This window comes from Methanothermobacter wolfeii, from assembly GCF_025397995.1.
In the GTDB taxonomy this organism is placed as follows: Archaea; Methanobacteriota; Methanobacteria; order Methanobacteriales; family Methanothermobacteraceae; genus Methanothermobacter; species Methanothermobacter wolfei.
Genome location: NZ_CP104550.1, coordinates 566,846 through 797,531, shown reverse-complemented (window position 1 = coordinate 797,531; position 230,686 = coordinate 566,846). Strand labels below are relative to the sequence as shown.

General features: G+C 48.2%; 223 protein-coding genes, 4 pseudogenes and 1 CRISPR repeat array (1 of these 228 only partly in view). Of the genes and pseudogenes, 70 read left to right on the top strand and 157 right to left on the bottom strand.

Translation table 11 applies throughout. The annotated features are described in order from the left end of the window. The first annotated feature begins 201 nt into the window (after nucleotides 1-201). Together N5910_RS04395 and N5910_RS04385 are read left to right on the top strand one after the other, a co-directional pair. The gene (locus tag N5910_RS04395; protein ID WP_315901948.1) at nucleotides 202-1,326 is read left to right on the top strand and encodes a UvrD-helicase domain-containing protein; all 1,125 of its coding nucleotides are present in this window, start codon (nucleotides 202-204) and stop codon (nucleotides 1,324-1,326) included. Nucleotides 1,327-1,485: 159 nt separating this feature from the next. Then, nucleotides 1,486-3,186: a sensor histidine kinase gene (locus tag N5910_RS04385; protein ID WP_261599844.1), complete on the top strand. Its 1,701-nt coding sequence runs from the start codon at nucleotides 1,486-1,488 to the stop codon at nucleotides 3,184-3,186. Nucleotides 3,187-3,253: 67 nt separating this feature from the next. Here N5910_RS04385 and N5910_RS04380 read toward each other — a convergent pair whose 3' ends face one another. After that, on the bottom strand, nucleotides 3,254-3,679 hold the full coding sequence (locus N5910_RS04380; protein WP_191216524.1) for a PepSY domain-containing protein: 426 nt from the start codon (nucleotides 3,677-3,679) through the stop codon (nucleotides 3,254-3,256). 531 nt (nucleotides 3,680-4,210) lie between these two features. Here N5910_RS04380 and N5910_RS04375 point away from each other — a divergent pair. From N5910_RS04375 to N5910_RS04365, 3 genes are all read left to right on the top strand, one after another. Beyond that, the gene (locus N5910_RS04375; protein ID WP_074358894.1) at nucleotides 4,211-5,077 is read left to right on the top strand and encodes a nuclease-related domain-containing protein; all 867 of its coding nucleotides are present in this window, start codon (nucleotides 4,211-4,213) and stop codon (nucleotides 5,075-5,077) included. 98 nt (nucleotides 5,078-5,175) lie between these two features. Continuing rightward, a complete protein-coding gene (locus N5910_RS04370; RefSeq protein ID WP_074358893.1) occupies nucleotides 5,176-6,045 on the top strand; it encodes a DUF368 domain-containing protein in 870 nt (289 codons plus the stop codon). 81 nt (nucleotides 6,046-6,126) lie between these two features. After that, on the top strand, nucleotides 6,127-7,368 hold the full coding sequence (locus N5910_RS04365; protein WP_191216523.1) for a putative PEP-binding protein: 1,242 nt from the start codon (nucleotides 6,127-6,129) through the stop codon (nucleotides 7,366-7,368). Between the two features lie 33 nt (nucleotides 7,369-7,401). Here the strand turns inward: N5910_RS04365 and N5910_RS04360 are convergent, their stop codons facing one another. The 17 genes from N5910_RS04360 to uvrB form a co-directional block, all read right to left on the bottom strand. Continuing rightward, complete coding sequence (locus N5910_RS04360) at nucleotides 7,402-9,192, bottom strand: PAS domain-containing sensor histidine kinase (RefSeq protein WP_074358891.1); 1,791 nt, start codon at nucleotides 9,190-9,192, stop codon at nucleotides 7,402-7,404. A gap of 5 nt (nucleotides 9,193-9,197) precedes the next feature. Continuing rightward, entirely contained in the window at nucleotides 9,198-10,964 is a 1,767-nt protein-coding gene (locus N5910_RS04355; protein ID WP_261599843.1) for a PAS domain S-box protein, read from the bottom strand. A 110-nt stretch (nucleotides 10,965-11,074) separates the two neighbouring features. Then, nucleotides 11,075-14,437, bottom strand: a complete 3,363-nt coding sequence (locus tag N5910_RS04350) for a cobaltochelatase subunit CobN (RefSeq protein ID WP_261599842.1) — start codon at nucleotides 14,435-14,437, stop codon at nucleotides 11,075-11,077. Nucleotides 14,438-14,618: 181 nt separating this feature from the next. After that, a complete protein-coding gene (locus N5910_RS04345; protein WP_238338011.1) occupies nucleotides 14,619-15,986 on the bottom strand; it encodes an ABC transporter ATP-binding protein in 1,368 nt (455 codons plus the stop codon). Between the two features lie 12 nt (nucleotides 15,987-15,998). Further along, complete coding sequence (locus N5910_RS04340; RefSeq protein ID WP_074358887.1) at nucleotides 15,999-16,733, bottom strand: energy-coupling factor transporter transmembrane component T family protein; 735 nt, start codon at nucleotides 16,731-16,733, stop codon at nucleotides 15,999-16,001. A gap of 12 nt (nucleotides 16,734-16,745) precedes the next feature. Then, complete coding sequence (locus tag N5910_RS04335) at nucleotides 16,746-17,297, bottom strand: hypothetical protein (RefSeq protein WP_191216521.1); 552 nt, start codon at nucleotides 17,295-17,297, stop codon at nucleotides 16,746-16,748. 10 nt (nucleotides 17,298-17,307) lie between these two features. Continuing rightward, the gene (locus N5910_RS04330; RefSeq protein ID WP_084531197.1) at nucleotides 17,308-19,095 is read right to left on the bottom strand and encodes a magnesium chelatase subunit D family protein; all 1,788 of its coding nucleotides are present in this window, start codon (nucleotides 19,093-19,095) and stop codon (nucleotides 17,308-17,310) included. A gap of 197 nt (nucleotides 19,096-19,292) precedes the next feature. Then, complete coding sequence (locus N5910_RS04325; protein WP_238337988.1) at nucleotides 19,293-20,381, bottom strand: glycosyltransferase family 4 protein; 1,089 nt, start codon at nucleotides 20,379-20,381, stop codon at nucleotides 19,293-19,295. 153 nt (nucleotides 20,382-20,534) lie between these two features. Next, nucleotides 20,535-21,671, bottom strand: coding sequence for a DUF763 domain-containing protein (locus N5910_RS04320; RefSeq protein WP_390893155.1), 1,137 nt, complete (start codon nucleotides 21,669-21,671; stop codon nucleotides 20,535-20,537). Nucleotides 21,672-21,716: 45 nt separating this feature from the next. Continuing rightward, nucleotides 21,717-22,550, bottom strand: a complete 834-nt coding sequence (locus tag N5910_RS04315; RefSeq protein WP_074358884.1) for a methanogen output domain 1-containing protein — start codon at nucleotides 22,548-22,550, stop codon at nucleotides 21,717-21,719. Between the two features lie 118 nt (nucleotides 22,551-22,668). Next, on the bottom strand, nucleotides 22,669-23,796 hold the full coding sequence (locus N5910_RS04310; RefSeq protein WP_261599841.1) for a sensor histidine kinase: 1,128 nt from the start codon (nucleotides 23,794-23,796) through the stop codon (nucleotides 22,669-22,671). Next, a complete protein-coding gene (locus N5910_RS04305; protein WP_261599840.1) occupies nucleotides 23,793-24,413 on the bottom strand; it encodes a response regulator in 621 nt (206 codons plus the stop codon). Before N5910_RS04305 ends, N5910_RS04310 begins: the two co-directional genes overlap by 4 nt. A 25-nt stretch (nucleotides 24,414-24,438) precedes the next feature. Beyond that, nucleotides 24,439-24,873: a response regulator gene (locus N5910_RS04300; RefSeq protein WP_074358882.1), complete on the bottom strand. Its 435-nt coding sequence runs from the start codon at nucleotides 24,871-24,873 to the stop codon at nucleotides 24,439-24,441. Next, a complete protein-coding gene (locus N5910_RS04295; RefSeq protein WP_261599839.1) occupies nucleotides 24,870-25,493 on the bottom strand; it encodes a sensor histidine kinase in 624 nt (207 codons plus the stop codon). Before N5910_RS04295 ends, N5910_RS04300 begins: the two co-directional genes overlap by 4 nt. Before the next feature lie 104 nt (nucleotides 25,494-25,597). Continuing rightward, entirely contained in the window at nucleotides 25,598-25,897 is a 300-nt protein-coding gene (locus tag N5910_RS04290) for a hypothetical protein (RefSeq protein WP_261599838.1), read from the bottom strand. 148 nt (nucleotides 25,898-26,045) lie between these two features. Beyond that, nucleotides 26,046-28,913 (bottom strand): excinuclease ABC subunit UvrA, encoded by a 2,868-nt coding sequence (gene uvrA / locus N5910_RS04285; protein ID WP_074358881.1) that lies wholly within the window; start codon nucleotides 28,911-28,913, stop codon nucleotides 26,046-26,048. Between the two features lie 47 nt (nucleotides 28,914-28,960). Then, the gene (gene uvrB, locus N5910_RS04280; RefSeq protein WP_074358880.1) at nucleotides 28,961-30,904 is read right to left on the bottom strand and encodes an excinuclease ABC subunit UvrB; all 1,944 of its coding nucleotides are present in this window, start codon (nucleotides 30,902-30,904) and stop codon (nucleotides 28,961-28,963) included. Between the two features lie 180 nt (nucleotides 30,905-31,084). On the opposite strand from uvrB, the gene uvrC reads away from it, so the two are divergent. The 4 genes from uvrC to N5910_RS04260 all read left to right on the top strand — a co-directional run bounded on the left by uvrC (nucleotide 31,085) and on the right by N5910_RS04260 (nucleotide 35,472). Next, complete coding sequence (gene uvrC / locus N5910_RS04275) at nucleotides 31,085-32,818, top strand: excinuclease ABC subunit UvrC (RefSeq protein WP_074358879.1); 1,734 nt, start codon at nucleotides 31,085-31,087, stop codon at nucleotides 32,816-32,818. A 153-nt stretch (nucleotides 32,819-32,971) separates the two neighbouring features. Beyond that, nucleotides 32,972-34,195, top strand: a complete 1,224-nt coding sequence (locus N5910_RS04270) for a methanogen output domain 1-containing protein (protein WP_261599837.1) — start codon at nucleotides 32,972-32,974, stop codon at nucleotides 34,193-34,195. Nucleotides 34,196-34,248: 53 nt separating this feature from the next. Further along, complete coding sequence (locus N5910_RS04265) at nucleotides 34,249-34,968, top strand: ATPase domain-containing protein (RefSeq protein ID WP_238337987.1); 720 nt, start codon at nucleotides 34,249-34,251, stop codon at nucleotides 34,966-34,968. 150 nt (nucleotides 34,969-35,118) lie between these two features. Beyond that, nucleotides 35,119-35,472, top strand: a complete 354-nt coding sequence (locus tag N5910_RS04260; RefSeq protein ID WP_074358877.1) for a hypothetical protein — start codon at nucleotides 35,119-35,121, stop codon at nucleotides 35,470-35,472. Nucleotides 35,473-35,488: 16 nt separating this feature from the next. Here N5910_RS04260 and N5910_RS04255 read toward each other — a convergent pair whose 3' ends face one another. Both N5910_RS04255 and N5910_RS04250 read right to left on the bottom strand, forming a co-directional pair. Then, on the bottom strand, nucleotides 35,489-36,511 hold the full coding sequence (locus tag N5910_RS04255; RefSeq protein WP_074358876.1) for a M42 family metallopeptidase: 1,023 nt from the start codon (nucleotides 36,509-36,511) through the stop codon (nucleotides 35,489-35,491). Nucleotides 36,512-36,525: 14 nt separating this feature from the next. Beyond that, nucleotides 36,526-36,741 (bottom strand): hypothetical protein, encoded by a 216-nt coding sequence (locus tag N5910_RS04250; protein ID WP_074358875.1) that lies wholly within the window; start codon nucleotides 36,739-36,741, stop codon nucleotides 36,526-36,528. A 228-nt stretch (nucleotides 36,742-36,969) separates the two neighbouring features. Between N5910_RS04250 and N5910_RS04245 the strand changes: the two genes are divergently transcribed. The 3 genes from N5910_RS04245 (at nucleotide 36,970) to N5910_RS04235 (ending at nucleotide 38,754) form a co-directional block, all read left to right on the top strand. After that, nucleotides 36,970-37,716, top strand: coding sequence for a 4-phosphopantoate--beta-alanine ligase (locus N5910_RS04245; protein ID WP_074358874.1), 747 nt, complete (start codon nucleotides 36,970-36,972; stop codon nucleotides 37,714-37,716). 75 nt (nucleotides 37,717-37,791) lie between these two features. Next, nucleotides 37,792-38,337: an AAA family ATPase gene (locus tag N5910_RS04240; RefSeq protein ID WP_074358873.1), complete on the top strand. Its 546-nt coding sequence runs from the start codon at nucleotides 37,792-37,794 to the stop codon at nucleotides 38,335-38,337. A 33-nt stretch (nucleotides 38,338-38,370) separates the two neighbouring features. Further along, nucleotides 38,371-38,754 (top strand): RNA-binding domain-containing protein, encoded by a 384-nt coding sequence (locus N5910_RS04235; protein WP_074358872.1) that lies wholly within the window; start codon nucleotides 38,371-38,373, stop codon nucleotides 38,752-38,754. A 121-nt stretch (nucleotides 38,755-38,875) separates the two neighbouring features. Here the strand turns inward: N5910_RS04235 and N5910_RS04230 are convergent, their stop codons facing one another. From N5910_RS04230 to N5910_RS04200, 7 genes are all read right to left on the bottom strand, one after another. Continuing rightward, nucleotides 38,876-39,553: a diphthine--ammonia ligase gene (locus N5910_RS04230; protein WP_074358871.1), complete on the bottom strand. Its 678-nt coding sequence runs from the start codon at nucleotides 39,551-39,553 to the stop codon at nucleotides 38,876-38,878. Between the two features lie 24 nt (nucleotides 39,554-39,577). Next, nucleotides 39,578-40,369: a hypothetical protein gene (locus N5910_RS04225; protein ID WP_074358870.1), complete on the bottom strand. Its 792-nt coding sequence runs from the start codon at nucleotides 40,367-40,369 to the stop codon at nucleotides 39,578-39,580. 112 nt (nucleotides 40,370-40,481) lie between these two features. Continuing rightward, nucleotides 40,482-40,886, bottom strand: coding sequence for a PepSY domain-containing protein (locus N5910_RS04220; RefSeq protein WP_074358869.1), 405 nt, complete (start codon nucleotides 40,884-40,886; stop codon nucleotides 40,482-40,484). A 119-nt stretch (nucleotides 40,887-41,005) separates the two neighbouring features. Beyond that, entirely contained in the window at nucleotides 41,006-41,395 is a 390-nt protein-coding gene (locus N5910_RS04215) for a hypothetical protein (RefSeq protein ID WP_191216516.1), read from the bottom strand. Between the two features lie 10 nt (nucleotides 41,396-41,405). Continuing rightward, on the bottom strand, nucleotides 41,406-42,455 hold the full coding sequence (locus tag N5910_RS04210) for a hypothetical protein (RefSeq protein WP_261599836.1): 1,050 nt from the start codon (nucleotides 42,453-42,455) through the stop codon (nucleotides 41,406-41,408). A gap of 2 nt (nucleotides 42,456-42,457) precedes the next feature. Then, entirely contained in the window at nucleotides 42,458-44,527 is a 2,070-nt protein-coding gene (locus N5910_RS04205; protein WP_261599835.1) for a hypothetical protein, read from the bottom strand. A 6-nt stretch (nucleotides 44,528-44,533) separates the two neighbouring features. Beyond that, nucleotides 44,534-45,415 carry a hypothetical protein gene (locus tag N5910_RS04200; protein ID WP_261599834.1) on the bottom strand — a complete coding sequence of 294 codons (882 nt, stop codon included), beginning with the start codon at nucleotides 45,413-45,415 and terminating at the stop codon, nucleotides 44,534-44,536. A 94-nt stretch (nucleotides 45,416-45,509) separates the two neighbouring features. Between N5910_RS04200 and N5910_RS04195 the strand changes: the two genes are divergently transcribed. Then, entirely contained in the window at nucleotides 45,510-45,899 is a 390-nt protein-coding gene (locus N5910_RS04195; protein WP_074358864.1) for a hypothetical protein, read from the top strand. 61 nt (nucleotides 45,900-45,960) lie between these two features. On the opposite strand, the gene N5910_RS04190 is transcribed toward N5910_RS04195, so the two are convergent. From N5910_RS04190 to N5910_RS04180, 3 genes are read right to left on the bottom strand one after another with little or no spacing between them, the layout of a single operon-like run. Continuing rightward, the gene (locus N5910_RS04190) at nucleotides 45,961-46,857 is read right to left on the bottom strand and encodes a DUF2101 family protein (protein WP_261599833.1); all 897 of its coding nucleotides are present in this window, start codon (nucleotides 46,855-46,857) and stop codon (nucleotides 45,961-45,963) included. 9 nt (nucleotides 46,858-46,866) lie between these two features. Beyond that, a complete protein-coding gene (locus N5910_RS04185; RefSeq protein WP_261599832.1) occupies nucleotides 46,867-47,298 on the bottom strand; it encodes a class III signal peptide-containing protein in 432 nt (143 codons plus the stop codon). A 60-nt stretch (nucleotides 47,299-47,358) separates the two neighbouring features. Beyond that, entirely contained in the window at nucleotides 47,359-48,507 is a 1,149-nt protein-coding gene (locus tag N5910_RS04180) for an A24 family peptidase C-terminal domain-containing protein (protein ID WP_191216512.1), read from the bottom strand. Between the two features lie 62 nt (nucleotides 48,508-48,569). Between N5910_RS04180 and N5910_RS04170 the strand changes: the two are divergent. Beyond that, nucleotides 48,570-49,699: pseudogene (locus N5910_RS04170) on the top strand (STT3 domain-containing protein). 31 nt (nucleotides 49,700-49,730) lie between these two features. Next, nucleotides 49,731-50,714 carry a dolichyl-diphosphooligosaccharide--protein glycosyltransferase subunit STT3 gene (locus tag N5910_RS04165; RefSeq protein ID WP_261599829.1) on the top strand — a complete coding sequence of 328 codons (984 nt, stop codon included), beginning with the start codon at nucleotides 49,731-49,733 and terminating at the stop codon, nucleotides 50,712-50,714. Between the two features lie 77 nt (nucleotides 50,715-50,791). On the opposite strand, the gene pyrG is transcribed toward N5910_RS04165, so the two are convergent. From pyrG to N5910_RS04130, 7 genes are all read right to left on the bottom strand, one after another. Next, entirely contained in the window at nucleotides 50,792-52,393 is a 1,602-nt protein-coding gene (pyrG, locus tag N5910_RS04160; protein WP_315901947.1) for a glutamine hydrolyzing CTP synthase, read from the bottom strand. A 101-nt stretch (nucleotides 52,394-52,494) separates the two neighbouring features. Then, nucleotides 52,495-53,676, bottom strand: a complete 1,182-nt coding sequence (locus N5910_RS04155; RefSeq protein ID WP_261599828.1) for a cofactor-independent phosphoglycerate mutase — start codon at nucleotides 53,674-53,676, stop codon at nucleotides 52,495-52,497. A 47-nt stretch (nucleotides 53,677-53,723) separates the two neighbouring features. Beyond that, complete coding sequence (locus N5910_RS04150) at nucleotides 53,724-54,737, bottom strand: homoserine dehydrogenase (RefSeq protein WP_074358859.1); 1,014 nt, start codon at nucleotides 54,735-54,737, stop codon at nucleotides 53,724-53,726. 4 nt (nucleotides 54,738-54,741) lie between these two features. Next, on the bottom strand, nucleotides 54,742-55,224 hold the full coding sequence (locus N5910_RS04145) for an ACT domain-containing protein (RefSeq protein ID WP_074358858.1): 483 nt from the start codon (nucleotides 55,222-55,224) through the stop codon (nucleotides 54,742-54,744). A gap of 9 nt (nucleotides 55,225-55,233) precedes the next feature. After that, nucleotides 55,234-55,449 (bottom strand): Asp-tRNA(Asn) amidotransferase subunit GatC, encoded by a 216-nt coding sequence (gene gatC, locus N5910_RS04140; RefSeq protein ID WP_074358857.1) that lies wholly within the window; start codon nucleotides 55,447-55,449, stop codon nucleotides 55,234-55,236. Between the two features lie 245 nt (nucleotides 55,450-55,694). Next, the gene (locus N5910_RS04135) at nucleotides 55,695-57,113 is read right to left on the bottom strand and encodes an asparagine synthetase B (RefSeq protein WP_261599878.1); all 1,419 of its coding nucleotides are present in this window, start codon (nucleotides 57,111-57,113) and stop codon (nucleotides 55,695-55,697) included. Between the two features lie 17 nt (nucleotides 57,114-57,130). Then, a complete protein-coding gene (locus tag N5910_RS04130) occupies nucleotides 57,131-57,523 on the bottom strand; it encodes a pyridoxamine 5'-phosphate oxidase family protein (protein WP_074358855.1) in 393 nt (130 codons plus the stop codon). Between the two features lie 550 nt (nucleotides 57,524-58,073). Here N5910_RS04130 and N5910_RS04125 point away from each other — a divergent pair. After that, the gene (locus N5910_RS04125; RefSeq protein WP_261599827.1) at nucleotides 58,074-59,909 is read left to right on the top strand and encodes a pseudomurein-binding repeat-containing protein; all 1,836 of its coding nucleotides are present in this window, start codon (nucleotides 58,074-58,076) and stop codon (nucleotides 59,907-59,909) included. A gap of 117 nt (nucleotides 59,910-60,026) precedes the next feature. On the opposite strand, the gene N5910_RS04120 is transcribed toward N5910_RS04125, so the two are convergent. The 23 genes from N5910_RS04120 to N5910_RS04010 form a co-directional block, all read right to left on the bottom strand. After that, nucleotides 60,027-61,844, bottom strand: a complete 1,818-nt coding sequence (locus tag N5910_RS04120) for a heavy metal translocating P-type ATPase (RefSeq protein ID WP_261599826.1) — start codon at nucleotides 61,842-61,844, stop codon at nucleotides 60,027-60,029. Between the two features lie 133 nt (nucleotides 61,845-61,977). Beyond that, nucleotides 61,978-62,613, bottom strand: a complete 636-nt coding sequence (locus tag N5910_RS04115; RefSeq protein ID WP_074358851.1) for a CBS domain-containing protein — start codon at nucleotides 62,611-62,613, stop codon at nucleotides 61,978-61,980. After that, the gene (locus tag N5910_RS04110) at nucleotides 62,603-63,361 is read right to left on the bottom strand and encodes a 4Fe-4S binding protein (protein ID WP_074358850.1); all 759 of its coding nucleotides are present in this window, start codon (nucleotides 63,359-63,361) and stop codon (nucleotides 62,603-62,605) included. The genes N5910_RS04115 and N5910_RS04110 overlap by 11 nt, the downstream gene beginning before the upstream one ends. A 48-nt stretch (nucleotides 63,362-63,409) precedes the next feature. Further along, nucleotides 63,410-64,318, bottom strand: coding sequence for a carbohydrate kinase family protein (locus N5910_RS04105; RefSeq protein WP_191216509.1), 909 nt, complete (start codon nucleotides 64,316-64,318; stop codon nucleotides 63,410-63,412). Next, nucleotides 64,318-65,208, bottom strand: coding sequence for a formylmethanofuran--tetrahydromethanopterin N-formyltransferase (locus N5910_RS04100; RefSeq protein WP_074358848.1), 891 nt, complete (start codon nucleotides 65,206-65,208; stop codon nucleotides 64,318-64,320). The genes N5910_RS04105 and N5910_RS04100 overlap by 1 nt, the downstream gene beginning before the upstream one ends. A 128-nt stretch (nucleotides 65,209-65,336) precedes the next feature. After that, a complete protein-coding gene (locus tag N5910_RS04095) occupies nucleotides 65,337-66,353 on the bottom strand; it encodes an energy-converting hydrogenase A, subunit R (RefSeq protein ID WP_074358847.1) in 1,017 nt (338 codons plus the stop codon). Nucleotides 66,354-66,389: 36 nt separating this feature from the next. Further along, entirely contained in the window at nucleotides 66,390-67,715 is a 1,326-nt protein-coding gene (locus tag N5910_RS04090; protein ID WP_261599825.1) for a 4Fe-4S binding protein, read from the bottom strand. Nucleotides 67,716-67,748: 33 nt separating this feature from the next. Then, on the bottom strand, nucleotides 67,749-68,771 hold the full coding sequence (locus N5910_RS04085) for a 4Fe-4S binding protein (RefSeq protein WP_074358845.1): 1,023 nt from the start codon (nucleotides 68,769-68,771) through the stop codon (nucleotides 67,749-67,751). Between the two features lie 22 nt (nucleotides 68,772-68,793). Beyond that, nucleotides 68,794-69,906 carry a hydrogenase large subunit gene (locus tag N5910_RS04080; protein WP_074358844.1) on the bottom strand — a complete coding sequence of 371 codons (1,113 nt, stop codon included), beginning with the start codon at nucleotides 69,904-69,906 and terminating at the stop codon, nucleotides 68,794-68,796. Further along, nucleotides 69,903-70,349 carry an NADH-quinone oxidoreductase subunit B family protein gene (locus N5910_RS04075; protein WP_074358843.1) on the bottom strand — a complete coding sequence of 149 codons (447 nt, stop codon included), beginning with the start codon at nucleotides 70,347-70,349 and terminating at the stop codon, nucleotides 69,903-69,905. The genes N5910_RS04080 and N5910_RS04075 overlap by 4 nt, the downstream gene beginning before the upstream one ends. A gap of 40 nt (nucleotides 70,350-70,389) precedes the next feature. Further along, nucleotides 70,390-70,770 carry a DUF1959 family protein gene (locus N5910_RS04070; RefSeq protein ID WP_074358842.1) on the bottom strand — a complete coding sequence of 127 codons (381 nt, stop codon included), beginning with the start codon at nucleotides 70,768-70,770 and terminating at the stop codon, nucleotides 70,390-70,392. A 2-nt stretch (nucleotides 70,771-70,772) separates the two neighbouring features. Beyond that, nucleotides 70,773-71,093, bottom strand: coding sequence for a DUF2104 domain-containing protein (locus tag N5910_RS04065; RefSeq protein WP_084531191.1), 321 nt, complete (start codon nucleotides 71,091-71,093; stop codon nucleotides 70,773-70,775). Nucleotides 71,094-71,098: 5 nt separating this feature from the next. After that, complete coding sequence (locus tag N5910_RS04060) at nucleotides 71,099-71,350, bottom strand: energy-converting hydrogenase A, subunit K (RefSeq protein WP_074358840.1); 252 nt, start codon at nucleotides 71,348-71,350, stop codon at nucleotides 71,099-71,101. 76 nt (nucleotides 71,351-71,426) lie between these two features. After that, nucleotides 71,427-72,290: a respiratory chain complex I subunit 1 family protein gene (locus N5910_RS04055; RefSeq protein ID WP_074358839.1), complete on the bottom strand. Its 864-nt coding sequence runs from the start codon at nucleotides 72,288-72,290 to the stop codon at nucleotides 71,427-71,429. A gap of 13 nt (nucleotides 72,291-72,303) precedes the next feature. Further along, entirely contained in the window at nucleotides 72,304-72,519 is a 216-nt protein-coding gene (locus N5910_RS04050) for a DUF788 domain-containing protein (RefSeq protein ID WP_074358838.1), read from the bottom strand. Between the two features lie 11 nt (nucleotides 72,520-72,530). Next, complete coding sequence (locus N5910_RS04045; protein WP_074359737.1) at nucleotides 72,531-73,202, bottom strand: proton-conducting transporter transmembrane domain-containing protein; 672 nt, start codon at nucleotides 73,200-73,202, stop codon at nucleotides 72,531-72,533. Continuing rightward, on the bottom strand, nucleotides 73,202-73,861 hold the full coding sequence (locus N5910_RS04040) for an EhaG family protein (RefSeq protein WP_145924519.1): 660 nt from the start codon (nucleotides 73,859-73,861) through the stop codon (nucleotides 73,202-73,204). Before N5910_RS04040 ends, N5910_RS04045 begins: the two co-directional genes overlap by 1 nt. Beyond that, nucleotides 73,858-74,340: an EhaF family protein gene (locus tag N5910_RS04035; RefSeq protein ID WP_074358836.1), complete on the bottom strand. Its 483-nt coding sequence runs from the start codon at nucleotides 74,338-74,340 to the stop codon at nucleotides 73,858-73,860. The genes N5910_RS04040 and N5910_RS04035 overlap by 4 nt, the downstream gene beginning before the upstream one ends. After that, nucleotides 74,337-74,597, bottom strand: a complete 261-nt coding sequence (locus tag N5910_RS04030) for an EhaE family protein (protein WP_261599824.1) — start codon at nucleotides 74,595-74,597, stop codon at nucleotides 74,337-74,339. The genes N5910_RS04035 and N5910_RS04030 overlap by 4 nt, the downstream gene beginning before the upstream one ends. A gap of 38 nt (nucleotides 74,598-74,635) precedes the next feature. Continuing rightward, nucleotides 74,636-74,908 carry a DUF2108 domain-containing protein gene (locus N5910_RS04025; protein ID WP_074358834.1) on the bottom strand — a complete coding sequence of 91 codons (273 nt, stop codon included), beginning with the start codon at nucleotides 74,906-74,908 and terminating at the stop codon, nucleotides 74,636-74,638. Between the two features lie 32 nt (nucleotides 74,909-74,940). Then, complete coding sequence (locus N5910_RS04020) at nucleotides 74,941-75,192, bottom strand: DUF2109 family protein (protein WP_261599823.1); 252 nt, start codon at nucleotides 75,190-75,192, stop codon at nucleotides 74,941-74,943. 12 nt (nucleotides 75,193-75,204) lie between these two features. After that, nucleotides 75,205-75,708, bottom strand: coding sequence for a hypothetical protein (locus tag N5910_RS04015; protein WP_261599822.1), 504 nt, complete (start codon nucleotides 75,706-75,708; stop codon nucleotides 75,205-75,207). Next, a complete protein-coding gene (locus N5910_RS04010) occupies nucleotides 75,705-76,004 on the bottom strand; it encodes an energy-converting hydrogenase A subunit A EhaA (protein ID WP_261599821.1) in 300 nt (99 codons plus the stop codon). Before N5910_RS04010 ends, N5910_RS04015 begins: the two co-directional genes overlap by 4 nt. Before the next feature lie 255 nt (nucleotides 76,005-76,259). Between N5910_RS04010 and N5910_RS04005 the strand changes: the two genes are divergently transcribed. From N5910_RS04005 to N5910_RS03990, 4 genes are all read left to right on the top strand, one after another. Next, complete coding sequence (locus tag N5910_RS04005; RefSeq protein ID WP_074359736.1) at nucleotides 76,260-76,772, top strand: hypothetical protein; 513 nt, start codon at nucleotides 76,260-76,262, stop codon at nucleotides 76,770-76,772. Nucleotides 76,773-76,942: 170 nt separating this feature from the next. Next, nucleotides 76,943-78,793, top strand: a complete 1,851-nt coding sequence (locus N5910_RS04000; protein WP_074358830.1) for a DUF1616 domain-containing protein — start codon at nucleotides 76,943-76,945, stop codon at nucleotides 78,791-78,793. 7 nt (nucleotides 78,794-78,800) lie between these two features. Continuing rightward, on the top strand, nucleotides 78,801-79,730 hold the full coding sequence (locus N5910_RS03995) for an SDR family oxidoreductase (protein WP_261599820.1): 930 nt from the start codon (nucleotides 78,801-78,803) through the stop codon (nucleotides 79,728-79,730). A gap of 19 nt (nucleotides 79,731-79,749) precedes the next feature. Next, nucleotides 79,750-81,159 carry a flippase gene (locus N5910_RS03990; RefSeq protein ID WP_238337983.1) on the top strand — a complete coding sequence of 470 codons (1,410 nt, stop codon included), beginning with the start codon at nucleotides 79,750-79,752 and terminating at the stop codon, nucleotides 81,157-81,159. A gap of 82 nt (nucleotides 81,160-81,241) precedes the next feature. On the opposite strand, the gene N5910_RS03985 is transcribed toward N5910_RS03990, so the two are convergent. The 10 genes from N5910_RS03985 to N5910_RS03940 form a co-directional block, all read right to left on the bottom strand. Then, nucleotides 81,242-82,201, bottom strand: a complete 960-nt coding sequence (locus N5910_RS03985; protein WP_261599819.1) for a UPF0104 family protein — start codon at nucleotides 82,199-82,201, stop codon at nucleotides 81,242-81,244. A gap of 42 nt (nucleotides 82,202-82,243) precedes the next feature. Further along, entirely contained in the window at nucleotides 82,244-82,933 is a 690-nt protein-coding gene (locus N5910_RS03980) for a glycosyltransferase family 2 protein (protein ID WP_074358826.1), read from the bottom strand. Nucleotides 82,934-82,941: 8 nt separating this feature from the next. Next, a complete protein-coding gene (locus N5910_RS03975; RefSeq protein ID WP_261599818.1) occupies nucleotides 82,942-84,123 on the bottom strand; it encodes a glycosyltransferase in 1,182 nt (393 codons plus the stop codon). A gap of 26 nt (nucleotides 84,124-84,149) precedes the next feature. Then, nucleotides 84,150-85,142, bottom strand: a complete 993-nt coding sequence (locus N5910_RS03970; RefSeq protein WP_074358824.1) for an NAD-dependent epimerase/dehydratase family protein — start codon at nucleotides 85,140-85,142, stop codon at nucleotides 84,150-84,152. Between the two features lie 69 nt (nucleotides 85,143-85,211). Then, nucleotides 85,212-86,087 carry a glycosyltransferase family 2 protein gene (locus tag N5910_RS03965; protein WP_191216504.1) on the bottom strand — a complete coding sequence of 292 codons (876 nt, stop codon included), beginning with the start codon at nucleotides 86,085-86,087 and terminating at the stop codon, nucleotides 85,212-85,214. Between the two features lie 6 nt (nucleotides 86,088-86,093). After that, nucleotides 86,094-87,035, bottom strand: a complete 942-nt coding sequence (locus N5910_RS03960; RefSeq protein WP_074358822.1) for an NAD-dependent epimerase/dehydratase family protein — start codon at nucleotides 87,033-87,035, stop codon at nucleotides 86,094-86,096. Between the two features lie 285 nt (nucleotides 87,036-87,320). Then, a complete protein-coding gene (locus tag N5910_RS03955; protein ID WP_261599817.1) occupies nucleotides 87,321-88,796 on the bottom strand; it encodes a glycosyltransferase family 39 protein in 1,476 nt (491 codons plus the stop codon). A gap of 234 nt (nucleotides 88,797-89,030) precedes the next feature. Further along, nucleotides 89,031-90,164: a glycosyltransferase gene (locus tag N5910_RS03950; RefSeq protein WP_074358820.1), complete on the bottom strand. Its 1,134-nt coding sequence runs from the start codon at nucleotides 90,162-90,164 to the stop codon at nucleotides 89,031-89,033. Nucleotides 90,165-90,328: 164 nt separating this feature from the next. Continuing rightward, complete coding sequence (locus N5910_RS03945; protein WP_261599877.1) at nucleotides 90,329-91,624, bottom strand: sensor histidine kinase; 1,296 nt, start codon at nucleotides 91,622-91,624, stop codon at nucleotides 90,329-90,331. Nucleotides 91,625-91,783: 159 nt separating this feature from the next. Continuing rightward, nucleotides 91,784-92,065, bottom strand: a complete 282-nt coding sequence (locus N5910_RS03940; RefSeq protein WP_074358818.1) for a PAS domain-containing protein — start codon at nucleotides 92,063-92,065, stop codon at nucleotides 91,784-91,786. A gap of 350 nt (nucleotides 92,066-92,415) precedes the next feature. On the opposite strand from N5910_RS03940, the gene N5910_RS03935 reads away from it, so the two are divergent. Genes N5910_RS03935 through rfbX (N5910_RS03925) form a run of 3 tightly spaced genes read left to right on the top strand, consistent with a single transcriptional unit; the run spans nucleotide 92,416 to nucleotide 95,332 of the window. Beyond that, nucleotides 92,416-93,108, top strand: a complete 693-nt coding sequence (locus tag N5910_RS03935; protein WP_202879480.1) for a phosphocholine cytidylyltransferase family protein — start codon at nucleotides 92,416-92,418, stop codon at nucleotides 93,106-93,108. Beyond that, complete coding sequence (locus N5910_RS03930) at nucleotides 93,105-94,067, top strand: NAD(P)H-dependent glycerol-3-phosphate dehydrogenase (protein WP_191216499.1); 963 nt, start codon at nucleotides 93,105-93,107, stop codon at nucleotides 94,065-94,067. The genes N5910_RS03935 and N5910_RS03930 overlap by 4 nt, the downstream gene beginning before the upstream one ends. Nucleotides 94,068-94,078: 11 nt before the next feature. Next, a complete protein-coding gene (gene rfbX, locus N5910_RS03925; RefSeq protein ID WP_261599816.1) occupies nucleotides 94,079-95,332 on the top strand; it encodes an oligosaccharide flippase family protein in 1,254 nt (417 codons plus the stop codon). A 64-nt stretch (nucleotides 95,333-95,396) separates the two neighbouring features. On the opposite strand, the gene N5910_RS03920 is transcribed toward rfbX (N5910_RS03925), so the two are convergent. Next, nucleotides 95,397-96,527 carry a CDP-glycerol glycerophosphotransferase family protein gene (locus tag N5910_RS03920; RefSeq protein WP_370518343.1) on the bottom strand — a complete coding sequence of 377 codons (1,131 nt, stop codon included), beginning with the start codon at nucleotides 96,525-96,527 and terminating at the stop codon, nucleotides 95,397-95,399. A 141-nt stretch (nucleotides 96,528-96,668) separates the two neighbouring features. On the opposite strand from N5910_RS03920, the gene N5910_RS03915 reads away from it, so the two are divergent. Continuing rightward, the gene (locus N5910_RS03915) at nucleotides 96,669-97,664 is read left to right on the top strand and encodes a glycosyltransferase family 4 protein (RefSeq protein WP_261599815.1); all 996 of its coding nucleotides are present in this window, start codon (nucleotides 96,669-96,671) and stop codon (nucleotides 97,662-97,664) included. Between the two features lie 38 nt (nucleotides 97,665-97,702). On the opposite strand, the gene N5910_RS03910 is transcribed toward N5910_RS03915, so the two are convergent. Further along, entirely contained in the window at nucleotides 97,703-98,935 is a 1,233-nt protein-coding gene (locus N5910_RS03910) for a glycosyltransferase (protein ID WP_074358813.1), read from the bottom strand. Between the two features lie 2 nt (nucleotides 98,936-98,937). Further along, complete coding sequence (locus N5910_RS03905) at nucleotides 98,938-100,050, bottom strand: CDP-glycerol glycerophosphotransferase family protein (protein WP_074358812.1); 1,113 nt, start codon at nucleotides 100,048-100,050, stop codon at nucleotides 98,938-98,940. Between the two features lie 92 nt (nucleotides 100,051-100,142). Here N5910_RS03905 and N5910_RS03900 point away from each other — a divergent pair, with 92 nt between their 5' ends. Next, a complete protein-coding gene (locus N5910_RS03900; protein ID WP_261599814.1) occupies nucleotides 100,143-102,962 on the top strand; it encodes a histidine kinase dimerization/phosphoacceptor domain -containing protein in 2,820 nt (939 codons plus the stop codon). Between the two features lie 332 nt (nucleotides 102,963-103,294). Then, complete coding sequence (locus N5910_RS03895) at nucleotides 103,295-106,597, top strand: pseudomurein-binding repeat-containing protein (protein WP_261599813.1); 3,303 nt, start codon at nucleotides 103,295-103,297, stop codon at nucleotides 106,595-106,597. A 221-nt stretch (nucleotides 106,598-106,818) separates the two neighbouring features. Here the strand turns inward: N5910_RS03895 and N5910_RS03890 are convergent, their stop codons facing one another. Beyond that, nucleotides 106,819-108,522, bottom strand: a complete 1,704-nt coding sequence (locus N5910_RS03890; protein ID WP_261599812.1) for a sensor histidine kinase — start codon at nucleotides 108,520-108,522, stop codon at nucleotides 106,819-106,821. A 122-nt stretch (nucleotides 108,523-108,644) separates the two neighbouring features. On the opposite strand from N5910_RS03890, the gene N5910_RS03885 reads away from it, so the two are divergent. The 3 genes from N5910_RS03885 (at nucleotide 108,645) to N5910_RS03875 (ending at nucleotide 110,595) form a co-directional block, all read left to right on the top strand. Beyond that, nucleotides 108,645-108,836: a hypothetical protein gene (locus N5910_RS03885; RefSeq protein WP_261599811.1), complete on the top strand. Its 192-nt coding sequence runs from the start codon at nucleotides 108,645-108,647 to the stop codon at nucleotides 108,834-108,836. 146 nt (nucleotides 108,837-108,982) lie between these two features. After that, nucleotides 108,983-109,888, top strand: coding sequence for an alpha/beta hydrolase family protein (locus N5910_RS03880; protein ID WP_261599810.1), 906 nt, complete (start codon nucleotides 108,983-108,985; stop codon nucleotides 109,886-109,888). Between the two features lie 89 nt (nucleotides 109,889-109,977). Further along, nucleotides 109,978-110,595, top strand: coding sequence for a hypothetical protein (locus N5910_RS03875; RefSeq protein ID WP_074358803.1), 618 nt, complete (start codon nucleotides 109,978-109,980; stop codon nucleotides 110,593-110,595). A 15-nt stretch (nucleotides 110,596-110,610) separates the two neighbouring features. Here the strand turns inward: N5910_RS03875 and N5910_RS03870 are convergent, their stop codons facing one another. Both N5910_RS03870 and N5910_RS03865 read right to left on the bottom strand, forming a co-directional pair. Further along, nucleotides 110,611-111,192: a metal-dependent hydrolase gene (locus tag N5910_RS03870; protein ID WP_191216488.1), complete on the bottom strand. Its 582-nt coding sequence runs from the start codon at nucleotides 111,190-111,192 to the stop codon at nucleotides 110,611-110,613. Nucleotides 111,193-111,197: 5 nt separating this feature from the next. Then, on the bottom strand, nucleotides 111,198-111,794 hold the full coding sequence (locus tag N5910_RS03865) for a hypothetical protein (protein WP_191216487.1): 597 nt from the start codon (nucleotides 111,792-111,794) through the stop codon (nucleotides 111,198-111,200). Between the two features lie 129 nt (nucleotides 111,795-111,923). Between N5910_RS03865 and rfbX (N5910_RS03860) the strand changes: the two are divergent. The 6 genes and pseudogenes from rfbX (N5910_RS03860) to N5910_RS03835 all read left to right on the top strand — a co-directional run. Beyond that, nucleotides 111,924-112,877: pseudogene (rfbX, locus tag N5910_RS03860) on the top strand (oligosaccharide flippase family protein); the annotation flags it as partial. Nucleotides 112,878-112,963: 86 nt separating this feature from the next. Further along, nucleotides 112,964-114,136, top strand: a complete 1,173-nt coding sequence (glf, locus tag N5910_RS03855) for a UDP-galactopyranose mutase (protein WP_315901952.1) — start codon at nucleotides 112,964-112,966, stop codon at nucleotides 114,134-114,136. A 66-nt stretch (nucleotides 114,137-114,202) separates the two neighbouring features. Continuing rightward, nucleotides 114,203-115,177: a glycosyltransferase family 2 protein gene (locus tag N5910_RS03850; RefSeq protein ID WP_261599809.1), complete on the top strand. Its 975-nt coding sequence runs from the start codon at nucleotides 114,203-114,205 to the stop codon at nucleotides 115,175-115,177. A 350-nt stretch (nucleotides 115,178-115,527) separates the two neighbouring features. Beyond that, the gene (locus N5910_RS03845; protein WP_191216484.1) at nucleotides 115,528-115,704 is read left to right on the top strand and encodes a hypothetical protein; all 177 of its coding nucleotides are present in this window, start codon (nucleotides 115,528-115,530) and stop codon (nucleotides 115,702-115,704) included. A gap of 275 nt (nucleotides 115,705-115,979) precedes the next feature. Next, the gene (locus N5910_RS03840) at nucleotides 115,980-117,413 is read left to right on the top strand and encodes a flippase (RefSeq protein ID WP_261599808.1); all 1,434 of its coding nucleotides are present in this window, start codon (nucleotides 115,980-115,982) and stop codon (nucleotides 117,411-117,413) included. Then, the gene (locus N5910_RS03835; RefSeq protein WP_261599807.1) at nucleotides 117,410-118,627 is read left to right on the top strand and encodes a Coenzyme F420 hydrogenase/dehydrogenase, beta subunit C-terminal domain; all 1,218 of its coding nucleotides are present in this window, start codon (nucleotides 117,410-117,412) and stop codon (nucleotides 118,625-118,627) included. Before N5910_RS03840 ends, N5910_RS03835 begins: the two co-directional genes overlap by 4 nt. Here the strand turns inward: N5910_RS03835 and N5910_RS03830 are convergent. The 12 genes from N5910_RS03830 to N5910_RS03775 all read right to left on the bottom strand — a co-directional run bounded on the left by N5910_RS03830 (nucleotide 118,620) and on the right by N5910_RS03775 (nucleotide 131,969). Beyond that, complete coding sequence (locus N5910_RS03830; protein ID WP_191216481.1) at nucleotides 118,620-119,789, bottom strand: polysaccharide pyruvyl transferase family protein; 1,170 nt, start codon at nucleotides 119,787-119,789, stop codon at nucleotides 118,620-118,622. The genes N5910_RS03835 and N5910_RS03830 overlap by 8 nt on opposite strands. 2 nt (nucleotides 119,790-119,791) lie before the next feature. Next, nucleotides 119,792-120,880: a glycosyltransferase family 4 protein gene (locus N5910_RS03825; RefSeq protein WP_261599806.1), complete on the bottom strand. Its 1,089-nt coding sequence runs from the start codon at nucleotides 120,878-120,880 to the stop codon at nucleotides 119,792-119,794. Nucleotides 120,881-121,135: 255 nt separating this feature from the next. Continuing rightward, nucleotides 121,136-121,717, bottom strand: coding sequence for a hypothetical protein (locus tag N5910_RS03820; RefSeq protein ID WP_261599805.1), 582 nt, complete (start codon nucleotides 121,715-121,717; stop codon nucleotides 121,136-121,138). Continuing rightward, nucleotides 121,680-122,690, bottom strand: coding sequence for a DUF2206 domain-containing protein (locus N5910_RS03815; protein WP_261599804.1), 1,011 nt, complete (start codon nucleotides 122,688-122,690; stop codon nucleotides 121,680-121,682). Before N5910_RS03815 ends, N5910_RS03820 begins: the two co-directional genes overlap by 38 nt. Before the next feature lie 278 nt (nucleotides 122,691-122,968). Next, on the bottom strand, nucleotides 122,969-123,250 hold the full coding sequence (locus N5910_RS03810) for a hypothetical protein (protein WP_261599803.1): 282 nt from the start codon (nucleotides 123,248-123,250) through the stop codon (nucleotides 122,969-122,971). Nucleotides 123,251-123,403: 153 nt separating this feature from the next. Further along, the gene (locus tag N5910_RS03805; protein ID WP_261599802.1) at nucleotides 123,404-125,494 is read right to left on the bottom strand and encodes a DUF2206 domain-containing protein; all 2,091 of its coding nucleotides are present in this window, start codon (nucleotides 125,492-125,494) and stop codon (nucleotides 123,404-123,406) included. Further along, nucleotides 125,491-126,675, bottom strand: coding sequence for a glycosyltransferase family 4 protein (locus N5910_RS03800; RefSeq protein ID WP_261599801.1), 1,185 nt, complete (start codon nucleotides 126,673-126,675; stop codon nucleotides 125,491-125,493). The genes N5910_RS03805 and N5910_RS03800 overlap by 4 nt, the downstream gene beginning before the upstream one ends. A gap of 57 nt (nucleotides 126,676-126,732) precedes the next feature. Then, nucleotides 126,733-127,878, bottom strand: coding sequence for a glycosyltransferase family 4 protein (locus N5910_RS03795; protein ID WP_261599800.1), 1,146 nt, complete (start codon nucleotides 127,876-127,878; stop codon nucleotides 126,733-126,735). Between the two features lie 52 nt (nucleotides 127,879-127,930). Further along, nucleotides 127,931-128,854: a glycosyltransferase gene (locus N5910_RS03790; RefSeq protein ID WP_261599799.1), complete on the bottom strand. Its 924-nt coding sequence runs from the start codon at nucleotides 128,852-128,854 to the stop codon at nucleotides 127,931-127,933. Beyond that, entirely contained in the window at nucleotides 128,851-130,299 is a 1,449-nt protein-coding gene (locus N5910_RS03785; RefSeq protein WP_261599798.1) for a radical SAM protein, read from the bottom strand. Before N5910_RS03785 ends, N5910_RS03790 begins: the two co-directional genes overlap by 4 nt. Then, a complete protein-coding gene (locus N5910_RS03780) occupies nucleotides 130,296-131,261 on the bottom strand; it encodes a glycosyltransferase (RefSeq protein WP_261599797.1) in 966 nt (321 codons plus the stop codon). The genes N5910_RS03785 and N5910_RS03780 overlap by 4 nt, the downstream gene beginning before the upstream one ends. Nucleotides 131,262-131,270: 9 nt before the next feature. Further along, a complete protein-coding gene (locus N5910_RS03775; protein ID WP_074358784.1) occupies nucleotides 131,271-131,969 on the bottom strand; it encodes a glycosyltransferase family 2 protein in 699 nt (232 codons plus the stop codon). Nucleotides 131,970-132,091: 122 nt separating this feature from the next. Between N5910_RS03775 and N5910_RS03770 the strand changes: the two genes are divergently transcribed. Further along, on the top strand, nucleotides 132,092-132,382 hold the full coding sequence (locus tag N5910_RS03770) for a hypothetical protein (RefSeq protein ID WP_261599796.1): 291 nt from the start codon (nucleotides 132,092-132,094) through the stop codon (nucleotides 132,380-132,382). Nucleotides 132,383-132,632: 250 nt separating this feature from the next. Next, on the top strand, nucleotides 132,633-133,301 hold the full coding sequence (locus N5910_RS03765; RefSeq protein ID WP_261599795.1) for a D-glucuronyl C5-epimerase family protein: 669 nt from the start codon (nucleotides 132,633-132,635) through the stop codon (nucleotides 133,299-133,301). 122 nt (nucleotides 133,302-133,423) lie between these two features. Here N5910_RS03765 and arsB read toward each other — a convergent pair. From arsB to N5910_RS03720, 9 genes and pseudogenes are all read right to left on the bottom strand, one after another. Continuing rightward, a pseudogene (arsB, locus tag N5910_RS03760) lies at nucleotides 133,424-134,278 on the bottom strand (ACR3 family arsenite efflux transporter). A gap of 281 nt (nucleotides 134,279-134,559) precedes the next feature. Then, nucleotides 134,560-135,915 (bottom strand): MATE family efflux transporter, encoded by a 1,356-nt coding sequence (locus N5910_RS03755; protein ID WP_074358782.1) that lies wholly within the window; start codon nucleotides 135,913-135,915, stop codon nucleotides 134,560-134,562. Further along, nucleotides 135,899-136,351, bottom strand: a complete 453-nt coding sequence (locus N5910_RS03750) for a MarR family winged helix-turn-helix transcriptional regulator (protein WP_238337978.1) — start codon at nucleotides 136,349-136,351, stop codon at nucleotides 135,899-135,901. Before N5910_RS03750 ends, N5910_RS03755 begins: the two co-directional genes overlap by 17 nt. A 128-nt stretch (nucleotides 136,352-136,479) precedes the next feature. Further along, the gene (locus N5910_RS03745) at nucleotides 136,480-137,658 is read right to left on the bottom strand and encodes a hypothetical protein (protein WP_261599794.1); all 1,179 of its coding nucleotides are present in this window, start codon (nucleotides 137,656-137,658) and stop codon (nucleotides 136,480-136,482) included. A 299-nt stretch (nucleotides 137,659-137,957) separates the two neighbouring features. Beyond that, nucleotides 137,958-138,305: a hypothetical protein gene (locus tag N5910_RS03740; RefSeq protein ID WP_261599793.1), complete on the bottom strand. Its 348-nt coding sequence runs from the start codon at nucleotides 138,303-138,305 to the stop codon at nucleotides 137,958-137,960. A 104-nt stretch (nucleotides 138,306-138,409) separates the two neighbouring features. Beyond that, nucleotides 138,410-138,730 (bottom strand): hypothetical protein, encoded by a 321-nt coding sequence (locus tag N5910_RS03735; RefSeq protein WP_261599792.1) that lies wholly within the window; start codon nucleotides 138,728-138,730, stop codon nucleotides 138,410-138,412. 182 nt (nucleotides 138,731-138,912) lie between these two features. Then, nucleotides 138,913-141,060 carry a DEAD/DEAH box helicase gene (locus N5910_RS03730; protein ID WP_074358776.1) on the bottom strand — a complete coding sequence of 716 codons (2,148 nt, stop codon included), beginning with the start codon at nucleotides 141,058-141,060 and terminating at the stop codon, nucleotides 138,913-138,915. Nucleotides 141,061-141,077: 17 nt separating this feature from the next. After that, complete coding sequence (locus N5910_RS03725; protein ID WP_074358775.1) at nucleotides 141,078-142,313, bottom strand: BREX system ATP-binding domain-containing protein; 1,236 nt, start codon at nucleotides 142,311-142,313, stop codon at nucleotides 141,078-141,080. 11 nt (nucleotides 142,314-142,324) lie between these two features. Beyond that, on the bottom strand, nucleotides 142,325-142,876 hold the full coding sequence (locus tag N5910_RS03720; RefSeq protein WP_238337976.1) for a hypothetical protein: 552 nt from the start codon (nucleotides 142,874-142,876) through the stop codon (nucleotides 142,325-142,327). Between the two features lie 479 nt (nucleotides 142,877-143,355). Here N5910_RS03720 and N5910_RS03715 point away from each other — a divergent pair, with 479 nt between their 5' ends. Then, nucleotides 143,356-144,765, top strand: coding sequence for a hypothetical protein (locus N5910_RS03715; protein ID WP_074358773.1), 1,410 nt, complete (start codon nucleotides 143,356-143,358; stop codon nucleotides 144,763-144,765). On the opposite strand, the gene N5910_RS03710 is transcribed toward N5910_RS03715, so the two are convergent. The 3 genes from N5910_RS03710 to N5910_RS03700 all read right to left on the bottom strand — a co-directional run bounded on the left by N5910_RS03710 (nucleotide 144,747) and on the right by N5910_RS03700 (nucleotide 147,427). Beyond that, entirely contained in the window at nucleotides 144,747-145,169 is a 423-nt protein-coding gene (locus N5910_RS03710) for a YkvA family protein (protein ID WP_074358772.1), read from the bottom strand. The two genes, N5910_RS03715 and N5910_RS03710, sit on opposite strands and share 19 nt — an antisense overlap. Before the next feature lie 191 nt (nucleotides 145,170-145,360). After that, nucleotides 145,361-146,575, bottom strand: a complete 1,215-nt coding sequence (locus N5910_RS03705; RefSeq protein ID WP_261599875.1) for an oligosaccharide repeat unit polymerase family protein — start codon at nucleotides 146,573-146,575, stop codon at nucleotides 145,361-145,363. Nucleotides 146,576-146,659: 84 nt separating this feature from the next. Next, entirely contained in the window at nucleotides 146,660-147,427 is a 768-nt protein-coding gene (locus tag N5910_RS03700; RefSeq protein WP_074358770.1) for a hypothetical protein, read from the bottom strand. 666 nt (nucleotides 147,428-148,093) lie between these two features. On the opposite strand from N5910_RS03700, the gene N5910_RS03695 reads away from it, so the two are divergent. Beyond that, entirely contained in the window at nucleotides 148,094-149,629 is a 1,536-nt protein-coding gene (locus N5910_RS03695) for an ArnT family glycosyltransferase (protein WP_074358769.1), read from the top strand. 157 nt (nucleotides 149,630-149,786) lie between these two features. Here N5910_RS03695 and N5910_RS03690 read toward each other — a convergent pair whose 3' ends face one another. The 8 genes and pseudogenes from N5910_RS03690 to N5910_RS03655 form a co-directional block, all read right to left on the bottom strand. Then, nucleotides 149,787-151,196, bottom strand: coding sequence for a zinc ribbon domain-containing protein (locus tag N5910_RS03690; RefSeq protein WP_074358768.1), 1,410 nt, complete (start codon nucleotides 151,194-151,196; stop codon nucleotides 149,787-149,789). A 456-nt stretch (nucleotides 151,197-151,652) separates the two neighbouring features. Next, a complete protein-coding gene (locus N5910_RS03685) occupies nucleotides 151,653-153,338 on the bottom strand; it encodes a sensor histidine kinase (protein ID WP_074358767.1) in 1,686 nt (561 codons plus the stop codon). Nucleotides 153,339-154,447: 1,109 nt separating this feature from the next. After that, nucleotides 154,448-157,129: direct repeats of the CRISPR family, unit length 30 nt; unit sequence GTTAAAATCAGACCAAAATGGGATTGAAAT. Nucleotides 157,130-157,296: 167 nt separating this feature from the next. Then, nucleotides 157,297-157,817 (bottom strand): annotated as a pseudogene (locus N5910_RS03680) (beta-class carbonic anhydrase). A gap of 36 nt (nucleotides 157,818-157,853) precedes the next feature. Then, entirely contained in the window at nucleotides 157,854-159,041 is a 1,188-nt protein-coding gene (locus tag N5910_RS03675) for a Coenzyme F420 hydrogenase/dehydrogenase, beta subunit C-terminal domain (protein WP_074358765.1), read from the bottom strand. Between the two features lie 9 nt (nucleotides 159,042-159,050). Next, nucleotides 159,051-161,096, bottom strand: a complete 2,046-nt coding sequence (fdhF, locus tag N5910_RS03670; protein WP_074358764.1) for a formate dehydrogenase subunit alpha — start codon at nucleotides 161,094-161,096, stop codon at nucleotides 159,051-159,053. A 38-nt stretch (nucleotides 161,097-161,134) separates the two neighbouring features. Next, nucleotides 161,135-161,959 carry a formate/nitrite transporter family protein gene (locus N5910_RS03665; RefSeq protein WP_074358763.1) on the bottom strand — a complete coding sequence of 275 codons (825 nt, stop codon included), beginning with the start codon at nucleotides 161,957-161,959 and terminating at the stop codon, nucleotides 161,135-161,137. Nucleotides 161,960-162,192: 233 nt separating this feature from the next. Beyond that, nucleotides 162,193-162,513, bottom strand: a complete 321-nt coding sequence (locus N5910_RS03660; protein WP_261599790.1) for a hypothetical protein — start codon at nucleotides 162,511-162,513, stop codon at nucleotides 162,193-162,195. A gap of 39 nt (nucleotides 162,514-162,552) precedes the next feature. Then, nucleotides 162,553-163,053 (bottom strand): hypothetical protein, encoded by a 501-nt coding sequence (locus tag N5910_RS03655; RefSeq protein WP_261599789.1) that lies wholly within the window; start codon nucleotides 163,051-163,053, stop codon nucleotides 162,553-162,555. Nucleotides 163,054-163,599: 546 nt separating this feature from the next. Here N5910_RS03655 and N5910_RS03650 point away from each other — a divergent pair. Together N5910_RS03650 and N5910_RS03645 are read left to right on the top strand one after the other, a co-directional pair. Further along, the gene (locus tag N5910_RS03650) at nucleotides 163,600-163,761 is read left to right on the top strand and encodes a 4Fe-4S binding protein (RefSeq protein WP_074358760.1); all 162 of its coding nucleotides are present in this window, start codon (nucleotides 163,600-163,602) and stop codon (nucleotides 163,759-163,761) included. An 8-nt stretch (nucleotides 163,762-163,769) separates the two neighbouring features. Further along, nucleotides 163,770-164,951 (top strand): geranylgeranyl reductase family protein, encoded by a 1,182-nt coding sequence (locus N5910_RS03645; protein ID WP_074359733.1) that lies wholly within the window; start codon nucleotides 163,770-163,772, stop codon nucleotides 164,949-164,951. A 63-nt stretch (nucleotides 164,952-165,014) separates the two neighbouring features. On the opposite strand, the gene N5910_RS03640 is transcribed toward N5910_RS03645, so the two are convergent. Then, nucleotides 165,015-165,806: a UbiA family prenyltransferase gene (locus tag N5910_RS03640; RefSeq protein WP_261599788.1), complete on the bottom strand. Its 792-nt coding sequence runs from the start codon at nucleotides 165,804-165,806 to the stop codon at nucleotides 165,015-165,017. Next, nucleotides 165,800-166,540, bottom strand: a complete 741-nt coding sequence (locus N5910_RS03635; RefSeq protein WP_074358758.1) for a Cdc6/Cdc18 family protein — start codon at nucleotides 166,538-166,540, stop codon at nucleotides 165,800-165,802. The genes N5910_RS03640 and N5910_RS03635 overlap by 7 nt, the downstream gene beginning before the upstream one ends. 45 nt (nucleotides 166,541-166,585) lie before the next feature. Between N5910_RS03635 and N5910_RS03630 the strand changes: the two genes are divergently transcribed. Then, nucleotides 166,586-167,041: a YbhB/YbcL family Raf kinase inhibitor-like protein gene (locus N5910_RS03630; protein WP_261599787.1), complete on the top strand. Its 456-nt coding sequence runs from the start codon at nucleotides 166,586-166,588 to the stop codon at nucleotides 167,039-167,041. 166 nt (nucleotides 167,042-167,207) lie between these two features. On the opposite strand, the gene N5910_RS03625 is transcribed toward N5910_RS03630, so the two are convergent. Further along, nucleotides 167,208-167,816 (bottom strand): acyltransferase, encoded by a 609-nt coding sequence (locus N5910_RS03625; RefSeq protein WP_074358756.1) that lies wholly within the window; start codon nucleotides 167,814-167,816, stop codon nucleotides 167,208-167,210. A gap of 231 nt (nucleotides 167,817-168,047) precedes the next feature. On the opposite strand from N5910_RS03625, the gene N5910_RS03620 reads away from it, so the two are divergent. Then, entirely contained in the window at nucleotides 168,048-168,866 is an 819-nt protein-coding gene (locus N5910_RS03620; protein ID WP_261599786.1) for an ATPase, read from the top strand. A 15-nt stretch (nucleotides 168,867-168,881) separates the two neighbouring features. Here N5910_RS03620 and N5910_RS03615 read toward each other — a convergent pair whose 3' ends face one another. The 18 genes from N5910_RS03615 to thrC all read right to left on the bottom strand — a co-directional run bounded on the left by N5910_RS03615 (nucleotide 168,882) and on the right by thrC (nucleotide 179,922). Then, nucleotides 168,882-169,025: a DUF3096 domain-containing protein gene (locus N5910_RS03615; protein WP_145924513.1), complete on the bottom strand. Its 144-nt coding sequence runs from the start codon at nucleotides 169,023-169,025 to the stop codon at nucleotides 168,882-168,884. Between the two features lie 148 nt (nucleotides 169,026-169,173). Continuing rightward, nucleotides 169,174-170,577 carry an argininosuccinate lyase gene (gene argH / locus N5910_RS03610; RefSeq protein WP_074358754.1) on the bottom strand — a complete coding sequence of 468 codons (1,404 nt, stop codon included), beginning with the start codon at nucleotides 170,575-170,577 and terminating at the stop codon, nucleotides 169,174-169,176. 9 nt (nucleotides 170,578-170,586) lie between these two features. Beyond that, a complete protein-coding gene (locus N5910_RS03605) occupies nucleotides 170,587-170,742 on the bottom strand; it encodes a 30S ribosomal protein S27ae (RefSeq protein WP_074358753.1) in 156 nt (51 codons plus the stop codon). Next, nucleotides 170,743-171,048, bottom strand: coding sequence for a 30S ribosomal protein S24e (locus tag N5910_RS03600; protein ID WP_191216461.1), 306 nt, complete (start codon nucleotides 171,046-171,048; stop codon nucleotides 170,743-170,745). A gap of 1 nt (nucleotide 171,049) precedes the next feature. Beyond that, nucleotides 171,050-171,544: a GTP-dependent dephospho-CoA kinase family protein gene (locus N5910_RS03595; RefSeq protein ID WP_261599785.1), complete on the bottom strand. Its 495-nt coding sequence runs from the start codon at nucleotides 171,542-171,544 to the stop codon at nucleotides 171,050-171,052. Nucleotides 171,545-171,581: 37 nt separating this feature from the next. Then, nucleotides 171,582-171,764: a transcription elongation factor subunit Spt4 gene (gene spt4, locus N5910_RS03590; protein WP_074358750.1), complete on the bottom strand. Its 183-nt coding sequence runs from the start codon at nucleotides 171,762-171,764 to the stop codon at nucleotides 171,582-171,584. Then, nucleotides 171,761-172,315 (bottom strand): DNA-directed RNA polymerase, encoded by a 555-nt coding sequence (rpoE, locus tag N5910_RS03585; protein ID WP_074358749.1) that lies wholly within the window; start codon nucleotides 172,313-172,315, stop codon nucleotides 171,761-171,763. The genes spt4 and rpoE overlap by 4 nt, the downstream gene beginning before the upstream one ends. A 21-nt stretch (nucleotides 172,316-172,336) precedes the next feature. Continuing rightward, nucleotides 172,337-172,867: an inorganic diphosphatase gene (locus N5910_RS03580; protein ID WP_074358748.1), complete on the bottom strand. Its 531-nt coding sequence runs from the start codon at nucleotides 172,865-172,867 to the stop codon at nucleotides 172,337-172,339. Between the two features lie 15 nt (nucleotides 172,868-172,882). Continuing rightward, a complete protein-coding gene (locus N5910_RS03575) occupies nucleotides 172,883-173,236 on the bottom strand; it encodes a type II toxin-antitoxin system VapC family toxin (protein WP_074358747.1) in 354 nt (117 codons plus the stop codon). A 24-nt stretch (nucleotides 173,237-173,260) separates the two neighbouring features. After that, the gene (eif2g, locus tag N5910_RS03570; RefSeq protein WP_074358746.1) at nucleotides 173,261-174,487 is read right to left on the bottom strand and encodes a translation initiation factor IF-2 subunit gamma; all 1,227 of its coding nucleotides are present in this window, start codon (nucleotides 174,485-174,487) and stop codon (nucleotides 173,261-173,263) included. A gap of 26 nt (nucleotides 174,488-174,513) precedes the next feature. Then, on the bottom strand, nucleotides 174,514-174,894 hold the full coding sequence (locus N5910_RS03565) for a 30S ribosomal protein S6e (RefSeq protein WP_074358745.1): 381 nt from the start codon (nucleotides 174,892-174,894) through the stop codon (nucleotides 174,514-174,516). A gap of 26 nt (nucleotides 174,895-174,920) precedes the next feature. Continuing rightward, nucleotides 174,921-176,705, bottom strand: a complete 1,785-nt coding sequence (gene infB, locus N5910_RS03560; protein ID WP_074358744.1) for a translation initiation factor IF-2 — start codon at nucleotides 176,703-176,705, stop codon at nucleotides 174,921-174,923. A gap of 14 nt (nucleotides 176,706-176,719) precedes the next feature. After that, on the bottom strand, nucleotides 176,720-177,175 hold the full coding sequence (ndk, locus tag N5910_RS03555) for a nucleoside-diphosphate kinase (RefSeq protein ID WP_191216459.1): 456 nt from the start codon (nucleotides 177,173-177,175) through the stop codon (nucleotides 176,720-176,722). Then, on the bottom strand, nucleotides 177,172-177,333 hold the full coding sequence (locus N5910_RS03550) for a 50S ribosomal protein L24e (RefSeq protein WP_074358742.1): 162 nt from the start codon (nucleotides 177,331-177,333) through the stop codon (nucleotides 177,172-177,174). The genes ndk and N5910_RS03550 overlap by 4 nt, the downstream gene beginning before the upstream one ends. A gap of 16 nt (nucleotides 177,334-177,349) precedes the next feature. Next, a complete protein-coding gene (locus tag N5910_RS03545) occupies nucleotides 177,350-177,556 on the bottom strand; it encodes a 30S ribosomal protein S28e (protein WP_074358741.1) in 207 nt (68 codons plus the stop codon). 50 nt (nucleotides 177,557-177,606) lie between these two features. Beyond that, nucleotides 177,607-177,978 carry a 50S ribosomal protein L7Ae gene (rpl7ae, locus tag N5910_RS03540; RefSeq protein ID WP_191216458.1) on the bottom strand — a complete coding sequence of 124 codons (372 nt, stop codon included), beginning with the start codon at nucleotides 177,976-177,978 and terminating at the stop codon, nucleotides 177,607-177,609. 308 nt (nucleotides 177,979-178,286) lie between these two features. Beyond that, nucleotides 178,287-178,496, bottom strand: coding sequence for a histone family protein (locus tag N5910_RS03535; protein WP_074358740.1), 210 nt, complete (start codon nucleotides 178,494-178,496; stop codon nucleotides 178,287-178,289). Between the two features lie 223 nt (nucleotides 178,497-178,719). Continuing rightward, nucleotides 178,720-179,922 (bottom strand): threonine synthase, encoded by a 1,203-nt coding sequence (gene thrC / locus N5910_RS03530; protein WP_074358739.1) that lies wholly within the window; start codon nucleotides 179,920-179,922, stop codon nucleotides 178,720-178,722. Between the two features lie 662 nt (nucleotides 179,923-180,584). On the opposite strand from thrC, the gene N5910_RS03520 reads away from it, so the two are divergent. The 7 genes from N5910_RS03520 (at nucleotide 180,585) to N5910_RS09490 (ending at nucleotide 183,848) form a co-directional block, all read left to right on the top strand. Then, nucleotides 180,585-181,292, top strand: a complete 708-nt coding sequence (locus N5910_RS03520) for a DUF169 domain-containing protein (protein ID WP_074358738.1) — start codon at nucleotides 180,585-180,587, stop codon at nucleotides 181,290-181,292. 9 nt (nucleotides 181,293-181,301) lie between these two features. Then, on the top strand, nucleotides 181,302-182,057 hold the full coding sequence (locus tag N5910_RS03515) for a DUF169 domain-containing protein (protein ID WP_261599784.1): 756 nt from the start codon (nucleotides 181,302-181,304) through the stop codon (nucleotides 182,055-182,057). Between the two features lie 132 nt (nucleotides 182,058-182,189). Continuing rightward, the gene (locus tag N5910_RS03510; protein ID WP_145924512.1) at nucleotides 182,190-182,501 is read left to right on the top strand and encodes a hypothetical protein; all 312 of its coding nucleotides are present in this window, start codon (nucleotides 182,190-182,192) and stop codon (nucleotides 182,499-182,501) included. Nucleotides 182,502-182,503: 2 nt separating this feature from the next. Then, the gene (locus tag N5910_RS03505) at nucleotides 182,504-182,671 is read left to right on the top strand and encodes a hypothetical protein (RefSeq protein WP_261599783.1); all 168 of its coding nucleotides are present in this window, start codon (nucleotides 182,504-182,506) and stop codon (nucleotides 182,669-182,671) included. Nucleotides 182,672-182,731: 60 nt separating this feature from the next. Further along, nucleotides 182,732-182,989: a 4Fe-4S binding protein gene (locus N5910_RS09495; protein ID WP_191216572.1), complete on the top strand. Its 258-nt coding sequence runs from the start codon at nucleotides 182,732-182,734 to the stop codon at nucleotides 182,987-182,989. A gap of 80 nt (nucleotides 182,990-183,069) precedes the next feature. After that, a complete protein-coding gene (locus N5910_RS03500) occupies nucleotides 183,070-183,315 on the top strand; it encodes a hypothetical protein (protein WP_261599782.1) in 246 nt (81 codons plus the stop codon). 407 nt (nucleotides 183,316-183,722) lie between these two features. Beyond that, nucleotides 183,723-183,848, top strand: a complete 126-nt coding sequence (locus N5910_RS09490; protein ID WP_340222550.1) for a 4Fe-4S dicluster domain-containing protein — start codon at nucleotides 183,723-183,725, stop codon at nucleotides 183,846-183,848. A gap of 365 nt (nucleotides 183,849-184,213) precedes the next feature. Here N5910_RS09490 and N5910_RS03495 read toward each other — a convergent pair whose 3' ends face one another. From N5910_RS03495 to N5910_RS03450, 10 genes are all read right to left on the bottom strand, one after another. After that, entirely contained in the window at nucleotides 184,214-184,846 is a 633-nt protein-coding gene (locus tag N5910_RS03495) for a stage II sporulation protein M (protein WP_074359731.1), read from the bottom strand. Nucleotide 184,847: 1 nt separating this feature from the next. Continuing rightward, nucleotides 184,848-185,942 carry a tryptophan--tRNA ligase gene (locus N5910_RS03490; protein ID WP_261599781.1) on the bottom strand — a complete coding sequence of 365 codons (1,095 nt, stop codon included), beginning with the start codon at nucleotides 185,940-185,942 and terminating at the stop codon, nucleotides 184,848-184,850. A gap of 101 nt (nucleotides 185,943-186,043) precedes the next feature. Then, the gene (gene endA / locus N5910_RS03485; RefSeq protein ID WP_074358735.1) at nucleotides 186,044-186,550 is read right to left on the bottom strand and encodes a tRNA-intron lyase; all 507 of its coding nucleotides are present in this window, start codon (nucleotides 186,548-186,550) and stop codon (nucleotides 186,044-186,046) included. 174 nt (nucleotides 186,551-186,724) lie between these two features. Next, the gene (hxlB, locus tag N5910_RS03480; protein WP_074359730.1) at nucleotides 186,725-187,309 is read right to left on the bottom strand and encodes a 6-phospho-3-hexuloisomerase; all 585 of its coding nucleotides are present in this window, start codon (nucleotides 187,307-187,309) and stop codon (nucleotides 186,725-186,727) included. 30 nt (nucleotides 187,310-187,339) lie between these two features. Then, nucleotides 187,340-188,014, bottom strand: a complete 675-nt coding sequence (gene npdG, locus N5910_RS03475) for an NADPH-dependent F420 reductase (RefSeq protein ID WP_074358734.1) — start codon at nucleotides 188,012-188,014, stop codon at nucleotides 187,340-187,342. Nucleotides 188,015-188,035: 21 nt separating this feature from the next. Beyond that, complete coding sequence (locus tag N5910_RS03470; RefSeq protein WP_191216453.1) at nucleotides 188,036-188,779, bottom strand: sugar phosphate isomerase/epimerase family protein; 744 nt, start codon at nucleotides 188,777-188,779, stop codon at nucleotides 188,036-188,038. Nucleotides 188,780-188,788: 9 nt separating this feature from the next. Next, nucleotides 188,789-190,621 carry a PINc/VapC family ATPase gene (locus N5910_RS03465; protein ID WP_074358732.1) on the bottom strand — a complete coding sequence of 611 codons (1,833 nt, stop codon included), beginning with the start codon at nucleotides 190,619-190,621 and terminating at the stop codon, nucleotides 188,789-188,791. After that, the gene (hisI, locus tag N5910_RS03460) at nucleotides 190,622-191,011 is read right to left on the bottom strand and encodes a phosphoribosyl-AMP cyclohydrolase (RefSeq protein ID WP_074359729.1); all 390 of its coding nucleotides are present in this window, start codon (nucleotides 191,009-191,011) and stop codon (nucleotides 190,622-190,624) included. It lies immediately after the preceding gene. A gap of 1 nt (nucleotide 191,012) precedes the next feature. Further along, the gene (gene hisS / locus N5910_RS03455) at nucleotides 191,013-192,290 is read right to left on the bottom strand and encodes a histidine--tRNA ligase (RefSeq protein ID WP_191216452.1); all 1,278 of its coding nucleotides are present in this window, start codon (nucleotides 192,288-192,290) and stop codon (nucleotides 191,013-191,015) included. Between the two features lie 50 nt (nucleotides 192,291-192,340). Then, complete coding sequence (locus N5910_RS03450) at nucleotides 192,341-193,003, bottom strand: RNA ligase partner protein (protein WP_074358730.1); 663 nt, start codon at nucleotides 193,001-193,003, stop codon at nucleotides 192,341-192,343. 157 nt (nucleotides 193,004-193,160) lie between these two features. On the opposite strand from N5910_RS03450, the gene N5910_RS03445 reads away from it, so the two are divergent. The 3 genes from N5910_RS03445 to N5910_RS03435 all read left to right on the top strand — a co-directional run bounded on the left by N5910_RS03445 (nucleotide 193,161) and on the right by N5910_RS03435 (nucleotide 196,604). Then, nucleotides 193,161-194,015 (top strand): shikimate dehydrogenase, encoded by an 855-nt coding sequence (locus N5910_RS03445; protein ID WP_074358729.1) that lies wholly within the window; start codon nucleotides 193,161-193,163, stop codon nucleotides 194,013-194,015. Between the two features lie 180 nt (nucleotides 194,016-194,195). Then, nucleotides 194,196-195,152 carry a replication factor C small subunit gene (locus tag N5910_RS03440; protein ID WP_261599780.1) on the top strand — a complete coding sequence of 319 codons (957 nt, stop codon included), beginning with the start codon at nucleotides 194,196-194,198 and terminating at the stop codon, nucleotides 195,150-195,152. A gap of 21 nt (nucleotides 195,153-195,173) precedes the next feature. Next, the gene (locus N5910_RS03435) at nucleotides 195,174-196,604 is read left to right on the top strand and encodes a replication factor C large subunit (RefSeq protein WP_261599779.1); all 1,431 of its coding nucleotides are present in this window, start codon (nucleotides 195,174-195,176) and stop codon (nucleotides 196,602-196,604) included. Between the two features lie 91 nt (nucleotides 196,605-196,695). On the opposite strand, the gene N5910_RS03430 is transcribed toward N5910_RS03435, so the two are convergent. Continuing rightward, on the bottom strand, nucleotides 196,696-197,328 hold the full coding sequence (locus N5910_RS03430) for a hypothetical protein (protein ID WP_191216449.1): 633 nt from the start codon (nucleotides 197,326-197,328) through the stop codon (nucleotides 196,696-196,698). Nucleotides 197,329-197,568: 240 nt separating this feature from the next. Between N5910_RS03430 and N5910_RS03425 the strand changes: the two genes are divergently transcribed. Beyond that, nucleotides 197,569-198,492, top strand: a complete 924-nt coding sequence (locus N5910_RS03425) for a hypothetical protein (protein WP_261599778.1) — start codon at nucleotides 197,569-197,571, stop codon at nucleotides 198,490-198,492. Between the two features lie 63 nt (nucleotides 198,493-198,555). On the opposite strand, the gene N5910_RS03420 is transcribed toward N5910_RS03425, so the two are convergent. The 3 genes from N5910_RS03420 to N5910_RS03410 form a co-directional block, all read right to left on the bottom strand. Further along, a complete protein-coding gene (locus N5910_RS03420; RefSeq protein ID WP_261599777.1) occupies nucleotides 198,556-202,449 on the bottom strand; it encodes a cobaltochelatase subunit CobN in 3,894 nt (1,297 codons plus the stop codon). 237 nt (nucleotides 202,450-202,686) lie between these two features. Beyond that, nucleotides 202,687-203,223, bottom strand: a complete 537-nt coding sequence (locus N5910_RS03415) for a DUF483 domain-containing protein (protein WP_191216448.1) — start codon at nucleotides 203,221-203,223, stop codon at nucleotides 202,687-202,689. A gap of 59 nt (nucleotides 203,224-203,282) precedes the next feature. Then, nucleotides 203,283-203,933: a 2,5-diamino-6-(ribosylamino)-4(3H)-pyrimidinone 5'-phosphate reductase gene (locus N5910_RS03410; RefSeq protein ID WP_191216447.1), complete on the bottom strand. Its 651-nt coding sequence runs from the start codon at nucleotides 203,931-203,933 to the stop codon at nucleotides 203,283-203,285. Nucleotides 203,934-204,019: 86 nt separating this feature from the next. Between N5910_RS03410 and N5910_RS03405 the strand changes: the two genes are divergently transcribed. Beyond that, nucleotides 204,020-204,379, top strand: a complete 360-nt coding sequence (locus tag N5910_RS03405; protein WP_191216446.1) for a carboxymuconolactone decarboxylase family protein — start codon at nucleotides 204,020-204,022, stop codon at nucleotides 204,377-204,379. Nucleotides 204,380-204,524: 145 nt separating this feature from the next. Here N5910_RS03405 and N5910_RS03400 read toward each other — a convergent pair whose 3' ends face one another. The 3 genes from N5910_RS03400 to mtxX all read right to left on the bottom strand — a co-directional run bounded on the left by N5910_RS03400 (nucleotide 204,525) and on the right by mtxX (nucleotide 206,842). Further along, complete coding sequence (locus tag N5910_RS03400; protein WP_315901951.1) at nucleotides 204,525-205,220, bottom strand: YchF/TatD family DNA exonuclease; 696 nt, start codon at nucleotides 205,218-205,220, stop codon at nucleotides 204,525-204,527. 102 nt (nucleotides 205,221-205,322) lie between these two features. Then, nucleotides 205,323-206,090, bottom strand: coding sequence for a polyprenyl diphosphate synthase (gene uppS, locus N5910_RS03395; protein ID WP_191216445.1), 768 nt, complete (start codon nucleotides 206,088-206,090; stop codon nucleotides 205,323-205,325). Between the two features lie 47 nt (nucleotides 206,091-206,137). Further along, nucleotides 206,138-206,842 (bottom strand): methanogenesis marker protein Mmp4/MtxX, encoded by a 705-nt coding sequence (gene mtxX / locus N5910_RS03390; RefSeq protein WP_191216444.1) that lies wholly within the window; start codon nucleotides 206,840-206,842, stop codon nucleotides 206,138-206,140. A 274-nt stretch (nucleotides 206,843-207,116) separates the two neighbouring features. Here mtxX and N5910_RS03385 point away from each other — a divergent pair, with 274 nt between their 5' ends. Together N5910_RS03385 and N5910_RS03380 are read left to right on the top strand one after the other, a co-directional pair. Continuing rightward, nucleotides 207,117-207,827 carry a DUF4012 domain-containing protein gene (locus N5910_RS03385; protein WP_191216443.1) on the top strand — a complete coding sequence of 237 codons (711 nt, stop codon included), beginning with the start codon at nucleotides 207,117-207,119 and terminating at the stop codon, nucleotides 207,825-207,827. A gap of 99 nt (nucleotides 207,828-207,926) precedes the next feature. Further along, nucleotides 207,927-208,505, top strand: a complete 579-nt coding sequence (locus N5910_RS03380) for a hypothetical protein (RefSeq protein ID WP_191216442.1) — start codon at nucleotides 207,927-207,929, stop codon at nucleotides 208,503-208,505. 117 nt (nucleotides 208,506-208,622) lie between these two features. Here the strand turns inward: N5910_RS03380 and hemL are convergent, their stop codons facing one another. The 4 genes from hemL to hisD all read right to left on the bottom strand — a co-directional run bounded on the left by hemL (nucleotide 208,623) and on the right by hisD (nucleotide 213,176). After that, a complete protein-coding gene (gene hemL / locus N5910_RS03375) occupies nucleotides 208,623-209,888 on the bottom strand; it encodes a glutamate-1-semialdehyde 2,1-aminomutase (RefSeq protein ID WP_074358718.1) in 1,266 nt (421 codons plus the stop codon). Between the two features lie 63 nt (nucleotides 209,889-209,951). After that, nucleotides 209,952-210,572 carry a cobalt-precorrin-8 methylmutase gene (locus N5910_RS03370; RefSeq protein WP_074358717.1) on the bottom strand — a complete coding sequence of 207 codons (621 nt, stop codon included), beginning with the start codon at nucleotides 210,570-210,572 and terminating at the stop codon, nucleotides 209,952-209,954. 11 nt (nucleotides 210,573-210,583) lie between these two features. Beyond that, nucleotides 210,584-211,897, bottom strand: a complete 1,314-nt coding sequence (aspS, locus tag N5910_RS03365) for an aspartate--tRNA(Asn) ligase (protein WP_074358716.1) — start codon at nucleotides 211,895-211,897, stop codon at nucleotides 210,584-210,586. Between the two features lie 4 nt (nucleotides 211,898-211,901). After that, entirely contained in the window at nucleotides 211,902-213,176 is a 1,275-nt protein-coding gene (gene hisD, locus N5910_RS03360; RefSeq protein WP_261599776.1) for a histidinol dehydrogenase, read from the bottom strand. A gap of 334 nt (nucleotides 213,177-213,510) precedes the next feature. Between hisD and N5910_RS03355 the strand changes: the two genes are divergently transcribed. From N5910_RS03355 to N5910_RS03295, 13 genes are all read left to right on the top strand, one after another. Further along, on the top strand, nucleotides 213,511-213,819 hold the full coding sequence (locus N5910_RS03355) for a UPF0058 family protein (RefSeq protein WP_261599775.1): 309 nt from the start codon (nucleotides 213,511-213,513) through the stop codon (nucleotides 213,817-213,819). 219 nt (nucleotides 213,820-214,038) lie between these two features. Beyond that, nucleotides 214,039-215,427, top strand: a complete 1,389-nt coding sequence (locus N5910_RS03350) for a cyclic 2,3-diphosphoglycerate synthase (RefSeq protein WP_261599774.1) — start codon at nucleotides 214,039-214,041, stop codon at nucleotides 215,425-215,427. A 65-nt stretch (nucleotides 215,428-215,492) separates the two neighbouring features. Next, nucleotides 215,493-216,041: a RimK/LysX family protein gene (locus N5910_RS03345; protein ID WP_261599773.1), complete on the top strand. Its 549-nt coding sequence runs from the start codon at nucleotides 215,493-215,495 to the stop codon at nucleotides 216,039-216,041. A 132-nt stretch (nucleotides 216,042-216,173) separates the two neighbouring features. Continuing rightward, the gene (locus tag N5910_RS03340; protein WP_261599772.1) at nucleotides 216,174-217,001 is read left to right on the top strand and encodes a 4Fe-4S binding protein; all 828 of its coding nucleotides are present in this window, start codon (nucleotides 216,174-216,176) and stop codon (nucleotides 216,999-217,001) included. A 107-nt stretch (nucleotides 217,002-217,108) separates the two neighbouring features. Continuing rightward, nucleotides 217,109-218,338, top strand: a complete 1,230-nt coding sequence (locus N5910_RS03335) for an FprA family A-type flavoprotein (protein ID WP_261599771.1) — start codon at nucleotides 217,109-217,111, stop codon at nucleotides 218,336-218,338. After that, a complete protein-coding gene (locus tag N5910_RS03330; RefSeq protein WP_074358709.1) occupies nucleotides 218,339-218,752 on the top strand; it encodes a hypothetical protein in 414 nt (137 codons plus the stop codon). A gap of 224 nt (nucleotides 218,753-218,976) precedes the next feature. Beyond that, entirely contained in the window at nucleotides 218,977-220,614 is a 1,638-nt protein-coding gene (thsA, locus tag N5910_RS03325; protein WP_074358708.1) for a thermosome subunit alpha, read from the top strand. A gap of 149 nt (nucleotides 220,615-220,763) precedes the next feature. Next, on the top strand, nucleotides 220,764-222,668 hold the full coding sequence (acs, locus tag N5910_RS03320) for an acetate--CoA ligase (RefSeq protein ID WP_074358707.1): 1,905 nt from the start codon (nucleotides 220,764-220,766) through the stop codon (nucleotides 222,666-222,668). Between the two features lie 45 nt (nucleotides 222,669-222,713). Continuing rightward, complete coding sequence (locus tag N5910_RS03315) at nucleotides 222,714-223,307, top strand: acetate uptake transporter (RefSeq protein ID WP_191216440.1); 594 nt, start codon at nucleotides 222,714-222,716, stop codon at nucleotides 223,305-223,307. Nucleotides 223,308-223,413: 106 nt separating this feature from the next. After that, the gene (locus N5910_RS03310) at nucleotides 223,414-224,133 is read left to right on the top strand and encodes a metal-dependent transcriptional regulator (RefSeq protein WP_370518335.1); all 720 of its coding nucleotides are present in this window, start codon (nucleotides 223,414-223,416) and stop codon (nucleotides 224,131-224,133) included. Nucleotides 224,134-224,145: 12 nt separating this feature from the next. Then, nucleotides 224,146-226,056 carry a ferrous iron transport protein B gene (gene feoB, locus N5910_RS03305; protein WP_074358705.1) on the top strand — a complete coding sequence of 637 codons (1,911 nt, stop codon included), beginning with the start codon at nucleotides 224,146-224,148 and terminating at the stop codon, nucleotides 226,054-226,056. A gap of 224 nt (nucleotides 226,057-226,280) precedes the next feature. After that, a complete protein-coding gene (gene xth / locus N5910_RS03300) occupies nucleotides 226,281-227,054 on the top strand; it encodes an exodeoxyribonuclease III (RefSeq protein ID WP_191216437.1) in 774 nt (257 codons plus the stop codon). Between the two features lie 53 nt (nucleotides 227,055-227,107). Then, nucleotides 227,108-227,230 carry a hypothetical protein gene (locus N5910_RS03295; protein WP_255477826.1) on the top strand — a complete coding sequence of 41 codons (123 nt, stop codon included), beginning with the start codon at nucleotides 227,108-227,110 and terminating at the stop codon, nucleotides 227,228-227,230. Nucleotides 227,231-227,245: 15 nt separating this feature from the next. On the opposite strand, the gene N5910_RS03290 is transcribed toward N5910_RS03295, so the two are convergent. The 7 genes from N5910_RS03290 to polB2 form a co-directional block, all read right to left on the bottom strand. Next, nucleotides 227,246-227,611: a hypothetical protein gene (locus tag N5910_RS03290; RefSeq protein ID WP_238337974.1), complete on the bottom strand. Its 366-nt coding sequence runs from the start codon at nucleotides 227,609-227,611 to the stop codon at nucleotides 227,246-227,248. Between the two features lie 23 nt (nucleotides 227,612-227,634). Next, nucleotides 227,635-227,793, bottom strand: a complete 159-nt coding sequence (locus N5910_RS03285; protein WP_238337973.1) for a hypothetical protein — start codon at nucleotides 227,791-227,793, stop codon at nucleotides 227,635-227,637. A gap of 23 nt (nucleotides 227,794-227,816) precedes the next feature. Beyond that, entirely contained in the window at nucleotides 227,817-228,074 is a 258-nt protein-coding gene (locus N5910_RS03280) for a hypothetical protein (protein ID WP_238337972.1), read from the bottom strand. A 17-nt stretch (nucleotides 228,075-228,091) separates the two neighbouring features. Continuing rightward, nucleotides 228,092-229,441, bottom strand: coding sequence for an ATP-binding protein (locus tag N5910_RS03275; protein WP_315901946.1), 1,350 nt, complete (start codon nucleotides 229,439-229,441; stop codon nucleotides 228,092-228,094). Between the two features lie 50 nt (nucleotides 229,442-229,491). Then, the gene (locus N5910_RS09450; RefSeq protein ID WP_315901945.1) at nucleotides 229,492-229,653 is read right to left on the bottom strand and encodes a hypothetical protein; all 162 of its coding nucleotides are present in this window, start codon (nucleotides 229,651-229,653) and stop codon (nucleotides 229,492-229,494) included. A 14-nt stretch (nucleotides 229,654-229,667) separates the two neighbouring features. Continuing rightward, entirely contained in the window at nucleotides 229,668-230,348 is a 681-nt protein-coding gene (locus N5910_RS03270; RefSeq protein ID WP_074358703.1) for a TIGR02253 family HAD-type hydrolase, read from the bottom strand. Nucleotides 230,349-230,596: 248 nt separating this feature from the next. Beyond that, a protein-coding gene (polB2, locus tag N5910_RS03265; protein WP_370518342.1) for a DNA polymerase PolB subunit 2 crosses the window boundary here: on the bottom strand, nucleotides 230,597-230,686 show its final stretch. The gene runs 579 nt beyond the window's last position; 90 of the gene's 669 nt are visible here — the last part of the coding sequence; its start codon lies off the right edge, out of view — the gene reads right to left on this strand; the stop codon is at nucleotides 230,597-230,599.

Sequence of the window (230,686 nt, the reverse complement as noted above, 5' to 3'; positions counted from 1 at the left end):
TTACCAAAAGATGACAGCAACAGGTACCCGGACAGACAACCCCTACCAATCAAGAGGGAATCAACCCTTGAAAAGGACCATAATACTGATCCTGATATAAATTCATGGCCGGGGTGGGGAGCAGCTGAAAATGACTATATATCCGATCCCCCATAGTAATATAGATAATGTTCATCACATCAATTCAGATTTTAACTTACGATGACGGGGTCACTTTGCAGAAAGGGGGAAGCATGTACCGAGAACCAGAAGAAGGCTGTTAAGAAGACCAATGGACCGATCATCATAGTAGCGGGGCCGGGGGCCGGGAAGACAAGGGTCCTTGTTGAGAGGGTCGCATACCTTGTTAAGAGGAAGCATGTCCCACCAGAGAACATACTGGTCATAACCTTTACAGAGAAGGCTGCAGATGAACTCAAGGCAAGACTCCTCAACTGTGTGGGCCTTGACGCTGAACTCATGCACATATCCACGGTACACTCCTTCTGCAGCACCATACTCAAGAACCACCCCGAGGACCATGAATATGGCGGGGGCTTCGAGGTCCTTGATGAGGAATCACAGCTCATTTTTTTAAGGGCTAACTTCTACAGGCTCGGACTGAACAGGCACGTGAAGATGAGGGACGTCCCTGAGGTCATGGAGTTCTTCAACATGTGCACTGAAAACTGCGTTGACCCTGAAAGGCTCCTTGAGAAGGTAGACAGGAAATACCGCGGCCTCTGCCAGTGCTACAGGGACTACCTTGAACTCCTTAAATCAGGGAAAAAGATAGATTTCCCCTGCCTTGAAAAGGAGGCATGGATGCTCCTTAAATCCAGCAGCAGGGTCCTTGAGTCTGTCAGAGAGAAGTACAGGTACATGATGATCGACGAGTACCAGGACACCAGCCCGCTCCAGGAGAGGATATTCAGGACCATAGCAGGAAAAAACTCTAACATATGCTTGGTCGGTGATGAGGACCAGAGCATATACGGATTCAGGGGAGCCACACCCGAGAACTTCATAAGGTTCAAGGATGAGTTCCACGCGGACCTCGTATTCCTGATCTGCAATGCAAGGCAGGCCATGGAGATACTCCACGCCAACGCCTATGATTCAGGTTCCCGTGGACTTGGCGCTGATTCAGGCCCCATATGCAGTTCCATGGCTGCACTCCCCTACCTCACAGGTAAGGTGACCTATGGATTCGGGGATGCAGGTTCAAGGAGACATATGGGCCTGGGGGATGAAGACGTCATGGTGAGCATACCTGGAGGTGAACTCCCCCGCATAGTCTCAAACCTTGAGGAGATGAAGAGGAGAAGGTCCTTCAGGGAAGATTAAGGCCACCATGAGACCTGCTTTCTGACAGATCGCAGATAAACTGATATACCTCTGAAGGGTGGGACAGCTAATTTTCAGGAACGAGTATGTAACGGGAATCACAGATAAACTGATATACCTGTGAAGATGAGTTCAGATCAAGTGAAGGGTGTGCAGGGAATGTTCAGGATTCTTATCGTGAGGGATGCCGATGATGATCTGTCTGATTTTGTGGAGGAGCTCGGATCCATGGGACTTGAGGTGAGTCTCACCAGAACTATCCCAGAGTCAATGGAGGCCGACCTTGTACTCGTATACACAATTCCGGAGAAGGTTCCAGGATGGGCTGCCCGTGATATCCAGGCGCCCCTCATGTACCTCATAGACTTTGAGGAGGACGTTGTTGTAACATGCCCCCATGGTTGCCTTGGAAAGCCCATCAGAAGAGAGGAAATTAGGGGATGCATGGATTTTATCATCAAAAGGCTTCTGTTGGGGGAGGAGCGCTACAGGAACCTTTTTGAACACATCAATACCTGCGTCGCGGTCTATGAGGCTGTGGATGATGGCGAAGACTTCATAATAAAGGACTTCAACAGGGCCGCTGAACTCACCGAGGATGTTAAGAGGGATGATGTCATCGGAAGAAGGGTGACCGATGTCTTCCCGGGTATAGGGGATTTCGGTCTCCTTGAGGTCCTAAGGAGGGTTTACAGGACAGGACAGTCTGAACACTTCCCAGCTGCTCTTTACCATGATAACAGGAAAATCGGGTGGAGGGATAACTTCGTATACCGATTACCCTCAGGTGAAGTTGTGGCGGTCTATGAGGACCTCACAAGGGAGAAACAGCTTGAAGAGGAACTCGAAGAAAAGGAGAGGCTCTACAGGAGCATATTTGAGAATACTGGCGCTGCAACAACAATAGTGGATGAGGATACAACTATAGTCCTTGCAAACCGGGAATTTGAGAGGCTGAGCGGCTATTCACGGAAGGAGATAGAGGGGAAGAAGAGCTGGACAGAGTTTGTGGTGGATGCTGACCTTGAGAAAATGATGAAATACCATCAGCTTCGAAGAAGGAACCCTGAACTTGCACCCCGCAGGTACACCTTCGGGTTCAGGACCCGGGAGGGTGAGGTCAGGTACATGCAGATGACCGCTGATATGATCCCAGGCACCATGAAAAGCGTGGCCTCCATGGTTGATATCACGGAGATCAAGGAGGCTGATGAGGAGCTCAGAAGATCCCTCCATGAGAAGGAGATCCTCCTAAAGGAGATCCATCACAGGGTCAAGAACAACCTCCAGATAATATCAAGCCTCCTGAACCTCCAGACCCTCAGTACAGAGGGTGTTGAGGTCCGTGACGTTCTGAGGGAAAGCCAGGGCCGTATAAAGGTCATGGCGATGATACATGAACACCTCTACCAGTCAGAGTCCCTGGCAAGGATCAACTTCCGGGCTTACATAGAGAGACTGGTGGAGGATATAGTCATCTCATACGGTGCCGGTGTGAGGACGAAGATTGAAGTAGATGATGTGGAATTCGATGTAGACACGGCAATACCCCTGGGGCTTATCATCAATGAGCTTGTGACAAACAGCGTCAAGTACGCCTTCCCTGCTGGTACCGGGACGGTTTGGGTTAAGGTCAGGTCCCTTGATGGTGAGGTTGCCGTGTCTGTGGCTGATGATGGTGTGGGCTTACCAGGGGATATTGACCCTGAGAGCACCGACACCCTGGGGCTTACGCTTGTCAGGATCCTCACCGAGCAGCTTGACGGGACCCTCACCATAAATAGAGATAATGGCACAGGGTTCAGGATAACAATCAGAAAACCTTCAGGAGAACATTTAAGTGGTGAATCCATGGCATAGGGGTGCTCATGATATATCTGGAGACATAAAACCAATCAGTGGTATTAAATAGAATTTGAGTCTGAATTTAGCCATGTCCATAGAGTAGTTTTCCTGTGGTGGCATCTACATAAGCCCCGCCAATGGCCTGGCCATAGGTTTCACTGTCGGGGTCTTTATCATAGACTGTGACCAGATAGGCTGGTTTGCCCCTACAGGTTGTTAATGTGGCGCTGTAATGAAGTTTGCCATAGCCGGGGACGGTATTTTTTACTATTTTGATAGCTTGCTCTGGACTTATTAAATTCTGTTTTCTTCCGTGCTCTGGATTTGTATAATTTTGTTCTTTTTCCTTTGGTTCAGGAGCAGGTATATCTGGTGTGTTATTAGATTCTACTTTGATATTTCTGTCATTAGATTCTGTGTTAGGTTGGGTAAAGATGGATGTAGCAGCTATGACCGTAATTAAAATTAATAATATAATCACAACCCTCTTTAAAGTTTTCCTCTCCATATTAAAAGGGTACTGGGTTAGTGTTATATTAAGGTTATGACTCCCTGCAGTGGTGAAAAACTGTTTTTTCCTATAGTTTTCATTGGGGTCGCAGTCCTTTTAGGGATGGTTTCGGGGTAGTCCCAACACACCTCCCACCCGCTGACATTCGTTATATTGATGTATAGCGAAGGTGCCGTGCTGAAGATCTTATTTTTATACACCTCCCATCTGGTTTCACCATCCCCTTGTTGGCCGGTAGGGGTTAAAGATCTTATTTTTATACACCTTCTAGGGACACCCCTCTATCTTTACACTTCATCCTAAAAACATAAAGTCTAATGTCAATGATTCTCTTAAACACCAGATAAAGATATGGATTAATTATATCCTTGTTGTGGGAATGCTATGTTATACTGCTGGAGTAAATCACGTATCCATGTTCTCCCAAGCTCATAAAATTGATGGTAACCGACAATCCTTCAACAATCATAAAAATCTTTATAAATTCCTCATTAAAAAACTAAGGTAAAAGGACCCTGAAGTGACAGCATGCCCTATATCATATGCGAGAAATGCAGCCATTACTGGGAAGTTGAAGGTGAGGAAGAATTCTGGGTATTCTACATGTGTGACGAGTGCGGTTCACTCCTCATATACGTTGAAAGCCTCGCTGAATACAACCGCCTCACAAAGAAAATTCCATCAGCACTAGAGAAGACCCACACCGGAAGAATGGCGGAACACTACTGGGGGATGTGGAGGGCCGGTAAATTGATCTCCATCACAGGCCTTCTAAGCATCCCCCTCAGTTTATTTCTCACCCTGAAGGGTTTCACAGCTGCAATTGCTATTTTAGTCCTTGGAATCGCACTCATCCCGGTATCCTTCAGGTTTATGTCTGCCAGTGAGGAGAGGGGTATGGGATGGGCAAAGGGCTACGTTGGGGAACTTGTGGTTATCAACTGCCTCAGGAGACTCCCTGATGACTACGTCATCTTCAACGACGTCCATTTCCCGGGCTCTTACGGTAACATCGACCACGTTGTCCTTGGACCGACAGGTCTCTATGTGATCGAGACCAAGTACTACAATGGCAACTACATCATAAAGGGTGACCAGTGGTTTAGATATGACCTCGATATGAGGGAGGAGAAATCACCATCAGCCCAGGCAAAGAGGAACGCGGCCACCCTCAAGGAGTTCCTTGCCTCAGAGGATATACATGTATCCTGGGTTAACGCTATTGTAGCATTCCTTAACAACAGCTACAGGATCATAGAGGAGGATGAATTCTGCAGGGTCATGAAGCCGTGCATGATCCCAAGGTACATAGAGCACAATCGCCTCATGTTGGGGGACATTAAAATTAAGAGGATAAGGGAGGTCCTTGAGGACTGCTCTTCAGAGGTATGGTGAATTACCTTTTGAATTCCATTCCATGTCCGGCTTCACATGGTGAACAGCTTTATAAACTTCGGGGATAAATATCATCCCTATTAAGGAGGAGGATTCCAATGGATTACACTGATAAACTCAAGAACTTCATAGCCATATTCCTTCGCGGACTCTTCATTGGAAGTGCAGATGTCATGCCCGGAGTATCAGGGGGCACCATAGCCCTTATAACAGGTATATATGAGAGGCTTGTCCATGCAATCAGCAGAATAAAATTCACATTCCTCGGGCCTCTTCTGAGGGGTGACATTAAGGGGGCGGGGAGGTCCCTGAGGGATGAGGTTGACTTCGAACTCTTCATACCACTCCTTGCAGGGATAGGTCTTGCAATACTTACACTCTCAAAGGTCATACTCTTCTTCATAACAAATTATGTGGCTTACACCTACGCATTCTTCTCAGGACTTATAATCGCATCCGCATTCATAGTATACAGTAAGATAGATGGATTCTCTTTCAGGAACCTTGCTTCTGGAGCTGCAGGGTTAATCTTCGCCTACATCTTCGTTGGCCTCAACCCCATACAGGCAAACCACACGCTCCCTGTTATTTTCATATCAGGGTTCGTGGCTATATGTGCAATGATACTCCCCGGGATATCCGGTGCCTTCCTTCTACTTCTCCTGAACCAGTATGAGTACATGCTGGGTGTCCTGAACCGTTTCGTCATCACTGATATAGTGGTATTCCTTTTTGGAGCATGTCTCGGGATAATGAGTTTCTCAAGGGTCCTTGATTACCTTCTGAGGAATCATGAGGCCATCACCCTATCCTTTCTTGTGGGTCTCATGATTGGAACCCTGAGGCTGCCCTATAACAGGATAAGCATGGTTGATTCAGCTTCAATCATCATATCCGTCATCATAGGGGTTGCCGGCTTTTCACTGGTCATGCTACTTGAAAGGCGGTTCAATTATATCGAATACTGATCCCGTGTGCTGACATGAAAACCTTTCATTTTTTATCGTAAAAAGAAGACTATTTTATTCATCCCTCACATAATATGTACTATGCATATTCTGAGGGGTGTAGGTGCAAGTGCAAAACGGCACAGTGGCAGGGTGCGTATAATAAGGAACCTCCAGGATGCCTCTAGCCTTGAATGGGGTGAAGTGGCTGTCCTGAAGAAGATAGCCAGGGATATGCTCCCTGAAATTAAAAGGGCCGGGGCTGTTGTTGCAGATTATGGTGGACTTACAAGTCATGCTGCCATCACACTGAGGGAACTCGGCATCCCATGCGTCCTTGGGACCGAGGTTGCAACTGAAGTCCTCAGGGAGGGTATGATAGTAACCGTTGATGGGAAGACCGGTAACATCTACCGTGGAGTGATGGACTGGGTGCCGGCTGATGAGAGTGTCAGTTTACATGAAACAGCAACCAGGGTGATGGTCAATCTCAACTTCCCATGGCTTGCAGAGAAGGTCTCAGAATTCGCAGATGGTGTGGGTTCGGTCAGGATAGAGAACATGGTCATAGAAACCGGGAAACACCCTTACCTCCTTTTAAGGGAAAAAAGGTTAACAAGTGTCCTTGAGTCAGGTCTTGAGGAGATCCTCGACGCCTTCCACCCGAAACCTGTGGTCTTCAGGACCTTCGACATCCCCGGGGATGAACTCAGGAATCTTGAGGGGGACTTCGAGGTTAGTGAGAGGAACCCGTTCCTGGGTATGAGGGCCATTACAAGGGACTTGAGGGACGTTGAAGTTTTAAGGGCTGAATTTGAGGCTGTCAGGAATCTGCTTGACGCCGGTTACAGCAATCTTGAACTGAAGTTCCCCTTCCTGCGGGACCTGGATGAGTACAGGATGGCCGTCAGTGTCCTTGAGGAGGTTGGTGTGGAGGCGCACAGGGACCTCAGGGTTGGTGCGTCCGTTGAAACACCTTCAATTGCCCTGCAGGTGGATGAGCTCCTGGCTGAGGGTGTGGACTTCGTATCCCTTGGTATGAGTGATCTTACCATGTGCAGCCTTGTCGCTGACAGGAGGAGCACCAGGGTTGCCGGAATCTTTGACCTTTCACACCCCGCTGTACTGAAGCTTGTTAGGGGTGTGGTGGATGCCTGCCATGGGGCCGGGGTTGAGGTTTATGCCGCCGGTTATGCTGCAACCAGTTACATGCTGGTGGGGAGGCTCATTGAGATGGGGGTTGATGGTATCTCAACAAGCCCCGATAAGATACTTAAAATGAAATCCTTCGCTGCGAGGGTGGAGCGTTCCCTGATACTCAGGTCCCTATCAAGAAACATTTAGACCCGTGCGCTGTTTGACTGATTATCCGGTGCACTAGATGGGGAATTTTATCCGGAACCATGCCCCCTCTCTGCTTCCATATTCAAGTTCACCCTCAAGTTGCCTTACAAGGTTTGATACAAGCTGCATCCCAAGGGACCTGACCCTGTCAATGTCAAAGTCCTGGGGGAGTCCCCTGCCATCATCCGAGATTGTGAGGATTCCATGACCATCCTCCCTCCTGAGGATTATTTTTATCCTGCCGCGTTCACCCCTTAAGGCGTGTTTGATTGAATTGGAGATTATCTCGTTTGTTATGAGGCCCAGGGGTATGCATCTGTCCATCTCAGCCTTTATCTCATCAAGGTCGAGGTCAAGGTCGATGAACATCCTGTGATGTGACTGGAGGGTTATCATCTCCTCTGCCAGTGTCCTGATGTACCCTGCAAGGTTGATTTCTGAGACATTCCTTGACCTGTATATCTTCTCATGGGCCAGGGCCATTGCACGGACCCTTAACTGGCTGTCCTGCAGAACCCCCTTAACATCACTGTTATCTGTGTAACCTGCCTGCAGTGAAAGAAGACTTGCGACTATCTGGAGGTTGTTCTTGACCCTGTGGTGGATCTCCCTTAGAAGAACGTCCTTTTCATGGAGTGATTCGATGATCCTGTTTTTCAGGAGGATCCTCTGCAGTCCATCGGATATTTCATTTGACAGGACCTCGAGGAACTCTCTTTTTCTGGTAGGTTCATCTCCCCGGAGTATCAGAACGCCCCTGTACTCATCCTCGATGATTATGGGAATTTCAGCCCTCCTTTCATGGCATTTCACCACTCCTGTGGATGGTATGGTGTCCGGGGCCTTTAATGAACCCCTGCTTACCGTTATATCAGGGTCCTTCATGTGTACTGCGGCTGAGTCAAAGTCTGTGTACTCTGTTATAAGATCAATAACCTCTTCAAGGAAGTCTTCAGGTTTTTCTCTCTCCGATGATTTCAGTATGAGGTTTATGAGTTTGAGGTTGTTCCTGTGTTCCTTTATCCTGTTCCTGTAGTTTATCTGGTTCACTGCAAGGTCATAGTAGTGCAGTATGTGCCTCAGTGCCCGGAGGTCATGGTCCCTGAATTCTCCCCTGAGTGTTATCACTGCGCCTGTGTCCTCTGATGAGAGGTGTATGAGCCTTCCGGATTGACTTATTCCCTCCGGGGGTTCTTCTTCCACCCCTATTTGACCATCCCTGATAACAGTGTTTCCAAGGCTTATCATCCCTCCAGTTGCCCCTGTCAGTTCACATATGAGTTTAAGCACGTCCTCGGTGAATCTGTCCGCATCCTCCGAGGATACCGCGATGGGATGTATCTCGCTCAGGAGTTTCCTGACCCTGAGCTCCCTTTTCAGTCTCCGCTGGGACCTTTTAAGGCCTGTTATATCATTGAAGCTCAGCACCGTCCTGTCTGAACCTGGAAGATCACCCCTGTGGACTATCATGTGGAGGAGTTCTCCATTGGACCTTATCCTGAGATGTGTTCTCCCTGAGTCAGAGAGTCCTTCAAGTCTATGGATGTCGTCAGGGTGTATGATGCCTTTGAGGTTGAACCCGTCCTGTATGTTGAGGGTCTCCCTGAATGCCCTGTTTGACTTCAACACGCGCCATTTCCTGTCGAGGACCGCTGTTGGTGTTGCCCTGTTCTCGAATATCGCCCTGTAATTTTCCCTTGATCTTTCAAGCTTCTTTTCTGTCTCAATGTAGTCTGTGATGTCTCGTATTATCTCTATGGCGCCGATTACCTCGTCCTTTTCATTATATATGGGTGATGCCCTTAGATGGAAGTGTTTGCCCATTCCCTTTACATGGACCTCTGCATTGAGGAGGTCACCATCCCTGGTGAGGTGAAGGTACTGCCTGGGGGCTCTTCACCTGTGAGTATGGATTCCAGGAGGCCTGGTGTCCTGCGGGAGTAGAAGGGGAGTGCGTATTCCCTGTTACCCCTCCCGATTATCTCATCCCTTTTAATACCTGTCAGCTTCTCCATTGCACGGTTCCAGGCAATCACCCTGCCCTCAGTGTCTATGGCGAAGGTTGCATCCGGGATTGACTCGAAAAGGTCCCTGAATTTCCGGTGCTCCGCCTTTATCCGCTGATGGGCCCTGTAGGGTTCTGACATGTCCTTGATTATTGCCATGAGAACATCCCCTGATCTGTTAAGGGTGACCCTTGCAGGGAACTGTTCTCCTGTCATCTTACGGTGGGTCCAGTTGAATTCATAGGCACCCTCACGGCTGGCCCTTTCCATGAGTTCATGGGCCAGTTTATCTGATCTCCTCCCGCCCTGGTATTCCTGGGAGAGGTCCCATGGGTGTCTTCCTGTTATCTCATCCTTATCTGCCCTGAAGAGCTTCCTGGCCCTCCTGTTGCACTGGATTATCCTGTCATCCCTTATGATGAACATGGCGTCTCCTGCATTTTCAAAGAGCTCCCTGTACCTGAGGTCTGCTGCTTCGAATTTTCGCTCGGACTCCATACGCCTCAGGGTCCCAGCCAGTGTTGATGCGATCTCATCAATGACCCTGGTTTCGGTTTCATCCATGATTCCGCCTGCTACCATGATGTATGATTTCCTGAGGGGGACTTCGGTGACATAGACCCCCATTTCACCATCCCTTTTTAATCCAGTGGTGAACTTGCCAGGGGGTCTTTCCCCTTCATCCTCAAGTGTCATGAATTCATCATCAAGGATGGCTGCGTACGAATAACCCGCACTGACAAGTTCCCTGCAGATTCCCCTCATGAGCTGGGGCGGCTCTGAGGATACTGCGGCCAGGTGGTTTATTTCACTGAGGAGTTCAAGACACCTTCTGTTTCTCCTCAGTTTCTCAGCTAGTACCTTCTCTTCTGTCACATCCCGGAACATGGAGAAGCAGGTCCCTGAGTCTGGGTCGTCCAGGGGGTGTCCTTCCATTATGAGCCACAGTGTTTTCCCGTCAGCCCCTGTGAATCTAAGCTCGTGGCTCCCCCTGGAGCCTTTCCTGCATGAATCGATTAACCTTGTGAATCTCTCCCTTTCATCCGGGTGTAGGAATTCCCTGATGTTTCTTCCGATGATTTCATCGGTGCCTGCTGAGAGTATCCTGGCCATCCTCTCGTTGCAGTACTGTATGAGCCCATCATGCCTCAGGATGCAGACACCATCACTGGTTGTATTGAGTATTCTTCTGTAGCGTTCATTTGCAGATAAAAAGAGTCTCCAAATCCTGTTCCTGTCAACCGAGAGTCTTATTATGTATTCAAGTTCCCCTGAGTCAGGGGGTTTCAGGAGGAATGCGTCGGGTTCAGCCCCTGATGCCCTTTCAAAGACATCTCTATCGGCTTGTGATGTTATGAAGATCACCGGGACGTCAGCGTGGGATTTTATGATCCTCGCAGTTTCTATACCATCATCGCCTGATTCAAGGACTGTTTCCATGATTATTATGTCCGGTTTCACTGACAGGGCTGTTCTGATAGCCTCCTCACTGTTTCCTGCCTTCCATACACGGTACCCCATTGATTCAAGGAGTTTTTCAATTTCCATTGATGTGACGGTGTCATCAACAACAATGAGGGCAGATAACATACATGTATATCTACTTTTCTCATTAGTATTAACATTTTTCATTTAACTGGAATGGAAAGATGTATTAATCAACCACTTTCATGTATACTGTTAGTGGGATTCTGAGTGCTCTATTCAAGTTCATATTCCAGCTTCAGGATCATCTCCCTTATCCTCTGGATCCTCTCCTCTGAAGCGTCCCAGTATCCCCTCTCATATGTTTCAAGGAGTATCTCACCCATCCTCATGGTTGCAAAGGGGTTGTTCTCAGAGAGCCTCCTCATCATCTCAGGGTCAAGGAGGAGGGTGTCTGCCACATCATCATAGACCCAGTTCTCAACACTCCCCGTGGTCGCCGAGAAACCAAGGAGGTGCTCCACACGGTCCTTAACATTCTTTGCACCGTGATGGTCATGGGCGAGCATCCCCTCAAGCCAGGCAGGGTTCAGGAGGCGTGTCCTTGCAGCTCTACCTATAACCTCCTCGAGTCCTTCAAGGTAGATTTCATCCTCTGTTGAATCAAGAACCCTGACACTGCATGACCCCCCAAGGTTCCTTACAGATGCCGTGAGGCCCCCCATGAACTCGTAGTAATGGTCCAGGTCCGTCACCTCATACTCCACGTTATCCCTCTCCTGGGCAACAACATCAACCCTCCTGAGGTTCCTTCTGAAGTCCTCCCCGGCCTCAGAAACCCCTGAGGGCAGGTACGCATGGCACATGTCATCAATGTATTCAAGGGCAAGTTCCTCCTCCGACTCCCATGAACCGGTCCCGATCATGTCCGGGAGGCTGCTGGCGTATTCTGAGGGTGCCGGTCCAAATATCCTTGCCGGTGGTGTGTTGGAGCCGTCCTCCATGATGTGCTTCAGGACATAGTTGTCTTCAGGGTCCTCATCAAGTTTTGAAACCTCCGTGATGGCCCTGTTAATGATCTCTATCTGGTTTCCGAGGGTGTCCCTGAATATTCCGCAGATGTTGATCAGGACATCCACCCTTGGATGTCCAAGCTCCTCCAGGGGGATGACGTCCAGGTTCCTGGCCCATGGACCGTACCTGCTGTCCAATCGGACCCCGAGGAGTTCAAGGATCATTGAAACCGTGTCACCGCCGGTCTTAAGGGTTTCGAATCCCCATAGTACAAGCGCAACCGTTTCAGGGTATCTGCCGTGCTCACTGAAGTAATCCTCCAGCAGCAGCCGCGCCGCCCTCCTCCCCCTTGATTCCGCAGCGGCGGTGGGTATCTTCATGGGGTCGAAGGCGTACATCGAATACCCTGTCGGGTAGGTCTCAGGGTCCTTTACAGGGTCACCGCCTCGTGAGGGCCTTACGTATTCACCTGAAAGGGCTCTCATTATGGCCTCAGCCTCCCCTGTGAAGTTGCATCGGCTGCAGATGCTCATAACCCATTCCCTGTAATCCTCAGGGAGCTCAGTCTCTTCACCGCGTATTATCTTCCTGATTATAGACTCAGCCTCATCCTCTATAAGCCGGGCCCTGGATGTGTCCTTCACCTCAGCGTAGTCCAGTCCCATCCTCTCAGCTATTATTGAATGGATTGAGGGGTGTTCACGGTCGAATCTCAGGACGCCCATGAGGTAGCTTACCAGTTCGTCCTCTGTCCATTCACGGTTCATGACATGGAGGCCTCCGGGTATGAGGCGCCTCCTCATACGGTAGATCTCCCTTTCAATCCCGGCCACGTCAGCCGGGAGGTTGAGTTCGGATGCCCTTTCAAGTATGAGCTTCTCTGCCTCATCTGAGCCGTCACACCACTCCTCTATGAGTTCTTCGAGTCTCAGGTAGTCCCCATAGAGCCCTGATGGCCTCATTGGTGGTGATGCATGGGAGACAGGGAGGGCGTAGGATCTCCGCCTTGCTATGGTTGACTCGGAGGTGTTACCCGCCCAGTAGTAGTAGATGTTTGGGAGTTCGCCTATCAGGATGTCGGGGTAGCATTCAGGGCCCAGACCTGTTTCCTTTCCAGGGAGAAACTCCAGGGTGCCGTGCATTCCGAAGTGGACCACAGCGTCAATGTTCCTCTGAAGGTAGGCGTAGAATGCGAGGTACTGATGGTGGGGTGGGATGTCCCTCCTATGGTAGGCTTCAGCCTCCTGAACACCCCTTGATGGCTGTAGGGCTATGTAGACCGATCCCAGTTCAAGGATGGGTATTATTATCCCCTCATCGTTCACCATGATTTCACCTGGTGGTTCGCCCCAGTGTTCCCTGACATCCTCCTGGATGCCCTCGGGGAGGGTCCTGAACCATCTCATGTACTCATCCAGAGGGAGGCGCATCCCTCCGCTTTCAATGTACACTGGACTGTTCATAATTCCCTCATCCATGAGGATCTCTTTCAGCGGCCTTTCCGGGATCCTGACCCTGTAGCCCCTATCCTTCAGTTCCTTGAGGAATATTTCAAGGCTTTTCAGAACGTCAAGGTAGCCTGCGTTTCCAAGGTTTGCCTCGCCTGGAGGGTAGTCGTAGATTATTATGCCGATTCGCTTCTCATTGTTCTCCTTCTCCCTTAGCTTCAGCCAGTTAAGGATCCTTGCAGCGAATCTGTCCATTCTTTCAGGGAGGACCTCCACCAGGCGCACCTCACCGAGGTCCTCATCCTTCATGGTCCTCATCCCTGCAGTGAAGAGGGGTTCGAAGCCGCCGTCAAGTTCTGGGAGGGTGATTCCAAGGATTATCTCCATTGGGTTCAGGCCAGGGAGTTCAGCCTCCCATTCATCAAGGTCTGTTTCATAGCCCCTGAGGCATATCAGGTAGGGTGCGTTTATCCCTGAGAGGATCTTCCTGGTCTCTGCAGGGTCACCGCCTAGTGGTCCGCCGTTTAGCTGGAAGTACTGCATGTTTATGAAGATGTCCACGTCATCCATGTATTCCTTTATTGCTCTGAGGTTGTTCTCAACGTCTGAGAAGACCGCGGTGCAGTTCACCCTTCCATGGAGCCTTGCGTAGAGTTCCTCCACAAGGGGCCTTGTATCATCAAAGTGCATCCCTGAGTAGAAGAGCATACCCACCGTTGGGAGGTCCGGGTCGAAGCCCGAAGCCCTCCTGTAGGATTCAAGATCGGTATAGAATCCCCTGAAGGGGAGGTAGAGCCCATACGAGGGTACCTCCATGGGTTCATCGTAGGGGATTTCAAGGTCCGTGTACCTGTTGAGTATGAAGAGCAGCATGTTCCTGAGGTTTTCAGGGTCGCCTCCAGCATAGTAGTCCATGATCCTGAACCAGTTCTCAAGGTCCTCCCTTATATCATCCGAGCCATGGATTCTAATGATGCTTTCAGCGTCCCTCCTCCTTACCTGCCGGTCGATTCCCTGGGGGGCCCTTTCAAGGATTTCTCTAAGATCAAGTTTGCCCATTGATGTGATGGAGAGGATATGGTTGCTGCCCCAGACAAGGCTTATAACGGTCCTGTCCATGCCCCTGAGTATCCCTGGAAGTTCCCTTCCTATCCTCTCATCACCCCTTATATCCACAAGTATAACATCGGATTCAGCAACCTCCTCCCCGAGTTCATCAAGGGGTGCGTGGGGGTCCTCATATTTTTCAAGGTATATCTTTCTTATTCTGAGTATCTCCCCATGCTCCTCCTTATCCTGGTTATGGCCTCCTTAAGGGAGGCTGTATTGTTTATCGTGGTAACTGCAAGTATTTTTTTCATACAAGATCACCCTTATCCTTGTTTACCTGGCGTCCATTCCTGAGGACCATGATGTCATCTGCCACCATTGAAAGGAATTCATGGTCATGTGTTATTATCATGACGGCCACTCCCATCTCCCTTAGCCTTTCTATCCAGGAGGCTAACCTTTTCATGTTATCAAGGTCCATCCCCGTGGTTGGTTCGTCCATGATTATAACATCGGGTTTCCTGTAGAGGAAGACCGATATTAGCGTCCTCTGCTTCTCACCCCCGCTCAGTGAATGGGGGTGCCTGTGGATGTGCCTGTGGAGGTTCATGGTTCTCAGGACATCCTCCACGTCCCCGGGATTGTAATCCTCCACCCCGAAGGTTATCTCCCTTTCAACGGTGTCCATGAAGAGCTGGTGGTCAGGGTCCTGCATAACCAGACCGACGCTTCCACGGACCTCAACTCTTCCCCTGTGGGGTTTCAGGAGCCCTGCTATTAGTCTTGCAAGGGTTGTCTTCCCTGAACCGTTGGGTCCTGTGACTCCGAGTACCGTGCCGCCGTCAAGTTCAAGGTTTATGTCCTCCAGTCTGAACCCGTCCCCGTAGCTCCTGGAGAGCCCAGATGTCCTCAGAAGCGTTCTTCCTTTTCTGTTTCTCTTATTGAGGCTGAATTTCCTTTCAGGGCTTCTGAGGCCGTACCTCTCTCTGAAGTCCCTATCCATAAGTTCATCAGCGTCTCCTTCATGGATTATCCTTCCCTCCTCCATGACTGCCACCCTGTCGAAGACCTCAGGGACCCTGAAGGTTCTGTGGTCTATGAGTATGAGGGTCCTGCCTGTGAGGTTCTCAAGGACCCTGAAGAAGTCCTCTGTTGCCTGGGGGTCGAGGTTGGCTGTTGGTTCATCCATCACAATAACCTCAGGGGACATTGAGAGCTGTGATGCTATTGCAACCCTCTGCTTTTCACCCGCCGAGAGGTTGAAGACGCTTTCATGCCTCTTATCCTCAAGGCCAACCATCCTGAGGGCCTCCTCAACCCTCTCATCAACGTCATCAAGTCCAAGGTTCTCTGGGCCTAGGGAGACCTCCTGGTCCACCTTGAGGGTGAAGAACTGTGATTCAGGGTTCTGGAAGACGTATCCCACCTCGGCTGCAAGTTCCCTGATGGGGGTGGACCTCGTGTCCTTCCCGTTCACGGTAACTCTTCCCTGGAAGTTCCCCCTGGTTATGTTTGGTATTATGCCTGTGATGGCAGCTGCAAGGGTTGACTTTCCGCTCCCGCTTCTGCCTGTTACAAAGAGTGATTCACCCGCCTTAACCTTCAAGTTAACACTGTCCAGCGCCCTCTCCCTCTGGTGGGGGTAGCTGTAGCGGACGTCCTCAACTGATACCATGAGCAAGGTGGATCACCTCACGATTTCAATTAACTTTATGGATGAGAGGAACAGTGCAAATAGGGCCATGAATGCAAGGTCCCTCCCGTTAAACTCCATGGGTGTGTTATGCCTTCTTCCAGGGTCGAATCCCCTTGACTCTGCTGCTACTGCAACCTCATCCGAGATCTTAACCGCCCTTATGATGAGGGGTACTATGAGGCCCCTGTAGAGTATTGATGGGCTGAACAGCATCCTGAAGCCTGAGAGATTAACCCTGAGTTTGAGGGAGTCACATATGGCTGCGGTTTCAAGTGCAAGGACGGGTATGTACCTGAGGGTCACGGTGAGTGTGAATATGATTTCACCGGGGATCTTCAGGGACTCCATGGCTGATGCAAGCTGTAGGGGTGATGTTGTGAAGGCGAAGAAGATGCCGGCCCCTGATATGATGAAGAACCTTGCAAAGAACTGGCTGAAACCCATTGCATAGCCGATGCCCCCGCCTGTAAAGGATGCCAGCATGACCGAGACAAGCCAGAAGAATACTATGAGTGAGAGGAAGGGGATGGATGCCCTGAGGGCCCCTGAGAGTACTATGAAAACCAGGAAGATGAGGCCCATGGTGATGAGGAGCATGAGGTCGGAAACCATCACTGATAGTGCTGTGGCCCCTACTACCGCCATGAGCTTCGCAACAGGGTTTATGTCCCTGAAGAACCCTCCTCCGCCGGCTGTGAATGGTGAGAAGAGGCTTTCGAAATCCAATTATGGATCCTCCTACTGAAGTGCTCCTGCCATCCGGAGTTCGGTTATGATACCGTAACCGACAAGGGCTCCGAGCATTGCAAGGAACGCCACGGTAACCGCTGATGCAAGGATAAGGAGGGGTGCCAGCATGAAGGTTGAGAATCCCAGGAGGAAGGGGAATGTGAGGATGACCATTGTCTCGATGAACTTGGCGGCCCCGCAGCCCATGAGGAGGGAATTCCTTGATGAGTATCCCCCGTATACAGCTGCCACCGAAGCATCACCTGCAAGTCCCCCCAGGAATGTTGCCGGGAGGAGGGGGAGGAAGGCGGGCATTATAAGGCCACATATTATCCCGTTAACGAGGCCTATGATTGTGAAGGTCCCTATCTTCCCCACCCTTGCAAGGCCTATGCTTATCACTATGCATACGAAGAATGCCGATGCAACCGATTTAAGGGCATCTACAGGGGTGAGTGCGGATACACCCAGGATGGTGATGGTCTGGACTATGTACATGAGGGCTATTATGAGTCCCGTGAATGCAAGATCCGATGTTGTGAATTTCTCGAATTTAAACATTGAAAACCTCCTATATGAGTATATCGTCAAGGTAGAGGACCTCTGATGTGAAATTCGCCGCTATATCCTCAAGGATTCCAAGGCTCCTTGCTGATGGCTCTGCATTCACGAATATCATGTTCACCCTATCAAGTTCCGGTGCGAGCATCCTGATGTCCTCCTCAAGGTTGGAGTTGATGAAGACGTTGCAGCGGCCGTCCGAGATTACGATGATGGTGGCTGCATCATCTTTATGTGAGGCAGAAACCTCAGCCGCGAGCTTCAGGGCGGGTGTCAGGGGTGTCCTTCCACCTGACGAGAGCTCCTCAAGGGCTTCTTCAACTGATTCATAGTTTGATGTTGGTTCAACCACGAGCTCCGCCTTATGGCCCCTGAATGCAATGAGGGCCACACGGTTCCTCTTCTCATAGGAGTCCCTGAGTATGAGCCATGATGCGGTCTTTGCGAATTTTATCTTCCTTTCGAGGCGCATGGATGATGATGTGTCAAGGACGATTATGTAGAGTGTCTCGGCCCTCCCAGCCCGGACCTTCTCCATGAGGTGTTCCGGGAGGACCACGGGGCTTCCATCTGCAGCCGCCCTCTTTATGGTTGCATCCATGGCTATGCTTTCAGGTTCAGGGTTCGGTCTTGCACGGACGTACTTCCCCTTTCTTGCCTCAACGGCCCTGCTGGTCTTTCCCTGGAGGGCGCCCCTGAGGTCTGTGGCTTCAAGGTTCAGTTTAAGTTTCCGGTTCCGATCAATCCCTGTGTCCTCATCCTCCAGTTCACCGTCCATGATATCCTGGATCATGTCCTGGTCGAGTTCCTGTTCCCTCTGGAACGGGAGCTGTTTGAGCCTGTGCTTCATTGCAAGGAGTGCTGCCTCCCTTACATCATCATCAGTGACCCTTTCCCTCCCCTTTAAGGCCGCCATGGTCCTGGCTGTCCTTGCTGTTATGATGTCAGCCCTGTGGGTCCTAATCCCTAGGGCAGATGATATTCTGACTATCAGTGAAAGGGCGTCTTCAGGGACTTCAACATCTGGGAGGATTCTGCGGGCCCTCATAATCTTTGTTCTGAGCGCCTCCTGTTTTTTCATGAATTTCCTGTGAAATGACTCGGGGTCTTCCTGGAATTCAACTGCACGTTTTATAACCTCTATCCTGTCATCGGGATCCATGAGGGCCTCCACATCCACACAGAGACCGAACCTGTCTATTATCTGGGGTCTAAGGTCTCCCTCCTCAGGGTTCATTGTACCTGCAAGTATGAACCTTGAGGGGTGCATTATGGATATCCCTTCACGTTCAATGATGTTCATGCCCATGGCCGCTGCATCAAGGAGTGTGTTCACAACATAATCGTCCAGGAGGTTAACCTCGTCGATGTAGAGGATGTTCCCGTTGGCCCTGGCGAGTATTCCTGGTTCAAGGGCCTTTATACCATCCCTAAGAGCCCTCTTTATGTCCAGTGAACCAACGACCATGTCCTCTGTTGCTGATACTGGAAGATCAACCACCTGCATCCTGACGGGCTTTGAAGGGAGTCTTCCTTCCCTCCTGAGCCTTTCCTGGCATTCCTGACAGAGCTCTCCTCCAGTGGGGTCGCAGCCGAATCTGCATCCTTCAACCACGGGGCGTTCAGGTAGGAGTTCCCTGAGGGATCTTACTGCGGTGGACTTTCCTGTCCCCTTATCACCCCTTATAAGTACTCCACCAATCTTCGGGTTGATTGCGTTAAGTATGAGGGCCTTCCTGAGTAGCTCCTGGCCCCTGATTGCTGTGAAGGGAAATACATGTGGATCAAAAATTATCACCTGTAATCCACTATTCCCCAGGAAGTATTTAATAATTTCTGAAATAAAAATAGTATTACTTATCTTTTGTTAATACAGGAAAAAGTAATAATCATGGTAATAATCATGGCATGTGGTAAATGTTCCCCCTAAAAGAAATCAGGGTTAATTTAGAATAAAAAGAACGGATGGACTGAAAAAATACTCCAGGGAGATTTTCATGAAACCTGCCGGTAGACCTCAAGTATCCTTTCAATCTGCTTCAGTGTACTGAATGATTTCGCCACTCGCAGTCCCCTCTCCCTCATAGACTCAACCTCTGACCTGTTTTCCGGGTCAAGTACCCTTCTTATCTTCTCCCTCAGGGCATCAGGATCCCCTGGTGGTACGCTGTAGCCGGTCTCTGACTCCCTTACAAATTCCTTAAGACCCCCTACTGCAGTTGCAATGGTTGGAGTGCCACATGCAAGGGCCTCCAGTGCAACAAGACCAAAGGGCTCCTCAAGGGATGGTAAAACAAAAACATCTGCAGCATTCATCCAGATAGCAACCTCACTATAGGATACGGGTCCAGTGAATTCCACATCAGCATCCAGAGACCCTGAAACCTCCCTTAGGGTATCCATGTACTCCCTGTCCACAGCCGCCCCCAGTATTATGCATTTAACATCAACAAACTCCGGACCCTCAAGGGCCCTCAGGAGGTATAACACTCCCTTACGTGGTATTATGTTCCCAACGAACAGGACTATTCTTTTATTACCCGAGAGGCCAAGCCTTTCCCGGCACCTTTCCCTATCCAGCGGTCTGAAAACCCCTGTGTCAACGCCCATGTTGATTATATGCACCCTCCCCCCGTCAACCCCAAATTCGTTCACAAGCTTGTCCCTGATATCCCTGCTAACAGCGATTACTGCGGCGGCCCTCCTGAGGATGAAGCCTGAAATTTTAAAGAGGATGGAGTTCCTTCTTGCAAGGTTATTGATATCACCCCCGTGGACCGTTACTATGAGGGGTCTGGCTGTGAGCCAGTGGCATATAAGGCCTATGAATCCCGTGGGGAATACATAGTGGGCGTGGATCACATCAAAGGGTTTCCGCAGGGAATACCACACCGACCGTAAAAGCAGGGATCCATACTTGTATATAAGGCGTGGCAGGCCCTTCCCGGGGTCAGTGTTTGCAACAACAAACTGTTCAAGGTCGGTATGGTCTCTGAATGCATCCACATGAACCTTAATGAAACTACCGAAGGATTTATTCTCTTTACTGGGATACATGTTTGATATCACAAGAACTCCCTTCACAGGTAACACCTCATCATAAAGATAACACAGTTCAGGATGTTTAATATAATCTCAGCTGAGGCTTTAAAGATTCCGCAGAGACCATATTCTTTTTCAATATGGGTCCTGAAAAAGACGCCGCAGCAGCTGGCAGGAAGGCAATGCCATGTCCTCTTATAATTTCAAAAATCTTCCAAGGGACTCCAGGGCCCTCAGGCGGTCTTTCCTATCGATCCCTGCATCCTCAATGGCATTTCTCAGGTAATCCCCCGTGGAGTCATAGGTCTCCCTGTCCACAGGGTAGGGGTGGCCGTCCTTTCCCCCGTGGGCGTAGCTGTACCTCGCAGGGTCCCTCCAGCTGGCCCTCTCACCATAGACCAGCTCCGCCACAAGGGCAAGGGCACGTATCTTCTTCGCCCCAAGACCCTCCACCATGACAAGTTCCTCATAGTCTGATGGCTGCAGCTCATGGGCCCTTTCAAGTACGGCCATATCCCCCTCAGAGAGTTCAACATGGTGATGGGCCGGTATGTCAAGGACGTTGAAGTCGAAGAGCGTCCTCTGACCCGTCAGGTACCTCCTGATATGTTCGGGTCCGTCGCATACAAGGTCCACGCTGACCCTCCTTGCACCCCTGCTCATGGGTGAGGTCATGTCAAGGACCTCATCAAATCTTCTATCGGATGAGATTCCTGTGTGGGGGTTCTCTGTGTACTCATCAACCCCTGAACCGAGCCAGTGGTACCTCCTGGCGTAGCCACCCCCAGAGTTGAGGCCCTGCTGGATCACCGTCCATTCACCATCCCCATCAACCATGAAGGTGTGCTGGTAGAGCTGGAAGCCGTCCTGGATGCAGCTGTTATCCACCCTTGCAGAGATTCTGCTTGCATACTGCAGCCCGGAGCTGTCAAGGCCAAAGAGTTCACCCGCCCCCTCAAGTTCATGGATGGTCCTCCTTGAGGCCCTCCCCTTACCACCTGCAACGAGTATACCATGCCTTTCAGGATCAAGGGCTGATTTGAGGGCTCCGCATGTTGTTGTGGTTGTCCCTGATGAGTGCCAGTCAAAGCCTATTACACATGAGAAGGCCTGGAACCAGAAGGGATCTGATATCCTTGATATGAACTCTGAGGTCCCGTACTCCTCGATTATGACCTCTGCAATGGCCCCTGAGAGTTTAATCATCCTCCTCATGAGCCATGCCGGTGGGTGGCCCCCGTGGAGGGGCAGTTGGCGATGCCTGTTCTTCTCATGGTATCCTCCGTGCCCGTCCCAGAAATCAAGGTGAGGATCCATGATATTCCAAACCATAATCGGATCCTGCTGAAAGCTCAGTCTGGACGATAACATCTCCAGTTACTTCACACCAAACCTGAAGAGGCACCTTTCTCCCCCGTTCACGATGCGGTCCATAACCTCAAAGTTTCCTGGAAGTTTGCTCCATCCGAAGCTTAACCTGAGGATTCCCTCACAGTTAAGACAGAAGCCCGGATTCTTCCTGGCATCCTCGAACCACGGGCAGTTTTCAAATTCAACGTAGACGTTTTTATCATCCTCAAGGAACCCCACCCTCACCGTGAAGTTCTCAAATATATCCGCAACCCATGCAAGGTAGGCCTCAAGGCTGTCCTCATCGGAGTATTCCTCCATGTGGGCCTTAAATCCCGGTGCGAGTTCCTCTGTGATCCTCTCCCTGAATATGGCTGATAGAAGTTTCCTGATGGCATCCTCATCTGCTTCGGCCGATGGCATTGCATTGATGATGAAGTTGTAGAAGTCTGAGATTATCTGCTTCTTCATCAGCTCCTTCTCCCTCATGGCGGCCCGGTGTCTGTATATGGCCATCTCTATATTTGCGTTGAGCTCAGAGGATTTGAAGGGTTTGACTATGTAACCGTAGGGCTCGGTGACCTTGGCGCGTGTGAGCATCTCCTCATCGGCGTAGGCTGTCAGGTAGATTATGGGTATGTTGAACCTGTCCCTGATCTTCCTGGCCGCCTCTATACCGTCCATTTCACCCTTGAGGACAATGTCCATGAGGACAAGGTCCGGTTCATGGATCTTACTGGCCCTTATGGCGTCTTTGCCTGTTGAGACTGTATCAACAACCTCATGACCCATTGTCTCAAGTTTATGTTTTATTCCCATGGCAACTATTGCCTCGTCCTCAACAACAAGAATTCTGGCCATAAAAATACCTCTTGACTATCAATCAGATATTGTCTTCCTTCACTGACGATTAAGGAGGGCTGTTACCCCCATCATATTTCATGTATCTGTAAGTCCTTGCAGATTACAGCAGATGCCCTCAGAACCTCCTGTGGTATTCAACTTCGGTGAAGGTTATTATGAACTCCGCTGGCCTTTTGATTTCAAGTTCCCCGTTTATCTGCTCCACAAGGTTCTTAACTATCCGCAGCCCCAGGGTGTTCACCCTTTCCGGGTCAAGGTCCTCTGGCAGTCCCACGCCATCATCAGATATCAGCATCCTGTAGCAGTCCCCCCTTCTTTTAACCTCAACCGTGACCTCACCCTCACCGTCAGGGAAGGCGTATTTAAGGGAATTTGATACCAGTTCATTGATTATGAGGCCGCATGGGATGGCTGTCTCTATGTTGAGCCTTATATCCTCAACCTTTACCCTTGCATTCACCCTTTTTCCGGTTCCATAGGACTCCAGGAGGTCCCCGATGAGCGTCTTGATGTAGTCCCTGAGGTTTATGCTGGACACATCCCTTGACTCATAGAGTTTCTCGTGTATGAGGGATATGGCGTCTATCCTGTGCTGGCTCTCCCTGTAGAGTTCCTCAAGGCGGGGGTCGCTGGTTGTGGATGCCTGGAGCATCAGCAGCGTTGATATTATCTGGAGGTTGTTCTTGACCCTGTGGTGGATCTCCCTTAAAAGGAGTTCCTTCTCCCTCAGGGACTTTCTGAGGCGTTCCTCCACCATCTTCTTCTTTGTTATGTCCATGAGGGATATGAGGCATTTTTCACCTGGAAGGGTGACCATGGTTGCAAAGAAATTCCCCTCATCACCCCTCCTGCTCTGAAGCCTGACTTCAAAGTTTCTGGGTATTGCATCGGGTTTTAAGAGCCTGAGCTTGTGGTATGCCTCGATCCTCCCCCTGTCTGATGGATCAACAAAGTCTGTGAGTTTCATCTGCCCCTGAATCTCACCCCTGCTGTAACCTGAGAAACTCTCGAAGGCGCCGTTAACAAGTTCTATTACCATGTCACTGCCACAGATCAGTGTAAGTGTACCTGTGTTCTCAAATATGACCCTGTACTCCTCCTTCCTGGATTTGAGTTCCTTTTCAATGTGTTTCTGGTAGGTTACATCCTTACCCAGGAGGTAGATGATCTTCTCCCCGCCCATGTCCACGGCCGTCATGGACACGTCCAGCAGACGACCCCTCAATCCAACATTGAACTTCACAAGGCCGCTCTCACCATGGTGAAAAGCTTCCTGAAGTCATCCTCCCTTACCCATTCACGGAGGTTCTTTCCTGTGATATCCTCATGGAATGATTTCAGGAACCCGGCGGCGGCCGGGTTGACGTCGAGGACGGTTCCATCGGTTGCGCAGATGAATATGGGGTTCCCTGATTTCTCAAAGAGGGCCCTGTATTTCCTTTCACTCTCCTCAAGGGCCCTCTGGGCCTCTTTGATCTTCCTCTCCTCAGCAGCCTCATCAAGGGCTCTCCTTACTGCAAGGGGGAGCTTTGAAAGGTTGCTCTTCAGCACGTAATCCGTTGCCCCGGCCTTCAGCATCTCAACAGCGAATTCTTCCCCTATCTTCCCGCTCACAAATATAAAGGGTATGTCATTTTTTTCCTTGACTATTTTAAGGGCTGACACCCCGTCAAAGCTGGGGAGGGAGTGGTCTGCCAGGACTATGTCAGGTTTGAATTCATCAAGGGCCCTTCTGAAGGAATCCTCATCATCTGCTGTGACATGGTCAAACTCAATACCGTCCCTTTTAAGTTCCCTTACGATGAGCTCTGCATCAATGGGTACGTCTTCAAGTATCAGCACCTTAACCCTGTCTGCCATTCTAAATCCTCTGAAAGATTCCCTGCTATTCAGGTGGCTGGTTTATAAGCATCCAGTAGAAGCCGAGGGTGGACACGGCACTTATAAACTCATCAAACTCCACCGGCTTGCTGACGTAACTGTTAACTCCAAGCTTATAGCTCTCAACTATGTCCTCATCCTCCTTGGAGGATGTGAGTACCACTACGGGTATCCTGCTTGCTGTCTCATCCCTCTTGATTTCCTGGAGGACTTCAAGCCCATCGACCTTGGGCATCCTGAGGTCCAGGAGGATGAGCTTCGGTATGTTCCCGGGGTCCCTGTCTGCGTACTTTCCCCTTGCAAATATGTAATCAAGGGCCTCTTCACCATCCTTAACCCAATGAAGCTTGTTTGCAAGGTTGTTCTTCTTAAGTGCCCTCATGGTAAGCTCTGCATCTGTTGGGTTGTCCTCAACCAGCAGTATGTCCGCATCAATCATTCTCTCACCGCCTTTGGAAGTGTGAAGTAGATGGTGGCTCCCCTGTCAACTTCACCCTCACCCCAGACCCTTCCTCCATGCCTCCTTATAATCCTCTGGACTATTGAAAGCCCCACGCCGGTGCCCTCGAATTCATCGGAGCTGTGGAGTCTCTGGAAGAGTCCGAAGAGTTTATTCACATACTTCATATCGAAGCCGGCCCCGTTGTCCCTGACGTAATACACGTATTCATCGTCCTCCTCATAGAAGCCAACCTCTATCCTTGCAGGGTTCCTCTCCCGGGTGAACTTGATGGCGTTGGAGAGGAGGTTGCTGAGCACCTGGGTCATGAGGGCCCGGTCCGCATAGGCCGGGGGAAGATCAGCAACCGAGAACTCTATGGCCCTGTCCTCCTGATCTGCAAGTTCCCTGTATACGGACTCTGTAAGGGCCTTCATGTCGAGCCTGTCAAGTTTCATATCCTGTCTTCCGGCCCTTGAGAGCATGAGTATGTCATCGATGAGCTGCCCCATCTTCTTGGTGTTATCCCTTATGATTCCAAGGAGCCTGACACCCTCCTCATCAAGTTTGTCCTCATAGTCCTCCACGAGTATCCTTGAAAACCCATCTATCGCCCTCAAGGGGACCCTGAGGTCATGGGATACAGAGTATGCGAAGGCTTCAAGCTCCTTATTTGCATCTTCCAGTCTCTCTGCCTGCCTTTTAAGTTCCCTGTTAAGTTCCCTCAGGACCGGACCTTCTCAACCCTCTCAATGAGAAGGGCCACCATGACTATGAAGAGCATCAGGAGAACCAGCCTGAAGAGCTCATCGGGGAGGTTAATTCCGGCTGCACCGGCCATTGGCTGGATAAGAATAAGCGCCGTGAAGACTGCCACTAGAAGCAGGGCCATTCTCACAGACTTCAGAGAGGGTCGTCCAATGGTTATGAGGGGTAGAAACATTGCGATTCCAGGATTCCAGTTAACTGCAAGCATCATGATGGATGCTGCAATGATCATCGAGATCTCCTCAAGGTATTTCATGATTACCACATAGAATTTCTGTGCCACTTCATATAAAAAATTTCCTCAATTCTCTGCTGCTGTGAAAAATAGGGGAATGATCTCAGGATAATGGTCTGAAAGCCCTTTACTAAGTCCTGGAGGGAGAAATGGATGATCATGGAGGGAATTATTTGGCCGTGTCCTTCTCGGCCACCTCACCCCCGGAGGATCTTTCAGCGAGGACCTCCCTCAGGAAGCGGCCTGTATGTGTCCCTGAAGCTGCAACCTCCTCAGGTGTCCCCTCTGCAACCACAAGTCCTCCACGGTCACCTCCCTCTGGGCCCAGGTCTATGATGTGGTCCGCTGACTTTATAACGTCAAGGTTGTGTTCTATGACAACCACGGTGTTCCCTGCATCAACAAGGCGTCCCAGGACGTCCAGGAGCCTCCTTATATCATCGAAGTGGAGTCCTGTTGTGGGTTCATCAAGTATGTAGAGGGTTCTGCCTGTGCTCCTCCTGCCCAGCTCCTTTGCAAGTTTAACCCTCTGGGCCTCCCCTCCAGAGAGGGTTGTTGCGGGCTGGCCGAGTTTTATGTAGCCAAGGCCCACATCGTAGAGGGTCTGGAGTTTGCTCCTGAGTGATGGTATGTTCTCAAAGAATTCAAGGGCCTCCTCAACGGTCATCTCAAGGACCTCTGCAATGTTCTTCCCCCTGTACCTTATCTCGAGGGTTTCATCATTGTATCTACGCCCCCTGCATACCTCACATGGCACGTAGACGTCTGCAAGGAAGTGCATCTCTATCTTGATTATACCATCACCGCTGCAGGCCTCGCAGCGCCCACCCTTGACGTTGAAGCTGAACCTGCCCGGACGGTAACCCCTCTTCTTTGCCTCGGGTGTCTGGGCGAAGAGTTCCCTTATAGGTGTGAAGACACCGGTGTAGGTCGCCGGGTTTGATCTGGGCGTCCTCCCTATTGGTGACTGGTCTATTATCACGACCTTGTCAATGTGTTCAAGCCCCTCGATGTCCCTGTGGCTTCCTGCGTTCATGTGCTTGTGGTTCAGGAGCTCGTAGACGCCCCTGTAGAGTATCTCGTTCACCAGGGTGCTCTTACCTGACCCCGAGACCCCGGTGACGCAGGTGAAGAGGCCCACAGGGAACCTTACATCGATGTCCCTGAGGTTGTTCTCCCTCGCCCCCCTCACTGTGATGTACCTTCCTGATGGCTTCCTCCTGAACTCGGGTACCGGTATGGTTTTCCTTCCTGAGAGGTATGCGCCTGTGAGGGATTCAGGGTCCTCCATTATCTCCTCGGGCGTTCCCTGTGCAACCACGTGGCCCCCGTGTTCGCCTGCCCCTGGTCCTATGTCAACCACGTGATCGGCGGAGCGTATTGTCTCCTCATCGTGTTCCACCACTATCAGGGTGTTTCCAAGGTCCCTGAGCCTCTCGAGGGTCCTTATGAGGCGCCTGTTGTCCCTCTGATGCAGTCCTATGCTTGGCTCATCCAGTATGTAGAGTACCCCCACAAGGCCCGAGCCTATCTGGGTTGCCAGCCGTATCCTCTGGGCCTCTCCGCCTGAAAGCGTCCCTGATGACCTTGAGAGTGTGAGGTAGTCGAGGCCCACATCCACGAGGAAGTTCAGCCTTTCACGTATCTCCTTGAGGACCTCCCTTCCAATGTACTCCTCCCTCTCGGTGAGTTCAAGGGATTCGAAGAAGTCCCTGGCCTCTGAGATTGACATCTCGGTGACTTCATGTATTGATTTACCCCCGACGGTAACTGAGAGGCTCTCTGGTCTGAGCCTGCTTCCCCTGCAGACCGGACACGCATGGTTGCTCATGAACTTCCCTATATAGGTCCTCATGTAGTTAGATTTTGTCTCCATGTAGATCCTTTCCATCCTGGGTATCACGCCCTCGAATCGCCTGTTAACCCTGTAGGTCCTGTTTTTCCTCTGAAATACGAACTGTATCTTTTCATCGGTCCCGTAGAGTACTGCTCTTCTGTGTTCCTCTTTAAGGTCCCTGAAGGGTGTGTCGAGGCTGAAGCCGAAGTGATCCGCCACGGCCTCTAGCATCTGGTGGTAGTAGTTATCCCTTTTCCCTGATTTACTCCAGGGTACGATGGCGCCCTCATTTATGGACCTCTCGGGGTAGGGCACCACCAGGTCAGGGTCGATTTCAAGCTTGCTTCCAAGGCCATTGCACTCGGGGCATGCTCCGTGGGGACTGTTGAAGGAGAACATCCTGGGGCTTATCTCCTCAAAGTTTATGCCGCAGTCAGGGCATGCGAAGTGTTCACTGTAGACCTTCTCCTCGCCGGTGTCATGGTATAGTACCTTTATTGTACCCTCACCGAGCTGGAGTGCTGTTTCAACGGAATCTGCCAGTCTCTTCCTGAACTCCGTGTCCTTCCTGACTGCAAGGCGGTCCACAACCACCTCTATTGAGTGCTTCCTGTTCTTTTCAAGGTTGAAGTCCTCCCCGAGTTCATGTATCTCGCCATCCACACGTACCCTTGCAAAGCCCTGGCCCCTGAGCCTCTCAAAAACCCGCTGGTGTTCCCCCTTACGGTCCCTTATCACGGGGGCGAGTACAAGGATCCTTGCGCCCTCATCATCTTCCATTATACTGTCCACTATCTGGGTGGATGTCTGCTGCTGTATCTCCCTCCCGCATACATAGCAGTGGGGTTTACCTATCCTTGCAAAGAGCAGCCTCAGGTAGTCATAAATCTCTGTTATGGTCCCCACGGTTGAACGCGGGTTCACCCTCGTGGTTTTCTGGTCAATGGATATTGCAGGGGATAATCCTTCAATGTAGTCTATCTCAGGCTTCTTCATCTGTCCGAGGAACTGCCTTGCATAGGCTGAGAGGGACTCCACGTACCTCCTCTGGCCCTCGGCGTATATCGTGTCAAAGGCGAGTGAGGACTTCCCTGACCCGCTTATACCTGTTATAACTATGAACCTGTCCCTTGGCAGTTCAAGGTCAATGTCCTGGAGGTTGTGCTCCCTCGCACCCTTAATAACTATCTTTCCACTCATATGATACCTCAATAATCTTAATCTATCAGAGAATGACTCAATAATCGCTAACCTTGTGAACCCTTAAGGGACATTATCTGGTCCCTGAGTCTGGCTGCCCTTTCAAATTCAAGGTTCCTTGCAGCTGCACGCATCTCAGCCTCAAGGTCCTTTATAAGGACCCTGAGCTCATCAGGGGGTATCTCCCCGGCATCAATCTTTTCAGGGTCCTTCTTCTCTTTAAGGGTTCTCCTTGTGCTCCGGGGTTTTATGCCGTGTTTCCTGTTGTATTCTATCTGCAGCTTCCTTCTTCTGTTGGTGGTCTCAACGGCGGCCCGCACAGAATCCGTCAGCCTGTCAGCGTATATGATCACCTGGCCGTTAACGTTCCTTGCCGCCCTCCCTATAGTCTGTATGAGGGATGTTTCTGATCTGAGGAACCCCTCCTTATCGGCATCAAGTATGGCCACCAGTGAAACCTCTGGAAGGTCCAGGCCCTCCCTCAGGAGGTTCACACCCACCAGGCAGTCGAATTCACCCCTCCTGAGGTCATCGATGATTTCAACACGCTCAAGGGTGTCTATCTCCGAGTGGAGGTACCTCACCTTTATCCCCATCTTTGAATAGTAGTCGGTGAGGTCCTCGGCCATCCTCTTTGTAAGGGTTGTTACAAGGACCCTCTGGCCCCTGGAGATCCTCTTCTTTATCTCTGCCAGCAGATCATCCACCTGTCCCCTGACCGGCCTCAGCAGGACCTCAGGGTCAACGAGTCCTGTTGGCCTTATGATCTGCTCAACCACCCTCTGGCTCCTTGAAAGCTCATATCTTCCGGGTGTTGCTGAGACGTATATCACCTGTTTGATGCTCTCCTGGAATTCATCGAAGCGCAGGGGCCTGTTCTCCTTTGCACTGGGGAGTCTGAAGCCATACTCCACCAGGGTATTCTTCCTTGCCCTGTCACCATTGTACATGCCCCTTATCTGGGGTACCGTGACATGGGACTCGTCTATAACCGTTAGGAAATCATCGGGGAAGTAGTCAAGTAGGGTGTTGGGTTTTTCACCCCACTTCCTACCGCTGAGGTGCATGGAGTAGTTCTCTATACCCTGACAGTAACCCATCTCCCTGAGCATTTCAATGTCGAAGAGTGTCCTCTGCTCCAGTCTCTGAGCCTCAAGGAGTTTGTTCTGACTCCTGAGGACCCTTAAACGATCCTCGAGTTCCTCCTCTATGGATTTTATGGCCCTCTCAAGGCGGTCTTCCGGTATCACGAAGTGTTTGGCGGGGAATATGGTTATCCTTTCAAGTTCCTGGAGCCTTTTACCCGTCACCCTGTGGACCAGTGATATTGAGTCCACCTCGTCACCGAAGAGCTCTATCCTTATGGGTGGGGTTCCATGGACCGGGTTAACCTCTATGGTGTCCCCGCGGACCCTGAACTGGCCCCTGTTGAATTCAACGTCGTTCCGCTCGTACTGCATGTGGACCAGGTTTGAGAGTATCTCCTCCCTGTCCATCCTGGAGCCCACCTCAAGGTGTATGGTGAATTCACCGTAATCCGCGGGGGCTCCTATACCGTAGATGCAGGAGACGCTTGATACGACGATGACATCATCCCTTGACAGGAGGGCCTGGGTTGCGGAGTGCCTCATACGGTCTATCTCATCATTTATTGAGGCCTCCTTGTCAATGTAGGTGTCTGTCTGGGGTATGTAGGCCTCCGGCTGGTAGAAGTCATAGTAGCTGACGAAGTACTCGACGGCGTTTTCCGGAAAGAACTCCCTGAACTCCTCATAGAGCTGGGCTGCCAGTGTCTTGTTGTGGGAGATTACAAGGGTGGGTTTCTGGACCTCCTCAATGACATTGGCGATTGTGAATGTCTTCCCTGACCCTGTAACACCCAGAAGGGTCTGTTCCCTCATCCCGGATCTTATACCGTCAACAAGGGATCTTATGGCCTTTGGCTGATCCCCGAGGGGTCTGTAATCAGATACCAGTTTAAATTTCATCACAGATCACTGAAAATAAGGACCTTTATGGTGAAGATATATTTTAGTGTAGCATTATATATAGGTTGTGTAGTGTGAAACTGTTTACCCTGAAGCGAATAAGATACTTGTATAGGCTGTGCAGAGCGGAACCGTTTACCATAACGTATGAACTATTAATGAAATACTGGATGGGAGGATAAATTGAGGGTTAAGGACTACCGTGAACTTCCAGATAAGACCGGAGTCTACATATTCCGTGACAGCAGGGGCCAGGTCCTCTATGTTGGTAAATCCATCTCCCTGAGGAAGAGGGTTTCATCCTACTTCAGGGAGAACGATAACCCCAAAACCCGGGCCATGATGCGGCACCTTGACAGTATAGAGTACATACTCACAGGGAATGAGAAGGAAGCCCTGATACTCGAATCAAACCTTATAAAGAGGTACAGGCCCCCCTACAATGTCAGGCTCAAGGATGATAAGAGGTACCCCTTCATAAAGATCACTGACGAGGAGTACCCCAGGGTCCTCATAACAAGGACCATAGGAGGGGACTCCGCAAGGTACTTCGGCCCCTTCACTGACACCGGCGCCGTCAGGAAGACCCTGAAGTTCATAAAGTCCCTCTTCAGGGTCAGGAGCTGCAGGAGGATGGATGGTCCATGCCTCAACAGTCAGATAGACCTCTGCCACGCCCCGTGCTCGGGGGGTATAAGCAGGGAGGACTACATGGAGATCATTGACAGGGTTGAGCTCTTCTTCCAGGGCCGCTACACCGAGATCATAGATGAGCTTGAGGTCGAGATGAATGAAGCCGCCGGGAACCTTGAATTTGAGAGGGCCGCCATCATACGTGACCAGATTGAATCAATACGTGATGTTATGGAGAGACAGTACGCTGCATTCACCGACTCTCTTGACCAGGACATCATAGCCTCAGAGGGTTCAGGGGATACATCTGCCGTTGTGGTGCTGCAGATACGTGACGGGAAGATAATAGGGAAGGATGACTTCATAATGAAGGGGTCCGCCACGGACACCGAGGTCATGGAGGCCTTCATAAAGCAGTACTATGGCATCCCCAGGTACATCCCGGGGGAGATAATCGTGAACCACCCTGTCAGGGACGCCGTGATAGAGGAGTGGCTCTCTGAACTCAGGGACGCCCCTGTCAGGATCCACTCACCGGCTGGGGGTGCAGGGAGAAGGCTCCTTAACATAGCACGGAGGAATGCTTCGGTGATCCTCAAACAGAAGAGTAAAAGGAGGGACGTGCTCCTTGAACTCAGGGATGAGCTGAAACTTCCAGGGATACCCGGAAGAATTGAGGGCCTTGACATATCAAACATAGGAGGAGAGTCGGCTGCCGGTTCGGTGGCCGTCTTCATTGATGGTAAACCTGCACCCTCACAGTACAGGAGGTACCGTATCAGGACGGATGGACCCGATGACTATGCCATGATAAGGGAACTTGTTGAAAGACGATACTCAAACCCTGAACTGGATAAACCTGACCTTATACTCATTGACGGCGGGAAGGGCCAGCTCAGATCAGCCCTTGAGGGTCTGAGGTCGGTGGGGGTTGATGTGCCCGTAATAAGCATAGCAAAGAAGAGGGAGGAGATCTACGTCCCCGGCCTTTCCAGTCCCGTGGAGGTATCAGAAGGCCCCCTCCAGGTCTTAAGGCATCTCCGTGATGAGGCCCACAGGTTCGCTGTCAGCTACCACAGGAAGATGCGTGAGAAGAGTTCCCTGGAATCAGAGCTTGACAGCATAAGGGGTGTTGGTCCCATGAGAAAGAGAGCCCTTATGGAGCACTTCGGGAGCCTGGATGAACTTGGAAGGGCAAGTGTTGAGGAGATCATGGCCGTCAGGAACATGAACAGGGATGTTGCAGAGAGGATCCACAGCCACTTCAGGGCCAGGAAACCCTGAATAAACCCATCCTTAATGTTAATGACGCTTCAACACCACCACGGTGCCCTAAGACCCTTCAATAAGTATTTATAGTCATAGGAACATATCACTAACGATAGCCGGAATTATTATTAAAGGATGTGCCGGGAGGATTTCATGTCACCCACGAGTTTGCTTGTTGTTGAGGATGAAAGTATAGTTGCCATGGACATCAAACACAGGGCCGAGGGCCTGGGGTACCGTGTTGTTGGCATGGCCGCCTCCGGCGAGGAGGCTATTGAATTGGCCCGTAAGGAGAAACCGGACCTTGTCCTCATGGACATCGTCCTCAAGGGTGAAATGGACGGTATACAGGCCGCGGATGTCATAAAGGAGGAGCTCAACATACCAGTTGTTTATCTTACAGCCTACTCCGATGAGAAGACCCTCAACCGTGCGAAGCTCACAGGACCCTTCGGTTACATAATAAAGCCCTTTGAGGACCGTGAACTTCACAGCGCCATCGAGGTGGCCCTCTACAAGCACAAGATGGACAGCAAACTCCAGGAGAGTAAGGAAAGATACAGGGCACTCATCGAGAGGTCCCCTGACTATATAATGCTCCTTGACTCCGAATCAAGGATAATACTCGTAAACAGGGCATTTGAGAAACTCACGGGTCTCAGGAGGGACACGCTGAAGGGTAAAAGGGTTTCAATCCTCCAGAAGAAGGGTTTCATTTCAGAGAAAACCCTGGCATCCCTATCTGAACTTAAGGGTTCAGAGAAAACATTTGAGGCTGAATTCTTTGATTTTAAAGGTGAAAGGCGCTTCATTGAGGTCCATGCGGCGTCCATTGAGACGGCGACCGAGAGGGGTCTAATCCAGGTAATAGGCCATGACATCACAGACAGAATCGAGGCCGAGAAAAAGAGGGAGGAACTCATCAGGGAAAGGTCAAAGGCTGAACTCTATGGCTTCGTTGTCTCGGCCGTTCCTGTCTTCGCATCATCCATCCCTCCCCAGCTGCGTAATGCCATCATAAAGAATTTTGCTGATCGTTTTGAGAAGAACATTAAACCCAACTTCCAGAGGACCATGGATAAACTCGGTCTCTCAGGTGGTGCCGATACAAACAGGGTCTTTATGGCCTACATAGAATGGCTTTCATCCTTCCTTGGGAACCTGGGAATCGAGACTGAGCTTCGAAGAGAGAAGGCGAGGTACATACTTGAATTTAAAACCTTCCCATGGATAGACGAGGCAAGGAAGAACCCAATATTCTCCCTGATATTCAGGGCCATGCTGATGAGGAGCTTCACATGGACCGGTATAAGGGGAAGCGTCATACAGACATCAACACTCAGGAGCAGGGATGAGAACATGACATTCGAATTCCACCTCACTGAAAAATAATTCCCTGAAATGGGGGAAGCAACCGAAGAATATTACTGATAGGGGGTTTTTGATTGAGTGATGAAGGGATACAGAGGATAGGGACGGGTGTAGAGGGCCTTGATGAGATAATAGGCGGATACCCTGTGGGGAGGAGCATTCTTATCACGGGTGATGCCGGTTCAGGGAAGACCATCATGGCGCTTCAGTTCGCGATCCAGAGCGCCAGGGCAGGGCTCAGGACCCTTTACATAACAACAGAGGAGGATGAAACCGACCTCAGGATCCAGTGCAGCTCCCTGGGCTGGGACATCGGTGACCTCCTGGAACCAGGCACCCTGCGTATACTGAGCCTGACGGCAGTGAAGGCCAGGCTCACCGAGGCAGAGATGCACATCGGCGCAGAACCCATAAAGGGAAACCTCAAGAAGATAATCAGTGAGATCCCCGATGATATTGAAGTCCTGGTCATTGACAGTATCGGGAGTCAGACAGAGAAGCTGACAACATACGAGTTCAGGGACCAGTTCGACCTTCTTATCTATGAGCTCAAAAAAAGGAACATAACCACCCTGATCATACTTGACAGCGCAACCTCAAGGGAATTCAATGAGATAGCGCTCTTTGCCGTCTACGGCGCCATAAGGCTTATAAAGAGGGAGAACCCCTACACCGGTAGAAGAGAGAGGGTCATGGACATCATCAAGATGCGCAGTACAAGGACCCCCGTGGAGTTCATACCCTACATGATATCGGATGATGGGCTCCGTGTGATTGAAGTCCCTGAGGAATAGGCCCTGAAATTCTCCCATGGAAAACTTTTTTTAAATCTCATGGAAAGTTTCTGCCTTTAACATCGTGTCCCTGCACACCAGCATCAGTAATAATTATATATGATAATATATTATTAATTATTATCTGTAATTTCACCAGGGGGTGATTGGTTGAAGAAGATTCTGATAAGGATCTTTGAAATCAGTAGACAGTACGAATTCTTTGAAGAGGCTATAGTTCCTGAGAAAAGTAAAGGACAGTACGAATTCCCTGAAATGACCATGGTCTTTGAGAAAACCGCCGATGATATGCTGAGAAGAAGACCTGCCATCCCTGAAGAAGGGAACGGGGGTCCTCAATATATAGTGGAGGTGTATGACCAGTGGGATGACAGTCCATCAATATTCTATCTGGACTCCCGGAAAAGAATAATTGAACTGGATGCCGCTCATCGGGGTGTGAAAACACCCTGCGAGGAACTGAGCTCCGGGAAAAGAATAATGGAACCGGACTTAAACCAGTGAAAAAATAGGTGAGTTTTTAGAGTCTTTCAATGGCTTTAACGAGGAGGTCAACCGTCATCTCAATGTCCTTCATGCTCGCCATGCTCACTGTTGTATGGATGTACCTTGTTGGGACAGAAACCACACCGGCTGGTACACCATCCCTTGTGAGGTGTATTGCGGTTGCATCGGTTGTACCCCCCTCACTCACCTCAATCTGCACTGGAATATCCTCTTCCTCCGCGGTTTCAATGAGCCACTCCCTTACACGTGGATGGGTGATGATACCCCTCCCACTGGCATCGGTCAGTATAATGGCAGGTCCCTTACCAAGCTTAGCAGGTGCCTCATCCTCCTTCATACCCGGGTGATCCCCTGCAATGGTGACATCAAGGGCAACGGCCATGTCAGGGTTTATCCTGAAGGCAGATGTCCTGGCACCCTTAAGGCCAACCTCCTCCTGGACCGTGCCAACACCGTACACGGTGGCCTCTGAGTTAACCCTCCTGAGGACCTCAATCATGACCAGACAGCCTATACGGTTATCAAGGGCCTTACCCGTAAACCTGGAGTTTGGGAGTTCAGCGTAGGGGGCCTGGAAGGTTATCGGGTCACCCACAGAGACAAGTTCCTCTGCCTCCTCCCTTGAGGATGCACCGATATCAATGAACATGTTATCATGGGTTGTTACCTTCTTCCTCTCAGCAGCCTTCATCCTGTGAGGCGGCTTTGACCCTATCACGCCTGCAACCCTGCCCTGCTTTCCATGTATCCAGACAGCCTGGTTGAGGATCATCTGGTCGCTGATACCACCTATCTTTGAAAACCTGATGAATCCCTTCTTGTCTATGTGCCTCACCATGAGTCCGATCTCATCCATGTGGGCTGCCAGCATGATAACCGGACCTGAACCCCTCTTAACGGCGATTATGTTACCGAGACTGTCCTCCTCTATTTCATCAACATGATCTGCAAGTTCAGATGCAATAATATCCCTTACCTCATCCTCAAAGCCAGAGACTCCACTGGCAAGTGAAAGTCGCTTCATGAGTTTCTTCATATAACCACCATGAATCATTTTTTAAGTGACTTAATAAGTACCAGAAGTCCTATAATCACCAGAAGGGCCTGGGGCCAGAACCTTGAATACTGGGGCGGTATTATACCCGCAGCAAAGGCAAACCAGAGTATTCCTATGATGATCAGTATGATTCCAAGGTAGACTCCCCAGAGACTCCTGTCTGATGGCGGTCTGCGTGGTTTACGGTTAATTTCAACTTCATCTTCCATATCTATCCCTCCTAATTAGTATATTGGATTTTATATAAAAGTTTAGGCACCTGTGAATGACACCTCATGAAAACCCGGCAGCCATGTGAACATGATAAAGGACATGAGCTGTCATTCTCCGCCCTTTCCAGAACATCGCGAGGCCACAGTGTGGCCCTGATACAGCATTGCACATCAAGTAATCCGTCCTGATAAACTTATTATACTGGTAGAGTGCAATAGATTAACATGATTTCAGAGGACCATCCACGCTACCATTCACTGAGGCTCAGGGAGATGATAGTGGATGCCTGGCAGAGGGGCATCCTTGCAGATTCAGGGATGATAGCACACGGGAGAGGCGAAGCCTTCGATTACCTCCTGGGAGAGGAGACCACTAAACCAGCAGAAAGGGCTATAAGGGCGGCTGCAGCTGCACTGCTCCTCGCCAGGAAGCCTGTATTATCGGTTAACGGTAACACAGCAGCACTTGTCCCCGGTGAAATGGTTAAACTGGCACGCGAATTAAAGGGTAAAATTGAGATCAACCTCTTCCACCGGACCCCCAGGCGGGTGAAGCTGATAGAGGAGGTCCTGAGGGATAAGGGGGCTGATGAGGTCCTTGGAGTGGATAAACTCACCCATATTGACGGGATCATGAGCCCGAGGGCCACGGCAAGCCCTGATGGTATCTACAGTGCAGACGTTGTCCTCGTACCCCTTGAGGACGGTGACCGTACAGAGATCCTGAGGAAATCAGGTAAAACTGTTATAACAGTCGACCTCAACCCCCTCTCAAGGACATCAAGGATGGCGAGTATAAGCATAACAGATAACATAGTAAGGGCTGTGCCTGCCATCACAGCCTCTGTCAGGGAACTCAGGGGGAGTGAAAGGGAGGAACTTGAGAGGATCCTTGAGGAATTTGATAACAGGGAGAACTTGAGAGAAACCATTAAATTACTTGACATCAGAAGATACAATCCAGAACTTTAACCTAGAAGAGTAGGAAATACTTGACACCAGAAAATACAATCCAGAACTTTAACCTAGAAAGATAAGAGTGGGACAATGATGGTTATTGGAGTTTCAGGGATGCCCGGTGCAGGGAAGGGCGTTGTATCAAGGATAGCTGAGTCCATGGGATTCGTGGTTATACGGATGGGGGATGTTATACGGGATGAAGCACGGAGGAGGGGTGAAGACCCTGGTGTAACCGCGGTCAGGCTAAGGAAGGAACATGGAAAGTACGTTGTCGCTGAAAAATGTGTTGAGATCATAAAGAACTCTGATGCAGACATGTTCCTCATAGAGGGGATCAGGAGCCCCTACGAGGTTGAGATATTTAAGAGGAACTTCCCCGGCTTCAGGGTGATATCCATATTCTCAAGCCGGAAGACAAGGTTCAGAAGACTTAAGAGGCGTAGAAGAGAGGATGACTCATCAGAATACACTAAATTTGTTGAAAGGGATGAAAGGGAACTTGGATTCGGCATAGGGGATGTTATAGCATCCTCAGATTACATGATAGTCAATGAGGGCCCGATATGGAAAATAAAAAAACAGGCCGAATCCATAATTAAAAAGCTCGTGAGAAAACATGGGAAAGGTGAATAAAACCTAATATCCCTTTAACATGGAGGAAGGTTAATGGAATGTAAGGTAACCATCAGAGCCCCTGTTAAACCCACAGAGAATCCTGATAAGGTTTCAGAGGCCATAACCAACGTCTTCCCTGGAATTGAACCTGAAATTCAGGAAGAAATGATCACAGGACAGGGGGGCCTTGAAGACCTCATGGAACTCAGGGAAGCCCTTGAGAAGAGAAGGATACGCTCAACAGCAAGGACCGTGCTCCTCAACAATATGAGGGGCAACTCAACCATGATGTACATTAACAAGCAGGCAGCACTTATAGGAAGGGTTAATGTCCTTGAAGAACCCGTCTCTGCCCTCGGAGATATCATGGTGAAGGTAAGATGTGATGATATAACAGGATTTATAGACTGGCTGACCCCCAGAATAGCTGATTAAGGTTCATCCTGAACCTCAAAGAGTGAATTATACAGAGGAACGGCCCTCTCCGTAACCTGCAACCTAAAAATAACCCATCTAGAGGAAAAGGTCTCTTTGAAACTACACACAACCTAAAAAATCATTTATCCACAAGAACAGCTTTTTTTATATCAATAAAACCGTTATCAAAGAACCATTTCTTCTCATATTCAACTATTTCAAGCCTCTTACTGAATATGGGCCCGTCAAGGACCAGGGATTCTGCTTCACCCCCCTCAAAGGCGGGGTTTATACCGTACCTTTCACTGAGATCTGCAAGTTCAGCTATCATCCCCCTGTCAATTATCCTCCCAAGCCATGACTCATCAAGCCCCTCAGCTGCAACGGCGGTCACCATAACCTTAAATCCAAGGTCAACAATCTCCTCCATATACTCCAGGGGATCCCTCTGCCATAGGGGTGCGACTGACCTCAGACCAAGCCTGCTGCAGATGGAGTCTATCCTTGACTTCTGGTATTCAGAATAGAGGGCTCCTGAGTAGACTGCCTCAACACCCTGCCCTTTGAGCTCCTCAAGTATCCCTGCAAGGTCCTCAACCTCTTCCTCCTCAACACCCTCAGTTTCTGCTTCAATCAGCGGTATCCCCACGGCCTCTGAGAGGAGCCTTGTGAGTCTGATGTTGGGCACATGGTACATGTGGGACTCACTGTTCTCCGATACCATCGATAAAAGGAATAGGACCTCGGACTCCCTTAGGGCATGGTAGAGTGCCATTGTACTGTCCTTGCCACCTGAATATAGAACCACGGACTTCATGATCTTTTACTCCATCCAGGAATCTCATGCCTCCCTGCCCCTTATCTTCCCGATGAATGCTATGATGGAATCTATGAAGACACCTGCAATACCTGTTAACATGCCAAGGAATCCGCAGAACAGTATTATGTTGGACTTATCAGGTAATGCTGCCTTAAAAGCAGCAGCCTTCTCCTCTGCAGGTCCTTTAATCCCTGTTACCACAACATCCCTTGCCTGGAGGTAGGAAACGATTGAATCCACCTTATCTGGCCTTACAGTCACCACAAGGTGCACTGCACTGTAACATGTATTTATACCTCCGGTGTACATGAGCCACTCTGAAAGGGTATCGAGGGTCCTGACAGGGTTATGGCCCTTTTTAACCTGGAGTATTATTGTCCCGTTGGTGTGAACCTGCCAGGAGGTTATATTGGGGTCTATCAATGAAATCTTATCCTCTATTATACGTTTACGGCTCTCTGAGAATCTGTCAGTTTTCAGGAAGATCCCTTCAGAGTAGACGGCCTCAACACCATCCTGGGCAGAGAGTTCATCCATAAACCTTAGTATATCCTTACCTGCTGATACGTCGGCGGTGATGGTTTCATTCACATCGGAGGTTGACATGTAAATGTTCCTTACGATGAAGGGGAGTTCATCATAGACCGGTGATATGAGAAAGATCCCTCCAATAACCCCCGCAATGAATCCTATGAATATCACAAAGAAAATGTTTTTCTTCCCGATTACAGGTGTCATGAGCCCTGCAGAGAATATGAACCCAAGGAGAAGAATGAAAAGAGCCAGCATCACGATTACAGTCAGCGTATCCATGTTATCCACCAGGAATCCTTGTGAGATCAGTTATCATTAGTATATCCATGCTCCACTTAAATATGTTGTGATTCTGGTAAATTATGGTTTTTCTGACCATGAAGACAAGTATTTAACTGAACTCCCTGCTTCCAAGGATCTCCCCATCTTCTAACCTTACATAGACCTCCCTCACGGTTTTCCCACCCCTCTGGAGTGGAACAACCCATACAGGTATCTGTGTGCCGTTGATATTTATTGAACCCATTGTGGGGTCGCCTGCGGTGTACCCTGATTCAGCCGCTATCTGCCTCGCCTCCTCGGCTGTGATATTCCCTGTATTATTTTCTGTACTGCCGGTACTGTTATATTCAGGGAAGGGCATCGGGACAGGCTCTGGCTGCTGATCTCCCGAGTTATTTGAAAGGGATACCCTCTCTCCGCCGCCCATTGAAAGGTAAGAGTAGGCTGTTATGGATAATCCTATAATCACTATGAGGCCAAGTGCTTTATACTCCCATCTTAGGTCATCCAGCAATCTATAATCCTCCTAAATCAGTTCATGGTTTTGCTAAACGTACTCAATAGCCATATGGTATGCGGGAAGATATCATGATTATACGGTACCATTCCTTCCATCAACATACAGAAATTACTTCATATCCGAGTTATAATCACCGTACCATTCCTGTTCATCACGGTATATTTTCCGGGTGTCATGTTGGTTGTGGTGACATTGACCTTGGGGATGATGTCCAGGTTCACTGTATATGTCCCGTAAAAGACCCTGACCTCACCGTTCCTCACTTCAACCGTACAGTTAAGATGGGATGGTATTGTTATATTTGCAGCGAATCCCGGTCCATTGGTGTAGGCTGCATTGACAGCTCCTGCCACGCGTTCGCCGACCATCCTTGCCTCTCCAAGTTCCCCAGTCTGCGTCCTTGAGAGTTCATTGTTAACCATTGCCACCATCCCCGCCATTATCAGTATGGCTATGAGGGTTGCGAAGATGAAGTCTATGCTTAAAATACCCTTATCATCCATTAAACCACCATTAAGTGTAATTATTTGCTGCAAGTCCAAGAAGATCCTTATATGTCTGGGAGAGGCAGAACAGGGCGCCCAGGGGGTCGCTCATGTCACTGCCCCTCACCCTTATGGCTGTACCTGGAATTCCCCTGAAATAGTCCCTATCAACCTTTGAGATGTACTGGTTACCGTTATGGTCCTCAAGGAGCGGATCCCCGAGGATGAAGGTGCTCATACGGGTATATTCCGGGTCAGCTGATGTTGAACGGTTCTCAAGTCTATCAAAGAATGAAAGTCCGTAGGGGTCAATGAAGTAGTAGGAGCGTGGTGTTATATTGCTGGGGTTATCTGTTCCGTTTAAACAGTACCACAGGTTCTGAAGGTGGCTGTCACTATCAACGTTCTCATTCATACGGTAATCTCGATATGAGCCGTTAGTTGCATAGTATGGGTACTTGTATATGACGTTACTCTGACGAAACTTTGTGTTTATCCAGATGTAGGGGTCCTCTATACCCTCAATGCTCACATAGGCTGATGTTGGTGGTAACCTGAACTCATATACCTGCTCCTTCTGAACTATCCTTATCGGTATACCCCCACGTATATTCACCTTGAAGCCGAAGGGGTCATCCTGTGTTATGTTAACATCTGCCATTGTGAATGTGGCGCTTGTATAATTTGTTATGGGGATGTCGTTTATGTATATCTGACGCCCTGTCTGCCTTTCAAGTTCAAGGGACGTGTTTATAACGTTATAGTTTATTGCATCAACTATGTTACCTGTTATATTTGCCTTGCTTGTTCCATGGGGGAAGAACTCTGCGTTATCAATAACATTCCTTGATGCATTGTATGCAGCATTACGCCCAGCGTCTGCTGCAGCCTTTTCAATGGTTGAGTATATGGAGGCTGCCACGGTGACGGTAACGTCCCCCCCTGTTGCAAGGCCGGCCAGCATGTTGGCCTCATTGACTATGTTGCCATAGGATATTGCGATTATAATGACCGGTATGAAGAGGAGCACTGCAAGTGGTGTGAATGCATATCCATCCTCATCGTGGATTATTCTCATAATCAACTCCTCCATAGTGTCAGTCTGACGGGTAACGAGTTGGGGATATCCCCTGTGTAGAGTGCCTCCGTCTTTATGAGGCGTTCATCTATGGTGTAACCTGACTGTCTGAGCATGTCGATAAGCTCCTGTTTAGCCAGGGCCTGGGCCGTGTAGGCGTCATTTGAGTACTGGGTGGCCCACATGTTTGCAAGGAACTTGGGGTAGATGACGGCGACACGTGTACCGGAGTAGATCTCTGCATTGGAGTCGCCTGACTCCCAGCCCTGCCCTGAGTTTACTGTCACGCGGATATTATATGTGCCGGGTCTTGTACTGTAGTTGCCAGGACTGCCTGTTGCGAATATCCTGCTTCCAGCAGCATCAATTGCCCCGATATCCAGTGAGAAGGGGACAGGGCCGCTGTAGAGCTGGGTCCAGGCACTTGTTGAGTTTTTAACCTCGACCTTCACTGATTTTGTATCAAGACCTGCGCCCACAAAGAGCAGGACTTTCTTGGCGTCTGGGCCAATGGTGAATTGTCTTACAGGTGCTGATACATTGGTTGAGTTCTGGTAGCTGTTGAAGGGGTAGTTGTTCCACTGGATTGGGAGAGACGTGTAGGAGACTGTGGTGTAGGAGTCAACGAGTCCAACAAGGTCATAGTCCTGCCCGGGAACGTTATCCCATATCGTAACCCGGACCTTATTTGTCTGACCTGCCCGCAGGTAGTCCCTCACATAAATTATGCCCGGGACGTTACCGTATCCATCACGGACTGTACTGTAGGTTACCCCTCCATAGTTGAAGGAACAGAAGGCCACGTTCCATGCTGTACCATTCCAGACCTCCACCAGGGCATTGTCCACACCACCATAGGGGTTCACGATGGTGTAGGCGTCCAGTATCCTTGAACCGGCAGGTATGGGTATATCCTGGGTAACGCTGACTGCGCATCCATCAGCCCCTCTTCCATTAACATTATCGATTACAAATGGAAGTCCATCAGAGTATATATGGTTCTGCCTCACCATGCTACTCCAGGCTATCACCCTCCTCGTATTGAGGTTCGTGACAGTACCCTTGTTGAGGTCATATATACGGCCATAACCCATGGTCCCGTTCAGGTCGAGCCTTGTCTGGCTGGGCACGGCCAGTCCAGCAGCATCATTGAACTGGTAGGTTCTGGTGATGATACCCTTGGGCACCTTTATGGTGGTGGTGTAGTTTGCTATGATTGAAAACCATGGAAGGTCATAGTCAGAGTAACCAGTTGTGGTCATGTTGGTGAACCGTACATAGAAGTTGTTGGCGCCCCCTGTGAGGGAGGTGATGTTGCCCTGGTAGTTGTACATTCGCTCCCTTGTTGTGCCAGGTCTCAGGTTGAGGAATGTGAAGCTGTCATTCCCTACAATGTGGGGTACGTTGTTTATTACAACGTTCGCGCCGTAGGATGACCTGTTCACTCTGTTGCATGATCCCATCAGGAATTTTCCCCAGTGGATATTTGTTGATGGGACAGAGAAGCTGATGTTCCTGGGGCTTGTCTTGTAGCCCCAGTAGGGTCTTGAATAAAGTTGGTTCCAGAAGTTGGTTAACCAGTTGTGGAAGTTCCAGACCGTCGTGGTTGAGTTTATCTCTTGGTCCTCAAGGGTCACCTCCTCCTGCTTGTACCATGCACGTCCGAGCCAGCCCTCCTCAGGCCCCGAGATTACAATGGCCCTTGATGCTGTGTCCCTTGCGACAAGTATTCCGCTATCATTCCTTATGGCAGGGTAGGTGCCTATCTGGAATTCATACCCGACCCCTGGTGGGAGGATGGAGTTAAGATCCTGTTTTATGAGGTTCTCTGCACCTGCAGTATTGTTTCTTGAGTACATTGCGGCTGCAGAGTAGAGTGTCCCGTCCTCCCTCATGATGTCAAGGGCATCCGCCGCCATGGTCTCGAGGTGCTGGTGATCAGAGCCCATGTATGATGGGAGTGCAAAGTAGGTTGCAATTGAAGCTGTCAGGATGAATACCACTATAAGTGCAAGTACAGCATCTGTTGTGAATATTAATCCACCCTCATCGCTGCTAAGATCACGGATCATGATAAATCACCTTATCCACAGGTAAAGTATGAATTTAGCCGGTCTGAGTCTAACATTATCCAGAGTTATCTGCCCCGGAGGTGTGCCCTTTGGAGCTGCAAGTATGTAAACATCCATGGAGGCGCCGGGGTTACTCTGGGTCCTCACGCTGAGTATGTTATCCCTGAAGATGGTGTCATTGTAGAGGTAGGTTTCATTTATCTGCCGCTTTATCTCGGTTACATGCTGATTTATATCGTTTGGTGGCACCACACGGTTGTTGTTAACATCAACAAAGGCAGAATTATATCCCCTGTTAATCACGAGGACCCAGTAGTCATAGATTCGTAGGTAAGCCTCATTGGTCGGGAAATTGGTGGTGTAGGTTCTTGGCTGTCCCGCGTCCCTTATAAGGCCCTCTATTGAACCCACACGCTCCACCTTACTTGTGAGGACATAGCGTTCAACCCTCACGATGTCACTTGCGCTTGTGTTCAGCGTGCCGAGGGTCCTGATTGTAAGTCCCTCTGCTGTTGTTATGTTGATGTAATAGCCGTACCTGGGCCCTATAAGTTCACCCATATTCGTGGTATTTATACCCGCCACCTTTGAGGGTGAGAGGTAGTTCTTCTGTGGAAGACCTTTAACTGGGTCATGCCTTGCAAGGCCGACTGTCTGCGGGTTCCCTCTCTTTTCCCAGTCGAATGGTACCCCTGAAGTCTCAACAAGGGCGTCTGCAACATCTGAGGCGTGGCGATCCAGTGAGCTCTGGTATATGGTACTCTGGGTGAGGTACATTATGTTGTCCATATCCGCAGCCAGCATACCGAGGAGGATCGTCAGTGGTATGAGTGCAAGTAGAATGTCAAGTGAAAATGCAAATCCCCGTCTATCAGACAGCATATCCATATAATTTATCCCCTTCTCCTTATCTGTGTTCATTTATGAGATGAAACATTATATATATCTGTTGATCTATAATATTTTCTGGAGATGATCTGTTATGGATTTAAGGGGCCAGGTATCTGCAGAGTTCCTGCTTATCGCTTCATTCATACTCATAATAGTACTTGTTTTCTCCTCAATAGCAGGTCCCCAGTCACAGGAAAACAGTATTGCTGCCTCTGCAAAGGAGGGGGCTTCAAGTGCTGTTGCGGAGATCACTTACTCCAACGTGTCCATGAAGCCTGTGAAGGTTATGGGTGTGAGGATCACAGGGGACAGGAATAAGACGGTGACCATAAACCTTGACAGTCCTCTGCCCCAGAATTACAGGGCCACGGTCATTAACCGGACGGTTGAATACATCCTCAACCTTGGAGGATGTGTGAGGGTTAATGACACGACGGTTAAACTTGGAGATAAAACCTACACAGTAACCCTCAGCCCATAAAAAACTAAAAACCTATTCCTGAAACCGTACCTCTAACCCTCAGCATATAAAAAATAGAAGCTTATTCTTCAACACCTATGATCCTTATGGGCCTGTTACCCCTCATACTCATGATCGAGCCATCAACCGCAAGCTTCACGGTATCATGGACCCTGACATCGAAGCCATTGTTCTCAACTATGTAGACATCGGGCTTCACATTGCTCCTTATATCATAGTCAACCCTGACATAGGATGTGTTCTCACCTGCATCAATAACCTCACCGAAGGTGTAATCACGCACATACCTTATTCTGAATATGAGGAACACCGCTGCAGCTGCAAGCACAGCGAATATGAATATCGTGAGGGAGGGGAAGAACAGGAAGGGAAACGCCATTGTCAGGAATGGGTTTCCTGATACTATGATGATAACAAGGCCAACAGCCATGTACATGAAGAAGAAGTCCCTGTAGGCCTCAAAGTCAGCCGGGTACATGACCCTTATCTGCCTGTAGAGGATGTATACAACAAGGGCAACAAGTATGAGTGCCACCGGCACGAATATGATGATGGATATGAAGTTGAAGACGTATACGATGGATGCTATGATGAAGAGTGAAGCCGCAATCTGAAGTTTAAGGACAGCGTTCTCCTTTTCAGAGGGGTCAAAGCCCTGGGACTTTATGATTATGGGCGCATCATCCCTGGGGATATCGATGTTATGGTTACGGGCCTCTTCAAGGATCTCCTGGATCTCCTCATCCTGCCCGGTATTTATCTCCCTGGCAAGGCCCCTTGTCCTCTCATGGACCCTCTCCATGATACCATTCATATCAACCCCTGATACGCCCTCCCTTATGATGGAGGGCAGCTGCCTTATCACTCCCGGGAGTTCGATTATCCAGAATATGACCGTTCCTATAATATTGAAAAGTGTTATCACTGCCTTACCCAGCCTTGAAAAAAAACCCATCATGATCTCTCCCTATTTCCTTGTAATGTTGATTACAGATACCGTGCTTGAGTTAAGAGGCCAGTAAACCACAGCCGTGTACCATCCCCTGGTGAGCTGGGTTGCACTGGCTGTTATATTGTACTGTGTGCTGGCTGTTATATTTGACCTCGTTCCGTTGGTGTAGGTTACCGTGAATATTACACGGCTGTTACCTGCAAGCAGTGTGCCGTCTACCGGTATGTAGAAACTCACGGTCCTCTTGGCACCTGGTCCATTGGAGTAGACTATATCCGCGGCATCGGCAAGGGTCTGGACGGCTATCTTTGCATCAGAGGCCCTTGAAACATCCGTACTCGCCTCTATGGAGCTGCCTATGAGGGGTATCGTCACGCCTCCAAGTACAAGTGTGACGACAAGTATCAGCAGGAGGTATTCAAGGGAAACCTGTCCCCCATTATCCATCAAGATCACCTGTACATATCTCTAATAGATTCTATGTTCAGCACAACATATAAGATTTGGCTAGAATATCACATCAAGGACCCTTGAGAGTAGCATTGCAAGGTCCCCCACCAGGAGTGAGATCATGAGTCCGATGAATATTGCAGGGGCAAATGGCATACCCCTCCTTACACGGAACTCATCCCTTATCTTACCCTCAGATACCAGCCCCCTGAGGGTCTCAATCTCCTCCTCCCGGAGACCCGCAGCCATTGCAGATACCACAGGTTCACCACGGTATGTAAGAGAGGATACATCACCTGTCCTTGCGGCTGTCCTGAACCTGTCAAGGAAGGATGCGTCATCAAAGTAGTAGTCATCCCCCCTCCTGTAGAGTGAGTGTGCGAGTATCATGCCCTCACGGAGTTCACTCACCTTCACCGTGTCCTGGAGGGCCTCCCTTGCAACAGATGTCAGGAGCTTCCTGATGAGCTGGATGATGGTGATGGACACCCAGAGTATAACAACACCGCTCACCGTAAGCTCAAAGTTCCTGTAGAGGGAGTACACGAGGACAGCTGAGACAACAATGGCCTTTAAGCGTGGCGGAAGCTTTGATATGGCCATTGTGAGGAGGTAGATCACCAAGAGTGTCAGTATTATGATCTGGAATGGCAGGAAATCTATTACAATGAATGAGAGTGTTACTGCAGATGTTATGACCAGGGACAGTAGCATGTTGGCCCGGTACTGCTTCAGCGGCTCCATGAATTCATCCATCAGTTCCCTGCGGGATGTGTAGATTATGAAGAACACGAATATGAGTAGGAAGGGTAGGAGGGAGAGTATGCTGTTTATGATAACCGTGAGAGGAAAAGGGTAGAGGGCTGTTACAGGGAAGTTTATTCCCATGAACTTGTAGTCTATGATGTGTGGCTGGAAGGGGAGGAGAGCTGTTACCGCCGTGAAGAGCTTGACATCACCACCGGCCCATGCCCCCATCCTCCAGAGGATGTAGCCCAGTGCAAATATTCCTGCAGTGAAGATTGCCGTGTAAATGAATAACCATGGATCCTCAAGTAGATAGGCCTTCAAAGCATTTATACCAAGACCCGCCCCTATAACAGGAAAGGTGATCCTGTTGGGGATAATACCCTTCTTCAGGTCACTGTAGGATGCGTAAAGACAGACCAGAACTGCTATTAAAACCGTTAAGATATCTATAATCATGATAATCACTCCATATGCTTATATACTAGGAATACTCTCGGGCTGTCCATATTTATAATTTTATGATAAAAGTAGGATGTAAACATACATGGCAGATGATAAAGTTGACCAGAGGATCCCTGATAGTAATATTCATCCTCCTTACTACCGGCTTTGCGGTAAGGGCAGGTACCGATAACAGCAGCCTGCATAGTGAAAGGCACCATGAACCCCTCATGTATGATATGGACTCATACTATAACCTCAGGCTCGCCATGAACCTCCTGGATCATGGCGAACTCTCTGATGGTGATGGATGGGACCGGCACTCATACTATCCTCCAGGGGTCCCCCTTGACTATCCACCCCTCCTCGCCTTCATCACCATCATCCTTCATCTACTAACATCCCGGTTTTTAAGCCTGAGTGAACTGGCCTTCTGGCTCCCTGCGGTGGTCTCCCCCCTGCAGGGGTTGCGGTGTTCCTCTTTGCAGGGAGCCTTGACTGTGATGATCTCTCATCCGGCCTTGCAGGGCTCCTTGCAGTCACAGCACCCTTCTATTTCATGAGGACCGTCCCTGGATTTTATGATACCGACATATTCAATGTCCTCTTCCCTCTCATGGTGGTCCACTCACTCTACCTTTCAGTGCGGAGGGATGACTGGAGGTGGAGTACCGTCTCTGCCATGCTCATCACCCTCTACTCGACTGCATGGAACGGCTGGCAGATACTCTATTACGTGCTCCTGGTTTCCTGCGGGATATTCATACTCAGGTACAGGGACAGGAACATCCTCCTCTTCCTCTTAATTACCACGGCCCTCATTGAACTCACGGATCCCGGGAGGATACCTTCACTCATACGGGGGATCCCCCTTATGGCCTCCGGTGCTGCAGGGCAGCTGTTTCCTGAAATCCTGAATACAGGGTCATCCACAATGACAGGTGCATTTCCCAGTCCCTATGCGAACATAACAGAGCTTCAGCCTCCAGGATTTGCTGAAATCATAACAGGTACAGGTCCTGGCCTTCTGATTGCGGGGATAATGGGTTTAGAGCCCCTGAGGAGGCTCAGGGGTGATGATGGGTTCCTGTTCATGACTGTGATGATCTGGCTTGTTGCGGGTCTGGTGTGCCTCAGCGGGGGTTTGCGTTTCATTGAAGTCCTCATAGCCCCCCCTCTCTGTAACATCCGCCCTTTTCTTCAGTGAAATAAGAACCCGCCTCGCCCGCAGGAAAAACATGGACCCACCCTTCAGGAGTCTTCTTTCAGCCTCAATCATAGTCATGCTTGTCCTACCCTCACCCCTAATCGCCCTTGACAGTTACGGCAGCCTCCACCCCAGGGTTGATGACTGTATGATGGATGCTGCAGTTTACATCAGGGAGAACACAGCGGAGGATACAGTTGTGGTCTGTAACTGGGTCCATGGACACTTCTTCGCATGGATGGCTGATCGGCCCGTTAACTTCGATGGAAGGCTCGGCTATATTGAAACGTTGCCAGTGCGGAACCATGGTTATCCCCTTGATCCCAGGGTCCCAGGTGTATGGAGGGAATACTGGCAGGACAGGGCACTTGCAACATCGGACCCTGTCCTTGCAGATGGCATCCTCAGCATGCTGGCATCATCTGGTGATGAATGCTACCTTGAAGTATATGATGCCACAGGAGACCCCGCAGGGTCTGTCAGGATAATTGAAGAGCTCATCAGAATGGATGAAGACCAGCGAATGACCTACCTTGAGTCCCTGGGGATCAGTGCTTCGGCAGCGGATTCCATTGCAGCTTTAATGGAGAGGAGATCCGGGTATGTCCTTGTAACCTCTGACAGCCTCATCGATAAGGGTTACTGGATACTCTACTATGGAAGCTGGAACTTCACGGGGCCCACGGTGAAGCCATTCTACTCCGAAGGTGAGATCATCTCCAGAAACCCCCTTATAAGCAGTGATGGTGTCACCTTTAACGGCACCGTCCTCTTTAAGGGGATGAAACCCTGCAGGGTCTTCACCGTCAAGGAAGGATGGGTTGATGTGGTTACCGTTGACCCCTCATCGGGCTTCAATGTATATATCCTGAAGGACAGGAACCGGACCGTTACTGTTCCTGTTAAATATGAGGACTCTCTCTTCGTCAGACTCGTCCTCATGGGTGATGGTGCCGGTAGGTTCAGGGCTGTTATGAGGAGCGGTGACGTGACCCTCTGGGAACCCATAGAATAAATAGAACTGTAAACTGCAGGAAAGTATGATAAAGGGCACTGACCCTTAAAAATAAATGTCCCTCTATCTACATTAAATTACTTTTTATTCTCCATGGCTGCCCTGAGGAATGAAACGAATAGTGGATGTGCCCTGTTTGGTCTTGACTTGAATTCGGGGTGGAACTGGCATCCCAGGAACCATGGGTGGTCTTTGAGTTCAATTATCTCCACGAGGAAGTCATCAGGTGATGTGCCTGAGATTACAAGTCCTTTCTCTTCAAGTTCATCCCTGAATTCGTTGTTGAGTTCAAATCTGTGTCTGTGTCTTTCACTTACAAGTTCGGTGCCGTATGCCTCATTGGCAAGGGTGCCGTCCCTGATCCTGCATTTGTAGGAGCCTAGTCTCATTGTACCCCCCATGTTCTTGATCCTCTTCTGCTCCTCCATCATGTCAATAACCGGGTAGTGTGTGTCTGCATCGAACTCTGTACTGTTGGCACCCTCCATGCCATGTAGCCTTGCGAATTCTATGACCATGCACTGCATTCCGAGGCAGATGCCGAATATCGGCACTTCCCTTTCAATTGCAAATCTGACAGCGTCAAGCTTGCCGCTTATACCCCTCTCACCGAAGCCCCCCGGGATGAGGATGGAGTCAAGGCCGGCGAGTTCATCCTCACTGACGGCGTCATCGGCACTTATCCATTCTATATGGACCTTTACGCCCAGCTGGGCTGCGGCGTGCTTGAGGGCCTCCCTTATACTGATGTATGAGTCCTCAAGTTCAACGTATTTCCCGACTATGCCCACACTGACCTCTGGCTTCTCTATCTTCAGTGACTCAACGATCCTTGCCCAGCCCTCAAGGTCGGGTTCCCCCTCAACATCCAGTTCTATCCTCCTCACAATGTAGTCACCCACATTCTCCCTGTCAAGGACCAGGGGGACCTCATAGATTGATGATGCATCGGGTGCGTTTATAACGGCCTCCTCCTCAACGTCACAGAAGTGGGCTATTTTTCGTTTGAGGGATGAGTCTATGGGCATCTCGCTCCTGCAGATGATCATGTCAGGGTTTATACCCGTGCTCCTGAGTTCCTTTGTGCTGTGCTGTGTTGGTTTGGTCTTGAATTCACCCGCGGCCCGGAGGTAGGGTACATAGGTTACATGGACGAACATAACGTTCTCATGGCCCTCCTCGTTCCTGAGCTGCCTCAGGGCTTCTAGGAAGGGCTGGCCCTCAATGTCACCCACCGTGCCCCCCACCTCAACCAGGACCACGTCCGCACCGCTCCTCTCGGCGATCTTCCTTATCATGGCCTTGATCTCATCCGTTATGTGGGGTATTATCTGGACGCATGAGCCCAGGTAGTCGCCGGATCTCTCCTTTTTGATGACCGAAAGGTAGACCTTCCCTGTGGTTATGTTGGCATCCCCTGGGAGGTCTGAGTCAAGGAACCTTTCATAGTGTCCCAGGTCGAGGTCGGTCTCCATACCGTCATCGGTTACAAAGACCTCACCGTGCTGGTAGGGGTTCAGTGTCCCCGAGTCAAAGTTGAGGTAGGGATCTATCTTTATTGCGGTCACCGATAATCCATAGGACCTGAGTATCCTTCCTATTGAAGCCGCTGTGATTCCCTTTCCAATTGAACTTACAACTCCTCCTGTTACTATAATGTATTTAGCCAGATGAACCAACTCCTCCGATGATAATTAATGGATAGATTATGTCTCTCATTCTATTAAAAAATTGCAATAGGGACTCCCTGCGGGTCCATCACCTTTGATTGAACTTACCCTCAGGGGTTCATGAGGATGTCTATGAGCCTGTGGCCCTCCATGAGACCCAGGGACCCCTTAGATGCTTCTTTTTCATCGTATGATGTGACATGATCCCCCTTCACTCCCTCGCCATGGATGAGGTAGGGTACAGGGTCATGTACATGTGTCCTTACCTCCACAGGGGTGGGGTGGTCCGGGAGCACGGCTATCCTGTGTTCATACTCGGTTATCCTGTCAAGGACCGGCCCCAGCACCAGTCTGTCAATGTTCTCTATGGCCCTTATCTTCTCCTCAAGGTCCCCTGCATGGCCTGCCTCGTCGGGTGCCTCAACGTGGATGTAGAGGAAGTCGTATTCCTCAAGGGCATCTGCAGCGTACCTTCCCTTGGCCCGGTAGTCTGTATCGATGTAGCCTGTGGCACCGGGCACCTCAATGTTATCCAGTCCCGCGTATATGCCAAGGCCCTTTATGAGGTCAACAGCCGTGATGGTGGCCCCCCTTAACCCGTACCTCTCCGTTAATGGCTCCATTGAGGGCCTTGGTCCCTGGCCCCAGAGCCAGATCATGGTGGCCCTCCTCTTACCCTCTGATTTCCGTTTAAGGTTCACCTCATGGGATTCCAGGATCTTTCTTGATGATGTCATGAGTTCCCTTATGTGGAGGGCCTCCTCTGATCCTTGAGGGAGGTGTTCATCAACGGCCTCCCCGACGATGTCATGGGGTGGATAGGTCCTTACATCCCTGTACCCCCTTCCGGGTATTACGAAGAGGTTCCTGTAGCTTACACCGGGGTAGAACCTTCCAGGGGTTTCAAGGTGCTGGTTGAGGGCCTCGATGAGCCTTGTGGCGTCTGATGTTTCTATGTGGCCTGCATTGAAGTCATTTATAACCCCATCAGCGTTTATGAGGTTGCAGCGGAATGCCACGTCCTCATCAGAGAGCTCAACACCTATACTTGCAGCTTCAAGGGGCCCCCTCCCTGTGTAGTATCTTTCAGGGTCGTATCCCATTATGCTCAGGTTCGCAACGTCTGAACCTGCCTCCATATCATCAGGGACCGTTTTAAGGAGTCCGCAGGACCCTCCTGCTGCAAGTAAGTCCATGTTCGGTTTATCAGCCACCTGGAGTGGTGTTCTGCCGTCAAGTTCATCCAGCGGGTAATCTGCCATTCCATCTCCAACGAGAATAACATGCTTCATCGGTATCACTGCCATTACAGAAAACGAATAATATACTATGGGCCCTTTCAGAGCCCCCTGTTTCTCCATATGCTCACAGCGTCTGTCAGCATTGCAGAGGCCGTCTCAAGGGATCCTGCCCCCCTGCCAACCGCGGTGACCTCACCTGCAAGGTCTGTCCTGAGGGTTGCCATGTTGAGTGTCCCGTCAACCGCGTAGGGTGAACCCGTCCTCACGAGCCTGGGTCCCACCTCCAGTTTCTCACCTGATACCTCTGCAATGAGCTTTATCATGTAGCCGTCCTGGGCTGCCAGTTCAATCGCCTCTGGTGTTATGCCTGTTATCCCCTCAACCCTGACATCCCTGAGGGTGCATGGCCTTCCAAGTATTGCGTTGGCAAGTATAACAGCTTTACAGGCAGCATCAGTGCCTTCAACGTCCTGAGCAGGGTTTGTCTCTGCTATTCCAAGCTCCTGGGCCTCGAGGAGGGCCTGTTCATAGGATGAACCCTCTGACGCCATCCTTGAGAGGATGAAGTTGGTTGTGCCGTTAAGTATGCCTATTATGGACTCAACGGTGCATGATGAGAGGGTGTCCCTTGCAAGGTTTATGATGGGCATCGCACCCCCTACAGAGGCCTCGAATCTGAGTTCAACACCCTTCTCGGCGGCCGCCTCCATCAGTTCAGAGTAGAAGAGGGCCAGGTGCCCCTTGTTTGATGTTATAACATGCTTCTCCTCATTCATGGCCTCTAATAGGAGGGATCTTCCTGGTTCACCATCGGTTATGCTGGTGGGTGTTGCCTCAACAAGGCAGTCGTATTCTGCCTCATGGAGGAGTTCAAGGCCCGTCATGCCCTCAACCGCCGATGGGTGGTCCGCTATTCTGCCGGTGGCCTTCTTCTGTTCAAGGATTTCCCCTGCATCAAGGCCCCCCGGACTGTAGAGGGCGCCTGATGAGTCCGCTACACCCGTGAATCTGATTTCAAGGCCGTACTTCTCCATGAGGTGCTTTCTTTTAAGCTGGACGGCGCGGAGGAAACCCTGACCGACTGCTCCAACCCCCACTAGACACACATCCATATTATCACACCTCACCTATAACCAGGAGTTTCCTCTCCCTGGCTATGCCCTGTATCCTTTCAAGTACCGTGTCCCTTGACCCGTGGTCTGCCTCAACGGTTATCCTTGCAGCTGATCCACCCTTCTCTGATATCTTCAGTGATAGGTCGGATACCGTGGCGCCTTCCAGGCTGTTTATGGAGTTAACTGTCTCCTGAAGGTCGCCCTCACCCAGGTCGCCTATGAGGATGGTTGTGAACTTCTCCTTGAGGGGGACTCCATCCATCTCTATTATATTCACGCCCCTCTCCCTGAGTTTGCTGACTGCAAGGTCAAGGGTCTCCTTATCACCCTCCACCGTGAGCTGCACAGGGACCACCGGACCGTATTCACGGTCCCTCTCATGTATAACCGTGACTATATTCGCACCTGAACTTCCCAGGGGCTCCAGGACCGATACGAGCTGCCCTGGAACGTCCCGAAGTTCAATTACAAGGTTCAAACGCATCAGAAACACCTACTGGGTCCATTCACCCCTCTCAACCACTATGTTACCGTCCTCATCAACAGGGGCGTTTCTGAGGATCTTCTCGGGGTTGAATTTTTCAACCCTGTCCTCCTTTGTCCTGTTAAGGTTATCCACGATGTAGTATGTCTCTTCAAGTTCAGGCACGCCTTCAAGGGCCTTTGAAAATTCTTCAAGTATCTTCTCAGCCTCTTTCTCTATCTTCATTGCCAACGCCTCTAAAACTCCATGATAGGTTATCTCCTGATAAACATCAGATATCCCATAAAGGTTATCATGACTGGATCATTATGAACCTTATATCTGCAACAAGAAATATAAAATATGGGGTTATGCTCAGGTCATCCTGTGGTGGGGAGAGCGATATGGAAGATGGGTCTTCCAGCATCAGAATGACCATCTTCCATAAAAAATGACTCTAAATCGTAGAAAAAGAATATTCCCTGCACCCCCTACCGGTTGCTTTCGCGAGTCCCCATGAGTTTCTCCATGAAGGATTCATGGTCGAATTCCGGCAGGACCTTCCTCCTGAGTATCCTGTCTATCCCTGAACCATACTGGGCCGCCTTCTTAGGTCTCATGGCTATGTACTCAGGAACCCCCAGTTCAAGGGCCGCTTCCCTGAGTATCCTCTTTCTCAGCTCATCCCCAGGGCCCAGTATCCTGTAACTGATGGGTATGCTCACCGCAAGTCCTATAACCTCCAGGTCAAGGAAGGGCACCCTGAGCTCCATGGAGTTTGCCATTGCAGCCGCATCATCCCTCTCAAGGTTCACATGGTATATGTTTTCAAGGTCATGGATGAGGGCCTCCTCCAGTTTCCCCTCCTCAAGGAGGCGCCTGTAGCGGTGGTAACCTGCAAAGAGTTCATCTGCCCCCTGACCAGAGAACATGACCCTGTAGCCCTCAGAGGACGCCCTCCCTGATGCAATGTAGAGGGGCATGGCAACCCCTATCTTCATGACACTGTACTCCTCGATGGCTGTAAGGACACCCGGGAGGGCCTCCCTGATCGTCTCCTCGTCTACTTCAATTATCTCAAGGTCCAGCTTGAGGTCATCTGCAGCCCTTGAGGCGAATTCAAGGTCCCCTGCCCCCCTGGTGCCCACCGCGTAGAGCCTGATGTCCAGGTGTTCCTTGAGGAGGACGGCGAGCATTGTGCTGTCAACGCCCCCGGAGAATACCATGGCTGCCCTGTCAAGTCCCCGGGTCCTCTTCTCAACCGCGGATCTTAGCCTTGCTATGAGTTCATCCCTGAGCTCATCATATCCTGCCCTGAGGGGTTCTGGTTCAGGTAACCCCCTAAGCCTGACTTCCCTGCCATTTATGAGTGCGTGCCCTGGTTTAAGTGTCCCCACATCCCCCAGGCCTATCCTCCAGAGGGCCTTCTTCTCGGAGGCAAAGGCCTCTCCTGAATGGTGGAGTGGCTTAACACCCACAGGGTCGCGTACCAGTGCAAGGTTTTCACCGTCATAGTAGGCGAAGGCGTAGTCCCCGTCTATGGTGTTAACCGTGGATCTGAGGACCTCCTCCATGTCGCCCTCCTGTTCCTCGATGAGTTTCAGGAGCACCTCTGCATCGGATCCTTCACCATGGAGTTCCCTGTGGTTGTAGATTTCCCCGTTGAAGACCAGGACCCCCCTTCCAGTTACCGGCTGGGGTCCGCCGATTATTGAGAGGAGGTTGTGGCCCAGGGCAACGTCCCCTGTGACCGGCGCTTCCAACACCTCCTCCCCTGCAGGGGTGGTTATCCTTACCCTGCCGTCATGGTAGATGCCTGATGCGTCGGGTCCCCTGTGTTTCTGGGCTGCCAGCATCTTCTCCACGAGTTTCTCTGCTCCGGGGCCCCTGTAACCTGCGATTCCGCACATTCTCTTCACTGCTGAGTTTAAGCTACCTTTTCACCGGCTTCGGGTCCTGGTTTCACTGAGTATATCTCCTCCACCTTCATGAGGATGGCTGATTTTGGTTCCAGTTCTGTCATTACGTTCTGGGCCCATTCAACAACCATGTCGAAGTATTTCCCTGATTTGAATATTTCAACGGTTCCCTTGAACTGGTAGGGGCATTCCCTGGCATTTTGGGGTATCAGTGCTATTCTGGGGTTTTCATGGAGGTTCCTGATGGTCTTCTTCATGTAGTTATCTGCGATGAGGATTGTCCTGTCATCGAGGGGCCTTGCGAATCCTATTGGCACAACGTTGGGTGTGCCCTCCTCATCTGCAGTTGCAACAAAAACAAGTTCTTTTTCCACTGCATCCATCATCTCCTGAGTCATCATGGTATTCACCGTTTATGGGTATCTTGAAATGGATAGATAAACCTTAACCCCATGTTAATCGACCATTTTATGTAATCAGAAGTTCCTGTAATTGGAGGGTTTAAATCAATTAAAAATGCCAATTAAATGTTGTGATGGATTTGAATGTATTTATAAGGCATTATAGGGCCTTAAAATTACTTTAAATCCGCTGGTGTGGTTCATGCCAGTTTATCGGTGTTTTGATTCCTTCTTATACCCTGCAGAATTGATCCCTATCCTCGAAATAGGATCTGGAGAAGCTTATATAATCTTTAATGACATGGATAGAGCCTTTATGGTTAAAATAAAATCTGATAAAGCCCCTATATTGAAAAATGACATGGAACATGGATATCCTTTATCCATCAGAATGAAAAGCTCTAATAGTGCTTATTTTGATTTAAAAAGCTCAAATATTGTTTTTTTTCGGTTAAATAAATCGTAATATTTATATATTGGTTCGAATTCAAGTTTTAGTGTCACAGTGATACTGTCACTGTGGATTGGAGGCGGTAAAATTTCGGTAGATATGAGAAGATCCGTATGCATGCTCCTTGCATGCATACTTCTCATAAATTTGAGTTCAGCAGGCTATGCAGTAAATTCAGATGAAAACACAGCACCCGTGGCAGATGAAGATGAGTTGGCGGCGGAAGACTCTGCAGGATTTCAGAGCACGATAAACCAGACCGATACACTCCTGAGTGAAGAATCGAGTTCAGGAACCGTATCAGAGAGTCTGATGGAGAGTAGAGAAGGTAATTCAGGACCCACATCAGAGGACACTGCAAAGACTGAGAACGGTGATTTAGCACCCTGTGAAGTTAAATGTGAGACCGATTGTTCTATAAATGATTCTGAGGACAGTGAAGAGTACGGTGACAATTCAGGTACCCTCTATGAGGCTGAGGACAGTGAAGAGTACGGTGACAATTCAGGTACCCTCTATGAGGCTGCCGGTGGCACGGTTATAACCCAGGAGGCTGTTCTTTTAGCTGCAGCTTCACTAAAAACGTACATCGAATCCAGTGGAAAGTTGCCATCAACGGTGACCGTTGGAGGACAGGTCCTGACCGTGGACCAGTTCATGGACCTCATGCTCAAAACACTCCTGAGGATCTCAGGGACAGCAACAGCACTCACGGTAAGAACAGTTCAGACAGCACCCAACCCATCAGGAACAGCAACAGGAACACTCCAGAAAACAGCATACCTCGACCTGGCAAAGAACGTGCTAAACTTCATCAACACCAACAACAGAGCACCCAACTACATCACAGCAGGAATAGGAAAAATATCCTACCAGAGCTTCATACACGCAATATCAAAGATCCTCACCTTCCACCAGACCAACAAAAGACTCCCAAACTACGTAACAGTACAGAGAATCACATCGGCGATAACACCTGCTCCGGTTAGCGGTTCAGTAACCCAGGAGGCTGTCCTTTTAGCTGCAGCTTCACTAAAAACGTACATCGAATCCAGTGGAAAGTTGCCATCAACGGTGACCGTTGGAGGACAGGTCCTGACCGTGGACCAGTTCATGGACCTCATGCTCAAAACACTCCTGAGGATCTCAGGGACAGCAACAGCACTCACGGTAAGAACAGTTCAGACAGCACCCAACCCATCAGGAACAGCAACAGGAACACTCCAGAAAACAGCATACCTCGACCTGGCAAAGAACGTGCTAAACTTCATCAACACCAACAACAGAGCACCCAACTACATCACAGCAGGAATAGGAAAAATATCCTACCAGAGCTTCATACACGCAATATCAAAGATCCTCACCTTCCACCAGACCAACAAAAGACTCCCAAACTACGTAACAGTACAGAGAATCACATCAACATCACCACCAGCTTCACTGGAAACAAGGCGGGAGAATGATCCATATAATGGTGAGGGCCTATCAGGCTACCTTGTTGCAACAGCGAACTGTCAGGTGAATGATTCAACAATCAGATCCCTTGCAGCTAACCTCACGGCGGGACTTAGCAGTGCATGGGATAAGGCAACAGCAATCTTCAACTGGGTCAGGGATAAGGTCAGCTACAGCTTCTACTACAACACAAGGTACGGTGCTGTAAATACCCTCAAATACAGGACAGGTAACTGTGTGGACCAGACCCACCTCCTTATAGCCCTGTTCAGGGCTGCGGGTCTGGCTGCAAGGTACGTCCACGGTACATGTACCTTCAACTCAGGTAACACCTATGGACATGTCTGGGCACAGGTACTTGTAGGGGATACATGGTACGCCGCTGACCCCACAAGTTCAAGTAACAGCCTGGGAGCTGTGAGAAACTGGAATACTGCAACAGCAAAGATAAGGGGAAAATACGCAAGTCTCCCCTTCTAGTGGTTCATTCAACCACTTTTTATTTTTTTAGAGTTTCAGGATCTGAACCATAAAGGACAAAAAATCACATCCTCCCGACAAGACTGCCCACTCAAAACACATTAAAAGACAAAAAAATCACATCCTCCCTGCAAGGAGACTGTTTACTATAACAAAGAGGGATAATCCCACGTCACCTGCAGCCACGGCAAGCCAGAGGGGTACGAATCCCAGGATGGAGAAAACTGCAAGTGATAATTTGACGGTTACCGTGATTCCAGTGTTTAATTTCACCGTGCGGATTGTTCTCCTGCTTAGGTCAATGAGTTCATCTATCCTTTCAAGGTCATCCTCAACAAGGGTTACATCCGCAGTTTCAAGGGCAACATCGGATCCCCGAACACCCATGGCTATACCCACATCTGCAGCTGCAAGTGCCGGTGCATCATTAACACCATCACCTACCATTGCAACAGTACCCCTGGAGGCCATTTCATTGATTATCCTCATCTTATCCTCAGGAAATAGCCCTGCCCTGTAATCTCTGATACCTGCTCCTGATGCAATCTCAGATGCGACACCCTCATGGTCACCTGTAACCATCATGGTCTCTATCCCCTTCTCCCCCAGTTTTTCCATGACACGAGGTGCCGAGTCCCTCAGCTGATCGCCCAGGGTGATCCTTCCCATGATTCCATCCTCATCGGCAAGGAGTACGGTGGTGCCCTTTCCATCTGATCCTTCATTGAAGAGCTCTGGGCTTCCAATGGTGTAGGTCCTTCCATTGATCCTTCCTGAAACACCCCTCCCCTTAACCGACCTGAATTCATCCACTTCATCTGTTTCTCCAGTGTATGCCCCTTTGATGGCCTCTGCGATTGGATGGGATGATCTGCTCTCAAGGGATGCTGCGATCCTGAGGATCTCCTCTGACCTCTCGCCGGGTTCAACAGAAAGCACCTCAAAGCTACCCTCTGTAAGTGTACCTGTCTTATCAAAGAGTACCGTGTTAACTGAGGCCATCTTCTCAAGGAACTCGGATCCCTTGACCAGTATACTCCTTCCTGCGGCTGATGTCATCCCTGAGACCATGGCAACAGGTGTTGATATCAGGAGGGCGCATGGACAGGATATCACCAGGAGCACCAGTGCCCTGTATATCCACTCCATGGGGTTATAGCCGAGTATGATGGGTACTGCTGCCGTTAGAACTGCAAGGACCATGACAGCCGGGGTGTATATGGATGCGAACCTTTCAATGAACTTCTCCCTCCTGGATCTCCTCAGTGCTGATCTCCTCACTGTTTCAATCACCCTTGAGAGTATGGTGTTCCTTGAGGTCCTTGTAACCTCAATTTCAAGGTAGCCGTCAAGGTTCTGCGTCCCTGCGAATACCTCATCACCCTCCCCTTTTTTAACCGGTATGGATTCTCCTGTTATGTTTGACTGATCAACCCTTGAGGTTCCCCTTATGATGATGCCGTCCAGGGGTATTGAGTCACCGCCCCTTACAGCGATAACGTCCCCCTTCCTGACCTCATCAATACTCCTTGTCCCTTCAGCTCCGTCCTCAATGACCCGGGCCTCTGCTGGCCTTAATCTTATGAGGGACTCCACCGACCTTTCTGACCTTTCACCGGCGTATTCCTCCAGGTACTCTGCAAGGTAGAAGAGGACGGTTACGAGGGCTGCCTCGGCGTAATCCCCGAGGAGTATGGCGCCGATGACCGCCACCGTCATGAGGAAGTCTACGCTGAACCTTCCATGCCTCAGGGACCTGAATGCACCCCTGAATATGCTGTAGCCAGATACTGCAACCGCAAGGAGGAGGGGGATGATGTAGAGGCTACTGTCAGTAAACTGCATGTAGATCCCTGCTGCAAGGAGGGCTGCTGAGATTAAAAGAACCTTTCTGCTTTTTCCGCTGTGGTAACATTCACTGCATTCACAGCCCATACACATCACCTGAACATATGAATACATATTCATATGTATTCATGATCTATAAATCTTTATGATGTGACAGGGGGATTGCTCCAGGAAAAATGGTGAAAAAAGAAGAGGACCGGTAATTGAAAGAAAAAAAGGATTACTTCCTTGCCCTTGCAATCTTCCTTGCAATGACAAGTTCACCTATGGCTATAAGGCCGACGAAGAACTTCTCAAGGCCCCCCGTAGCCCATATAGCCTCCCCGAAGGTTGAATTCTTTATCCTTTCCTCATACTCCGCCGGCTTTATCCTTTTACCCGTCCGCCTCCTGGTGATTATTGCAGCTGCCTCCATGAGCTCATCCCAGCTCACACCCTTGAGTTCCTGGTTCATGGCCTCGAATATCTTTGAGACCTTGATCTCATAGAGCTGTGACAGTGTCTCCACAATATCAAAGGACCTGACAACCCCCACCACACGGCCATCATCATCAAGGACAGGTATGCTCACAAGCTTGTTATGGGCGGTTTCAAGGACAGCGAGCCTTGCAGGGTCGTTCTCATTGACATAAACGATCTCCTCTGTGGGGTGCATGATGTCTGATACACTCTCAAGTCCATCCCGCAGGCCCCTCATAACATCAAAGCTTGTAACCCATCCAACAAGTTTCATGTCATCATCCACAACCGGTGTTGTGAACTTCCTTGTCTTCTCCATCTTCATGGAGACATCAACAACCTTATCCCCGGCGGAGACAACTATAAACTCCTTATCCATAATCTCCTTAACTTTCATCTGACAACCTCTCCAGTTTCAGTGCTGCCACGGGACATTTAGTGGAACAGACCTCGCAGAGTATACATTTCTCATCATCAACCACAACTTCTCCATCCTCAAGCCTTATGGCTCCGGTTGGACAGTTCTCCTCACACACCAGACACTCCACACAGGCATCCTGATCCACAAGCAGCCTCTTTGTCTTCAGAACCGGGCCCAGTTCCCTTTCAAGTTCAACGGCATCAGAGGGGCACACATTCACACATGCACCGCAGCCAATGCAGATTGACTCATCAACGGTTGCCCTGTCCTCCCCCAGCTCTATGGCGCCTGTGGGGCAGAAACGGGTGCATGTACCGCAGAGGGTGCACCTGTCTGTAACCTCTATCTCCTTCATGCGGAGCTTCCTGTGGGGTATCTTCAGGTACTCAAGGTCGTATTTAACCTCATCATCGATGCTGGCAGTGCTCTCAACAACGTTTATGCATCTTATGGGGCATGTCTGGGCGCAGATCTCGCACCTGACGCAGTTATCAAGTATCCTTGCAGCCCTGTGGGCATCTGAATCTGCAATTGCATCAACCGGGCACTCCTCAACACAGAGATTGCACCTTACACACTTGGGTGTTATGTCTATGAATTTATCACGAACACTGCACCTGTCGATTTCAATGTCAGCCGCCTCGGCTCTGTCCTCAAGGTCCATTGATTTCAGTGCAATATCCCTCTGGAGGTCCTCCAGTTTCTTCCTGAAAATAATATCCATGATACAACCCCTAAAGTATTATTTTACCAAGCCATTTAAATTATTTACTTAACCATCATCCACCGCATACTCCTCAAGGACCCTCAGGGCCTCCTGGCCTGGAAGTGACCCTGTGGCACCGTAACCCTGGATGCACCTTGACGCCAGGTAGTTGCCGAACCGGCAGGAAACCTCAAGGCCATGGCCCTTCATCCATGCGTAGAGGAAGCCTGCGTTGAAGGCATCCCCTGCACCGGTACTGTCCCTGCATTTAACCTTCAGGGCGGGTACATGGACCTCCCTGCCGTTCCAGGCACGGACGCCGCCGGCACCCATCTTCATCACCACCATGTCAGGTCCAAGTTCCTCTGCAGCCCTGGCAGGGTCTGTGTGCCCGGTCATGATTTCAAGTTCCCTCTGGTTTGTCAGGAGGATGTCCGTGCCTTCAAGGATGCCGGATATCTCCCTGGACCTCACCGCATAGAGGTGGCCCGGATCCAGGCTCACGGTGACGGATCCATCTATGACCTCAAGGACCTCCCTCTGCACCCTTAAGCCTTCACCTGCAAAGGAGGTGAGGTGCAGGAGCCTGGTTTCAAGGGCCTCATCAGGGATCTCATGGAGCCTGAGTGAATCATTGACCCCAGGGTCCACGTAGAGGGCCCTGCTGCCCTCAGGGTCAACGAAGCCCATGACGCGGCCGCTTCTACCCGACCCTGAGACCGCAACATGGTCCGCCACCCCCTCTGATCTGAGGTTCTCCCTCAGTAGGGCTCCCTCCCTGTCATCTGAAACCTTACCAGTGCATGCAGTCCTCATACCCAGCCTTGAGAGTCCTATTATGGTGTTTGCTGCCGACCCGCCGCAGGACTCTATGAACCCGCTTACAAAGGTTTCCTCGTCGGGTCCCGCGATCCTGTCGACCATGTGCAGCTGGTCCATGTTAAGGGCTCCGAGGCCCGTGGCATCGAACTTCATCAGAAGACACCGTGGAGGTCTATCCTGTAATCACCAAGCTTGCCACCATAGTTTCCTGCAGACACCCTGATAACGTCCTCGTGGCGGCACACCGCCTCTATACCTGCCCTCATGGCCTCTTTGAGGGACTCCATGGTAAGGCCGTTTATCACTATCTCAGGTATGTAAGCCACCCCCTCAGGGACCCTTGATTCATCGCCGAGCCTCTCCCTAAGGCTGGGACAGTAGGGGTGGTTGGTTGTTGGTCCTATCCATGGATAGCTTGTCTCTGGCTTTGAAGCTGCTGAGCAGATATCGAATGGTGTTACCACACCTTCAACATCTTCTATGGCCTTTAAAGCGTCTCTACCTGCCTCGAGGACCGTGTCCGGCTTGGTGCACATGTACCAGAAGTTGGCGCCCATGATGGCATCGGCATAGCCTAGCCTTGATTCTATCTTAAAGTCAGGGACGGCTATGGGTACATTTATCATTTCCCTCCCATTGAACTCCTCTATCCATTCATAGCCATCTCCACAGTGACCCACATGCTTCATCATGTCCATGTATCCGTCGGGGTCCGGTGTGGAGCTGTAGAGTGCTGTGAATGGCTTGACAAGTATGTCCTGCCTTATACGGTATGATAGTTCAACCTGAAACTTTTCCATGTCATCAAGGGCATAGTAGAACTGCAGAACCGCGCCGGGCCTTCCGTCGGGTGTTTCATCTTCATCCAGGAATGCCTCGACACCTCCTTCAACCCTTCCTATGACGGCTCCTGGTGTTGCTGTTGCATCAAAGGCCGCCCTCCTCACCGTCCCGGTGTCCCGGGCCGTTACCGTGGCCCTGACGCACCTGCCGTGGAAGGCCTCTGAGAACGTATCCTCAATTAAAGTACCGTTAATCTCCATGAACACCACCAGATATCATCAATAACTCAACAGGGTCACCGTTAATCTCCATGATAACCGCCGGGGGATACCTCCAGAAACCTATTAGAGTATCAGTCTCCATACCTGTAACTCCTTAAAGGTTAATTTCATCCAAGGGAGCCGACATCCTCTCCACGTATACCCATCCTCATATCAAGGCTGTCCTCAAGGAGTTCATCAGGATCATCTATGATGGCTATCACAGGGTAACTGTCCCTGAAGAGCTCCCTGAATTTATCCGCGACCCTGAAGTCAAGTCTGAATGATTCCAGGGCCCTTTCAGGGTTTTCAGTGTAGGCCTTAACGAATTCTATTATGTATTCCCTTCCAAACCTTGAGTGGAGGTCCAGTAGGGGCATGAGGGCCCTTGAATCATCTGATATGACAGCTATCTCGGCCTCCCTCAGGGCGAAGCGGTTCCCGTTGAAGGAAACCGAGAGGCCCCTGCCTTTGAGTTCCCTGAGGGGTTCAACGTCTGTTATGCTGTCACCGACGTACATGGCGGCCTCCTGGTTAAGTCCCAGTTCATCGAGGATCTCCATGAGGGCGAGTCTTTTGCCCTCACCACCAACGGTCCTGACACCGTCAAGTATGCCCCCTATCTCCATTTTCGGTATGATCTGGAAGAATATCTCGTCAAGTAACTCGAAGTCCCCCTCTATAACATCCTCCCTTAACCTGAAAAGCCTCCTCCTTTCATCCTCACTGATTTCTGTGTTGAGGCTGAGGCGTGTGTAGTATGCGTTCTCGAGGGGGAAGCCCGTTGCCCTGCAGAGGGCCTCTATGTAGTGCCTGTAGCTTGTGCTTACGATGTAGGATGGCATGAGCCTCTGTGCAATTCCAAGGAAGTCCGCTGCTCCCGGGACCAGTTTAAGGGTTTTTTCTGAGAACTCTATGAGCTTCTCATCCGTGACTCCGTAGGCTACAAGGAAGGGTACTATGAGTTTCAGGGTGTCCCCTGCATTGTATCCTGGCCTTTTAATCTCATCTGCAAGGATATCATCGAATTCACTGACCTTCCTGAAGAACCTGTCACCATCGGGTATGAAGGTAGCGGCGGCCTCATAGGCGTTGTCATTGAGGGATACCGGTCCCTCACAGTCTGTGACAAAAACCCTGCTCATAGGCTCCCCTCCCCAGGGATGAATTCCATGTTAACCCTATTCATCGGCTTCACCCTCCAGGTCAAGTTTTATGGCTGTTACAGGGCATATGTCCTGGCATTCACCGCAGAGTATGCATTTTTCATCATCAACCTCCACCTCATCATTGAGGCTCATTGCATCAACAGGGCAGTGGTTCACGCATACACCGCACTTCTGGCAGACCACATGGTCCACATCAACACTTCCCCTGCGGGGCCCCCTGAGGATGCTTCTTTCAAGGAGTATTCTACCATCCCTAACCCTGAACCCTTCCTCGGTGAGTTCGATGGCATCCACGGGGCAGACTCCTGTGCAGAAACCGCAGAATACACATCCATCATGTATCTTCACGGGTGCGGGTTTAAGTGGTTCAATAACATCAACCGGGCACTCCTGGATGCAGAGTCCGCATCCTATGCAGCGGTCATCAAGGACACTGACCCTCCTTGTGGGCTTGGTGAATTCTATTATATGGTTGAGCTGTAGTACCTCAAGGTTTGAGTCAACCAGTTCCTCAATCCCGTCCATTATCTCATCAGTGACATCCACACTGAACCGGGGTTCATCCCTGGCATGGTTCCTTTTAATGGCCCTTAAAACTGAATCTATCCTTGCAAGGTTCCTTACCAGTTTCTCGGATTCCCTTTCAAGTATTTCCCCTGCTATCTCCATGTTGTTTATCTTTGAGAAGTTCTCATAGGCCCTCTTCCTTGATGAGTATTTTATGGCAGCTGATGGGCAGACATCCATGCACTCCTCGCACCTTGCACAGTAGGATGGGTTTATGTAGGGCAGCTTGTTTATCTTACCCACATTTATAGCCCCCCTGGACGGGCAGACCCTGGTACATGTCATGCAGCCTATGCAGTCCTTCTGGTTGACCACTATGGCCTTTCCACCTGCAACTGAGCGTGGGAGTATCTCCCCGTACTTTATGGCCTCTGTGGGGCATGCCCTTGCACAGTATCCGCAGCGGACGCATTTATCCTCATCTATCTCACTGTGGACCCCTGTTTCGCCCGTTGATGCCAGGTGTATGGCTCCGGTCCTGCATGCGGAGACACATGCACCGCAGCCGCGGCATATCTTCGGGTTTATTACTGGTATGTTCTCCCTTATGGGTTCTGCCAGGGTCGTCCTCATGGTTATTGCATCGTAGGGGCATGCCTCCCTGCAGAGGACGCAACCGAAGCATTTATCATCTATTTCTATCTCACCGGTGTCGGGGTCCATGTGTATGGCGTCCACCGGGCAGGAGTTGAGGCATGGTTTTTCCCTGCATTCCCTGCACTTCTCATGGTCAATCTCATAGTCAACTTCAACTTCCCTGAGGGGTTTCACGGGTCTTGCTGCAGCTGGAATGTTATCATCTCCTCATGGCTTTACAGGGAGGGCCGCTGGTTTCACGGTTATCTTTATTATCTCCTGTCCATTTGACTCATCTATAAGGAACCTTGCAACATAGTAGCCTGCAACACCGAAGGGGCATGTCTGGTAGCATGTGCTGCATCTGAGGCATTTTTCAGGGTCCCTGACAACTCCCTCCTCAGAGTAGGTTATGGCCCCTGATGGGCATTCACCGACACAGAGGCGGCACTGGACGCACTTCTCGGGGCTCCAGGTTATGATCCTCATCTTGAGTCTGTCGGTGATCTTCTCAAGGAGGTCCCTGACTATCTCCTCATCTGGGAGGATGCTGAGGGCCTCCTCAAGGAGGGGTCCCATGGGATAGTTCATCCTGTAGATGTCCCCGGCCTCAAGTCTCTTTATATCCTCCTCCCTCTCCTCGATTGCAGACTCAAGGGTGTTGACCGCAAGGTTTATAACCATCTTCTGTTCCTCAACATAGGCCACGTGTATCTTCTTGAGGGCCCCCTTCACCGGGCACTTTTCAAGGCATTCACCGCAGGCTATGCACCTGCTCTGGTCCACCTCAACACGGCCGTCCTCCTCAATGATGGCATCCACCGGGCATGCCTTCATGCACTTCCTGCACCTTATGCAGAGGTAGTCGTCGATGACATAGAGTTCCTCTGATGGGACTATGGTGAACTCCTCCCTTATGGTGTGGTTCTCTCCACACTCAAGGGTCTTGGGGTCTGTGGGGCAGACCTCGGCGCAGAAGCCGCAGCGGATACAGGCACCCTTTACTATGACTGGGTAGGTGAACCCCTCCGAGGTCTCTGTGTCCTTATCACGGACAAGTTTTATGGCCCCTGGGGCAGGGCAGGCGGCTGTGCATGCACCGCAGCCTATACAGTATTCCCTGTTCACCGTGGGGAAGTCCCTGAATCTTTCAGGTTTCTCAAGGATTTCCTTTTCTGTGTGTGCATTGGCAAACTTCTCTGCCCATGATTTACGGGCGAACTCGTACAGATACCATATTACAGAAGACATAGGACATCAACATGAATGTTTTTTAGAGGAGTATCTCCCTCTCTCCCTTCTCTTCATCTATAACCATGACCCGCTCTGCGCAGGCTATGCATGGATCGGCGCTGGCATAGGTTGCAACTGCATCGGCCACCGTTGCAACGTCCCTCAGCATGTACCTAGCGCAGGCATCAATGTTCATGATGCTGGGCGTCCTGATGGAGATGTTCTTTATGAGGTTACCGTTAGTCTCGATCATGTAGGCCACCTCACCCCTGGGGGCCTCGTTTCTCCATTCACCGTAGCCTGAACCGATATCCACCTTCTTCCTCACCGGACCCTCGGGGATGTTATCTATGATCTGTTTTATGAGGTCCGCCGAGACCCTGATCTCATCGAAGCGGTTCATGACCCTTGCGAAATTGTCACCCTCGTCCCTCCAGACGGTCCTGAAGTCCAGGTGGTCCCTGTAGGTGGGGTGGTCCTCCCTGAAGTCGTACCTTATACCCGAGGCCCTGCCTATGGGCCCCACTGCACGGGCCTTCTCTGCCTCCTCAAGGCTCATGTAACCCACATCCCTTGACCTCAGGCCTATGAGTGGTCCGTGTTCGAACATTTCCACGTAGCGGTCGAATTCCCTCTCCAGGTCAAGGATTATCTTCCTTATCCTTGAGAGGTGGCTCTTGTCTGCATCCATGCGCACACCTCCAACCACGTTCCAGCCCATGTTAACTCTGTTACCTGTCAGGAGTTCGATGGCGTCCATCACAGGCTCCCTGAGGGCAAGCATGTACATGAACATGGTCTCATGGTCAAGGGCCTTGAAGTAGGTGGAGTTGGCTATGAGGTGGCTCTGTATCCTGTCAAGTTCATTTGTCAGTGCCCTGAGGAACTGTGCCCTGGGCGGTGCCTCGGTATCGGATATCCTCTCAAAGGCCTCTGCAAAGGTCTGGGTGTGTATGTATGAGCATATACCGCAGACACGCTCGGAGAGGTATATGGCCTTCTGCCAGGTCTTGTTCCTCATAACCCTCTCTATTCCCCTGTGGACGTATCCGTATTCTATCTCTGCTTTAAGAACCCTTTCACCCCTTGTCTTAACCTTCAGCCTTATGGGTTCCTTGTAGCCGGGGTGCATGGGTCCGAGTGGCAGTATCATTTCTTCCTCCCCCTCTCTGCTATCGCACCGGGTGCAACCGCAAGTATTGCCTCCAGGATCTCCGATGGCCGCGGCGGGCAACCCGGCACCTCCGCATCCACGGGTATGAAGTCTGAGACCGGTGCATATACGCTTCCACCCTCCTGGTTGAACACGTCCCCTGAGATGGGGCAGTTACCCAGGGCCACCACGATCTTCGGTTCAGGCGCCTTCCGGTGTATCCTCTGGAGTTTATCCCTCCACTGCTCTGTCACCGCACCGGTTACAAGTATCACATCGGCCTCCCTGGGGTTCTGGTGGACGTATATGCCGTACTGTTCAAGGTCATACCTTGGTGAGAGGAGTGCAAGGACCTCTATGTCACAGCCGTTGCACCCTCCTGTGTTAACAAGACATACATGTATTGAAGTCTTCCTCAGCACACTTTTAAGAGCATCTAACATTTCTTTACCTCTACAAGCACTCTTTATGAATGTGTTATATTTAACTCCTTAAAATCTCATGAAGTTTCTTCTTACCCTCCTCAAGGGCCTCACTGTATTCTGAGCCCTCAAGGACCATCCTGGTTACATCATCCTTCAGGGCCTCGGCTTCCTCCTCGCCCACAATCTCCATGACATCCACGAGCCAGCAGAGCTGCAGGTCGCTGTGGAGGCGCTCCTTTATGCACCTTGGCCTTGCAGACTCAAACCTAGGGTGCAGGGCCTCCAGACCTGACATGTCAAGTTTGTCCATGAGTATGTCCTCAAATTCTTCGGGTTCAATTTCAAGTTCCCATGAGAGGGGCTTTATAACGTCCTCCTGCCAGCGGTAACTTTTAAGTATTCTTTTCTTCATGAGCCTCATGAGTTCGCCTTCATCCATGACTACCACCCCGGAGCCCCTGTTATGATCCACACCATGAGGGCTGCGGCAGCGCCTATCAGTGTCTCGTACCTGCCATAACCTGGCCTCATACCCGCAACCATGGCCACCATGAAGAATCCAAGGGTCCTGAGTATCCCGGTGTAGATCCAGGGGTTTATGAGGATCATCCATCCCGCCACCGCGACTGCAAGGGCCAGGGGGTCTATCCTTTCAGTGACGAATGGTTCCCTGTACTTCCTGTAACTTAGGAGCAGGCCGAGGATGGATCCGGCGATGAATGAAACCGTGTAGATAAGGTATATTTCATACAAGATTATCACCGTGATTAGATGGGTCTGTAAAGGATTATGAAGGATGCCGCAAACATTGCAAGCACCACAAAGAAGGCGGCCCTTTCAAGGTCCTCTGAGATCTCAGAGAAGCCCTCGCGTCCCTGGAATAGCAGGAGCAGTGTGAATATAACTGCGAGTACCGTGACGGGGGCCACCATGATCCGCTGCATTGTGGCTGCAAGGAGGCTTATAATTATCACTCCTCCGGCGACCAGTGATGTGAGTACTGTAAGATCCTTCTCCATTCAGAACACCCCGCAGACAAATTTGATTAATTTATCCATTCAGAACACTCCTCATTAAATTCCATATGATCGCTCATCATGTTACCACCATCAGGACTATTGACCCTGCTATCCCTATGAACGCCAGTATGACCTGTATCGCCACCGAGTGGTTGGGGTTCAGCATGGGTGTCGTTGCATTTATGAATGCCGTGACCCCTGTTATGATCACCATCCCCAGTATATACAGTGGCAGGTTCAGGCCGCCGATGAAGACTGTGAGGAATATCCAGAGGAGCATGTACCATGCTATTGACTCCGAGATCATGAGGTAGCCCCTGAGGACCCCGAAGTGCTCTGTCTCATACCCTGATATTATGTCCTTCCCCTTGGTTATGGAGAAGGGCGAGTAGGGTGCCTTTGAGAGTATGAGGACAAAGAACATCATGGCGGCCAGGGGCATCTGGAAGATAAGAGGTCCGTGGATGTTCTGGTAATTTACGATGTCCCCTATGATCATCGTCCCTGTCTGGAGGTATATTATTGCTAGGACAGCGAAGAGGGGCATTTCGGCTGCAGCAGAGAAGACCGCACGGACGCAGCTGAGTTTACCGTAGGGTGAACCTGATGATGAACCTGCATTGTGTTCAACGATCTTGTGGAGTGCGTAGATCCCGAAGAAGAGGAGGAGGGATCCTCCAAGCACCGGGCCGACTATAACCGCACTTATCCATATACCGCAGAGTGTGGCTGCTATGGCGATGTAGAAGGGCATGGCAGCCGTCCTCGGGAATGAGGACTCCTTGATATAGAACTTCAGGGTGTGCAGCAGGTGCTGTATCACAGGAGGCCCGGGTCTTCTCTGTATCCTTGCCATGACCTTCCTCTGGAATCCCAGAAGAAGGCTGCCTATGAGGAACGCGATTAAAACGTTTATCAGGATGTTTCCCATGAGATTCATTTCATCACCGGTTTCAGTAACCTATAAATGGCTCGTTAACCCTTTCATCTGCCTCTTCCTCTTCAGGTTCAGCCATGGAGAGTATACCCACCGAGAGTATGAAGAGCGGGATCAGGAATATCGCCACACCATAGACCACCCACGGTGCGGGGTCCATGATGAGGGCGTAGATTATCCCTATGGCTGAGATTATGAGTGCCGTTAAACTTCCCGTTCTGAGCCTGTTCATCCATATCACCTTTAGAGTCCAGCTATCAGTAAAACCTCAATCGCCCTTACAATCACCAGGAGGGAGCTGAGGTGTATTATAAGTATGAAGGGTGAACCCGGGGTCCTGAACATCTCTGCCTTGGTTGCATAGAAGGGCGCAACCCCGGTCTCACCAACAACCCCCATGAGGATCAGGAGGGTTGCGAATATCATCATGGGGTTTCCTCCCATCCGTGAAAGTTCAAGGAGGCTCAGGGTACCCGATGATCCAAGGACAAGGGCTGCACCGCCAAAGAGGGGGAGTGATGCCATCATTGCTATGAGCCCGTACTGGAATGCCGCGTCAAGGACTTCCACCTGTCTGACCGCGGCAACTATACCTATGTTCACTATACCTATGAGGGTCACGAAGAGGGTGAAGTTGAAGAGGTCCCCTGTTATCATGGCCCCTGCGGTTGCAAGTCCGCAGACGACTGCAAGGAACCGCCTTATCCTAAACTCGGCCCTGTCCACCTCCACCCTCCGGTTCCCCAGGGTGCCGAACTCTGTTTCAACCTGTGTCTCTGTCCTGCTTATGGCTATGAGGAGGGTGAATATGAGTACAGCTGCGAACATGAAGAGGTTGAAGGGTGTGAGGTAGAGGACTATGTCACCCAGGGGTATCTGTCCAAGGAGCTCCCCTCCAAGGCTTGCTATGTCCATCATTCATCACCCCCTGCTTCCATGATCTCCTCCCTTGCAAGGACCCCGATGAGGCCCATCTTGCTGGCGACCTTGATGAGTATCCCGCATCCTGACATGAAGAGGGCCAGGAGCCAGAGCTGGGGGGCTATGAAGAATATCATGAAACCTGCAAGCCAGAGGCACCATGTGATACCTGAAACCCCTGCTATACCGTTCCATTCTATGACCGGCAGTCCCCTGGCCTTCCTGGTTGCGGCGTAGAAGAGGATGCCTGCCCCTGCAACCGCACCTCCTGTGAATCCTGTGAGGAAGACACCGTAGGCTATGAGTACAAGTGCAAGGAAGTTGGGGGCTGTCCTGAAAACTTCAAGCTCCATTGGCAGGTGCGGGAACTCAGGGGCGCCCCTGATCCTCATCTCACGTGATATGAGCACCTCTGAGATGGCCATTATCTCTGCAAGTTCAACAACAAGGCCGGGGAGTATCAGGGCCTCTGCAAGGTCGGTGCCCACAGCCGCCACAATCACCAGCATTGCGATGCCCACTATATCCGTGAGGATTAGGGCGCTGAGGTCGTTCTTCTGGAATGATATCCCCAGGAGTCCTATGAATCCTGCTATGAGTCCTGTGTAGACCGCGGGTGTGAAGAGTGAGAGGGTGAATTCAGGGACCATCATGGTTTCCTCCTCCTTCTGGCTGTGAAGTTGATGGCTACCCATGATGCTATGGTGAAGGCCATCATGAGTATGCTTGACTCAAGGACCGTGTCCAGGCCCCGTGTATAGTAGAGTATCTCATCTATGAGGCCCCCGGGTGATGAGTATATTGATGTCCCGAAGTAGACCGTAAGGTCCCTTATGACTATTGCCAGGGGTGAAAGGTAGGCTGTTATCTTGCCCAGGTTAACCTCAAAGGCGGGGTACTGGGACTTCACATCCGCTGGTTCCTTGAGGGGTTCTCCTCCACGGTCATAGGGTGCAAGGGGGTCCCCGCTGTTTATCTGTTCCTGGGGGGCTGGTCTGGGGTAGAGCTGGTTTTCGTTGAGGCTCATGGGGACCAGGAAGCCCACGAGGAGGAGGAGTCCCAGGGTGACAGCGAATATCCGGGGTATCCTCTTTGGGTTTGCAAGTTCATTGAGTATTCTTCCGAGGTTCATTCCTCCACCCCCATTTCCTCAAGCCTTATAACGGCCCTGAGGAGTATCAGTGTTATTATACTTGTTGCTGCGATGAATGTGAGGAGGGCCAGGGTGTGGTTGTAGGTGAGGAAGATCAGTGAAACTCCGACCGCAGCCACCTCCGTGTTGAGGATCCTCACTATGGGGTCCCTGACCCCTGGTCCCCTGGCTGTTGCAAGGGATCCCAGAATAACCAGTATGGCCCCTGAGTAGAACCATATCTGGGTTTCAAGCAAGGCCCTCACCCCCTCTATGCTGGAAGCAAGGTGTGGTTTCAGGCAATTTCCTCACGCCTCCCTGCCCTTATATCGTTTATCCTCATCACAGCCATCAGGAGTATTATGGTTGATATGGGGTCGAAAAGGGCGGCTGCCATTGCAACGTCAAGGTACCTTGCAGCTGCAAGGACCAGTACGAAGCCCCCCTGGAGGAGGGAGAACATTATTATCTTGTCAAGGGGCTTCGAGAGGAGTATGATCCCCGCAGTGCCCACGAATATTATGAATACTCCTGTGTTTGTAAGGTTAATGAGATCTAACGGGTTCATGATTTTTCACCAGCTGAACAATTAATATGGTCTCAGTCCTCGATAACTATTTCCTCCCCTACACGGTCAAGTGCATGTGCGATTGCATTTGATGTGAGTGTTGAGGCCACTAAGTAAACGGCTGCAAGAACGGCTCCAAAGGGCGTCTTTATGTAGAGGGCTATCATTGCAGATACCCCGAATCCCATTGCGTTGAGGTAAAGCAGCCTTTCAGCCCTGTCCTGGGCTAAGAGTGCCCTTATGGCCATTAGGGCTGTTATTATCCCGGTTATCTGGATCAACATTCATAACACCTTCTATCTGAGGGACGTGTACCTGCCCATTTTTCTGGCTATGGCTCCGAGAAGCCTTGATGATAATCCATGGTTTATTCCCTGGATGGATGTTATGGCGATAACCATCCCTGCAACGAACATCTCCGGTCTCAGTCCTGCAAGGGATGCCAGTCCTATTATAAGGGTTATTGAAAGGGCTCCTGTGGTTCCTGCGTATCCTGGGTCAGCGCAGAGCCTATTACCTATATAGACGAGGAGCGCTGCCACAAGACCGCCCTCGGGCACGCCCATAAGGTAGCATCCCACGGCACCAAGGAGGGTCCCTGCTGATGCATCGGGTGAGCATACTAGGTTCCCCTGGAAGAAGCCCCCTGCAAGGTCTCCTCCCCTCTCTTTTATGTCCCTTCCAATATAATCAGCTCCCCTGACACCTGGTTTTTCAGGTAGACCCATCCATGTGTCTATAATTACGAAGTTAAGCCATGATATTACTGCCGCGACTGCAACACCAATCAGTTCATTCATGATGAATCCTCCGGTCTTGGGAATATGTCTTCAAGGAAGTACCTTGTCATTATGGCTGAGATGGCACCTGCAATGATGCCGAGGTCAATGCCGCCGTAGATGCCTGTGACTCCAAGTTCTATGCATACAGCCATGAGTCCCGCTGCAATCACGGCTGCCGGGAAGATGGCTGATGGTGTCCATGAGTGCCTGGCTGGTCTTTCAGGTACCAGGGGCAGTCCAAGTATCACTGAAATGATTATCGATGAAACAGCGCCTGCAGCGTAACCTGAAAGATATGTAACATGAATAATCATGATAAAAGGATAATAATCCAAGGTATATAAATGTTTTTAAAATCAATTCCCGACTAAAAGGAGTTTTTTAATAAAAATTTTTCTATTTTTAGTAATCATGAAGCTGTACAGGTTAACATTGCACCCCCGTGAACACAGGAGTTTGTAATAATTATTCAATAAAAATGTAATCATTTTTGTGACTATAATCACAATAAACTGTAAGTCCATGTGAATTCACAGTAACCTTCAGGAAGGATGTGGGGGTGGATAGAGATGGGAAGACTGATAAAAACCCTGGTTCCTGCACTCGTTATTTTCTTGTTTTCAACTCCAGTATATGGAGCAACGGCAGTGCAGAATGTCACGGTCACTGTCCCTGAGAGCGTTGAGATAGTGGTGCTCTGGAACGGGACAGAGCAGGGAGACGCATTCACCCTCACAGCCATGGTACAGCCAGGAGGAGACTACATCTGGCAAGGAGGACCCGAAGGACTCCAGATAAAAAGCCTGTCAAACACACCGATAGACCTCTACATAAAAGCCGAAGGAAACCTCCAGGGCCCAGAAACCATACCCATAGAAAACCTGAAATACTCAAACTACGGAATAAACCTCCCTGAAACACCACTAACAACCAGATACACACTCGTAAGGAAAAACTGGACAGCTAAAAAGGAAATTGAAGCCGTGGTCCCGGTGGATATCCACCTCACTGTGCCGCCATTTACAGCCCCCGGAGAGTACAGGGTCAGGGTTTACCATATAGCTGTGAAGTCTGATCAATAAGCAATCAGACTCCTTAAATAGAAACTCATTTTATAAAAACACCCAGAAAACACTTAACACCACAACCATATTTGAAAAAACCGCACAGACACCCAGAAAACACTTAACACCACAACCATATTTAATAGAATACATATCTTTAACATTAAAATGTTGAAGGAGAATCACAGGTGAATTTTAAGAAGGAAGCCCTGATACTCATTGCAGGAATATTATCCATGATCTTAATGACAGCACCCCAGTTCCACCTCAGGGTGGCTGGAATCGTAGCTGCTGTGCTTGTAACCGGTTATGGTTTTCTCAGAGTAACCGGCTGGGGTGACACCTTAATAGCACCAATACCCGGAATATTCATAATGGCCCTCAACGCCCTCCTCCTCAACTACACACCCCTGAGGCATCAAAGGGTACTCTATGGCCTCCCAGCCCTCATCATACCCCTCATAATATTGTTGATGCATCTTAAGGGCTCAAGAGATGAGGATGGAAAGGGAAGACCCGGCAGTGCAAGGGAACTTGCAAGGATTGACCGTAAGGATCATGCCACAATGAAGGAAGAACATATTGAAACTGCAGAAGGGGCCCCCATGGACACTGAAGGGCAAACTCCCATGGCAAATGAGGAGGATATAATCAGGCTCCGCATCCCCTCACGGGACCTAATAGTCGCGGCTGTGCTCTCAATGATCCTCCCCCCCATAATCATGGCCATAGACCCTAAGCCCGTTAGGTTCATGCTCCTTATCCCCCTTATAATCTCGGCATCATATGCTCTCCTCTCGGCCCTCATCACAGGGTTCCATGAAAGGAGGAGGCTCCTGAAGTCATTACTAACAGCAGGGATGGCCCTTACACTTACAGTGGCAGCATGCTCCCTGCCAGGGGGATACGGCCACCTATTCCTTGGAATCACCGGTGTGATCTCATCCCTTACAGCCTACATAAGAAGGTCAAGGAGAAGGATAAGGCTTATGGAGTCCCTGAAGAGGAAAGAAGCCGACATCCTTGAAAGGTACGGCATCATTGAAGATGAACCGGTACTTGAAATCCATGGAATTGATGATAAGGAGCTTAAACCAGAGATAAAACCATCCAGAATAAGGAAAACAGCCCTTAAAATGAGGAAGGCCTCTGATACAGGGATTGAAGAGGACCTTAAAAGGGCATTTCCAGGGGATGACTTCTGGAATAAACCCGAAGCCAGGAGCCCAGGGGCGGGGACCTTTTCTGACCTTGCGGTTCTCACAGTTCTAAGCCTTTTAACCCTCATCCTCTCATCCAGCTCACCGTACATGCTGAGGGAGGCCCTTTTCTACATCCAGGCCCTCTTTGTACCCGGTTACATCCTGATGTCCATCCTCGCCCCTGAGAGGCGCCAGATAAGCCTCCCTGAAAGATTGTTCCTGGCCTTCACCGGCAGCATAATCCTGACCTCAGCCCTGGCATTCATCACCGGAAATCCCTTCGCCTTCAAGGCCATCCTGAACAGGGCGCTGACGGGTCTGAGCCTCCTGATGACACCGATCGCATTCATCAGGCGCTGGAGGCTGGGTGAACTCGCCTACACCTGCAGGTTCAGGGGTTTGCCGCGGGGGCTCTCAAGGGACGCGTGGATATCCATTTTCCTGGGGGCCGTGCTCCTCTCACTCGTCACGGTAACCGTCTACATAACCCTGAACCCTGAACCCTCCGAGAGGTTCACAGAGTTCTACATCCTCGGCCCAGGAGGTAAGGCCTACGGTTACCCTGAAAATGTAACGGCAGGTGAGAATGTAGAGCTGATAGTCGGTGTTGTTAACAGGGAATACCGGAACGAGACATACCTCATGTCGGTGAAGATGAGGGGAGATGTTTTAAGGAATGAAACCATAAAGCTGAATGCAGGGGGGAAATGGGAGAGACCCGTGAACTTCACGGTTACAGGGGTCGGTGAAAATCAGAAACTTGAATTCCTGCTTTACAGGTTACCTGCAAAGAAGAAACCCTACAGGTCCCTGTACCTTTTCATCAATGTAAGGTGATAGAATCATGAAGAACATGGACGTTGCTGTAACCGGAGGACTTGGATTCATAGGATCACACCTGACAGACAGGCTCCTTGACCTTGGGAACCATGTCATGGTCATCGATGACCTTTCAACAGGGAGCTACGATAACCTCAGGGACCCCCATCATGAGGACCTTGAGGTTATAGAGGGCAATATAAATGAACTGGACCTTGAGGAGATCCTCAGTGGTAAGGACTTCGTATTCCACCAGGCGGCAATGGCAAGCGTCCCTGAAAGTGTAAGGGACCCTGTGGGGTGTCACAGGGTCAATGCAACAGGCACGGTGAGGCTCCTTGTGGCGGCCCTCAACGCGGGGGTCAGGAGGGTGGTTAACGCCTCAACATCTGCGGTTTACGGGAACAGCACCGAGATGCCATTATCCGAGGATGCAAGGCCAATGCCCCTTTCACCCTACGCCGTCTCCAAGGTCACCGGCGAGTACTACTGCAGCGTTTTCAGGGAATACGGCCTTGAAACGGTTTCACTGAGGTACTTCAACGTCTACGGCCCCAGGCAGAGGCCGGACTCCCAGTACGCTGCCGTCATCCCCAGATTCATAGACGCCCTCCTCAAGGGGAGGACCCCCCAGATATACGGTGATGGCGAGCAGAGCCGCGACTTCATCTACGTGGAGGACGTTGTAAGGGCCAACATCTACCTTGCAGAGCACGGTTCCCATGAAATTTACAACGTGGCAGGCGGATCCGCCATCACGGTCAACAGGCTCTTTGAAATCATATCAGGGATCATAGGATCATCATCAGAGCCAGAGTACCTTGATGAAAGGCCGGGGGATGTGAAACACTCCCATGCAGACACATCAAGGCTCAGAGGTGAGGGCTTCACCCCGGAGGTGGGCCTTGAGGAGGGGCTTCAGAGGACCGTGGAGTGGTTCATGAAGCATATGTGACCACGTCATGGTGGATATAATGGACCCTAAAAGGACTGTTGCAAGGAATACATTATTTCTCCTTGCAGCCGCCATATTCACGAACCTGGCCGCCTTTGTCTGGAACGTGTACCTTGCAAGGTACCTGGGGGCTGCAGGTTTCGGTGTGCTCTCAGCGGCCCTTGCACTGACAGGCGTATTCAGTATACTGGCAGACCTGGGGACAGGGACCTACCTGACAAGGGAGATTGCACGGGACCCTGAAAGGGCCCCTGAACTGGCAGGGAAGGGTCTCGGTAACCGCCTTATACTCTCATTAATCGTCCTCGTACTCGTATTTCTCTTTCCACTCACCGGGATCTACAGGGGGGCTGCTGCAGCCGTGGTCATGTTCATCGCAGGTTACATGCTGGTATCATCCTTTGGCTCGTTCTTCAACAGCATATTCCAGGGCTTCCAGCGGATGGAGTATCAGACCATATGGAACATACTGAACAGTCTCTTCATACTGGCTGGTGTGCTTCTTGTGGTATGGCTGGGCGGTGATGTTGTCAGCGTGGCCATAGCATACCTCATTGCAGCAATCCTCTCCCTGACCTACTCCATCCTGATCTTCAGAAAGCGTTTCTTCACCCCCAGGATATCATCTGACCTTAATATGCTGAGGGAATCTCTGCCCTTCGGGATAACAAGTGTATTCTCACTGATATACTTCTGGATAGACTCCGTCATGTTATCATTAATGAAGGGTGATGTCTCTGTTGGACTCTACAGTGCACCCTACCGTCTCCTTACGGTTATCGCATCCTTCTACAGCGTATACCTCCTTGCTGTCTTTCCAGTGATGTCAAGGTTCTATGTTGAGAGTTCAGAATCCCTGAGGTTCACATACAGGAGGTCCATCAAGTACCTTATCATGATCGCCATACCCCTCATATCCATTGTCTTCTTCCTGGCCCCTGATATAATCAGGATCATCTATTCAGAGGAGTACCTGAGATCAGTCCCGGCCCTCCAGGTGCTCATACTGGCCTCTGCCTTCATGTTCATTAACGGTGTCACCTCAAACCTCCTGGGATCGGCGGACAGGCAGGTTACGGTTACAAGGATAACGGGTCTTGGCGCCCTCTTCAATGTTGCTGTTAACCTGCTGCTGATACCTGGATTTAACTTCATGGGGGCCAGCGCAGCCACCGTTCTCACAGAACTCCTTATGACGGCCCTCTTTCTGAGGACTGTTACCTGTATGGGTTATGCTGGTCCCGGTGACCTGAAGGGTGCCTGGAGGCTTGCAGCAGCCTCAGTGATATCCCTTCCCACCCTGCTGATACCGGTAAACCCCCCGATAAGAGCCATGGTTTTTCTGATCGTCTATACAGCAGGCTTATTCATTTTCAGGGCCGTTGATGATGTTGACATCCAGATAATGAGGTCATTGCTGGGGAAGTAAGGGGTTAAAGGGAGACACCTTGACAGGGAAAAAATCCCCACAGCAGTCATGGACACTGTTAAAGGCCTGAAAAAGTAAACCCTCATGATTTAACATCGAGTATGCCTGATTTGACCTCCTCAAGGATGTCCCTTGCATAGTAGAATGAGAAGACCACGCCGAGGGCAGTTACGAACCAGAAGGATATGAGGCGATCCACAATGGCTATGCTCCCTGCAACCGAACCCTGAACACCGAAAAGGACAAACAGGGCCGTGAGGGAGACCTCCATTGAACCCATACCACCGGGGAGTGCTGAGAGTATGCCTATGAGGTTTGCCAGGAGGAATATTATGATAACCGCAGAGAAGGCAACCTCAACACCGAAGGCAAGGAAGACCAGGTAGAGCCTCAGGCACTCCATGAGCCATGATAGCAGTGAGAGGCTGAATATAACCAGTATTGATGTGAAATTCGAGTAGGCCCTGGTATACCCTATCATGTTCCGTATACCCTCAGTCAGCTTCACGTAAAGGTTATCAAGGGTTCTCTCTGAGATCGGGAGTCTCTCAAGGAGGGAGTGTATCCTCTCATAGATCTTCAGACCCTTCTCCTCCCTCCAGTTAACCAGGTAGATCAGGTAGGTTATAAGCAGGGAGAGAACTGCACCAAAGAGTGCGGCTATCCTTACCTGCGGCATGAGGACCGCTGCAGCTATAAGAAGGAAGCCTCCGATGCCAAGGTCAAAGAACCTCTCTGTGAGGCCGGCTGAGAGGCCCTCTGATAGCTGGATGCCGTTGAGTTTTTTACCTGCAAGTGCATTCATAACCTCCCCTGCACTCCTCATGGGGCTCAGGTTACCTGCAAAGAGTCCTATGGTCTTAACTATGAAGTTCACCCTGAACCTTCCTGTCTGGCCTATTATGAAGCCCCACCTGAGGCCCCTGACTGCAAGGACCATGATGTGGACTGCGAGGGCCATGAGGATAATGAGCAAGTCGGCCCTTGATACTGAATAGATGATCCTGGATGGTCCTATCCAGAATATTACAAGTAAGATCAAGAAAAAACTTAAAATGAAGAAGTAGGCCTTTTTCATTAATCCTCAGCCCCGTCCAGGATTGAATCTCCTTAAAAAGAGCTTTATTATGAACTTAATGTACTGGATTACGTCGCCCAAACCTATATATGACTTTTCATCACCATAGCAGCATGTTATGGGGACCTCAGCTATCCTCAACCTGTGCCTTGATGTCTCACAGATGGCCTCTGATTCATAGACGTAGTCATCATAGGGTAAATCAAGTATCAGGTGCGCGTATCTTGAAGATATGGCCCTGAACCCGCTCTGGCTGTCCGTTATACTGTAACCTGTTGCAAATCTCAGGATCCATGTTGTGAGCCTGTTTGAGAGGCGCCTCTGTACCGGCATGGTGTGGTGGTTCCTCTCAATGAACCTTGAACCTATCACAAAGTCGCCCCCGTTGATTGCAGAGGCAAGGTCCGGTATGAGGGAGGGGTCATGCTGTCCATCGGCATCCATGAATACAATGACATCATAGGAGCCCCGGAGGGCCTCCCTTATACCCGTTTTAAGGGCCGCCCCCTTCCCCAGGTTCCTTTCATGTCTTATGACCCTTGCACCGGCCCTTGCTGCAAGTTCAGATGTCCGGTCTGTGCTCCCGTCATCCACCACTATAACATCACCGTGGCTGAGGGCCCCCCTTGCAACGGACTCTATGGTCCTCTCCTCATTGAGGGCGGGTATCACCGTGACTATCCTTTCAGCAGCCATAGGGGAGATCACCCCCTTATGAGATCCTCAAGAACCCCTTCAAATCGGTCGGTTATGGTCTCCCAGTCGTTTGATTCCACGAAGCGCCTTCCCTTCATACCCTCCTCCCTGAGTCTCCCTGCAAGTCCTGATGCAACCTCAAGGGTCTCCTCAGGCCTTTCTATGTAGTGTATGCCGTTACCCTCACCGAACTCCATGACTATCCCGGGTAGCCTTGTGGCTATCACCGGCTTTGCCATTGCAAGGTACTCATAGAGTTTTATGGGTACAATGTCCTGCATTATCTCCTCATCGATGTAGGCGGGGAGTATGCAGATATCTGCAGCTGCAAGAAACTCAGGTATCTCGGTGTAGGGCTGTCTTCCTGTGAGTATGAGGGTTTCAAGGTTGTTCTCATCCCTTATCCTTTTAAGGTCACTGCAGGCGTCTCCGTCACCCACAACCATCAGTTTTATGTCAGGGTACCGGTCCCTGTTCTCTGCCATTGCTGCTGCAAGTTCCTTGAGGCCGGCGAAGTCATAGAGGAATCCCATGAAGAAGAGGAGGATCTCATGGTCGGCCACACCGTACTTCCTCCTCACCCCTGACCCGTCAAGGTGGGGGTCGAATTCTGATAGGTCTATCCCTGCATCTATAACCTCTGTCCTTTCTGCCCCGAACTCCACTGCAAGGGCATCCAGTTTACGGTTTATGGTGAGTACAAGGTCAGCCCCCCTGATGGTCCTCTCCATGAGCCACCTTCCAAGGCCCTGGAAGGCCCTTTCAGGTATCAGGGTGTAGAGCACATCGATGAGGTAATAGACGAATGGTATCCCGTGCCTCCTGGCCTGTGATGCTGCAATGTATGAGTTTATAAGTCCAAATCCCACGATAACGTCGGGTCTGAACTCCCTTATCTGTCTTCTTATCTCACGTCCATGGGTGAAGGGTATGGAGAGGTAGTCGAGGACCGGTAGCTTGAGGTGTGCGGGCCTTAAAACATCCACTGAGGCGCTGCTCCGGACCTTGTGCTGGTCCATGTAGACCCTCCTGGGGTTTATAAGTCCGCCCCTCTCATTCTTCCTCCAGTCGATGGGGTAGTCTATGACCCTCACCTCATGGCCCCTCTCAGAGAGCCTGTCGAAGAGGTGGTGCTGCTGGTGGGGATTCCTCTCCAGCCAGTCTGATTCCTGCACAACCAGTATCCTCATGGTATCATTCCAGAAAAAAATAAGGTCTAAAACTCCGCACTCTTCTTTATGAGTTCCCAGTTTTCGGTGAACCATTCATGGGTCCTTTCAAGGCCCTCCCTGAAGGAGACCTGTGGTTTGTAGTCCAGGAGTTCCCCTGCCTTGTCTATTGATGATAATAGTCGTGTCTTGGCGTCCCAGTCCCTCCTTGGCCTGTAGACCACTCCTGCAGGGTTTTCTGTGAGTTCATTGATTATTGTGGCCATCTCAATGACCCTGTGCTCCTTGCCTGAGCCGAGGTTTATGGCCTCACCGACAGCCTCCTTCCTGACACCCATTGCCATGAGCCCCCTGACTATGTCCTCCACGAAGGTCCAGTCCCTTGTCTCTGAGCCGTCCCCTGTGATGGGGAGTGGTTGACCGTTCATGGCCCAGTAGAAGAAGTTGGGTATCACGTTACGGTACTTTCCAGGGACCTCCCCTGGACCAAAGACATTGAAGAACCTTGCATTCACTATTGGGAGGTCGTAGAGGTTGTGGAAGTAGTTGGTGTAGAGTTCGCCCAGGAGCTTGGTGACCTGGTAGGGTGTGTGGAGGGATATGGAGATGTCATGCTCCCTGAAGGGTATCTCTGAGTCAAGGCCGTAGACACCGCAGCCTGATGATGAGTAGATGAATCTTTCAACACCCACAAGCTGAGCATATTCAAGCACCTTCAGTATACCGAGGCCGTTGACCATGAGGTCCTTTTCAGGGTTATCCACACTGTTTTGGTTTGCGAAGTGGGCTGCCAGGTGGAAGACGTACTCGGGCCTCTCCCTGAAAACCCTCTTGAGGACCTCATCGTCCAGTATGTCTCCCCTGACGAACTCTATGTTCTCATGGTCGGGTATGTTCCACTCGTAGCTTGATGAGAGGTTGTCAAGGATGATTACACGTGCACCTGCCTCTGCAAGGCTGCCTGAGAGGTTGCTCCCGACACATCCAGCTCCGCCTGTTACAAGAACGCATTTACCATCATAAACCTTGAATTCATCCATAATTAATCACCTTCCAGTTATGATATATTCTCTCCGGGCCAGTTTATCTGAATCTTCCCATGCTCCGGCTTATCTTCCATAGTGGATTATCATCCTCCTCATTGAGTCAAGGATTATGCCGGTGAAAATGAAGAAGGTCCCGAAGAGGGTGAGCATGACAGCCACTATCGTTGGCCCCATGTTGACGCTCACCCCTGTTATGTAGTCCCTTATGAACATCAGGGTGAGTGCAGCGCCTGCGATGCCTATTATGAGGCCCGGGAGGGTAAAGTAGTATAGGGGCCTCCTGACTTCAATGTCCCCGAGTATCCTGAGGAGGACCGAGACGCCGTGGCTTACAGGGTTCCTTGTTGAGCCATCCACGTCGTACCTGACGCCCACCTCAACCTCCATGATCCTCAGGCCGGCCTCTGCAGCGTCTGCAAGCATCTCGCTTTCAACCACAAATCCAGGGTCCCTGAACCTGAAGTGGGGTATGGTCTTTGATGAGAAGGCCCTGAAGCCGCTCTGGGTGTCTGTTATCTCAAGGCCGGTTGAGATGTTTGTTGCGGTGTCAAGGATCTTCTGCCCCACCCTCCTGTACCTGGGGGTGTTCTCGTCGGTTCCATGGAGGTACCTGCTGCCGTTTACTATGTCGGCTTCACCCCTGATTATGGGTTCCATGAGTTTCGGTATCTCGGCAGGGTCATGCTGTCCATCGGCATCAAGGGTGACTATCACATCGGCATCTGTTGCCTGGAATCCTGTTTTAAGGGCCGCTCCCTTCCCGAGATTCTTATGGTGCCTCAGCACCCTTGCACCGGCCATCTCCGCCACACTGGCGGTCCTGTCCGTGGACCCGTCATCAACGACCAGGACCTCATCCACGTGTTCACGTGAGAGGAGGACCACCGAGCCTATTGCAACCTCCTCGTTGAAGGCCGGGATAATCGCAGCTGTCTTCATTTTATTTCAATCCTCTATACGGTAGTACCACTTCATCCATTCAACCGTGCGCCTGATACCCTCCTCCGGCGGGACCTGGGGGTCATGTTTAAGGTCCCTTATGGCCTTGGAGAAGTCCATTGTCTTCACCTTTGTTGTGAAGGGTTCAGAGTCCCTGTAGGTTACTATTGAGTCGTCTATCCCCACCGCCTCAAGGACCATGTCAGAGTACTCCTTGATGTCATGCTCCCACTCGGTGCGTCCGCCTACGTTGTAGACCTCGCCGGGTATGAAGTTGTCGACTATGTTGGCGAAGGTCCTGACGGAGTCCTCAACGTAGTCTATGATCCTCTTATGGCCCCTGTACACCGTGTAGGGCTTCCTGTGGAGGGCATGGTATATGAATATGGGTATGAACCCCTTGTAGGGTGAGTACTTCTCATGGGGACCGTAGCAGTTCACGGGCCTCACCCTGACGGTCTCTGTGCCGAACATCTCGGCGGAGTTCATGCACATGAGCTCCCCGGCCCACTTGGTTATGGCGTAGTCGTTCATCTGGTAGGTGTCGCTTATGGGGTTTTTAACCATGACATCCTCGCTCATAACCCCGCTGTAGTCCCCGTAGACTTCCGCTGATGAGAAGAAGATCATCCTGAAGCCCAGTTTCTCCTGCATCCTCAGCATGTGCTTTGTACCTATGACGTTGGTCTTCCAGAGGTTCTCATAGTAATCCTCACCGTTCCAGCGGCCGTACTCTGCAGCCAGGTGGTAGACGTAGTCAAATTTATCATCCTCGAATATCCTTTCAACCTGGCGGTACTCCCTGACGTCAGCCCGCATGTAATCTTCCCTTTCAGTGTGCATGAGGTCAACTGCAAGGACCTCATGGCCCCTGCTCCTGAGTTCATTGACAAGGTTTGTTCCTATGAATCCGGCTCCACCGGTAACAAGTATCCTCTGAGTTTCCATATAACTCCGCTCCTTGTTGATTAGAGTGATTAAACGTAAGAATAAGGTGTGTCTCACAGTGGGACACCTTAAACTAATTATTAACGGATACCATATAAATACTTGAAGGAAATCAAGAATCCCGCACGAAACCCTGTGAAGGTTAACCCCCCTGACGTTTTAATATTAATTACTTTCTGGTGGGGTGCCGGTGCACTTATCCCGTGAGGGGGGGCCCGGCATTCCAGGTATGAGCTAACAGGGCCCATGAACATCCATTCCGATGATCACCTCTAAACCCTGACATCAGCCGGTCATGTTCATCCTTTCGGCAACTGCAACCCCCCTCCTGGAGTAGATGACCCTGTACCCTGAAGGTAGTGGTGTCTCATCGGTCCAGTAGATGTAGTAGTCCGGGTTAAGGTCCCTGAAGTATTCAATGCATAATTCCATCCTGTCCGGATGCATCTTCCTTGTGAATACATACTTTCCAAGGTACCATGTGAAGGCAGGGCCCCTGTCAGAGGCTATAATCCTCTCACTGTAGGCCGGGTCGTGTTCCATGAGCCAGGCTGCAGCTTCCTTCTCCGCCTCAACGATACCGTAACTGTCAGGCATCCCGGCCAGGTAGTTGATGGCTGAGGTTAGCATCAGGAGGGCCACCAGGGCTGAGAGAACATCTGATGCATGCTTCCATCTGATGATGCCCGCCGTCTCCCTTATGGAGAGTGAGATGCCGTAGGCAACGGCAGGCATCACGGTGATGAGGTACCTGTCAACCTTGACCGGGTGGAAGCTGTGCATGAAGAGGTAGGAGAGGAACCATACAGCCATCGCAAGGTTCATGTCAGTGTTCTCCCTGTCTCCGGCCATCCTGGCTACTGAAAGGGCCCATAGGAGGAGTATGATTTCACTCACAACAAAGGAAACCCTTCCAAAGGTGGCGACCATGAGAATTGAGAGGAGGATGAAGAGGACCTTCTCCCTTAAACCAGTCATGGAGGCCAGGTCCCTGTTATTCCAGAGTAAAATGACCATCCCTGCCAGCAGGAACCCGATTATTATAAATGCCACGGCTGTGGGCCCCGCAATTGAGGGGTTTATCACATGGAGGTAGTCCTGTGATGGGAGGGCCGATATGTACTCCGGGAAGTGTTTAAGATAGTAGAGTGGGTCAAGACTGTAGCCGGGGTTTATGGAGGTTGCTGATCCCGTTGCTGTTCCTGCAGCCTGTTTTAGGAATGGGAATGGTGTCTTAACGTTCCTGTAGAAGAAGTATGCGAAGGGGAGGTAGAGGAGGATGCCCAGGCCGGTGCCGGCAAGGAGCTCCCCTAATTTTGATCTGAATTCAGGGTCCGTGAAGATTATGATTGCAAGTGGAAGTAACATGAGACCTGAAGTGTACCTTGTAAGGAAGGCTGCCATTGCAACAGGGAGCGCCAGGCAGTAGAAGCGCGGATCCTTTCTCCTCCCAAGGAGTGCTAGGTACACCGCCCAGATGGAGAGGGATGCTGCGGGGACATCCAGGGCCCCTGTTGCTGCCCATGAAAGGATTATGCTGAAGGATGCGAAGGATATGCTCCCTGCAAGGCTCTCCATTTCACTGAATCTGAGTCGCAGGAGGAGGTAGAGTCCTGTGACACCCGCGATATAGAATGCTGCGGCGGCTGAGAACACGGTGGGTTCACCTGTAAGTCCCAGCATGAACAATACTGAGAGGACCGCCGGGAAGAAGGGTGAAAGATAGAGTGTGTCCGCCGGGCCAAGGTGGGCCATCCTCATGGCATTATTCACGTAGAGAAGATGTCCCAGTAGTATATCCCGATGTTATTCTGGATGTATACGAGAATAGCAGCATTATCAGCGATAAAGTTAGAATAATGGGGAATACCTTCTTATCATTAATCATCAATAACATCTCCTGTGATTGATTGGAATGTCCTATACTGATTAATCATATTATGGTTAATATCAAGCACCATGATAAACCCATCAGATAGTATGTCCCCCGTCACCTTACCTGCTGGAGAGAACCTCAACATAGACCTCCTGAAATCTTCGGGATATAATGTCGGGGTCAAACTTTTCTGCTGATGGTCTGAATGACTCCCTGTTATTAAGCACTCTGTATATACCTTTCCTCAGCCCTTCAACCGAGGGTTCAACGATTACACCATCGGAAGGCTCGATCCATTCAGAAACACCACATTTTGATGTTACAACCACGGGTGTCCCACATGAGATTGCCTCGGCCACAACATTGCCGAAGGACTCATACCTTGATGGTAAGACAAAGACGTCTGCATCCCTGTATGCCCCCAGTTTATCCATACCATACAGCGGTCCCGTCATGATAACCCTCCCTGAGACTCCAAGTTTATCCATCAGGGCCCTGAGACCCTCAAGATAGTGGTCATCTGGACCTGCTATCACAAGCTTCACTTCATCCATTTCCCTGTATGCGCGAACCAGGAGGTCCAAGCCCTTCATTTCATGTATCCTTCCAATGTAAAGGACTATTCTTTCATCCCCGAGCCCCCACTTCCTCCGGAAGGCGCCCCCTTGAGGAACCCCCTCCAGCTTAACAGGGTTAGGTACTCTTATGATGGAATCATCCTTAAGGAATGGATAAACCTTCCTGTAAAATCTGGACTCAATCTCTGAGGAGGCCACCACCCTCTCGGCACCTGCCATAATCCTTCTTCCAGCCATGAAATCAAAGATGTTCTTGATGAAGCTCCGTGTCATGGTGGGTACCGAACCATGGGGCTGTACTATGTAGGGTACACGATGCCTTGATGCGAGTATGGATGTCACCGCGGCCAGGAAGGTCCTGTGTTCATGTATATGGATTATGTCAAAGCCGCCTATTTCTCGTGCTGCTACAGATGGCAGCCTGCAGGGGATTGGCATGTTAAGGTTACCTGTAAGGTACATTGAAAGGTTTCTGAAGTAGTAGGTCCTTATACCATCAACATCCACAGGTCGGTTCTTCTCAGTATCCAGGCGTCTCTTGAATCCATCGGTTGTGTATACCGTTACATCATGACCCTCTGCAACCTGCCATGATGCAAGGTCATAGACCATCCTTGGGGGTCCACCAGCCTCCCATGATGGCTTGAAATAGGGTGTAACATGAAGTATTCTCAACTAATTAACCTCCCTCCACTGCATGAAATTGGCATGTGTCAGAATTGTTTACCATCCAGCGAAAACCGTAAGCCTGCAACCATCCAGATCTGTCGGACTGTATTTATATCATGAAATTGTAACGCCGGTCAATTAATGGCTGCCACATAACATTGGGGGTGCTTCTATTTGAGTTTTAAATCTGCGGGGAATTCAATTTTGAAGGTTGTTCCATGACCTGCTTTGATCTCTATTCTGCCTTCAATTTGCCTGCTCAGCGCATTTATTAGCTGAAGGCCAAGGGTTTCAGGATTTTCCAGGTTAATTTCAGGTACTCCCACACCATTGTCTGAAACTGATAGGGTGTAAAATTCTTCCCCTGGAAGCAGTTCTATCTTTATTTCACCTTTTCCCTCCGGGAATGCGTGTTTTACACAGTTTGATACGATTTCTGTAAGTATAAGGGCCAGGGAGACTGCTGTTTCAATGCTGAGCTCTATGTTCTCCATTTTGATGTCTGTCTTTATATCTCCCCCCATGACACCATAACTATAAAGGATTTCAGGCACCATGCCCTCGGTATAGTTTTTGAAGTTGATCTTAGCAAGGTTCTCCGATTCATAGAGCTGTTTATGTATTCTTGCCATTGAATTCACGCGGTTCTGGACTTCTCTAAGGTTTTCTATCGTTTTTTCATCAGTTATGCCGTGTGCCTGGAGGCTTATGAGACTTGAGACAACCTGGAGGTTATTCTTTACCCTGTGATGGATTTCTCGAAGAAGTGTCTCCTTCTCATCCAGGAGTTCTTTTAATCTCTTCTGCGCCCTCTTCTGTTCTGTGATGTCTATACCCGACGCTACTATTTTTTCTGTGCCCGGGATCCTGCCATATGTTCCGAAGATATTCCTGATATTACCGCATCCATCAATGATCCTGAATTCAAGTCTTTCAAGTATGTTTTCAGGGCTAATTTTCCCCTCAGGTACTACAGACATCCTGTCTTCTTCCAGAATGAAGTCTGTGCAGAGTTTACCCTCAAGATCATCCCTTGAGTAACCACTGATCCTCTCAGCTTCTTTATTAACCATTGATATGGTGCCATCTTCCTCAAGGATCAGGACCGGGATCAAGGTGTTCTCAAAGAGTGATTTATAGTAAGATTCTGACTTCCTCAAAGCATCCTCGGTCTTCAGCTTCTCTGTGATATCCCTTGTGATCCCATGGATTCTGGTTATGTTTCCTTCAGAATCCCTCAGGGCGCTGGCGGTCATTAGGGCCCTTACTATTTTCCCATCACATCTCCTGAAGTCCACACGATAATCCTTAACGAAACCCTTCTCTTCAAGGAGGGTCAGGAATTGTTCCCTGTCCTGCGGGTTCAAGTAGAATTCTCCTGTGGTCCTGGAGCGTAGTTCATCCTCAGTGCAGCCCAGCAACTCAAGGGTTGCCTGATTGAACTCAATGAATCTTCCCTGTGATATTATGGCTACTGCGTCCTTGGTGGTCTCAAAGAACAGGCGGAACTTTTCCTCACTCTCCCTGAGAGATTCCTCAATAATCTTGGTCTTAGTTATATCCCTTAAAGAGATCAGTCCCGCTGTTCTACCATTATATACGATTTTTTTACCGGCTGCGGATAGCTAGATTTCTCTACCATCCGCTGTTATAGCACGGAACTCATTAATCTCCTGCAAATCCTCCTCAAACATGTCCTTCAGGGCTATCCTTTCAGCCCTTTCCCTGTCCTCTGGATGGACAAAGTCAAAGACGTTGACCCCTGAAACATCATGGATTGAACCGACCCCGAATAAATCAGCGGCTGATTGATTGAACAAGAGGACGTTCATTTCTTTATCAATGATGATAAGGCCATCCATAAGATTATCCAGCACCGTCAGCAAAGTCTCATAATCTTCAGACATCCAGACACCCGCCCTGTGTGAATCATTTACTGAAAATAATGGGGAATTCCCTCTCCATTATATATTCTCTATTTATATTAAATGTGGAAATATTAAACTATATCATGGCACCATAAAAAACACCACCCCAAGACCAGCAAATCTTAGATCATGCAAGGTTTGCATGCAGCCTCCTTCTGCCATTGGGATACCACATCTCTCTGGAAGATCTGCATGTATGGCAACCCCAAATCACCCTTTATTTTCCTCCCATTATTATGGATTAGGTTCACTCCGAACAAGTTAAATATTATGGCCTATAAATCTGGACCTAGTTAGATGTTAATCTGTTATTTTACAAGTCTTTGAAGGTGATTGTCATTAAAATCATTATTCTTGCTGCAGGTACCGGAAGCAGACTGGGACACGGAATACCCAAGGCCATGGTGGAACTGGACAACTCCACAACCATAATGGACCAGCAACTCGAAAACATAAAAAAAGCAACCGGAACAGAAAACATAAGGGTCGTCCTGGGATACAAGGGCAGCCTAATAGAAGAAAAACACCCTGAACTCGAATACCTCTACAACCCACGCTACAGAGAAACAAACACATCAAAAAGCCTACTCATAGGCCTCGAAGACCTTGACGAAGACGTCATCTGGATGAACGGCGACGTGGTCTTCGACCCTGAAATACTCAGAACACTCCACCAGAAAAAGGGCAACCACATATGCGTCGACAACAAAAGAGTCGGAGAAGAAGAAGTCAAATACAACCTCACAGATGACGGATACATAAAAGAACTCTCAAAAACCGTCCAGAACCCCCTCGGAGAAGCCGTGGGAATAAACAGAGTCTCCAGGGAAACACTGCCCGTCCTCAGGGAAGCCCTGAATGAGTGCCACGACCAGGACTACTTCGAACGGGGCGTCGAAATAATCATCGAAAGGGGTGAAAGATTCAAACCCCTCAACATAGGAAACATGTTCTGCATCGAAGTAGACTTCCCCGAAGACCTCGAAACAGCAAGAAAATACTACATGGAGCATAAAGAATGAAAACAGCAGTAATAGGCGCGGGAAGCTTCGGAACAGCCATCTCACAGATCCTCGCAGACAATTCAGAAGAAGTATACCTCTTCGCACGAAGACCCGAGGTCGTGGAATCCATAAACAGGGACCATGAAAACAGAGCCTACCACCCGGGCGTTAAACTCAAAGGGAACATAAAGGCAGTTCACATGGAAAGAAAGGACCTCATCGAAGAATCAGACTACATCTTCATGGCGGTCCCATCAGGAAACCTCCGAGAGATAACAAGATCCATGAGGGACGCGCTGAAGAATAAAAAGATGATATCCTGCATAAAAGGGATAGAACACCCATCCCTCAAACCCATGTCCATGGTTATGAAGGAAGAAACAGGTTCAGAGACTGTATTCAGCATATCAGGACCCAACTTCGCCGATGAACTCATAAGGGGCATGACATCAGGGATAACCATAGGTGCACCGGCCAGTTACCATGATGAGATCACAGAACTCCTCAGATCAGCCGGAGTGCTACTCGACTACTCAGAGAACATCCAGGGAGTTGAATTCTGCGGTATACTTAAAAACGTGTACGCGGTGGCCATGGGGATACTTGACGGGCAGATCACAGGAGAAAACCATCGATACGCAATTCTAACAATCTGTTTCAGGGAGATGATCAGGATACTTGACAGGATGGGTTACGGGGAACTTTATGATAAGTTCTGCGGCTTCGGTGATTTTCTTCTCACGGCATCCACCGACAAGAGCCGTAACAGGACCCTGGGTCTCATGCTGGGTAAGAAGATGAGGCTGAGTGAAGACTCAACAATAACCATTGAGAGCCTCAGATCCATAAAGGCCATAAGGGAACTGACAGATGACCTTGAACTACCCGTCCTTGAACTGGTCCACCGGACCATGGATGACCCTGAAAACGTTAACATCCATATAAGGGACTTCCAGAAGGCGATTGCAGTCTATTGATAAGTGATTGGATGAATCCCAGGGATATAGTTGCGAAGCTGAGGTCTGAGGAGTACCGTGCATTGGCTGAGAACTTCCTCTCCCTTTCAACCCTCCAGGTCCTTGTGTATGTCATCCCCCTTATAACGCTCCCCTACCTTACCAGGGTCCTGGGTGTTGCGAATTATGGTCTTGTGAATTTTGCCATCGCCTTTAACACCTACTTCCAGATACTGACTGATTACGGGTTCGGGCTTTCTGCTGTCAGGGAGATCTCGGTTAACAGGGACGACCCTGAAAGGGTTTCTGAGATCTTCAGTTCGGTGATGATAATAAAGGGTGTTCTCACGGTTGTGAGCTTCAGCATGCTCCTGGGTATCATAATGACTGTTCCGAGGTTCTCGGCTAACTGGGTGATCTATGTATTTGCCTTTGGTCTTGTGGTTGGGAGCACCCTATCACCCATGTGGTTCTATCAGGGGATGGAGAGGATGAAGTATATAACTCTCCTGAATGTCCTCACAAACCTTATCTTCCTTGCAACAATATTCATTTTCATCAGGGGGCCCTCTGATTATCTCTATGTGCCTCTCCTGCAGTCCCTTGGGACCATAACCGCTGGTTTGATCTCCCTGTGGATTATAAGGACAAGGTTTAATGTCAGGTTTCATCTGCCTCCTTGGGGTGTTATATGGGAGATCTTCAGGGACAGTACACAGTTTTTCCTTTCAAGGGCTTCTGTTTCGATTTACACCAGCAGTAACTCGTTCTTTCTGGGATTATTTGCTGGTAACGCTGCTGTGGGTTATTATTCGGCTGCTGAGAAACTCTATACTGCTGCTCAGGGTCTTTACAGTCCCCTGCTGCAGGTGACGTATCCCTACATGGCCAAGACCCGGAACAAGGCGTTCCACAGGAAGGTTCTCAGGTACTCCATGATTCTGAACACCGTGCTCTGCACTTTTATAATAATATTCGCTCCCCATATAATCAGGCTTCTCTTCGGGGCCGGTTACATGCCAAGTGCCGGTGTCCTTAGGCTTCTTGCAGTTGCCCTGATGGTTGTTATACCATCAATACTCCTTGGGTACCCATTCCTCGCGGTCCTGGGACAGCAGAGGTATGCCAACGGTAGTGTTGTGGTGGGTTCACTGATTCACCTTGCCATGCTCCTTGCAGTGGCACCCTTCATGAGCATATACATTGTGGCACTGCTGGTTATAATCACAGAAACCATCGTGCTCAGCATCAGGGTCTACGGAATAAAAAAACACGACCTGTGGTAACCCGGCACAAAAAAAGGAGAACAGGAGCACACCCCCTGGAAATAATAAACCTTCACTGAAAACATCACTCCCCATCCTCACCCTGAAAGACGAGCCTATAGACCCTTTCTGATGATCTATCATCCCTGTAATGGTTCACCAGTTCATTGATCGTTCTCCTCTCCCCCGCATAATACTGGGGGTCATTCAGGGATCTTTCAAGTTCATCAAGGAATTCCCTGAAGGTCCTCACCTTGGGACCGGGCGTCCAGAACTCAAAGGGTTCAAGGACGAAGCTTCGTGTTCTGGCGTATTCTTCAAGGTCAGATACCGCAAATATTATGGGTCTGTCCAGGAGGAGGAAATCGAAGTAGATGGATGAATAATCCGTTACAAGGACATCGACACCTGCAAGGATGTCGTTGATGTCCAGCATCTCATCCTTGAGCATCTCTGTCCTAAGCAACGCCACGTTTTCCATTTCATCCAGGAACTTCTCTGCAAACTTCTCTTCCGCCGGGTGGAACTTTACAAGGAGGAGGACATTGTTCTCAGTGAGGAATCCTGAGAGTGCTTCCGGGTTGAAGTCAGGGAAGTTCAGGTTGTGTGATAACATATCGCCATCAGAGAGAAAATCAGATTTCCTGAAGGTCGGGGCGAAGAGAACAACCTTACTGTATGACTCCGTGTCGATTCCCGGTATCTCAGGTGGTTCCCTGAAGAGCTTATCGTTCCTTGGCTGTCCGGTTACATGTATCCTCCTGGCGTCCTGGTTGAAGCAGGCTGCAAGGGCGTTCCGCATTATGGTTGATGTTGCAATCATGTAATAGTTCTCATCAGAGAACCTCACGGGATCAGTGAAGTCCCTCCCTGTGGTCTCTGCATAGGCCATGGCCTTGAGGGGCATGCCATGCCAGAGGTTAACGTACCTCTGTGACGGGACACGGATTTCAGCCATGCGGCCGTGTGTGGATACTAGGGTGCCTGCCCTGAGAATCCTGAGGAGCGCCCTGATTGAATCACGCTTCACCTGATTGAATTCAGGGTGCCTTTCCGGTTCATCAGCAATCCATAACGCCTCAAATTCACCCCGTGAGTCCATGAACTCAAAGAGGGCCATGCTGTTCCCTGTAAAATCAGGGGCGCTGTCAAATACAACCAGTCTCCTGTTCTTGGGTATAATATAATTGATAATCTTTAATATCCTCTGAAGAATCAGATCATCCTCCTATTACTGATGACTCTCCCATACGACCTGTTACGTTACTTACCACTAAATGACTCCATCTGGCATGATATCAGTTACTTTATCTAGGATTCATATAAAATCATTTACCAAACTCAGGGAAGTGGTATGATGAAAAGAGTTGCCATGATAATCCCCTTCGACACATCCATAAAAGGAGGGGTTGTGAGGGCTGTTAAATCCCAGGAAGTCGTCTACAGGATTCTGGGGGCTGAAGTTGAAACATTCTACGCATCCCATCTTGATGATGTTAACCTTGCAGATTATGATCTTATCCATGTCCATGGACCTCTGAAGTTAGGTGGTATCCTGAAGGTAAGGAGGAGCGGTGTACCTGCAATTCTCACAATACACGGATGGGTTCTTCAGGAGGCATTGACAGCCTTAAAGACAGATCCGGGAGGAAACATCCACTACATCTTCAAAATCATTAACTGGATCCTTCACAGGTTGATCTTCATAAGGTTCATCTACAGGGACAGGGTTACAACTGTTTCTGAGATAACAAAAAAGAAGAACCGTCTCAGGGCGACCGTCATACCCAACGCCCTCATCACTGATGAGATTGAAGGTAAGGTGAGCGAGTGCCCGGACCTCCAGGGTGATGGTGTCACAGCAGTCACCTATACGAGTATAGGCGGTTCAAAGGTTCTGAGCATCCAGAGGCTCGCGGAGGTAATATCAGAGGTTAACAGGAAGGCAGGGTGCAGGATCAGGCTTCTTGTCTTCGGGGAGTCCCCTGAAATTGAGGATGACTGCATAGAGTTTATGGGTTACCGTGATGACTTCCTCTGCCATGTCAGATCAGCGGATATCATGCTCCTGGGCTATGATATGAGTGAACTTGGCTACGCGGTTCTGGAGGCAGGTTACCTGGGAGTTCCGGTTGCAAAGTTCAGGGGAGAGTTCGAGGAACTCCAAGACGATGTTCATGGTATAATAGCTGAAGATGATAGTGAAATGATAGAAAAGTTAATAAGGTTTATTGAAAACCCATCAAAGGGCCCTGTGTGGGGTGAGAAACTTAAAGAGCATATAACTGAAACCCGGGACCCCCTGAGGATTGCTGATAAATGGGCCATGTTCCTGGGAGACATTATGAAATAGCCACGGGATTCATAGAAGTAATGACTTCCTTGAAAAACTCACCTGAACTGGAAATCATCAAGGAGAGACTCCCACAAACCCCTTATTTTCTCCCATCTGAAATCATTCATCCTGGATGAGGCCCTCCTAGAGTAGCATTCGATCATGGAGGGGTCCTGAAGTATTCTCCGGAGTGCCTGGATCCAGACCTTTTCGGGTTCTGTGAGTTTGTCACCGGCCTCCACTTCATCCCTGAAGACCGGGAGGAGCACACCGTAAGCTGCAAATTCAGCCCTGGATGTTTCAATATCAGGGTCGGTGCCAGGAGCCAGTATCTCTCTTGTACCCCCACAGTCTGATGCCACCACAGGAAGAAAGACTGACATGGCCTCCATTATGGCCATGGGGAGGGCCTCCCTTAATGATGTCAGAACAAAAAGCTTTGAACGTGAAAAAAACCTGTAAGGATTCTTCTGGAAACCAAGGAAATAAACCTGAAAGTCCCCTGAATCAGGGGCATCATGACAAACCTTAAGTCCGAGTTCCCTGGAGAATTTCAGAAGGGAATCCCTGAGTTCTCCATCACCAAGTATAACAAGTTTCAGGTCAGGGAAATCATCCAGGAGCTCCCTGAATATTCTCAGAAGATACCTCTGTCCCTTTGCATGGGTGAGTCTGCCTGCATTTATAATTACAGGATCTTTAAAGATTTCATGGTAGCCTTCAAGGTCTTCAGAGGCCATTCTTTCTATCTCCTCCACAGGTACCGGATTAGGTATAACCCTTATAAGTTCAGGGTCTATGCTGAAGTTCCTTACAAGGTCTGAAGCTGATTTTTCAGATACAGGGACAATAAGGTCTGCCCTGGAATAGAGGAGCTTTATGAGGAACTTCACCAGTTTCCCGTAGATGTCCTGGAGATTCTCATTCCTTGAAAGGAGGGTGTGGTGGCTGATGATCACCCCTTCATCCCCTGCTGTTAGAATGTTCTGTATACTCATGGCCTCAGAAAATGAGATCATCACATCAGTTTTAAGCATCCTCCTGAGTTTCCTCAAAGCGGTTAAGCGTTTTAGGAAGAGCATTATCCTTTCAGGGAAGCTCTGATTCACCATGGCTGGTTTAACATCCAGCATGTGGAGTTTGCCCTCATAATTCTGCATGGGCGTGTGTCTGTAGCCGGTTATGATGTGGACCTCATGTGAGAGCTGATCCAGCATGATGGAGAGCTGGGCAGCGGCCCTCGCCATTCCAGTATCATCCAGTGAAGGTATAAGTATCCCTATGCGCATTTTTAACCCCACACAAGCCTGTATACCCTTTCCGATGATCTATCATCCCTGTAATGGTTCACCAGTTCATTGATCGTTCTCCTCTCCCCCGCATAATACTGGGGGTCATTCAGGGATCTTTCAAGTTCATCAAGGAATTCCCTGAAGGTCCTCACCTTGGGTCCGGGCGTCCAGAACTCGAAGGGTTCAAGGACGAAGCCCCTGACCCTCCTGTACTCCTCAAGGTCGGGTACGGTGAATATTATGGGTCTGTCCAGGAGGAGGAAATCGAAGTAGATGGATGAATAATCTGTTACAAGGACATCGACACCTGCAAGGACGTCATAGATGTCAGCTGATGGTTCAAGAACCCTTATGTTGTCTCCTGTGGGGATCCGAACTCCCCTATCAAGGGGGTGGAGTTTCACGAGGAAACATAATCCCCTCTCCCTGAGAAAGTCCTGTAGTTTCTCTTCAGTGTAGTCTGGAAGACTGAATATGGATGCATCGGTACCTGTGTCCCTGTAGGTTGGTGTGTAGAGTATAACACCATTAAATTCCGTCTTTTCCTCAGGTGTCCTGAAGAGTTTATCGTTCCTTGGCTGTCCGGTTATGTGTATCCTCCTGGCGTCCTGGTTGAAGCAGGCTGCAAGGGCGTTCCGCATTATGGTTGATGTTGCAATCATGTAATAGTTCTCATCATCCACTCCCTGGAGGAGCAGAACAGGTTTCCCAGCGGGCTCTGTATACCCCATGGCCTTGAGGGGCATGCCATGCCAGAGGTTCACAAAAACCTGATTTCCAGCCCTTATAAGCAGATGGTGACCATGGGATGTTACTATGTACCTTGACCTGAAGAACTGCCAGATCTCAGATGGTGTATTCCTGATATACTGGGGTTCCTCAAAATCCTTATGGATACTGTCAACCACCCACACAAACCGGTAATCCTCTCCAAGTTCCTTCATGTAACTGTAAAGGTAGAATGGGTTATCAGAAATATCAGGTATGCTCTCAAAGAGTATCTGGTTTTCCCTTTTAGGTATGATTCTGTTTATAAGCCTTATAATTGAATTCAGAACCCTTCCCAGTCCTGAATTAATCAGGAACTCTGCAATGGAATTGGATGATAACATTCTGTTCCTCCTGATTACTGGTGAAAACTTTATAAAGACTGTTCCTTCTAACTAGAGTATACCACCTCATTTTATTATAGGATTGTGGGCGGATGAACATCTACAGCACCCTTTCAATACTGGCATTCGTACTTTACCTTATCATCGGCACCTACCCCCTTAGGAAGGAGCGGGGAAACCTCCAGTGGAGTTTCTTTCTTATTTCCATTGCAATGGCCCTCTGGGCTGTTAGTCCCGCGGTCATGGATGCTTTAACTGAACCGGGACATGCCATCATGATCTATACTCTCTCAGGGATCGGTTTATGTCTTCTACCGGCACTGTTTCTTAACTTCGCCCTTGTACTCTCTGCCGGTGACAGGAGGATGGATAAGGCCGGATCCCTCATAATAATACCCCCCATCATCATCCTCTTCATCATAATCAGCAGTTCAATGATAACACCTGCAGTGTCCATGGTCAATGGAGTCTGGCAGATTGAAATAATCAGGAACCGTCCCCTGGAGCTCCTCCTTCAGATCTACATTTTCGGGTACTTCGGATCAGGCATAACCCTCATATGGAACCATGCAAGGACGGCCCCCCTCTACCATGAGAGAAAGATTTCAACCATCATATTCATGACATCCTCCCTCAGCCTCATCGGAGGGTGGATCCTGAGCTCCTTCCTACCCTCACTGGACATGCAGACCGTTAATCTGGCAGGGCAGCTGATAGGCCTTGCAGGCCTTGCAGGCATATCCGGCATGGTAACCCTCACGCCCCCTGTCATCAGCCCTTCCCTTGCAGGTGAAAGCATAATCGACAAGGTCACGGACCTCGTCATCCTCCTTGACCCTGAGGGGAGGGTGACACGTATTAATTACCGGGCGGAGGCTGAACTTGGAATCCATGCCGGTGAGGACTGGAGGAGATTCACAGCAGAGGACCACCAGGAAATCCTTGAGGTCGAATTGGAGTATGTGAAGGATGCCTCAAGGCATGTGAAGGGTGACTATCATCATGAACTTGTCCTGATTGACTACGTCACCCCGGGGGGTGAGAGGATCCCTGTCAAGTTATTCATATCCCTCATAAAGGAGGGCCCTGACCCTGTGGGCTACTCACTGGTTGCCCAGGACCAGAGGTACACCAGGAGGCTGATGAACAGGATAGAGAAAACCGAGAGGTCCGAGGGGGTCGCCAGGAGGCGTCTGGATGAGTTCAGGGTCCTTAATGAGATACTGAAGGATATAAATCATAGCAGGACCCCTGAGGATCTCTTCAGGACCATAATGAAACTTGCAGGGGAGTACCTTGGACTTCCAGGGGGCTGGGTCTACATCCATGATGGAAACGAACCCATCATTTCAGGGGAGGGGTCCCTTCCCCTTGACCCGTCAGAGGTCCTCAAGGAGCTGGGGGATCAGAGCGTGGCACTGGTGGATGGCTTCACGGTCGCCGCCCTGAGGCACGGTGATGAGACCCTGGGATTCATGCTGTTCCCTGGTCAGAAAACCAATGAGTATGATATCAGGCTCCTTGAGGCCATGGGGACCGAGGCTTCATCAACCCTCAAGAGGCTGTTCTACCAGGAGAAGCTTGTATCATCCCTGGAGGAGAAGGAGCTACTCCTGAGGGAGATCCACCACAGGGTAAAGAACAACCTTCAGGTCGTATCAAGCCTCCTGAACCTTCAGAGCAGCTACATTGACAACCCGAAGGTGGTTGAGGCCCTTAAGGACAGCCAGGGGAGGGTTATGAGTATGTCCATGATCCATGAGAAGCTCTACCGTTCAGGGAACCTCTCAGACATTGATGTGGGGGGTTACATCCAGGGACTTGTAAGGAGCATCATGCTCTCCTACCAGAAACCCGGGCAGAGGATCAGGCTGAACTTTGACATCGATGACGTGAAACTGAACCTTGACACCATAATGCCCCTGGGGCTCATGGTGAATGAACTTGTAACCAACGCCTTCAAGTACGCCTTCCCTGATGGCGGGGACGGGGAGGTTACCGTGAGACTCAAGGAGAGAGATGGGAGGTTCATTTTAACGGTTGCAGATGATGGTGTGGGGCTGCCCGAGGACTTCAGCATGGACAGCCTCACAAGCCTGGGGATGCTCCTTGACCTTGGATTCTTCCTGAGCCACCTGCCCCTTATAGTCCTGGCGGTCCTGGGGGTGCTCCTCATAAAGCTCGCCCTCAACAGTTTCGTTGGCTTCATACTGGGCTACTCTGCAAGGATAGTTGTCCTTATAAGCCTGGTGCTTGCCCAGATCGGTGAGTTCTCCTTCATACTCTCGGAGTCAGGGCTAAAGTACGGGTTGATGGACACCCTGACCTTCCAGGCATTCCTATCGGTCTCACTTATAACCATGGCCCTGACGCCCTTCCTCATATCACTTTCACCGAGGATCTCTGAGAGGGTTGTAAGGTCACGTGTGCATCCGGTTATAAAGAACGGTCGAAGGTATGAGAAGCCCCGGCTGAAGCTCGAGGACCACCTCATCATTGTTGGTATGGGTATAACCGGGAGGAGGCTTGCTGACCTCTGCCAGGAGCATGGGATACCATACATAGGCCTTGATGTTAACCCTGAAGCCGTCAGGAAGGCAAGGGATGAGGGCCTCAACGTCTATTACGGTGACGGTACCTATATGAGCGTCCTGAGACACTTTAACGTCCCTGAGGCTGCTGTCATGGTGGTTGCCATTGCAGATTATCCCTCAACCGTCCATGCGATACATGAGGCCAGGGCCCTGAACGAGTCCATGAAGATCATAGCCCGTATAAGGGGATTTGAGAACACTGAGAACCTTTACACTGCCGGGGCTGACTTTGTGGTCTCTGAGAAGCGTGAGGCCACCAGGAGGATATCTGATGAGATATTCAGCTGTTATGGTGAGGTATGTGAACTTGAAGAATGATCATGGATGGCTGGGGATGATGCCTTGCCCTGGATCTACTTAAATCGGGATTACAATGGGGTTCATGGATTCAATCAGGGCTAATGGCATTCCTTTAACTGAAAAGGGGATTTGGTTAATTTAAAGTTCCTGGCAGTGAATAAAAAAAGTTCTAATATTGACTTGTTTGATTTTAAAAGCTCTTAAAGTGTCTTTTTTCAGGATTAGAACCACAATATTTATATAATATGCTCTTTTTAAGACTATAATGGGGTTATTTAAGCCCCGCTGGAGGCGGTAAAATTTCGAGAAAGTTGAATATTTTAACAGCCCTATTTCTGGCGCTAATCCTTATGGGCTCAAATATTTCATATGCCGTCGAACTCAATGAACCGGATGTTCAGGACCTCAACGGCACCGCAGATTCCAGTTCCATTAACGATACATGTGATGCAGAGAACAGCACCGACACCCCTAAGGGTGATGCAGAGAGCACCGAGGGTGGTGGGGTTGATTCGCCTGGAAGCAGCGCTGATGTTGCTGCAGGTGAAGCACCCCACGGAGCCCTCTGGGTGAAGGCCTATGATATGGGTAAGGTCGACTTCCAGGAACTCAAGGGTAAGGGTATAACCGATATCTTCCTTGAGCAGCTGGCCTTCAACGATGCAAGGTTCAGGTCAAACCTTACCTCATTCCTTGGAAACGCCTCAGCCAATGGTTTGAGGGTGAGCGTCTGGGTCATCTGCCTCAAGGACTCAAGCGGTAACTGGTTCGACCCCACCCAGGAATTCATAGACAACCTCACACAGAGGGTGCTCGGATACACGGGCATCAGTGGTGTCGGGGGCGTGCACCTTGACTACATCAGATACCCTGGTAACGCATACCAGAGCCCAGGTGCAACAGAGGCCATAACCGGGATAGTTAAGAGGATAAGTGAAGCTGTTAAATCAGTTAACCCTGAATTTCTTCTATCAGCGGCCCTCATGCCCGAGAAGGGAGTCAACGCCTACTATTATGGTCAGGACTACACGAAACTCGCAGAGTACCTTGACGTCCTCATCCCGATGGCATACAAGGGCAACTACCGTGAAGGTTCATCATGGATAGAGAACGTCTCCGCCTACATCAAGAGTAAGAGCCTCAGTGCAGAGGTGTGGACAGGTCTTCAGACCTACAGGTCAGATGCTGATGTGACACCCATCCCTGCAGATGAACTCCTTGGAGATATTAACGCCGCCCTTCGTGGAGGGGCTGATGGCTACGCCCTCTTCAGGTACGGACTGATTGACAGGGAATTCCTTGGTGGAGTTCCAGCTGCAATAACAAAGCCGGTCGCTGACAATTCACTGACCTCATCCATGATCATGGACGCGGCCAGCAGGGTTAAGGCATTTGTGGAGTCAAATCACAGGCTCCCCAACTACGTCACCGTGGGGGAGATGCAGGTCACTCCTGGTGAATTCCTCTACATGCTGGCAGGGCTCATCAGCGGCAGGACCCCTGAGAGAGGGTCCTTCAGTGAAGCATCAGATATAAATCTCACGGCTTCAGGGACAATTCAGAAGGAGGAGTACCTGAGAATAGCCTCAGATGTCCTTAATTACATGTCATCAACAGGGAACGCACCATCAAGGATCTCATCAACTGCAGGGGACCTCAGCTTCAATGTCCTCCTCTACATCTTCTCAAAGATCGTCGCATTCCAGGAGGCCAACGGCAGACTGCCCAACTATGTGACGGTTGACAGTTCTGTTTTCTCAGGAAAGATTGACAGGGAATTCCTTGGTGGAGTTCCAGCTGCAATAACAAAGCCGGTCGCTGACAATTCACTGACCTCATCCATGATCATGGACGCGGCCAGCAGGGTTAAGGCATTTGTGGAGTCAAATCACAGGCTCCCCAACTACGTCACCGTGGGGGAGATGCAGGTCACTCCTGGTGAATTCCTCTACATGCTGGCAGGGCTCATCAGCGGCAGGACCCCTGAGAGAGGGTCCTTCAGTGAAGCATCAGATATAAATCTCACGGCTTCAGGGACAATTCAGAAGGAGGAGTACCTGAGAATAGCCTCAGATGTCCTTAATTACATGTCATCAACAGGGAACGCACCATCAAGGATCTCATCAACTGCAGGGGACCTCAGCTTCAATGTCCTCCTCTACATCTTCTCAAAGATCGTCGCATTCCAGGAGGCCAACGGCAGACTGCCCAACTATGTGACGGTTGACAGTTCTGTTTTCTCAGGAAAGATTGACAGGGAATTCCTTGGTGGAGTTCCAGCTGCAATAACAAAGCCGGTCGCTGACAATTCACTGACCTCATCCATGATCATGGACGCGGCCAGCAGGGTTAAGGCATTTGTGGAGTCAAATCACAGGCTCCCCAACTACGTCACCGTGGGGGAGATGCAGGTCACTCCTGGTGAATTCCTCTACATGCTGGCAGGGCTCATCAGCGGCAGGACCCCTGAGAGAGGGTCCTTCAGTGAAGCATCAGATATAAATCTCACGGCTTCAGGGACAATTCAGAAGGAGGAGTACCTGAGAATAGCCTCAGATGTCCTTAATTACATGTCATCAACAGGGAACGCACCATCAAGGATCTCATCAACTGCAGGGGACCTCAGCTTCAATGTCCTCCTCTACATCTTCTCAAAGATCGTCGCATTCCAGGAGGCCAACGGCAGACTGCCCAACTATGTGACGGTTGACAGTTCTGTTTTCTCAGGAAAGATTGACAGGGAATTCCTTGGTGGAGTTCCAGCTGCAATAACAAAGCCGGTCGCTGACAATTCACTGACCTCATCCATGATCATGGACGCGGCCAGCAGGGTTAAGGCATTTGTGGAGTCAAATCACAGGCTCCCCAACTACGTCACCGTGGGGGAGATGCAGGTCACTCCTGGTGAATTCCTCTACATGCTGGCAGGGCTCATCAGCGGCAGGACCCCTGAGAGAGGGTCCTTCAGTGAAGCATCAGATATAAATCTCACGGCTTCAGGGACAATTCAGAAGGAGGAGTACCTGAGAATAGCCTCAGATGTCCTTAATTACATGTCATCAACAGGGAACGCACCATCAAGGATCTCATCAACTGCAGGGGACCTCAGCTTCAATGTCCTCCTCTACATCTTCTCAAAGATCGTCGCATTCCAGGAGGCCAACGGCAGACTGCCCAACTATGTGACGGTTGACAGTTCTGTTTTCTCAGGAAAGTACCTTGCAGCAACAGCAAACTGTCAGGTGGGCAGTCCTGAGATAAGGGCGCTTGCATCGAGCATCACTAAAGGACTTACATCGGCACTCTCAAAGGCAACCGCAATCTTCAACTGGGTCAGGGATAATATCAGTTACAGCTTCTACTACAACACAAGGTACGGTGCCCTGGGAACACTCAAAAACCGGTCAGGTAACTGTGTGGACATCACCCACCTCCTGGTGGCCCTTTCAAGGGCTGCAGGGATACAGGCGAGGTACGTCCATGCAGCATGCACCTTCATTTCAGGGAACACCTATGGACACGTCTGGGCCCAGCTCTATGTAAACGGTGCATGGGTAAACGCTGATGCATCAAGCAATATGAACTCCTTTGGAGTTATAAAGAACTGGAATAGCGCCAGTATAAAGGGGTACTATGAGGAACTACCATTCTAGTCTCCCCCCTTTTTTATTTTTTTAAATTTTAAGTGGTCCGTGAGCATCATATCCAGTTTATCGTTTTTCCACTGAATCCGTGGAGACCAGATAAATAAGCATACCTTATATTCTCATCCCCACACACAGATCACTGAGGACCAGATAAAACACACCATACCACATCTACTCTCATCCCCCACACACAGATCACTGAAGACAGATCTCACTGAAACACTGAACTAAATCCTCTTCCTGTATTTGAGTTCCCTGAACTCAAGGATCACCGCGGTGCCCTCATCTGATTCGAATCTGAGTTCACCGTCAAGCTGGTCTGCAAGGGCCTTCATGAGCGACATCCCCACACCCTCCCTGTACTCAGCCCCCAGGCCCGCGCCGTCATCGGTGACCGTGAGCCTCAGGAGCCCATCACCCTTCAGTTTCACCCTGATGTGGCCCCTGCCATCAGGGAACGCATGCCTGATTGAGTTGGTGACTGCCTCGTTTATAAGAAGTCCCAGGGGTATTGCGGTTTCTAGGTTCAGCCTGATATCTGTTTCAACACTGAACTCAACCCCATATTCATCGAAGGCTCCCCTCAGACGCTCTATCAGTCTTGTGATGAACGATTCCATGTCAACGCCTGTGAAGTCACCTGTGTCGTAGATGGTTTCATGGAGGATCGCCATTGCCCTCACACGGTTCTGGGCGTCCGTGAGGACAGATTTCACTGCTTCATCGGCACCTATTGACTGAATGTTAAGGAGGCTTATGATTATCTGGAGGTTGTTCTTTACCCTGTGGTGCACTTCACTGAGGAGGGCGTCCCTCTCAGTGAGGGCATCCTCAAGGGACCTCTGCGTCCTTATAAGGTCAGTTATGTCCGTGAGTGACACCATAGATCCCCTGAAATCTCCATCGGTGTACATGGGGATCATCCAGCCCATGTAGTAACAATCACCTATCCTTAGCCTTTCTATCATCAAGGGTTCCCTGTGGGATGGTTCAACAGGGATTTCATCCACCTCAAGCTCCTTCATGGCCCTGTTCCTGTAGATCATGTTTCCATCATGATCCAGGACAGCTATGGCCTCACCAAGGTTTTCAACAACATTCCTGAAGAACCTCCGGGCCTCGATGAGGGCCTCCTGGTACTTCACCTTCTTATCATCTATACCGCTGAGTTCCTCTGCAAGGAACACCACCGAGATGATGATGAGGGATGCCATCATACCCATCATGAAGATCACTCCGAAGCCGGGAAAGAGTGCAGGTTCGATTCTGAGGGTCAGGATGCCCAGGATGGTTATGCAGATTATCATGATGGGGAGTATGATCCTTGCAAGGCGTCCCTCACTGAAGGACCTGTGGAGGGGTGCCATCACACCATCCTCAGCGTAGAGGCTGAGTATGGCCGTGCATGAGAGTATGTGGAGTGTGGCCGTGTAGAAGGCCATCATGAAGTAGGTGCTGTAGACGTCCACTCCCCCGATGTACCCTGTGAAGACACAGTATGCCACCGAACCGCAGATAAGGGTCAGGATCTGGGGGAGTATGTACCTTGATGAGGCAAGGAGGATGAGTATCAGGCCGTAGGCAATGAAGATGATTGATGTTATGAACCTAGAGTTTACACCGTACTCCAGTGAACCGGTATCAAGGTAACCTGCAAGTGTGAGGGTGTAGAAGACCAGGAAGAAGACGCCTGCATAGACTGCAGGGAGTTTCACATCCCTTGAGAGCATGATAAGGGATGCTGCAAGGACCATGAAAATGACTGCTGTCACAGGCTGGACCGGAGCTGAACCCAGGACCTCACCCTTCATGAAGGTGTTTCCAAGGAACCAGCCGGCAAGGATAATGAGGGAGAAGATGATGATCAGAATTGAGACTAAAAATGACAGTCGCCTTGCAAAGGCCTCGGATTTTGAAACCAGAAAAATCACCCATACAGTGATATGTCAGCGGCGGTAATAATAATTTTTGATTTAAGAGGGGATTGATTATTAACTTTTATGGAAAAGGTTATATTGATCGTTCATCAGACTCTGCATCCGGGGGGATTGCAGTGAAGTCCTTTTTCTGTCCATTCTGCAGGGCCAATGTTGTGGCCGAGGCTGGGTGCACTGAGAAAATACACACAGGATATCAATTCTGCAGGGCCAATGTTGTGGCCGAGGTCCATGGAAACCAGAGGGCAAGGTTCTATTACATGGTATGCCCATCATGCGGTGCAAGGGTGTGCCTTGATACCGGCTGATGGCCTTATGCTGCTTTGACAGGATACTTTTATGAATTCCCACTGTAGCTGCATTCAGATGCCAGAACCATGCACCTGACTCCTGGAGATGATGCGCCCTTAACTTATATGGACCATTAGCCATAGATTAATTAAGGGTGATATCATTGAAGACCTGGACTTTGCTCCTCATCCTCCTGCTCCTCTCCCTGAACCATGTCAGCGGAGCCCCCTGGGATGATCAGGCCGTGGACTCCACCAGCTACGGGATCATCAGGGAGTCCCATGGTGAAGGGGATGGGAAGTACTGGATATTCCGGCCCTCAAGGCCCGGAAGGTACCCTGTTGTTGTATTCATACATGGCTGGGCAGCCACCGAGCCCCTCTTCTACATGGCATGGATAAGGCACCTTGTGGGGAGGGGTAACATCGTTGTCTACCCCAGGTACCAGAACCTCCTGGATACCGGTTCAGAGAACTTCACAGATAACAGTGCAGAGGCCCTCAAGGACGCCCTTATGAGGATCGGTAATGAATACAGCGGTGAACTCTTCCTTATAGGCCACTCTGCCGGGGGGATCATAGCGGTGAACCTTGCATCAAGGGATGATCTCCCGGAACCAGGGGCTGTCCTTGCAGTCCAGCCGGGTGTGTCTGAGGAGGGGAGGAAGTTCGAGAACCTCACAGGAATCCCGCCCGGGACGCTGCTTGTCGTCATGGCTGGTGATGATGATAACATAACAGGGACCAGGGACTCCTACCTCATAATGGAGGAGACGCCCCAGATCCCCTCTGAGAGGAAGATGTTCCTCCTGGTCAGGTCAGACGGACCCCTAAGGGCGGATCACCTGTCACCCCTCGCGGTTTCGGATGAATTCGGGGTCCTGGTTGATAACCTTGACTACAGCGGATACTGGAAGGTCCTTGACATCCTCATAGAACTTGGAGGGGAGAACCGGACCCTCATGGATGTGGACATGGAGAGGATACAGGATATGGGTAACTGGAGCGACGGGAGGCCCGTGCAGAGGATGATCCTCCTCTACCGGCCGGGGGTCGGATGGATGATATGAAGGGGTCCATGGAAATGAAGAGATGGAAACTGCCCTGATTGGTAGGTATATTAGTTTAATACTATTAACTTGAGTCATGGAGGAATATTATGGACAGGAAGATCCCTATAATCGCAGCCCTTGTGGCTGTCCTCATAATAACACCGGTACTTGCAGTTGAAGTCTTTGATGAGGCCATATTCTCACAGATACCCTACAGTTACACGTCCTACACATCAATACCCGCCAACAAGCCGGGTGAGGGGTCACTGGGGGGCTACTATTCCATAAACGGTAGGGGGAGGGACTTCAATTTCAGGATAGTCCTCCCGGGGGCAGAGAACTTTGACACCCATGAGGTTAACGGTACAAGGATATGCTACAATGAGAGCGGACTTACAGGGACCGGTCACATTGATGAAATTGACGTGACATGGAACACCATAACCTCCCTCCTGAGGGGCGACCTCAAGGGGGCCATGTTCCGGACCATGCTCAGGGGCACCTACAATATGACCTGCGCCGCGTGGACTGGCGGTGGAGCCTTTATAAATGATGGTGAGAAGTTCAGGGGCAACTTCACCATAAACGGGATTGAAACCTTCTTCGGGGGTAACTTCACCCTCCTCGAGGAGAACGGCCGCATGGTTATAAGGGCTGATTACATCTGGCACCCCCAGGGAAAACCCAGTGAGGCTAAAAGGGTCCGTAAGGACTTCTACATGTAGAAACTTTTTTTCTTTTTATCTGTCGGCGTAGTCAACTATGATCCTCTCTGAGCAGTTCTCCCTTATCACGGTGATATTAACATCCCTCCGGGCCTCAAGCATCAGGTTTATTTTAACGTCGGTCAGGTTCTCCTTCTCCACCCTCACCTCCCTGAGGGTTCCGTCAAGGGCCCCTGCAGATAAAAGGGAGAAGGCGAGTACCATGACGATGAGGAATGATAGGAGGGCCCACTCGCCGGCTGTCCCCGTCCTTATCCTGTTCTTCCTCCGGAGACAGTGGTAGGGTGTGTCCTTGAGGGGGTAGAGGAGGGGGCATCCGTAGACCGTGAAGAGGTCCATTATAATGTGGGATGTGATTCCAGCAAGTAGGGGTATCCCGTAGGCTGGGCTCTTCACTGCAAAGAGGAGAAGGGGTGGTAAAATGAGCAGCGAGTGTCCGATGCCCCTGTGTCTCCCTGTGAGGAAGTCCATGATGTCTGGGGTTACTGCTGATGCCCCGGCGAGGAGGGCCCCTGTGATCAGGCCTGATGCAGGGATCAGGGTGTTTATTATTATGAAGAGGAGAGCTCCTGCCACAATATGCGTCCTTGGCTTCATGTTCTCTAACCTGCAATGTAGGTCATGGTCCTGAAGGTTATGAGGCCGAACCAGAGGGCTCCGGCTGCCATGAAGCCCTCCCTGACCCCCACCCTGAAGTAGCAGAATGCTATGATTATGGATATCACCGCGAAGACAGCCACGGTGACGTCCACGCTCTCCTCATCCATGCACTCAGATGGGTTGGCCTTCCTGAAGGTCCTGTAGAAGGGGTAGACCTCCCTCCTGAAGGTCCCTGTAAGGCCTGTCATGTAGGTTATGTTGCCGTTCTCATGGAGCCAGAGGTACTTCCTTGAGGCCTTCTCTGAGAGGTCCTCGAAGTGGTCCATGAAGACCCAGGTCATGGATTCAAGGGAGGAGAGCCTTTCAAGGAGTTCGTTCACCGTGAGTTTGTCGGGTGCTTCAGGGTCATGGCTCCTCATTATCATCATGAGCCCTGCCTTGAGGGGCATGGGTGAGGGTATGTAGACCATCACAGGGTCTCCAGGGATTTTCTGATCCCTGAGGGCCTCTGTGATCTCCTGGTAGGTTTCCCTTACGCTTCCCCCGCAGAAGACTATGTTGTTCTTCTCTAGGCAGGACGCAATTTTTATTATGTTCATAAGAATAAGTAATAAGTAATACTATTTAAGTTTTTCGTATGTTCGGTCCTGGTGGAGCCTCCCCACTACGGGTAAATCTTTATGCATGCCATGATAAAGAAACTAAAGAAAGTGTGATGGTGGATCTGGATGAGAAGTAGAGCAGAGAGTATACTCAGAAACAGCGACTACAGGCGCGTACTTGAGAACATCGCATCCCTCACAGGAATACAGATGGTCCAGTACCTCCTCCCCCTCATAACATTCCCATACCTTACAAGGGTCCTCGGACCCGGTAACTATGGTAAGGTGGCCTTTGCAGTGGCCTTCATAACCTACTTCAACCTCATAACCGACTACGGATTCAACCTCTCAGCAACAAGGGAGATATCCATAAACAGGGATGACACCAAAAAGGTCTCAAGGATCTACAGTTCGGTAATGGTGACAAAGACCCTCCTCATGTTACTCACCTTCACAGCCATGCTCACCATCGTACTATCAGTTGACATGTTCAGGTCGGACCTCCCCCTCTACATATACACCTACGGCATCGTCCTTGGAAGCGTCCTCTTCCCTGTATGGCTCTTCCAGGGGTTTGAGAGGATGAGGTACATAAGCATCCTCAGGATACTCAGCTCACTCATATACACCGGCCTAATATTCATTGTGGTGAGGGGTCCCATGGACTACCTCTACGTGCCCCTCCTCAACTCCCTCGGATTCATAGCGGTTGGAATCTACAGTCAGAGGATAGTGAAGAGGGAGTTCAATGTCAGGTTCTTAAGGCCCTCACCGGCCGATATAAGGGAGCAGCTTGTTGATGGATGGCACCTCTTCATCTCAACCCTTGCAATAAGCCTCTACACAACATCAAACCGGTTCATACTCGGACTCCTCGCAGGGAACGTGACTGTTGGGTATTATGCCGTGGCAGAGGATATAACAAGGGCCCTCCTTGGACTCACATCACCCATAAGCCAGGCCATCTACCCCTACTTCTCCAGGATACAGGAGGAGGACAGGGAGAGGGCCAGGAGTGAACTTAAGAAGATGCTCATCATAATGGGTGCCCTGACCTTCGGCCTCTCGGTCCTTATGGTCCCCCTTGCACCCTTCATCATAGGGGTGCTTGCTGGTCAGGGATACGCTGAGAGCATACCCCTCCTCCAGATACTGGTCTTCATAATATTCGCGGTGGGGGTAAACAATATCCTGGGTACACAGGGTCTTCTTTCCTTCGGTTACAAGAAGGATTTCACCAGGATGGTCCTCTATGGAGGCCTGATCCACATTGTACTCTTCCTCGCCCTTGTAATCCTCATGGGTTCGGTGGGTGCCGCGATAATGAACGTGATGAGAACGGCATCATCATCCATAAGTACGGGCCCCACATCTTCCACACAGATTACAGGGAGGTCTTCGAGTACCTCTCACGCTTCACAGAGTGGAGGGAATACCAGCACCGTGTGCTGGGATCAATTGATGGAAGGCTGGTCCCCCTGCCCTTCAACCTCACATCAATGAGGGAACTTCTGCCGGAGAGCCTTTCACGGCGCCTTGAGGAGAAACTACTTGAAAAGCACCCCCATGGGGCGCGGGTCCACATACTGGAACTCATGGAGGAGGATGACCCTGACCTCAGATTCCTGGCAGACTACATCTACAGGAAAGTCTTCCTGAACTACACCATGAAGCAGTGGGGCCTGAAGCCAGAGGAGATTGACCCCGAGGTTACCGGGCGCGTGCCGGTGGTCCTCTCCAATGATGACAGGTACTTCCAGGACACCTACCAGGCTGTGCCCCTCAGGGGTTACACCGGGATGATAGGGAGGATGCTTGACCACCCGAACATCAAACTCATGCTCAACACATCCCATGATGAGGTCCTGGAGCTCAGGGATGGAAGTATCTTCGTTATGGGTTCGGAGTTCAGGGGTAAACTGGTATTCACAGGGAAGATCGATGAACTCTTCAATTACAGGTACGGTGAGCTCCCCTACCGTTCCCTTGACTTCAGGTTCGAAGCACATGACATGGAATGGTTCCAGGAGGCTGCGACCATAAACTACCCCAACAACTATGATTACACCAGGATCACTGAGTTCAAGCACCTTCACCCTGTAAGGTCAGATAGGACAGTTATAGTGAAGGAGTACCCCTGCAGTCATGTGAGGGGTGAAAATGAGGCTTGCTATCCCATCTTCACAGAGGAAACCCGTGAAATGTACAGAAGGTACCTTGAACTTGCAGCTGACTACGATAACCTTGTCCTTGTGGGCAGGCTTGCGGAGTACAGGTACTATGACATGGATGACATCGTGAAGAGGAGCCTGGATGTTTTCAGGGAGATGATACTCTGATGAATTCAGCCGCTACAATAGAAGTAAAGTACCATGTTTTAAGAGAACCACACGAGAGGAGATACCTTGAAAGTTTCAGCAGTGGTTGTGACCTTTAATCGGAAGGAACTTCTCATTGAATGCCTGGAGGCCCTCAGGAGGCAGACAAGACCCCTTGATGCCCTGTACATCATAGACAACGCATCAACCGACGGTACAGAGGAACTCCTCGGGAAGGAAGGATACCTTAACGGAAGCATGGAGAACCTCCATGATGGAGGTGTGATTAAAGTCAACTACATCAGACTCCCGAAAAACACGGGGGGAGCCGGAGGATTCCATGAGGGAGTCAGAAGAGCCTACAGTGATGGATACGACTGGATATGGCTCATGGACGATGATGCTGAACCCCTCCCTGAGAGTCTTGAGAGATTACTTGATTATGAGAGTGATGGTGTTGCTGCCCTTGCCAATCTAAAGGTTGGCATTGATGGCATGCCACAGGTGATACACAGGGGTTTCTTTGACTTTAACAGTTTCAGATGGGTTGTACGACCCATTAATCCTGAGATAAATGATGAGTGCATTAAGATTGACCACGCATCATTTGTGGGCATCCTCATTAATTCAGAGTCCATAGGGAAGGTTGGGTTCCCGAGGGAAGATTTTTTCCTGCACTATGATGATGTTGAGTACTGTTTAAGGTTGAGGGGTACGGGTGATATAATCCTTGTTACAGGAAGCAGGATACTCCACAAGGACGCTGCCTGGGATAACCTTGAAAAGAAAAGATTTTTATGGAAAGAAGTTTCCATGGTTCCCTATGAGAAACTATGGCTCAGGTATTATGGTCTCAGGAACCATACCTGGCTACGTAAAAGGAATATGAACCCCCTGCTCTTCTACATATTCCTTTTAAGGGCAATTCCCCTTTCACTACTGGGACAGATCATCTCCATGGATAATGTAATAAAAAGATGCAGATTCATACTGAGTGCATATTATGATGGTATCCGAGGAAACTTCAATAACGAGAAACCTAAAAAACAGTTATATGAATAGTTTTACCAGGGAAACGGTATCATTATTAGAGTGTTATATGGATGAACAAATATGATTCTCCACATGACAATCATGAGTTTATTCAGAGCCCCCAGTTTGCTAAAAAATCCTTATTCAGATACTGAAAGTTAATAAACCTTGATTGGTACTCTCCTTTAAAACCTTGAGGGAGTAATGTGACCGTGCAAGGAGAAAATCGACGCTTTCAAGGGAATCATCAGCACCATCAATATCCCTAATCCGATCCTCTGTTAGTTCCAATGCATGCGGGAACCCGTCAGAGGAGATAGGCCCTGGTGATGAGTGCATTCAAGATCCTACTCCATCCTTTAAGCCTTGAAGTGTGGTAATTGTCCGCTGAACCATACCCGCTTCTTATATTATCATGTACACTGAGGGGGTCACAGCCCATCCTTTACCTCGGGTGCTATGAGTATTCCCTCATCATATTCTATTTCACCAACCATGACATTATAAACCCTGTATTCTTCAGGGGCCGGCTCCTTAACGGCAGGATAATAATATAAGTAAGCATTGAATCCGATATGGTTCCTTAAATGGTATACAAGCTTGTGTAGTAGCTCCGGGGCCCCTGTAACAGTTCTTGCAGGGCAGTATGAACCTTTGTATCTGGATATGCTGGAATCATGTCCTATTCACTCCAGTTAAATGTGTGGAGTAGACAGGTTCTCATAGTTAGTTGGCCATGTCAGGGCCAGGGGATTGATCTACCGCCGGCATCTTAGACTCTTCATCTGCATCATATGAAAAGGATATAAACATGGACCTATAAAGTGATGGTATGAATCAGGTGCAGAGGATAGTTAAGAACATCGGTGTTACAGGGTTTGCCCAGGTTTTAACATCATTAATGGCCTTCGTACTCCTCCTATACCTTGCAAGGATCCTTGGCGAAGCCGACTTCGGGAAGTACAGTTTTGCAATCTCACTTACCACTCTCCTTGCAACATTCACAGACCTCGGTGTCAACCAGTTACTTGTAAGAGAGATAGCAAGGGATAAGGATCTCTCGGAAAGTTACATCAGTAACGCCGTCATCCTGAAGGTGCCGCTGGGGGTGATGACCCTTGCACTGGTACCCATCCTTTCATGGTTACTATCACTTAGCGGTGATATGACCATGCTCCTTTACCTCTTCGGATTCTATAACGTCCTTCTCACGATTTCAGGCACCTATCTCTCACTCTTCCAGGCGTGGGAGAGGATGGAGTATGTTGCAGTCTTCCAGATAATTGAGAGGTCCGTGACCGTCACGCTTGGACTCGCGGTCCTTTTCATGGGTTATGGTGTCTTTGCCGTTGCCCTTGTCTATGCAGTTGCCGGTGTCCTTGACCTCCTTGTTGCATCAGCTATCAGCTTTAAGAGGTTTGTGAGGCCGTCCATCAGCTTTGAACCTGGTCTTCAGTGGAGGCTCCTCGTGGAGGGTCTCCCCTTCGGTCTTAATTCCCTTTTTGCAGTGTTCTTCTTCAAGATAGACACCGTGCTCCTGGGGATCCTCAGGGATGATGTTGCTGTTGGTGTATACAATGCTGCCTACAACCCCCTCCTGAGCCTCAGCATGATAATATCAGGCATGGTTTCATCAGCGGTTTATCCAGTGATGTCAAGGCAGTTTACTGATGGGGGGGATGTCCTTGAGAACTTTACCATGGTATCCTGCAAGTATCTTTCAATCATCAGCTTCCCCATGGCCGCCGGGTGTCTGGTACTTGCAGACAGGTTCATCTCCCTCTTCTACGGTGGAGGTTTCAGTGGATCCATAATCGCCTTTCAGATCCTGAGCCTCTTCATACCCATAAGGCTTGTGAGCACCATCACAGGGACCCTTTTAAGTTCCATAGACAGGCAGGGCCTCAGGATGCTCAGCGTGAGCCTGAGCGCTGCCCTGAACATCATACTGAACATCATACTCATACCATTATACAGTTACATCGGTGCAAGTATAGCGACAGTGGTGTCAGAGCTATTCCTCTACATGCTCTTCCTCCACTATATAGGTAGACACTATAAACATGTAGATGTGAACGGTACATTCAGGAAACCTGCACTTGCATCTGTAATTATGGGGGCGGCCGTCTACCTGATGATGGACCTGAACCTTTTAATCATTATACTTCTTGCATCCTGCATTTACTTCGGAGTCCTTATCCTCATCAGGACCTTTGATGAGGAGGATAAGGTGATACTGATGAAACTTATGGGGAGGAGTCCATGAAGAACATTGGTGAGATCAGGGATCTTTGTACCGGCTGCGGGACATGCGCTGCCATGTGCCCCAGAGAGATAATTGAAATGAATGTTAACAGAAAAAAAGGAATATATGAACCAATCATAGTAGGGGAATGTGATGAGTGCGGCGTCTGCATAAAGGTCTGCCCGGGGGTATCCGTTGATTTCAGGGAACTTAACAGGGAAATATTCGGTTATGAAGGAGAGGACATGCTCCTTGGCAACCATGAAGCCTGCTATGTTGCCCATTCAACCGATGAAAAACTCAGATACAATGCATCATCAGGCGGTATGGTGACCCAGATACTCATCCACCTAATTGATAAGGGCATCGTCGACGGGGCCCTTGTAACCCATATGAACCCTGAGAAACCCCTTGAACCTGAACCTTTCATTGCAAGGACCCCTGAGGATATCATTGAGGCGGCTGGATCCAAGTACTGCCCGGTACCCGCGAATATAGCCCTCAGGGAGATCCTCAGGGAACCTGGAAAGTACGCTGTTGTAGGGCTGCCCTGCCATATCCAGGGCATCAGGAAGGCTGAAATGATCAACAGGAAACTGAGGGAGAGGATAGTATATCACCTAGGAATAGTATGCAACCACACACCATCATTCATGGCCACGGAATTCCTCCTTGAAAAACTGGGAGTCAGCAAAAATGAAGTTAAAAGTATAAAGTATCGTGGTGAGGGATGGCCCGGAAGCCTTAAAATTGAAACAACCACGGGTCAAATACTACTACTACCCGAATATTGGGGATCTGGGTTCGGGCAACTCTTTATACCCCCAAGATGTAGAAGATGCTCTGACCATATGGCTGAACTGTCTGACATGTCATTTGCAGACCCCTGGCTACGGGAATTTGAAGGTGAAAATATAGGAAAAACCTTAATAGTACTCAGGAAGGACATTAAAATACTTGATGACCTTAAGAAGGAGGGACTATGTAACCTTGAACCTATAGAAGCAGAAAAGGTCCTTCTTTCACAATTATACAATATTTACATGAAAAAGAAGGTTCATATGATCGATAATGACCTATATAAAGGCAGATTCCCAGAAATTGACCTTATCGACAAATTAATCTCCATTTTTGAACCAGAAAAACTGCGAATTCCCAAAAAACTCATAAAGATATACATGACCCTATACTCCATTCTCGTATCTCTAAAGGCTCGTAAAGATTTCCTCATGTGATTTTAAGGGAATCGCAGAGTTCCCTTACAAGTTCACCATTCTTGAGGGCCTTTCTTTTCACCTCTGGGATGACCTTTTCTAGATGTTTTTTTATTCTTTCACGGTTCTCCCAGGCCTTCATGGTCTTTTCATGTAGGATATCATAGTTCAAATCATCTATGTCTATTATGTACTCATCTAGGCCAAGAAGTTCTCCTATTATCCCATGCATTTTGTGACTGTAGGCAATACCAACACTTGGTATGCACTGTGATGTTGATGCAATAACAGCGTGCATCCTTGCCCCTATAAATAAATCACAAAGTCCTATTATTCCTTTAACTTCCTCTGGCGTATAGTCCCCTTCAATAACATTAACGAGATTCTTATTTTTGATTTTTGAATAAACTTTTTTTGCAATTGAATAATCATCATGGACATTATTTAGGACATGAGGTATTAGGAGTATGTTAACATCATAGGTTTCGATTAGTTTGTCTATGAGTTTAGCATTCATCATTATATAATCCATATGACGACCAGCATCTTTAAGAAGATCATATATGTGCTGACTCACATTTATACCTATTATTGATCCCTGAGACGCCCTTATATCCTCATTTTTTAGTATTTCCTTGATATTTTCCTTCGATGCGGTTTTAAGTAGAAAGGCGGGGTCAGCTCCTAAAAAGTAATTTCTTATTCCTAACATTTTTAAATAATTCTCTGTTATCTTCTCCCTTATAATCAGAAGGTCAACTTTATTTAAGCAGAACTTGGCCAATAAACGGGAAATGGGATTATTAAATGGCCCCAGGGACTGTGCATAAATAACATAAGCCTTCTTAGCCAGTAATTTATAGGAAACTATATTATAAAAAAACCCGAATACTGTTAGTATTCCATAGTCCTCAGAAATGGTGTCTCCATGGAGATCAATAACGATATCAAAGTCATCAGATTCTTTTCTGATTTTGAATAAACGGAGTTTTGAAAGTAGATCATCTGAAAATTCAATTCCCTTACAGTTTAATTTGTCCCTGTTTGGCCATGGAGTCACTGCCTTGAATAGTGCGTTTTCAAAATAGTTCTTTAGTGTCTGAACTGTACTTTTAAGTATGGCTGCAGTTCCTTTATTTCTAGAACATTCAATGCCTATAAGTAAAAATCTGACACCTTTCACCTTTATTCCTCACATATATACCTTACAGCCGCATTAAATCCTTCAACCATGTGATCATATGTGAATCCATCATTTATTATCTTTCTAGAAGCATCACCCATCCTCCTTTCAAGGTCAGGGTCATCTAGTATTTTCTTTATAGATAAGGCCAGTGCTTCAACATCTCTCTCAGGTACCATGAATCCATTAACACCATCCCTGATCAGGTTATATGCACCTCCAACAGCCTCCGTTGCAATAACTGGTTTACCGCATTGCATGGCTTCATTAAGTACAAAAACCCATGGATCACCTATTTTAAACGTGATAGATGGCACAACAACAACATTCGCCATTAAATAATAGGTGCATATTTCATCCTGAGATGCTTTGCCTGCAAAAAATACATTATCGATTTTCAGTTCTTCAACAAGTTTTTTAAGATTTTCTTCTTCATCACCATAACCCACTATAACTAAAGAGGATTCTGGATCATCTAACACCCCAAATGCCTTTATAAGGTAGTCAACACCTTTTCGTTTTACCAAACGTCCTACGTATAGTACAATTTTTTTATTGAAATCTCCCTTTATATTATTATTTTTTATTTTTATATGAGTTGCATTGGGCATTATAAATATCTTTTCACTTTTAGTGAGCTTTTCATAGTATTTCTTGTGTATGGTCCCTGGTACTACAATAGCATCAGCCAGCTTCGAGAAAATTTTTACTAATGGATTTATAAGTTTTCTCTTGGTTGAAAATCCCCAGTCCCAATCCTCCCTGAAGAGCAGTATCTTCTTCCCTCTCAGCTTTGCAATAGCATATATTATCATCGTTTTAACTAATTCAGGAATATTATCCCATGAACCTCCAACCACCAGATCATAATCAGCTTTTAAAAGCTCCTTTGCAAGATCAAAAATGCTACCAGAAATTTTATAATCCAATCCCTCCATCTCTTTAATCGCATCCTTATATGATTCTGCATAAACGTCTCCAATAATATTAAAATCTGTGAAAAAATATTTGATTTCAAATAATTCATTCAATTTTTTGAAAAAAGGTATTCTGTACCACATAGCCGTATTATGTATGAAAAGTATTTTCATGATCTGACACCACATTCTTTTCTTGATTTTTAGTTTTAAGCCCCAGATTATAAATCCTTCTAACTTATGCATCTTACACTCTTTAGTGTCAAGTTCAAGACCAGTAGAGGAAATTCGGCTCGGCTATTAACCTTTTTGAGGTCTTAACTGTACCTACAACCTGCGCTACAGATCCCTTATTCCATGAACAGTTCGTATTCGTTATGAGTATTTTAGTCATAATATGGCCTCCAATTGTTATACATTTTAGTATCATTATTTTGATAGTATCTTAGAGTAACCGTTATCATAAATAACATTTGACTTAGCAATTCTATTTATAGTATTTAGGAGCGTGTCGTTTTCTAGAGAAGAATCTAAAATTATTTTTTTATTTAAAACATTATATCTGGACAGATATCCATAGTAATTGTTTATTCCAGAAGGACTTGTATAGTTAAGAATTCTAAATTTTTTTGCTGTGAATATTTCCTCCGTGAAAAAGCTCATTTTAAAATTCCCAGTAGAAAATCCTTTACCAAACGAACATACTGAAAAAAGGAACTTGTGATCTCCAATATTATCAAAGAGCACAACCTTCTTTTCATCACCAAAATGCAATACCCATAAGGCACTGTAAACGTCGCTTTTGTAGACCGTACCCGCATCAAGCACGGTCTTTTCAGAAAATTCTGGAAATGCACGCCCTGGAGCATCACCTAAACTGTAAACGAGGGAAGTCCCAGCAATAAACTGTAAAAAAAGTACTGAAGAAAGTATTAATACTCTCCACTGGACTAAAGATCCTCTATTAAAAACTCTAAAGAATTTTTCTGCAATAAATTCCCCCCCCCCCAAAAACAAAGAAAATCGCAGTGAATATGAGAATATGGTAAAATAACCTTTCCACATCATAACCCTTCGTGACATAGGGAAGTACAACAGATAAAAAAAGGATAAATAGACCGACAAAGGATAAACAAATAAGATTAGCATTTAAATGCTCTGAATATCTTTTCCGAAGTGCATCCACAATACCTATGGCAATGAAACCAAGAGACAAATAGTGACTAATAATTCTCACAAACTGTGAAACATACTTAACCCCAACACCAAATGCTGTAGTAACAGTTCCACCTCTATAATCCATTACAAAAAATTTTGTAAGACTAGCAATAGTATTCCTAAAGAACTCAACTCCTGCAATGAACGGGACCCTAGTAACCTGGCCGAACCATAGAAATAAAACCGTGAAAAACAGAACACTGAAACCTATCGTAAGATTTGAATTATTCTCCTCCTTGAAGAACAATAATATTGAAGAGAACAAAAATATGAAAAAAGTTAGATAAGCCGTTGAGTAATGTGAGAATATTATCAGAATTGAGAATATTAAAAATAGAAGAGCCTTCTTCCACCCCATGATCCTATTATTTAACAAGACCATCACCGCCAGCGCAAAGAAGAAGACTGCCATCGCAGTTCTTAAATGTGTCGGCATATCCCACAGAAATGGCTGCTGAGATGCAAATAAAATTGCAGCTATTAAGGCTCTTCTACCACCATATTCCCTAAAAATATTGAAAACTATAATAGGAAGTAAAAAGAGACCACATTGCATTAATTTAAAGATACAATTCACAGATAATCCGCTCAATAATGAATAGATCGCTGGAAATATTGTAATACTTAAACAAGAATTATATGCACCCGCATAATTTGAAATAGACCAATATCCCATTTTAAGTGTTAAATTACCCAGATAGTATTCAAGCATTGCATCATTGAATACCCATATATATTCTGAATATAAAGACACCACCAAAGCCATACTCAGACTAATATTAAATATGGCGGTTGTATAGGTTAGTGATGAAATACTTCCGCGAAAGATCGTGATCAAAGAAATAGCATAAACTATTACCAACATCATCAAAAAAATATTAAATAAAGGACTATGGTAAGTTCTCATAATATAAGAACCTATTATACCCATTAAAGGCAACAAAAACGACATTATCATCGGAGAGGTCAATTTTTCATTTTTCAGAGAACTTAAAATATTAAAATCAAATGAAATTTTATTTCTCGCCAAAATTAATTTTATCTTTAATTGATTAAAAGGTTCTTGAATGACCCACCATGCAATGTTAAAAATGCAGTTACTTTACTGCGCCATATTTTAAATAATGTTCTAAACCCTACCGGTCCATTAACCTGAATCACATCATATTTTTTGAGAAGTCTAGTATTAATCAGATCCTCATCAACAACCACTCCTTTATAACCAAGTTCATCGAAAACTTTTATATAAGAATCCAATGCGGTGTATATTCCACTCTTTTTTTGGTGGTAAAGTTTAAATGGATCGACAATCAAAATCTTCTTCAATTTTTCACCAACTTCATATTTTTAGGACAGTTGTATAGTGAAGAGCAGAATTTTTAATCTCACTGCACCAACATTAATCACGCCTATTTTTTATAGATTATTCTCCATAATATTGTCATCTTTAAATAGTAGAAGTTAATTTAACTAAAATCATTAAATATCACCTAAGATAAATACGCCACCATTATCATAAATTCTGTTTTTATAAGAAAGGATATTTCTGTATTCATCTATTCGCTCAACATTATCCATCTTTAACTTTCCTTTAATAAACCTTGGGGCTGCCAGGGGTGGATCCAGAAATACGAGGCCCTTATTAACATTCGTCCAACGGAGATAAACATATCCATTTTCAGTTCTTTTATTCTTAAAATATTCAATGTTCAATTTGGGATTGGTGTAAAACCCCTTAAGTATCCTTGAAGAACCAAATGCATCCGTGTTTATGGTTTTATTAGCCCCATGAACTGAAAGCCATTTTGCACCAGTAACCTCACTATCATAAATAAATGTTTCATATCGTCTCTCACCTCCACTATCATATGCATAAGAATAGGGAATACCAGCAAAGTGGTAATTCAAGTATGTGACAGATGAAAAAAGGATTAATAGGAGAACCAGAATTAAGGGTGTATCTGGCACTTTACGCCTTAAAATATCCCTTAAACTTTCAACACCAATTATAAATAAAGGCGCAAGGAAAACTAACATTTGTGTGAATAATCTCGTGCCACCATAACCCTTTGATACAAATGGTAAGATGATAAACGATGCAAGTAGTCCCAGGGAAATCATTACAGCGGCCGTGTATTCCTGACTCACATCATCCCTTCCTTTAAAGATTAAACTTAAAGCCCCGATACCTATCAGGAGAAAAATCAAATCATGTATAACCGTACTGAGGAGATTTGGAATCTGTGCTATACCTATACCCACTACTGAGAGCTCACTGTTATTTCTCATGTCTTCGGAGAAAAAGTTCCCCATGCTTGAGATTGTTCTTTCAAAGAAGGTGACAGCATCATTAAAAGAAGCTCCCGTTGCCTGGGCATTCCATGCAAATATAACCACAAAAAACAGAACAGCTACTGAAGCTCCAAAAAAGTAGCTCCTCTTTGGTTTTCCAAATGAAAACCTTTTAAGGACCCATACTACCGGCGGAATCATGAAGGTTAAAATTGCAAACACATAGGCTGTTGTGTAATGAGAGAAGACCGTTGATATCATGAATATTATGAATAAAAGCTTCTTATATGACCTCTTAAGGTCTGAAGTCAACACCATTATTGCAAGAGAGAAAAATATGAGTGCTATAACCTGCCTGCACCATCCAAGGATATAAATGAATGAAAACTGGAATATGAAGAGCAGAGAAGCATAAAATGCCATGTTCCTGTCCTTAAGGACCCTCTGACTGATGAAGTAAACTGCAAGGGGCATTACTGCTCCAAGGAAGCCATAGTAAAACTTGAAAATGTATGGGGCAGGTACATTCAGGATGAACCTGTAAACAGCAGGTAGTATGGTTACACTTAAACAGGCGTTATATGCATCATTTATTGTACCTGAAAACACCCAGTGGCCATTCATGAGGACTGACCTAAAGAGGTAATACTCAATATGGATGTCCCTCCCTATAACGTAATTTGATGGGAGACCGTTCATAATCAGGAGCGACAAGGCTATATTAAAGAGAGCGAAGGGGTATGTTAAATGATGTGACCTCTCCTTCAGGAGGGTCAAGAATATGATATAAAGAGGTATTGAGAGCAGGACTCCTAGTAGAAGCATATTGATGGAATAAGTGTTCATGAGGTATGACCCGAGGACTGTTATGACTGGAAACATGAAGGAGACTAATGCTGGTGAAAGGATCCCCTCCTTTAAATCAAAATCATGGGTCAACCTGCCGTCCGTCCTGAAGCGGTACCCTATTAAAAGGATTGCTATAAGTATATTCAGAGATGCAAGAAGTGGTAACAGGGAAATAGGTCGTGGGATTAATGGATAGGTCATGTTAAGCAGTAGCCCGGTGAAAATGAGTAGAAATAGACTTAAACCAACGGATAGAAGGCTTTTTTCAAGTAATTCAAGTTTAAGCCCCATTACCCTAATTAAAAGATAGCCAGGGACAAGACTAAAAAATATGAATGGTAACGACTGTCTTAGGAGTGGAATGTTCATAAGAACTGCTATATCTGTGATTAGAAGTAGAAGAATGAAATAAATAACATCCTTTCTCATAGTAATCCCCTGTAAATCCTTTCAAGTTTTTCTAGGTGTTCCTTTATTGTGTACTTTTTTGCACTTTCATGTGCATTTTTTTCGAATTCCTTTAATATAGAAGGATCCTCTACGAGTCTTTTAAGTGTACTCTTAAGCTCATCTTTATCTCCCGGCTCAAACAGAAAGCCGTTGCAACCTTCACTGACAAGTTCAGGGATCCCCCCAATATTGCTTCCAATTACGGGTGTTGAATGGGCAAAGCTTTCATATACAACCATCGGCGAATTCTCATACCATACTGAAGGAACAACAGTTACATTAGCCTTACCATACATTCCACTGAGCTCTTCACCCTCAAGGAATCCATGAAAAATTATTCTCTCATCGTCTCCGTGGAGTGCCTTCAGTTTATTCTCATCAGGACCTCGCCCCACGATATGGAGCCTTATGTTATCATCCCCAAGTTCCCTGAAAGCCCTTATCAGGACATCTACACCTTTATGTTTAGATAATGCTCCAACATAGAGGATATCAATTGTGATATAATCCTTCTCTATGATCTCAGGATCTTTTTCAACAGGATTAGGTATCACAGCAATCTCAGAGTCCCTGAAAAACCCCTGAGACTTTAATTTATCAATCAAAGACTTTGAAGGGGATATTACAAAGTCCGGTATCTTATCTATGAAAAATGAATTCACCTCCTTATAGAACCTACAAGGTATTCTTGGTTCAGTGCATATGCTCCCATCACCTTTAAGTAAATTCGCCCTCACACAGTAAACTGAGTAATCATGTACCGTGAAAACAACAGGAACATCTAATTTTTTAGCAGCTGAAAATGCCGCCCCTGAAAAACCCTTGAAATTATGTATATGGATAATATCTGGTTTTTCCTCCTTAAGAATATCTTTCAATTTAAGGTATGCTGAGGGGTTCCATAAGTCAATCAGATGCCATAAAAGCTTCTTAATAATACTCTGATCTGAAAGATTGTAGATACTGTATATATTAAGGGGTATGCGATATGTTTTAATGTCATCCACATCAACCTCCTCTGTCTTCGAGTGATGGTTGGTAGTAACCACAAAAACCTCATGTCCCCTTCTCTGAAGTTCCCTTGCGGTTTTCTCTGCAACCACCTCGGCACCGCCAATGATAGTGGGTTTATAAAGGCTTGAAATGATACATATCTTCACTTTAATCCCCCTTAATTAAAAACTTAACACCTTAATTCGATCATCACCACCTTTGTATTAGGCGGCTTTAAGATGTTCATATACTTTAAAGGTTTCATCTGCACACCGATCCCACGTAAACTTTTTTGATTGTCTTAGAGCCCTTTTTATCATTTTGGTCCTTAGATTCTTATTATTTAAAAGCTCGTATATTGCAGATGCGAATCCATCAACATCATAAGGGTCAACCATTATTCCACCATCACCAACAACTTCAGGGATCGCCGTACTATTAGATGCCACAACGGGAGTTCCACAGGACATTGCTTCAAGGGGTGGGAACCCAAAGCCCTCGGCTATTGATGGAAAGACGAATACATCAGCGAAATTATAGAATAGTGGGAGTTCGTATTCAGAAACGTGATCTAGTACCCTAATATCGTTATTTAAATCTAGCTTATTTATCAGTACAATGTTTCTATTACTTAGTTTGTTTATCTTTATAAGTACCACATCATCAACATCATTAAACTCATTTTTCAGTTTATAAAAAGACCTGATTAATGTTCCAACGTTTTTCCTTCCCACATCACTTCCAATATGCAATATGTATCTGCAATTTCTTTTTAATCCATATTTATCATATAAGCAATCATATTCATTGGTCTTTCTGAAAGTGTCTCGATCTACTCCTAAATAAGTTGTGAAGATATTTTCATGTGAAATGTTCCAATTTTTCACTAATTGGTTTTTTGTATAATTCGAAACTGTGATAATTGCATCAGCCCCTGTAATACCCTTATATAAAGGCATGCTAATGATCTTCCTGAAAATGTTATCAGGATGCGTGGCATAAAAAAGGTCATGGACAGTTATAACGGTTTTTTTAGATGAAAAACGTTTATAATATGTCAGAACAGATAAATCTTGAGAAGAAATATGATAAATATCATAAAAGCTGGGAATAAACCTTGCAGCTCTGCAGTCAAACAAAAATTCAGACCATATAAATTTTTCATTTTCCAAGAAAGGTATTTTTCTTAATTTAACAATGACTTTTTCCTCGCCATTCAATTTACACAAGGCTTTTCGTTCATTATCAAAAAGAAAATGATCAAACACTGTGTTTTTTTTATTTAGTTTATTTAGTGATCTATAAAGCGAAAAAATATATCTGCCTGTTGCAATGTTATTTGGTGAATTATTAATTAAAGCAACTTTCATACTATTCCTCCTCTATTACATGAAATAAAACTTATAAAAAACAATCTTTTAATCATAAAATACTTATATAAAATGACTCAACCATCGAAGTTATCCTTTCCCAGTCATATTTCCTGCCGTTCTCGATACAAGATCTTCTTAAGCTATTTCCACCATTGAGATGCATTGATATACTTTCTGCAATTTCCTTTTCAGAAAGATTATCCTTTATTCCAAGCTTTTCACAACAGCCTTTATAATAGTCGATCATGTCGCCTTTACCTACCATTACAAGCACGGCTTTTTTTTCATTATAGATTTTCTGAAAAGCCCTTAAAAGAATTTCAACTCCTTTATGAGTAGTTGCTCTGTTCATAACTCCAACAAAAAGTATTATATGATGGTCATAGGGTATTCTCCACTTCTCTCTTATATTTATTACTGGAGCATCATCGTATTTCTCTAAATCGACACCTGGGGGTATCCAAACAGTTTTGTCATTTAGTCCCTTTAGAAAATCTGATTCATTATAGGAGTATGGAGAAGGTGTTATTACTTTGTCCACTATATTTAATGTGATCTTATTAAATGTGTGATTATAAAGTGTAGAAAATACTTTCATTAACCCGTCAGCGTAGACATCATTGTGCCATGTAATGACGGATGGCAGATTGCAGATTTTGCATGCTATGGCAGCCATATCTGGAAAAAATGGAAGATAATAGTTAATATTACATATATCAAAATCATTATCTCTGATGTATGATACGATATCCTTAGCGAGAGTTAACTTTATGGGTGTCGTTGAGACTTTAAAATCAGACCTTAAAGTGTTTATCTGGATTTTATCATCATCGAGAGGGTGTTTTCTCTCATTGGATGTGCATAGAACCGTTATATCATGTTTGGCTGAAAGTTTCTCGGCAATCTTGTACATATAGAATTCAGCCCCTCCTCCATCCGGATAAAAATAGGGGGAAATCATCAGTATGTTCATGAGTACCCTCCGAGATATTTAAGGAACATCCTTGCTGAATAAATTAATCTCCTCAGCTCCGCAAGTCCATTTTTTCTCAGAACCTGTCTGAGGGCTGTTACAACATAGCCCGGTGAGAGATAATAATTACGTAGTATATCATTAACTTCCTCTGTTATCTCATCCTCAGTAAGCTCAGGATACCTTATAATTGATTTTTGGTGTCCGTTCTCATCAAGGTATTCGTTGGGATCATCCGTTAGAAGATAGCCATTCTCAATACACCAGGCATAGAACTCTGTACCCGGGAAAGGGGATGCAACAGATACCTGGAGGATGTCAGGTTTAATCTCCCCTATCAACTTCTTGGTGTTCCTGATTGTCTCATGTGTTTCTCCAGGAAGCCCTATAATAAAGTCTCCATGGACGAGGAGCCCTGCGCGCCTGGCATCCTCCGCAAACTGCCTTATATCCTCAACTGTGATGCCCTTCCTTATCCTTTTAAGTATATCATCATTACCCGACTCAAATCCAGTTATAAGTAATCTGCAGTTAGCCTCCTTCATGGCCTTCATAGTATCGTAATCCAGTCCAACCCTTGCATTGCAGGCCCATGTTACCCTAAGATCCCTCTCAAGATACTCCCTGCAAAACTCAAGGACCCTCTCCCTGTTAATGGTGAAGGTGTCATCCTCAAAGAAGACCTCCTTCACCTCTGGGAGGTTTCTTTCGATCCATTCAAGTTCATCAACCACGTTCTCGATACTTCTCACACGATACTTTCTTCCCATAAGGGTTTGTGGCCATGAACAGAATGTGCACTGAAAGGGACAGCCCCTCCCAGTGAAAATCTGGACCTCAGGATATAGTGAACTTCCAAGAAAGTAATCCTTTATATTCAGGAACTTCTTATAGACCCGGGATACAAAGGGGATATCATCAAGGTCCTCAGATGAACTCAGATTCCTTTCAGGGTTGTGGTGTATTCTCCCATCATCCTTATAGGATATGCCATTAACACCGTCAAGTTCATTTGAATGTTCAAGTACCCCTGCAAGTTCTTTTAGGGTGAAATCATATTCATATCTTGTTACAATATCCACAGCATCGCTTTCAAGTATTTTATCTGCAAATTGAGACCCTGGTGGACCCACAAAGACTGTTTTACATTCATAGTAGTCCTTTATAAATTCAGCCACCCCTATATCATTATTTAAACTTGGAAAGCTACTATCAATCACAAGGAGATCCGGGGCGAACTTTTCAACATCCCTGAGAACATCATCCCTGTCCCAGTCCCAGGCAGGTGCATCCACCAGTTTAATTTCATGGTCCTCCATAAGGTTTGCGGCAGCGTATGATAACCATATAGGATAATATAATGTGCCGCCACGGCCCGTGTCCTGCCATCTCATGCCACGTCCAAAATGGGGCATGTATGGTGGATTTAAAAGATAAACCTTCACTTGAAAACACCTCTTATCATTCCAGCTCCATATAAGAGTATCCACAGGTTAATAAGCATGAAAAAAGTCATCTTACTGCAGGTAAACCCCCTCGTGTAAATCAATGATACAAGAACTGTGCCCAGAACATAAAGAGCTGTTAACATGATTAAGAAGGCGAGAAAGACTGTATCTACAATGGATAGTACTGTAAGGAGAGCCAGGGCCAGGATTAGGAATACTGGTGCAAAGTGGAACCATCTTGCCATATCAGGGTGGATCTTTGTTGACTGCATCCTCCCCAGGCCGTATGTGTAGGCCATTGTCATGAAGCGCTTCCAGTTCTGGCGTCTATAATGCCAGACTCTCGCATGGGGTGTGTACAGAATCCTGTAACCCTTTTTTCTTATCCTGTAATCCAGTTCCTCATCATCGGTTGTTATAAGATCATGGTTGAAGCCACCGACCTCCTCGAGGACAAATTTACGGTACATCACATTACATGTGGGGTTATGGTGGACCTCCCTTACCTCTCCCCCCTCATAGGCATACCTTGGACCTGCTTTGCTCAGAAATGAGAGTACAAGTCCAACGCACCTTGCAAAGGGAGTATCATCCTCAGGTGTTAGGTTGGGTCCTCCAACTGCAGCAACATCATCATCAAAGGGTTCAAATAGTTTCATGAGCCAGTCCTTCTCCACAACACAGTCAGCGTCTGTGAATGCTATGAACTCTCCCCTAGCACTCCTGAAGCCCATGTCACGTGCCCTTGAAACGCCCACGCCATCTGTTTCAATGTACTGGTAGTTGAAGGACCATGATCCCTTCTCTATTAACTCAGCAGTGTTATCTGTTGAACCATCATTCACAATCACAATCTCAAGGAGGTCTCTAGGATAATCCAGTTCCTCCATTGCATGGAGGCATCTTTCAAGAATATCTGCCTCATTCCTCATGGGTATAACAATCGATACCGTCCTCAAATTAAACACCTAGTAAAGTGAACCCCTGAGGAACTTCCTCCTGAGCATATATTCTATGTGCCTCCACCCATCCTTGAAGGAGTGGAGCTTGGTCTCACCACCCCTCCTCTGCCTGTAGGGTATGGGTATCTGCTTGATCTTCAGGTTCTTCTCAGAGGCTTCGATTACCATCTCTATGGCGAATTCCATTCCAGGAGCCCTTAGTTCCATCCTGTCAAGCGCCTTCCTTCTGAAGGCCCTCATACCACAGTGGGTGTCCCTTATATTGTTCCTGAAGAGTATGTTGAGCATCCTTGAGAGGATAGGATTTCCTACGTACCTGTGGAGGGCTGACATGGCACCATCCTCCATCATACCATTCATCCGATCCCCGATTACAAAGTCGTAGCCATTCTCTATCTCCCTTAGGAAGTCAGGGATCATCTCAAAAGGGTAAGTGAGGTCAGCGTCACCCATCACCAGAATATCGCCCCTGGCCTCTCTGAACCCCCTCTTGTATGCGTTTCCATATCCCCTTTTATCCTCCCTGACAACCCGTGCTCCTGCATCAAGGGCCTCCCTGGCCGTTCCATCCTCTGAGGCATTGTCAACGACCAGTATCTCAACATCGTATCCCATCTCCCTGATCTTCTCCACTGGGACGGATCTTATCGTCCTCCCAACGACGCCCTCCTCATTGAGGGCCGGTATTACTATTGACACGAACATGATAACACCATAACTGTGAAGATAAACATTTGACTTTCATTTGGTTGACTCCATATATAAATTATTCGGTGATGGGGTGCATTAATATAAACCAAAGAAACATGTATTATATGGGTGATAATATGAAACCATATATTTTTCTCCTTCTAACCATGGCACTCCTCACCTTCATGGCCACGGCCTCATGCTACGGAGAGGATGGTACTGCAGGGAATGTGACTGTGGACTCCACAGCCTCCCTGGAAGTTAAGAATGAAAGGCCCCGACTCGAGAATCACCTCAACAGATCATACTATCTCGACAATTACAGTGAACTTCTCAGTGAGGCCCTTGCAAAAAACAGGGCTATAAGAACACTCTCTACAGTAAGTACAGAAAAACGGGTGATAAACGCTACTACAGGCCTACGTTGATGCAGGATACGCCGTCAGGGTCTTCTCAAACATCAAGAGTAAAAGGCCCCTCAGGACTGATGAGAAGATACTTGAAATCAAGACCATCCAGGCAAACAACGCCTACTTCTCACACAGCCTCCCTCCATCAAACAGTTACACGGCCATCGTATTCAGGAACAGTTCATCCTACTACAGGAACTTCCCCTCAGACTACAAATCAAGCCTGCCGTTCACATACTATAAGAACAAGGGCTGGAACATTTATCCGGTGAAAACATCAAACCTTGCAGCTGCAAGCACCGGGAAGGAGTTCCTTGAGATCCTTGATGAGCAGAAACTGACACTGACCTTCAGGACCTATAACGGTATGCGCTACGCCGTCTTCCCCATGTACTTTGACTACAGTGGTGCGGCTATAGGCTGGCTTGACAGCTTTTCACAGGGCAACATGGCAGGTCACTATGCACAGGCCTACAACCTCACAGGAAAAAGGGAGTGCCTTGACATCTCAAATTCACTCATTAACAGCTTCCGCGCCCCTACGGGCCTTGTTAAATCCACGAAGTACGGGAACTTCTACCTTCACTATAACTTCCTCAGGGAACACTATATACTGAACGCCCACCTCATCTGTACACTGGGACTCCAGAGGGCATACAGGTTCACAGGAAATCCAAGGGCTCTGTTGCTCTTCAGGGATGGTGTTTCAACCTTCAGGAGGATGCACTGGAAGTATGACAGTGGCAGCTGGACCTATTATGCGGTTAGCGGGAGGTACTACAGGCCGGCCTGGCCTGCAAGCACAGCATACCACAGGCTGCACGTTAACCTTTCAAACAGGGTCTACCTTGCAACCGGTGACAGATACTACAGGAAAATAGCCCTCAAGTGGAACGGTTACCTCACAAGGAGAGGCCTGAGCCCTGAGAGGATCTGATAACACTATTTTTTTATTTTATCTGAACGTGTTTTCCTTTTAATGATTATGCCTGAATTCTGATTGCGTATCATCACCTGCAACCTCTCAGGCTGGTGTTTCTGTAGGGTAAAAAAAATAGTTTATTCCTGTGGGAACTTGTTCCTTGTTGCGTTGGCTATCCTCACCAGGGTCAGCATCACCGGGACCTCCACCAGGACACCCACCACCGCTGCAAGGGCCGCCCCTGAGTTTAAACCGAAGAGGGATATTGCAACGGCCACCGCAAGTTCAAAGAAGTTACTTGCACCTATCATGGCTGCCGGTGCCGCGACCGAGTGCCTGAGCCTCCAGGCACGTGCCCAGAGGTAGGCCAGGGTGAATATGAGGAAGGTCTGTATTATAAGGGGGACCGCTATGAGGCCTATGTGGAGGGGGTTCTGGATTATCACCGAGCCCTGGAAGGAGAATATTATTATGAGGGTCAAGAGCAGTCCTGTGATGGTGACGTTCTCAAATTTAGCCAGGAACTCCTGGAAGTACTCCGGGCCCCGGGTTGACAGGAGCCTTCTCCTCGTGAGGTAGCCTGCTGTGAGCGGTATCACCACGAAGAGCACCACCGAGAGTATGAGGGTGTCGTAGGGCACCCTTATGTCGCCTATCCCCAGGAGGAATGCCACTATGGGTGCGTAGGCAAAGACCAGTATGAGGTCGTTTACCGCAACCTGGACGAGGGTGTATGCGGCATCACCCCGTGTGAGGCTGCTCCAGACAAAGACCATGGCGGTGCATGGTGCCGCGCCCAGGAGCACCGCCCCTGCAAGGTACTACCTCCCCAGTTCAGGGGGTATGAGCTGTGAGAAGACCCCCAGGAGGAAGAAGGATGATATGATGTACATGGTGAAGGGTTTTATGAGCCAGTTGGTCCCGCAGGTAACCGTGAGTCCCCTGAGCTCCCTTGTGGCCCTCAGTATGCTTGAGAAGTCTATCCTGAGCATCATGGGATATATCATGAGCCATATCAGGACGGCGACCGGGAGGGATACCTGTGCGTACTGCAACCTATTGAGGAAGCGGGGGAATGCAGGGATGTAGTATCCGATTGCCACCCCGAAGATTATGCAGAGGATCACCCAGAGTGAGAGGTACTTTTCGAATAAGCCTATCTGTTCTCCTTTCATCTGATCACCTTGAGGTTTTCACTGCAAGTATATTGATGTATCTAAATATATAGATTTTTCTGATGAGTTACGGTCCTCATCATGAGGGGGTGTAGGCATCATAACATCCCATACCTTTTAAGCCTCCCGATGAATACACGGGCCCAGGTATAGGCTATGAGGCTTCCCCCGATATCACCTGCAACAACACCCCACCAGACGCCCGCCTCACCCATTCCAAGGGTGACTGCCAGGAGGTAGGCGAAGACAACCACGAGGAGGACCTGCCTTATGAAGGAGAGGACCAGGGATGTGAGTCCCCTCCCTGTCCCCTGAAACACTGACCCTGACATTATCCCGGGGGGCAGGAAAATGTAGAAGAGGCATATGACCCTCAGGAACTCGGTTATCCTGGGTGCGAGGGCCGCGGAGGCCTGGGAGTAGGAGAATATCCATGAGATCCATGGTGCAAGTATGAAGGTGAAGCCTGCTGTGGCTGCTGCTATGATGAGTCCTATCTTTATTGAGTATCCATGGGCCACTTCAAGGTTCCTGAAGTTCTTTGACCCGTATGCGAACCCCGATACACTTATAAGGGCCGTTGCGACTGCTATGACAGGCACTATGGCCATCATAACTATCCTCCACCCTGCAGAGTAGACTGCGACTGCACTTGTACCTGCTGCAGTGACGAGTATCCAGTTTATGACCGCTGTGACCATTGACATGATGAAGAACTCTGCACTTGCAGGGACTGTAACAGAGATTATTGACCATGCGATGCTCCTGTCAGGTTTAAACCGTCCCCTGCCTATGGATGTGAAGGTTTTCCCGGCGAGGAACCAGTAGATGATTATCAGGGAAACTACCAGCTGTGATATGACTGTCGCCCAGGCAGCTCCTGCAATACCCCAGCCTGCATTGTATATGAAGATGGGGTCAAGGACCATGTTGAGGACGGCTGAGATCCCCATGGCATACATGGGCCTCTTGGCATCACCCTCAGACCTCAGTATACCGTAGGCTGCCCCTGTGAAGAGGGTGAACACTGTACCTGCAAATACGATGCTACCATAGTCAAGGGCCTCCCTGAAGGCCCCTGCAGCGCCAAGGGAGAGTAGTATGTTGCCCAGGAGCAGCTCTATTATAAGTGTGAGGACCAGGGAGACTGCCAGTGTTATGATGACTGTGTGAGTTGCACTGTTGTCCACGGCGTCCATGTCACCGGCCCCCAGGTACCTTGATACCGAGGAGGCGGCCCCTGCACCGAGACCATTTGATAAACCCACCATGACCATGTAGACTGGTGTCACGAAACCTATGGCTGCGAGGGCCTCACCTCCCAGCCCAGCGACCCAGACCGCATCCACAAGGTTGTAGATGGATGTGAGGAGCATCGCTATTATCATTGGGCCTGAGAGCTTCAGGATGGCCCTCCTCGGGTCCCCCCTGATTATATTAACGCCTTCTGTCATCTTCAATCCTCCTTATCTCCATTGCCTCCTCTGCAAGCCTCTGGCACATCCTGATGAATGCTTCCTGTTCTTCCATGGTCATGTTTCTGAACAGGAGTTCTGCCCATTTCCTCTCAGCATCCATTATGATAGGTATGGCCTGCCTGCCCTTCTCTGTGAGACTGAGCATGTATCTCCTTCTGTTATCTGGGTCCTGTTTTCTATTTAAAAATCCCCTGTCTTCCAGTCGCCTGATGGTCCTTGCTATGGTCCCCTTGTCCACCTGGAAGAACCAGGCCAGTTCGTCCTGGGTGACTCCAGGTCTGTGGTTTACGCGAAGTATGCATGCCACTTGGGCGTCTGTGAGGTTCATGTCTTCAAGTTCCCTTGATATGAAGACCCTGTGGCTCCTGAGGATTATTGAGAGAAGCCCTCTTAGTGGTATCTTTGGATTCAAATAATCAACTCCTGTGGAGTGTATGATGGAACCAACCATATAAATGTTGTTAGTGCAACTGTTGTTAATGCAACATAAAGTTCTGTGTGTAGGAACAGGAATAAGTCAGTTAAAATAAAAAGGATGGATTAGAGGACCAGATAAGCCGGTAACCTTCCATTCCTTCCATAGAAATCAATTATTCTACTGTAACCAATGACCAGGCTTATGAAGCTCAACCTGCCATGGCCTGTGGTCGCATATCTTGGTGCCCTGCCTGTGCGGTCTATGAACCCCTTTATGCTTGAAGCCACTGATACATAAGCTGCACGGTACAGCCTACCGGACCCTGATATACCCGTACTTCCAGCGTAGCCCACAGAACGTGGTTTTAGTGGGTTCAGAGTGCCACTATTGAGCTGTATGGTCCCACGTGTAAGGAGGTCTAGAAACTGGGCCATAGTGTACCTCCGCGCCTGTATTGTCAGATATGATGGGAGCTGCCTGTAGCGTCCATAGTATTTATTCACCCATGCCGCAGCTGCAGTAAGCTGTCCAACGCTTATCCCTGTTACAGGAGCTGCTAGGACATTAACTGTGGTGTTGACCATCTGATTATCAACCACTGCAGTTATAAGGACCATTCCGGGACTGTTAAGGTTCCTGAGTACGGAGGATGCCGTCCCATTAACCATAAGGGCATCATCCAGCACACCTGCACTTGATGAGAAGTTAACAGGTAAACTGAACCCTGTATGGTGGATGCCACCCTCACTGTCCTCTCTGAGGCTTACTGTAACCACTGGTTTGCCGCCCACGGTAACAGTTGAGGGGTCAACCCTCATCTTCAAAACCAGCCATGGGTCGCATATAACATCACTTGCCGTGAGTTCTGTGAAGTCAGGTACGTTGCTACCCCACCAGTTGTAGCGTGCATCAATCCCCTCACCCGCCTCACAGTAGACATCAACATGGGCGTTGTTTATGATGCGGCAGAAATTAAGCACAGTCCTTGTGTAGTAGCTTAGTACAGCTGAGCCAAGTTTCCATGTATCTGCGCTGTTACCCGTGAAGGTACTGCCCCTTATATCTGCAAGTTCCGCGTGTAAGCTCCCCACTGCACCCGCACCAAAGTATGCACTGTTATCTGTGAAGTTACTGTTCCTCACTGTAAGGTTACCGTAGTCATTCTTGACTGCACCTGCATGCTCATCTGCCCTGTTGGCATGGAAGGTGCATCCATCCACGATGGCCGTGACATGAGACATGAGGACCGCTCCACCATACAGTGCCCTGCATGAGGAGAATGTGCTGTTTACAAGTGTCACATGGAATATTCCTGAGGTACTCCTTCCATATAAAGCGCCCCCCCCAACGGGCTGAAATGCCATTGAAGACTGAACCATAGATATATGCAGCCTCACCCTCATTGTATGGGGAAAGGAAGACTGAACCCCCTAATCCATCGGCTGTGTCCTGGTTGAAGGCTGAATCTTTGACTGTGATGTTCCCATAGCTAGTGATGGCCCCACCATTCCCTGCATGGTTTGATTCGAAGGATGAACCCATAATACTGAGACTGGAATATCCAGTACTGAAAACTGCACCCCCAGCACTGGCTGAGTTTTCAATGAAAAACCGAATCGATTATGGTTGAAGCACCGTACTCAGTGTGAATTGCTCCACCTGAGTTCTCTGCATGGTTCCACTTGAATTTACTGTTCCTGACAGTAAGGTTGCTCTCATAGCATGTGTAGATGGCGCCGCCAATGTTATTGACACTGTTGTTGGTGAATGTGCACCCCTCAACAATCATCTCTGCAAACATCTCATTGTAGAGCGCACCCCCACTCGTACCTGTGGTTATGGTGTTATTTTCAAAGCGGCTGTTGATTATCACTGCCATAGGGTAGTTCATGAAGTTCCCGTAGTTGGTTATAACAGCACCGTAGTCCCCTGTGTTCTCGGTGAACACACAGTTTTCAACGGTGAGCTCGCCTTGGTTAAATATGGCTCCGCCATAGGAGTCATTACCCCTTTTTCACTGTGAGGTTCCTCAGGAGGAAACTAACACCGTCATTAACAGTGAAAGGCCCTTGAAAGGTACCCGCAGTTTATAACCGTCCCTGTGGTTGACTGTCCCGTCAGGGTGAGGTTCCTGTCTATGGTTATACCCCTGTTGTCATCGCCAGTGTATTCCCCATCTGCGAGCCAGATACTGTCACCTGAAGATGCGGTCAGGGTGGCGTTCCTTATGGTTGCCTTTGGAGTATCCCATGAGAGCCCATCATTATCATCAGAACCTGCTGTTGAAACATAAATATCAGCAGCAGATGATGTTCCTGACAAGATAAAGGCTGCTCCAAGGACACACAGGAGAAATAGATTTCTCTTATTCATTTATATCATCCTGTACTAGATGTACACTTATAGTTAGTACGATAATCTTTATAAAAGATTTTAAAAGAATGGATGAAAGTTTTTAAATCATTAAAATCATATAGCTAAAATGATTTAAATTTTTTATCTTATGATGTGCCCCATATCCACCGGTAGATTACTGAACTGAAACTCAGGGTTCTTCAAAAAAGGCCGAATCCATCTATATGGACTGGTCTGTTCTCATCAAGGAGCTTCAGGAGATCCCCAGGATTATAGAGGATCTCATAGATTATCTCTGCAGCCACATTCTCTGGCAGGTACCTGATGAACTTGTTCTTAACAAAGTTATTGAGGTGGGTCTGGAGGCGTAGGGGGAAGCCGTCCTCACATATTATAGAGGGAATATCCTCCATTATGAACAGGATGTCGCTGTAATCTATGTTGGCAACGAAGGAAGTTTTGAATGCATCATTCACCACATTACTTATGCTGTTCTCAGCCTCCAGGGCGAAGATGTCTGAAATCAGTTTATTAACCCTGTCACCTGCAAAGGTGTAGATGCTTATAGTTGAATCCATGTTAACTGGGATCATGCCCTCCTCCAGGCCGAATGACTCAGCCCTTCCCATATAATTCTTAATCTTAATCCGTGAATGTTCATCAAGGTTCCGCAGGAGGTCCCTGTTGAAGTTGCCAAGTATTATATCGTAGGCGTGCCTTGAAACTTCAAAGCTCACCGGCATCCCACCACTGTTCCATTTAGGTATATCAGCATTACCACTGTAAGGCTTAACCCGAACCGTGAACCTTTCATAGTCAATATCCATTACAATCCACTCATCTCCCCCCAGCATGAAAACAGACCCCCTCTGAAGGTAGGTTACCGCGAAAAACGCGTCAATGGTCCCTATGGTCATTGCCCCCTTTTTAACCTTGAATTCATAGTTAGGGGGGAATACTGAATAGAACTCCAGGAAGTTCATCTTTCCAAAGGTCTTCTCAAATTTGAATCCATGGTGGATGTAAGGACCGTACTCCCTTAAGAAGTCCTCATCGATCATGAATTCAATCATCCCATGAAAATCATCCTCTGATATCCTTGAGAATACACTTGATCTGTTGAGGAGTCTGTAAATATCAGAGGGTTCAGGTTTTTCCAGTTCAAAGACGGAGCTGAGGATCTGATGGAAATAGATATCAAGGGGCCTTTCAGGTATCCTTAAATTCTCAAGTTTACCTGAAAGTGCCAGTGAAACCGTTGAAAGAGCTATTAAAACATCCATACCCCCATTAGTGAATATCACAGTCCTCTGAGAACCCCTCTTCCTACCGCTCCTACCTGTCCTCTGGAGGAACTGGTTTACAGAGGCCGGTGCACTTAGATGGACCACCACATCAATATCACCCACGTCTATACCAAGTTCAAGGGTGCTGGTGCTCACCATGAAGGCCCCTGAAAGTTCCTTGAATTTAGCCTCGGCATCCTCCCTAAGGTCCTTGCTGAGGGATCCGTGGTGTATGAATACTTCAACATCAAGTTTTTCCTTTATTATCCTATAGTAAGCTTCAGCTCTGGCCCTTGATGGTGAAAAGATCAGGACCTTTCTCCCGGTGAGTCTTTTGAGTATATCAAGCAATTCTTCAAGATCTTCAACATTGGGATCCTTAAGATTAACATTGAATATGCGGAAGTCCAGTTTCCGGTCTGATTCACTCTTTACCAGTGAACACCCTCCAGGGCTCATCCAGTCCATTACCGCGTCAGGGTTCCCGATGGTGGCTGAAAGACCTATCCTCTGCGGCCTGCGGTCCGTGTAGCTCTCTATCCTTGAAAGGAGGGAGTTAAGCTGAACACCCCTGTCAGCCTCGATGAAGTAGTGTATCTCATCTATGATGATGTACCTGAGGTTCCTGAAGATCCTCCGCTTTTCATCATGGGTCCTGTTTATAAGGATGACCTCCAGGGACTCGGGGGTTATGAGGAGTACCTCAACCGGGTCCCTGATGAACCTCTTCTTGGCGCTGCCTGAGACATCACCGTGCCACTTCATAGCCTCAAGGTTAAAGTGGCTGCACCAGGAATCCATGCGCATGTGCATGTCATTTATAAGGGCCTTGAGGGGCGATACATAGAGCAGGCACACTGGCTCTGCACCTTCACCTATCATGGAGTTAAAGATGGGTATGATAGCCGCCTCTGTTTTACCTGAAGCTGTGCTTGCAAGTATAAGGGTGTCATCTCCCCCCATTATGGGTTCAAGGGCTGCCCTCTGGACATCTCTAAGTTTATTCCAGCCCAGCCGGTTTACAAGAAAATGGCTGAGCCTAGGATTCAGTATTTCAGACATCTAACCCTCTCAAAGAGTCAAATCCAGTCTTCATCCTCTAATTCTATTTCCTCCTTCTCCTCGAAGAGGTCAAGTATCTCGTCTTCAGTCTTGAGTTCAGGGTTCTGCTGTACAACGTCAAGGACGCTTATAAATGATTTCACAAAGATCCTTGGAGGTATATAACCCGTCAGTTCAGCGCTTGATTCATGCCTTGAAATTATGCCCTCAAGGGAGTCCCTGACAATCCCGGCATCCCAGTCATAGAGTTCCTCATGCATGGAGATGAGTCTGCTGGATAACTCCATGAGATCCTCCCTTTTAAACCCATCCAGCTTGATTATGGGTTTTCTGAGGTCCTTCAGCTCCGTGTGGAGAACATCCTCTATCCTCTCATTTAGGGCTGTGTAGGAGGGTATCCCGAGCTTCTGATCCTCAAAGAACTCAGGGGTTCCTGCGAATATGAAGAGGGTGTTCCTGAACCTTCCGCCGTTACAGGCATCATATATGTTCCTCATATAGTCGTAGGCTGTGTCCCTGAGCTTCTTGTTGTGGAGGGTCATGATATGCTCTGCCTCATCTATAAGTATGACAAGGCCGGCATAGTTAAGGGATTTTAGAAACGCTGAAAGTGATTCAAGGTGTTTGAAGGCGTTTTCCTTGTCAATATCGCCCTTAACCCCGAACTTTCGCTTTATTGTGAATGGGATGTTGGTCTCACCACTCAACCATGCGATGGCATGCTTTGCTGTCTCATGATCCCCCTTTGATAAAAGGTTATAATAATTTTCTATGGCCGTGGCGAAGCTTGCTGAATACTTGTGGGCTTCTTTAAGGTCATTATGGATATTATCCCGCACAATCTGCTCCTGCTGGGAGGGGTCGATAGTTTCGCGAAGGGCCACCGTCCTTATCTTTGTCATCCACCGCTCAATTATATGTTCAAGGGATATTCCGGTCTTGCAGGTAAGGGACCTTGCAATATTACGATAAACAACCTCGAACTTGTTAAAGGGGACGTCACGGCTGAGGGTTACCTTTGAGACAACAAAGTTCTCTGCAAGCGCCTTCTCCTCAATTAGCTTCAGGAAGAAGGATTTCCCAGCCCCGAACTCTCCATTCAGAAACTTTGTTACAGCCACACCACCCCTTACCCTCTCAAATATCTTCTGGAATTCTTCAATCTCGTTCTCACGCCCCACACATATCTCACTGACACCCTCAGGAGGCACGTTACCGTTTTTAAGGGCGTTAAGGATGTTCTCTGGATCCATTAATATACCTCCTACTCAAATGATATTAATCCGAAGTCCCTCTTACCACCCTGACTGTTGTAGAGGGTTACTATCCTCTCTGGGTCCCTTGAGGGGTAATGTTTGATTCCTGTCCTCCATGCATTAAGGGAGTAAAACTCCTCAAGCTCATCATAGGGCTTACTGACTCCATATGAATCCATGAATTCCCCCAGAAGCCTGATAAAGGTCTTTATATCCATCTGCTTCCTATTATCAAAGCGTTTAATGATACCATGAAGGGAATTTATTGAGTTCAAGATAAATTCATCAATGTTGAATGAGACGTTTTCAAGGTAAAGGGGAAAGTTTTTAACGAAATTGGCCCGGGAGTATATCCGTTTAAAGTCAGCCTCAGATATCTCCCTGTATTCTGATTTGAGGGCTGATGAATATCTATTCCCATTTAAAAACGAAAGGTTTTTCCTGAGATCCACTGCAGGTAACGGGGGGCTGAAGAACTTTATACCCTTAAGTCTGATCTTCCTGGTGGATTCATAGTAATCATAGAGGGTTCCGCTATCATTGTAGACCCCATCAACCATGGTGTATGCAATGAAGGTCAGGTTCCTCCGCCCGTTTACTATAATGGGTGCGAAGATGAATATCCTGTCATTGGGGCGTATACTGTTGACATTCCTGCTCCTCTTCTTTCTAGCTCCTATAACCAGGTTTCTTGATACATCCTCAAGTAAATCAGGATCTATCCTATGGATCCAGAAATTAGATTTTCTATCTGAAATTGGTCCTTTTTTTATGGGAAAACCCCCCTTAAGACACTGAATACCCTTTAAACGTTTTTTTTGAAATTAATAGATAAAGTTTTTTATTTGTCTGTATATGAAAGGCTTAAGTATGTGAAGGAATATTAAATTTTTATGTGTAAACATTCATTTACTGCGGAAGTCTGTATTAATGCCCTGAAAAATCTGTAAAAAAATCATTTGTAAGTTGGCAGTGGGGAAAAGGGCGGTGCAGTGAATCTTGATATCATAAGGACGTGCTTCCCATGTCTATGTGGTGGATGGAACTGAATAGTGACTCTGAAACCAGAGAACCGGAAAATAAATTCAGGACACGTGGTGGTGAACCCGGCAGATGCCTCAACTGCAGGGCTGAAGTGGGAAGTTCTCCTCAGGTTCTATGCACCGAATGTTCAAGGACACTGTACGCATTGGAATCCCTTGAAAGATTACTTGAAACCTTTAAACCAGGGGAAGAATTCCATCTGGAAGAAATAACCGCTAAAATGGATGAATCTCAGAGAATCGAGTTCCAGGGAATGGTCTGGATACTTGATGAATTCGGTCTCCTCGACTACAGGGATGGTTCATGCAGGATAAAATCTGATGAAACCGTTAACAGCTTCCTCATAGAGAACATAAAACTCAAGGAAATCATGAAGGAGAAGGGGCAGGAACCCGGGGTAACCGACAGAACAGAAGACCATGAAGCAGAGGAAGAGGAAACCGAGTGCCCCATATGCGGAGAACTCAAACCTGCTACAGAGTTCTATGTGACAGGAAAGGGCAGGGAGTGTAAGGATTGTGCAGGTAAAAGGAACGCTGCACTCTCCCTTGCTGAAATAAGAAAAAGGGTTGAACCCGGAGTTAAATTCAGAGTTGATGATATCATAGAAAGTGAAGAGGAACGCGTAAACATACAGGGATTCATATGGGAGCTTCAGGAATTCGACCTTATTGAAGAGGACGCCTTCAAAAATTACACCCTGATAGATGACAGTAAATTAACAGAGTTCTACTCAAAGTACGGTGAAGGAGAGCTTGTTAAAGATTCGAATATGGTGAAGGAGTGCCGCATCTGTAACAGGACCCTGCCAAAATCCAGTTTTTACAGTACAGGGGACAGTACACGTGATGAGTGCAGGGAATGCTATGATAAGATAATGGCATGGGAGACCTTTTTATCCATGAAAGACGTTGTGGCTGATGGACCATTCAAAAGAGAGGATTTAATTGACTCCTTTGAGGACCCTCAGCAGCTGGATATCAATATAATGATCCTCCAGGATCACGACCTTGTCGAAGAAACAGGTGAAGGATTCGAACTCAAACACCGGGAGGAACTTGAAGAGATCTACAGGATATACACTGGAGCTGAACCAGAACCAGCAACAGAACAGGCATCCCCCAGCAGAAAGGAGATAATCCATATAAACCAGAGCACCGATGAAAGCCACAACCTCCTCATGAATGGAATTATAAATCGAAATCAATTAATGGATACCATGGAAGAACTCAATCCATTCATGGGATTCATGAAAAAGTGTATGATAATACAGAAGGATGGCTGCTTTGAAGTCCTCATCGAATTGAATGTAAAAAGTGAATCCATCCATGATACTCTAAGTATGCTTGAAGAGAAAAACTGGGAAAACAGGGTCGGCCTTGACGACTATATGAGGCCAACATAGTTAAGTACATCCGTTGTCTTTTCCCGGAGTACGTCCTTTGATCTTTCATAGCAGAGTTCAACCACATTTTCAAGATCATCCTCGCCTTCCCAGTAGTTCTCCAAGAACTTATAACCGTATACATCTGCCAGGAGGCGAATCACATAGGTTGTTATGAAGATATCATCAATGTAGCCGTAGGCACCATAAACGGTTTCAGGGATAACATCCATTGGCACGACATAATATGCTATGGCTGCACTGATTTTAAGTTTTAACTGGCTTTTAAGACCCTCATACCCCAGTAAATCCGACAGAAGTTTAAAGAGTTGAGGTCCATAATCTATGAAGGATGCGTACTCACCATTGAATGACTCAAGATTTTCAACTAGTATATCATAAAAATCCTTGAATTTTGTCTCCATCAATAACCACCCTGACGATTTCTATTTTACGGTGACTTCTATTATAATATTTACTGTTACCATAGTACCCATACAGAAGGTACGGGATGCATCCAGAAACAGAAAGGACCCTAACAGGGGCTCCTTATCATCCCCCTCAATTAATGTCTTAAGCACCGGTCCTTGAGGAGGGAGCCGCCCCGCCGGTAAAGTTAATGCCTGTTTATTTTAACAATGTTGTAAAGGTATATAGCGCCTCCGGCCGCAAAATAACCCATCACTGTCTGGTCAAGAATACCTGTCTCAACAGATATGATGAGATAGGCCATTATAAGGGCGTAGAGCATGATGTAAAATGTGTCCCCTGTTTTTTTCATTATCCTGTAACCGGCTCCCGTAATTAACCCGAGTATACCCATTCCCGCAGCCACACCTGCTGTGCCGAAATCCACAAGCATCTGCCCAAAGATTGTTGGAGTGATTGTCACACCAGTTCTCCAGGAAATAAGCTTCCCTATCAAGGTTCTTGGTCCATCCCCAGGGCCCGGGATCATGCTCATGATCAGGTCACCATGTAAAGCACCGGTTGGTCCCGAGAGATGGGATAACATGTCGAGGACGTTGAGGGTGAAGGCTGCTCGCATCTTAAGAAAGTTCATGGCGCTGATGCTGGTAACTGAATATTCCTCCACAGACCTGAAGTAACCTATACCCATAATTACAAGGAATGCGAAGAGGAATGATCCCAGAATCTCCCATATATCAAATAGTCCAGTATAATACCCCATGATGGCAATAATCAGAATCAATGCCACCACCGGGGTCCTGTAGCCAAGAAGGGTTAAAAAAGCAGCGCAGATAAGAGCCAGTACCATTATTCTGAATTTCACCCTTGCCCTATCTATGCTGCCTTCCTTCATTTTTTCAAGGAGATGGGATGATATCAATGCTGTTGCAGGGATCATGAGGAATGCTGGAATTGTAAGTTTCGGGTTAAGACTGTATCTGAGGGTTGGATGGAGGAGGGGTAAACCGCCAACATCCGTGATTGTTATAATGAAGAATATTATGCTGACCAGAAATAGTGTTAGACCGATGGAATTGATATCTTCACTTTTGAATTTCAGATAATATTCCATGTCCTTAAGGATGAACCTTGGTATTATCATGGAAAACAGGAAAAAAAAGATGAAGCCTATTAGTATGGTTAGGTGCAGTTTCCATGAAACTGGAGTTGATGCCATTATCATAAATATAGAGAATGCCAGGATGAACAGTGGGGGGGCAAAAATATGATTCTTCAGTACATGGCTCTTCTCAAGAAATTTAAGGAATTTACCGCTGGGATAAGCCTTCCTGAAGTAACTGTCTAACCATATTTTCTCAACACTCAAAAGGATTTTTAAAAATATGTTGTAAAGCAGCATACCCTTAATTTCAGACTCAATCCTTCTGCAGGTTTTTATTGCCATACTGTAAATCTGACTCATAAAACTGTGCTCCCTGATTATTTAGAGTGATTTAAGGTCTATGATCTTTACCACATCGTATTTGCTTTTTATCTTTTCAATGACTGCTTTGTCTGCACTGTATATTCTCAGGTTTATGAAATCTGTCTGCCCGTTTACATCCCCAAGAATTCTATCGGCTATTTTAAGGGTGCTGGGGGTTGCCTTGAAAATTTCTATTCTTTCCTGCTGAACATTCAGGTTTATGGGCACATATTTTTCTTTAATATACAGTTCTTTTGAGAGTTCCTGGAATTTAGAAACATCATAGTTTTTGATGGGAATATTGGTGGTCAATTCATAATTCACACCAGGTACATCTATAATCAGGTCCGATATCCTGTTTATGCGTCGTGGTTTGATAACAACATCAACGGCGTCTTTTTTACCGGTGGCTTGCAGAGTAATTGAATCAATATAGAAATCTGCAAACTTGTTCTGATATGGTCCTGCAAGCAATTTTTCACCGTTAACATCTATCAGGATACTTAGATAACCGTTTAAATATCCTACCCACAGGACTTCACCACGTATTTCTTCCTTTCTTTTTGTTAATGAGTTATATCCACTTATCTTACTCTCAACTACTTTGCCCCTGCTATAAAATTCGCTGTATTTCGTCTCGACCTTCGAAATATCCGAGACATCAAATGTAAATACCTCCTGATTGGAATCAATGTCAGCAGTTCTGATAAAACCATAGACTACTGCAGAGCATACAAATAGGATTATTGCTATGTCGATTATTGTTAAACCACCAATTTTCTTCATGGAATTCTCTCTCCATACAGTTGAAGTTATCTCATAGTTAAAGGAAAGAACTTAATAAATGTTGTTTTGGTGCATCGTTCCGGATCCGGACACTTAAGGGCAGCTGCTGTTTTCGGGTACTTACACTTCCCCTAATCTTCATGGGTTTTAATAAAATCCTCAGGACGCCCATGTACCAGGTTGAAGACCAGCTCACATCCCTATACAGTGTTAATCCTCAGGACGCCCAGGTACTCTCTACTCAATTATTGCTGTCACTATGATATACTCTTTACCACTTTCTGTCACAGATGAACCCTAAATGTGTTGTTATTAAATCCTTTTCAATCCTCTTTCTAACTATTTCTAAACAGGCACCTGATTCCATAAGAAAAACCTGCTTCTGAAGATGAAGAGGCCTATCATCGAAGCAAAAAAAGTCCCCCGAACGAGAGAGGGATAACTCACAGGAATGATAATATGAAAGTGGATGATCCGCTATGAAGTCCATTCCGGCAGTTAGAAAATAAATCAATGGTTATCGGAATTAGGAGCCTTTCCTGCTTTCCAGAAAGTTCAATCTCCTCTAAACATAGAAAAACTTAAATAGACCCGGCATAGAGAATCAGTTTGTAACATTAATAATCATAACACAATCATCAACCTGATTAATAGAGGGAGCTGAACATGGAAAATTCAGATAGCAGGGCCATTTACATTGTTCCATCTCTGATAGTATTCCTAGCTGTTCTTTTTGTAACCCTCAGCTACCGTTGGCCATTTGGATGGGACATCTTTTATCATATACACATTTCAAAGGTTTACATTACAGAGGGCCTAACCCTCTTCGACCCTATTTATAATGCTCCTGCAGGGAATATAATAAATTATCCCCCAATCTTTCACTTCACCCTCATCCTTTTATCATACATTTTAAGAACAGGGCTCTTTGAAACTGCAAGATTCATGCAGCCTTTTCTGGCAGGACTTGTTGTCTTATCAGTTAGCTTTGTCGCCTCAAAATTCTACAAAAATCAGATGATAGGCCTTGCTGCGGGTATCCTTCTATTTTCCGGCGCAATTTCAGCAAGACTTGTTCAAGCATTGCCCGAGAACATGGCCCTCATATTCTTCCCCCTGAGTATTTACTTTTATTATAAATTTTTTAAAGAGGATAAACCCATCACAGCTGTTATATCCGGACTTTTAATGGGCTTAATCGCACTTATACATCCAGCTGCAACATTCTGTCTCGGATTCACAGTCACAATCATAACCCTCGGGATCATGGGCTCCGAGCTTTACATGGAAAGGAACCTTTCAGTGATAGGCAGGGTGCTCTTCAGCTACATCCTCTTCATCATATCAGCAGGTTTAATCGCTGCACTGTGGTGGGCGCCTGCCATTTATTTCAAGAATACAGGTCCCGGCGGTGTCAGCACAGCCCTGCAGACTTCAAGAAGACTCAGCATCCTGAAGTACCCCAATGCGCTGGGTTATCCCGCCATCATCTTATCTGCCATTGGGGTGATAACTGCCCTTAAAAGATTCGAGCTTGAAGACAGGATAATCCTATTATGGATCCTTGCAGTGCTCCTGCTATCAAAGGCCTACTATTTTGGAATCAACGTTATAACATACCGTGTTCTGATCTATATAATGATCCCTCTCAGTATTCTGGCCGCCAGTGGACTGATTTCAGCATTTAAAAGCATCCAGAGAAAGGATAAAAATCTGGCATGGATTTTTCTGGCACTGATACTCATACTGGCAACCTTCCAGGGTTTTAGCAACCTTTCCAGTAAGAACATTGCAGATTACGGTGCCCTGACACACCATGGGCGAGTTGTGATCGCGCCACCAGCTGAATCAGAGGTTGAACTTGCAGAATGGTTCAATAAACAAGGGGATAATGGGACCATCTCCTTTTCAAATTACTTCACAGCGGGTTTCGTGATGGCCTATACGAACAGACCGGTTAACCCCCTCCTCTATGAAAAAGGAGGAATGCCCACAGCCGAAGAAATCTCAAAAAACGGCACTCGATACCTTGTATTCGATAAAAGACTTAAAGCAACAGGTAATTTCACATTCAAAGTCTCTGAAGGATTCATTTTCTATAACCCGTCACTCATCAATGTATCCAGCCTCAACCACACCTACCTTGAAAGGGTCTACGAAAACAGGGACTTCGTTGTATACCTATACATGACAGAGCAGTAGGAGGGAAATGAATCATCCTTCAGAGGTCAGAGAGACTTAACATGTACTGTTCCAGCGGTGCTAAAAAGAGGCCTGCCTATCTCCAGAACCCTATTCACAACCTGACGGTGCATGGCATCATGACAGGATAAACCCTTAATTCGTTTTATCCAGGGTATCAGAGGCTTCTTATCATCCCCTCAATCACCGTCTTAAGCACCGGTCCCGTCACGGGGACATCGTAGGTTCTTCCATCGACGCTGATGCTGATCCCTGAACTGTCGGTGTTGAGGAAGTACTCTGTCTTCTGCTTGTTCTCCCGCCTTGAGGCTATACCATCCCTGTAGGCATCAATGGATAGTATCTTCCTGAGGTCAATATTTATGGTACGCTTGGATCCGGCGAATATCATCCTCCGGTTCGTCAGGACCAGGACCCCCCTGTCGATCTCCTTGAGCTCCTCCTGGGACTCGCTCCGGGCCTGCAATCCCCCCAGGCGCAGGGAAACATTCTTTGAAACCCTTACGGTCGGTCCCCCGTAGGTTCCTATGGTGCGGCGGACAGCCCTTGGCTCCCAGAAGCTCACCCCTTCAAGGACAAGGACAGCCCTCTCATTCTTCTTGAGGATCACCGGGGACTCGGGTTCCCTGAAATTAACCCTCCCGGCCGCTGCATCATCAAGCCACCTCTTAATATCATGTTCCCTCTGGAGGGCGTCTGACATTCCACCGTGGGCTATCCTGGTCCATTCCTCCCCGGTGAGGGCCTGGTGGGCATAGGTCCTCCATGTAGCATTATTTTCATCCCCGACCCTTTGAAGGGAATACCTGTCATCCTTACCTGCGAATACAGCGCCGCATTCAGTGCACCGGTAACCATTCTCTGTTAAAAGGCCCATGAGCTTCTTCTCGGTGTAGGGTTCAAGGCTCGACTTCCTGCAGACAGGGCAGAGTTCTATCCATGATGCATCTGCAGGGGGTTTGAATTCCTCTTCATGGTCCTCGCCGGGGGCGGGTGTTTCAGGCATTTCCTTACCCTCCCTTTTTATTTCCTCAAGCATCCCCATGTAACCCTGCAGTTTCTCATAGTTCCCGCGACCCGCGTCTTGAGCCATCTTATTCACAACCATCCCCATGTAACCCTGCAGTTTCTCCTTATCTGCACCGGTTTTAACTTCCAGGATGACGGGGTCATCCCCGTGACATGATACCGTGACCTCCATGACCGCCGGGCTGATGCAGACAAGTTCATCATTGAGGGCATCCAGTTCCGAACTTATGGCATCTTTAAGGTTCTCAAGCATTCTGCTGAAGTCCTTCTTCCTGATCTTTCTTCTTCTGAACTTCTCTGCAGCTTTGAGGATTCTCCTGTTGTATTCCTCAAGGGTCTTCATGTCCCTCAGAAAGTTTTCAGGGGTCAGCATGTCCAGGTTCTCGGTATCATCCCCCCTGAGAACCACTTCAGGGCAGGGGTTCTCTTTCTCTTCACCCCCATTTCCTCCAGCATTGTCCTTCAGGGGCCTGCCGCAGTTGAAGCAGTACCTTGCATCGTCGCGGTTCTTCTCTCCGCAGTTCCAGCAGTAAACCATTGGATCACCATAATTAATATTTACTGTTAATGGATATATCTTTCATGTCTCATAAATATCTGATGAGTCAAAAAAATTTATCATCTAAACTGGATGGTTCCCTCATGAACAGATCAAATTATTAATAAAGCCTGCAGGATGACTTATATGAAAACCTAAGACCTTAAGAGAATAGGGATACCCGGGGTATCATCACCCCTAGGTTTGAGGGACCTCTGCAAGGGACCTCTTCCAGATTATAATGGACCTTCCGGAAGACAGCCTTGAGATAGACTTCATTCATGAGCAGATCCTTTTACATGGATACCCTAAGGAGAGGGAAATTCCGGGAAGACCATAATAGAAAGGAATGTTTCCTGAGAAGGTAAGTGTCATGTTCATGGTTCTCAGAAAATCAATGAAGGATCCCCATAAGCTGGGGGTGAAACCCTCAAGGACGGTTCTGCTATCCTGAATTCATGTTCTCCTCCTGTATTCAAGTTCCCTGAAGGGTACCATGAACTCTGTGCCCCGTGAATCCTCCATGGTGAGTATCCTCAGTTCACCCTCAAGTTGACCTACAAGGGCCCTTACAAGTTTCAGGGCTGTTCCTGCCTTAAAATCCTTTAACCCGGCACCATCATCAGCCACCCTTAAATGATACCCTGAATCCTGTTCTCTGATCTCAACCTCTATCCTCCCCGGGGATGCGTGTTTCAGGGCGTTTGAGACCAGTTCATTTATTATGAGTGCGAGTGGCATGGCTGTTTCAAGGTTGACTTTCACATCACTGTCCAGGTGGAAGTCAATACTCCAGGCATCGAAGACCGACTTCAGGTGATCGATTATCCTTGAGGTGCAGGTCTGCATGCTGACCAGCGTATGGTCCCCTTTACTGTATATGGATTCCTGGATCATGGCCATTGCCTGGACCCTTGTCTGTATGGCGATGAGGGCCTCCCTTGCCCCTTCATCCGCATCATGGAGCTGGATGTTTATGAGGCTCAGGATTATCTGGAGGTTGTTCTTGACCCTGTGGTGGAGTTCCCTGAGGAGGGCCTCCTTCTCTGCAATGTTCGCCCTCAGGTCATCCTGTATCCTCACTATGCCTGTAACATCCATGAGTGAGATGATACCCCCATCCTCCAGGGGGATCATCCACCCCGTGAAGTACCTTCCCTTTGCCCTGAAGGTTTCAACGGGCTGTGGCAGCTTGCTCTTCTTCATCTCATCCCAGAATCCTCCATAGGTGATCCCCAGTTCCTTCATGGCTGTGTTCTCATAGATCGGTTTGCCGGTGCCGTCCAGGACAGTTACAGCCTCCTCCATGTGGTCAATAACGTTCCTGAAGAACTTCCAGGTTCTCTCCATCCTTTTCTGGTTCCTTATCCTCTCGGTGTCAACCAGGTTGAGCCTGTAGGCCGTGAAGGTTATTATGATGATGGCAAGGGCTAGGTTTACTGCTGCAAGGAATATCTCGGTGGAGAAGGGAAGGTATTCCTCTGCAGTGATTATTATGAGGGCTGTGAGTGTGATGGCTGCCATCATGACCGGGATGAGCATCCTGCCTGTGTAGCCTCCTATCCTCTCAGAGTATAGGGGTTCCACGAGCCCCTCCGATGTTCTGGTGCTGAGGAAGCCCACAGCCAGGAGGAGAAGGATGATTGCCGATGCAGGGGATGTCTGTAGCCTGGGTGATGTCTCAATGACACCCGTAATGCCCGAGAGGAATGCTGCATAGCCAACGGTGCCTGCAATGTAGCAGCACAGCTGGGCTGCATGGTAACACCTGAATGTGAAGAGTATTATGGCTGTTGTGTACACTATGATGAGTGCTGATGTCACGGTGCATGCAGCCGGGAGCTGGAGGTTGAGCAGCCCCTGTATGCAGCTGCAGTTTCCTGTAACCTGGAGGATGAAGAGGATGGCTGCAAGGGCAAGGGATGCTGCTCCTTCCGAGTATCTTACCGTGAGTACTGATATTGAAAGGAGAATGAAACTTATGGATGTTACGGGATTGTTATCAAAAAAGAAGGAGCTTCCTGCAGAAACATGGTGGCCTGCAATGAAGAGGACCAGGGTTATGGTTGATATTATCATGACTGAAATGCTTGTCAGGTAAGATATCTTCTTATCAAGGGTCATGGGTTTTATAAAAGACATTTTAACCACCCATTCGTACTATAAAACTGAATTCTATAAATATTTTTTGATAGACACCAGGAATGAGAGATCTGAATGTATTAACAGTTTAATAACATTTTTAGAACCATAAAAATCGAGCAGTGCCTGTTTTAGTACATCACAGATGAAAGTGTGGTTCTGATCCCCAGTGCAGGACCCTTCCAATATTCGTTATAGTTCTCTATTACGAAGGTTCGGTCAGAATTAATAGGGGATCCATGAGACCCCCTGCACCCCACAGATACCATAGATAGGATTCATGATAGGTTCATGACCCCTTTCAGCACCCCATTCTGGAATCGGATACTGTAAATAGATAAGATCCATGATAGTTCATGGCGGGCGTTTTTACAAGGCAAATGATGAGTGATTTGTGAATTACATAGTTAGAGATGACCCTTTGTAATCTGGGGTGGAATTCTTCAACCTAATTTGTGAAGTACATAGTTAGAGATGACCGATGTGACAGGTCTGACGAAGAAGCAGACCATGAAAATTTGTGAAGTACATAGTTAGAGATGACCTGAGAACAAAAGGGCTGTTTCATGGTTAAACTGTTGATTTTTTTATTTTAGTGACCATAGTCCCATGGGTCTTTGATGGTGTCTGAATCAACTATATTTAATCTGGATCTCAATGGACTCTAAAGTGCTTAAAAGACCTCTTTGAATAAACAGCACATTAAAACTTACTTCAATGATAACAAACATTGATTTAAATATATCCTTGCACGTTTTAATTCTTTTATTTTTATTTTAAGGTGTTATGGCCGGTTTATTGGTTATTTTAAGGCCTCTGGTTCAGTCGTCTATCCCATGAAAATTCACAGGAAAATTTTAATAACAATAAGTTATTTTAACTCCTTTTTTACTTTAAAAGGTTGTACAGGCACCATGGATTATTTATCTTGTTATGATTGTTTTAAAATTGTTTTAGATCATTTCGGTGTCTTATTTTTTTATTTGGAGATGTTTTGTTGAGTCGTCTGCCTTTATAAATGGAGTGCATTATTGGGGGTCGACAAATTTATATATCTGAAAGGAGAAATTTCATAGCGTTAAGGGCCAAACAGAGAAAAAATCCGTCCTGTTAAAATCAGACCAAAATGGGATTGAAATTAGAGTATACACTCCTAAAAATTAATGAGAAAATAAGTTAAAATCAGACCAAAATGGGATTGAAATACAATAACCACTTATTCTTTTTTTTTATAAATGTGGGTTAAAATCAGACCAAAATGGGATTGAAATCATAGAATACAATGAAGCAGGAGTCCTTACATTTAGTTAAAATCAGACCAAAATGGGATTGAAATGCTTCAAATAGTAGGAGTGGATGATGAAGGCCTTCTGGTTAAAATCAGACCAAAATGGGATTGAAATTCTTTTTTCATTATCCAAAAACCCATATTCGTGTAGTTAAAATCAGACCAAAATGGGATTGAAATTCAGGATACTGGTACGGGCCATTTCCGCCGTGTTCCGTTAAAATCAGACCAAAATGGGATTGAAATCTGCCAATAACCATTTTTTTTATCACCTGTATATGTAAGTTAAAATCAGACCAAAATGGGATTGAAATACTGAATTTGTCTGCATCCATTTCTTTTTCAATAACGGTTAAAATCAGACCAAAATGGGATTGAAATATTTACTTCTTCAAGCAGATATCCGTTTATTTCCTGTTAAAATCAGACCAAAATGGGATTGAAATTTTTTTTTATCAGTTTAAATGACAAAAAAATATGGTTAAAATCAGACCAAAATGGGATTGAAATCCTTTTTTTTAACACTTAAAATGTAAAAAAAAAGAGTTAAAATCAGACCAAAATGGGATTGAAATCTCGTATCTGGAGTCTTTCGAGGAATTCCTCTATTCGTTAAAATCAGACCAAAATGGGATTGAAATTGGAACGTGACATGTTCGCAGCGTACATGGAAATGAGTTAAAATCAGACCAAAATGGGATTGAAATTAAGGAGAAAACGATGGAATGGCTCCTCCTATTCCTGAGTTAAAATCAGACCAAAATGGGATTGAAATATGACGAAAATAAAACTCAAACTCACCCCAACCCCGTTAAAATCAGACCAAAATGGGATTGAAATTCAAAATTACGTCGTCCCTTCCTGCTTCTTCTAGTAGTTAAAATCAGACCAAAATGGGATTGAAATTTAAACGACTTAGAGACGTTTGTTGCGGCCAGTTACATGTTAAAATCAGACCAAAATGGGATTGAAATTATAGGCGCTCGAAGACGGCCCACACCTCATCAAAGGGTTAAAATCAGACCAAAATGGGATTGAAATATCATCGCCACCATCATCATCATCATCAGCAGAGTTAAAATCAGACCAAAATGGGATTGAAATTAACTGTTGAAATTATCCGGAATTTTACCCCTACTTCGTTAAAATCAGACCAAAATGGGATTGAAATCCGCGTAGATAATGGATTGCCTTGACCTTCCCATCTCTGTTAAAATCAGACCAAAATGGGATTGAAATGACTTATGCACACTACCCATACGGTTCTGGCATCAGTTAAAATCAGACCAAAATGGGATTGAAATCGCTGCTGAGGCTCAGTATCCTCTCATCATCCAGGTGTTAAAATCAGACCAAAATGGGATTGAAATTTTTCGTCGTGATAATCCCTTGCAAGGATTATCTTGGTTAAAATCAGACCAAAATGGGATTGAAATCCAGTTCGATCACGCGGGGCTTTCTTTTCTCTGTTTTCGTTAAAATCAGACCAAAATGGGATTGAAATCAAATGCTTCTAAGTCGTTTATTCTTTCTTTTCTCAGGTTAAAATCAGACCAAAATGGGATTGAAATCACAGCCTCCCTAGTCCAGTACTCCGCCCTCCTCTTGGTTAAAATCAGACCAAAATGGGATTGAAATCATTCTTTCTTCTGTTTTCTCTAGGATGTTTTTCCAGTTAAAATCAGACCAAAATGGGATTGAAATGAACCTGAAGATGATTTCGCAATTGTCGGGGAGAGCTGTTAAAATCAGACCAAAATGGGATTGAAATGCCTCAGGGTCCAGGGCAGTGAATTCGACGATGGGTTAAAATCAGACCAAAATGGGATTGAAATCTAAGGAGACTCTCAAGGCTTAGTTCAAGGTCTTCTTGTTAAAATCAGACCAAAATGGGATTGAAATTTATGTCAGCGTTGCTCTGGACGTGGATGATTTTCTGTTAAAATCAGACCAAAATGGGATTGAAATATGAGTTCGTCTTGGGCGTTTTCCGCCCAAACGAAGAGTTAAAATCAGACCAAAATGGGATTGAAATTGGTCAGCCCAACGGTATATGTATTCTGTGTATTCGGTTAAAATCAGACCAAAATGGGATTGAAATAAATTCATCCTAATGGATGACTGAAGTCACATCATGGTTAAAATCAGACCAAAATGGGATTGAAATTCGGGTCACCACACACCGTGACCCCTGCCCGATCTGGTTAAAATCAGACCAAAATGGGATTGAAATTTGGGTAGGGTTCATCTGGTGTGTGGTATGTGATCTCCGTTAAAATCAGACCAAAATGGGATTGAAATGCATCGAGGCAGAGGTCCTCGTAAACATCGACGAGACCCGTTAAAATCAGACCAAAATGGGATTGAAATGAACACGCACACCCACCCTCCTCTCCAAAACAAGACAGTTAAAATCAGACCAAAATGGGATTGAAATAAAGCTGCAACAAGTACAAAGCATACCACAAGAACAGTTAAAATCAGACCAAAATGGGATTGAAATAAAGCTGCAACAAGTACAAAGCATACCACAAGAACTATTTTTTTTGTCTATCTATCCAATTGTCCACTCCCTAACAATGAATAATATGAAAATCCCGGTTATAAGCGTTGAGGAGTTGCGTAATCCTGTTTTATAGTATTGATGAAAAATGAGACAAAATAAATGAATCAGTCTCGATGAAGAACCTTAAGTTCTCCAGTCCTCACATCGATTATCAGTCCATGGACAGGTATATCATGGGGGATTGCCCTAAATTCCTTGATGGTCCTGACACCCTCAATAACATTTTTTTCCTCATCCTAATTGCAAGGATCCAGTCCTCCAGTCCAAGTTCCTCAATAAAATCACGGGGGACTCCCTTCTCTTCCATGGTTTCCCGGAGTCTTTCAAAGTCAACATTTGCCATTCCGCAGTCAGTATGCCCTATGACCATGATCTCCTCGACGCCGAGGGAGTGCACCGCAACCACAAGTGACCTAAGTGCATCATCTGTTATGGTGTTACCTGCATTCTTTATGATCTTGGCGTCACCCCTTTCAAGGCCCATTGCAGGTTCAAGGAAGTCTGTTAGCCTTGTGTCCATACATGTTACGATGGCAAGTTTCTTGGCCGGTCTTTTACCGGGGTCTTCACCCTTAAAATTCCTCAGGAATTCCTGGTTTTTTTCCAGTAACTGATCTATAATCATCGTATCACCTTAAAAAAATAAAATAGGATGGTTTTTTTATTTATGGGTCAGTGGAGGTTCCTGACCTGTGTCAAACCCTGTCTTGTAGCCGAAGGTGTTCTGTACCCTGATGTTTATTTCATGCCATATCCTTGCAAGGGGTATCTCTGCAGGGCAGAGTTCCTCACACTGGCCACAGTTGGTACATGAATCCACCATGTGCATCATCCTCTCAAGGTGGAAGACAGGGGATGGTGGAAGTTTACCTTTTTCAAGCCATTCAGGAGTCCTTGTTTCAAGTGAACACTCTTCACAGTAACAGATCGGGCATGCTTCTCTGCAGCTGTAGCACTTGATGCAGCGGTTCAGGTCATCCATGTACTTATCAAGGTTCATAAGGATTTCAGCACCGCTTTCTTCACTGAAGTCATTTTTCTGCCACTTGGTTGCAAGGTTAACCATTGCCTGGTCAATCTTTTCACGTATTTCAATACCCTTGGGTATTGGGTCCTCTACATGAATCACTCCTGCGTTTATTGCCTTTTCAAGGACTTCAGCACCCTTTTCAGATGTTACTTCCACGAAGGTTGCCTTGCCGGCCAGGGGTCCTATAACACCCCAGTTACCCAGTGCAAGGTCAGCCATCCTTGGTATGTTCTTCTCACATCTTCTGCAGTTGGTCCTTCTACCGTAACCCATCTCTTCTACTTCATCAACACTGATGCCCTTTTCATCGTCTGATGTTTCAATTATCAGTTTACCCTTTGCTATTTCCTCCTTGATAACGTCGTCAGGGTCCATTTCATATACTTCTTCTATCATCTGCCTCGTCTTTACAGGTGGAAGTGTTCCTCCACAGTTAACACCCACCATTATCACGTTGTTCCTGTCTATCTTACCCCTCTTGGCGACCTCAACTATTGTCATGGCATCACATGGCTTTGTTGTGACAGCTATCTTCATGTCCCTTGCGCCGTTAAGGTAACGTGTGATGACCTTTGCAATGTTGAGTGTACCGCAGTGGAGTGAACCTGCAGATTCTATGACCTCATTGGGATCTGTTATCAGGGTTGGGACGGCATCGTAGAGATCTGAACCCTTCTTAACGGCTAGAACCGCGTCAACGATTCCTTCTTCAAGCAGGAATTTCAGCAGTGAGGTTACGGCCCCTCCATATTCACCTTTTTCTGCAATTTCTTCATTCTCTGAAAAAGCATAATACATATCGTTTACTTCAACCATCATCAAGCCCCCTCATTTCTCTATACTGGCTGCGGAAACCTTGAGCTCCGGCATCTTGGCTGCAGGGTCAAGTTCGCTGGAGCTTGTCAGCATGTTGGCAGCGCATTCTGCGAAGTGGAATGGGATGAACAGAACACCCTTCATTATATCGGGTGTGACCCTTGCTGTTATCTCAATTTCACCCCTTCTTGTTCTGACCTTAACCATGTCACCACTTCTGATTCCAAGTTCAGAGGCGTCTTCGTCGTTTATTTCAACAAATCCTGTTGGCAGTTCCCTGTCAAGGGTCTCTGATCTCCTTGTCATTGATCCTGTGTGGTAATGGAACAGTACACGACCCGTTGTAAGGATGAATGGGTACTCTTCATCTGGAACTTCAGCAGGGTCTTTGTGTTCTATTGGGAAGAATATTCCAAGGCCGTCAGGTGTTGCAAACTGTTCTGTGTGAAGTATTGGTGTTCCTGGATGGCTTTCATCGGGGCATGGCCAGTGAAGACCTTCTGGTTTTGAAAGCCTTTCAGGGTTCATGCCCGCGTACTGGGGTGTTACCTCCCTTATCTCTTCAAAGATCTCGGCTGGGGAGTTAAAGTCAAATCCTTCGGCTCCCATCCTCTTTGCCAGGTCGCATATTATGTCCCAGTCTTCTCTGGCATCACCTGGAGCTTCAACAGCCTTTCTTATGTACTGAACACGCCTTTCTGTGCTTGTGTATGTACCGTCCTTTTCAGCCCAGGCAGCTGCAGGTAGAACAACATCAGCCAGTTCAGCGGTTTCTGTCATGAATATGTCCTGGACAACCAGGAATTCGAGGCTTTCAAGGGATTCCTTAACGTGCTGAATGTCGGGGTCGGAGACCATGGGGTTTTCACCCATTATGTACATGGCCTTGAGCTCTCCCTTCTCAGCCGCATTCATCATTTCAACGACTGTCAGCCCTGGTGTGCATTTAAGGTCACTGCATCCCCATGCACAGGTCATCTTCTCGGTTGCTTCCTCATCAATGACCTTCTGGTATCCTGGATAGAATGCAGGGAGGGCTCCCATGTCACAGGCTCCCTGAACATTGTTCTGACCCCTCAGCGGGTTGACCCCTGCACCGGGCTTACCTATGTTACCTGTGAGCATGGCTAGGTTTGCGGTTGAAATAACGTTGTCTGTACCTGTAATGTGCTGTGTTATACCCATGGCAAAGAGTATGGCTGCGCTGTCTGCCTCTGCATACACCCTTGCAGCTTCCCTGATCTTATCCGCAGGTGTGAGTGTTAATTCCTCAACATCCTCTGGTTTGTATTTTTTCACTACTTCCTTGAGTTCTTCAAAACCCTTTGTCCTTTTCTCTATGAAATCCTTATCTTCCAGGCCCTCTTCGATTATCACGTTCATCATTGCGTTAAGCAGCGGGATGTCTGTGCCTGGTTTGAAGGGCAGGTATATGTCGGCCTGTTTGGCTGTTGGTGTGATCCTGGGGTCTGCAACTATTAATTTTGCGCCCTTGGACTTTGCACGGAGAACCCTTCTCCATATGAGCGGGTGCTGTTCTGCTGTGTTTGAACCTATAATGAATATGCAGCTGGCTTCCTCGATGTCTATAATTGAATTTGTCATTGCACCTGACCCAAAGGTCTGTGCCAGCCCAGCGACTGATGGTCCGTGGCAGAGCCTTGCGCAGTGATCAATGTTCTGTGTCCCGATCACTGCCCTGGCAAATTTCTGGAGGCTGTAGTTTTCCTCATTGGTACACCTTGCAGATGCAAGGAATGCTAGGAGATCAGGATCCTCCTCACGGTATTCTTTAAGTTTGGATGCGATGAGGTCAAGGGCCTCATCCCATGATGCTTCTCTGAACTCACCGTTCTCCTTTATCAGAGGGGTTTTGAGACGGTCGTCCCTGCTCACAAACTGGTAGGCGAAGTTACCCTTAGGACACAACTTTCCCTCATTCATGGGATGCCTTTTCCAGGGCTCAACACCCTCTATTTCCCCGTTGACTGATATTATGTTCATTCCACAGCCACAACCACAGTAAGGACATGTGTTAGGAACATATTCAATATTCATATTATCACCTCCATTTAAAAAAAATGTAAATGGTATACCTACTCCTTGAGGTAGGTGTACCAGTAGAGGCACGCAACGAAGACAGCGCCCCCTACAATGTTACCGAGTGTAACTGGTATCATGTTGTTTATGAAGAACTGGCTCCATGTAACTCCACCAAGGAAGATGCCGACTGGTATGAAGAACATGTTTGCAACACTGTGTTCGAATCCTATGGCAACGAATGCGAATATAGGGAACCATATTCCCCAGATTTTACCTATGATATCATCAGAAGCAATCGCCAAGTATACTGCAAGACAAACAAGCCAGTTACAGCCAATACCCCTGAGGAATGCCTGAGTCCATGTAAGTGATTTTATGGTTTTACCTGCAGCAACGAACTCAACTCCTCCAAGAGCCTTGAGCTTGGCAATCTGCAGGGCAGATGCCTGCCAGGGGTCTGCTGAAAGGATACCTGTAGCAACTGCAAGGAAGTAAGCAACAAATACTGCTCCAACAAGGTTGAATACCCAGCTTGTTACCCAATTCCTTATCAATCCCATGACACTTGCTCTCTTATCGAGTATACCAAATGGCATGTACATACAGTTCCCTGTGAAGAGCTCAGAACCCGCAATTATGACAAGCATGAGCCCGACTGGGAACACTGCACCAAAGACAAGTTTAACAAGACCTGCAGGGTATCCTGCTTTGGCCATTCCACCAGTTACAACTTCGGCCAAGAGGCCTCCAAAAGCTATGTATGCACCCGCAAGGAAACTCAAAACTATAACCTTTCCAAGTGGTGCTTTTTCTTTCAGTTCCGCGATCGCAGAACAGGCTTTCGCTGTATCAGCAGGGGATTTGAATGATGATCCCATTATTTAACACCTCCCATTAATTACATTTCTCATATTAAATAATGATATTTAATAATTTCTCTAAAAGGAGGGAATAGAAATATTTATATACCTATATCCATTTAACGTGAAGTGGTTAGATTATCAGAGGAGATCAACATCATTAAAAATTAGTTTAACGCCATGAAACCTGAAGAAGAGGTAAAAGCAAAACAATCATAAGCGGGTGGAAAAAATAAACTAAAAATTAATGACTAATCTTTATCTCCTCTTATCTGTTTATCAATCTTTTTTCTAAGTTTTTCTGTTTTATCACCCTTTATCTGCTCATCAACTTCCTTCCTGAGCTCCTCAGAATACTCCCCTTTGGTCTTTATCTGCTCATCAACTTCCTTCCTGAGCTCCTCAGAATACTCCCCTTTGGTCTTTATCTGCTCATCAACCTCCTTCCTGAGCTCCTCAGGATCCTTACTCCTTATCTGCTCTTCAATCTTCTTTTTAGACATCTTGTTCCCCCTTTTATTAATAATTAACTTTTTATTTAATAAAAGTCTTTCTATTTGAACCCAAAGCAAAAAAAATAAAAGTTCATGTTTTACTCTGAGGATCCATAGCTATGTTATTCTGACACTGCTTAGAATTTCCTCAAAGGTCGTGTCGTTGTTCCTAGGCCCTGTGTACATGAAGGCGTAGCCATTGTTCCTGTCAAGTTTAATGTAGACGAATATGGTTGAACTTGTTGAATCAAGAGCCTTCACAACTGCAGCGTTACGGCCATCAACCTTCCTCACCTCTGCAGAGACCACACCTGACTCATCCTTCATCTGGTTCTTAACAGTCTCAGCATCCTTAAGGTAGTATCCAGCCCTTGCAGTGACCCTTGCAACAGCAAGTTCATAACTGTCATTACCAAGGTAAACGATTACATCCTTTGAAATCCCCGGCTCCCTTGCAAAGGCCCCCTGTGCCCTGGCAGAATCAAAGGTCTCCCATGTAGCAGGGTAGGTGAAGTTCAGGGTCCCGTCAGAGAAGCTCTTGGACTGGGGTTCCTCACTCACACATCCAGATACCGTTACCGCCGCGGCAACGAGAATTAGAAATAAAAACCTCTTCATTTAGCAACCTCCAATATTATTATGCCATGAATGTAATTTATAGTTTATGAGGGCATTCACTGATAATGAAAGATATAAATAGGGTGCCGCCAAAAGATTAGGAACTATATATAGGGCAAGACCCAAAGTATATCCACTCAGATAATGGACCCTTTAAGGTATAGTTTATGAGGGCATTCACTGATAATGAAAGATATAAATAGGGTGCCGCCAAAAGATTAGGAACTATATATAGGGCAAGACCCAAAGTATATCCACTCAGATAATGGACCCTTTAAGGTATAGTTTATGAGGGCATTCACTGATAATGAAAGATATAAATAGGGTGCCGCCAAAAGATTAGGAACTATATATAGGGCAAGACCCAAAGTATATCCACTCAGATAATGGACCCTTTAAGGTATAGTTTATGAGGGCATTCACTGATAATGAAAGATATAAATAGGGTGCCGCCAAAAGATTAGGAACTATATATAGGGCAAGACCCAAAGTATATCCACTCAGATAATGGACCCTTTAAGGTAATTGATTTTACAGGTTGATATCATGAAGGTTAAGGAATGGTGTATGTTCTGTGGGGAATGCGCCGGTGTATGTCCGCGCAACCTCATAGAGGTCCGGGAAACATCCATCAGGTTTTCAGAGGATATGTGTAAGGAATGCAATATCTGTATAGATGCCTGCCCTGTGAGGGCGCTTGAGAGGTGAATATCATGGTGACTGAAACAGATGTCCTTGTAATAGGCGCCGGCCCGGCCGGTTCAACAGCAGCAAAACATGCAGCCCTCGGGGGAGCTGAAGTCCTCCTTATAGATAAAAAATCAGAAATAGGAGCCCCAAAGAGGTGTGCTGAGGGAGTGTCAATCGGTGGTCTTGAATCCCTGGGTATAAAGCCAAGTCCCCGCTGGGTTACAAAGAAACTTGATGGTGTACGCCTCGTATCACCAAACGGTACCGATGTCTGGCTGACCTCCGATAAGGTTGAACTCCCTGAGGCCGGCTACATCCTCGAGAGGAAGGTCTTTGACAAGCACATGGCCATGGATGCTGCAAGGGCCGGTTCAAGGATAATGGTTAAGACCCTTGCAACGGGCATGGAGAAGACCGATGACGGCTACCTTGTCAGGGCAGAATCCATGGGCAGGGAATTCGATATAAAGGCCAGGATAGTCATCGCAGCTGATGGCCCCGAGTCAAGGGTTGCAAGGTGGGGGGGCCTCAGAACAGCCACCAGGCCCAAGGACATGGAATCAGCCGCCCAGTTCGAGATGGTGGGAGTTGAAATGGAGGACAACAACTGCATAGAGTTCTACTTCGGGAGCGTGGCACCGGGTGGTTATGCATGGATATTCCCCAAGGGTGATGACATAGCCAATGTGGGCCTCGGCGTACTCTCAACCGAAACAGATAAGAGCGCCTATGAACACCTGCTTGAATTTGTGGAGTCCTGCCCCGCTACAAAGAATGCGCAGCCAGTTGAACTCAACATAGGCGGTGACCCTGTTGGTGGAATGCCAAAGAAACTTGTTGCAGACAGCCTCATGGTCGTTGGTGATGCTGCAGGTCAGGTGAACCCCCTGACCGGTGGAGGTATAATAAGCGGCATGACCGGGGGTATGCTGGCCGGAAGGGTTGCTGCGGCTGCAGTTGCCGATGGAGATGTCAGTGAGAAGAGGCTCATGGAGTATGAAAGGGACTGCCGTGAGAGGATCGGTAAGGAGATAGACAGGTACCTCAAGGTCAAGGATTACATGCTCACACTCAGCGACAGCGAACTTGACTCCATTGCAGAGGCATTCCAGGATGTTGAGTTTGAGAAGGTGAGCACCACCGAGCTTGTGAAGAAACTCATAAAGGTCTCCCCAAAGGCCCTTATAAAGCTGGGTAAGCTCTTCTAATTTATTCCAGTTGTTCAACTCCTACTTTTTTATCATGTAAACAGGGACCCCTGACCCTTGATGCTAAGCACCCTTCATGTATAGAAGTATGATTATGCAGCCCAGATAGAAAATCATCAGCACCCTGTGGTAGATGAAGTCGGCTATCTCAACCATCCGCTCCCTCTCAGTGAAATTTGAAAGGTATAATGGTACCGTTGCAATGAAGGAGGGGAGTATAACTATCAGTATCTGGAGGATGCTGATGTACCCTTCAAGGTAGGCATAGCCGAGGATTATGCAGAAGATGATGGATACGGCCGTTGTCATCAGCCCCCTCTCCTTGTACATGAGGTATGTTCCCATCCCTGCAAGGTACATCATGAGATAAACCGGTGGTGGAACAACAAGTAAGCCTCCAAGGAGTACAGAGGCTGAAGCAAGTCTGAGGACCGTGTTTGTTGCCGTGCTTGCAAGGGGCGCCAGCATGGTATCCTTCAGCCTCAGGGGTGGGAGGGTGTATATGAACTGGTTAAGGACCATGAGGAGCATGATAAGGGAGAAAATGGGGTTGAGGATGTATGAAACCAAGAGGGAGGTTATGATGATAGCTCCTATGAAGACCAGAACCCTCCATGGTTCAACCTGGTTCTCTATGAAGGGTCTGCTGCTCTTCATCCGGTCCTTCCTGTCGACCTCGATGTCTGTAAGGTCATTGAGTGAGTACAGCCCGCCCCAGAGGAGGGTTACAAGGAAAAGTCCCATGAGAAACCCTAGAGGATCCACGCTGGATGCGTAGGTGAGGGCAAGAAGGTACATGTGGACGTTCTTTGCTCCCCAGCTGATCCTCGTTGACCTTAAAAGTGTTTTCAGCATTTCATCTTCTCCAGTATCAGCCTCGGTCTGCAGCCGTATAGGTCAATGTACCCCTGAATCTCATCGGCATCTGCACAGTCCATATGGGCCCTTATAATACTTAAGGTCTCCTGACGGGTGTAATCTATCTTCACGGCCCTGAAGGGAACCATGAGAAGATGACAGAGTAAAGGTGATATGACGGGTATGTCTGTGAAGATATCAGGCTTCTTCCCTCGAAAGCGGAGCCTCCAGGCCGTCTGGAATATGATATTCATGTCCCTGAAGACCGACCTGTATCTGAGGTACTCCCGGATACACTTCAGGTAGAACTTCAGGGCCTCGCCTCCAGCTCCAAGGGTCCACTGGCTGAAGCCCATAGAATCAGAGAAGTCATGGCTGTCATGGAACCTGTCAGCAAAGAGGACGGCATCGAATTCAGCGAACCGTCTGTAGACATCAGCGGCTGAATCCACTCCAAGCTCTGATTTCACATCCTCTAGTATGGATCTGAAAACCTCCTCCGCGGTGACCTCAACAGTTTCCAGGTTGCATGGCACCTCATAGACATTCATTCCGAGCTTGCGGATCCCATAATATATATTGGAGGATTTACCTGTCCCTGGAGCCCCTATAACGTGCAGTATATTTCCCCGGCTCCCTTTAAGTTCCTCAAGCTCCTCAATGAGCCTCCTGAATGACTCTGTCTCAACGAAGATCCTGTTGTCCTCTGCACGGTTCACCTTGAAATCCATAATAATAATTAATATCCTTCAACATATAATGATTAAGGTGATACCATGAACCTCAAAACCCGCGCATTCAATGACCGTGGCAGGATACCCTCAAAGTACACCTGTGATGGTGAGAACATATCACCACCCCTCTCCTGGGATGGTGTCCCTGAGGAGGCCGAATCCCTTGCATTAATATGCGACGACCCCGACGCCCCATCAAAGGTCTGGACCCACTGGGTGATATTCAACATCCCCCCTGACTCAGGAGGACTTGATGAAGAGGTGCCCCACCTAAGGAGACTCCCTGATGGTTCAGTCCAGGGCTACAATGATTCAGGAAAAATAGGCTACAGCGGGCCCTGCCCTCCCTCAGGGGTCCACAGGTACTTCTTCAGGCTTTACGCCCTTGACACGACCCTTGACCTTGAACCGGGCTCATCTAAGGAGGATGTCCTTGAGGCTATGAAGGGGCATGTCCTTGCAGAGGCAGAGATCATAGGCCTCTACAGGAGGGGCTGACCCACGCATTATGCAGGTTCAGGGATGGAGGGTCTGCCCTGATCATGAGGGCTAAGAAAAAGGAATCCAATGAGGCTAGAGATCATAACCTGGGTTTTCCTCTCTAAGTTGTGGACTTCCACCCTCTAAAACCCTGAAGATATGACCTGATGAACTGTAGGATGCACTAGATATTGTTGGGAACCCTCAGTTTGGGTGGGAGTGCCTTTATACGGGCCGGCGCACCTATCGCCAGTGACCATGGAGGCACATTCCTTGTAACCACCGCACCTGCGGCCACCATGGCGCCCTCACCCACCTCGATCCTTGATAGGAAGGTTGAATTAGCCCCTATAGAGGCGCCCTGCCTTATTATAGGTCCCCTCAGCTTATACTTGACCCTTATAGGGTAGCGGTCATTGGTGAAACAGGCGCAGGGGCCTATGAAGACATTGTCCTCTATGTAACTGTTCTTGGGGAGATAAACGTTTGACTGGATGCTGACATTGCTGCCTATCTTTGAATGGCCCTCGATAACCGTGTTTGTACCTATGAGTACATCATCGCCTATGGTGGTCTTCTCCCTTATAAGGACGTTGTGCCCTGTCCTGAGGTTGTCGCCTATGGTGACATCATTATAGATCACCGTGTTTGAACGCAGGAGTGGGTTCTTGCCTATAACCGGGGGTTTGCTGAACTTCTTGTAACCGTAACCCACTATTATGTTTTCACTTTCCCTCTTGTAGCTCCACTCCTCCTCCCGGTCACCGAAAAGAAGGCTCTTTATCTTTGGCATTACCCTTTACATCCCCATGGCTTATATGTATATTAATATTTCAACGGTGCATAATATATTTTATGGATAAGGAAGAGCTGGCTGAAATTATAGGAAGGATAAGGGCCGATTAGGCCATGATGATGCAAGGGTAAGGATCTGTGATGTGGTCTGGATGATGAAACAGGCGACCTCCTGATAACTGCACCTGACAGGTCAGATAAGTCCTTGATAATAGGTAAGGGTGGATGGGTGGCCGGCAGGTTGAGGGAGGAGCTCGGTGCCGGCAGGGTCCATGTTGAGGCCATGACCGATGTAAGCGTCAGGAGGATGCGGGTGAGGTTTGCCCTTGAAAGGGTGAAGGAACTCAGGGAATCCTTCATGGCCACCCGTGTCCTTGAAGAGCCCCTCAGGATGCGTCTTGATAAACTTTCAGCCTTTAATTTCCTTTCAGAGTGGGATGAAACAGGTGTAAGGGTGGGTGTTGCTCTCTCAGGTGGTGTTGACAGTTCGTTCTCCCTCATACTTGCAAAGAATATTGGCCTGAAGCCCGAGGCCTTCACCGTTGACCCGGGGACCATCATACTGCCTGGTCATGTTAAAAGAGGGATAGGGAGGCTCTGCAGCGCCCTGGGTGTGAGGCATGAGTTCATAGAGGTGGACTTCAGCGACTTCCTGGAGGAGGCCCTTGAGGGAAGGTTCCATCCCTGCGGTCGCTGCTCAGGGATGATACAGGACGCGGTTACCGGAAGGGTGAAGGAGGCCGGTCTGGACACCGTGGTCTTCGGGGACCTCCTTGCAACCGGTTACCAGTCCCTCCAGGTTACCGATGGTGTTCTGAGGATAAATCTCCCTGCAGCCTTTGCAGCGTCAAAGCAGGAGGTCAGATCGGTTGCATCAGCATTTAAAATCAGCGGTTCCAGGGTATTTGGCTGTCCCCTCCTCGGGGAGGTCCAGAGGAGGCACCCTCACCTCAGACGCTACTCGATACAGAGGGTGCTCCGTGAGACAAGGGCGGGTGTCCTTGAACCAGGTGAGGCCCTTGAACTGGTATGGAGCATCTGTAAATAAAAGGGAAAACTGCGGTTATTCGGCGAATACCTTGAGTAACCCGTAGGCTATCAGGAATACTCCAACAAGGTACCCTACAAGCTGGGGGTAGAGTATCATCAGTATACCTATAAGTACCGCCAGAAGACCTATTATTTTTGGTTCGGTTTCGGATTTCATGTAATAATTATCTGTGAAAAATGATATATAAAAATTTCGAATGGGTGTTATCCATCAAAAGTAGGAAATTCAGGTTCTGACTCTGCAGCCATTAAAAGGAGATTCAGATACAGAAATGAGGGTCACATCCATGAAGGGAAAAATAGATTTACATCTCGGACCTGACAAAGGATTTTATCTCTGCCACCGACTCCCTGACCATTTCAGGCGCGGGTCCGCCTGGAACCATCCTTGCCCTTACATTCTCAAGGGGGTCAAGGGCCTTCCTCACGGTTTCATCATCAAGGCCGAGCTTATCCCCTGTAACCTCCAGGCTCACCTCATCAACGTAGCCTGAGTCTATATCACCTGGTCCGAGGCCGTCCTCAAGGGCCCTTGTAACTAGCCTCCCCACTATCCTGTGGGCCACCCTGAAGGGGATCCCCCTCTCACGGACCATGAGATCCGCAAGGTCGGTTGCCGTTGCAAAGTTCGAGGATGCAAGTTCAAGGGCGCGTTCCCTGTTAACCCTTATACCCGTCAGCATACCCCTCACAACACGTATCATGGATTTAACAGTCTCCACAGCCCGCCAGAGGTGTGGTGTTACCTCCTGGAGGTCCCTGTTATAGGTGTATGGCAGCGCCCTCATGATCCCCATGATGGTCATGAGTTCTCCCTGGACACTGGATGTCTTTGCACGGGCTATCTCTGCAACGTCAGGGTTCTTCTTCTGGGGCATTATGGATGATGTGGATGAGAATTCATCAGGAAGCTCTATGACCCCGAATTCATAGGTGCTCCAGAGTATCATCTCCTCGGAGATCCTGCTGAGGTCAACTGCAAGCATTGAGAGGTCGAATACCGCTTCAGCTATGAAATCCCTTGAACTCACGGCGTCCATGGAGTTCCTCATGTAATCGGCAAAACCAAGCAGTTCGGTTGTAAGTTCCCTGTTTATGGGGAAACTGGTGGTTGCCATGGCAGCGGAGCCCAGGGGGTTCATGTCAACCCTCTTAAGGGTGTCCTGGAGCCTCTCATAGTCCCTTTTAAGTGAGTATGCATATGCCATCAGGTGATGTCCCAGGGTCGTTGGCTGGGCATGCTGGAGGTGGGTGTAGCCCACCATGACGGTTTCGGTGTGCTCGGATGCAAGATCAGCGATCTTATCAATAAAATCAAGGAGTTCATGGCTGATAACCTGGATACTGTCCTTGAGGGCCAGTCGGAGGTCCGTTGCCACCTGGTCATTCCTTGATTTGCCTGTGTGCATGAACCCTGCCTCAGGGCCTATCCTGGCGGTTACATAGTTCTCCACAGCCATGTGGATGTCCTCAACCGAGGGGTCCATGTCAAGGGCCTCTACACCCTCCTCTTTGAGCTCCCGGAGGGCTTCTATGATCTTATCAGCCACTTCATGGGGTATTATACCCTCACGGGCCAGCATGGATGTGTGGGCTATGTTGCAGTCAACATCCGCCTCGAATATGTGGTGGTCGAATTCCAGGGAGGATGTGAAATCTGCGGCCTCATCCTCCATGCCCTTACCGAGTCTGCCAGCCCTGAGATTCAAGCTTCCACCCTATTCCCTGGTTTTCCATTCTGTGTATCCGCATTTACCGCAGGCGTATCTATCCCCATGGTCTGCCATGAAGACACCGTTTGAGCATCTGACGCAGAAGGGATTCTTCCTTACGAGTTTATCATCCTTTACCTCATAGAGTTCAAACTTCTTCATCTACTCTTCCTCCTCTTCTTCCTGGGATGCCTCTGTGTTCTTCTTTATAACGTGTTCGGGTTCTATCTCCCTGAGTTTCTCCAGGGATTCATAGAGTTTGGCGTATCCTGAAGCCCTTGGCTCGCCGAATCCCTGGTCGATCTTGTCAACCACCAGAAGGTCCTTATCCGCATCGAGCATGGCAACAAGTTTGTTTTTAACTTCAAAGACCTTCGGTGTTGCCTCACCTTCATATAAGCATTCGAATTTGATCTCCTTTCTGTTAAAAAGCAGGTTTTCCTTTTCCTCTATTATATTAATATCCATACTATGCCTCCTCAAATTTTTTTATGAGTTCTTCAGCTCTTCTGAATGTTTCATCGGCCTTCACCAGGACAACGCCTTCATTGGGCTGGCCATAGAGGACCGTGGTTCCTGGTGGTGCCAGCAGGATTGATGGGAGGACGGCAAGGTCCTCCTCACCGTCAACGATTATCATGAAACGTTTACCGCTACTGGATGACTCCCTGATGGCTGTCTCTATTGATGACCATAGGCTGCGGGTTACCGTGCCCGGGGGATTCTCCGCCCTAATGACCTCTGCAGTATCCTTCAGGTCCTGGTCTGAAGCTCTTCGCTGTATTCTGTTGTCAATTATACTTATATCTGGCTTCAGACCATGTTTAAGGGCGTTGCTGGTTGTGACATCACCCACGGTTATGAGGAAGGACTCCTCATCCACCCTGACATCACTGAACGACCGGTAGAGCTTCCCTAGTGGCTCCTTCAGTTCCCTTCTCAGTTCCTGTGGAAGTATGTACACTCTCTGACACCCTTGCTGTTTCCTTCCAGAAGTGATATTACCTTACCCTCAGGGCATATTCGCCTGGAAGTGTTATGTTGAGTTCCCTTGCTATGTCTGACCTTTCCGGATCAATGATTATGAGGAGTCCGCTCCAGTTGGTGGATGCCGGCACGTCACAGACCGGGCAGCGCTCACCGGTTGTTATCCTCTTACACCTTGTGCATGCCTTTTCACTCATTTTTTACTCTTCCTTTTCTCTTCTTCTATCCATTCGAATTTTCCAAGGCCGGGCTGCCTCATGGTGAGGCCTATTTTGACTCCTTCCCTTCTGCCCTTGAGGCTGATGGCCACTATCCTTGCCCTTACAAGGTCGCCCTCGTCCAGGCGTTTACCTGACTCCTTACCCACAAGGGAGCCCTTCTTCCCATCGTAGGTTATGTAGTCATCGGTAACCTGGGATACGTGGACAAGACCGTCCAGTGGCCCGATGCGTACAAAGGCGCCGAACTCTGCAATCTCTATAACTTCGCCCTCAACGATCTCATGGAGTTCTGGTTTGAAGAAGAGGGCTGTGAAGGTCACCTCATGGTAGGCTGCGCCGTCGCCCATTATGACCTTCCCGATGCCTATATCCTCTATCTCATTGACGGTTATCATCTGCCCGAGGTTCTTGTCCATCCTTCCAACGTAGGTCTCGTTGAGAACCTCTACGGCAACCTCCTCAATCGGCTCCTCGAAGCGGTCCGGAGGTATTCTGACGGTATCAACAATTTTTGTTACATAATACAATGGGGATCCCCCATTAAAAGATTACTCCATGTATTTCTCCCTGTAGAGTTCAATGGAGTGGTTGACAGCTTCAAATGCCTTTTCTGCGCCTTCCCAACCGATTATCTTTGTCTCCTTGCCTTCAAGGTTCTTGTAAACTTCAAAGAAGTGTGCTATTTCCTTTGGAATGTGTTCAGGGAGGTCTGATACATCCTTAACACCCCTGTAGTGGGGGTCCTCCACCGGCACTGCCAGGATCTTGTCATCCTGGTCTCCTCCATCGATCATCCTTAAAAGACCGATGGGGCGTGATTCTATGATGCATCCAGGGAATGTTGGCTGGTCCATGAGAACCAGTATATCCATGGGGTCTCCGTCATCATAGAGGGTCCTTGGTATTATACCGTACTCTGCAGGGTAGAAAACGGGTGAGTACAGTACCCTGTCAAGGGCAAATGCCTCAAGGTCCTTATGGTACTCGTACTTGTTCCTTGAGCCCTTTGGTATTTCAACAACAGCGTATACTACTTCCGGTATGGATGGTCCTGGTTCTATATCCTTCCATAGATTCATGAAAAACCTCCTAATTCATATATGGCCATCAACTGTAAGATATTTTTTCTGTCTGAGGTATACAACCGTTATACCCCTTGATCTTGCCCTTCTCCTGAGTTCCCTGTCATTGGTGCAGAGTATCTCTGAAATCCTGAGGAGAGCGTCGTCTGGGGTTTCGCCCTCCCTGAGCTCCTCCCTGACCACCCTGAAGGGGGGTCTTCTGGCGATTGAGAGCCCCACTGATGCAGCTATACCTGCCCTTCCACGGGATCTTCTCCTGATGGCTTCAAGTTCCCCTATAACAAAGGAGGGCACGACAAGATCATGGGTCGGGAAGAGCCTTTCAAGTTCAGAGACTATGTCAACATTGAACTGGTAGGGTATCATAAAAAATTGGCGTCCAGAATCACCCTATTTGATGATACCATAACCTATCAGCCTCCATCTTGCACCGACCCTCCTTGAGAGGGCTATCCTCTGACCCTCCTCTGCACATGCAGGGAGTTTAAGGACAACATCTGCGTCATCAGCCCTTGCAGATTTAACAACTCCCACGGTTGTTGTTGTCCCCACGTTTATCATGAGGGGTTCTCCTGTCTTTATTGGCTCGACCTTTGTCTCCTCCTTGGTACCGACGACGCGTTCAAGGAGGTGGGTCTCCATTGTGAAGGAATGTCTTACCGGTGGCAGTGTCCCTGGTTCGCCTGCAACTGAACCTGAAAGCGAGTCTGCCTTGGTGAGTGCAGGGTCGAGGAGGGTGCCGACCCCGACGAGCCCTCCAGGTCCAACCTCCTCCATCTCCTGTCCTCCTGCAACAAGACCTGTGATCTCGGAGTGCAGGCTCATCCATGTCTGTTTACCGTCCTTCTTTATCTGTATGCCTGGCTTTATCTCTATTTCATCACCGACATGGAATCGTCCCTGGACCAGGGAGCCTCCTATAACCCCTCCTGCCAGATGTTCAGGGTCTGCGCCTGGCTTGTTTATATCAAAGGACCGTGCAACGTACATCCTGGCGGGCTTGTCAACTTCTCTTTCAGGAGTTTTGATTTTCTCTTCAATTGTTTCAATGAGAATATCGATGTTTGCGCCCTGCTGAGCAGACACTGGTATTATAGGTGCATCTTCAGCGCATGTACCCCTTACAAACTCCTTTATCTCCCTGTAGCTTTCAAGGGCCCTCTCCCTTGACACGATATCTATCTTGTTCTGGACGACTATAACATCCTTGACCCCTATAACATCCAGGGCCATCAGGTGCTCCTTTGTCTGGGGCTGGGGGCAGGGCTCATTTGCCGCGATTACCAGTATTGCACCGTCCATGAGGGCTGCGCCTGAAAGCATGGTTGCCATGAGGGTTTCATGGCCCGGTGCATCCACAAAGGACACCTTCCTGAGGAGTTCTGTCTCTGTGCCACAGTTCTCACATACCGTTGCCGTTGTGTAGCACACTGGAGGTTCGCATTCAGGGCATTTCCTGAATGTTATATCCGCATATCCTAGGCGGATGGATATACCCCTCTTGGTTTCCTCACTGTGTGTGTCGGTCCACACACCTGAGAGGGCCTTTGTAAGGGTTGTTTTACCATGGTCCACGTGCCCCACTAGACCAATGTTTATTTCAGATTGATTTTTCACAGATTACACCTATAATTTTTGGTTTATTATTCTTCCTGGGCGCCTATGAGTTCTTCCAGTGGTTTTTCACCCTTTTCAATGACCACCGTATTTATCTGAACTATGTCGTCAGATACAGTGTTTCCCCTGAAGGTCTTCCTTCTTCTCTCACCCTTCCGGGCTGGTTTGTAACCAACACCACCGGATACAAGGCTCCTGACCCTCCTTGCTCCGGGTATGGTTCTCTTCATCGGGAAACCATTCTTGTCGCTTCCGCCTGTGATTTTCAGTTTGTATCCTTCCAGTCCTATGATTGACCCCTCAAATTCATCTCCTATACTGAGGCCTACAAGTCCCCTGGACTCTGACGGGTCAACCTCCATCTGGACGCTTTTCTCCTTGTCTGAAATCACAATCTTAAATGCCAATATATCTCCTCCTGATTCTATTTATATTAAAATGGTGCTTTCATTCCCCAGTCAGGATCCCTTTTCCTCTTGACCTCGGCTATCCTCTCAAAAAGGTCAAGTTCCTCTTCACTGAGATCCCCTGACATTTCATCCATGAGAATACGGTAGTGGTTCTCTGGTATGTCAACGTAGAGCGTGTCTCCCTCGTTGATGTTTTTACCGTAAACAGCATCCTTTATGGCCATTGCAACCTTCTGACCCCTTGATGCTGATTTGAGGTTTTCGCCCTTGTCCTGCATGCTCTCAACGGTACCCACAGGGTTTCCATTCTCATCCATCAGGGGGTAGCCCTGTTTTATCATGCCTGTGAGGATTTCAACACCGCCAATGGCTGGTTTACTCTGTCTGAAGACAAGTTTCGGTATGAGCCTTATGCTTGCAGGTTTTATAACTGCATCCATCCATTCCTTCTTCTTCTTTTCCTCAATGCCTCTGACCCATTCCTCGTATTCTTCCATTATCCTGTAGATGACGTTGCCCTGGAATAGCTTGATCTCTGAGTTTTTGAGTTCACTGGCAGCTGATGGCAGTACCTTCACATTGAAGGCTATTATGGCGCCGTAGACAGTGTCCTCCTGGAGGGCTATCTCTGCATTGACCACATCCCTCCTTGAGACATCCCCTATATCAGCCACCTTTATGGGAACTTCTATATCCCTGAGGATCTTGACAACGGCTTCAAGGGAGCCGAGGGTGTCTGCCTTAACAACCACTCCTGCCTCGTCTGTGTCTATCTTTATGTCCTCTATCTCACCGAGTATCTCCTCTTTCACTGTATCAGGGTCGGTTACAACCCTCAGAGGGGATCCTGCCATCACATCATCGACGTCGGGTGCAACGATCTTTATACCTGCAGCCGCAACAACCTCATCAACCTTCTGGAAGTTCCTCCCGGATTCCCTCATCTCCTCCAGGGGTCCTGGTTTGAGGAGTGACCTTATCCTTGTGAATACAACGTCACCGGATGTCATCATGGCGATGGTGTCGTCCTTCCTGAGTATACCGTCGTATATGACGGCGTCCATGGTCATTCCAAGGCCCTTCTCTTCCTTAACCTCAAGGATGGTCCCCTTTGCAGGTGCGTCCTCCTCGATTTTCAGCTGTTCCTTGAGGTACTGCTGTGCAAGTCCCATGAGCATGGTCAGGAGCTCGGGTATGCCCTCTCCTGTTACAGCGCTTATGGGTATTATGCTGACCTGTGAGGCGAAGTTGGTTACCCTGTCAAACCTCTCTGACTCAAAGCCCTCCTCATGGAGTTTGCCCACCAGTTCATAGACCCTGGTGTCCAGTACCTGCTGTGTACGGGCGTCCTGCCTGCTGAAGGTGGTCATGAAGGGCTCCTTTTCATGGACCTTCCATCCGGGGATCCTGTCGACCTTGTTTGCAGCCACCACGAAGGGTGTCCTGTACATTTTAAGGATGTTGAGGGCCTCCAGGGTCTGGGGCTTGAATCCCTCGTTGATATCTACGATGAGTATTGCAAGGTCTGCCAGGGCCCCTCCACGTTTCCTGAGGGTTGTGAATGCCTCATGTCCGGGGGTGTCTATGAAGAAAAGTCCTGGCAGTGTTTCCCTGATGGAGAATTTCTTGAGGAAGTCTCCGCAGATCCTTTCAATGACATCTATGGGTATCTCTGTTGCTCCTATGTGCTGTGTTATACCCCCCGCTTCCCTTGAGGCAACTGCACTGCCCCTTATATGGTCAAGGAGGGTGGTTTTTCCATGATCAACGTGTCCGAGTACTGAGACAATTGGTGATCTGATCTTCATTGGAATCTCCGGGTCTATTCCTCGTAAATCATCTCTCTATCAGGCATTTCATAAGTGCAGATTTCGGATTCGTCAAAGAAAAGTTTAATCTCCCTTTCAGCTGATTCCGGGGAATCTGAAGCGTGTATTATGTTTCTTCCTGTTTCAAGGGCAAAGTCTCCCCTGATTGTTCCCACATCTGCCTCTGCAGGGTTTGTGGCGCCCACCATCTTCCTTATGAGTGATATGCAGTCCCTGCCCTCTATGACCATTGCAAGGACGGGTGCGGAGGTTATGTAGGACACAAGGTCTGTGAAGAATGGTTTTTCCCTATGTTCCTGGTAGTGCTCCATTGCAAGTTCCTCAGGGATCTGGAGCATCTTTGCCGCCACTATCTGGAGTCCCCTTTCCTCGAATCGGGATATTATCCTTCCTGCGAGGCGCCTCTTCACTGCGTCAGGTTTCAGCATTACAAAGCTTCTTTCCATCATTTTTTAACCCATTTAACTTTTCTTGGAACCCTTCCCAGTTTTATCATGTTTTTCTCGCATTTGCTGCCGCAGAAGAAATAAATGGTACCGTCCTTCTTAACGTACATCTTACCGGTACCCGGCTCTATTTCCTCGTTGCAGAATGAACAGACTCTCATTTAAAACACCTACTCATTAGGGGGTCCTGATTTCCTTGGCTTCCCTGATGGTGTCAAGGAGCATGAGGATATCGCCTTCCCTCACAGGACCCATAACGTTCCTTGTCAGTATCCTTCCCTTGTCTCTTCCATCAAGGATCCTGCATTTTACCTGCATTACCTCTCCAGTCATCCCGGTCCTTTTGAGGACCTCAATAACTTCCGCTGGAGTTGCTTCCTCCATTAAATCACCTTTATGTTAAATTGAAAGTGAAAGGCGTTTTTGCCTTTCATTTACTTTTTGAGTTCTTCAACCTTTTCTATTATCTCGGTTATGATTTCCTCAGCATCTCCTGATTCCACTATGCATGCTGAGGCTGTGCCGACGTTTAAACCTGCGGCTGCTCCCAGTTCATCCTTTGTCGGGATGTATATGTATGGTATTTCCTTTTCTTCTGCAAGGAGCGGGATATGAGCCACTATTTCAGCAGGTTCAACGTCCTCGGCTATGAGCACGAGCTGGGCAACTCCCCTCTCGATTGCCTTGGTAACCTCATTGGTACCCTTGGATATTTTCCCTGTTTCCCTGGCGATTTCAAGGGCCTCTGCAGCCTTATCCGCCAGTTCCTTTGGTACATCAAATTTCACGTATATTGCCTTTGCCATGTTATTTACCTCCTTTTTCATCTGGTCTTCATACCATCCATCGGTAATTACACCAATCTGGATCAGTAATCCAATTTATGGATTAACATGAATTGGGTGAGTACTTTTATATGTTCTCGCTATATAAAAGTTGCTGGATACGGATTTTCATGAGAAATCGTATTAATATAAATTCCCGGGGGCTCAGCCGGATCAAACCGGGAAAACAAGGATTAATAAAGATTGATCTTTCATCACATATAAAGTTTTGCCGCTAACAAAAAGGTAATATGAATGATTGGAACCGGATGTAAAGGATCCCTACATCCCTAGAGTTCCATCTTTTTAACAGCCAGCTTGATGTCATCCTTTTTTACTGTTTTCCTGCCGGCGTGTTTTGCGAGTTTAACCGCTTCTACTGCGATTTTTTCGCCTCTTTCTTCAAGTGCTTCTGCAAGTGCTTCCCTTGCATCATCACTCACCCTTTCTGCACCGGCATTCTTTATTATTCTCCCAATTGGGGCTATTGGCAATTCCATAATTAACCACCTCATTTTATGTAATATTATCTATCATATTATCCTATATAAATATATCGCTAATCTTAGGGTTTCTCTCGGCCATAGATTGGTCCATGGGGCACCTTAACCAAATCAATATAATCAGAGGGTTCAGTAAGGTGAGAGATTAACATGAGAGTGGATTAACAAAAAATAGAAAAATTTAAAAGGAAAAAATTAGCCTCAAATATTAAAAGGAGTATTATGGCTTATTTTTACCTATAACATCCCTTAACTGGTTTATATCGGGTTCAACTTCAACAGGCTTTGTTGAAGCCCTTATGGCGGTGTCAGGATCCTTAAGCACGTGGCCGGTTACCACGCAGACAACCCGCTCGCCCCTGTCAACGACGCCCTCATCAACAAGCTTCAACAGCCCTGCGATGGAGGCTGCAGATGCCGGTTCAACACCTATACCCTCCTTCCTTGCCAGGAGCTTCTGGGCAGAGAGTATCTCCTCATCGGTCACGGTCTCTGCATAACCATCGGATTCATATATGGCGCGAAGGGCCTTGAGGTAACTCACAGGGGCCCCTATCCTTATGGCCGTTGCAACGGTCTCGGGATCCTTAACAGGTTCAATATCGGTACTGCCCCTCCTGAATGCATCAACAACAGGAGCGGCTCCCTCGGCCTGTATACCCGTCATCATTGGTCTATCATCGATGAAACCCGCCCTGTAGAACTCGGAGATCCCCTTCCATATCGCCGAGATGTTACCGGCATTTCCAACTGGAAGTATTATCCTGTCAGGGGACTCCCAGCCAAGGTCATCCACGATCTCAAATCCAATGGACTTCTGACCCTCAAGCCTGAAGGGGTTTACAGAGTTAAGGAGGTAGAGTTCACCCATAAGGGCGAGTTTTGTGACAGCCTCAAGGGCCTCATCAAAGTTCCCCCTGACAGAGAGGACCCTGGCACCATGGAACATTGCCTGGGCCAGTTTACCCAGGGCAACCTTACCCGATGGCAGGAGCACGACACACCCAAGACTGGCCCTTGCCGCGTAGGCTGCCAGAGATGCTGATGTGTTCCCTGTTGAGGCGCATCCAACCGTGTCAACGTCCAGTTCAACGGCCTTGGTTATCCCTACGCTCATGCCCCTGTCCTTGAAGCTCCCTGTTGGATTGGAACCCTCAACCTTCACATAGAGTTCAACTCCTGTTTCCCCTCCGATGGTGTCACACCTGACAAAGGGTGTTCCGCCCTCATCAAGGCTGATGATCCTTGAAGGGTCAACAGGCATGAATTCCCTGTACTTCCACATGTTCTGTCTTCTGCAGCTGAAAACATCCCTTGAAACATCAGGTTCGCATTCAACCTCAAGTACTGACCCGCATTCACTGCAGGTGTAGATAATCTCATCTAAAGCGTATTCCCTACCACATGATATGCATCTTATCATAAACATCCTCCAAACGGTTATACATTATGTCTATTTTGGCTGATCAAAGTAACAAAAACCACATATTACACAACCACAGTTCAAATATGACCTTTCTAATTTTTAAATATTCCCTATAAAACTAAATAAGGAAAACGTCTTAAGTAATTGTTAATTTACTATTGCAAAATTCCATAAGCAGAAGAATTGATCCTCTTCTTTAGGATAAACACTTCCAAGCTTGACACTTGCAAATAAATGACTATATTAATTCCGTTCTTACTTCTTTTTTCTGTCGTTATCTAATTTGTTATCCATCACATCAAGATAGGCGCATTACTCAAAAACCACAACAATTTCATTTACAGCTGCAAATAACAATTTTGAGCTGACAATTGCTGTGACCACTGCAGTTTTTGGAATAGGATCAGTAGCAGCGTTTGCAACTTTAATTGGGCCATAATAGAGTTTCCACTACTTATAAGTCTTGTAAATGTAGCACTACTTTTTCAGAGGCGATATTTCGCCATATAAATCTATAATAAGCTATGGAGTTAAGAGCGTTAATGTTAGGCAGTGTACATAAAACAAATTTATATATTTAAATATATTGATATACAGATACGAAGCATAAGAAAGCTGTCTTATGGAAAAAATGTGTTATGGAGAAGTGAGGCGATTCAATGAAAGAAACAGCAAAAAAATTGAAAGAAATATTGAATTTAAATGGGGTCGTAGGAGTAACATTGATAAAGGACGAAAAATATGTCCCCGATGGTATTGAAACATTGGAAAATCCATTATTTTATTGTGTGATGCTTAAAAAAGCTGCAAGCGAAAGAAAATCATTTTATGCTCCTGCTGAAGTGCAATCATGTCCCAGAGGTAAAGCAGTCTTAGGGATGGGTGATACCCCTGAATTTGAAAAAACTGGGGAGTTCTATATTAATAAAAGTTCTGCAGCCGATACTCGTGCGGCAACCCGGTTAGTTGAATCTGTCCCTCGTTTAAAAGATGTAAAAGGAACGTTAATACAGCCTTTAGAAGATGCTAAAAATCCTGATGTGGTTTTAGCTTTCCCCACTAATGCAAGAAATGCACATGAGCTTATACATGCCTCTATTTATCAAACTGGAGGTAGTATAAACGCAGAGTTTGCAGCGCCTTACAGTTTCTGCGGTTATACGACAGCGAGAACTTATTTAAATGATGAAGTTAGTTTTGCAATTCCGTGTGGTGCTGCAAAAAAAGCTGTGAAAATGATCGGTGAAGAATACACAGATGAAGAACTGATAGTTACAATTCCCGGCCAACAAATAAATCAAGTGGCTGAAAATCTGACAAAGCTTGGCTCTGTAAAAGAACGGATGAAAGCAAAGACCGGGGAATAATTATGAACGTTGAAGAAGTTAAAAAAAATAGGTCAGGAAATGATATCAATCTTAGATCTTAATAAATCTCCAGTTGGAGTAAAATTTTTAGAAACAGATGAAAAAGCACCGGTAAATGTGGAATTTCTTGAAAAACATCGATACTGTCAAGTTTTAATGAAGGCTAGGAGCGGTGAAGACGTTGTTCTAGCTGGAGAAGAAATTTCATGCCCTGCTGCAGCAGCTGCTTTTGGTTTCCGTCCTTTACCAGAGAAACTTGAGTCTGGAAAGGGTCTTGTAGGTTTTGGTATAGTATCAGACCCTGAAGTTGGAAAGGAAATGTTTGAAGGTATGTCGAAACTGAAACCTGGACAGATTCAGCAGTTGCATATTTTTCCATTAGAAAAGGCGGAATATATTCCGGATATTGTGATTGTGGAAGATTACCCTGAAAAACTCATGTGGATTGCTCTTGCGTATCTACATGCTGTGGGTGGGAAAAGAATAGAAAGTTCTACTGCCATTTTACAGGCAACCTGCATTGATGCTACCATCATTCCATTCCTCAGTCAACGCATGAACTTTGTTTACGGATGTTATGGCTGTAGAGACGCTACAGATTTAGGCGAACATGAAGCCATACTGGGATTTCCAGGATCAATGCTTCCTAAAATCATAGAACATCTGGAATACCTTGGTAAAACAGCAATACCTCGGTCTCGCTCAAAAGGAGCATTTTCTCTTTTAAAAGGGAAAGATAAATGGGTAAAAGATTGCTCAAATTAGAATGTATATAATGGATTTTAATTCTTCTTCTTACCTTATTTAAAAAGAACATTTCAAGAATTTAATGATTAGAATGAGTTTGATGATAAATAAATTAACAGCTTTAGAAATTATGCGCGGAGGTAGAGTGTTTTGGAAAATAATAAATGTGGATGTGAAGATGAACCGCCTGCTGAGGCAGAAGAAAATGTTGAACCTTGTTGTGGATCTGATGATACAGATATAGAAGAAGATGCTGGATGTTGTTGTGGAGCTAAACATCCTGATGAATCACTTGTGGATAACCCTGATAAGCCTACCTTCATAGCAGATGATGAATTTATTAAAGAATTTGAAAAACGTGCTCATTCAATAGGTATAAAAGTTATAGGATACACTCAGCTTACTTCTGAGCTATTAATTAAGAAGATAAATTTATTCAATACCCAAATGCCATTGTATTGACAATGGAAATGAGTAACGAAACCATTAAGACAGCTCCGGGTCCAGAAGCATTGGCATTAAATAATGCAAACTATGAAAGATTAGGTAATTTAACTTATAAACTCTCTGACTATCTTAGAGAACAAGGTTATGCAACAGAAGTTGCTCACCCTTTTGAAGGAGAGTTATAAATTTCCCCCTACTTGCTCAAAAAGCAGGAATAGGTTATATAGGGAAAAAACGGTCTTTTAATAACTCCTGAATGTGGTCCAAGACAAAAAATTTCAGCAATAATTACAAGCATAGCAAATCTACCTATAAAAGATAAAAATGAGCATGCGTGGATACCTGAATACTGTGAAAGATGCGGTGAATGCATCAAAGCCTGCCCTGAAAAAGCATTGGTAGAAATAGAAACTTGCTGTGGGGGCGAAGAAGTCAAATACAAGAAATTGCATTGGCTAAAGTCAGGGCTGTATTTACTGTATAGAGGCATGTACATTCGATGAAAAAGGATATGAGCACATTAAGAACAAATTTGACAAAATAAATGCCAAATTAAAAGATAAACAAAGAAAGAACTTTAACATTGAATTATGGGAAGACTGGGCTAGATTTTTCTCTATTTACTGGTCTGGTTAATGGTGCTACTATCGCAATGGCAATGACAGAAAATGATGAACAAATCATCCTTTTAGAAAAAGAAGACCGGTTAAAAGGGAGTATTAAAGATCCGGAAGAATTAGAACGTCCTGCGGCTGATTTAATGTTTAGTATGGATGCAAAAGATATGGCGAGTTTATTAAAAAAAATAATGACTCTACAAAATCCATAGAATTACTCTCCTCTGAAAAAATAGGGATTTATGCGTTGATAAGCCAGTTAGAACTTATGGATAAAGGATATACGTTATTTTTAGGCAGATTAGGTTTTAGATTAGGTGGAGGAGGAGGTTGCTGCGGCTAAATATTCTTGTTTTAATTTATAAACTTTAAGAGGTGATAAAATGGATTCAAAGATGAAAGAAATGTGCCAGACCAGATGAAAAATACAGATAACTCTAAAATGATGCAAAAACTACCAGATAAGGAAAAGATGAAATAAATGTGCAAAATGATGGAAAAAGCAGGTTCCAAGCCAAATTCTTTAAAGAGTGAATGGGCATCTTCACTGAAAAATAAAGCATAGAATCAAAGATGATTATAGTATAGCACTGAATCAACCGATAACCTGGATGAAAACATGTGTAAAGGCTGCAATATTTGCGTCGAGTTCTGTCCCCACGAAGTTTATGAACAATCTGAAAAAGCGAAAAGGAATGCAGAAAATGTGTTCTACGCACTCTATTATGTCCAGAAAAAGCTATAACAATAGAAAAGGCAGAAGAACATGCAGCGCTGAGTGAAGGCCAAAATAATGCAGAAGTTATAATTTTAAATGCTCTGGAAACTTGTCCCATCAGATTTTAACAGTTCATTAGATTATACCTGGCAAAAAAGTGATATTAAAGCAGAGATTGAAAAATTAAGTGAAATGGAATTATTTCTCCTTTATACCTGTCTAGCCCTTCGTTGTTAGTTATTGTTAACTGTGTCACGTCACCAGTATTACTTTTTATGTTAAAGCACTTATTCTGTGATGTATGCTAACCGGAAGATAATTTTATCATAAATTCACCCGCAAGGATAGATCGAAATGAAGAAGAGATAACCTTTATCCCTCAAGAACTTTGATCAGACGACCCCCTTGATGTAGGTGTATATCCCCAGGGTCAGGTTCGCCTCAACGAAGGCTGCCACAATGAGGAACACTATCCCTATACCCAGAAGCATCAATGAATCCTTGAGCTCATCACTGTGTTCAGAGTAGAAATGAAGCATCCTCTCGGTGAGGGACCCGTACCATGTCTCGGTAATGACGTCTCCAAGGAAGTGATAGGTGAAGCTCGCCAGTCTGAAGCCGGCGGCCCCTGCAATTATGAGTCCGGGTATCTCAAATACTCCATGGGGCATCGTCAGGAGAAAGAAATCTCCGAGGGGAACCTTCGATGCAAAGAAACCGATGAAAAGTCCGTTCACAAACAGGAAGAGGGCAGTGAAAACACCGAGGAGAATACCCCCACCGTATATCAGCAGGGCGGCCTGGAGGTTGTGGAGGAATATTGATGCTGTTGTGAGTTTCAGTTCACCCTCAGCAATGCTCCTCCTGAACTCATCCATCAGTGGGTTCAGCAGGCCGCCAACCGCCCCTGAGAACAGGTACCCTGCAAAAAGCGATGCAAGAAAAATGAATGTTGAAACCATCAAGAATGTTTCATTGGTCCTTATAAGGTAACTCAGAGTCCCCTCATACCGTTCCTTTTTCATTTTATCCCTCAAGAACCCCCTCAGCAACACGTAGGGCCTTTTCTCGTTTTTCTGAAAGTTCCTCAAAGAACTTTCTTACAAACTCTGCAGTATTATTTTTACATTCACCACACATAAGTGTACCGTTTCTGCAGGAATCATATATCTCCTCAAGGTCATCATCCCGCCCTGACATATGGTAGAGGAGTGTCTCATAGATGATGCAATCCTCGGGGACTCCTCCAAGTTCCCTCTGCTCCTTCAGGGTCTCCCTTCCACCTGTCTTAGCGTTCCTTATCTTGGCTTCAGCCTCCTCAGGGGTGTCGCTCAGGAATATTGCGGATTTTGGCTTGCTGCTTGACATCTTCCCCCCTGTAAGGCCCCTCATGAACCTGTGGTAGGTTGATGATGGCTGTATGAATCCGAATTTCTCCCTGAACCTCGCCGCCATATCCCTGGTGAGCCTTATATGGGGGTCCTGGTCCGGTCCAACAGGCACGAGGGTGGGTCTTGGACCACCCATTTCCTCTAGCTGGGGGTGGAGTATGTCAGAGACCTGGATTATGGGGGCGTACATATGGGCCATGCTTGTTGAACCTGTAAAGCCATAGATGGCCCTGAGTTCATTGAAGTTAACCTTTCCTGCAAGAATGTATGCAAGGTCCTCAACCATGAGGTTCTCTGACTGGAGGTAGACGTGAATGTTCTTCTTTGAAAGGTCCAGTCCAAGTGCAATGTAGTTCGCAATGTACTCCTCAACAGCGATCCTCCTGGATGTTTCAAAGTCAATGCCCCTGGCAGAGTATGCCTCCATATCGGCTATCGGTATGAATATTTCGGCTCCGATGCTGTCATACCATCGGAGCTGGTCAACTATCATCTTATGGCCGATATGCATTTTTCCGCTTGGCATCATCCCAGTCACAACTGCAAAGTCCTCCCCCTTCCTGACGGCTTCAAGGATCCTTTCGTAGTCCCTGTGCCCGAAGACTATCCCCCTCCTCATGAGCCAGCTGGGGTCAGGTACATCATCCAGTATCTCACTGAAGGGCTTCACACCAAATTTCTCGATAAGTTCCTGATATTCAAGGCTTGCTGATCCCCATGGATCTATCACTACAATCACCTACAGAATCTTCTGTTCCAGAATCATGGCCTTACCCATCTAACAGTTCAGGCAATCACTGGCTTATCCCGTCAAAGGGTGATCTTATCAGATCATGGCCTTATCCAGTCAACAAGGTAATAGGTAATGTCCTCCTCATCATCAAGGAAGGCCAGGAGCAGTCTCTTGTTAACCCCGTGGGCCACCCTCACATAGCTTGAAAAGTCAAGGGCGTGTATGGTTGCATTCTCGGATATCACCCTGACAAGGTAGGCTGAATGGGTCCTTCCGGGGGCTCCTCCCCTCTCATAGAGCCTGAACTCTACACCGTACTTGAATCCTGTCTTCACGATGTAGCCCCTGTTCCTGAGGTCCCTGTAGACAAGGTACTTGCTGTAGAGTCCCCTCTCAGCAAGGAGGGATATGAATTCCTCCAGTGTAACATCGTCGTCATCCTTCTTCAGTTTGAGTTTACCCTTCTCCATGAGGTAGGCTGCCTCGATAAGGGAAATCTGAAGTCTTTCCTCATAGATCTTACCATAATGGCTCTTCTCATGAAGCCTCCTTGCCATCGAGTTCAGTTTTACTGTTACCACTTCATCTCCAAGCTGTCCCTGCATTCATCACTCCTCCATTTCTGGACTTACCTGCATGAGCTGATTTATATGTGATGAGGACATGTATCCCTGCCCAGTTATAGCATGTCCCCTCCATCCTCTCCCCCTAACACCATCACAGCTACTCAATTATAGCATGCCTCTTCCTAAGATCCTTCTCCTCAAACACCATCACAGCTACTCAATTATAGCATGCCTCTTCCTAAGATCCTTCTCCTTCTTTCCAAGTATTGACATGAACTCAGCTATGAGGCCATCAAGGAAAAGGTGGGTGGTGTCCTCGAAGAGCGTCCCCATGGGCGTGAGGTCATCATAGTCCCCCCTGAGGACACTTGAGGTGTAGTACTTCCATGGCTCCTTTGTCTTGCTTGGTATGGTTATAACCACATCTGAACTTTCGGTGAGGGTTGACCCTGGGGTTGCTGTTATTGCGATGACCGTTGCACCCACTGAGGCTGATGTCTCGGCTGCAAGGGTGACGGTCTTGGTCTCTCCTGACCCTGAAATGGCCACAAGGCAGTCCTCGGCACTTATTGCGGGAGTGGTGACATCACCAACGGCATAAACCGTGAATCCAAGGTGCATGAGCCTCATTGCAAAGGCCTTACCCACAAGTTCCGATCTTCCAGTTCCCACAATGAAGACCGCCCTTGAAGCCATTATAGAGGATATCATCCTTTCAAGCTCTGATTCATCAACCTGGCCTATGGCCCTGTTGGCGTGTTCTGTGATCTTTGCAACGGTGTTTTTAAGTATCTCCATTTCAATCAACTTAAAACATTTTATAACAAACTATTCAGGGAGGTTGGTTATCCTTATACCCGCATTCCTCACTCTGTTTTTGATGTTCAGGTTTATGAGGAGGGGTGTTATCTTCTCTATGATCCTTGCATTTTCAAGTGGCCCGCAGTCAACTGCCCTGACACCCTTTATCTTCTCTGCCAGTTCCATTGCAGTCTCAAGGGCGTCCTGATGGTCCGATGCCACCAGACAGTCACAGTCAACAGGACTCTCAATATCAAGGAGGGCGGATGCGCTTATGTTGTTGAATGCAGCGGCAACCCTTGTGCCCTGGTCCTCAAGGAAGCCCGCCGCCCTCTCGGCTGCTGAACCCTCCCACAAGTCAACGTACTTGACAGCTGAGCCTCCAAGGCAGCTCTCAATGGGGACGGTGGCATCTATGAGGACCATGTCCCTGAGCTGATCCTTTATGGAACCCAGGGTCGCCATCTGTGCCTGGAGGGGCACCGTCAGTATGGCAACGTCTGCTGCTTCCGCGGCTTCAGGGTTTGCGGCTCCCTCCACCATGAGATCATCCCTTTCTGCGAGTTCAAGGACCTGACTGACGGCTTTATCCGCCTTTTCAGGGTCCCTTGAACCTATAATTACATGTTCACCGGCAACTGCAAGTCTCAGGGCGATTCCAAGTCCCTGATCTCCTGTTCCTCCAATAACTGCAATCTTCATATTCATCACCTTAAAACTCAATCAGTGGATTATTCTCCTTAAAAATTCAATGCTACTCTCAATCTCACGGGTGTTCTTAACCTCAACCGTCAGCACACCCCTGTAGCCATGGTCCTCCAGTTTATCAAGAAGGCCCCTGAAGTCTATGCTGCCCTCACCCAGGGCGTCGTGGCTGTCGGTTTCACGGTCATTGTCAGAGAGGTGTACGTGGCCCACCCTCCCTGTGACCATCTCATCCACACCGTAACCCATGGTGGCTGCATGGGCCACGTCAAGGGTGACCATGGTGTCAAGTTCCTCCACGGCACCCCATAGCTCATCAAGGTCCCTCATAAGGGGGCCTTCAAGGCGGGGCATGTTCTCGGGGAAAACACCAACACCCCTCTCCTCCCCGTAATCAACTATCTCCCTGAGGGACTCCATGTTCCTCTCCATTATCCTCCCGCTGTAGCGTCTTCCTAGGAAGGGGACCAGTCCAGGGTGGACCACAAGGACATCTGCCCCGATATCGGCTGCAAGGTCCACTGACCTCATCACCTCCCTGACAGATGCATCCCTTACCCTGTCATTGAGTGATGCTATGTTGATGTCGGATATGGGTGCATGTACCGTGAATCCGATGCTGTATGAATCCGTGACCTCAACATCGGCCATGGGGTACTCGTTTATGATTTCACAGTAATCGGCGCCAATGTCCTCAAGGTATTCAAGGATCTCGCTTATGCTGTGCTCTGCGAGTGCCAGGGTTGAGACACCGATCTTCATGAGATCACCTCAGGCCTCGGGTCTCACCCTCGCCCTTATGGGTATATCCTTCTTCATGGCCTCCATGATGATATCTGCAAGTTCAATATCCCTCCGGATCTTTATGGTGCCCTTCTTACCGACAGTGGCCGTGAAGAGATACTCATCATCTACCAGTATGTCAAAGGACACGCCGACAGCGTCCTTGCCAAAGTTGAGGACAACGTAGTTTCCTGCGAGTTCAACAGGGACCTCAACCGTTTCATCGATCTCCCTTGATTCGAGGGGTTCTATGCCGATGCTTATACCTATGTTCTTCTCGATCTCCTCAATGGTCCTGCCCTTCTTTCCTATGATCTGGGGTATGTACTTCTCCTCTATCCAGACCCTTGCACGTTCATCTGATTCAAGTTCAACCCTGACCCCTGCACCGGGGATCCTCTTTTTGAATTCCCTTTCAATCTCCCTCTCGGCTATCTTGTGGGCTGATGGTTTTCTGGCCCGGGTCGATGCTGCTGCGACATCCATGACTATGGTCTGCTCACCGTAGGTGTAGATCTCATGCATGAGTTCACCGGACTCAAGGTCCCTGATCTCTATGACCGGACGGGCAAGGTCTGCTTCCTGCATCCCGGTGGGAACCTTAACCGTGAGTGAAACATCATAGACGGCCTTAACCTCTCCATCCTCAATGAATACTGTTGTATCGACAACGGAGGGTATAACTCCAAGCTCCACCCTTCCAAGGATCCTCTGTATGGCGTCTATTGGCCTAGTGGCGTGGACAACGCCAACCATTCCCACCCCTGCAAGCCTCATATCAGCAAATATTCTGAAGTCCCGTGTCTTCCTGAGTTCATCGTAGATTGTGTAGTCTGGCCTTACAAGGAGGAGGATGTCGGCTGTCTTCTGCATGTCCCTCTCGATGGGTGCGTACTGGGTTATCTCGTCACCCACCTGGAGGTCCCTTGGTGACTCCATTGTCTTGACTATGGCCTTCATCTCCCTGCTGTAGAACTCTGCAACAGCCTGGGCAAAGGTACTCTTACCTGCCCCCGGGGATCCTGCGATGAGAACACCCTTGGCGGTGTCCCTGAGCCTTTCAATGAGCCTGTCAGATAACTTGTAGTCCTCAAGGGATACCCTTGCAACGGGCCTGACGGCGGTTATCTCGAAGGCTTCTGAGAAGGGTGGCCTTGCAATGGATATCCTGTACTCCCTGAACTGGACCACCGTGGCTCCTTCCATTTCTATCTCAATGAAGCTTTTGAAATCACTTTTAGCCCTCTCAACGATTTCACGGGCCATCCTGTTTATGTCTGAGTGCTTCAGTGGCCGGTCATCAATTTTAACCAGTTTGATATTCCCTGGCCGGCCCTTCTTGGCCATGGGTGCAACGTTCTCCTTGAGGTGCACCGACATCGTGTACTCATCAAAGTACTTGCTTATCTCGAGCTCCTCATAGCCGAGCACCTCGGGTTTTATGTAGAAGACGTCAAGACCCTGGGCCTTCCCGACCTCTGCCTGCACCCTGTCACTGGTTATTAGGAGGGCGTCGTATTCCCTGGCGGTCTCCCTTATCATCGAGTCTATCTCACCGCCCCTTGCCAGGGATATCTCATCCAGTGTGGGGCGTCTCCCAACGAATATCAGGGATATTATGTTCTCCCGGTGGAGCTCCTGAAGGTTCTTGAGCTCCTCAAGACCGTTGAATCCCGTCTCCCTGCCACGGTTGGCCTGGTATTCAAGTTCAGATACAACTGCCTCGGGCACGATCACCTCGCTGCCCCTGAACTCGTCCTCCTGGACTATCCCGGTGATCCTCCCATCGACAATAACACTTGTATCTGGAACAATCTTCATTTAACCATCCCCATATATTTCTTCAGGGTCAAAGACCTTCACGGCGTCCTCCCTGACTCTGAGTTCATCGCCCTCTATGCTCCTGTAGAAGCAGGACTTGTAGCCTGTATGGCAGGCCCCTCCCTCCTGTTCGACGAGGAGGACGACTGCGTCCATGTCACAGTCAACCAGCACCTCCTTTACATGCTGCACGTGGCCTGAGCTTTCACCCTTAAGCCATATCCTGCCCCTGGAGGTGCTCCAGTAGTGTGCCATTCCTGTTTCAAGGGTCCTTTTGAGGGCTTCCCTGTTCATGTATGCCACCATGAGGACCTCGCCTGTCTCATGGTCCTGTGCAACTGCGATTACAAGGTCTTCGCCATTAATATTATGTCTGAAATTCAGTAAAATGCTAACATCTCCCTTTAATATAATCCACGATTTCATTCCTCTTAACGGTCTCCTGGGTGGCGTCCTCCATGTTCCGCACGGTCACCACACCCTCCTGGAGGTCCCTCTCACCTGCAAGGACCGTGAAGGCTGCTCCAAGGTGATCTGCATAGGAGAGGGCCTTCCTGAGTTTCCTGCCCCCTGCCTCAAGGTCCGCCGATACTCCTGCAAGCCTGAGTTCCTGTGCTATCTTCACGGCCTCGGACCTCACAGATTCATGTATGGGTATCACAAAGACGTCAACCATCCTCATCTCGGATTCATCCATTTCAAGGGCGTTCATGAGGCGGTCAAATCCGAATGCGAAGCCTGTTGATTCAACAGACTCGCCCCCAAAGGTTTCAACCAGATTGTATGTTCCCCCGCCGCATATCTGCCGCTGGGCGCCCAGTTCAGGGACGTAGATCTCGAAGACCGTCCCAGTATAGTAGTCAAGTCCCCTTGCAATGCCCAGGTTAACCTTGTAGCCGTCCATTCCAAAGTCCTCAAGGACGTCAAGGAGCTCCTGGAACTCCCTCACGGCTGCCAGTGACTCATCGTAACCAGTAAGGTGGCCCTTCACATCTTCAAGTACTTCAGGACCGCCCCTGGTCCCTATGAGGTTCATCAGAAGGTCCCTTGCTTCATCTGAGATTTCAGTGCCTTCAAGACATGACCTGAGTTCATCCACATCGCCCTTATCTATGATACCCATTATCCTGTCCTGAAGGTCGGGCTGGATGTTCTCATGTCCAAGAACCCCCCTCAGGATTCCAAGGTGGCCTATGTGGACCTCGAAGCCCTCGAGTCCAAGGTCCCTGAGGGCATGGGATGCCAGGGTTATTACCTCTGCCTCTGCAAGGGGTGATCTTCCACCGATGAGTTCGCATCCGAACTGCCAGAACTGCCTGAACCTGCCCTTCTGTGGCCTCTCATACCTGAAGCAGCTGCCGAAGTAGTACATCTTTATGGGTCTGGGTGTTCTCTGGAGTTCATTCATGTAGAGCCTTGCAACCGGGGCTGTGAGTTCGGGCCTCAGTGCCAGGTCCCTTCCACCCTTATCTGTGAAGTGGTATATCTGGTTGACCACCTCCTCCCCCGACTTTAGTGTGAAGAGTCTGAGTTCCTCGAATATCGGTGTCTTGATCTCATGATAGCCATAGGTTTCGAAGGTCCTTCTGAGCCTGTTTTCAACCCTTTTCCTGTTTTCCATCTCGGCAAAAAGGAAATCCCTTGTTCCTCTAGGTCTTGATATATCCATGACGGTGATTCCTCCAGTAAAAATGATAAAAGAGATGTAGTGAGATTTCATCATTCATAATATTTAAGGTATTCCTTGAGCATCTTCGGGAATGATGAGGCGTTAAGGAACCTTAAACCAAGGCGTTCGGCCCATACCCTGATGCCATCATCTGCAGCCACGACACCTGCACCGAGTTCCTTGGCAAGGAGTAGGACGTCAAGGTCAGGTGCACTGTCGAGGGTGCCCTTCCTGAGGGCTGAACGGTACTTTTTACGGAGGTCCTTTATGGCCTTAGCCAGGACCCTGCTTTCGATCTCGGTCTTCTTCACATCCCTTGATGCCATTATGATTGACTGTATCCCTGCCTCCCACAGCATGGTCTCCGAGATCCTGAGTCCCTTGTTCATCCTCTCCCTTATGTCATGGACGTATTCATAGAATATCTGGGAGGGTATCTGGGTGTCATAGCGGTTGGGGGTCTTCTTAACTATCCATGTCTCTGCCTTAATCAGGGTTTCCGGGGGGCATTCGTAGCGTGTCATGTAATCCGTGAACTCCTTGTATGTTACAGGGGGCATGTGGCAGCTGATGTTGAGCTTTATCCTGCTTCTTGCAATGAGATCAAGCATTGCATCAACTGACCTGTTAAGGTCTCCTTCTCCAAGCATCTCCCTTAACTGGTTGTCTGTGAAGGCCGTTGTATCGAGTACAAATCTCTGCTTTGCAGGCATGTCGCAATCCCCCTTACATCAACAGGAATGATATTTATCGCCGATGATAAATAAATATTGCACGATGGATGAAAAATCCCCTCCCCTAACTGAAGTTAACTGAAAAATTATATTCCCTGGAAGATAATTAGGATCAGAGGATAGAGGTTGTGATAAACTGATAACCGGCAGGACACGTGTTACCGGCATAATCGGCCACCCCCTAAGCCACAGCCTGTCCCCCCAGATGCACAACGCTGCATTCAGGAGCCTTGATATGGACTGGGTCTACGTTCCATTCCCTGTGAGGCCTGAAAAGCTTGGAAGGGCTGTGCGCGGCCTTGAAGCCCTCAACGTGAGGGGTGTGAACGTCACCATACCCCATAAGGAGGCTGTGATTGAATATGTTGACGAACTCCATGAAACCGCATCCCTGATAGGGGCCGTTAATACCCTTGAATTTGATGATGGTACCGTGAGGGGTTACAATACCGATGCCGATGGATGCCTGAGGGCCCTTGAAGAGGTCACCTCCGTCAGGAACTCCAGTGTCCTGATACTGGGGGCGGGTGGGGCTGCCAGGGCATGTGCATTCAGGCTGGCCCTTGCAGGGGCCTCGGGGATTTTGATACTCAACAGGACACCTGAGAGGGCCCATTCTCTTGCAGGGGATATAGGGGAGAAGCTCGGCTTTGATGTATCATCAGGGGGCTACGACCTTATACCTGAGGCTGCGGTGGATGCCGATATAATCATAGACACGACACCCGTCGGGATGCACCCCCATACAGATGACGAAGCCCTGGTAACCGCCGAGCTCATGCATGAGGGCATGGTTGTCTATGACCTTGTCTACAACCCCGTAAGGACCGTTCTCCTCCGTGAGGCTGAAAAGGCATCTGCTGTTCCTGTATCAGGGCTCAAGATGCTCGTGTATCAGGGTGCTGAGTCCTTCAGGATATGGACCGGCAGGAAAGCCCCGGTCGATGTTATGGAGGAGGCTGTCCTTGAGGGTCTTTGGAGGAAAGATTGAATCCTGATACATGCAACGGTTGCCCTGCTAATCCATAATTTTTCCCTGAACCCATGAAAGCCTGTTGATAGTATCTGACCCAAAGATTTTAAGATGCTCCGACAATAATGATTTAATGGTAAAACAGATGTGTATTATTAATTCATGCTTAAGTATTATAATCTTTGATCGGTGATTTTTATGAGCGGACCCTGGGTAGAGAAGTACAGACCACAGAAACTTGATGATATCGTAGGCCAGGAACATGTTATACCACGCCTCAAGCGCTATGTTGAGGAGAAGAGCATGCCGAACCTCATGTTCACAGGACCAGCAGGTGTGGGTAAGACAACAACTGCCCTGGCCCTTGCAAAGGAGATCCTCGGCGATTACTGGCGGCAGAACTTCCTTGAACTCAACGCCTCAGACGCCAGGGGTATAGACACCGTAAGGACCATTATAAAGAACTTCTGCCGCCTGAAACCCGTGGGTGCGCCCTTCAGGATAATATTCCTTGATGAAGTGGACAACATGACAAAGGACGCCCAGCACGCCCTCCGAAGGGAGATGGAGATGTACACCAAGACATCCTCCTTCATACTCTCCTGCAACTACTCATCAAAGATCATAGACCCCATACAGTCAAGGTGCGCCATATTCAGGTTCCTTCCCCTCAAGGGCCACCAGATAATAAAAAGGCTTGAATACATCGCCAGGGAGGAGGGCCTTGAATACGAGCCACAGGCCCTTGACACCATAGTCTACTTTGCAGAGGGGGACCTCAGGAAATCCATAAACCTCCTTCAGTCAGCGGCATCCCTCGGTGAGAAGATAACAGAGGAGAGCATCTATGAGGTTGTCTCAAGGGCAAGGCCCAAGGATGTGAGGAAGATGATCAACACCGTCCTCAACGGCAAGTTCATGGATGCAAGGGACATACTCCGGGAGATAACGGTCCTGCAGGGTATAAGCGGCGAGGACATGGTGACCCAGATATACCAGGAACTATCCAGGATGGCCATGGAGGGGGCTCTGGAGGGTGAGAAGTACATAAAACTCATTGAAGCAATAGGTGAATACGATTTCAGGATAAGGGAAGGTGCAAATCCAAGGATACAGCTTGAAGCCCTCCTTGCAAAGTTCCTGGAATACAGTTAAATCCTCAAGGGGTAGCCCAGGATGTCATGGACAGAGAAGTACAGGCCCAGGACCTTTGAAGAGGTTGCAGGGAACAAGAAGGCCATAGAGGAGATAAAGAAGTGGATTGACGAGTGGAAGGCCGGGAACCCCCAGCCACCCCTGCTTCTGGTCGGGCCCCCTGGGACCGGTAAGACAACCCTTGCACACATCATAGGACGGGAGTTCTCAGACACCCTTGAACTCAATGCAAGCGACAAGCGGTCCCAGGACGCCATCAGGAGGACCGCAGGCGAGGCATCCTCAACCTACTCCCTCTTCAACCATGACCTTAAACTCATAATACTCGACGAGGTTGACGGTATACACGGTAATGAGGACCGTGGGGGTGTCCAGGCCATAAACAGGATAATAAAGGAGAGCAGGCAACCCCTGGTCCTGACGGCCAACGACCCCTACAGCAAGAGATTGCAGACCATAAAACCAAAATGCAAGGTTATAAACATCCGCAAGGTTCACACAGCCTCCATAGCAGCCGCCCTTAAAAGGATCTGCAGGGCTGAAGGTATTGACTGCCCCCCCGATGTCCTGAAGGAACTTGCAAAGAGGTCCATGGGGGACCTCAGATCGGCCATCAACGACCTTGAGGCCATGGCAAAGGGTGAGGAAAGTGTGGGGAAGGAGCTCCTGGACACCGGTGCCAAGGATGCCGTCTCCACAATCTTTGATGCCGTCAGGGCCGTGCTGAAGAGCCGCGATGTGGTTAAGGTCAGGGAGGCCATGAGGGTTGATGATGACCCCACAAGCGTCCTTGAGTTCATTGCAGAGAACGTCCCGAGGGAGTATGAGAAGCCCCATGAGATCAGCAGGGCCTATGATATGCTCTCCCGGGCTGATGTGTTCTTCGGGCGTGCTGTGAGGAGCAGGGACTACACCTACTGGCGCTACGCATCTGAACTCATGGGTCCAGGGGTCGCCCTATCAAAGGATGAGACCTATCGGAAATTTGTCCGCTACAGCGGTTCATCCTCATTCAGGATACTTGGAAGGACCAGGAAGAAGAGGGCCCTCAGGGACAGCGTGGCCAGGAAGATGGCCGGGAAGATGCACATATCACCCAGGGTGGCTATTTCAATGTTCCCCTTCCTTGAGATAATCTTCGAGAACGATGAGATGGCCTATGAGATAAAGGAATACCTTGAACTGACCGATGAGGAGGTTAAACTCTTCAGGAAGAGGAAGATCAGGGCCCCTGAAAGGAAGAAACCCGGAAAGAAAACTGAAACCCCAGGGAGACCCCTGCCAGGTCCGGAGAAAAGGGATGATGAAGCCGGCGCGGATAAGGGAAGAAGTAGAAAATCCCCTGAAGATGGCTCTGAAAGGAACAGGTCCCATGGGCAAGGTGAAAAGAAAAATAAAAAGAATGATGAAAAACCAAAGGAGAAGCAAACATCACTGTTCCAGTTCAAATAGAGGGAAGATGCACATCCACCGGTTTACATGAAGGATGAAGAAGATCCAGAGAAAAAGACAGAGATGTTCCGGTTTAATGTCACCTGATTTGTCATTTTCCTTGCGAATTCTCATCCAGATAGATGAGGGATTTCATCAGCTTCTCCCTGAACTGGGGGACCCTGGCGCTGAAGAACTCCATAAAGTTCTCAACCATGGGGTCATCCGTCACCCTTATTTTAGTTCCAAGCCATGACTCGATCCATTCAGCCGGCACCGTTATGAAGGGGTATATTATGCTCCCCGATGACCTGTAATGATTCCTTATCCCTTCACCCCCCAGCATATCTTCAAATACTGCTGCAGCAGCATGGTCAAGGGTCTCGGGGCGTGCCTTTATCCCTTCATCATCAAAGACTATGCCGTACTTCCTTGTGTAGGGTTCAAGGACCGTGTAGAGTGCCAGGGCCAGCTCACCCTCAGCATCAACAGAGACCCTGCTCCTTGGCTCAAGGAATGATGCAAGGATCCTTGATGATCTTGAGCAGATCTTCTGAAAGACCTTGGAGCGTACAACCTCCAGGTCAGGGAATTCCCTCCTGAAGGTCTCCTCCCTCCTCCTTGAAAACCTTGAAAACCTCAGATTATTTATAAGCACACCCCCAGAGGTTACACTCACAAACCTTGTATCCACACCGATCCTTCCAAGGAACCTCAGAATCTCTCTTCTCCTCCCATCATCCATTCCATCACTAAAGATCCTATCCCCACCTGAAATATGTTAATGTTTATCAGGGCAGAAAGCCAGCCTCCGAATCCAATGGCGCCGCCACCCCCTGGCATGCATGAATTCTCCAGGGACAGAATAACCATCCTCAAAGCAGATCCCCATGATATGTAAATGTTTATCAGAGCCCCATAATAATATAAGTTCAGTGGTGTTCCTTAAAACCACACCATGGATTCAGGAAAGGGGGTGACTTCAATGTTTGGAATCTTTGGGAGGAAGAAAGAGGAGAGAAACCTTATTGAACTTGAACCCGACGGTCCTGTTGACTGTATAGCCGACTTCACCTACAACTTCTACTGGCAGCACCATGGTGAGAAGCTTGACCCCGACCAGCTGATACCAGGAACAGAATACAGTTACAGGGATGTTGTTGAGCACGTCAGGAGTGGCGGGGAGGTGAGGATAAAGGGTGATGCAGGTCACCGGCTGGCCTCAAGCATGGGAGCAGACCTCAAATACTTCGGGGGGACCGGAGGGTCGGTGATGGCAGGGACCCTTACCGTTGATGGAGACGTGGATACACGCATGGGTATAAGCATGGTCTCCGGGACCATCTATGTCAGGGGCAAGGTCAGGGACCCGATAGGTAACCTCATAGAGGTTAAATCTGACCGCAGGGGATATAAGAAGTTCATCTCAGTTACAGATGTCCTTACAGGGGGTCATGGTGGTGAAAAACTCCTTGGAGCCACCCTAACAGGTAACCGCATGGTTATCGATGATGGTCACGTCCGGGACACCCTGGGGGCCCGCCTGGATACCGATGCCGAGATAATCCACAAGGGAGATGTGGATCTCTCAACAGGGATACTCATGAGGAGGGGTACAGTGATGGTCAAGGGTGATGCAGGTAAGAACACCGGGGCACTCCTCAGCGGGGGCACCGTGATAATAGATGGTGACTGTGATGACTTTTCAGGGATTGACATGAGGTCCGGTTACCTGATTGTAAACGGTGACGCGGGTAAGTTTATGGGTGCCCAGAGGAAGGGTGGTGTTATCCTTGCAAGGAAGGGAAAACCTGTCCCCCCGACCAGTGAAAATGAACTAACAGGTGAGGATAAGAATCTGATACTGAAGGCCGGCTTCAATCCACAGCACTTCAGGAGATTCTCATAGAATCATTTATATAAAATAACCAGGACCCCATCATAATAGCTAAATAAAAAAATAAAATAGGGTTTATTTTTTAAGCGGACCGAAGAAGTATCCTGCTCCAAGGAGACAGAATATTCCAATAACCCCCAGGATTGCATATAACTGTGTTCCTGCTGATTCCTGTGGCCTTGAAGGGGTTGAAACCTCATAAGCCTTTCCAGGTTCTTTACCTAGCGCTTCAAGGGATGCTGACTCCTGTGCAGACTGTGAAGTTCTTGCTGCAGCTGATGTTCCGACTGAAACTCCTGATACACCACCAGGGGTCCTTCCAGGCTGTGAATCCCTTCCATGTCCGGTTACTGGGGGTTTTCCATGTGGTGTGCCTGTCTCACCACCAGTGGTAGTCTCACCGAATATCCCTGAGATGGTGCTGAGTTCGGCTGATGATAGCTGCACCATATCCCTAGTGTAGGCCTGCCTGATGTACCCTGCAATCATCCGGACCGCTGATGGGTCCATCTGACTCCTCACCGAGGCGTCAAGGAGGAAGGTTTCAGCTATCCTCCTCCAGACATCAGCTGATGCAACATCCACGAGGGCGTCTGATGTAAAGAGATCCCTTATCTGGAGTGCTATTGAAACGCTTCCAGACGGTCCATCCTTGAGTTTGCCCTGCACCCATACCGGGTTGAGGAGTGTCACGGCAAGGTCATCGTAGGTTGACTCCTGGAGGGTCCTTATGATCGGTGTTCCGTATGCGGTCCTTGCAATGTAACCCGTTATATCCCTTCCTGTGAGGTAGTTCACCATGAAGTTAACGGTCACCGAGACCCTGTAGAGGCATGTGCCCTCCCCTGGTGTCCTGTATGGCATTATAACTATGCTGGTGTCAACTGTCCTCAGGAGGGCCTCAAGGAGCCGTGGGCTCTGTACACCGTTAAGTCCCCTTCCATAGGCGTATGAGTAGTAGCTCAGGTAGGTCTCTGCAAGTTCCTCTGGTGTCCAGTTATCCCTTGACCAGAGTATCCTGTCGACACCTGCACCATGGGGGTCTGCCCCTGGTGGAAGCCCGAATATCCTTGTCCTTGCAAGCCGATCCGCCTGTTCCTCCGCCTCTGAACTGTTCATCCCTGATGATACCACCTGGTTGTAGATATCTGTCCTGACAGCCAGGTAGTGTTTCCTTAGATAGTTCTGTTCAGCAGGCTCGTTGAGGCTGACCAGTCTCTTTATGGTGTTGTCAATGACATCCATAGCCCCTGGTATGAGGCCCCTGAAGTTGTGGAAGTCACTTATAAGAACATCGATCCTTGGCCTTCCAAGTTCACTCAGGGGTATTATCTCTGTTCCTATCAGGGTTCCGCTCTCATAGACAGGTCTCACTCCCAGGAAGTAGAATATGGCTGCTATGCTCTGACCATTCGTTGATATAACATCCCCTATGTCCACTGCAACGGTTTCAGGGTACCTGCCGTTGCTGGCTTGCCGGTAGCGTCTGAGCATCTCCTCGGCAGCCCTTGACCCTGTAATCATGGCAGCCTGATCAGGTATGGCTGATGGGTCAAAGGTGTACATGTTACGTCCTGTCGGGAGTGTGGCTAGGTTGATAACCGGGCTCTTTGCAGTCACCGGCTGTATGAATTCACAGTTGAGGGCCCTGAGGAGTGAGTTCATCTCATTCGCTGCGCTCTGAATGAGAAGGTTCCTTATCTCATCCCTCATGGAGGTCCTGTTCGCAGGGTCAAAGGAGATTATTGAGTCTATGAACTTCTCAAGGATCTCTGCATCAGGCAGGCTGCCGAAGGTGTGGAGTCCATAGGGTGTGAGTATCCCTGTAAGCTCCTCAAGGTACTCGTGGAGTTTTTCCCTGAGTACGCTGAAGGATGCTGTGCTGCCAGTTCCAAGCCTTGTTTCAAGGCCCGTCCTCCTGACACCATCACGGATTAGGGATTCGAGGGCCGTCATCCTCTCGGTGTCTCCTGCGGCCTCGGCGACTGTGTAGGATCCTAGGAGATCAGCGAGTTCCTGGTAGACGCCGTAGAGCTCTGTCCTTATGACTGGGGGTACAAGGTAGGATACTGTGACCGCATAGGCCCTCCTCTTGGCCGGGTTTATAACGGCCTCAAGGGGGTCCTCCATCTTAAGCAGGTGTATGTTTGGCATGGCCCCTATGAGAGTGTTTGGCCAGTCATTCTCTGTCATTGCATTGAAGTTTCCAGGGAGGAGTTCCAGGGTCCCGTGCTGTCCTATATGTACAACCGCATCGGCCCTGAACCCCTTCTTGAGCCAGAGGTAGAATGCTATGAACTGATGTGTGGGTGGGAGTTTTCCATCATCAAGTCCCTGGATGGTCCCCTTCCACTTCCAGACCGGCTGCGGAGCCAGGAATATGTTGCCCATCATGATCCCCGGTATGACTATGCTTCCATTGTAGACCATGATGTTGCCAGGTGCGGGACCCCACATGGCCTCTACCTGTCTTCTGAGTGATGCTGGCAGTCCTGAATACCATTTGAGGTAATCCTGGAGGGGTACTGTGACGCAGCCGATTTCCACGAGTCTTCTGAGTTCTGACTGTGTCATGTTCTGGGGGTTCCTGCCTGCCCTGTTTATCATCTCATAGATGGCCTCGGGGGTGAGGTTTGAGTCGCCGACCCTGTAGCCTGCTGCCTTCATTGCAAGGAGTATGTTGCTGAGGCTGGCGTAGAGGTTGAGTCCATTGGTGGCCGGCATCCCCTCATCATGGGTGCTGTCAAAGTAGACCATGGCTATCCTCTTGTCACAGTTCTCCTTGTTCCTGAGGTTAACCCAGGCAAGGGTTCTGTTAACAAGCTGGTCCACTCCGGGCTCATATGCAACGTATTCCTTGAGGGTGACCCCTGTCAGGGGATCTGTCCCTGTTATCCTGTTTCCCCCTATGAGTATGGGTTCTATACGGCCCTGCATCTCGAACATTGCAAGCCAGTAGTATTCAAGGCCCCTTAAACCCTTCTTCTCTGCTCCCTCTATGTAGTCTTCAAGGGATGTCTGGAGGAAGACCGGGAGGGGGCCCTGGACGGGTACGTTGAGGTCTGTGAAGAATGTTATTGTCTGGTTGTCTGGCCAGTAACCGAACTGTACGCATGCAACAAGTGCGTCGATCACCGATGTGTTGTTGTCCATGAAGAAGCGCCTTGAGGCTCCTATTGGATCCGAACAGTAGAAGTAGGGTATCACGTTGAGGCCCTTTGCCTCGAATTTCTGTATGAGTGTCTCATAGACGTCCATATTACCTGAAAGGTAGTACCTGTTGAGTATGGCGACACCCACCCATGGAGCCCCGGCCCTGTACATTGGTGTGCTGCGGTACCAGTCCATGTAGGCCTCCCTGTCGGTGTATGTCCCGGGTGCCATTGGATGGTATAGGAAGTCCTGGAGGCCGGGTACGAGTTTCGTGTCATTGGATGTCAGGTTCACCGCACCGCTGAGCCTCAGGACCTCCAGCAGTGTTCTCTTCACGTTCTCACATGAGAGTGCAGGTGCTGCTACCGGTCCATAGGCAGGAAGGTTCGTTACATTGACACCTGTAACGTTGGGTTTTACGGGTCCGAGGACGAAGATCCTTGCCCCTGGTTTCAGGTCCGCTGCAAGGGCCTGGAAGTCAACGGGTGCATCGAAATCTGTCCCGTAGCTCATGCCGGTAACAGGGTATCCTGGCCTTGTGAAGAGGAAGAATATGTCCGCCTCCCTTATGTCCTGCCGGAACCTGGCTGAGGTCGTTGAGTTGAGGTTGAATGTGTCCATGGTGTAGATTTTAAGGCTGAAGTTGTAGCCCTCGCCTGTCAGGTTCCTGTAGGCATCGTTCATTATGGGGTCCACTGTTCCAACAACGCAGCCTGTGATGAGCACAACCATATTTGTATCCCTGAGCATCTTTGTACCGTTATCTGCCGTTGAGTTATCATCTGCTGCAGATACTGCTGGAACTGAAATCGTCATTATCAATATTAAGACCAGTAGGAATTTCCTGATATTTTCACCTCCTTTATTATTTTACATGGATGATATGACTCTCAAGGGTACTTTAATCTTAACTAAAATGAATTAAGTAATAATACATTTAAAGGAGTCCTGGAAAATGTAATACTGGATTGTTAGAGAAGCTTAAATGACCGGTTGGGTCAGATAGGAAAATGCAGTGGAGGATTCTGAGAGATACTGTAAAAATAAGGGAGACTATTTTATGATTATCTTTTCAAAGTACTCATCATAGGCTATGTGAAAGTGTGGGAGTTCCCTTCTGAGTTCTTCCTCGAGTTCAAGGATGCGCCGCATATCCTCCCTGTCAGCGAAGGCTATCAGCTTCCTCTCCCAGGCCTCCTTGCATCTGAGGCTGCAGGGTATGAAACCTGATGGGAGTACAACCGCACATGCATCCCCTGGCACCTCCAGTTCAGCCAGCTCCTCAAGGTGATCCTCATCAATGGCGTACCTTGTATCCTCTGAGAAGCTCCTGATACAGCATTCAGGGTACCCCAGGAGGCGTCCTATATTCTCATCATCACCCCTGTAAACCCCAAGTTCGGTTGAGATCACAGGGTCAAGGGCCGGCCTTGTTGGCGGATTATACTTTCTCGTTATCTCAATCTCCAGCTGGAGCCTTGACATCAGCTGGTTGAACTGGAAGTCATCCATACGGCATATAACACTCAGGCAATCCCTGCAACCATCATCCCTTATCCTGACTATCCTTTCATAGACCTTTTCAAGCATAAGACCACATCTTTATCCTGGTACCTGACAGAATCATAGTTCACCGGCATTCCACCGGATCACACCTTCACCCTGTACTCAAGTACAAGGTCCTTTCCGAGGGTGTAGTGTTTTATGAGTTCAAGTCTGACTGCATCAGCCATATCCTTTATGCCCTCACCATCCACCAGTGTCCTTGCAGCCTCGCCACCCACAATCATGGGTGCTATGCAGACCCTGACCTCATCCACCAGGCCTGCTGTGATCATGGAGTAATTCAGGGTTGAACCCCCCTCAAGCATCAGCTTCCTCACACCCCTCCTGTGGAGTTCCTCCATGAGCACCTCAAGGTCCACCCTCTCCCCCCCAGTGACTATAACATCGGCACTCTCCCTGAGGACAGAAACCCTCCCTTCAGGTGCCATCTCTGAGACAGCTATTATGGTGGGGGCCTCATTATTGAGCACCCTTGAATGCGGGGGTGTCCTTGCCCTGCTGTCAACCACCACCCTGATTGGGTTCTCCTCTGGACTGGCATCTATTTTATGCACGGTCAGCCTGGGGTCATCTGCAAGGACCGTGTTGATACCCACCATTATGGCATCGGACTCCCTTCGAAGTTCATGGACCCTTACAAGGTCCTCCCTTCCAGATATCTCTGAACTTCCTGTTTCTGTTGCAATCTTCCCGTCAAGTGTCATTGCAGCGTTCAGTATCACGTGGGGCCTCATCCTATTCCCTCAGATGTCTGTATTGATAACATTATATCCATCATCCTATAAATCAGTCATTCACACAATAAAAGGAGGTTAAGATTATGGACAGGTACAGGAGAGGGATGGAGATCCTTGAATCAATTAACAGGGAATCCTACAGGGCCCTTAAGGAGGAGCTTGAAGAGGTATCCCCCGACCTCTCACGTTTTGTGGCTGAGTTTGCATACGGTGATGTTTACTCAAGGAAGGGCCTTGACCTTAAGACCCGGGAGCTTATCACAATCGCTGCGCTGACGGTTCTGGGGGCTGAGAAGCAGCTCAAGAGTCATGTTAAGGGTGCCCTGAATGCTGGCTGCACAAGGGAGGAAATAATAGAGGTTATCATTCAGATGGCTGTTTATGCAGGGTTTCCTGCAGCGATAAACGGGGCCATAGCAGCAAAGGAAGCCTTCAGAGACTGAAAAATAAGAACAGGAGGGTAAAGTAAGCCATCGCGACCCTCATCACAGCCCAGAGACTCCGGTAAACCTATAACAGCAATTCAAGATCCTCATCAAAATCAAAGGACAGGCCCATGGTACTACCTATAAAAAACCATGAGCCCCATCACAATCCAAAGACCTTCCCTGCATTTTCAGTGGTTATCCTGTCAGCTTCCCCTACCTTAATGTCCTTGATCTCGGCTATCTTTTTAACAGCCTCCTCAACGAAGGCCGGTTCGTTACGTTTACCCCTGAAGGGTGAGAGGTAGGGGCTGTCTGTTTCTGTTAAGATGTTCTCAAGGGGTAGCTTCTCCACGAGGTCCATGTGGTGCTCCGAGAATACAACCATGGTAGGCACCGATATATAGTAGCCCTCATCAATTATCCTGCGGGCTGTTTCATGGCTTCCGCTGTAACAGTGAAATACCACCAGAGGGATGCTGTAATCAAGCACTGCCTCAAGGGCCCTTTCCTCCGCATCCCTTGCATGGACCACGAGGGGCATTTCATATTCAGCCGCCAGTCCCGCGAATACCCTGAAGGTATCCTCCTGTTTTTTTCTACCCCCCGGATCCCTGGTATGATGGAAGTCCATCCCTGTCTCGCCTATGGCCACTATCCTGTCGATGCTGGACTCTATCTGGGATACAACCTCTTCTATGAGTTCCCTCCTTGCCTTGGATGCGTCGGTGGGGTGGAAGCCCATGGTGGCGTATATGAAGTCAGGGTGCTGTGATGCCAGTTCAAGGGCCATCCTGTTACCTCCAGGACCCACCCCCGAGTCTATAACAGCGTCAAGTTTTTTTCTTGCCCTTTCAATAACCTCTTCACGGTTTCTGTTGAAGTCCTTGAAGTCAAGGTGACAGTGAATATCTATAATGAAAGATACCTCCAGAAGAACATCTTAAAATAAATGAGGGGTTTATGTTCCGAATCTCCGTTCCCTCTCCTGGTATGACCTTATAGCCCTCAGGAAGTCCACCTTTCTGAGTTCAGGCCAGAGGCTGTCGCAGAAGTAGAGCTCCGAGTAGGAGGACTGCCAGAGGAGGAAGCCGCTGAGGCGTTCCTCGCCGCTTGTCCTTATAATAAGGTGGGGGTCCTCAAGGCCTGCTGTGTAGAGGTTCCTGTTTATCAGGTCCTCATCGATGTCCTCTAGTTCTATTTTCCCTGCCTTCACATCCTCTGCAATCTTCCTTGCAGCGTCAACTATCTCCTGCCTGCCATCATAGCCTATGGCTATGTTCACCAGGCGGTCGGAGTACTGCTCCGTTGACTTCTCAGCCACCTCTATGGCCCTTCTCACGTCCTCAGGTAGGAGTTCAAGTTTGCCAACAGCCTTGACCCTGACCCTGTTTTTATGTATCTTTTCATTGCTGGTTATGGCCTCAAAGTTTTCCTTGAAGAGGTTCATGAGGCCTTTAACTTCCCTTTCAGGCCTTTTAAAGTTCTCTGTTGAGAATGCATATGCTGTTACGATCTCTATGCCAAGGTCAACGCACCAGTCCAGGACCTTTTCAAGGGTCTCGATGCCCTTTTTATGGCCCTCAATGGGGTCGAAGCTGCCATGGATCCGTGAGTATCGTCTGTTACCGTCCATTATGATTGCTATGTGTCTGGGCATCTTCTCTTTTTTGAGGTTGCGGGATATGTACCATTCATATAGTCTATAGATTGGTTTTAAAGGTGACATCTCATATCTACCCTTCCAGTTTTTCCGGGTCATCTGAAATTTAAAATTTAATCATGATCAGTTCTCCTTGTGGCAAGCCAGTGGGCGAAGTTCAGTGCCCTTATATAGCCTTCCCTTGTCTGGGACCGTGATGTGTCAATAAAAATTCCCTTGAAGCCCAGGGCAACGGCGCCGTAGCTTCTGGCCTTGCCGATGAGAACCAGTGATCTGAATATGAGGTTACCGGTGATCCCGTCGGGTGCTATGATTATGTTACACCCGTCGCCAACGGCTTCCTCTATCAGTATGTGGTAGTGTTTAACTTTATATTTATCCCTTATCATTGATGTGAGTGCTTCACCCTCACGTATTGACCTGTCAATTTCAGGGGCCCTTCCAAGGTCACCCTCCCTTCCACCTGAAATCACGGCTATGCACGGTTCTGTTCCTGTTTTCATGAGGAATTTGGCGGCGCTTAATGCGATTTCAGCCCTTTCCTCAAGGTTTCTCCCCTCATCTATACCGACGGGTGCAAGGAGGAAGCTGCCTGTGCCTGTTTTTATCCATGATGCCCTCCTGAGGGGGCCCTCCCCCTTGAGCTCTGATATTATGTCCGCAGATGGCAGGGACCCCCTTACGTATGCGTCTGCATCCTCCTCTTTTATGTGTCTGATGAACTCCTCAGAGGAGTGAACAAGTTCAACGTGAAAATCAACGGCTTCAGCTGCCTTCTCAATCTCGGTGTTGTCCCCGGCACCGGCAATGATCTTCATTTAGAAAGCCCCTTTATCAGTATTACTGGCTCATAATTCGGGCCTCCTTTTAGGGAGGGTGTTCAGCCACTGTCTTCAGTCAGGTTAAGGTGCATTTAGAGTATCATAACAATATATATAATGGTGGTGTCCTATTGATTATAAATGTTCCGCCAACCACGGCGCTAAATTTATATGAAAGATCTGGAAATAGATTTTTAGGTTAACAGAAAAATAATATGCAGATCCATTAAAATCCTAATTATCCTTCAAAAAAGAAGAGGAAGGTAAAACTATGGATACCAAGAACAAGATAATCCTAGGACTGTTCATTGTAATTATCGGTCTTTCAGTTTTAACATATGAGAATTACATTACAAATTCCCAGAACGTATTTATCGGAGAGAAACACGTCCTTCTGCTCTGCGCAGATCCAAGCGAACCAAGATCAGGAATCGGTGCCGTTGACATGGCATTCATATTAACCCTGAATAACGGTAACATAACCAATGTAACCGCAGTCTACCCACACAACATGGCCCACCCCACCGCGGAGCCCCCCGCTGCACTCAGGGCTCAGGGAGTGAACAGATGGTTACTCCACGACTCCCTCTGGGAAGCGGACACAGAGAAGGGGGTCAGGCTGGCCCAGGAAATAGTTGAATACAATACCGGCGTGAAGACAGATATCGTGGTCATAGTCACCCCACAGGCAGTTGACGGAATACTGCAGGCCATAGGACCTGTATATGTTGAAGGACAGGGCTATGTCTCAGGTAACAGTATAAACTTCCTGAGGGATGAGCAGAGGCAGGGCTCCTCAAGGGGCCCCGCGGTCCAGTCCCTGATGAAGGCAATATTCAATGCAACAAAGGACAGGTCAAAGTACATCGCCCTTGTAAATGCAGGTATACAGCAGTACCAGCAGGGCAACATTGTTGTGGTACCCCAGGGGGCGTTTATCCAGTTCCTGATTTCAACCGGGATAGAAAGGGCAACCACCTAACCCCACATATATTTTTTATTTTACAGTAAACTGGTAAACCGGATCATTAAGCGCAAAACTTAACTATCAGAATGTAGATATAGACTCTGGGGGATTACCTTGTCTTTGAATGACAGTGAAAAATCCGGGGGTTACCTGATCTGCACAAACTGTGGAGGCTACTATCAGCTGAAAGCCGGTGAAAGTCCATCTGATTTTGATTCCTGCGAATGTGGAGGTTTGCTGGAATATCATCGGCGACTGGAAGAGGTTTATGAAGAACCCAGTGAAAGCTCCGGTGATTACGTTGAATATGCTGATGACCGGAAGTTAAACATTCTGAAGGATCTATCAGAGAGCATCGAAAACGAGAAGAAAACCCTGGAGGAAATAACAGATGGTAAATGGTCCCTCATGGACTTTGTTGCCGAGAAAAGAATCCTGGATGATGTCAGAAAACAGAAGAAACTTGTGAACGAACTCCTTGATGAGGAGATCATTGAAGGTAACCTTGTAACGGGTACAGGTGTTAAGACTGAAAACTTCATATCACAGGTACGTGAGCAGAGGGACATGATGGCTGAACTCGATGGCAGAAGTTCCCTTAACAGCCGGTTCCTGAAGACCGCAGTTACAATTCTGCTTATTTTTATAGCAATATGTTTCGTATACTTCTTTTTCGCAATAAAGTTAACATGAAGACCCTGCAAATTATCAGACAGGTCTCAAAGAATTTTTTTAACGTTCACTGAATTCATCTCAGGCAAACACCAGAAGAATCAAAAAAAAATTCATTCTTAGGGGACACTGGGTGAATCAGTGCCCCTGACATTCCCTCAGGGCTGCTTCAACAGCCTCAAGGGTTCTGTCAGCGTGCTCCATCTCATGTGCGGCTGATATGAAGCAGCACTCAAACTGTGACGGTGGTATGAACACCCCACCATCAAGGAGGGAGTGGAAGTACCTCATAAAGAGTTCAGTGTCAGAGGTCCTGGCGGTCCTGTAGTCTGTGACCTCCTCCCCTGTAAAGTAGACCTGGAACATTGATGCAAGGCCTGCAACCTGATAGTTCAGGTCAAGGTCCGAGAGGATGTCCCTTAAACCTCCCCTCATATATGAGCCCATCCTTTCAAGTCCATGGTAAAGGTCTTCATCAAGGAGCTGAAGGGTTCTGATACCTGCAGCTACCGATACAGGGTTTCCGTTGAAGGTCCCTGCCTGGTATACTGGTCCTGCAGGCGCTATATTCTCCATTATCTCCCTTTTACCTGCAAGTACGCCCATAGGGAACCCTCCACCGGCAATTTTTCCCAGTGTAACCAGGTCAGGTTCAACACCATAGTACTCCTGGGCCCCTCCAGCCGCAACCCTGAACCCTGTGATAACCTCATCAAATATTAGGAGTATGTCGTTCTCCATGGTTATGTCCCTGAGGAACTGGAGGTAACCGTTCATGGGTTCTATACACCCGACGTTACCCATAACCGGCTCCACCATTATGCAGGCTATTTCAGGGCCCATCTCCTCCATGAGTTCAACCATTGCCTCCTCATCATTAAAGGGGGCTGTGAGGGTGTTGCTCACCGTTGCCCCGGGTATCCCGGGGGAGTCAGGGGCTGCCGCTGCACCGGATCCTGGTTTTACAAGGACGTAGTCGTGGGCTCCGTGGTATGACCCCTCAAATTTAACTATCTTATCCCTGCCCGTGAATGCTCTTGCAAGTCTCACAGCAGCCATGGTTGCCTCGGTACCAGAGTTCATGAAGCGGACCATCTCCGCGCAGGGCACCCTGTCTATTATCATCCCTGCAAGTTCTACTTCACCTTCCGATGGGACACCATAGGCGGTTCCCCTCCTGATCTGACGGGTGACCGCCTCAACAACCTCTGGATGGGCATGTCCAAGTATAAGGGGCCCATAGGCCAGACAGTAGTCTATGTATTCCACGCCATCAACACTTTCAAGTACGCATCCTCTGCCACCGGCTGCAAAGAAAGGGTATGGTTCAAACCTCCTTACAGGTGAACTCACACCGCCTGGCAGAACATCCTGAGCCATTCTAAAAAGTTCCTCTGAATTCATACAAGATCCCTCTGAACCAGTCTTCAAGTAACATAAAATCCGAAAACCTTTAACTGCTCCACTCTAAACCTTCCTACCCTCCGAAAGGGCTATGAGCGCATTTGCTGCAGCCACAGCCACGGGAGTCCCCCCCTTGGGGCCCTCCGTTATCATGTGGGGTAGTTCTGTCCTCCGGAGGGCCTCCTTTGACTCTGCAGCACCTACAAAGCCTACAGGAACACCTATAACAGCATCTGCATCCAGTGACCCGTCTTCTACAAGTTCAATTACCTTCATGAGGGCTGTGGGTGCGTTTCCAATGACGATGAGCCCCCTGAAGCCCTTCTCTGCAGCGTACTCCACCGCGGCGGCGGCCCTTGTGATTTCCCTGCCGGCTGCAATCTCCGCAACCTCAGGCCTCCTGATGAAGGACACCGCCCTGTCGCCTGTTATACCGGCCCGAACCATTTCAATATCGGTGAGTATGCTCCCCGATTCCCTGAGGGACCCCAGGGCTGCCTGTACAAAGTCACTGCTGAACCTTGTAATCCTTGCATATTCAGGGTCCGCCGTGGAGTGAACTATCCTCTCAACTATGGCAGCCTCCTCTTCCCCTAAACCGGCTATGTCATTCCCTATGAGTTCCCTGACTATCTCCCTGCTCTTTCTAGCAATCTCATAGCCCTGGCCTGTGGATGCACCCATCACTCTATCACCTACGGTGTGAGCCTCCTCCTGTCCCTGGGGAAGAGCACTGTTTCCCTTATGTTCTTAAGGCCAGTGAGGGTCATGTTGAATCTCTCAGCTCCAAGTCCCCACCCTGCATGGGGAGGCATCCCGTACTCAAAGGCTTCAAGGTAGCTCTTAAAGGATTCAGGGTTCAGTCCCTGCCTCCTGATCTTCTCAACAAGGAGGTCGTGCTGGTGCACCCTCATGGCACCCGAGGATATCTCAAGGTCGCGGTACATCAGGTCAAAGGCATGGCTCCTCTCGGGTTCATCCTCATCAGGCATGACATAGAAGGGCTTTATTGCTGTCGGCCAGGAGGTTATGAAGTAGTAGCCATCCATTATCTCACCAAGGGCCTTCTCAGCCGCCCTCGGCAGGTCCTCGCCGTGCTTCATGGGGACCCCCTTTGAGTTAACCATCTCAACCGCCTCATCGTATTCTATCCTCTCAAAGGGTATTTCAGGGACCTCAAGTTCCCTTCCAAGGGTTTCCAGTGCATCCGAGCAGTGCTCGTTGACGTCCTCAATGACCCTTACAACGAGGTTCTCAAGTATCTTCATGACATCCTCATGGTCAAGGAAGGATGCCTCTATGTCGATGGAGATGACCTCATTGAGGTGCCTGAGGGTGTCGTGTTCCTCTGCACGGAATATGGGTGCGATTTCATATACACGGTCAAGGCCGGTTGCCATCATCATCTGCTTGTAGAGCTGGGGGCTCTGACCAAGGAAGGCCTCCCTCTCAAAGTAGGTTATGGGGAAGAGCTCCGTGCCCCCCTCTGTGGCGGATGCCACGAGTTTTGGGGTGTTTATTTCAAGGAAATCATTTTCTTCGAGGAATACGCGGACTGAATGCAGCATCCTGCTTTTTATCTTGAATATTGCACTTACACCCGGCTTTCGAAGGTCCAGGAACCTTGCATCAAGCCTCGTGTCTATCTCAGCCTTCACCTTCTCTGTGGGGTCCAGGGGGAGTGGCTGTTTTGATGGGCTGAGCACCCTCAGGTAGGAGGGTATCACCTCAAATCCGCCCGGTGCCTTGCCTGACTCCTGCACCTTACCCTTAAATGCCACCACTGATTCCTTTTTAAGTTTCCTGATGGATTTGAAGAGCTCCTCGTCAATCTTTTTGCTGGGGGCTGTTATCTGGAGGAGTCCGTCCCTGTCCCTTAGAAGAACGAATATTATTCCTCCAAGGTCCCTTATCTCATGGACCCAGCCCATGACCGTGACTTCCTCTCCATCCATCCCCGGGTCTATGTCCTTTGAATAGTGACTTCTTCGAAGATCTCCTAGTAACATTAAATCACCTCTCCAATCTTTTCCTGAATGATTCTGCATGTGCATAGAGGCCTTCATATTCTGCAAGTTTCAGAACAGTGTCTTTGATATTTTTAAGGCCTTCATGTGTTATTTTCTGCACTGTTGGTTTTTTTATGAATGACTCTGTGGACAGCCCCGAATACATCCTTGCGCAGCCTGCCGTCGGGAGCACGTGGTTTGTGCCTGAACCATAATCCCCTGCAGCGACCGGTGAGAGTTCACCCAGGAATATGGATCCGGCGTTCCTTACATCCCTGAGGGTTTCCTCAGGGGAAGCTGTCATTATAACAAGGTGTTCGGGTGCGTAGTGGTTGCTGAATTCCACAGCCTCATCAAGGTCTGAGGTTATAACTATCATCCCGTATCTCTCAAGGGACTCCTCTATTATAGTGGCCCTTTCCATGTATTTAATATTTTCACGGACCCTGTCATTCACATCCTCTGCAAGTCCCTCTGAATCAGTTACAAGTACACTTGCAGCCTGCGGGTCATGTTCTGCCTGGGCAAGTATCTCATATGCGATGTAGTCGGGGTCCGCGGTTTCATCGGCTATTATGAGGACCTCTGATGGTCCTGCAGGAAAGTCAATATCCACGTCCCCGTAGACCAGCTTCTTTGCTGCGGTCACGAATATGTTCCCCGGCCCCACTATCTTGTCCACGGGCATTATGGTCTCTGTGCCGTAGGCCATTGCAGCGATTGCCTGGGCACCCCCGACCCGGTATATCTCATCTGCACCTGCAAGGTCAGCCGCCACGAGGATGGCATCCGAAACTGAACCATCCCTTCCAGGTGGTGTGCAGCAGACTATCCTTCCCACACCGGCTATCCTTGCCGGGATGACCGTCATGAGGACCGTTGACGGGTAAACAGCCCTTCCACCGGGGATGTAGCAGCCGGCACTCTCAAGGGGCCTTACTATCTGCCCTGCCATTACACCGGGCCTCACCTCCTCCATCCACCCTGATGGCAGCTGGAGCCTGTGGAATGCTTCTATATTCGATGCTGCATCCTCAAGGGCCCCCCTAACATCAGGGTCGAGTCTTTCATGGGCTGCCTCTATCTCCTTCCCATCAACAAGGAAGTTTTCAGGTGAGACGCCGTCAAATTTCTCTGTAAGCTCCCTGAGGGCTCGGTCACCCTCTGACCTCACCCTGCCTATGATTTCGGTTACCGGTCCAAGCACATCATCAACGTCTATCCTTGACCTTTCAACAAGTTCCTGAATCCTATCAGGATCAAAGTCTGTTATCTTCATCGGGATGATCCTCCATGAGATTGATATAAATAATTAGTTTTATGGTGCCGCTCCTTTTAAGGGTTATCAGAAATAATTAATTAGTTTAACCGGCAGGCAGGCACAGTGCTGAATTTAATATTCTGAAAAATTGGAGTAATAAATAGATTTATTTCCCCCATCTTACATCAATATTAAACATGGTTAAAATCTGTTCATATAAAGGACTGAAGTGTCATGTTTTTTTTTATTAATGAATACTGTATCTTCGATTTTGGTAAGGGGCTGCTCTGTGAACCAAAATTTTTAAATAATAAATTTAATACATACTTATAAGGAGAATGAGGCTGGTAAAATGTATAAGGACGAAATGATACAACTTCACCAATTTTTAGTATATGTTCTGAAGTACCTTGAGAATGGATATGATATTAAAGACGAATGCGAGGAGTACTTCTCCCTGAACATCAGCCCCCATCACATCCACCGGACCAAGGCCGAACACAAGTATGCTATTTTTGTCCTTTCAAGCGCCATATCAGAGATACTCGCCAAAAAGGAAAACAACAACCTCCCTCCGAACGTGGTTAATGGACTTTCAGAGCTTGCTAAGCGCTCAAGAAAGGAACTCGTTAAGATAGAAGCCAAACTCGAGGCAAAATAAGCGCTCCTCACATTCCCATAATATATCCTATTAATTTTAAGCATTAGCCATAATGCCAGTCTCATATTAAAGGCAGCCATCAGCAGAGGGTCATCCCGGCCCTGAGATTCTCTCCCTTTACCATCATCTATTAATACACTGGGGCGACAATTTTATAATATTATCATGATTTCACAGCTCTGGAAGTCCAGGGCAATGTTAATCAGGAGGGTGTTTTTAATGAAGGCTATGGAACGGATGATATGTCTTGTGGATGGAGAGCACTATCTGCCTGTGACAAAGGCCGCCGTCGAAACCCTTGACTCAATGGAGCACATCGATGTGAAGGCCCTCATATTCATAGGTGGAACCGAGAAGCTCAGAACCTCCTCGCCGGAGGAGTACAGTGAGATGATGGAGAGGCCCGTCTACTTCGGTGAGGACCATGACAGGATCCCCTATGAACTCATAGGCAAACTCATAAGAAAGTACGGTGCAGACACCGTCATGGACCTCAGTGATGAACCGGTCCTTGATTACTCAAAGAGGTTCAGGATAGCCTCCGTGGTCCTTGGTGAGGGTGCGGTTTACAGGGGCCCTGACTTTGAATTCCAGCCCCTCACAGAATACGATGTTCTTGAAAAACCATCCCTCAAGATCCTCGGGACGGGTAAGAGGATAGGTAAAACAGCCGTCTCTGCCTATGCAGCCCGACTCATCCATGAACGCAGGTACAACCCATGCGTGGTTGCAATGGGCCGGGGCGGTCCTGAAGAACCTGAAATCGTTCGTGGAGATGAGATTGACATAACCCCCGAGTACCTGATGGAACAGTCAGATAGGGGTGTGCATGCAGCCTCTGACCACTGGGAGGACGCCCTCATGAGCCGCATACTCACCGTTGGCTGCCGGCGCTGCGGCGGGGGGATGGCAGGGGATGTCTTCATAACCAACATGAAGCGTGGCGCTGAACTTGCAAACACCCTGGACGCCGACTTCATAATCCTCGAGGGGAGCGGGGCCGCCATACCCCCTGTGAAGTCCATGAGACACATAGTCCTTGTTGGAGCAAACCAGCCCATCATGAACATTAAAAACTTCCTCGGCCCCTTCAGGATCAAACTGGCGGACCTTGTTATACTCACCATGTGCGAGGAACCCATGGCCAGTGACATGAAGGTGAGGGAGATAGCCGAGTTCATAGGGGACATAAACCCCGATGCAGAGGTCATAGCAACCGTATTCAGACCGAAACCCCTGGGCGATATAGCTGGTAAGAATGTGCTCTTTGCAACAACAGCCCCTGAATCCGTACAGGGCCTCCTTGTTGAGCACCTTGAATCAGAGTACGGGTGCAGGGTCGTTGGAACAACACCCCACCTCTCAAACAGGCCCTTACTCCAGAAGGACATTGAAAGGTACATCAACGAGGCGGATGTTATGCTCACCGAACTCAAGGCCGCTGCAGTTGACGTGGCAACCAGGGACGCCCTGGAGGCTGGACTCGAGGTTGTATACTGTGACAACATACCTGTTGTCAGGGATGGTTCCCAGGATGAGCTGGATGATGCCATAATTGACGTCGTTGAGATGGCCATTAACGATTTCAACACCAGGAAGACACCATGAAAACCTGGTCTTCCTGTTTAAGGATCTAAAGATGTCATCTCTGGAACGAACAGCACAGGGAAAACATGACAGGAACTGAGAAACCCCTGGACCATGCCGATTTGAAGAAACTCCTCAGGTTCTCACTTACAGAGAAGAAGGTTATCCAGGAGCTTGGCATACCTGGGGAAGCCTTCATACCCCTTCTTTTTTCCATACGTTTTGGTGGTGACTGGAGCCTTGCAGAGAAAACCGGCAGGTTCATGGCCATAAAGGAGAAGGTGACCCGCTTTGATGAAGAGGAAATGGTGGGCAGGACCCTTGAAATAGTCTACCTCTTCCTTAATCCATCGGTGCTCAGGGAGGAGGGAACGGTCTACCGGCTTGAGAAGTGCAGCTCAAGAAATGAAAGGGAACTTGTTAAAAGGCCCTACCGTGTCCTGGTGGATGGTGACTACATACTGAGGGCTGTTCTTGACCCCCTGGACCTTAAAATAAGGCTCAAGAGGATAGAGGGTCCGCTGGAGTTCACAGGTTCAGGCGCCTACGGTGTGGCCCATGAAATAGAACACCTGAGGTGCGTGGAGGCAGAGGGCACTCCCTTCTGGGAATTTGAATATGAAATAGAAGATTGATGTGACCTGAAAAGGATCACTTGATAAACCATCTTTCTGATTTTTCAGAACACTAAAATGGGGTGTCGGTAACACATATATTTATAAATTTAGATATATGGATAGTTAGTTGAATTAAATGATGGTGATAGCATGAAAAATGGAAGCTGCTGTGGAAACAGTGACCCACAGAAGGATGATTCAAAGAGTAAATGTGGATGCGGATTCATAGAATACAGGGACCAGTGCAGGATTCCAAACCCATCAAAACCCTCCGTACTGGTGGATGAAGGATTCCTTAAAGAGTTTGAAGAATATGCAGGTTCACTGGGAATTAAAAAGGTCGGATACGCCCTTGTTACCCCTGATGTGGTCATTGCTGAAAGGTTCATCCAGTACCCCAATGCCATAGTACTTACCGCTGAAATGGATGAAGAGCTTATAAAAACAGCGCCCGGTGAAGAGGCCCAGAGGCTAAACAGCAGCCTCTATGACAGGCTGGCTGAGATGACCTTCAGACTTGCAGATTACCTCAGGGAAAGGGGGTACTTTGCAGAGGCCATACACCCAATGAGCGGAATCCTCAACCTCACACTGATGGCCCAGAGGGCAGGGATTGGGTTTAAAGGCCACAGCGGCCTCCTCATAACCCCTGAATCAGGTCCGGCCCAGAAGGTTTCAGCCATAATCACAAGCATAGCCAGCCTCCCCCTGAAGGATGATAACGAACATGAATGGATAACCGAATACTGTAAAAGGTGCGGCAAGTGCATCAGGGCATGCCCAGAGGAGGCCCTCATTGAGTTTAAAGGATGCTGCAGCTCCAGTGTGGTTCTGATGGATGAGAGGTGTATAGGGTGCAGTCAGGGCTGCACATTCTGCATAGAAAACTGCCCCTTCTATACAAAGGGCTACCATCATATAAGGTCAAGATTCGAGAGGTTGATGGCGAAACCTGAAGCTGCAGCGAATTCAAGGTGATTGCACTTAAAGACATCGGAGATTAATGGTAAACTACCCTCCAAGGCAGGAATCCCAGCAGCAATGTTAATATTAAAGCTCCAACATAAATTATGCCGGTGTATAATATGAAGGCTGATGCAGTCAAGATTGCAGACGGTGTCTACTGGGTTGGTGTCATGGACTGGGATATCCGCAGTTACCATGGCTACACCCTGGGCGGTACAACCTACAACGTCTACCTTGTATTTGGAGAAGAAAGGGTTGCCCTGATAGACAACACATACCCTGGAACATCAGCACAGATGTTCGGAAGGATAAAGGACGCCTTTAGAAGGGAAGGGCTGGAAGAAAGGATAGACGTGATGGTGCAGAACCACGTTGAAAGGGACCACAGCGGCTCCCTTCCAGAGGTCCTGAGGAAATATGAACCCGAGATAATCTGCACAGAAAAGGCGGCGGAGGGTTTAAGGTGGCATTATCATCAGCTGAAGGACATTGAATTCAGAACCGTTAAGACGGGAGACACTGTGGATCTTGGCAGGAAAACCCTCACCTTCCTTGAGGCACCCATGCTCCACTGGCCAGACAGCATGTTCACCTTCCTGGCAGAGGATGGGGTTCTTTTCTCCAATGATGCATTTGGACAGCACCTCTGCATCAGCAAAAGGTTCGACCGGGATGTTCCTGAGAATGTGCTAATGGATGCGGCTTCAAAGTTCTATGCAAACCTCCTGACACCGCTGTCACCCCTTGTCCTCAGGAAGTTCGGTGAAGTAAAGGAACTGGGACTCCTTGAGAAGATAAGGATGATTGCACCATCCCATGGACAGATCTGGACGGACCCCATGAAGGTGATCGGAGCATACACAGACTGGGCCACGGGTAAATGCCCTGAGAAGGCAACCATAATCTACGATACCATGCACTACTCAACAAGGATGCTTGCACATGCCCTTGCAGAGGGACTCATGGCAGAAGGGATAGATGTTGTGATGCACTTCCTCCATGATGATGAGAGGAGTGAAATCGTGAAGAATATACTTGAAAGCAGGGCCGTCTTCATCGGAAGCCCCACAATGTTTAACGGACCCTTCCCGAGCCTCGGAGACATCATGTACTATTTAAGGGGTTTGTCATTCGACAGGACAGGAATTAAAAGACTTGCAGTTGTCTTCGGGTCCAGGGGATGGGGAGGCGGTGCCGTGAAGGCACTCACAGATGAACTCTCCTCAACCGGTTTTGAGGTTGCTGAGACGGTTGAGGTCAACTATGTGCCTGGCGAGGATGAACTTGAGCGCTGCTACGAGATAGGTAAAAATATAGGGGCCAGGATAAAGGAGATGAAGGCGATTTGAATGGAGACCGTTGAATTTAAAGGTAGCCACGACCCTGAGAAGAAGATAGTGGTGAGTCTGTTCTGGACCGTGAGGAAGACCATAAGGGAAGAGGGCTGTGCACCCGTCCATATAAAGAGGATCAGAACATCAAGGAATGTCTATGAACCGGAGGGTAGGAAGCTCCTGAAACTGTCAGATGATATCATGGAGGATATACTCCGTGACATGGAGATGGGAAACACAGTTGAATTTGAGATGACAATGGGCACCGAATCCCTCAGGGTCCTCATTGATGATAAGCGGTTCTCTGTTGAGGCAACAAGGACGCCTGAAATCGAGAAGGAGATCGTTGAGAAGCTTGAACATGAGACCTCAAAGCTCACACCCGACTTCTGTCAGACGTTCCTCCCCAGGATATTCCCCAACCAGTGACCCTCTCCTTCATGAGACCGAAAATTAATTAAAAATCTTTATTTTTTTATTTAATGGAGCTGAACCACATATTAAACCATCTCAAACCCCTGATCAATACATTAAGCAGGAATCCATGAAAAATCACTGCACCCCTAAAACCACAGACCATAACTGCACAAACTATTTATAGAACCTCAAACCCATGGATAATTGCATACTTTATTTATTCAAGAGGTGATTGAATGGCACAGGGACAGCAGCCCATATTAATATTACCCCAGGATACAAGCCGTTACGTTGGAAAAGAAGCCCAGAGGATCAACATACTTGCAGGTAAGATCCTTGCAGAGACCGTGAGAACAACCCTTGGACCCAAGGGTATGGACAAGATGCTGGTTGACTCCCTCGGGGACATCGTGATTACCAATGATGGAGTTACAATCCTGAAGGAAATGGACATCTCCCACCCTGCAGCAAAAATGCTGGTGGAGGTCGCCAAGACCCAGGAAGACGAGGTGGGTGACGGGACAACCACAGCAGTCATAATAGCCGGGGAACTCCTGAAGGAGGCTGAAAACCTCATCGAGATGGGTGTCCACCCGACAATAATAGCGCTGGGTTACAGGCAGGCAGCACTGAAGGCTCAGGAGATACTTGACAGGATATCAATAGAGGCCAGTGACAGGGAAACCCTCAGGAAGGTTGCGGTGACAGCCATGACCGGTAAGGGTTCAGAGAGGGCTAAGGATAAACTTGCAGAACTCGTTGTCGAGGCAGTTCTTCAGGTTGAAGAGGACGGTGAAATGGACAAGGACAACATCAACATCCAGAGGATACAGGGAGCCTCAGTCAACGAGTCAAGAATAGTAAACGGTATAGTGATAGACAAGGCAAGGGCAGATAATTCAATGCCAAAGAGGATTGAAAACGCTAAAATAGCCCTCCTGAAGTATCCAATAGAGGTTAAGGACCTTGAAACTGATGCAAAGATCAGGCTCACCGACCCATCACAGATGCAGGCCTTCATTGAACAGGAAGAACAGATGATCCGCGACATGGTTGACAAGATAGTCAGCACCGGTGCCAACGTCGTCTTCTGCCAGAAGGGCATCGATGACCTTGCACTCCACTACCTCTCACGTCAGGGTATAATGGCCCTCAAGAGGGTTAAGAAGTCCGATATCAAGCGCATCGAAAAGGCCACAGGTGCAAGGCTCGTTACAAACATAGAAGACCTCACCGAGGAGGACCTTGGAGAGGCCGGAGTTGTCTATGAGAAGAAGATCTTCGACGATGTCCTTACCTTCGTTGAAAAATGCAGGGACCCCAAGGCCATATCCATAATCCTCAGGGGCAGCACAAAGCATGTTGCAGAGGAGATGGAGAGGGCCCTTGAAGATGCTATAGGCGTTGTATCAGCAACACTTGAGGACGGGCATGTTGTGGCTGGAGGAGGAGCACCTGAAGTTGAAATAGCAAGGGAACTCCGTGAATACGCTGAAACCATAAGTGGAAGGGAGCAGCTTGCAGTATCCGCCTTTGCAGACGCCCTTGAAATAGTTCCAAAGACCCTCGCAGAAAACGCGGGTCTTGACAGCATCGACATACTGGTGGACCTGAGGGCAGCCCATGAGGAATCACCCTACATGGGACTCGATGTCTTCAACGGTGAAGTTGTTGACATGGAAAAGGAGGGTGTCCTTGAACCCCAGAGGGTCAAGAAACAGGCTATACAGTCTGCAGCCGAAGCAGCTGAAATGATCCTCCGTATCGATGATATGATCGCTGCCAGGGGCTTCGATGTATCCTCAAAGGATGAGGATGATATGGAAGGAATGGGTGGAATGGGAGGCATGGGCGGAATGCCCCCCATGATGTAACACCCTTAATTTTTAGATGTAATTAATAAAAAAGTTTAAATATATATTATATATCATGATTAATTACCTATCTATCATGATTAATAATAGTAAAATATATAAGTCTGGAAGAACTTACTACCATCTAAGAAACAATGGCGGTATGAAAAATGTCAAAGGATACCTCAGTTCTCCTGGAAGAAGACAGGGTGTTCAAGCCCCACTACACCATAGTGGAGGAGGCCCACATAAAAAACTGGGAGGCTGAAATCGAAAAGGGAAAGGACCATGAGAAATACTGGGAAGAAAAGGCCAGAATGTTTGACTGGTTCAAAAAGTGGGACATGGTCCTTGATGAAAGCAACAAGCCATTCTACAAGTGGTTCGTCAACGGCAAAACCAACATGACACACAACGCCGTTGACAGATGGATCGAAACCGACAAACGAAACCAGGTCGCCATCCTCTACGTGAATGAAAGGGGTGAGGAAAGGAAACTCACCTACTATGAACTCCACCGTGAGGTCAACAGGACCGCGAACGTGCTTAAAAGGCTCGGGATCAGGAAGGGCGATGCGGTGGCAATGTACCTGCCCATGTGCCCGGAACTCGTAATATCAATGCTTGCATGTGCAAAGATCGGAGCTGTGCACAGCGTCATATACTCAGGCCTCAGTGTCGGTGCCCTGGTGGAGCGCCTCAACGATGCAAAGGCCAAGATAATCATAACTGCAGATGGAACCTACAGGAGGGGCAAGGTAATCAAATTAAAACCAATAGTGGACGAGGCAATACTGCAGTGCCCCACCATTGAAACAACGGTTGTCGTGAAACACACTGACATCGAAATTGAAATGTCAGATATAAGCGGCCGTGAAATGCTCTTCGATAAACTCATTGAGGGGGAGGATGACGAGTGCGAGACAGAGGAAATGGATGCAGAGGACCCCCTCTTCATACTCTACACATCAGGGAGCACAGGCAAGCCAAAGGGGGTCCTCCATACAACAGGGGGATACATGGTCGGTGTTGCATCAACCCTCCAGATGACCTTTGACATCCACAACGGGGACCTCTGGTGGTGTACGGCAGATATTGGATGGATCACAGGACACAGCTACGTTGTCTACGGACCCCTGCTCCTTGGAACAACAACACTACTCTATGAGGGAGCCCCCGACTACCCTGACCCAGGGGTGTGGTGGAGTATAGTTGAAAGGTACGGTGTCACCAAGTTCTACACAGCACCCACCGCAATAAGGCACCTCATGAGGTTCGGTGATAAACACCCCAGGAAGTACAACCTCAAATCACTGAAGATCCTCGGAACCGTGGGGGAACCCACAAACCCCGAGGCATGGATCTGGTACTACAAAAACATTGGAAGGGAAAGATGCCCCATAATAGACACCTGGTGGCAGACAGAAACAGGAATGCACCTCATAGCACCGCTTCCCGTAACACCGCTGAAACCAGGATCGGTCACAAAGCCACTGCCGGGTATAGAGGCAGACATAGTTGATGAAAACGGTAAACCCGTCCCCCTGGGTAAGGGCGGATTCCTTGTAATCAAGAAGCCCTGGCCGGCAATGTTCAGGACACTCTTCAACGATGAAGAGAGGTATATAAACGTCTACTGGAAACAGATCCCCGGAGGGGTCTACACCGCGGGTGACATGGCAAGAAAGGACGAGGACGGTTACATCTGGATCCAGGGAAGATCAGATGACGTGCTTAACATAGCAGGTCACAGGATAGGCACCGCAGAGGTTGAATCAGTGTTTGTAGCCCACCCTGCAGTTGCAGAGGCAGCTGTTATAGGAAAGGAAGACCCTATTAAGGGGGAGGTTATAAAGGCCTTCCTTATACTTAAAAAGGGTCATCAGCTGAACGCAGCCCTCATAGAGGAACTGAAGAGACACCTGCGCCATGAACTTGGACCGGTAGCGGTTATAGGTGAAATGGTCCAGGTTGAACAGCTTCCAAAAACAAGGTCCGGGAAAATAATGAGGAGAATCCTCAGGGCAAGAGAGGAGGGCAGGGACCCTGGAGATACCTCAACACTTGAGGAGTAAGGTTCCATGTCTAGTTTAAATGGTAAAATGCATAGGTGAAAAACAATGACAGATAAAGAAGTGGTTATATCTGACAGAACCGCCAATCCAGCTCCCCTCGGGCTTCTTGGGTTCGGTATAACCACTGTACTGCTGAACCTGCACAATGCAGGTCTTTTTCCCATAAACAGCATGATAATTGCAATGGGGTTTGCCTACGGGGGTATAGCCCAGATACTTGCAAGTGTAATGGAGTACAGGAAGGGTAACACCTTCGGGACCGTGGCCTTCGGTTCATATGGACTTTTCTGGTGGTCACTGGTACTCCTACTGATGATACCGAACATCAGGTTCATTGAGACAACTGGTACGGCGGCGGCCGCAGCAGACCCCACCTCAATGGCAGCTTACCTATTCATGTGGGGCCTTTTCACGCTGGCGATGTTCATCGCAACACTCAAACTCAAAAGGGGAATACAGGTGATATTCATAAGCCTTGCCATCCTGTTCTTCCTGCTTACAGCCGGTGAAATCACAGGTTCAGCCATGATAACAATGGTTGCAGGTTATGAGGGGATATTCACGGGTGCTGCTGCCATGTACGTTGGCCTTGCAGAGGTCATCAACGAAGCCTATGGAAGGAACGTGCTCCCAACATGAATATCCTTTCCAAACTCCCCCTTTATTTTTTAGATTAACCATATTTAGAAAGATTTATATTGAATTAGGTTCAACTAAATCAACATCAGGGATTTAGGTGAACCTAATGAAGCATCTCAGTGAAAGTATAGAGGAATACCTTGAAACCATTTACAGGCTCATTGAATCTGGAAGGACTGCAAGTACCACGGAGATATCAAGAACAATGAACATAGCACCCGCCAGTGTCACCCAGATGCTCAAAAAACTGGATTCCGAGGGATATGTGAAATACTCACCCTACAGAGGAGCCGTGCTGACCGAGAGGGGATACAGGGTAGCCCGCAGGATGACAAGAAAACACAGGATACTTGAAAGGTTCCTCCATGACATACTTAGAATAAAAAGGGAAAAGATACACAGACAGGCCTGTGAAATGGAACACTCCCTATCTGATGATGCTGAAAGGGCCCTCTGCCATCTTCTCAACGTACCAGGGGAATGCCCCGATAAAAACCCCATCCCCGCATGTGACTTCAAATTCAGCACCTGCGAGGAATGCCTTGAAATGAAGGACGCGGACATCGAAGAGATAGGGTGCAGGGATGAGAAACTCAGATCCCTCAGGGAAATGGATGAAGAAGAAACAGGAAGAGTGTCCTTCATAAGGGGAGATTACAGGGTCGTTAGGAGGCTCATGGACATGGGGATAACCATAGGAGTGCCACTGAAGGTAATCAAGAAGGCCCCTCTCAACGGACCCGTTGAGGTGGAGGTCAGGAGTTCAAGGGTGGCCCTTGGAAGGGACATAGCAGACAATGTATTCATAGACACAGAAGAAGAGTGAAGGGTGCCCTCCATGAAAAAATCAGAGATAACCGTTGCACTTGCAGGGAACGCAAATGTGGGTAAAAGCGTGATCTTCAACCAGCTGACAGGATCCAACCAGATAGTCGGTAACTGGCCCGGTAAAACCGTTGAAAGGGCAGAGGGCTATCTCCAGTTCCACGGTCGCAGCATCCACATAATAGACCTCCCGGGCATATACTCATTCTCAACATACTCAATGGAGGAAATAGTATCCCGGGACTTCATAATCAAGGAGAAACCGGATGTGGTGGTTAATGTCCTGGATGCATCGGTACTTGAGAGGAACCTCTTCTTCACACTCCAGCTAATTGAAATGGAAGTGCCGATGGTCATATGCATCAACCAGGTGGACATGGCAAAACAGAAGGGGATAGTCATAGATGAGGAGAAACTTGAAAAGGCCCTGGGAGTCCCTGTGGTGTCCACGGTGGCTGTTAAGGGTCAGGGACTCCAGGAACTTCTCAGGAAAACCCTTGAAGCTGCAGACAAAAATATAAAACCCCATGTAATAGAATACGGGAAGGAAGTTGAGTCAGGAATAAGGGAACTCATGGAGCACCTCCCCGAACTCCCTGAGGGATACTCAAGGCGATGGGTGGCTATAAAGCTCCTTGAAAATGACCCTGAAATAACAGAGATGATGCCCTGTGAAGTCAGGGACCTTGCAAAAAGACTCGCCGGGGAGGTTGAAAGGATACATAATGAACCATCCTTCTCTGTTATAACATCAGAGAGATATGCTCTGTCAAACGTGATAGCCTCAGGGGCCCAGGAACAGACTGACATCAGCACATCCTTCTCAGAGCGACTTGACAGCTTCCTGACGCATCCCGTCTATGGCTACATATCCTCGGCCCTTGTTGTGGGCGGCCTCCTCCTCTGGACCTTCGTTGTTGGCGAATTCTTCTCAGACATCCTCACAGGGATATTCGGGTTCTTCCAGCCAGTCGACCCCCAGTTCTCAGGTTCAGTAACATCAATAATATGGAACGGTGCCTTTGGAGGCGTGGTCGCCGGACTGACCCTTGTCATACCCTTCGTCATACCCTTCTACCTCATGCTATCCTACATTGAAAATTCAGGACTCCTGACAAGGGTCGCCTTCATGATGGACGCCTTCATGAGGAAGATAGGGCTCCACGGGAAGGCGCTTATACCCCTCATCCTCGGATACGGGTGCAGTGTCCCAGCCATCGACAGCACCAGGATACTGGAAACCCAGAGGGAGAGGCTCCTTGCAGCCTTTGCAATATCCTTCGCCCCCTGCGCGGCAAGGACCATCCTCATACTTGGACTTGTAGCACTCTTTGTGAATGTATGGTGGGCCATAGGACTCTACGCCCTAGACCTCCTCATAATATTCATCATGGGAAAATTCGCCCTCAAGGCACTCCCAGGGGAAACCACAGGCCTTATAATGGAGATGCACGCCCTGAAAATGCCCTCATTCAGGGTGATTGCAAGGCAGACATGGACAAGGACAAAATCCCTCATATACCTCGTATTCCCCATATACATAGTTGGAAGCGCCCTGATACAGGTACTCTACGCCTTCGGAGTACTGGACCCAATAAGCAGTTTCATGGCCCCCCTGACGGTGGGGTGGCTTAAACTCCCGGTGTTCGCAGGTATACTTCTAATACTTGGTGCAGTGAGGAAGGAGTTCATACTGCTTGGCCTTGTATCCCTTGTAGGTACCAACATCGGCGCAGCCCTCACAGCCCAGCAGATACTTGTACTGACACTTGTGGGGATGCTGTACTTCCCGTGCCTCTCAACAATCGCCATACTTGCAAGGGAATTCGGGTGGAAGTCAACATCGGTGATAACCCTCGCAAACCTTGGATCAGCAATACTGATTGGGGGTATATTTGCAAGGATACTGCCCTTCATCCTATAGTAGTGACATTACCCGGTGACCTCATAATACCACAACCCATTCACCGCCCTCGAGTGATCGGCCGTACTTGCATTACCCAGTGACCTCATAATAGCACATAGAAGAAAGAAAACACCACTCAATGCCCCCCCAGAATACCATCCTCCTATAAGAGGGATAAAACCACTCGGTGATCCTCCAAAGATTTTAACCATGAGACACAGAAGAGATAAACAGTGATCCCCATGACCGTCATAAGGATAATATCATGGAACGTTAATGGTTTGAGGGCTGTCTATCGTAAGGGCTTCCTTGACTGGTTCCTTGAGGAAAAACCGGATATTCTATGCCTCCAGGAGATCAAGGCAAGGCCTGAACAGTTACCCCGAAGACTGAGACACGTTGATGGTTACGGGAGCTTCTTCACCCCATCATCAAGGAAGGGATACAGTGGAGTTGCCATGTACACCCGCCTTGAGCCTGAATCACTAAGGGATGGCTTCGGTATAGAGAGGTTCGATAATGAGGGCAGGATTCAGATAGCTGATTTTGATGACTTCCTCCTCTACAACATATACTTCCCCAACGGTAAAATGTCAGAGGAACGGCTTAAATATAAACTCGAATTCTATGATGCATTCCTTGAGGACGTGAACAGGGAGAAGGACTCCGGTAGAAACGTGGTGATCTGCGGTGACCTCAACACGGCCCATAAGGAGATTGACCTTGCAAGGCCAAGGGAGAACAGCAACGTCTCAGGATTCCTGCCGGTTGAAAGGGCCTGGATTGATAAATTCATTGAAAACGGCTATGTTGACACCTTCAGGATGTTCAACAAAGAACCTGGTCAGTACACGTGGTGGAGTTACAGGACCAGGGCACGTGAAAGGAACGTTGGCTGGAGGCTCGACTACTTCTTCGTGAATGAGGAATTCAAGGAAAAGGTTAAAAGGTCATGGATACTCTCTGATGTGATGGGTTCAGACCACTGCCCCATAGGACTCGAAATAGAGATATAGATGCGCCCATAAAAGCAAGAAAGAACTGATGCCCCTGCAGGTAACCGGAAAGCATGAGACATCCAGAAAACATAACTTCACAGGACCAACCTGGAGGAGAGGTCACATGGAGGGTGTGCAGTAGGGTGAACATCCATGATGAACTTGGAATAGGCAGGGAGCAGATGACGCCATGAACTCAAAAAACAGGTTCATTGAGATTCAGAGATACCCTCACCGCCTTTCCATGAGAGAACAGAGGATATCACCTCATCCAGATAGGTTACCGCGTCCTCATGGTCACTGAGGGCTGCTGCCAGCTTACCCCTCATTTTCCTGTCATCAGTTACCTGGAGGTAGACGATTATATCCCTGAATATGTCCTCCTCAGAGTACTTCTCAGGCGGTTCAAGGCCCCAGAGATTCACAAGGGCCCATTCCTGACTGTGACTTTTAAGGTTCTCCAGGTCAATCTCCCTGTTACTGAAAACCCTTTCCTGCACGTATTTCAGTATATCCCTGTTCCTTATCGCCCATATCCTGAAATCAGAATACTTATCCCTGAGGTCCAGAAGCATGTTCCTTTTATGATTCCTGAGCCTTATGAACTCCTCCTCTTCCCGGTTAGGGTAAAGTGACCTTGACCGTCTGCCCTTCCCTGTGACACCATTTTATCCATCATCTCCCTGGCAGCCTCAATATGGAGTATCTCATCATCGTTCAGCTCCCTCATCTCCATGCGTTCCTTCTGGGACTCCACCTCCTCCTTCCACCTGGAGTACTTTAAAAGTTCAAGTTCATGTATCCTTGAATTGAAGAGGTCCCTGATAACTTCAAGGCCATGAAACGCTTCCAGGGTGAGCCCTCAAAGAGGAGTTCAAGGTAGTATGCGACCTCAATAATGTTACCTGGCCTTGACCTGAGGTGCGCGGCAAGTCTTCCTGCCTCCACCGGCATCAAAACAGGGATGAATTCAAGAATAATCCATACTCCAATGGATACTCCGGCAGAAACAGCTGCAGCGAGGATCAGATAATTCATCCAGACACCATGCCCTCTCAGTCCCTGTATTCAAGGATGGTCTTCTTGATCTCACGCTGTGTCTCCGAGATCACCTCAACCCTTTCAGCGGAAACACCATTTACCTGAAGATGTTCAAGGAGCTGTGATGGGCTTATGGAGTCCTCAAAGTCTGCAAGAACAGCCCCCTTCTCCAGGGCAACCGTAAGGGCCCCGTAGAGTTTCAGTACCTCCACGGCCCTCTCAGAATCTCCTGTTATGATCCGGAACGTCCTTATACTGTGATGGACCTGGCTTATGTCAATGTCCATCCTCTGGAGTGCTATGAGGACATGTTTTTCAAGGGCCCTCTCAATAACCTCAAGGTCTATCCTATCCCTTCCCATGTTTATCCTCACGGCCTGTGCTATCTGGGCAATGTCCCTTGCATGGGCATAACTTGGCTGAAGACCCTCCCCTCCATCGGCAACAGGAGTGTATACCCTTTTAAATCTCTCAATAACCTCCTCATCGTATTCCTCACCGGTATAATCTAGGTTTCGCCTGAAAACCTCTGCAACGTTCTCAACCGGGGGATGCTTGAGGGATATGTGAATGGGGGCCCTTCTGAGGTGGGCTTCATCCATTATGCTGACATCAAGGTTGGTTGAGAAGGCTGGTATGAAGTGTGTGTGGAATATCACCGGAACGCCCCTCACATATATGACATCCTTCCGGTTCTCAAGGGGGACTATGAGGCGGTTCAGGATAACCTCATGGTCATCGCGCTGTCTCCCGAGGTCATCAATGAGCAGCACACCACCATTGGCCTTTATGAGGGGTGAGGTTTCATAGACACCCTTGTTCATGTTATAGGTCGTCTCGAGTTCATTTAAGCTGAGCTCCGATCCAGTGAAGACAAAGGGTGCGTGTATCTTAATCCACCTCGGATCATCAGGCTCCTCAGGGCAGGGCCTGTGGAAGTCAGGGTCAAAGATCTGTATAACCCTTCCGCTGAACTCTATGAAACGCGGTATAACGATTGGGGGTAAGAGGTCCGATGCCTTGCTGATTATGAAGGTCTTGCCGGTCCCAGGGGCCCCATATACAAATATACCCTTACCTATGGTGCATGCCTCAACAAGGCACTCCTTTGCATAGGAGAGCCCCACAACATCCCTGAATGTTTTTTCAATAACCTCTTCAGGGATTTCAATTGGAAAACGGTTCTTAAGCTGCTTATCCATAAGTTCAAAGTACCTGTCGTAGGGGACTGGTGCCATTCCCATGTAAGGGTTTTCCTCCATGACAAGCCTTGCCTTCTCTACCCCCCTGGGTGTCAGGGTGTACTCAACACTTGAGAAGAGGAAACTGCCGCCTACCTGGGCGCAGAACCCGTCCTTCTCCATCTGGTTAAGGACTTCCTCAAGTATGTCAAGGTGTATGCCTGTGATCTCAGTTATTCTCTGGACCTTAAGGTGCCGTAGGTTAACATTATCTTTAGAACAAGATCCCTGACAAAGAAGTAGGACAGTCCAAGTTCTTCAAGCGTCTTTGGTTGCTGGAGATCCTCAAAGGTCTCCTCCATGTTTTCATCATGATAGTACTCCATGCAGTTCAATAAAAACACCCCCCCTAAAGTATCTCCCTGATCTCACCGATTTCCTGGACTACGGTAACATCAAGTCCCTCCCTCTTTATGCGGTCCCTTTCATCATCGCTGAGCTCTGAGTTAACGAGTATGGCTGACATCCCCGCATTTATGGCTCCGAGTATATCCTCAGTGAACTTGTTACCCACCATGACCGACCTTTCTGGCCTGCACCCCATCCTCCTGAGGGCCTCCCTGAATATCTCTATATCCGGTTTCTCGGAGTTCACCTCCTCTGATGTTACCACCTCATCAAAGAAGTGGTGAATCCCGAGTCTTATCAGTTTCTCCCACTGCTTTATTGTTATACCGTTGGATATTGCGCCCAGCCGGTAGCCCTTCCCTTTAAGGTGGATCAGGGTGGATATTGTGTTGGGGAATGGTCTCAGGAGTGCGAACTTAACGTTGTGGTATGTTATCATGCCCAAAGCGATGAGGAGCGGTTTCTCCTCACCAAGGACCCTTTCTGTGAGTACGTTGAAGTGTTTATCATAGTTGGATCCCTTCTCGGCGATTATCTCCCGCAGGAGACGGTAGGCCTCCTCCCTTGATAATGGAAGACCGGCATCTATCATCACATTCAGGGCCGCCTTTCTTGCGAGCCTGGCAAATCCCGAGGTATCATAAAGGGTGTCGTCAATATCAAAGAAAACCGCCTTGAGCATCTTCCCACCTGCCGTGTGTAATGAAACTTCTATAATTACTCAATTATAATATTGTTGGTTTGGCTTCGGATATTAAAAAACCGTGAGATATGACTAAAACCAGACGACACAGACCGAAAATGAAGAAACTACATCCAGCAAAATAAAAAAACCAAAAAACATGAAAATACAGCTAAGAAACAGCCGGATAGATTACAATGTTAAAAAAATTAATTTAATTGAAAACCGATTCAATATGGAGTTTAATGTTAGAAAAAGGCGTCAAGACTGCTCTGCCTTTCACTGGAGCAGAGGGAATTCATATCCTCGGTTGAGTAGCCGAGGGATGACATTATACG

What these genes read in the sequence shown, in the direction of transcription:
- N5910_RS04395 (WP_315901948.1), top strand. Translation starts at nt 202, where the DNA reads ATGACGGGGTCACTTTGCAGAAAGGGGGAAGCATGTACCGAGAACCAG.
- N5910_RS04385 (WP_261599844.1), top strand. Translation starts at nt 1,486, where the DNA reads ATGTTCAGGATTCTTATCGTGAGGGATGCCGATGATGATCTGTCTGAT.
- N5910_RS04380 (WP_191216524.1), bottom strand. Translation starts at nt 3,679, where the DNA reads ATGGAGAGGAAAACTTTAAAGAGGGTTGTGATTATATTATTAATTTTA.
- N5910_RS04375 (WP_074358894.1), top strand. Translation starts at nt 4,211, where the DNA reads ATGCCCTATATCATATGCGAGAAATGCAGCCATTACTGGGAAGTTGAA.
- N5910_RS04370 (WP_074358893.1), top strand. Translation starts at nt 5,176, where the DNA reads ATGGATTACACTGATAAACTCAAGAACTTCATAGCCATATTCCTTCGC.
- N5910_RS04365 (WP_191216523.1), top strand. Translation starts at nt 6,127, where the DNA reads ATGCATATTCTGAGGGGTGTAGGTGCAAGTGCAAAACGGCACAGTGGC.
- N5910_RS04360 (WP_074358891.1), bottom strand. Translation starts at nt 9,192, where the DNA reads ATGGGCAAACACTTCCATCTAAGGGCATCACCCATATATAATGAAAAG.
- N5910_RS04355 (WP_261599843.1), bottom strand. Translation starts at nt 10,964, where the DNA reads ATGTTATCTGCCCTCATTGTTGTTGATGACACCGTCACATCAATGGAA.
- N5910_RS04345 (WP_238338011.1), bottom strand. Translation starts at nt 15,986, where the DNA reads ATGGTATCAGTTGAGGACGTCCGCTACAGCTACCCCCACCAGAGGGAG.
- N5910_RS04335 (WP_191216521.1), bottom strand. Translation starts at nt 17,297, where the DNA reads ATGTTTAAATTCGAGAAATTCACAACATCGGATCTTGCATTCACGGGA.
- N5910_RS04320 (WP_390893155.1), bottom strand. Translation starts at nt 21,671, where the DNA reads ATGGTTTGGAATATCATGGATCCTCACCTTGATTTCTGGGACGGGCAC.
- N5910_RS04315 (WP_074358884.1), bottom strand. Translation starts at nt 22,550, where the DNA reads ATGGCCAGAATTCTTGTTGTTGAGGACGAGGCAATAGTTGCCATGGGA.
- N5910_RS04305 (WP_261599840.1), bottom strand. Translation starts at nt 24,413, where the DNA reads ATGGCAGACAGGGTTAAGGTGCTGATACTTGAAGACGTACCCATTGAT.
- N5910_RS04300 (WP_074358882.1), bottom strand. Translation starts at nt 24,873, where the DNA reads ATGATTGATGCGGACATACTGCTGGTTGAGGACAACCCAACAGATGCA.
- N5910_RS04290 (WP_261599838.1), bottom strand. Translation starts at nt 25,897, where the DNA reads ATGAAATACCTTGAGGAGATCTCGATGATCATTGCAGCATCCATCATG.
- uvrA (WP_074358881.1), bottom strand. Translation starts at nt 28,913, where the DNA reads ATGAGTGGAAAGATAGTTATTAAGGGTGCGAGGGAGCACAACCTCCAG.
- N5910_RS04255 (WP_074358876.1), bottom strand. Translation starts at nt 36,511, where the DNA reads ATGAAGAAACTCATGAAGCGACTTTCACTTGCCAGTGGAGTCTCTGGC.
- N5910_RS04250 (WP_074358875.1), bottom strand. Translation starts at nt 36,741, where the DNA reads ATGGAAGATGAAGTTGAAATTAACCGTAAACCACGCAGACCGCCATCA.
- N5910_RS04245 (WP_074358874.1), top strand. Translation starts at nt 36,970, where the DNA reads ATGATTTCAGAGGACCATCCACGCTACCATTCACTGAGGCTCAGGGAG.
- N5910_RS04240 (WP_074358873.1), top strand. Translation starts at nt 37,792, where the DNA reads ATGATGGTTATTGGAGTTTCAGGGATGCCCGGTGCAGGGAAGGGCGTT.
- N5910_RS04235 (WP_074358872.1), top strand. Translation starts at nt 38,371, where the DNA reads ATGGAATGTAAGGTAACCATCAGAGCCCCTGTTAAACCCACAGAGAAT.
- N5910_RS04230 (WP_074358871.1), bottom strand. Translation starts at nt 39,553, where the DNA reads ATGAAGTCCGTGGTTCTATATTCAGGTGGCAAGGACAGTACAATGGCA.
- N5910_RS04225 (WP_074358870.1), bottom strand. Translation starts at nt 40,369, where the DNA reads ATGGATACGCTGACTGTAATCGTGATGCTGGCTCTTTTCATTCTTCTC.
- N5910_RS04215 (WP_191216516.1), bottom strand. Translation starts at nt 41,395, where the DNA reads ATGGATGATAAGGGTATTTTAAGCATAGACTTCATCTTCGCAACCCTC.
- N5910_RS04210 (WP_261599836.1), bottom strand. Translation starts at nt 42,455, where the DNA reads ATGAGAATAATCCACGATGAGGATGGATATGCATTCACACCACTTGCA.
- N5910_RS04205 (WP_261599835.1), bottom strand. Translation starts at nt 44,527, where the DNA reads ATGATCCGTGATCTTAGCAGCGATGAGGGTGGATTAATATTCACAACA.
- N5910_RS04200 (WP_261599834.1), bottom strand. Translation starts at nt 45,415, where the DNA reads ATGGATATGCTGTCTGATAGACGGGGATTTGCATTTTCACTTGACATT.
- N5910_RS04195 (WP_074358864.1), top strand. Translation starts at nt 45,510, where the DNA reads ATGGATTTAAGGGGCCAGGTATCTGCAGAGTTCCTGCTTATCGCTTCA.
- N5910_RS04190 (WP_261599833.1), bottom strand. Translation starts at nt 46,857, where the DNA reads ATGATGGGTTTTTTTTCAAGGCTGGGTAAGGCAGTGATAACACTTTTC.
- N5910_RS04185 (WP_261599832.1), bottom strand. Translation starts at nt 47,298, where the DNA reads ATGGATAATGGGGGACAGGTTTCCCTTGAATACCTCCTGCTGATACTT.
- N5910_RS04180 (WP_191216512.1), bottom strand. Translation starts at nt 48,507, where the DNA reads ATGATTATAGATATCTTAACGGTTTTAATAGCAGTTCTGGTCTGTCTT.
- N5910_RS04165 (WP_261599829.1), top strand. Translation starts at nt 49,731, where the DNA reads ATGGACCCACCCTTCAGGAGTCTTCTTTCAGCCTCAATCATAGTCATG.
- N5910_RS04155 (WP_261599828.1), bottom strand. Translation starts at nt 53,676, where the DNA reads ATGAAGCATGTTATTCTCGTTGGAGATGGAATGGCAGATTACCCGCTG.
- N5910_RS04150 (WP_074358859.1), bottom strand. Translation starts at nt 54,737, where the DNA reads ATGGATGTGTGTCTAGTGGGGGTTGGAGCAGTCGGTCAGGGTTTCCTC.
- N5910_RS04145 (WP_074358858.1), bottom strand. Translation starts at nt 55,224, where the DNA reads ATGCGTTTGAACCTTGTAATTGAACTTCGGGACGTTCCAGGGCAGCTC.
- gatC (WP_074358857.1), bottom strand. Translation starts at nt 55,449, where the DNA reads ATGAAGATAGAGAAAGAGGCTGAGAAGATACTTGAAGAATTTTCAAAG.
- N5910_RS04135 (WP_261599878.1), bottom strand. Translation starts at nt 57,113, where the DNA reads ATGTGCGGAATCGCAGGTTACAGGGGCCCCGGAGCAGAGAAACTCGTG.
- N5910_RS04130 (WP_074358855.1), bottom strand. Translation starts at nt 57,523, where the DNA reads ATGATGACTCAGGAGATGATGGATGCAGTGGAAAAAGAACTTGTTTTT.
- N5910_RS04125 (WP_261599827.1), top strand. Translation starts at nt 58,074, where the DNA reads ATGAGAAGATCCGTATGCATGCTCCTTGCATGCATACTTCTCATAAAT.
- N5910_RS04120 (WP_261599826.1), bottom strand. Translation starts at nt 61,844, where the DNA reads ATGGGCTGTGAATGCAGTGAATGTTACCACAGCGGAAAAAGCAGAAAG.
- N5910_RS04115 (WP_074358851.1), bottom strand. Translation starts at nt 62,613, where the DNA reads ATGAAAGTTAAGGAGATTATGGATAAGGAGTTTATAGTTGTCTCCGCC.
- N5910_RS04110 (WP_074358850.1), bottom strand. Translation starts at nt 63,361, where the DNA reads ATGGATATTATTTTCAGGAAGAAACTGGAGGACCTCCAGAGGGATATT.
- N5910_RS04105 (WP_191216509.1), bottom strand. Translation starts at nt 64,318, where the DNA reads ATGAAGTTCGATGCCACGGGCCTCGGAGCCCTTAACATGGACCAGCTG.
- N5910_RS04100 (WP_074358848.1), bottom strand. Translation starts at nt 65,208, where the DNA reads ATGGAGATTAACGGTACTTTAATTGAGGATACGTTCTCAGAGGCCTTC.
- N5910_RS04095 (WP_074358847.1), bottom strand. Translation starts at nt 66,353, where the DNA reads ATGAGCAGGGTTTTTGTCACAGACTGTGAGGGACCGGTATCCCTCAAT.
- N5910_RS04085 (WP_074358845.1), bottom strand. Translation starts at nt 68,771, where the DNA reads ATGTCTTCTGTAATATGGTATCTGTACGAGTTCGCCCGTAAATCATGG.
- N5910_RS04080 (WP_074358844.1), bottom strand. Translation starts at nt 69,906, where the DNA reads ATGATACTGCCACTCGGACCCATGCACCCCGGCTACAAGGAACCCATA.
- N5910_RS04075 (WP_074358843.1), bottom strand. Translation starts at nt 70,349, where the DNA reads ATGTTAGATGCTCTTAAAAGTGTGCTGAGGAAGACTTCAATACATGTA.
- N5910_RS04070 (WP_074358842.1), bottom strand. Translation starts at nt 70,770, where the DNA reads ATGGATGAAGGCGAACTCATGAGGCTCATGAAGAAAAGAATACTTAAA.
- N5910_RS04060 (WP_074358840.1), bottom strand. Translation starts at nt 71,350, where the DNA reads ATGGAGAAGGATCTTACAGTACTCACATCACTGGTCGCCGGAGGAGTG.
- N5910_RS04055 (WP_074358839.1), bottom strand. Translation starts at nt 72,290, where the DNA reads ATGAATCTCATGGGAAACATCCTGATAAACGTTTTAATCGCGTTCCTC.
- N5910_RS04050 (WP_074358838.1), bottom strand. Translation starts at nt 72,519, where the DNA reads ATGAACAGGCTCAGAACGGGAAGTTTAACGGCACTCATAATCTCAGCC.
- N5910_RS04045 (WP_074359737.1), bottom strand. Translation starts at nt 73,202, where the DNA reads ATGGACATAGCAAGCCTTGGAGGGGAGCTCCTTGGACAGATACCCCTG.
- N5910_RS04040 (WP_145924519.1), bottom strand. Translation starts at nt 73,861, where the DNA reads ATGATGGTCCCTGAATTCACCCTCTCACTCTTCACACCCGCGGTCTAC.
- N5910_RS04035 (WP_074358836.1), bottom strand. Translation starts at nt 74,340, where the DNA reads ATGAACCTCGGAAGAATACTCAATGAACTTGCAAACCCAAAGAGGATA.
- N5910_RS04025 (WP_074358834.1), bottom strand. Translation starts at nt 74,908, where the DNA reads ATGAACCCGTTAGATCTCATTAACCTTACAAACACAGGAGTATTCATA.
- N5910_RS04020 (WP_261599823.1), bottom strand. Translation starts at nt 75,192, where the DNA reads ATGTTGATCCAGATAACCGGGATAATAACAGCCCTAATGGCCATAAGG.
- N5910_RS04015 (WP_261599822.1), bottom strand. Translation starts at nt 75,708, where the DNA reads ATGAATGAACTGATTGGTGTTGCAGTCGCGGCAGTAATATCATGGCTT.
- N5910_RS04010 (WP_261599821.1), bottom strand. Translation starts at nt 76,004, where the DNA reads ATGATTATTCATGTTACATATCTTTCAGGTTACGCTGCAGGCGCTGTT.
- N5910_RS04005 (WP_074359736.1), top strand. Translation starts at nt 76,260, where the DNA reads ATGGGAAGACTGATAAAAACCCTGGTTCCTGCACTCGTTATTTTCTTG.
- N5910_RS03995 (WP_261599820.1), top strand. Translation starts at nt 78,801, where the DNA reads ATGAAGAACATGGACGTTGCTGTAACCGGAGGACTTGGATTCATAGGA.
- N5910_RS03990 (WP_238337983.1), top strand. Translation starts at nt 79,750, where the DNA reads ATGGACCCTAAAAGGACTGTTGCAAGGAATACATTATTTCTCCTTGCA.
- N5910_RS03980 (WP_074358826.1), bottom strand. Translation starts at nt 82,933, where the DNA reads ATGGCTGCTGAAAGGATAGTCACGGTGATACCCGCCCTCAATGAGGAG.
- N5910_RS03975 (WP_261599818.1), bottom strand. Translation starts at nt 84,123, where the DNA reads ATGAGGATACTGGTTGTGCAGGAATCAGACTGGCTGGAGAGGAATCCC.
- N5910_RS03970 (WP_074358824.1), bottom strand. Translation starts at nt 85,142, where the DNA reads ATGGATGAATTCAAGGTTTATGATGGTAAATGCGTTCTTGTAACAGGC.
- N5910_RS03965 (WP_191216504.1), bottom strand. Translation starts at nt 86,087, where the DNA reads ATGAAGACAGCTGCGATTATCCCGGCCTTCAACGAGGAGGTTGCAATA.
- N5910_RS03960 (WP_074358822.1), bottom strand. Translation starts at nt 87,035, where the DNA reads ATGGAAACTCAGAGGATACTTGTTACCGGTGGAGCCGGATTCATAGGA.
- N5910_RS03955 (WP_261599817.1), bottom strand. Translation starts at nt 88,796, where the DNA reads ATGAGGATGGCCCACCTTGGCCCGGCGGACACACTCTATCTTTCACCC.
- N5910_RS03940 (WP_074358818.1), bottom strand. Translation starts at nt 92,065, where the DNA reads ATGTCTGAAGATTATGAGACTTTGCTGACGGTGCTGGATAATCTTATG.
- N5910_RS03930 (WP_191216499.1), top strand. Translation starts at nt 93,105, where the DNA reads ATGAAAACAGCAGTAATAGGCGCGGGAAGCTTCGGAACAGCCATCTCA.
- rfbX (WP_261599816.1), top strand. Translation starts at nt 94,079, where the DNA reads ATGAATCCCAGGGATATAGTTGCGAAGCTGAGGTCTGAGGAGTACCGT.
- N5910_RS03915 (WP_261599815.1), top strand. Translation starts at nt 96,669, where the DNA reads ATGAAAAGAGTTGCCATGATAATCCCCTTCGACACATCCATAAAAGGA.
- N5910_RS03910 (WP_074358813.1), bottom strand. Translation starts at nt 98,935, where the DNA reads ATGCGCATAGGGATACTTATACCTTCACTGGATGATACTGGAATGGCG.
- N5910_RS03905 (WP_074358812.1), bottom strand. Translation starts at nt 100,050, where the DNA reads ATGTTATCATCCAATTCCATTGCAGAGTTCCTGATTAATTCAGGACTG.
- N5910_RS03900 (WP_261599814.1), top strand. Translation starts at nt 100,143, where the DNA reads ATGAACATCTACAGCACCCTTTCAATACTGGCATTCGTACTTTACCTT.
- N5910_RS03895 (WP_261599813.1), top strand. Translation starts at nt 103,295, where the DNA reads ATGGGCTCAAATATTTCATATGCCGTCGAACTCAATGAACCGGATGTT.
- N5910_RS03875 (WP_074358803.1), top strand. Translation starts at nt 109,978, where the DNA reads ATGGACAGGAAGATCCCTATAATCGCAGCCCTTGTGGCTGTCCTCATA.
- N5910_RS03870 (WP_191216488.1), bottom strand. Translation starts at nt 111,192, where the DNA reads ATGAAGCCAAGGACGCATATTGTGGCAGGAGCTCTCCTCTTCATAATA.
- N5910_RS03865 (WP_191216487.1), bottom strand. Translation starts at nt 111,794, where the DNA reads ATGAACATAATAAAAATTGCGTCCTGCCTAGAGAAGAACAACATAGTC.
- N5910_RS03840 (WP_261599808.1), top strand. Translation starts at nt 115,980, where the DNA reads ATGAATCAGGTGCAGAGGATAGTTAAGAACATCGGTGTTACAGGGTTT.
- N5910_RS03835 (WP_261599807.1), top strand. Translation starts at nt 117,410, where the DNA reads ATGAAGAACATTGGTGAGATCAGGGATCTTTGTACCGGCTGCGGGACA.
- N5910_RS03825 (WP_261599806.1), bottom strand. Translation starts at nt 120,880, where the DNA reads ATGAAAATACTTTTCATACATAATACGGCTATGTGGTACAGAATACCT.
- N5910_RS03815 (WP_261599804.1), bottom strand. Translation starts at nt 122,690, where the DNA reads ATGGCTTTGGTGGTGTCTTTATATTCAGAATATATATGGGTATTCAAT.
- N5910_RS03805 (WP_261599802.1), bottom strand. Translation starts at nt 125,494, where the DNA reads ATGAGAAAGGATGTTATTTATTTCATTCTTCTACTTCTAATCACAGAT.
- N5910_RS03795 (WP_261599800.1), bottom strand. Translation starts at nt 127,878, where the DNA reads ATGAAAGTTGCTTTAATTAATAATTCACCAAATAACATTGCAACAGGC.
- N5910_RS03790 (WP_261599799.1), bottom strand. Translation starts at nt 128,854, where the DNA reads ATGAACATACTGATGATTTCCCCCTATTTTTATCCGGATGGAGGAGGG.
- N5910_RS03775 (WP_074358784.1), bottom strand. Translation starts at nt 131,969, where the DNA reads ATGTTCGTGTCAATAGTAATACCGGCCCTCAATGAGGAGGGCGTCGTT.
- N5910_RS03770 (WP_261599796.1), top strand. Translation starts at nt 132,092, where the DNA reads ATGAAACCATATATTTTTCTCCTTCTAACCATGGCACTCCTCACCTTC.
- N5910_RS03755 (WP_074358782.1), bottom strand. Translation starts at nt 135,915, where the DNA reads ATGACAGAAGGCGTTAATATAATCAGGGGGGACCCGAGGAGGGCCATC.
- N5910_RS03735 (WP_261599792.1), bottom strand. Translation starts at nt 138,730, where the DNA reads ATGAATAAGAGAAATCTATTTCTCCTGTGTGTCCTTGGAGCAGCCTTT.
- N5910_RS03730 (WP_074358776.1), bottom strand. Translation starts at nt 141,060, where the DNA reads ATGTCTGAAATACTGAATCCTAGGCTCAGCCATTTTCTTGTAAACCGG.
- N5910_RS03725 (WP_074358775.1), bottom strand. Translation starts at nt 142,313, where the DNA reads ATGGATCCAGAGAACATCCTTAACGCCCTTAAAAACGGTAACGTGCCT.
- N5910_RS03720 (WP_238337976.1), bottom strand. Translation starts at nt 142,876, where the DNA reads ATGGTTGATGGGGTCTACAATGATAGCGGAACCCTCTATGATTACTAT.
- N5910_RS03715 (WP_074358773.1), top strand. Translation starts at nt 143,356, where the DNA reads ATGGAACTGAATAGTGACTCTGAAACCAGAGAACCGGAAAATAAATTC.
- N5910_RS03710 (WP_074358772.1), bottom strand. Translation starts at nt 145,169, where the DNA reads ATGGAGACAAAATTCAAGGATTTTTATGATATACTAGTTGAAAATCTT.
- N5910_RS03705 (WP_261599875.1), bottom strand. Translation starts at nt 146,575, where the DNA reads ATGCTGCTTTACAACATATTTTTAAAAATCCTTTTGAGTGTTGAGAAA.
- N5910_RS03700 (WP_074358770.1), bottom strand. Translation starts at nt 147,427, where the DNA reads ATGAAGAAAATTGGTGGTTTAACAATAATCGACATAGCAATAATCCTA.
- N5910_RS03695 (WP_074358769.1), top strand. Translation starts at nt 148,094, where the DNA reads ATGGAAAATTCAGATAGCAGGGCCATTTACATTGTTCCATCTCTGATA.
- N5910_RS03690 (WP_074358768.1), bottom strand. Translation starts at nt 151,196, where the DNA reads ATGGTTTACTGCTGGAACTGCGGAGAGAAGAACCGCGACGATGCAAGG.
- N5910_RS03685 (WP_074358767.1), bottom strand. Translation starts at nt 153,338, where the DNA reads ATGTCTTTTATAAAACCCATGACCCTTGATAAGAAGATATCTTACCTG.
- N5910_RS03675 (WP_074358765.1), bottom strand. Translation starts at nt 159,041, where the DNA reads ATGATGGTTGAAGTAAACGATATGTATTATGCTTTTTCAGAGAATGAA.
- fdhF (WP_074358764.1), bottom strand. Translation starts at nt 161,096, where the DNA reads ATGAATATTGAATATGTTCCTAACACATGTCCTTACTGTGGTTGTGGC.
- N5910_RS03665 (WP_074358763.1), bottom strand. Translation starts at nt 161,959, where the DNA reads ATGGGATCATCATTCAAATCCCCTGCTGATACAGCGAAAGCCTGTTCT.
- N5910_RS03655 (WP_261599789.1), bottom strand. Translation starts at nt 163,053, where the DNA reads ATGAAGAGGTTTTTATTTCTAATTCTCGTTGCCGCGGCGGTAACGGTA.
- N5910_RS03650 (WP_074358760.1), top strand. Translation starts at nt 163,600, where the DNA reads ATGAAGGTTAAGGAATGGTGTATGTTCTGTGGGGAATGCGCCGGTGTA.
- N5910_RS03640 (WP_261599788.1), bottom strand. Translation starts at nt 165,806, where the DNA reads ATGCTGAAAACACTTTTAAGGTCAACGAGGATCAGCTGGGGAGCAAAG.
- N5910_RS03635 (WP_074358758.1), bottom strand. Translation starts at nt 166,540, where the DNA reads ATGGATTTCAAGGTGAACCGTGCAGAGGACAACAGGATCTTCGTTGAG.
- N5910_RS03630 (WP_261599787.1), top strand. Translation starts at nt 166,586, where the DNA reads ATGAACCTCAAAACCCGCGCATTCAATGACCGTGGCAGGATACCCTCA.
- N5910_RS03625 (WP_074358756.1), bottom strand. Translation starts at nt 167,816, where the DNA reads ATGCCAAAGATAAAGAGCCTTCTTTTCGGTGACCGGGAGGAGGAGTGG.
- N5910_RS03615 (WP_145924513.1), bottom strand. Translation starts at nt 169,025, where the DNA reads ATGAAATCCGAAACCGAACCAAAAATAATAGGTCTTCTGGCGGTACTT.
- N5910_RS03605 (WP_074358753.1), bottom strand. Translation starts at nt 170,742, where the DNA reads ATGAAGAAGTTTGAACTCTATGAGGTAAAGGATGATAAACTCGTAAGG.
- N5910_RS03600 (WP_191216461.1), bottom strand. Translation starts at nt 171,048, where the DNA reads ATGGATATTAATATAATAGAGGAAAAGGAAAACCTGCTTTTTAACAGA.
- spt4 (WP_074358750.1), bottom strand. Translation starts at nt 171,764, where the DNA reads ATGAGTGAAAAGGCATGCACAAGGTGTAAGAGGATAACAACCGGTGAG.
- N5910_RS03580 (WP_074358748.1), bottom strand. Translation starts at nt 172,867, where the DNA reads ATGAATCTATGGAAGGATATAGAACCAGGACCATCCATACCGGAAGTA.
- N5910_RS03575 (WP_074358747.1), bottom strand. Translation starts at nt 173,236, where the DNA reads ATGATACCCTACCAGTTCAATGTTGACATAGTCTCTGAACTTGAAAGG.
- infB (WP_074358744.1), bottom strand. Translation starts at nt 176,705, where the DNA reads ATGAAGATCAGATCACCAATTGTCTCAGTACTCGGACACGTTGATCAT.
- ndk (WP_191216459.1), bottom strand. Translation starts at nt 177,175, where the DNA reads ATGATGGAAAGAAGCTTTGTAATGCTGAAACCTGACGCAGTGAAGAGG.
- N5910_RS03550 (WP_074358742.1), bottom strand. Translation starts at nt 177,333, where the DNA reads ATGAGAGTCTGTTCATTCTGCAACGAGGAAATAGAGCCGGGTACCGGT.
- N5910_RS03545 (WP_074358741.1), bottom strand. Translation starts at nt 177,556, where the DNA reads ATGGAGGAAGCAACTCCAGCGGAAGTTATTGAGGTCCTCAAAAGGACC.
- rpl7ae (WP_191216458.1), bottom strand. Translation starts at nt 177,978, where the DNA reads ATGGCAAAGGCAATATACGTGAAATTTGATGTACCAAAGGAACTGGCG.
- N5910_RS03535 (WP_074358740.1), bottom strand. Translation starts at nt 178,496, where the DNA reads ATGGAATTGCCAATAGCCCCAATTGGGAGAATAATAAAGAATGCCGGT.
- thrC (WP_074358739.1), bottom strand. Translation starts at nt 179,922, where the DNA reads ATGATAAGATGCATATCATGTGGTAGGGAATACGCTTTAGATGAGATT.
- N5910_RS03520 (WP_074358738.1), top strand. Translation starts at nt 180,585, where the DNA reads ATGAAAGAAACAGCAAAAAAATTGAAAGAAATATTGAATTTAAATGGG.
- N5910_RS03505 (WP_261599783.1), top strand. Translation starts at nt 182,504, where the DNA reads ATGGAAATGAGTAACGAAACCATTAAGACAGCTCCGGGTCCAGAAGCA.
- N5910_RS09490 (WP_340222550.1), top strand. Translation starts at nt 183,723, where the DNA reads ATGTGTAAAGGCTGCAATATTTGCGTCGAGTTCTGTCCCCACGAAGTT.
- N5910_RS03495 (WP_074359731.1), bottom strand. Translation starts at nt 184,846, where the DNA reads ATGAAAAAGGAACGGTATGAGGGGACTCTGAGTTACCTTATAAGGACC.
- endA (WP_074358735.1), bottom strand. Translation starts at nt 186,550, where the DNA reads ATGCAGGGACAGCTTGGAGATGAAGTGGTAACAGTAAAACTGAACTCG.
- hxlB (WP_074359730.1), bottom strand. Translation starts at nt 187,309, where the DNA reads ATGGAGATACTTAAAAACACCGTTGCAAAGATCACAGAACACGCCAAC.
- npdG (WP_074358734.1), bottom strand. Translation starts at nt 188,014, where the DNA reads ATGAAGATTGCAGTTATTGGAGGAACAGGAGATCAGGGACTTGGAATC.
- N5910_RS03470 (WP_191216453.1), bottom strand. Translation starts at nt 188,779, where the DNA reads ATGAAGATCGGTGTCTCAACCCTGGCACTCGCAGAGCACAGCATAAGC.
- N5910_RS03465 (WP_074358732.1), bottom strand. Translation starts at nt 190,621, where the DNA reads ATGAAGATTGTTCCAGATACAAGTGTTATTGTCGATGGGAGGATCACC.
- hisS (WP_191216452.1), bottom strand. Translation starts at nt 192,290, where the DNA reads ATGGATATATCAAGACCTAGAGGAACAAGGGATTTCCTTTTTGCCGAG.
- N5910_RS03450 (WP_074358730.1), bottom strand. Translation starts at nt 193,003, where the DNA reads ATGCCTGCAAAGCAGAGATTTGTACTCGATACAACGGCCTTCACAGAC.
- N5910_RS03440 (WP_261599780.1), top strand. Translation starts at nt 194,196, where the DNA reads ATGAGCGGACCCTGGGTAGAGAAGTACAGACCACAGAAACTTGATGAT.
- N5910_RS03435 (WP_261599779.1), top strand. Translation starts at nt 195,174, where the DNA reads ATGTCATGGACAGAGAAGTACAGGCCCAGGACCTTTGAAGAGGTTGCA.
- N5910_RS03430 (WP_191216449.1), bottom strand. Translation starts at nt 197,328, where the DNA reads ATGGATGATGGGAGGAGAAGAGAGATTCTGAGGTTCCTTGGAAGGATC.
- N5910_RS03425 (WP_261599778.1), top strand. Translation starts at nt 197,569, where the DNA reads ATGTTTGGAATCTTTGGGAGGAAGAAAGAGGAGAGAAACCTTATTGAA.
- N5910_RS03420 (WP_261599777.1), bottom strand. Translation starts at nt 202,449, where the DNA reads ATGACGATTTCAGTTCCAGCAGTATCTGCAGCAGATGATAACTCAACG.
- N5910_RS03415 (WP_191216448.1), bottom strand. Translation starts at nt 203,223, where the DNA reads ATGCTTGAAAAGGTCTATGAAAGGATAGTCAGGATAAGGGATGATGGT.
- N5910_RS03410 (WP_191216447.1), bottom strand. Translation starts at nt 203,933, where the DNA reads ATGAGGCCCCACGTGATACTGAACGCTGCAATGACACTTGACGGGAAG.
- N5910_RS03405 (WP_191216446.1), top strand. Translation starts at nt 204,020, where the DNA reads ATGGACAGGTACAGGAGAGGGATGGAGATCCTTGAATCAATTAACAGG.
- uppS (WP_191216445.1), bottom strand. Translation starts at nt 206,090, where the DNA reads ATGTCACCTTTAAAACCAATCTATAGACTATATGAATGGTACATATCC.
- mtxX (WP_191216444.1), bottom strand. Translation starts at nt 206,842, where the DNA reads ATGAAGATCATTGCCGGTGCCGGGGACAACACCGAGATTGAGAAGGCA.
- N5910_RS03385 (WP_191216443.1), top strand. Translation starts at nt 207,117, where the DNA reads ATGGATACCAAGAACAAGATAATCCTAGGACTGTTCATTGTAATTATC.
- hemL (WP_074358718.1), bottom strand. Translation starts at nt 209,888, where the DNA reads ATGAATTCAGAGGAACTTTTTAGAATGGCTCAGGATGTTCTGCCAGGC.
- N5910_RS03370 (WP_074358717.1), bottom strand. Translation starts at nt 210,572, where the DNA reads ATGGGTGCATCCACAGGCCAGGGCTATGAGATTGCTAGAAAGAGCAGG.
- aspS (WP_074358716.1), bottom strand. Translation starts at nt 211,897, where the DNA reads ATGTTACTAGGAGATCTTCGAAGAAGTCACTATTCAAAGGACATAGAC.
- hisD (WP_261599776.1), bottom strand. Translation starts at nt 213,176, where the DNA reads ATGAAGATAACAGACTTTGATCCTGATAGGATTCAGGAACTTGTTGAA.
- N5910_RS03355 (WP_261599775.1), top strand. Translation starts at nt 213,511, where the DNA reads ATGTATAAGGACGAAATGATACAACTTCACCAATTTTTAGTATATGTT.
- N5910_RS03350 (WP_261599774.1), top strand. Translation starts at nt 214,039, where the DNA reads ATGAAGGCTATGGAACGGATGATATGTCTTGTGGATGGAGAGCACTAT.
- N5910_RS03345 (WP_261599773.1), top strand. Translation starts at nt 215,493, where the DNA reads ATGACAGGAACTGAGAAACCCCTGGACCATGCCGATTTGAAGAAACTC.
- N5910_RS03340 (WP_261599772.1), top strand. Translation starts at nt 216,174, where the DNA reads ATGAAAAATGGAAGCTGCTGTGGAAACAGTGACCCACAGAAGGATGAT.
- N5910_RS03335 (WP_261599771.1), top strand. Translation starts at nt 217,109, where the DNA reads ATGAAGGCTGATGCAGTCAAGATTGCAGACGGTGTCTACTGGGTTGGT.
- N5910_RS03330 (WP_074358709.1), top strand. Translation starts at nt 218,339, where the DNA reads ATGGAGACCGTTGAATTTAAAGGTAGCCACGACCCTGAGAAGAAGATA.
- thsA (WP_074358708.1), top strand. Translation starts at nt 218,977, where the DNA reads ATGGCACAGGGACAGCAGCCCATATTAATATTACCCCAGGATACAAGC.
- acs (WP_074358707.1), top strand. Translation starts at nt 220,764, where the DNA reads ATGTCAAAGGATACCTCAGTTCTCCTGGAAGAAGACAGGGTGTTCAAG.
- N5910_RS03315 (WP_191216440.1), top strand. Translation starts at nt 222,714, where the DNA reads ATGACAGATAAAGAAGTGGTTATATCTGACAGAACCGCCAATCCAGCT.
- N5910_RS03310 (WP_370518335.1), top strand. Translation starts at nt 223,414, where the DNA reads ATGAAGCATCTCAGTGAAAGTATAGAGGAATACCTTGAAACCATTTAC.
- feoB (WP_074358705.1), top strand. Translation starts at nt 224,146, where the DNA reads ATGAAAAAATCAGAGATAACCGTTGCACTTGCAGGGAACGCAAATGTG.
- xth (WP_191216437.1), top strand. Translation starts at nt 226,281, where the DNA reads ATGACCGTCATAAGGATAATATCATGGAACGTTAATGGTTTGAGGGCT.
- N5910_RS03295 (WP_255477826.1), top strand. Translation starts at nt 227,108, where the DNA reads ATGAGACATCCAGAAAACATAACTTCACAGGACCAACCTGGAGGAGAG.
- N5910_RS03290 (WP_238337974.1), bottom strand. Translation starts at nt 227,611, where the DNA reads ATGCTTCTGGACCTCAGGGATAAGTATTCTGATTTCAGGATATGGGCG.
- N5910_RS03280 (WP_238337972.1), bottom strand. Translation starts at nt 228,074, where the DNA reads ATGAATTATCTGATCCTCGCTGCAGCTGTTTCTGCCGGAGTATCCATT.
- N5910_RS03275 (WP_315901946.1), bottom strand. Translation starts at nt 229,441, where the DNA reads ATGGAGAAGGACGGGTTCTGCGCCCAGGTAGGCGGCAGTTTCCTCTTC.
- N5910_RS03270 (WP_074358703.1), bottom strand. Translation starts at nt 230,348, where the DNA reads ATGCTCAAGGCGGTTTTCTTTGATATTGACGACACCCTTTATGATACC.